The 230,686-nt window shown below is 42.9% G+C and carries 180 protein-coding genes, 5 tRNA genes and 1 other RNA gene (1 of these 186 cut by a window edge); 72 read left to right on the forward strand and 114 right to left on the reverse strand.

Annotation, left to right across the window (positions count from 1 at the left end; genetic code table 11):
• Positions 1-579: 579 nt before the first annotated feature.
• The 9 genes from JMX95_RS02655 to JMX95_RS02695 all read right to left on the reverse strand — a co-directional run bounded on the left by JMX95_RS02655 (position 580) and on the right by JMX95_RS02695 (position 8,116).
• Positions 580-654, reverse strand: a tRNA-Thr gene (locus JMX95_RS02655).
• A gap of 119 nt (positions 655-773) precedes the next feature.
• Positions 774-847, reverse strand: a tRNA-Gly gene (locus JMX95_RS02660).
• Positions 848-931: 84 nt separating this feature from the next.
• Positions 932-1,015: transfer RNA gene (locus JMX95_RS02665), tRNA-Tyr, on the reverse strand.
• A 67-nt stretch (positions 1,016-1,082) separates the two neighbouring features.
• Positions 1,083-1,158: transfer RNA gene (locus tag JMX95_RS02670), tRNA-Thr, on the reverse strand.
• 181 nt (positions 1,159-1,339) lie between these two features.
• Positions 1,340-2,836 (reverse strand): anthranilate synthase component I, encoded by a 1,497-nt coding sequence (gene trpE, locus JMX95_RS02675; protein ID WP_201559983.1) that lies wholly within the window; start codon positions 2,834-2,836, stop codon positions 1,340-1,342.
• 214 nt (positions 2,837-3,050) lie between these two features.
• Entirely contained in the window at positions 3,051-4,217 is a 1,167-nt protein-coding gene (locus tag JMX95_RS02680; protein ID WP_201559984.1) for an FHA domain-containing protein, read from the reverse strand.
• 123 nt (positions 4,218-4,340) lie between these two features.
• A complete protein-coding gene (locus JMX95_RS02685) occupies positions 4,341-5,195 on the reverse strand; it encodes an RsiV family protein (protein ID WP_227675940.1) in 855 nt (284 codons plus the stop codon).
• 213 nt (positions 5,196-5,408) lie between these two features.
• Positions 5,409-7,004, reverse strand: coding sequence for a peptide chain release factor 3 (locus JMX95_RS02690; protein ID WP_045453786.1), 1,596 nt, complete (start codon positions 7,002-7,004; stop codon positions 5,409-5,411).
• Positions 7,005-7,192: 188 nt separating this feature from the next.
• A complete protein-coding gene (locus JMX95_RS02695; RefSeq protein WP_201552958.1) occupies positions 7,193-8,116 on the reverse strand; it encodes a hypothetical protein in 924 nt (307 codons plus the stop codon).
• Positions 8,117-8,394: 278 nt separating this feature from the next.
• On the opposite strand from JMX95_RS02695, the gene JMX95_RS02700 reads away from it, so the two are divergent.
• From JMX95_RS02700 to JMX95_RS02710, 3 genes are all read left to right on the forward strand, one after another.
• A complete protein-coding gene (locus tag JMX95_RS02700) occupies positions 8,395-8,808 on the forward strand; it encodes an organic hydroperoxide resistance protein (protein ID WP_060490459.1) in 414 nt (137 codons plus the stop codon).
• Between the two features lie 197 nt (positions 8,809-9,005).
• Positions 9,006-11,996, forward strand: coding sequence for a DNA polymerase I (gene polA, locus JMX95_RS02705; RefSeq protein WP_406947485.1), 2,991 nt, complete (start codon positions 9,006-9,008; stop codon positions 11,994-11,996).
• 122 nt (positions 11,997-12,118) lie between these two features.
• Complete coding sequence (locus tag JMX95_RS02710) at positions 12,119-12,910, forward strand: WG repeat-containing protein (protein WP_201502019.1); 792 nt, start codon at positions 12,119-12,121, stop codon at positions 12,908-12,910.
• A gap of 37 nt (positions 12,911-12,947) precedes the next feature.
• On the opposite strand, the gene JMX95_RS02715 is transcribed toward JMX95_RS02710, so the two are convergent.
• Positions 12,948-13,724, reverse strand: coding sequence for a hypothetical protein (locus JMX95_RS02715; protein ID WP_201502018.1), 777 nt, complete (start codon positions 13,722-13,724; stop codon positions 12,948-12,950).
• Positions 13,725-13,816: 92 nt separating this feature from the next.
• On the opposite strand from JMX95_RS02715, the gene JMX95_RS02720 reads away from it, so the two are divergent.
• From JMX95_RS02720 to JMX95_RS02730, 3 genes are all read left to right on the forward strand, one after another.
• Positions 13,817-14,965 carry a hypothetical protein gene (locus JMX95_RS02720; protein ID WP_201559985.1) on the forward strand — a complete coding sequence of 383 codons (1,149 nt, stop codon included), beginning with the start codon at positions 13,817-13,819 and terminating at the stop codon, positions 14,963-14,965.
• A 217-nt stretch (positions 14,966-15,182) separates the two neighbouring features.
• Complete coding sequence (locus JMX95_RS02725; RefSeq protein ID WP_227675941.1) at positions 15,183-15,731, forward strand: hypothetical protein; 549 nt, start codon at positions 15,183-15,185, stop codon at positions 15,729-15,731.
• A gap of 294 nt (positions 15,732-16,025) precedes the next feature.
• Entirely contained in the window at positions 16,026-16,811 is a 786-nt protein-coding gene (locus JMX95_RS02730) for an SDR family NAD(P)-dependent oxidoreductase (protein ID WP_060490453.1), read from the forward strand.
• Positions 16,812-16,876: 65 nt separating this feature from the next.
• On the opposite strand, the gene JMX95_RS02735 is transcribed toward JMX95_RS02730, so the two are convergent.
• The gene (locus JMX95_RS02735) at positions 16,877-18,178 is read right to left on the reverse strand and encodes a right-handed parallel beta-helix repeat-containing protein (protein WP_201559987.1); all 1,302 of its coding nucleotides are present in this window, start codon (positions 18,176-18,178) and stop codon (positions 16,877-16,879) included.
• 192 nt (positions 18,179-18,370) lie between these two features.
• Here JMX95_RS02735 and JMX95_RS02740 point away from each other — a divergent pair, with 192 nt between their 5' ends.
• Positions 18,371-18,706, forward strand: a complete 336-nt coding sequence (locus tag JMX95_RS02740) for a hypothetical protein (RefSeq protein WP_227675942.1) — start codon at positions 18,371-18,373, stop codon at positions 18,704-18,706.
• A gap of 118 nt (positions 18,707-18,824) precedes the next feature.
• Here JMX95_RS02740 and JMX95_RS02745 read toward each other — a convergent pair whose 3' ends face one another.
• Positions 18,825-19,640: a BPSS1780 family membrane protein gene (locus tag JMX95_RS02745; RefSeq protein ID WP_201559988.1), complete on the reverse strand. Its 816-nt coding sequence runs from the start codon at positions 19,638-19,640 to the stop codon at positions 18,825-18,827.
• A gap of 199 nt (positions 19,641-19,839) precedes the next feature.
• The gene (gene hemH, locus JMX95_RS02750; RefSeq protein WP_201559989.1) at positions 19,840-20,859 is read right to left on the reverse strand and encodes a ferrochelatase; all 1,020 of its coding nucleotides are present in this window, start codon (positions 20,857-20,859) and stop codon (positions 19,840-19,842) included.
• A gap of 486 nt (positions 20,860-21,345) precedes the next feature.
• On the opposite strand from hemH, the gene metX reads away from it, so the two are divergent.
• From metX to JMX95_RS02775, 5 genes are all read left to right on the forward strand, one after another.
• Positions 21,346-22,761, forward strand: a complete 1,416-nt coding sequence (gene metX, locus JMX95_RS02755; RefSeq protein ID WP_201560037.1) for a homoserine O-acetyltransferase MetX — start codon at positions 21,346-21,348, stop codon at positions 22,759-22,761.
• On the forward strand, positions 22,758-23,375 hold the full coding sequence (metW, locus tag JMX95_RS02760; protein ID WP_087814016.1) for a methionine biosynthesis protein MetW: 618 nt from the start codon (positions 22,758-22,760) through the stop codon (positions 23,373-23,375). The genes metX and metW overlap by 4 nt, the downstream gene beginning before the upstream one ends.
• A 560-nt stretch (positions 23,376-23,935) precedes the next feature.
• The gene (locus JMX95_RS02765; protein ID WP_045443681.1) at positions 23,936-24,517 is read left to right on the forward strand and encodes a tetratricopeptide repeat protein; all 582 of its coding nucleotides are present in this window, start codon (positions 23,936-23,938) and stop codon (positions 24,515-24,517) included.
• Positions 24,518-24,662: 145 nt separating this feature from the next.
• On the forward strand, positions 24,663-25,163 hold the full coding sequence (locus JMX95_RS02770) for a DUF2569 domain-containing protein (RefSeq protein WP_198329678.1): 501 nt from the start codon (positions 24,663-24,665) through the stop codon (positions 25,161-25,163).
• 264 nt (positions 25,164-25,427) lie between these two features.
• Positions 25,428-26,513: a rhodanese-related sulfurtransferase gene (locus JMX95_RS02775; protein ID WP_227675943.1), complete on the forward strand. Its 1,086-nt coding sequence runs from the start codon at positions 25,428-25,430 to the stop codon at positions 26,511-26,513.
• A 108-nt stretch (positions 26,514-26,621) separates the two neighbouring features.
• Here JMX95_RS02775 and uraH read toward each other — a convergent pair whose 3' ends face one another.
• Complete coding sequence (gene uraH / locus JMX95_RS02780; RefSeq protein ID WP_201539760.1) at positions 26,622-27,053, reverse strand: hydroxyisourate hydrolase; 432 nt, start codon at positions 27,051-27,053, stop codon at positions 26,622-26,624.
• A 408-nt stretch (positions 27,054-27,461) separates the two neighbouring features.
• Positions 27,462-28,688, reverse strand: a complete 1,227-nt coding sequence (serA, locus tag JMX95_RS02785; protein WP_057758460.1) for a phosphoglycerate dehydrogenase — start codon at positions 28,686-28,688, stop codon at positions 27,462-27,464.
• Between the two features lie 336 nt (positions 28,689-29,024).
• Between serA and JMX95_RS02790 the strand changes: the two genes are divergently transcribed.
• Positions 29,025-30,461, forward strand: coding sequence for an FAD-binding oxidoreductase (locus tag JMX95_RS02790; protein WP_201559990.1), 1,437 nt, complete (start codon positions 29,025-29,027; stop codon positions 30,459-30,461).
• Positions 30,462-30,560: 99 nt separating this feature from the next.
• On the opposite strand, the gene JMX95_RS02795 is transcribed toward JMX95_RS02790, so the two are convergent.
• The gene (locus JMX95_RS02795) at positions 30,561-31,190 is read right to left on the reverse strand and encodes a BLUF domain-containing protein (RefSeq protein WP_201552923.1); all 630 of its coding nucleotides are present in this window, start codon (positions 31,188-31,190) and stop codon (positions 30,561-30,563) included.
• 639 nt (positions 31,191-31,829) lie between these two features.
• Here JMX95_RS02795 and JMX95_RS02800 point away from each other — a divergent pair.
• The 4 genes from JMX95_RS02800 (at position 31,830) to lspA (ending at position 38,082) form a co-directional block, all read left to right on the forward strand.
• Complete coding sequence (locus JMX95_RS02800) at positions 31,830-33,467, forward strand: carbon-nitrogen hydrolase family protein (protein ID WP_045453728.1); 1,638 nt, start codon at positions 31,830-31,832, stop codon at positions 33,465-33,467.
• Between the two features lie 145 nt (positions 33,468-33,612).
• Positions 33,613-34,164 carry a protein disulfide oxidoreductase gene (locus tag JMX95_RS02805; RefSeq protein WP_201555006.1) on the forward strand — a complete coding sequence of 184 codons (552 nt, stop codon included), beginning with the start codon at positions 33,613-33,615 and terminating at the stop codon, positions 34,162-34,164.
• Between the two features lie 425 nt (positions 34,165-34,589).
• Positions 34,590-37,442 (forward strand): isoleucine--tRNA ligase, encoded by a 2,853-nt coding sequence (gene ileS, locus JMX95_RS02810; RefSeq protein WP_201559991.1) that lies wholly within the window; start codon positions 34,590-34,592, stop codon positions 37,440-37,442.
• A complete protein-coding gene (lspA, locus tag JMX95_RS02815) occupies positions 37,435-38,082 on the forward strand; it encodes a signal peptidase II (RefSeq protein WP_083475780.1) in 648 nt (215 codons plus the stop codon). Before ileS ends, lspA begins: the two co-directional genes overlap by 8 nt.
• A 163-nt stretch (positions 38,083-38,245) precedes the next feature.
• Here lspA and JMX95_RS02820 read toward each other — a convergent pair whose 3' ends face one another.
• On the reverse strand, positions 38,246-38,890 hold the full coding sequence (locus JMX95_RS02820; RefSeq protein WP_201559992.1) for a glutathione S-transferase family protein: 645 nt from the start codon (positions 38,888-38,890) through the stop codon (positions 38,246-38,248).
• Positions 38,891-39,073: 183 nt separating this feature from the next.
• Complete coding sequence (locus JMX95_RS02825) at positions 39,074-39,745, reverse strand: DUF1294 domain-containing protein (RefSeq protein ID WP_201559993.1); 672 nt, start codon at positions 39,743-39,745, stop codon at positions 39,074-39,076.
• Positions 39,746-39,893: 148 nt separating this feature from the next.
• Between JMX95_RS02825 and JMX95_RS02830 the strand changes: the two genes are divergently transcribed.
• Positions 39,894-40,391: an FKBP-type peptidyl-prolyl cis-trans isomerase gene (locus JMX95_RS02830; protein WP_045453721.1), complete on the forward strand. Its 498-nt coding sequence runs from the start codon at positions 39,894-39,896 to the stop codon at positions 40,389-40,391.
• Between the two features lie 50 nt (positions 40,392-40,441).
• Complete coding sequence (locus JMX95_RS02835) at positions 40,442-41,482, forward strand: aldo/keto reductase (RefSeq protein WP_201552895.1); 1,041 nt, start codon at positions 40,442-40,444, stop codon at positions 41,480-41,482.
• Between the two features lie 142 nt (positions 41,483-41,624).
• On the opposite strand, the gene JMX95_RS02840 is transcribed toward JMX95_RS02835, so the two are convergent.
• A complete protein-coding gene (locus JMX95_RS02840) occupies positions 41,625-42,425 on the reverse strand; it encodes a lysophospholipid acyltransferase family protein (RefSeq protein WP_109591016.1) in 801 nt (266 codons plus the stop codon).
• Positions 42,426-42,767: 342 nt separating this feature from the next.
• Between JMX95_RS02840 and hflX the strand changes: the two genes are divergently transcribed.
• From hflX to JMX95_RS02860, 4 genes are all read left to right on the forward strand, one after another.
• Positions 42,768-44,231: a ribosome rescue GTPase HflX gene (gene hflX / locus JMX95_RS02845; protein ID WP_201552893.1), complete on the forward strand. Its 1,464-nt coding sequence runs from the start codon at positions 42,768-42,770 to the stop codon at positions 44,229-44,231.
• A 384-nt stretch (positions 44,232-44,615) separates the two neighbouring features.
• The gene (locus JMX95_RS02850) at positions 44,616-45,050 is read left to right on the forward strand and encodes a CidA/LrgA family protein (RefSeq protein ID WP_201552889.1); all 435 of its coding nucleotides are present in this window, start codon (positions 44,616-44,618) and stop codon (positions 45,048-45,050) included.
• A 22-nt stretch (positions 45,051-45,072) separates the two neighbouring features.
• Positions 45,073-45,762, forward strand: coding sequence for an LrgB family protein (locus tag JMX95_RS02855; RefSeq protein ID WP_055125716.1), 690 nt, complete (start codon positions 45,073-45,075; stop codon positions 45,760-45,762).
• Positions 45,763-46,168: 406 nt separating this feature from the next.
• Positions 46,169-46,987, forward strand: a complete 819-nt coding sequence (locus tag JMX95_RS02860; protein WP_198329664.1) for a lytic transglycosylase domain-containing protein — start codon at positions 46,169-46,171, stop codon at positions 46,985-46,987.
• A gap of 211 nt (positions 46,988-47,198) precedes the next feature.
• Here the strand turns inward: JMX95_RS02860 and tsf are convergent, their stop codons facing one another.
• The 10 genes from tsf to JMX95_RS02910 form a co-directional block, all read right to left on the reverse strand.
• Positions 47,199-48,083 carry a translation elongation factor Ts gene (gene tsf, locus JMX95_RS02865; RefSeq protein WP_109591012.1) on the reverse strand — a complete coding sequence of 295 codons (885 nt, stop codon included), beginning with the start codon at positions 48,081-48,083 and terminating at the stop codon, positions 47,199-47,201.
• 346 nt (positions 48,084-48,429) lie between these two features.
• Positions 48,430-49,227, reverse strand: coding sequence for a 30S ribosomal protein S2 (gene rpsB / locus JMX95_RS02870; RefSeq protein ID WP_045443642.1), 798 nt, complete (start codon positions 49,225-49,227; stop codon positions 48,430-48,432).
• A gap of 361 nt (positions 49,228-49,588) precedes the next feature.
• Positions 49,589-50,038: a chemotaxis protein CheX gene (locus JMX95_RS02875; protein WP_045443639.1), complete on the reverse strand. Its 450-nt coding sequence runs from the start codon at positions 50,036-50,038 to the stop codon at positions 49,589-49,591.
• Positions 50,039-50,079: 41 nt separating this feature from the next.
• The gene (locus tag JMX95_RS02880) at positions 50,080-50,529 is read right to left on the reverse strand and encodes a chemotaxis protein CheX (protein WP_045443636.1); all 450 of its coding nucleotides are present in this window, start codon (positions 50,527-50,529) and stop codon (positions 50,080-50,082) included.
• A gap of 29 nt (positions 50,530-50,558) precedes the next feature.
• On the reverse strand, positions 50,559-50,921 hold the full coding sequence (locus JMX95_RS02885) for a response regulator (protein WP_045443633.1): 363 nt from the start codon (positions 50,919-50,921) through the stop codon (positions 50,559-50,561).
• Positions 50,922-50,983: 62 nt separating this feature from the next.
• The gene (locus JMX95_RS02890; protein ID WP_201552887.1) at positions 50,984-53,194 is read right to left on the reverse strand and encodes an ATP-binding protein; all 2,211 of its coding nucleotides are present in this window, start codon (positions 53,192-53,194) and stop codon (positions 50,984-50,986) included.
• 12 nt (positions 53,195-53,206) lie between these two features.
• Complete coding sequence (locus tag JMX95_RS02895; RefSeq protein WP_045443631.1) at positions 53,207-54,091, reverse strand: transporter substrate-binding domain-containing protein; 885 nt, start codon at positions 54,089-54,091, stop codon at positions 53,207-53,209.
• Between the two features lie 369 nt (positions 54,092-54,460).
• On the reverse strand, positions 54,461-55,720 hold the full coding sequence (locus tag JMX95_RS02900) for a multidrug effflux MFS transporter (RefSeq protein WP_055125721.1): 1,260 nt from the start codon (positions 55,718-55,720) through the stop codon (positions 54,461-54,463).
• A 317-nt stretch (positions 55,721-56,037) separates the two neighbouring features.
• Positions 56,038-56,850 carry a crotonase/enoyl-CoA hydratase family protein gene (locus tag JMX95_RS02905; protein ID WP_201501991.1) on the reverse strand — a complete coding sequence of 271 codons (813 nt, stop codon included), beginning with the start codon at positions 56,848-56,850 and terminating at the stop codon, positions 56,038-56,040.
• Between the two features lie 177 nt (positions 56,851-57,027).
• Entirely contained in the window at positions 57,028-60,576 is a 3,549-nt protein-coding gene (locus JMX95_RS02910; protein ID WP_201559994.1) for an ATP-binding protein, read from the reverse strand.
• A 513-nt stretch (positions 60,577-61,089) separates the two neighbouring features.
• Here JMX95_RS02910 and cysM point away from each other — a divergent pair.
• The 6 genes from cysM to JMX95_RS02940 all read left to right on the forward strand — a co-directional run bounded on the left by cysM (position 61,090) and on the right by JMX95_RS02940 (position 69,273).
• Positions 61,090-62,073 (forward strand): cysteine synthase CysM, encoded by a 984-nt coding sequence (gene cysM, locus JMX95_RS02915; RefSeq protein ID WP_201552883.1) that lies wholly within the window; start codon positions 61,090-61,092, stop codon positions 62,071-62,073.
• A gap of 47 nt (positions 62,074-62,120) precedes the next feature.
• The gene (locus JMX95_RS02920) at positions 62,121-62,945 is read left to right on the forward strand and encodes a 3'-5' exonuclease (RefSeq protein WP_201552881.1); all 825 of its coding nucleotides are present in this window, start codon (positions 62,121-62,123) and stop codon (positions 62,943-62,945) included.
• Positions 62,946-63,033: 88 nt separating this feature from the next.
• Positions 63,034-64,575, forward strand: a complete 1,542-nt coding sequence (gene rlmD, locus JMX95_RS02925) for a 23S rRNA (uracil(1939)-C(5))-methyltransferase RlmD (RefSeq protein WP_201552879.1) — start codon at positions 63,034-63,036, stop codon at positions 64,573-64,575.
• A 384-nt stretch (positions 64,576-64,959) separates the two neighbouring features.
• Complete coding sequence (locus JMX95_RS02930; protein WP_201552869.1) at positions 64,960-67,512, forward strand: RelA/SpoT family protein; 2,553 nt, start codon at positions 64,960-64,962, stop codon at positions 67,510-67,512.
• A gap of 53 nt (positions 67,513-67,565) precedes the next feature.
• A complete protein-coding gene (gene mutM, locus JMX95_RS02935) occupies positions 67,566-68,504 on the forward strand; it encodes a bifunctional DNA-formamidopyrimidine glycosylase/DNA-(apurinic or apyrimidinic site) lyase (protein WP_201552867.1) in 939 nt (312 codons plus the stop codon).
• 328 nt (positions 68,505-68,832) lie between these two features.
• Entirely contained in the window at positions 68,833-69,273 is a 441-nt protein-coding gene (locus JMX95_RS02940) for a hypothetical protein (protein WP_060490428.1), read from the forward strand.
• A gap of 123 nt (positions 69,274-69,396) precedes the next feature.
• Here the strand turns inward: JMX95_RS02940 and mscL are convergent, their stop codons facing one another.
• The 3 genes from mscL to JMX95_RS02955 all read right to left on the reverse strand — a co-directional run bounded on the left by mscL (position 69,397) and on the right by JMX95_RS02955 (position 73,646).
• The gene (gene mscL, locus JMX95_RS02945; protein WP_060490427.1) at positions 69,397-69,840 is read right to left on the reverse strand and encodes a large conductance mechanosensitive channel protein MscL; all 444 of its coding nucleotides are present in this window, start codon (positions 69,838-69,840) and stop codon (positions 69,397-69,399) included.
• Positions 69,841-70,125: 285 nt separating this feature from the next.
• Complete coding sequence (gene typA / locus JMX95_RS02950; protein ID WP_201552865.1) at positions 70,126-71,976, reverse strand: translational GTPase TypA; 1,851 nt, start codon at positions 71,974-71,976, stop codon at positions 70,126-70,128.
• A 356-nt stretch (positions 71,977-72,332) separates the two neighbouring features.
• Entirely contained in the window at positions 72,333-73,646 is a 1,314-nt protein-coding gene (locus JMX95_RS02955) for an OmpA family protein (RefSeq protein ID WP_201552857.1), read from the reverse strand.
• Positions 73,647-74,206: 560 nt separating this feature from the next.
• On the opposite strand from JMX95_RS02955, the gene JMX95_RS02960 reads away from it, so the two are divergent.
• Positions 74,207-74,932: a Tfp pilus assembly protein FimT/FimU gene (locus JMX95_RS02960; protein WP_227675944.1), complete on the forward strand. Its 726-nt coding sequence runs from the start codon at positions 74,207-74,209 to the stop codon at positions 74,930-74,932.
• 45 nt (positions 74,933-74,977) lie between these two features.
• Here the strand turns inward: JMX95_RS02960 and JMX95_RS13815 are convergent, their stop codons facing one another.
• From JMX95_RS13815 to coaD, 20 genes are all read right to left on the reverse strand, one after another.
• The gene (locus JMX95_RS13815) at positions 74,978-75,142 is read right to left on the reverse strand and encodes a pyridoxine 5'-phosphate synthase (RefSeq protein WP_406947498.1); all 165 of its coding nucleotides are present in this window, start codon (positions 75,140-75,142) and stop codon (positions 74,978-74,980) included.
• 21 nt (positions 75,143-75,163) lie between these two features.
• Positions 75,164-75,295, reverse strand: coding sequence for a pyridoxine 5'-phosphate synthase (locus JMX95_RS13820; protein ID WP_406947484.1), 132 nt, complete (start codon positions 75,293-75,295; stop codon positions 75,164-75,166).
• Positions 75,296-75,544: 249 nt separating this feature from the next.
• A complete protein-coding gene (gene recO, locus JMX95_RS02970) occupies positions 75,545-76,321 on the reverse strand; it encodes a DNA repair protein RecO (RefSeq protein WP_201552855.1) in 777 nt (258 codons plus the stop codon).
• A 56-nt stretch (positions 76,322-76,377) separates the two neighbouring features.
• Entirely contained in the window at positions 76,378-77,343 is a 966-nt protein-coding gene (era, locus tag JMX95_RS02975) for a GTPase Era (RefSeq protein ID WP_045443844.1), read from the reverse strand.
• A 361-nt stretch (positions 77,344-77,704) separates the two neighbouring features.
• A complete protein-coding gene (gene rnc / locus JMX95_RS02980) occupies positions 77,705-78,502 on the reverse strand; it encodes a ribonuclease III (protein WP_201552845.1) in 798 nt (265 codons plus the stop codon).
• Between the two features lie 120 nt (positions 78,503-78,622).
• Positions 78,623-79,015, reverse strand: coding sequence for a DUF4845 domain-containing protein (locus JMX95_RS02985; RefSeq protein ID WP_227675945.1), 393 nt, complete (start codon positions 79,013-79,015; stop codon positions 78,623-78,625).
• 145 nt (positions 79,016-79,160) lie between these two features.
• Entirely contained in the window at positions 79,161-80,063 is a 903-nt protein-coding gene (lepB, locus tag JMX95_RS02990) for a signal peptidase I (RefSeq protein WP_201552843.1), read from the reverse strand.
• A gap of 104 nt (positions 80,064-80,167) precedes the next feature.
• Positions 80,168-81,964: a translation elongation factor 4 gene (gene lepA / locus JMX95_RS02995; protein WP_201552841.1), complete on the reverse strand. Its 1,797-nt coding sequence runs from the start codon at positions 81,962-81,964 to the stop codon at positions 80,168-80,170.
• Between the two features lie 533 nt (positions 81,965-82,497).
• Complete coding sequence (locus JMX95_RS03000) at positions 82,498-83,742, reverse strand: capsule biosynthesis protein (RefSeq protein WP_201552839.1); 1,245 nt, start codon at positions 83,740-83,742, stop codon at positions 82,498-82,500.
• Positions 83,743-83,902: 160 nt separating this feature from the next.
• Positions 83,903-86,485 (reverse strand): capsular polysaccharide biosynthesis protein, encoded by a 2,583-nt coding sequence (locus JMX95_RS03005; protein WP_201552837.1) that lies wholly within the window; start codon positions 86,483-86,485, stop codon positions 83,903-83,905.
• Positions 86,486-86,565: 80 nt separating this feature from the next.
• A complete protein-coding gene (locus JMX95_RS03010; protein ID WP_201559995.1) occupies positions 86,566-88,347 on the reverse strand; it encodes a polysaccharide biosynthesis/export family protein in 1,782 nt (593 codons plus the stop codon).
• A gap of 55 nt (positions 88,348-88,402) precedes the next feature.
• Positions 88,403-89,509, reverse strand: a complete 1,107-nt coding sequence (locus tag JMX95_RS03015) for a capsule biosynthesis protein (protein WP_226950228.1) — start codon at positions 89,507-89,509, stop codon at positions 88,403-88,405.
• Complete coding sequence (locus JMX95_RS03020; RefSeq protein WP_045453663.1) at positions 89,487-90,158, reverse strand: ABC transporter ATP-binding protein; 672 nt, start codon at positions 90,156-90,158, stop codon at positions 89,487-89,489. Before JMX95_RS03020 ends, JMX95_RS03015 begins: the two co-directional genes overlap by 23 nt.
• A gap of 14 nt (positions 90,159-90,172) precedes the next feature.
• The gene (locus JMX95_RS03025) at positions 90,173-90,985 is read right to left on the reverse strand and encodes an ABC transporter permease (RefSeq protein WP_201559996.1); all 813 of its coding nucleotides are present in this window, start codon (positions 90,983-90,985) and stop codon (positions 90,173-90,175) included.
• 238 nt (positions 90,986-91,223) lie between these two features.
• Positions 91,224-91,300 (reverse strand) — tRNA-Met (locus tag JMX95_RS03030).
• A 119-nt stretch (positions 91,301-91,419) separates the two neighbouring features.
• An RNA gene (gene rnpB, locus JMX95_RS03035) (RNase P RNA component class A) lies at positions 91,420-91,802 on the reverse strand.
• A gap of 113 nt (positions 91,803-91,915) precedes the next feature.
• Entirely contained in the window at positions 91,916-92,656 is a 741-nt protein-coding gene (bioD, locus tag JMX95_RS03040) for a dethiobiotin synthase (RefSeq protein ID WP_201552826.1), read from the reverse strand.
• Positions 92,653-93,969, reverse strand: a complete 1,317-nt coding sequence (bioA, locus tag JMX95_RS03045) for an adenosylmethionine--8-amino-7-oxononanoate transaminase (protein ID WP_201552817.1) — start codon at positions 93,967-93,969, stop codon at positions 92,653-92,655. The genes bioD and bioA overlap by 4 nt, the downstream gene beginning before the upstream one ends.
• A gap of 3 nt (positions 93,970-93,972) precedes the next feature.
• Positions 93,973-94,221: a YfhL family 4Fe-4S dicluster ferredoxin gene (locus tag JMX95_RS03050; protein ID WP_021814308.1), complete on the reverse strand. Its 249-nt coding sequence runs from the start codon at positions 94,219-94,221 to the stop codon at positions 93,973-93,975.
• Between the two features lie 102 nt (positions 94,222-94,323).
• Complete coding sequence (coaD, locus tag JMX95_RS03055) at positions 94,324-94,833, reverse strand: pantetheine-phosphate adenylyltransferase (RefSeq protein WP_201552815.1); 510 nt, start codon at positions 94,831-94,833, stop codon at positions 94,324-94,326.
• A gap of 358 nt (positions 94,834-95,191) precedes the next feature.
• On the opposite strand from coaD, the gene smpB reads away from it, so the two are divergent.
• Positions 95,192-95,668: an SsrA-binding protein SmpB gene (smpB, locus tag JMX95_RS03060; RefSeq protein WP_011512728.1), complete on the forward strand. Its 477-nt coding sequence runs from the start codon at positions 95,192-95,194 to the stop codon at positions 95,666-95,668.
• A gap of 104 nt (positions 95,669-95,772) precedes the next feature.
• Here smpB and rarD read toward each other — a convergent pair whose 3' ends face one another.
• Positions 95,773-96,795, reverse strand: coding sequence for an EamA family transporter RarD (gene rarD, locus JMX95_RS03065; RefSeq protein ID WP_201552813.1), 1,023 nt, complete (start codon positions 96,793-96,795; stop codon positions 95,773-95,775).
• A gap of 290 nt (positions 96,796-97,085) precedes the next feature.
• On the opposite strand from rarD, the gene JMX95_RS03070 reads away from it, so the two are divergent.
• The 6 genes from JMX95_RS03070 (at position 97,086) to JMX95_RS03095 (ending at position 103,310) form a co-directional block, all read left to right on the forward strand.
• Positions 97,086-97,553: an Lrp/AsnC family transcriptional regulator gene (locus tag JMX95_RS03070; protein ID WP_045453648.1), complete on the forward strand. Its 468-nt coding sequence runs from the start codon at positions 97,086-97,088 to the stop codon at positions 97,551-97,553.
• Between the two features lie 142 nt (positions 97,554-97,695).
• Positions 97,696-98,451: a hypothetical protein gene (locus JMX95_RS03075; protein WP_227675946.1), complete on the forward strand. Its 756-nt coding sequence runs from the start codon at positions 97,696-97,698 to the stop codon at positions 98,449-98,451.
• Between the two features lie 229 nt (positions 98,452-98,680).
• A complete protein-coding gene (locus JMX95_RS03080) occupies positions 98,681-101,140 on the forward strand; it encodes a YgiQ family radical SAM protein (protein WP_201559997.1) in 2,460 nt (819 codons plus the stop codon).
• A 335-nt stretch (positions 101,141-101,475) separates the two neighbouring features.
• Positions 101,476-101,889: a hypothetical protein gene (locus tag JMX95_RS03085; protein WP_045443583.1), complete on the forward strand. Its 414-nt coding sequence runs from the start codon at positions 101,476-101,478 to the stop codon at positions 101,887-101,889.
• A 240-nt stretch (positions 101,890-102,129) separates the two neighbouring features.
• A complete protein-coding gene (locus JMX95_RS03090; protein WP_227675947.1) occupies positions 102,130-102,693 on the forward strand; it encodes a hypothetical protein in 564 nt (187 codons plus the stop codon).
• A gap of 62 nt (positions 102,694-102,755) precedes the next feature.
• Positions 102,756-103,310 carry an REP-associated tyrosine transposase gene (locus JMX95_RS03095; RefSeq protein ID WP_201559998.1) on the forward strand — a complete coding sequence of 185 codons (555 nt, stop codon included), beginning with the start codon at positions 102,756-102,758 and terminating at the stop codon, positions 103,308-103,310.
• Positions 103,311-103,355: 45 nt separating this feature from the next.
• On the opposite strand, the gene JMX95_RS03100 is transcribed toward JMX95_RS03095, so the two are convergent.
• The 4 genes from JMX95_RS03100 to JMX95_RS03115 form a co-directional block, all read right to left on the reverse strand.
• Positions 103,356-104,129 carry a hypothetical protein gene (locus tag JMX95_RS03100; protein WP_201559999.1) on the reverse strand — a complete coding sequence of 258 codons (774 nt, stop codon included), beginning with the start codon at positions 104,127-104,129 and terminating at the stop codon, positions 103,356-103,358.
• 326 nt (positions 104,130-104,455) lie between these two features.
• On the reverse strand, positions 104,456-106,543 hold the full coding sequence (gene ligA, locus JMX95_RS03105) for an NAD-dependent DNA ligase LigA (protein ID WP_201560000.1): 2,088 nt from the start codon (positions 106,541-106,543) through the stop codon (positions 104,456-104,458).
• 292 nt (positions 106,544-106,835) lie between these two features.
• Complete coding sequence (locus JMX95_RS03110) at positions 106,836-107,852, reverse strand: cell division protein ZipA C-terminal FtsZ-binding domain-containing protein (RefSeq protein WP_201552787.1); 1,017 nt, start codon at positions 107,850-107,852, stop codon at positions 106,836-106,838.
• Between the two features lie 214 nt (positions 107,853-108,066).
• The gene (locus JMX95_RS03115) at positions 108,067-112,029 is read right to left on the reverse strand and encodes an AAA family ATPase (RefSeq protein ID WP_201552785.1); all 3,963 of its coding nucleotides are present in this window, start codon (positions 112,027-112,029) and stop codon (positions 108,067-108,069) included.
• Positions 112,030-112,168: 139 nt separating this feature from the next.
• Here JMX95_RS03115 and JMX95_RS03120 point away from each other — a divergent pair, with 139 nt between their 5' ends.
• A complete protein-coding gene (locus tag JMX95_RS03120) occupies positions 112,169-112,468 on the forward strand; it encodes a DUF4298 domain-containing protein (protein ID WP_055123439.1) in 300 nt (99 codons plus the stop codon).
• Here JMX95_RS03120 and JMX95_RS03125 read toward each other — a convergent pair whose 3' ends face one another.
• Together JMX95_RS03125 and JMX95_RS03130 are read right to left on the reverse strand one after the other, a co-directional pair.
• Entirely contained in the window at positions 112,469-113,410 is a 942-nt protein-coding gene (locus tag JMX95_RS03125; RefSeq protein ID WP_201552776.1) for an STM4504/CBY_0614 family protein, read from the reverse strand.
• 47 nt (positions 113,411-113,457) lie between these two features.
• The gene (locus JMX95_RS03130; protein WP_060492142.1) at positions 113,458-114,261 is read right to left on the reverse strand and encodes a sulfite exporter TauE/SafE family protein; all 804 of its coding nucleotides are present in this window, start codon (positions 114,259-114,261) and stop codon (positions 113,458-113,460) included.
• A 195-nt stretch (positions 114,262-114,456) separates the two neighbouring features.
• On the opposite strand from JMX95_RS03130, the gene JMX95_RS03135 reads away from it, so the two are divergent.
• Both JMX95_RS03135 and JMX95_RS03140 read left to right on the forward strand, forming a co-directional pair.
• On the forward strand, positions 114,457-115,416 hold the full coding sequence (locus tag JMX95_RS03135; protein ID WP_201552774.1) for a biotin--[acetyl-CoA-carboxylase] ligase: 960 nt from the start codon (positions 114,457-114,459) through the stop codon (positions 115,414-115,416).
• Between the two features lie 37 nt (positions 115,417-115,453).
• On the forward strand, positions 115,454-116,182 hold the full coding sequence (locus JMX95_RS03140) for a pantothenate kinase (RefSeq protein ID WP_201539803.1): 729 nt from the start codon (positions 115,454-115,456) through the stop codon (positions 116,180-116,182).
• Between the two features lie 79 nt (positions 116,183-116,261).
• On the opposite strand, the gene JMX95_RS03145 is transcribed toward JMX95_RS03140, so the two are convergent.
• The 13 genes from JMX95_RS03145 to JMX95_RS03205 form a co-directional block, all read right to left on the reverse strand.
• Positions 116,262-116,729 (reverse strand): energy transducer TonB, encoded by a 468-nt coding sequence (locus JMX95_RS03145; protein ID WP_201552772.1) that lies wholly within the window; start codon positions 116,727-116,729, stop codon positions 116,262-116,264.
• Between the two features lie 184 nt (positions 116,730-116,913).
• Positions 116,914-118,101, reverse strand: a complete 1,188-nt coding sequence (locus JMX95_RS03150) for an isovaleryl-CoA dehydrogenase (protein ID WP_201560001.1) — start codon at positions 118,099-118,101, stop codon at positions 116,914-116,916.
• A gap of 72 nt (positions 118,102-118,173) precedes the next feature.
• Positions 118,174-119,094 carry a hydroxymethylglutaryl-CoA lyase gene (locus JMX95_RS03155; protein WP_201552762.1) on the reverse strand — a complete coding sequence of 307 codons (921 nt, stop codon included), beginning with the start codon at positions 119,092-119,094 and terminating at the stop codon, positions 118,174-118,176.
• A gap of 45 nt (positions 119,095-119,139) precedes the next feature.
• Positions 119,140-121,269, reverse strand: a complete 2,130-nt coding sequence (locus JMX95_RS03160; RefSeq protein ID WP_201552760.1) for an acetyl/propionyl/methylcrotonyl-CoA carboxylase subunit alpha — start codon at positions 121,267-121,269, stop codon at positions 119,140-119,142.
• 60 nt (positions 121,270-121,329) lie between these two features.
• The gene (locus JMX95_RS03165; protein ID WP_201552758.1) at positions 121,330-122,139 is read right to left on the reverse strand and encodes an enoyl-CoA hydratase/isomerase family protein; all 810 of its coding nucleotides are present in this window, start codon (positions 122,137-122,139) and stop codon (positions 121,330-121,332) included.
• A gap of 49 nt (positions 122,140-122,188) precedes the next feature.
• The gene (locus JMX95_RS03170; protein WP_201552756.1) at positions 122,189-123,799 is read right to left on the reverse strand and encodes a carboxyl transferase domain-containing protein; all 1,611 of its coding nucleotides are present in this window, start codon (positions 123,797-123,799) and stop codon (positions 122,189-122,191) included.
• Between the two features lie 113 nt (positions 123,800-123,912).
• Positions 123,913-125,688, reverse strand: coding sequence for an AMP-binding protein (locus tag JMX95_RS03175; protein ID WP_201552754.1), 1,776 nt, complete (start codon positions 125,686-125,688; stop codon positions 123,913-123,915).
• A gap of 283 nt (positions 125,689-125,971) precedes the next feature.
• Positions 125,972-127,759, reverse strand: coding sequence for an AMP-binding protein (locus JMX95_RS03180; protein WP_201552749.1), 1,788 nt, complete (start codon positions 127,757-127,759; stop codon positions 125,972-125,974).
• Positions 127,760-128,060: 301 nt separating this feature from the next.
• Complete coding sequence (locus tag JMX95_RS03185; protein WP_201552748.1) at positions 128,061-129,284, reverse strand: FAD-dependent oxidoreductase; 1,224 nt, start codon at positions 129,282-129,284, stop codon at positions 128,061-128,063.
• Positions 129,285-129,477: 193 nt separating this feature from the next.
• Positions 129,478-130,209 carry an amino acid ABC transporter ATP-binding protein gene (locus JMX95_RS03190; RefSeq protein ID WP_045443837.1) on the reverse strand — a complete coding sequence of 244 codons (732 nt, stop codon included), beginning with the start codon at positions 130,207-130,209 and terminating at the stop codon, positions 129,478-129,480.
• 182 nt (positions 130,210-130,391) lie between these two features.
• Positions 130,392-131,063, reverse strand: coding sequence for an ABC transporter permease subunit (locus JMX95_RS03195; RefSeq protein ID WP_060490392.1), 672 nt, complete (start codon positions 131,061-131,063; stop codon positions 130,392-130,394).
• A complete protein-coding gene (locus JMX95_RS03200; protein ID WP_055123453.1) occupies positions 131,060-131,806 on the reverse strand; it encodes an amino acid ABC transporter permease in 747 nt (248 codons plus the stop codon). The genes JMX95_RS03195 and JMX95_RS03200 overlap by 4 nt, the downstream gene beginning before the upstream one ends.
• Positions 131,807-131,902: 96 nt before the next feature.
• Positions 131,903-132,889: a glutamate/aspartate ABC transporter substrate-binding protein gene (locus tag JMX95_RS03205; RefSeq protein WP_045453598.1), complete on the reverse strand. Its 987-nt coding sequence runs from the start codon at positions 132,887-132,889 to the stop codon at positions 131,903-131,905.
• 324 nt (positions 132,890-133,213) lie between these two features.
• Between JMX95_RS03205 and JMX95_RS03210 the strand changes: the two genes are divergently transcribed.
• Positions 133,214-134,194 (forward strand): Hsp33 family molecular chaperone HslO, encoded by a 981-nt coding sequence (locus tag JMX95_RS03210; protein WP_055123454.1) that lies wholly within the window; start codon positions 133,214-133,216, stop codon positions 134,192-134,194.
• Between the two features lie 116 nt (positions 134,195-134,310).
• On the opposite strand, the gene JMX95_RS03215 is transcribed toward JMX95_RS03210, so the two are convergent.
• The 10 genes from JMX95_RS03215 to JMX95_RS03260 all read right to left on the reverse strand — a co-directional run bounded on the left by JMX95_RS03215 (position 134,311) and on the right by JMX95_RS03260 (position 145,905).
• Positions 134,311-135,780 carry an esterase/lipase family protein gene (locus tag JMX95_RS03215; protein WP_201552747.1) on the reverse strand — a complete coding sequence of 490 codons (1,470 nt, stop codon included), beginning with the start codon at positions 135,778-135,780 and terminating at the stop codon, positions 134,311-134,313.
• Positions 135,781-136,008: 228 nt separating this feature from the next.
• Entirely contained in the window at positions 136,009-138,210 is a 2,202-nt protein-coding gene (locus JMX95_RS03220; protein WP_201552746.1) for a PhoX family protein, read from the reverse strand.
• Between the two features lie 250 nt (positions 138,211-138,460).
• On the reverse strand, positions 138,461-139,105 hold the full coding sequence (locus JMX95_RS03225; RefSeq protein WP_227675953.1) for a fumarylacetoacetate hydrolase family protein: 645 nt from the start codon (positions 139,103-139,105) through the stop codon (positions 138,461-138,463).
• 268 nt (positions 139,106-139,373) lie between these two features.
• Positions 139,374-140,099: an ABC transporter permease gene (locus JMX95_RS03230; RefSeq protein ID WP_045443544.1), complete on the reverse strand. Its 726-nt coding sequence runs from the start codon at positions 140,097-140,099 to the stop codon at positions 139,374-139,376.
• Positions 140,100-140,111: 12 nt separating this feature from the next.
• A complete protein-coding gene (locus tag JMX95_RS03235) occupies positions 140,112-140,846 on the reverse strand; it encodes an ABC transporter permease (protein ID WP_045453595.1) in 735 nt (244 codons plus the stop codon).
• A 458-nt stretch (positions 140,847-141,304) separates the two neighbouring features.
• A complete protein-coding gene (locus tag JMX95_RS03240; protein WP_201552742.1) occupies positions 141,305-142,216 on the reverse strand; it encodes an ABC transporter substrate-binding protein in 912 nt (303 codons plus the stop codon).
• A 102-nt stretch (positions 142,217-142,318) separates the two neighbouring features.
• Positions 142,319-143,245 (reverse strand): transporter substrate-binding domain-containing protein, encoded by a 927-nt coding sequence (locus tag JMX95_RS03245; RefSeq protein WP_201560002.1) that lies wholly within the window; start codon positions 143,243-143,245, stop codon positions 142,319-142,321.
• A 32-nt stretch (positions 143,246-143,277) separates the two neighbouring features.
• Positions 143,278-144,078 (reverse strand): transporter substrate-binding domain-containing protein, encoded by an 801-nt coding sequence (locus JMX95_RS03250; RefSeq protein WP_173936682.1) that lies wholly within the window; start codon positions 144,076-144,078, stop codon positions 143,278-143,280.
• Positions 144,079-144,389: 311 nt separating this feature from the next.
• Positions 144,390-145,187, reverse strand: coding sequence for an ABC transporter ATP-binding protein (locus JMX95_RS03255; RefSeq protein ID WP_045443533.1), 798 nt, complete (start codon positions 145,185-145,187; stop codon positions 144,390-144,392).
• A 394-nt stretch (positions 145,188-145,581) separates the two neighbouring features.
• Positions 145,582-145,905, reverse strand: coding sequence for a hypothetical protein (locus tag JMX95_RS03260; protein ID WP_201552738.1), 324 nt, complete (start codon positions 145,903-145,905; stop codon positions 145,582-145,584).
• Positions 145,906-146,354: 449 nt separating this feature from the next.
• Between JMX95_RS03260 and JMX95_RS03265 the strand changes: the two genes are divergently transcribed.
• The 6 genes from JMX95_RS03265 (at position 146,355) to JMX95_RS03290 (ending at position 152,426) form a co-directional block, all read left to right on the forward strand.
• Positions 146,355-147,656 carry a glutamate-5-semialdehyde dehydrogenase gene (locus JMX95_RS03265; RefSeq protein ID WP_201552736.1) on the forward strand — a complete coding sequence of 434 codons (1,302 nt, stop codon included), beginning with the start codon at positions 146,355-146,357 and terminating at the stop codon, positions 147,654-147,656.
• A gap of 181 nt (positions 147,657-147,837) precedes the next feature.
• Positions 147,838-148,608, forward strand: a complete 771-nt coding sequence (locus JMX95_RS13745; protein ID WP_201560003.1) for a ribonuclease domain-containing protein — start codon at positions 147,838-147,840, stop codon at positions 148,606-148,608.
• A gap of 1 nt (position 148,609) precedes the next feature.
• The gene (locus tag JMX95_RS03275) at positions 148,610-148,978 is read left to right on the forward strand and encodes a barstar family protein (protein WP_201560004.1); all 369 of its coding nucleotides are present in this window, start codon (positions 148,610-148,612) and stop codon (positions 148,976-148,978) included.
• 89 nt (positions 148,979-149,067) lie between these two features.
• On the forward strand, positions 149,068-150,342 hold the full coding sequence (gene gltS / locus JMX95_RS03280) for a sodium/glutamate symporter (RefSeq protein WP_045453577.1): 1,275 nt from the start codon (positions 149,068-149,070) through the stop codon (positions 150,340-150,342).
• 142 nt (positions 150,343-150,484) lie between these two features.
• On the forward strand, positions 150,485-150,733 hold the full coding sequence (locus tag JMX95_RS03285; protein ID WP_201560005.1) for a DUF2164 domain-containing protein: 249 nt from the start codon (positions 150,485-150,487) through the stop codon (positions 150,731-150,733).
• Positions 150,734-150,860: 127 nt separating this feature from the next.
• Positions 150,861-152,426, forward strand: a complete 1,566-nt coding sequence (locus JMX95_RS03290; protein ID WP_227675948.1) for an SIR2 family protein — start codon at positions 150,861-150,863, stop codon at positions 152,424-152,426.
• A 189-nt stretch (positions 152,427-152,615) separates the two neighbouring features.
• On the opposite strand, the gene glyA is transcribed toward JMX95_RS03290, so the two are convergent.
• The 3 genes from glyA to JMX95_RS03305 all read right to left on the reverse strand — a co-directional run bounded on the left by glyA (position 152,616) and on the right by JMX95_RS03305 (position 156,270).
• The gene (glyA, locus tag JMX95_RS03295; protein WP_055123466.1) at positions 152,616-153,872 is read right to left on the reverse strand and encodes a serine hydroxymethyltransferase; all 1,257 of its coding nucleotides are present in this window, start codon (positions 153,870-153,872) and stop codon (positions 152,616-152,618) included.
• Between the two features lie 458 nt (positions 153,873-154,330).
• Entirely contained in the window at positions 154,331-154,834 is a 504-nt protein-coding gene (locus JMX95_RS03300) for a chorismate--pyruvate lyase family protein (RefSeq protein WP_201552718.1), read from the reverse strand.
• Between the two features lie 65 nt (positions 154,835-154,899).
• Positions 154,900-156,270, reverse strand: a complete 1,371-nt coding sequence (locus JMX95_RS03305; RefSeq protein ID WP_201552716.1) for a GNAT family N-acetyltransferase — start codon at positions 156,268-156,270, stop codon at positions 154,900-154,902.
• Between the two features lie 734 nt (positions 156,271-157,004).
• Between JMX95_RS03305 and JMX95_RS03310 the strand changes: the two genes are divergently transcribed.
• Positions 157,005-159,224, forward strand: coding sequence for an NADP-dependent isocitrate dehydrogenase (locus tag JMX95_RS03310; protein WP_201539828.1), 2,220 nt, complete (start codon positions 157,005-157,007; stop codon positions 159,222-159,224).
• A 431-nt stretch (positions 159,225-159,655) separates the two neighbouring features.
• On the opposite strand, the gene icd is transcribed toward JMX95_RS03310, so the two are convergent.
• A complete protein-coding gene (icd, locus tag JMX95_RS03315) occupies positions 159,656-160,915 on the reverse strand; it encodes an NADP-dependent isocitrate dehydrogenase (protein WP_201560006.1) in 1,260 nt (419 codons plus the stop codon).
• Between the two features lie 468 nt (positions 160,916-161,383).
• Here icd and JMX95_RS03320 point away from each other — a divergent pair, with 468 nt between their 5' ends.
• Entirely contained in the window at positions 161,384-162,010 is a 627-nt protein-coding gene (locus JMX95_RS03320; RefSeq protein WP_055123471.1) for a pseudouridine synthase, read from the forward strand.
• A gap of 264 nt (positions 162,011-162,274) precedes the next feature.
• Positions 162,275-163,096 carry a DUF305 domain-containing protein gene (locus tag JMX95_RS03325; RefSeq protein WP_201552712.1) on the forward strand — a complete coding sequence of 274 codons (822 nt, stop codon included), beginning with the start codon at positions 162,275-162,277 and terminating at the stop codon, positions 163,094-163,096.
• A gap of 179 nt (positions 163,097-163,275) precedes the next feature.
• Here the strand turns inward: JMX95_RS03325 and JMX95_RS03330 are convergent, their stop codons facing one another.
• Entirely contained in the window at positions 163,276-165,318 is a 2,043-nt protein-coding gene (locus tag JMX95_RS03330; RefSeq protein ID WP_201552710.1) for a M61 family metallopeptidase, read from the reverse strand.
• A gap of 333 nt (positions 165,319-165,651) precedes the next feature.
• Between JMX95_RS03330 and JMX95_RS03335 the strand changes: the two genes are divergently transcribed.
• Entirely contained in the window at positions 165,652-166,137 is a 486-nt protein-coding gene (locus tag JMX95_RS03335) for an FKBP-type peptidyl-prolyl cis-trans isomerase (RefSeq protein ID WP_045443514.1), read from the forward strand.
• A 574-nt stretch (positions 166,138-166,711) separates the two neighbouring features.
• On the opposite strand, the gene JMX95_RS03340 is transcribed toward JMX95_RS03335, so the two are convergent.
• Entirely contained in the window at positions 166,712-168,922 is a 2,211-nt protein-coding gene (locus tag JMX95_RS03340; RefSeq protein ID WP_045443512.1) for a carboxy terminal-processing peptidase, read from the reverse strand.
• A gap of 554 nt (positions 168,923-169,476) precedes the next feature.
• Between JMX95_RS03340 and nagZ the strand changes: the two genes are divergently transcribed.
• The gene (nagZ, locus tag JMX95_RS03345) at positions 169,477-170,562 is read left to right on the forward strand and encodes a beta-N-acetylhexosaminidase (RefSeq protein WP_201552702.1); all 1,086 of its coding nucleotides are present in this window, start codon (positions 169,477-169,479) and stop codon (positions 170,560-170,562) included.
• Between the two features lie 124 nt (positions 170,563-170,686).
• Here the strand turns inward: nagZ and JMX95_RS03350 are convergent, their stop codons facing one another.
• Both JMX95_RS03350 and JMX95_RS03355 read right to left on the reverse strand, forming a co-directional pair.
• Entirely contained in the window at positions 170,687-172,282 is a 1,596-nt protein-coding gene (locus tag JMX95_RS03350) for an OmpA family protein (protein WP_201552700.1), read from the reverse strand.
• Positions 172,283-172,746: 464 nt separating this feature from the next.
• Positions 172,747-174,375 carry a hypothetical protein gene (locus JMX95_RS03355; protein WP_201552698.1) on the reverse strand — a complete coding sequence of 543 codons (1,629 nt, stop codon included), beginning with the start codon at positions 174,373-174,375 and terminating at the stop codon, positions 172,747-172,749.
• Between the two features lie 374 nt (positions 174,376-174,749).
• Between JMX95_RS03355 and JMX95_RS03360 the strand changes: the two genes are divergently transcribed.
• The 6 genes from JMX95_RS03360 to JMX95_RS03385 all read left to right on the forward strand — a co-directional run bounded on the left by JMX95_RS03360 (position 174,750) and on the right by JMX95_RS03385 (position 179,976).
• A complete protein-coding gene (locus JMX95_RS03360) occupies positions 174,750-175,358 on the forward strand; it encodes a rhomboid family intramembrane serine protease (protein WP_198329603.1) in 609 nt (202 codons plus the stop codon).
• Positions 175,359-175,539: 181 nt separating this feature from the next.
• The gene (locus JMX95_RS03365; protein ID WP_201552696.1) at positions 175,540-176,505 is read left to right on the forward strand and encodes a metallophosphoesterase; all 966 of its coding nucleotides are present in this window, start codon (positions 175,540-175,542) and stop codon (positions 176,503-176,505) included.
• Between the two features lie 99 nt (positions 176,506-176,604).
• On the forward strand, positions 176,605-177,165 hold the full coding sequence (purE, locus tag JMX95_RS03370; protein WP_198329602.1) for a 5-(carboxyamino)imidazole ribonucleotide mutase: 561 nt from the start codon (positions 176,605-176,607) through the stop codon (positions 177,163-177,165).
• Positions 177,166-177,355: 190 nt separating this feature from the next.
• Positions 177,356-178,714 carry a 5-(carboxyamino)imidazole ribonucleotide synthase gene (locus JMX95_RS03375; protein ID WP_201552694.1) on the forward strand — a complete coding sequence of 453 codons (1,359 nt, stop codon included), beginning with the start codon at positions 177,356-177,358 and terminating at the stop codon, positions 178,712-178,714.
• Positions 178,714-179,163 (forward strand): YaiI/YqxD family protein, encoded by a 450-nt coding sequence (locus JMX95_RS03380; RefSeq protein ID WP_201552692.1) that lies wholly within the window; start codon positions 178,714-178,716, stop codon positions 179,161-179,163. Before JMX95_RS03375 ends, JMX95_RS03380 begins: the two co-directional genes overlap by 1 nt.
• A gap of 174 nt (positions 179,164-179,337) precedes the next feature.
• Positions 179,338-179,976, forward strand: a complete 639-nt coding sequence (locus JMX95_RS03385) for an NAD(P)H-binding protein (RefSeq protein ID WP_201552690.1) — start codon at positions 179,338-179,340, stop codon at positions 179,974-179,976.
• Between the two features lie 116 nt (positions 179,977-180,092).
• Here JMX95_RS03385 and epmA read toward each other — a convergent pair whose 3' ends face one another.
• The 3 genes from epmA to JMX95_RS03400 all read right to left on the reverse strand — a co-directional run bounded on the left by epmA (position 180,093) and on the right by JMX95_RS03400 (position 183,501).
• Positions 180,093-181,118 carry an EF-P lysine aminoacylase EpmA gene (gene epmA / locus JMX95_RS03390; RefSeq protein WP_201552688.1) on the reverse strand — a complete coding sequence of 342 codons (1,026 nt, stop codon included), beginning with the start codon at positions 181,116-181,118 and terminating at the stop codon, positions 180,093-180,095.
• A 72-nt stretch (positions 181,119-181,190) separates the two neighbouring features.
• Positions 181,191-182,303, reverse strand: coding sequence for a 4-phosphoerythronate dehydrogenase (locus JMX95_RS03395; RefSeq protein ID WP_201554998.1), 1,113 nt, complete (start codon positions 182,301-182,303; stop codon positions 181,191-181,193).
• 70 nt (positions 182,304-182,373) lie between these two features.
• The gene (locus tag JMX95_RS03400) at positions 182,374-183,501 is read right to left on the reverse strand and encodes an AI-2E family transporter (RefSeq protein WP_201552686.1); all 1,128 of its coding nucleotides are present in this window, start codon (positions 183,499-183,501) and stop codon (positions 182,374-182,376) included.
• A 797-nt stretch (positions 183,502-184,298) separates the two neighbouring features.
• Here JMX95_RS03400 and JMX95_RS03405 point away from each other — a divergent pair.
• A complete protein-coding gene (locus JMX95_RS03405) occupies positions 184,299-185,990 on the forward strand; it encodes an NAD+ synthase (protein WP_045455343.1) in 1,692 nt (563 codons plus the stop codon).
• A 243-nt stretch (positions 185,991-186,233) separates the two neighbouring features.
• Positions 186,234-187,508 (forward strand): hemolysin family protein, encoded by a 1,275-nt coding sequence (locus JMX95_RS03410; RefSeq protein WP_060490365.1) that lies wholly within the window; start codon positions 186,234-186,236, stop codon positions 187,506-187,508.
• A gap of 11 nt (positions 187,509-187,519) precedes the next feature.
• Here JMX95_RS03410 and JMX95_RS03415 read toward each other — a convergent pair whose 3' ends face one another.
• Positions 187,520-188,236: a YggS family pyridoxal phosphate-dependent enzyme gene (locus tag JMX95_RS03415; RefSeq protein ID WP_201552684.1), complete on the reverse strand. Its 717-nt coding sequence runs from the start codon at positions 188,234-188,236 to the stop codon at positions 187,520-187,522.
• A 399-nt stretch (positions 188,237-188,635) separates the two neighbouring features.
• On the opposite strand from JMX95_RS03415, the gene JMX95_RS03420 reads away from it, so the two are divergent.
• Together JMX95_RS03420 and JMX95_RS03425 are read left to right on the forward strand one after the other, a co-directional pair.
• Positions 188,636-189,691: a type IV pilus twitching motility protein PilT gene (locus tag JMX95_RS03420; protein WP_045443495.1), complete on the forward strand. Its 1,056-nt coding sequence runs from the start codon at positions 188,636-188,638 to the stop codon at positions 189,689-189,691.
• Between the two features lie 161 nt (positions 189,692-189,852).
• A complete protein-coding gene (locus tag JMX95_RS03425) occupies positions 189,853-190,974 on the forward strand; it encodes a PilT/PilU family type 4a pilus ATPase (RefSeq protein ID WP_055123483.1) in 1,122 nt (373 codons plus the stop codon).
• 147 nt (positions 190,975-191,121) lie between these two features.
• Here the strand turns inward: JMX95_RS03425 and fur are convergent, their stop codons facing one another.
• Positions 191,122-191,556 (reverse strand): ferric iron uptake transcriptional regulator, encoded by a 435-nt coding sequence (fur, locus tag JMX95_RS03430; protein ID WP_045443492.1) that lies wholly within the window; start codon positions 191,554-191,556, stop codon positions 191,122-191,124.
• Between the two features lie 327 nt (positions 191,557-191,883).
• Between fur and JMX95_RS03435 the strand changes: the two genes are divergently transcribed.
• Positions 191,884-192,303 carry an outer membrane protein assembly factor BamE gene (locus JMX95_RS03435; protein ID WP_201552682.1) on the forward strand — a complete coding sequence of 140 codons (420 nt, stop codon included), beginning with the start codon at positions 191,884-191,886 and terminating at the stop codon, positions 192,301-192,303.
• A gap of 44 nt (positions 192,304-192,347) precedes the next feature.
• On the opposite strand, the gene JMX95_RS03440 is transcribed toward JMX95_RS03435, so the two are convergent.
• The 4 genes from JMX95_RS03440 to JMX95_RS03455 all read right to left on the reverse strand — a co-directional run bounded on the left by JMX95_RS03440 (position 192,348) and on the right by JMX95_RS03455 (position 195,647).
• Positions 192,348-192,728 carry an RnfH family protein gene (locus tag JMX95_RS03440; protein ID WP_227675949.1) on the reverse strand — a complete coding sequence of 127 codons (381 nt, stop codon included), beginning with the start codon at positions 192,726-192,728 and terminating at the stop codon, positions 192,348-192,350.
• Complete coding sequence (locus JMX95_RS03445) at positions 192,716-193,858, reverse strand: hypothetical protein (protein WP_201552680.1); 1,143 nt, start codon at positions 193,856-193,858, stop codon at positions 192,716-192,718. The genes JMX95_RS03440 and JMX95_RS03445 overlap by 13 nt, the downstream gene beginning before the upstream one ends.
• A 446-nt stretch (positions 193,859-194,304) precedes the next feature.
• Positions 194,305-194,973: a c-type cytochrome gene (locus JMX95_RS03450; RefSeq protein WP_201560007.1), complete on the reverse strand. Its 669-nt coding sequence runs from the start codon at positions 194,971-194,973 to the stop codon at positions 194,305-194,307.
• Between the two features lie 338 nt (positions 194,974-195,311).
• Positions 195,312-195,647: a c-type cytochrome gene (locus JMX95_RS03455; protein WP_109592356.1), complete on the reverse strand. Its 336-nt coding sequence runs from the start codon at positions 195,645-195,647 to the stop codon at positions 195,312-195,314.
• A 409-nt stretch (positions 195,648-196,056) separates the two neighbouring features.
• Between JMX95_RS03455 and yihA the strand changes: the two genes are divergently transcribed.
• Positions 196,057-196,845, forward strand: a complete 789-nt coding sequence (yihA, locus tag JMX95_RS03460; protein ID WP_201539847.1) for a ribosome biogenesis GTP-binding protein YihA/YsxC — start codon at positions 196,057-196,059, stop codon at positions 196,843-196,845.
• Between the two features lie 163 nt (positions 196,846-197,008).
• Here yihA and JMX95_RS03465 read toward each other — a convergent pair whose 3' ends face one another.
• A complete protein-coding gene (locus tag JMX95_RS03465; RefSeq protein WP_201552673.1) occupies positions 197,009-197,722 on the reverse strand; it encodes an HAD family hydrolase in 714 nt (237 codons plus the stop codon).
• 120 nt (positions 197,723-197,842) lie between these two features.
• Positions 197,843-198,853 carry an RluA family pseudouridine synthase gene (locus tag JMX95_RS03470; RefSeq protein WP_201552671.1) on the reverse strand — a complete coding sequence of 337 codons (1,011 nt, stop codon included), beginning with the start codon at positions 198,851-198,853 and terminating at the stop codon, positions 197,843-197,845.
• 1,225 nt (positions 198,854-200,078) lie between these two features.
• On the opposite strand from JMX95_RS03470, the gene JMX95_RS03475 reads away from it, so the two are divergent.
• Positions 200,079-204,392, forward strand: a complete 4,314-nt coding sequence (locus JMX95_RS03475) for an Rne/Rng family ribonuclease (protein WP_201552669.1) — start codon at positions 200,079-200,081, stop codon at positions 204,390-204,392.
• A 104-nt stretch (positions 204,393-204,496) separates the two neighbouring features.
• Here the strand turns inward: JMX95_RS03475 and JMX95_RS03480 are convergent, their stop codons facing one another.
• Entirely contained in the window at positions 204,497-205,426 is a 930-nt protein-coding gene (locus JMX95_RS03480) for a DUF808 domain-containing protein (protein WP_201552661.1), read from the reverse strand.
• 413 nt (positions 205,427-205,839) lie between these two features.
• Here JMX95_RS03480 and JMX95_RS03485 point away from each other — a divergent pair, with 413 nt between their 5' ends.
• The 5 genes from JMX95_RS03485 (at position 205,840) to JMX95_RS03505 (ending at position 211,781) form a co-directional block, all read left to right on the forward strand.
• Positions 205,840-206,694: a DsbC family protein gene (locus JMX95_RS03485; protein ID WP_201552658.1), complete on the forward strand. Its 855-nt coding sequence runs from the start codon at positions 205,840-205,842 to the stop codon at positions 206,692-206,694.
• 270 nt (positions 206,695-206,964) lie between these two features.
• Positions 206,965-208,323 carry a homoserine dehydrogenase gene (locus JMX95_RS03490; RefSeq protein WP_201552656.1) on the forward strand — a complete coding sequence of 453 codons (1,359 nt, stop codon included), beginning with the start codon at positions 206,965-206,967 and terminating at the stop codon, positions 208,321-208,323.
• 96 nt (positions 208,324-208,419) lie between these two features.
• Complete coding sequence (locus JMX95_RS03495) at positions 208,420-209,601, forward strand: thiolase family protein (RefSeq protein ID WP_201552654.1); 1,182 nt, start codon at positions 208,420-208,422, stop codon at positions 209,599-209,601.
• A 428-nt stretch (positions 209,602-210,029) separates the two neighbouring features.
• On the forward strand, positions 210,030-210,878 hold the full coding sequence (locus JMX95_RS03500; protein WP_045443477.1) for a DUF2382 domain-containing protein: 849 nt from the start codon (positions 210,030-210,032) through the stop codon (positions 210,876-210,878).
• Positions 210,879-211,139: 261 nt separating this feature from the next.
• Positions 211,140-211,781 (forward strand): YsnF/AvaK domain-containing protein, encoded by a 642-nt coding sequence (locus JMX95_RS03505; protein ID WP_227675950.1) that lies wholly within the window; start codon positions 211,140-211,142, stop codon positions 211,779-211,781.
• Between the two features lie 72 nt (positions 211,782-211,853).
• Here JMX95_RS03505 and JMX95_RS03510 read toward each other — a convergent pair whose 3' ends face one another.
• Together JMX95_RS03510 and secA are read right to left on the reverse strand one after the other, a co-directional pair.
• The gene (locus JMX95_RS03510) at positions 211,854-212,387 is read right to left on the reverse strand and encodes a hypothetical protein (RefSeq protein ID WP_198329586.1); all 534 of its coding nucleotides are present in this window, start codon (positions 212,385-212,387) and stop codon (positions 211,854-211,856) included.
• 287 nt (positions 212,388-212,674) lie between these two features.
• Complete coding sequence (gene secA, locus JMX95_RS03515; protein WP_201552650.1) at positions 212,675-215,452, reverse strand: preprotein translocase subunit SecA; 2,778 nt, start codon at positions 215,450-215,452, stop codon at positions 212,675-212,677.
• Positions 215,453-215,943: 491 nt separating this feature from the next.
• Here secA and mutS point away from each other — a divergent pair, with 491 nt between their 5' ends.
• On the forward strand, positions 215,944-219,084 hold the full coding sequence (gene mutS, locus JMX95_RS03520) for a DNA mismatch repair protein MutS (RefSeq protein ID WP_201560008.1): 3,141 nt from the start codon (positions 215,944-215,946) through the stop codon (positions 219,082-219,084).
• A 206-nt stretch (positions 219,085-219,290) separates the two neighbouring features.
• Positions 219,291-219,614 (forward strand): ferredoxin FdxA, encoded by a 324-nt coding sequence (gene fdxA / locus JMX95_RS03525; RefSeq protein WP_055123496.1) that lies wholly within the window; start codon positions 219,291-219,293, stop codon positions 219,612-219,614.
• A 409-nt stretch (positions 219,615-220,023) separates the two neighbouring features.
• Here the strand turns inward: fdxA and JMX95_RS13785 are convergent, their stop codons facing one another.
• The 10 genes from JMX95_RS13785 to JMX95_RS03575 all read right to left on the reverse strand — a co-directional run.
• A complete protein-coding gene (locus tag JMX95_RS13785; RefSeq protein ID WP_201560009.1) occupies positions 220,024-220,413 on the reverse strand; it encodes a prepilin-type N-terminal cleavage/methylation domain-containing protein in 390 nt (129 codons plus the stop codon).
• A 296-nt stretch (positions 220,414-220,709) separates the two neighbouring features.
• Positions 220,710-221,135, reverse strand: a complete 426-nt coding sequence (locus tag JMX95_RS03535; protein ID WP_320157776.1) for a type IV pilin protein — start codon at positions 221,133-221,135, stop codon at positions 220,710-220,712.
• Positions 221,136-221,137: 2 nt separating this feature from the next.
• Positions 221,138-221,740: a type IV pilin protein gene (locus JMX95_RS13790; protein ID WP_201560010.1), complete on the reverse strand. Its 603-nt coding sequence runs from the start codon at positions 221,738-221,740 to the stop codon at positions 221,138-221,140.
• A complete protein-coding gene (locus tag JMX95_RS03545) occupies positions 221,733-225,725 on the reverse strand; it encodes a PilC/PilY family type IV pilus protein (RefSeq protein ID WP_201560011.1) in 3,993 nt (1,330 codons plus the stop codon). Before JMX95_RS03545 ends, JMX95_RS13790 begins: the two co-directional genes overlap by 8 nt.
• A 41-nt stretch (positions 225,726-225,766) precedes the next feature.
• Positions 225,767-226,588, reverse strand: coding sequence for a hypothetical protein (locus tag JMX95_RS03550; RefSeq protein WP_201560012.1), 822 nt, complete (start codon positions 226,586-226,588; stop codon positions 225,767-225,769).
• A gap of 161 nt (positions 226,589-226,749) precedes the next feature.
• On the reverse strand, positions 226,750-227,859 hold the full coding sequence (locus tag JMX95_RS03555) for a PilW family protein (RefSeq protein WP_201560043.1): 1,110 nt from the start codon (positions 227,857-227,859) through the stop codon (positions 226,750-226,752).
• Positions 227,859-228,422, reverse strand: a complete 564-nt coding sequence (gene pilV, locus JMX95_RS03560) for a type IV pilus modification protein PilV (RefSeq protein ID WP_201560013.1) — start codon at positions 228,420-228,422, stop codon at positions 227,859-227,861. Before pilV ends, JMX95_RS03555 begins: the two co-directional genes overlap by 1 nt.
• A complete protein-coding gene (locus JMX95_RS03565; protein ID WP_201560014.1) occupies positions 228,422-228,901 on the reverse strand; it encodes a prepilin-type N-terminal cleavage/methylation domain-containing protein in 480 nt (159 codons plus the stop codon). Before JMX95_RS03565 ends, pilV begins: the two co-directional genes overlap by 1 nt.
• A 367-nt stretch (positions 228,902-229,268) precedes the next feature.
• A complete protein-coding gene (locus tag JMX95_RS03570) occupies positions 229,269-230,120 on the reverse strand; it encodes a ComF family protein (protein WP_201560015.1) in 852 nt (283 codons plus the stop codon).
• A gap of 27 nt (positions 230,121-230,147) precedes the next feature.
• Positions 230,148-230,686, reverse strand: the final stretch of a protein-coding gene (locus JMX95_RS03575; RefSeq protein WP_201560016.1) for a phospholipase A. The gene runs 889 nt beyond the window's last position; the window shows 539 of its 1,428 coding nt (coding positions 890-1,428); the start codon falls outside the window, past its right edge; it ends in the stop codon at positions 230,148-230,150.

Consider the following 230,686-nt stretch of genomic DNA (forward strand, 5'->3'; position numbering starts at 1 on the left):
CCGATTGTACCGACGTTGACGTGTGGCTTTACGCGTTCAAACTTGGCCTTTGCCATGGGTATTTCCTCTTTTTTTGGTGAATCTTTATCAATCAAAGATCGGTGAATAGCTGTTTGACGGCTCATGATGCATACAGAACCATCAAACCGTTGACGCTATGGCTTATCTACTAAAACTGTTTGATCACTTTACGACTATATATATGTGCTCAGATCATGCATTTCAATGCTGCACACATAGGTTTAAGCATTATACGTATTTTTTAATCTAGTGAACATTGCAAGATATTATACATTATCGCTGTTGCACTACTTTATCTCAGTGTAAATCATTAATAATATTGGAGCCTGCCGAACCTAGATGCTTTTATCTTAAATAATTTTGTCTTAGATACTTTTATATAATTACTCATGTATTGATAGCTTGATAAATTGACAGCACTAAAAGGCAACACCTCAGTGTCACCCTTAAATATTATTTGCTACACTGTAATTTATAATTTTCAATATTTTGTAATTTCGATATCGACACGAACTGTTTAAAGATGGCAAAGCAAACACAAGAGGTTTAAACAATAAATGGAGCTCATATTGAGAATTGAACTCAAGACCTCTCCCTTACCAAGGGAGTGCTCTACCGCTGAGCTATATGAGCATGTTTTTAATAACCACAAAAAACAACTTATGGATTTACTAAAAAAAATATCACGATACAGCAATATCAAAACTGACTGTCGTGATGATTTATTGATAATCTTTGCGATGTTGTATATATGGAGCGGGTGGCGGGAATCGAACCCGCGTCATTAGCTTGGAAGGCTAAGGTGTTACCATTATACCACACCCGCAATTACTCTTATTCAAGAAGACTCTAATCGAGAGTCATTAAGTATAAAGAGTATGCTTGGCGCTATGACAAACTTAAAAAAATATGGTGGTGGGAGAAGGATTCGAACCTTCGAAGCTTTCGCGACAGATTTACAGTCTGTTGGGTTTGACCGCTCCCCAATCCCACCTTAGGTTGCTTTAAACAAAAATGGCTTTAGTTTAAGACATATTCATAAAAAGCTACTTTAAGAGATATGGTGCCGACTGCCGGGATCGAACTGGCGACCTACTGATTACAAGTCAGTTGCTCTACCAACTGAGCTAAGTCGGCTTGTTCTCTTAAAGTGGTGGCTATTCTATCAAATTTTTTGAAAGACGCAAGCTCTTTTTTGCCTTTTTTATGATTATTTCAATAAAAAAATATAACTGATTGATTGTAATGATGTTTTTTAATTAAAAAATAGGCGGTTTTTCCACAATAACCGCATACTGTGTTTTTATGACTGGAGCCCCTAGCGAATCCGTAAACCATTACACGCCATTTTTACCGCTTTGACCAACGCCAATGCTTTTTTGTTGGTCTCTTCCCACTCTGCTTCTGGAATAGAATCAGCAACAACCCCAGCGCCCGCTTGGATATGAATTTTACCACGGCGCATCACAGCAGTACGAATAGCAATGGCGGTATCCATGTTGCCATGCCAGCCTAGATAACCCACTGCGCCACCAAAGACGGTTCGACGGACTGGCTCTATCTCGTCAATGATTTGCATGGCGCGTATTTTGGGCGCACCTGATAGCGTACCAGCGGGGAACGTCGCACAAAAAACATCCAACGCATCCTTATTGGGCAATATCGTCCCTTCAACATTAGAAGCAATGTGCATCACTTGCGAATAACGCTCGACAAACATCTTTTCGGTGACTTTGACACTGCCATATTCACAAACGCGGCCAATATCATTACGACCCAAATCGATAAGCATCAAGTGCTCGGCGATCTCTTTTTTATCACTCAGCAGCTCTTCTTCAAGCGCTAAATCTTCCGCTTCATTTTGTCCGCGTCTACGAGTACCCGCCAATGGTCGTACCGTCACTTTGCCATTTTCGATACGTGATAATATCTCAGGGGATGCTCCAATAATGTCGAAACGCTTGTGATCATCGAGGGTATAACCATGCACCAGAAACAGATAAGGCGATGGATTTAAGAATCGTAGGGCACGATAAACTGCTAATGAGTCGCCAGTATAATCGGCTGTCAAACGCTGCGCAGGAACGACTTGCATGACATCGCCTGCTAAAATGTAATCCTTTATTTTATTGACATCATGACAATATTTCTGCGCGCCTGTTTGTGAGGTAAATGTCGGCGTCGGCATTACGGGTGCGCTCAGATTTGGCATTTCTGCCAGTTTTTCTTCAATTTTTTCTAGCTCGCGGATGGCATTGCTATAGCCATCTTCAGTGTGACAATCAGCATAGACGATGATAGATAACGTATTTTCTAAACTGTCAAAAACAATCACGCTCATTGACAGCATCAGCCACATATCCGGCATTGTCATCGGATTGGGGGCGTCTGACAAACCCACGCTTGGCTCGATAACCCTCACCATGTCATAGCCAAAGTAACCTACTAAGCCGCCGCTAAAGCTCGGTAGCGTTGCAATATCCTCGACTGTTGGCATCTTATATTGCGCCATTAGCTGACGGATATAGTCAAACGGGTCAGCGACTGCATCGACATCGGTATGGTCATTTTTTTTGACGGTCATATTACCATCGGCATACTGCAAAATGAGATCACTACCTAAACCAATCATCGAATATCGTGCCCAACGCTCCCCGCCTACGACAGACTCAAATAAATATGCAGAGCCGCTTAAATCACGTACCTTAGAAAATACAGATACTGGTGTCTGTGCGTCCATTAGACGTTTTTTTATCAGTGGAGCATGACTAAAGCCACGGTCTTTAAAAGCTTGATATTCTTCAAAGTTCATCATAATAATGCTCTCTTAACAAAATATTGGCAAAAGATAAAACAGCAGACTGTTAAATAAAATATAGCGTCAACACTCTATTGAATGTTGACGCTATCAAAGTGGCATATTCGTGAGAGTTACTGGACTATTAGCCGATAGTAGCTAACAATTGGCTAATAATTATACCAAAGCTCGATTGGATTAGAGTATCTCAAACGCACTGGTCAGTACTTGGTTACGCACCGCCCATGTTAAATAACCACAATGCTAACGCAATAATGATGATGGCAATAAACACCCAAATAAACCAACCACCGCTTGGTTTTTTCTCTGCCTGTCCTGCATTGGCTGAATTACTGATAGCCTGATCCATCGCATTATTACCTTCTGTCCCAAGATCACGAGATTGACCTAAATTGGCAGTGCCAGAAAATTGTGCGGTTGCCGCCTGCTTAGCTCGTAGAATGTCGGGATCTGCTTCTTCTTGTAGAGCAGTTTTAGTCGTTTTGTCATGCTCTGATTCAACTGCTGGCTTTTCATGTACAGCTGACTGCTCTACTAATGACGTATCATGAGCAGGTGCTGTCGGTGCCGCCTCTGTCGCTGTGACGGCTTCTGGCTGACTTACAGCAGGTTGTGCATCTATTACAGTTGCAGCGGGGACTGGTGCCGCTTCAGTTGTGTTAGACACGGTATTATCTATAGCCGTTAGGACTTCATCGATGCCCGTTTGTTTCACAATCGGCTCCTGAATCGGCTCCTGTAAGACTGGTTCAACTGTTTCATTAACACTGGTCTCAGCTACCGCTACTGAGTCTGCTACTCTATCCGAGGCTGTATCAACAGGTACTGTCTTCAAATCAGCTGTCACAGGCAGAATATCTTCGACGCCCGTTTGCTTAACAATCGGCTCTTTTACTACTGATTCATGAATAACAGGTTCACTCACCGTCGAGTCTTCGACAGCCTGTGTTTCGGCAGTCGTTTCAGCAACCACTGTCTCAGTCTTAGCCACTGAATCCTGTACTGCTACGGGCGCTAATACATCAGTATCTGTGGCAGCAAGTGGCGCGTTTACCTGAAAGCTGAAACTGGCAAATCCAATGGTATCATTTACCTGTAAAAGGCTCGATGTATTACCTTCGATACGCTGCTCGTTGATAAAGGTACCGTTCGATGAGTCTAAATCTTTGACATACAATCGACCATCTAAGATGCTTAACACCGCATGATTACGCGATACTTGCTTGCTACCAAGTACCACGTCATTGTCGCTGCCACGACCAACAGACAGGCTGTCATTGACCGTCAACGTTAGGTCACCAAGCGCTTCTGTTAAGGCATTAAGTTGCCAAGTCTCTGTGTCGACTGTCGCCTTCATACTATCTGTATTGTTCGTCATGCGGTAACTCCTTATTCTTTTATTAAATTTCAAATGGTTTTAGATAAATCATTGCCAATTTTTTAAGAGATTTTACGATTTTTTTAATATAAACCGTAATAAGTTATGCAATGACTATCTGAACTATTTAGGTATAAAGTGCGGCTTTATGACACCGTCGAGCTTACTGTACGGAATACTAAGTACCGGCATACCATAAGCATATGCGCCGATAGCATAATGCTGATAACGGATATCGATGCCTTTGTCTGTCAGTGTCACATTGTCACTTAAGGTAAATGGCCAGTTTTTCTCATAACTGCTGACATCGTCGTCAACCGTTTTGACCCACGTTTTATAAGCATCATAAGCAAGCGCTTTAAAACGTGATTCCTTGCCTGATTGAAGCATATCCTCAAGCGTGATTTGTTTTTTGGTGCCAAGGTCAAATATTAAGTATTCGCTATAAGGCATGCCATGAGCGCCACCAGTAAAGACATAAGTATTGATTTCAAACAGCTCAAAATCACTGACATGACCTAAATACTCAGGCGTTACCATTAAGCTATAAGCCCATGAACTGCCCTCTGGCATATCTATGAACTGTGAGCTGGCAAAGTCATCAATGGCGGCTTTCACCATTGTCTGATTGGCGTTCGTTTTGATAGGCACAGATTCAGTCGGTTTACTATTGACGACTAAATGATTAATACGCGCATTGGCGATATCATTGATCCAACCGTGATTGGTCTTCAGATATTTGATGTCAATCTCTGGACAGTTATCGCGCTCAACACACTGTGCTTGCACTTTTTTAGGCAGCTCATATTCTAGATAATCCGTGCTACTGATGAGATTACCTGCATTGGCAGGCATCGCGATGTTACCTAGCAGTAAACTGCCGGCAAGCAGTCTCAGCAGACGACTACGACTTGCTGTCATCGATAAATGCGGATTCATTGTTGGCTTATTGATATCAATTTGATTCGCAGCGTTCATATATCCTCTTTTATAAACATAAGATGTTACTTGATATTCTACCGTAACAATTACGATGTATTGTAGGAACACTGTTTGTGTTTTTAGGGTTTTGCTGTCTCCTGCTAACGAATAGCTACCTACCCTCTCTCGTTTAATGCCTAAATCTAAGCTAATAAAAAAGACACGGCTGGCGTGTCTTAAAAGATAAACTAACTCGTGAAACGATGGATTTTAATGCTCACGAGTATTACTAAAAGTGACTTCTGGATAGCGATCTTGCATCAGCTGCAAGTTGACCCGTGATGGGGCAAGATACGTTAAATAACCACCGCCATCTAGCGACAACTGGTCATGGGCTTTGCGTTTGAATTTCGCCAATGCCACTTCATCATCACAATGAATCCAGCGTACGGTGGCAATCGATACCGGCTCAAAGATACACTGTACTTTGTACTCCTCTTTGAGACGATGCGCGACCACTTCAAACTGTAGTACACCAACCGCACCCAAGATTAAATCGTTGTTAATCTGCGGCATAAAGACCTGTGTCGCGCCCTCTTCGCTTAGCTGCTGTAGCCCTTTTTGCAAGGCTTTTGATTTGAGCGGATCTTTTAGAATGACACGGCGGAACAATTCAGGCGCGAAATGCGGAATACCCGTAAAGTTCAGCTCTTCGCCTTCGGTAAAACTGTCACCGATAGAGATAGTGCCATGATTATGCAAACCGATGATATCACCCGGATACGCTTCTTCTAACGCTTCGCGGTCCCCTGCCAAAAAGGTCAGTGCATCGGCAATACGTACATCTTTACCCAAACGCACATGCTTCAGCTTCATGCCTTTTTCATACTTGCCTGAACACACGCGTAAAAATGCAATGCGATCACGATGGCGTGGGTCCATGTTGGCCTGAATTTTAAAGACAAAACCACTAAAATCTGTTTCTGTTGCCGCTACTTCACGCTCATTGGTCGGATGCGACTTGGGTGGCGGTGCATATTTGATCAAGGTATCAAGTACCATATTTACGCCAAAGTTGCCCAATGCTGTACCGAACAATACTGGCGTCATCTCGCCCGCTAAGAACGCCTCAACGCTAAATTCTTCTAACGCCATTTGTACCAGCTCAAGTGACTCTTCGAAAGCATCAAACATCAATTGACCCAAACGCTCACGGATATCTGGATAATCATAGCCCGCGCGGGTCTCAGAGACTGTCATCTTACCGCCATTACCTTTTTCATAAAGGTAGGTCTTGTTTTCAGTCAGATGGTAGACACCAACGAAATCTTGTCCCATACCGATAGGCCAAGTTACTGGAATACATTTAATTTTTAACACTGCCTCAATCTCACTAAGCAGCTCAAGCGGCTCACGAATTTGACGATCCAGCTTGTTAACAAATGAGATGATTGGCGTGTCGCGCATGCGGCAGACTTCCATCAGCTTGATGGTTCGCTCTTCGACCCCTTTAGCCCCATCGACCATCATCAGCGCGCTATCGACAGCGGTCAAGGTACGATAGGTATCTTCACTAAAATCGGCGTGACCTGGTGTATCCAATAGATTGACCACATGGTCTTGATAAGGAAACTGCATGACAGAAGTGGTGATCGAGATACCACGCTCTTGCTCCATACTCATCCAATCTGATGTCGCATGGCGATCAGTCTTGCGGCCTTTGACCTCGCCTACTACCTGAATTGCCTGACCCCATAATAGTAACTTTTCAGTCATGGTGGTCTTACCTGCATCGGGATGCGAGATAATGGCGAAAGTACGGCGTTTAGCCACTTCTTTGTTTAATTTCTTTGGATCTACGCTCATAATTTTTGGCTTCAACCTTAACTTCAAAAAGGCTGTCTTTTAGACAGTAATCTAACTAAATAGAATAAATAATGAGCGTATTGTAGCGGATTTAGCGTCAAGGTGCAGAATTAGCGCATAAAAAAACACTCCCTAGATAGTTAAATAGAGAGTGTTGGTCAGTTTTTTAACACGATGCTTTTTTAAGATTAATAGTAGCGTTTGATTTGTGCGGCCAAGAAATCTCCTGCGGCTTCATTGACTATCGTACAATCCACCACACCGCGAATACTGTTGGTATTCGGATTCATCACACCTTTGGCAACATAATTTGCTTCATAAATAGCATTTTTATCATCCGTGCCATCGTTATATTCGACACCATTGTACTGATAAGCAGGCTGATTCCGGTATTCAAAGAACGTCACTTGTGCCGCTTTTTGCTTATTGCCTATGCCTACACCAAACTCAGAAGTTCTGTAGCCTCTATCATCGCTAAAGCGGTCTTCAGCTGCATCAATCCACTTATCAAGCGATGTATATCCCGTCTTGTTTTTGTCGTTAAAGGCTAAAAACGAGCGTTCGCTCTCGACTACTGGAATATAGCAAACAGAACCTATCGGAAACTCTGCATTGGCTGGAATCTTAGGATAATTATTTAAGTCGGTGAGAATACCGCGACTGTTATTTATGTTTGTACCAGCGCTATAACTGTTTGCCTGCAAGCCTGATAAGTTAAGCGTCTTATAATTGGTTTCGTAGTCTAGCTTGTTATTACTGTCTTTTTCATAGATAGGGCGTTTGACAGTGCGGTTATCAACTTCAATGTTTTTGTTTTCCAGTCGCCCTTCAAAATTGTCTGATAATACCGTTCTGTCCAAAGTATTCAAACCTTGATTACTATAATTATTAACGATATTTTTTATCTTGATTTCACGCTCACCAGTACGGTAGGTCTCATCGATGCGTGCAATAGCGCTATCTTTCGCTTGCTTATCATAGCTATTGTCAAAGCTGGTCAGCGTAATCTTATTACTACCCGAACCATAAATACCATCATCCTCCCCGCCGCAGCCAGCAAGGGTAAATGTTAGCAAAGAAAGTGCAATAGGTAACACCATTGATTTATTCATCGAATAAGACCTTTATTGGTTAGATTTTTTATCATCTATTTTGGTAACTTTATTTTTTACAGCTATATTCCTATATTACATTAATACTTCTGTTACTTATAGCGATTAAGCTTTTCCTGCGATAGTTAAATGCAGCTAAAGATTCTACTAACAGTTCACTTACAAATCCACAGTATATACTTACGACTGACCTATATTGCTCATGCACTGGTTTGTTATGCTGAATCCCTATCAAAATTTAATGCTTGAACATAAAAACTCACAACAAAGGATATGTTATGAAAACACTATATTCCACCAAAGCAACAGTTACTGGCGGCCGTACAGGTAATGCCAGTCTGCAAGACAGTGATTTGACGATTAATATGGTCGCGCCGGGTTCCAGTAAGGACGGTAATAATCCAGAACAGTTATTTGCGATGGGCTATGCAGCCTGCTTTGATGGCGCACTTGCTGCGGTCAAAGGGGCAGAAAAAGCAAAGTTTGACTCTACCACTGAAGTATCCGTAGATTTAATGAAAGGTGAAGGCTTAGATTTTCAATTAGCCGTGAAAATTCATGTCACTGCTGAAAACACAGAGCTATCAGCGGATGAGTTCCAAAAATTGGTCGAAAAAGCCAATAAAGTTTGCCCATATTCTAAAGCGACTCACGGTAATATCGATAGCGAAGTGACTTCAGAAGTGAGATAGATTTTTAACAATAACAATATCGGCTTTATCTATAAGAGAGCTCAGTGAATACTGGGTTCTTTTTTTATGAGCGTCTGTCAGCAGTAGAAATATCATAACTATCGAGAAGTTCGGCAAGGTCTGATTTTATCGTTATAATGGAAGCATCGTTTTATCTGATATTTACTCTATCTGATACCTAATAATAAGTGACCTTTATGACTGACCATATGACCGACTCCTCCGTAGACAATAACCACAACTCGCATCAAGCGCTTGACCCTAAAGCCTTACCAAATTTTGATACCATGCCCAACGTAGCGACTATGGACACCAGTCACGTGGACAAAAATCAGCCACCTTTTATTTTGGTTGATGGCTCTTATTATCTGTTCCGCACGTATCACGCCTTGCCAAAAACCATGCAAAACTCGCAAGGGCTGATAACGAATGCCATCCGTGGCACGCTCAATGCACTGTTAAAATTGATGCGTCGATATCATCCCACCCATATGGCGGTCTGTTTTGATACCAAATCACCGACCTTTCGCCATCATATGTCTGCTGATTATAAGGCGGCTCGTCCGCCCATCGACATAGAGCTGGTGGAGCAAATTCCTTATATCCATCGCTTGGTAACCGCTTTGGGCATTCCACTGTTACGCATCGAAGGTGCAGAAGCGGATGACATTATCGGCACACTGGCGCACCGTGCGGTCGAGCAAGGTCATCATGTGGTTATCTCAACCGGCGATAAAGACATGATGCAACTGGTCAATGACTGCGTCATATTGGAAGACAGCTTCACGGGCAAAGTGACAGACACCCAAGCGGTCATCGAAAAATTCGGTATTAATCCAAATCAAATGATTGATTTTTTAACCTTGATGGGTGACGCCTCTGACGGCATTAAAGGCGTGCCCGGCATCGGTAAAAAAACCGCTAAAGACTTACTCGTTGAGTACGGTGATATCGACAATATGTTAAAGCATATTGGCTTTATTAAAGGACGCGGCGCTAAAGGCTTGATTGAGCATGCAGAGGAAATTCCATTCAATGCCAAACTGGCCACTATCGTCACAGACTTAGATATCGGTCAAGACTGGAATGATTTGAAAATCGATACCAATCCTTGTGCTCATATAGATGAATTGCGCGAGCTGTATAGCGAGCTTGAGTTTAGAAATGAGCTTGCTTCTCTTGACCACCCAAACCATCCAGCCAATGCTAATGGGAACGGCGTACAAAGTGTTGCAAGTAGCCAAGCAGATGCTGAATCACAAGCACAAATCGCTAAATCGCTACAATCAAGCAGTATTGAGAATGTCCAAAACGGCAAACAGCATGATAGAGCGTGGCATACTGTGCTCGACGAACCAGCTTTTGAGAGTCTAGTCGAATTATTAGAGTCTGCGCCGCACTTTGTCATTGATACCGAAACCACTAGCGTCCATTGGCGTCAAGCACAAATCGTCGGTTTGTCTTTTGCGGTACAAGCGCATGAAGCCTATTACATACCACTGACACATGCGCTAGAGGGTGACGAACTGACGGCTAAACAGCTCGACCGCGATAGCGTATTGGCTCGCCTAAAACCTATCTTAGAAAACCCAAATATCGGTAAAATCGGTCAGCATTTAAAATACGATGCGCATATTCTCAGCCATTATGATATCGATTTATTGGGTAGCATTCATGCTCGTCCCAATAATTGGGCGATGGATACCATGCTTGCCAGCTACGTGATTAATGCCGCTATCACTCGTCATGGCATGGATGATTTGGCACGCCATTATCTACAAACCCAAACCATCAGCTATGAAGATGTCGCTGGTAAAGGCGCTAAGCAAGTCACCTTTGATCAAGTCGCCATCGATATCGCTAGCGACTATGCTTGTGAAGATGCTGACATTACTTATCAGCTATTTGAGGTGTTCAGCGTTGAGCTAGCCAATGATGACAATAATACCAAATTGCTCAATGAGCTAGAAATCCCAACCGCCGAAATCCTCTGTCAAATGGAAGCAAACGGCATTTTAATCAAACGCCCATTTTTAAACGAGTTATCAAAGCGCTTCGATGAAGAAATTATCGCGCTAGAAAAACGTGCTTATGAAGTCGCTGGTGAAGAGTTTAACTTAGGCTCACCGAAGCAGCTCGGTGAGATGCTATTTGAAAAACTCGGCGTTCCGGGTGGCAAAAAGACCAAATCAGGTCAATACTCTACTGGTGAAGCCGTACTGTCAAAAATCGATCATCCATTGGTCGATATTACCTTAGAATATCGCGGTCTATCTAAGCTCAAAAGCACTTATACCGATGCGCTTGATAATGTCGCAGATAGCGAAACTGATCGCGTCCATACCAGCTATCATCAAGCACTGACCAGTACTGGGCGTTTGTCTTCGACTGATCCCAATTTACAAAATATTCCGATTCGTACTGCGACTGGCCGCTTGATTCGCCAAGCCTTTATCGCCCCAGAAGGTCGCGTTATTTTGGCGGCGGATTATTCACAAATTGAATTGCGTCTCATGGCACATTTCTCAGGCGATAAAAACTTAACTGACGCCTTCAACGAAGGGTTAGATATTCACGCTGCGACTGCCGCTGAAGTACTTGGCAAGGATGTTGCTGACGTAACCTCGATCGAGCGCCGTAATGCCAAAGCCATTAACTTTGGTCTGCTATATGGCATGAGCGCCTTTGGACTGGCTAAGCAATTGCAAATGAGCCGCAATGAGGCACAAGATTATATCGATATGTATTTTGATCGCTACCCGGGTGTCAAAAACTATATGATCAATACCCGTGCCAGTGCTCACGAGCAAGGCTATGTCGAGACGATATTGGGTCGTAAGCTCTACACGCCTGATATTACTCACAGCAACCGCATGGTCAAACAAGGCGCGGAACGTGCTGCGATTAACGCGCCACTACAAGGCTCAGCGGCTGATTTAATTAAGCTGGCGATGATTGCCGTCGATAAAGTACTGCCAAAAGCGCAAGCCAAAATGCTGCTACAAGTCCATGATGAATTGGTGTTTGAAGTGGATAGTGACAAGGTAGATGAAATTAGCCAACTCATTACCAATGCAATGCAAGAGGTCTTAACGACCACTGCTGTTGAAAAAGGCTGGAACGTGGATTTTGCCGTGCCTTTATTGGTTGAGACGGGTGCTGGCGAGAATTGGGATGAGGCACATTAAGCATTTTTGTAGAATAAAACAGCTCAAGACCTAACGTTTTTATTTTATAGGATATGGGCTGTTCTTTAGATTGCCCATATCATACCCAATCGATAGTATCTAATTCGTAGGAGCTGACGTTGATGACTAAGGATTCCGTTATCAAACAATTATCGACCACACTCATCCTAGCTTTTAGCTTGTCTTTAAGCAATTACGTAATAGCATGCGGATTATTGCCAGGATATAAGTTGTCGAAGGGAGTAAGTTGGGGTGAGCTATGTGACTTTAATGAAGGTTTAGCAAGTGCTCAGAAAGATGGGAAATATGGTTTTATTGATAAACAAGCCAATATCATCGTTCCATTCAGTTATAACTTTACTGCTGAGTTTTCTGATGGACTCGCCATCGTTAAAAAAAATGAACATCATGGATACATCAACAAAAAAAACCAAGTCATTATTCCGATAATATATGATGATGTCAGACCTTTTTCTGAAGGTAAGGCGGCTGTTGAGTACGAGGGTAAATGGGGTGTTATTAATGATACTGGCGAACTTACTATTCCATATCAGTTTGACGAAATCAGGTATTTCTCAGAAGGACTAGCACCTGTAAGAAAGGATGAACTGTGGGGTTATATTGATAGCAGTGGAAAGACTGTTGTACCCTTAAACTATCTGAATGCTGATTCATTTCATAATGGCTTGGCAGTCGTGGCAAAAGAGAATGGTTATGGCATGATAAATAAAGATAATAAAATAATCGTCCCTACGGAGTATGACATGCCTATTTTCATTGATAATTATTACATAGATACTTTTAAGTTTTTGAAAGGCAATAATTTTTATTATTTTGATTCAAATGGTGATCGCTTAGCTGTTAGCAGCTATCTTGACACGATGCCTGAAGTGATACTCGATAGACAAAGATAAATACAGTAACCGCTAAAGATAATAAGAATTTTTCATCTTAACTTTTATCATCTGGCAAGTTAAACATCTGTGTCTGCTCGTTGAACTCTACAATAAAGCTATCTGTACCTTTATCCAGACTAGAGGGTATTGGCTCGTAGTTGTTATCATAAAGACCGTGTTCGTAATTGACAGTGACTTTTAAGGGATAAAAGCCTTGAGTCATAACCCCACCTGTATTGATACTAACATCACTTTCAGCTTCACCATATGACGGTTTACTCATAAGCTCATACGAATAATCTAAATCCAATCTTGCCACTTCTTCGACTTTACCACTTGTCATAGCAGCGTACATACTCCAAGAACAATTGGTTTGACCACCTGCACCGGAGCCACAAAACTTACCTACCCAACCGTACCTATCAGCACCCACTTCTCTTAAATCAAAATCTATCAGCTGACTTCTACCCGCTCCGCCATTTTTTATATAAGGACTGCTTGCAGAGACGACCCAAGAATTGCCTAATTTATAAAGTATAAATAAACCGCCAAGTCCTGGTGTCACTCGTGCACCATCTTCCACCGTATCACCAGAAACCAATACATATAAAGTATCTACTCCCTCGATGTTTTTAAATTCATAATGCTTAGGAGCGAGGCAATAGGTTTCTGAGCCCTCATCATATAAGGTACAACCACGCAACTTATCATAGCTTGAACTGTAATAAACACTCATAATTTTTTCAACAGCTTGCCTAGCATCAAGAGATATTTCAGCATGTGCTGAAGGCAAGACCATCAGAAACAAGCTTACAATGATTAAAACTTTCATATAATAGCGCCTCTATATGTATGTGCTTAACGACCTATGGCATAATACTTTTGTTTGTCCTTTTTAGCTACCCAAAGTAATTGAAGCTCTCCATGATTAAACCAGCAAATCTCAATACCATTACCCTTTACACACTTGCCAGCTTAAGTTTATGCACGCAAGCATGGGCGGATACTACGTCTACCACAGAGCCGAAAGTCGAACCGCTAAAATCTGACACAGCTTCGTTATCTCATGACGCTAACTCTAATCGAGATGAAAACCTCAATCAATTTGGCTATCTACCTCAATCTACCGAGCAGTCTGCTCCATCAGTACAAGGAGCACAAAACTGGACGGACGAACGCCGTGAAGATGTCCAAGAACAGCTGCATGAATGGGCACACAAAATGGACGGTTGGTTCGGCGAACCGGATCCCAAAAAACCCGCCAAAGCCAGTTTACGAGTTGTACTAGATACCCGCTGGGTCAACGATCCACAATCAGGCAGTGACGTGAGCGTTGAACCTAGAATTCGCGGCCGCTTACGATTGCCAGTGTTAGAAAAAAGATTAAGTCTGATTATCGGTGATGAGGATTTGGATGAAGATACTTTCTTAAAACAGAATGTGACGGGCGATACTTACCAAGCAAGTACCAATAACCAAGACGGACTCGTCAACAGGAGAAAAACGCGAGAAGACAATGGTTCTATCGCCCTTCGTTGGTCACGTTTTAGTCATGAGGTTGAGCAGCAGTTAGGGGTGAAGACAGATGTCGATGTCGGGGTTCGCTCGCTCGATGACCTATACTTAAAAGTGAGCGTCGATAAAGACTGGTATGAAAGCAAAAAATGGACTGTCACTAGTGATAGTTACTATCGTTATGGACTCGATAGTGAGCACTATGCAAAAGGCGGACTAAATCTGCAATATGGTACAAATGCTGACCGGTTCATCAATAACCGCACCGCCATTCGTTATCGCAATCAAGACGATGAAGAACGCACAGACTGGAGTAACGAACTCAGACAAGTACACTATTTTGGCAACGAAAAACAGCTGGCTTATGGTATCTCTACGGGCGGTTACTTTGACGATGATAAATCAACATTAAACAGCTATGGCCCTGCTATAAGCTACCGCCAGCCTGTCTGGCGAGAGTGGCTTTATGTACAAACAGAGCTAAATTATTATAATGATAAAACAGCAAATAAGGACCATTACCCATCAGCATTATTGCGGATGGAAGCGTTATTTTAACCCTGCCATCTATTGAATTGGTTGTATCATCATAGGTATAAATAGCCGATAGCAATGTGCACAAAAAAGAGCATTTGTTTGCTTGTATTAACAATGACATATGACTCATTAGTTATATTAAATAACGTTATAGCGCTGACATTGGCGTTATAATAGCGGTCTAAAGTGAGCCTTTGTGCTCACTTTTTTTATTTTAAAAAATCAGGAGGTTTTTATTTTGAGTTCAGATGGTATCATCGAAATCCCTGGCATTATTATTTTATTCGCCTGTCTGCTACGTTGCGTGCAGTATTTACGACAGAGCTCTGCCCCAAATACTTTTAAACAGATTCGAGCTTTTTGGTTGGCAGCGGTGCTGGTATTCTTTGCTGTGATACGCCGTGAGTTAAATTATCTACCAGACTTATTGGTTCCCACTGACTTTGTGTTGTTCAGCCATTCTTATGACTGGTGGGAAGACCTCGTTCTGACCATCGTTTATGTGCTGATCGTTGGTTTATTGGCTTATTCATGGCGTTATCTTTGGGCAATATTAAAAAAAGTACCCGTTTCTTTGTATTTTAGCGTCGCCGCCTTGGCATTATTAGAATATATGGGCGAAAACGCCATTATGATTCCCGAAGCTTTGGGCGTCATTACAGAAGAGCTGTCAGAGACTGCTATTTATGGCATTGCCTTGATTTATTTGTGGCGCTTAAACTTAAACGAGTACGACTGTCAAGTAGAAGAGACGAGCGAGCTGCATTGTCAAACGGCTTCACACTAACGCAGAGTGTCTCTGCTAACAGTGATAAATACTCGTTATATTAATTACCATGCGCTCTAAATCAATAGTTATACTCTCTAGCAAAATACATTTAGACGAATTTGTTATACTACAGTCGGTTCAATTTAAAAATAGTACAAGGCAACCGAGTGTAGATGTATATTTAATACCTCAAGCGAGGCTAACGCAGTAATATTATTATAGTGGAATAACTATAATAATAAGTCCGAGGGATAAGCATCCTAATATACGACCTCGATTTACTCATGATTAATAACGATTAAGTCACTTATTATGAATATATTGATTACAGGCGCATCACGTGGTATCGGCTTGGCCACCGCCAAAAAGCTGGCGGAAAAAGGCCACAATATTGGGTTATTTGCGACCAATACTGCCACACTTGAAAGCGCCATTAAAGACAAATCTTTTAAGAAAGCCGTCAAACAACAGCGTGTTATCACAGGTCAGCTGGATGTCACCCAGCCTGACTCGTGGGACAATGCGATCAATCAAATGATTGAACATTTCGGTGGTATTGATGCACTCATTAATAATGCTGGGGTGCTAGTCAGTGGCGCATTACCAACGACCAATCTAGATGAGCAGCTGGCTTTAATTGACGTCAACTGTAAAGGTGTTTTGATTGGCTGTCATAAACTGGCACCTTATCTGGCTGATAGCAAAGACGGCAAAATTATCAATGTGTCCTCTGCTTCTGCTATCTATGGTCAACCCGAAGTTGCGACTTATGCGGCCAGTAAGTTTTTTGTGCGAGGTCTCACAGAAGGCCTTAATATTGAGTACGAAAAATTGGGTATCAAGGTGATCGATGTGATGCCGCTGTGGGTCAAATCTGACATGACTGCCGATATCGAAGTGACCAGTATGGATCGCTTGGGCATCCATCTAACGGTCAACGATGTCGCCAAAACATTGTGTAAATTGACGACCAGTCCCAATCGTAAACTCAAAAGTACGCATTACTCTGTGGGCATGCCAGCAAAACTCTTTCAAGCAGTCTCGCAAGTCACGCCAGATTCTGTAATCCGCTGGGTCAATACCAAGGTTGGTGCGTAATAACAACATCACCTATTCGTTATACTGTTATTAACCGGTAACGCTTATTTAATATAAAGCCACATTTACGGCTGCTCAATATGAGTGGCCGTTTTGCTTGCCTCACGAATTTTTATGGCTTGCTCAGCGCTCTTATCAATAAAAACATTATTTTTAATAACCGTCCCTTTTATCGCCCCTGCTGCGCTGTCTTCCCGAATTTCAGAACCGACATAAATGGGCAAACGCACATTCGCTGCAAACTTATTGCCAGCTATTAGCGTGCCGTCATCCTCTACGATGATGCCCTGCTCGACTTGCTCAAATCGATTATCGATGATCTGATTGTCCTTAGCACTGTCTAAATGATAGCTGGCAAATGGCGTTTGCTTAAGCAAATAAGCGCCGCATTCAAAACCTTTGAGATTGCGTGACTGTCTTGACGCTACCCAAACCCCGACTGGCTCGTCGTTAAAAGTATTGCCACGAATCACATTGTCACGGCTCGACTCGGTACGCTTAAAATGATTGCCCCGCGTACTGTCATCGGCATGCTCAAAGCAATTGCGATACAGCAATATACTGCCTGCCCCATTATGGATAAATTGATTGTTTTCGATACGGTTATTACTCGACGAATCAACTGCTATCGCCTCACGATTGGGCTTAAAGGTACGGAAACCATTACCGACAAACACCGAATTTTGAATCACGTTATCGCGGCTACCAAATTCCAGATATAATCCAACGGTGCCTGCATTTTGAATACGTACTTTATCAAAGCTCACGCCATGCACATGATCACCGACGAACATGCCACTATTGATACTGTTTTGACTACTCACATTAATCACACGAATATCGCTTGGTGCAAGCGCGCGATTGGCAGCAGGGTCTATCAAGCCGCGCGCATAACGCTGGTTGGGCTGGCTATATTGGCGAATATGTAGCGCATGACCATAGCCATCCACATGACAATTGGCAACGGTAATATCTTCGATAGCGCTATCTGTTTTGGGCTTAATCATAATTGCGCTGGCCGTTGACGCATCATCAGCGCGAGTACTGAGTAGTGCGCCCTGACAGTCGAGAGAGCTGTGCGAATCATTCAACTCAAAGCGTATCGACTTGGCTGTTAAATCACAGCTTGCACTGAGTACGCTGTGACCTTTTACCTTAACTATTTGCTTCGGCGTTAATTGTGCGCAGTCTATGGCTGTCGTGTCTTTTGGCAGTTTGGCATCGATAATTAACGGCTGTTTTAAATCAGCATTATCCAAGCTGCTATGGGCGCTGCTACCAGAAAAAGGTACACCTTCACAAGCAGTCAAACCTATTGTGGCACTGATTAAGGATATTGTGACGAACAACCTACTACTTGATACCATCGTATATTTCCTATTTTTATGTCTATCTTGTACTTGTCTTACATTTTTTGAACATCCTGTGACACCTTACTACTATTAGCAAGCGTCATAACACGTCACAATGTTTTTAATAAACAATGCTTTTAATAAATGAATCTTAATAAATAAAATCAGCCACATCCATTAATAATAACTATCAATAATAAGGAAACCATGATGGACCATTCAAAAAGCCCATTACCAGAAGCAATGGATCACATTGAAGGTGATACGGACGTCAATAATAACAGCCAAGAAATTGATTTGGCTGACCCTATGTTGCATACCATTGATAATGATGATGTCATTGACAATAGCGCAGGATTCGACAACTCGCAAGCTGGAAGTGATGCAATTCAAGGGCTAACCCCTATCCATCATCAAAATATAGACGAATCGCGAATCGATGAAGTATTAGTGGACGATAATTTGGATGACAGCGATTATCCAGATATTATCGATATCGCTGATAGAGATGCGGCGGAACGTAGTAATGATGACGATTTTTAACCACGCTCTTTCATGATAAAAAAGCTTTCAAACAATAAAAAAGCACGCTCGATATAATGGGCGTGCTTTTTTATTGTGCCTACTGTACTTCTGATATCAGGGTCTGTTGAGCAACCAACTATAGCGCTGACAATGGCTGATCTGTCCAAACATCTCGGTAACTGGTGTAGTAGGTAATCATACCTATTGGAAGCAGTGCTAATATACCTAGCCCTAGTGTAAAAACTACCATCAATATCATTATTATAGGAGCAATCAACCAAAAAACGAAAAATGGTAAGATATTTTTTAAACACCCTTTAAAACTCATTTTCATTGCCTGAACAGGCTCAATGTTGTGAAGCACAATTAAAGCAGGTGCAAACCAGATAGCCATAAGTACAGGAAATAATAGTACAAAAACCAATAAAACACTCAATACCATACCTGCAATCGCAACGTCACTTGACTCCTGAGCTAAAGACAAAGCCATACCACCGAATATAATCAGCATAGGTATCATTGCAACAATAACAGCCACTAAATACAAGACGAATAAAATAACTAATGGCTTGAGATGCGTATAAAAGGCTGAAAAAAGATGGTCAAATCTCAGCTCGTTGCCTACAGCTTGATCGGCACAACCTTTTATTATTCCACCAACAAAAACAAAGGAAAGAAAGGGGAAAATGAAATTTATCACGGGTACGCTACTACCAATCATAGCAATGATTAAATAAACAACACCAATAGCTAACCATAATAAAAATTGATCTTTAAATATTGCAAATGCTTTGGTAATCCAACTTATACCCCATCCTGCTTGGCACATTCGAGGTTCTACCAATAACTGCGGTAATAGGCCGCCATACTCGTCAGTGGGCGGTAAGTTCGGTGGCTGACCATCTGATTTTTGTAATGACACATTGGCGTATGGACTATTAGGGTTGGACATGTTTATCCTCAAAAATAAAGTTAAGCAAACGTAAAATTAACAATGACAATAAAACAAAAGTTTATTTGGCATAGTCTTACATATCAGTCACCAAAAATCCCAACTTTATTCCATTTTAATAAAATTCATTAAAATCATTTAGTCAAAAAAATACCGAACATCATGTCCGGTATTTTTTATGATTTACAAATATAGTCAATCAAGCCCAACCATCTAGCGTTCCCGCCCAGCCTTTAACCAATGGCGCACTGAGCGCTTCGAGCAAATCAATGTGCGCCTCATCCAAGTTCAATGCAGGAATATAGTGATATTCTTGTCCGCCCGCGTGAAGAAAGTTTTCACGATTTTCTATGGCCAGCTCTTCTAGCGTTTCCAGACAGTCAGCAGAAAAAGCCGGACTAATGACTTGTACCGAGCGCACACCTGACTTGCCCCACTCTTCTAATACCACGTCGGTGTAGGGCTTGACCCATTCTTGCTTACCAAAGCGTGATTGAAAACTGATAATCCATTCGTCATCCTTTAGACCAAGCGCGTGAGCTACTTGTGCGGCAGTACATTTACAACGCTTAGGATACGGATCGCCTTTATCAGCATAAGGCTGCGGGATACCGTGGAAGCTAAACATCAGCTTGTCAGGCTTGCCATGCTCTGCTTGAAAGCGGCGAATTGAATCAGCCAATGCTTTGATGTACAGCGGATGCGCAAAGTAATCTTTGACAATAGTATAGTTCGGCAAATTACGCTGCTTGAGCGTCCACTTCGTCAGTGCATCGTAAACAGCACCACCAGAGGAAGCGGAATACTGTGGAAATAATGGCAAGATAACAAAGTGATCAACGCCTTCACCGCGCAAGGTATCCATCACATCTGGCAAACCAGGATTGCCATAGCTCATCGCCGGATGGACAGAAACCCGAAATGGTGCGGCACTATTTGCAAGCCGTGGTTCCAATAGCTCCACTTGGCTCTTTAGTATCTTACGAATCGGTGAGTCGCCTTCCCAAATACTGGCATAGGCTTTTGCCACACGTTTAGGGCGGCTTGGCAATACAAATAAATTGAGAATAATCGCCCACAAGAATTTAGGAATCTCGATGACACGGGGGTCAGACAAAAACTGTTTTAAGTAACGACGTACGGCAGGCGCTGTTGGCTCATCTGGCGTACCTAGGTTCACTAATAGGACGGCAATACGGGGAGGCAGTTCAGGTTTCATAGCAGCACTATTTTATTATTAGGTTAATTAAAGAAGAATATGCGATAAAAGATTATTAAGTCATGATTGATTAAATGCTTTATTAGTGTAGCATTTTATCCATTAATAACGCATGGTAAAAGCACCCTTATACAATTTGATACTTAGTTGCTATTTATTGATAGTCATCAATCATTGATTCACCCTAACCCTTCTCTACCTACCACCCATCGTCCCTAAAAACTATGCTTAAAAGACTATGCTCAAAAGACTCGCTCGACGGTTGTACTCCTACGCGCATCACCATACAATAGGCAAGCACATTGTAAGAAAAACATTTAGAAAACAATGTCGGCAAAGCAGTATTGGCAAACTGCCTATCGACAGTTTGCCCTTTTATTTTATTGATGATTGTTGTCTTGCGAGGTAGCTTTGAACGCACGCCCTAATAATACCAGTGACCAGTCCCCGACAGATACGCTTCATTCGGCGAGCCTAGTTAATCCCATGGACTCAGTCAGTTCAGTCGGCATTATCACGCCTCAGATTTTTCATTTCGCTGAGCCGTTGACGTTAGAATGTAATCGTACTTTGCCATCGTTTGATTTAATCATCGAAACTTATGGCACGCTAAATAGCGACAAATCAAACGCGGTACTTATTTGCCATGCGCTATCAGGCAGTCATCACGCCGCCGGTTTTCATAGCGATGATGATAAAAAAGCCGGCTGGTGGGACAATATGATTGGCCCTAATAAAGCCATCGATACCAATCGTTTTTATGTCGTATGTGTCAACAACATCGGCAGCTGTTTCGGCTCTACCGGTCCAACGACCATTAATCCTGACAGGATCGATTCAGACCAGAATAATGTAAACAAAAACAGTTTAAACAAAAACAATCCAGCCAGTGAACTGCAAGTTTATGGCCCTGACTTTCCGCTCGTCACTATTAAGGACTGGGTAAAAACCCAAGCGATGCTGTCAGATCGTCTCGGTATTGACGTTTGGCATGCCATTGTTGGTGGCTCAATGGGTGGTATGCAGGCGCTGCAATGGTCGGTTGACTATCCAAATCGGTTGAAACGCTGCGTGGTCATTGCCAGCACGCCAAAGCTCTCAGCACAGAATATCGCCTTTAACGAAGTGGCGCGGCAGTCGATATTGTCTGACCCTGACTTCAAAGAGGGACGCTATTTACAAGCAGGCACCTACCCTCGTCGCGGGCTAATATTGGCTCGGATGGTTGGGCATATCACCTACTTAACCGATGACGCGATGAAGGCGAAATTTGGTCGTGATTTAAAATCTGGCAAATTTATGTATGGCTACGATGTTGAGTTCCAAGTGGAGAGCTATTTACGCTATCAAGGTGAGCGCTTTAGCGAAAACTTCGATGCCAATACTTATTTGCTCATGACAAAAGCTTTAGATTATTTTGATCCAACACGTGATTATCCATCAGCCATGGCAACAGATTCGACAGAATCAGCAGCACAGCTTAAGGACTCGATCACCACATCAGTCGAATCTAGTAAACAAAGCACGCAACCTGCGTTAGAAGATACAGTGGCAACGATAGATGAGAGTGAGCAGAATCGTCAGCAAGAGCTGTCTGCGCTCAAAGCGGCCTTTGCCCATACACAATGCCAATACTTGGTGGTCTCATTTACCACGGATTGGCGTTTTGCACCCGAGCGCTCACAAGAGATTGTCGATGCACTGATGGCCACTGGCAAACCAGTTAGCTACATCAATGTCGATGCGCCGCATGGTCATGATTCTTTCTTATTTGATATTCCTCGTTATATGGGTTCCGTCCGAGGATTTTTGACTGCGCCATTTATCTCCGACAGCAAATCAAAACAGCCAGCAAAAGGCACAAATCAAAATAGCCAGCAAAAAGCAGGAGCACGCTCATGAGAATGGATCATCAATTGGCTGAGCGCTGGATTGCGCCGCACTCACATGTACTGGACTTGGGCTGCGGCAATGGTGAGCTACTCGCGCATTTACAACAAAATCGCGGCGTCACTGGCTACGGACTTGAGATTGACGAAGAAAAAATCAATGATGGTATCGCCAAAGGCTTATCTATCATCGAGCAAGACCTGAATGATGGTCTGGCACGTTTTGCTGATAACAGTTTCGACACCGTCGTCATGGCACGGGCGCTGCAAGCGGTGAAATCGCCTGATGTGCTCTTGCTTGACATGCTACGTGTTGCCCGCGAAGCCGTCATCACCTTCCCCAATTTTGCTCATTGGCAAAACCGCATTCATTTAGGGCTTAAAGGCATGATGCCTGTCTCAGAGGCATTGCCTTATGAGTGGTATAACACCCCAAACATTCATCTGTGTACGTTTAAGGATTTTGAGCAGCTTTGCGCCCAGCATGATATTCATATCGTCAACCGCTTTGCCGTCAGCGATTCTGAAAAAGGTCATACGTCACTTATGAAAGCATTGATACGCCAAGCACCCAACCTATTGGCAGACGTCGCTATCTATCGTGTCACCAAACAAAAACCTGAATAATAGGTTTATCTACCTGGGGCGTGTCTTCATTTTAAAAATGGTGATAAAAATGAGATAAATTGCTGTCAAATAAGGATAGTAGCGCAAATAATATCGAGATATTGCTAAGCTATTTGACGATGTTTGGCAAAATTTAATCATTTTTGCCCATTTAGAAGATAATCGATTGAATTGAAGACACGCCCTAGCATTGGTTCAAAGCGGTAGCACGACTCATAAATACAAATTTTAACCTTAATGACTTATTAATTTATTCTTACGCTTAAGTAACTCTATGATTTTATTGAGGACAATGAGGTATGAATAAGCATTAAATCATGTAATTAGTATTTGAGTTTCGTAAGTTTGGGTGTTAAGCTAGCAAAATAGTGTCAATCGCACCCTGATTCTGACCGTTTATCGGTTCGATTAAAGGAATTTGCCACAACACATCGATTAATTATATTGCTAATGATTAGGTAAGTTGGTATCGCAAGATTTCACCTAATTGTTATCGCCGTCTAAACCCTTTTAGCGGTGCAACTTTTTTTGCTTATTAACTGCCTAATTTTGGAGCTGCTATGAAATTATTAAAAGCTGCGTTGTTTACTGCCTTATTTTCTTGTGCAGGTCTAGCAAACGCTGAGTTAATATCAAACGTGCCACTTGATACGTCACGTTTTGAGCTAATGCCAGTTAGTGAACTGTCTAACCGCGCTGCCCAAGGTAACGATCACGCTCAGTTTTATTTAGCCAAGCGCTTACAGAAAGGCGAAGGCATTGCAAAGAATACCCAACAAGCTATCCAGTGGTATACCAAAGCGGCTCAGCAAGGCGTTGCCCCTGCTCAGTTGAATCTTGCCATCATGTATTTGCGTGGTGAAGGTGTGCAGCCTAACTTGCAACAAGCGAAAGTTTGGTTAGAAAAAGCCGCTATGCGTGGCGATAACCGTGCCAGCTATACCCTTGCATTGCTCGATGAAAAGCAAAAAAATCTCGTCGATGCTTATAAATGGTACGATTTGGCTGCCCGTGATGGTATGCTTGATGAAAAAGTACGTAATAAAGCACGCGGTAAAATCGGACAATTGGCATTGAACTTATCAAGCTCAGATATCGCTAGCGCTCGTAGCAAAGCGGATACTTGGTTCCAGAGTAAGTAAACCAGTTAATAAAATTTGAGACAATAAAGACCCAGCGTAACTGCTGGGTTTTTATTATCTATAATATCAGCTTAGGTTGACTTATCATGAGACAACGTTTACTAGTTACAGCTTAATTTTAAATCAATGACTAAAGGAGAATTTGGTGGCAGAACACTTAAAAGGGATAGGCGAAGAACCGTTAGAAGGGATAGGCGGTTGGCTGTGGTTGGTTGCTCTTGGGATAGTAGCTTCACCTTTACGAATCATCTTTCTTATTTTTCCACTTTATTCTGAAATATTCAAAGATGGTTCTTGGGATATATTGACCTCATCAGGAACCGAAGCGTATCATCCTATGTGGGCGCCAATCATATTAGCAGAAATGACTATTAATGGTGCATTAGTGCTCACATGGATATTTGTTGGATTCTTATTCTTCTTGAAGAAGGCTGTCTTTCCAAAGTTCTATATCGGCATTCTACTGTTTACTCTCGTATTCATCATTATCGATGCGATGGCGGTTAAAATTATTTTCCCTAATGATCCTATTTTCGATCCTGATACGACTAAAGAGCTGGTTCGAACGCTTGTCGCTTGTCTTATATGGATACCCTACATTCTTATTTCGAAGCGAGTACAAGCTACTTTTGTGAAAGAACTGTGATGACTACAATTACCTATTTTTTGTTTTAACTGTAGAGATTTCAATCCATGAGAGGTTTTTCGTACACTATATCTTCATATTGCGAACATTATGGGTATGAGTTATGTTCAAAAACTCTGCAAAATTTGCTACACTACGCCCGCATTAGTCAATTCCACAATTGCGCTAGTGTTATAGCATTACCAATTAATTTCAACCGTTAATTTTAAAAAGCACCCTAAACCCAATGCACTAGGTTTGCGACCTAGCCAGCAGGAGAAAAACATGAGTACCATTCAAGACCATAATACAGCTAGCAATATCCAAAACAGCACTGTCACCGACAACAAATCAGCCCCAGCCTATGACAGTGTCACCAATAACATCGTCGTTGCTGCTCTATATAAGTTCACGCGTTTTAGCGATTTCGAGCAATACCGCGAGTTAATTTTAAATAATATGCTCGATAATGATGTCAAAGGCACGTTATTGATTGCTAATGAAGGCATTAATGGTACGATTTCTGGCACACGCCAAGGTATCGATAACGTCCTTGAGTATCTGCGCAGTATCGAAGCGATTGGCAGCTTTACCTTTAAAGAATCTTATACCGATGCTCAGCCTTTTTATCGTACCAAAGTGAAGCTCAAAAAAGAAATCGTTACCATGGGCGTAGAGAATATCGATCCTTTGCAATCAGTTGGACGCTATGTAAAACCAAGCGAATGGAATGCGTTAATCTCAGACCCTGATGTCATCTTGATTGATACGCGTAATGATTATGAAGTTAAAATCGGTACGTTCCAAAATGCCGTCAATCCAAATACTGAAACGTTCCGCGAGTTCCCAGAGTACGTCGCAAAAGAGATGGATCCAGCCAAACATAAAAAAGTCGCGATGTTCTGTACCGGTGGTATACGCTGTGAGAAATCTACTGCTTATATGCGTGAGCAAGGCTTTGAAGAGGTGTATCATTTAGAAGGTGGTATCTTAAAATATCTAGAAGAAATTCCAGCCAGCGACTCTATGTGGCAAGGCGATTGCTTCGTTTTTGATAACCGCGTGTCGGTCAATCATAACTTAGAAAAAGGCAACTATGAGCAATGCTTCGCCTGCCGTATGCCCATTACTGTCGATGACATGCAAAGCCTTGCTTATATCAAAGGCGAGTCTTGCCCACACTGCATTGATAAAGCGACCGACGAGCAAAAAGCACGCTTTCGTGAGCGCGAGCATCAAATGCAGCTGGCGAAGAAACGTGGCGAAGCGCATATTGGTAGTGATGTGATTGATGTGATTGAGAAACGCAAAGCCGCTAAAATTGAAGCACGTCGTCAAGCAGAGGAAGCCAATAAAGCTAACGCTGAATAAGTTTAAGATGGATAAAAGCAAAAAGGACGCCCCAATCAAATATTTGATTGGGGCGTCCTTTTTGCTTTATTAGTACTAACTTATGACTTATTGAGTACGTAATGTGGCTTAGCTACCGCGGTAAGTGCTATAGCCGTATGGAGACAAAGTAATTGGCACATGGTAATGGTTATCGCCTTCGATATTAAAATTGACTTCAACATATGGATAGAAAGACTCTAGACCTTGATTTCGGAAATAAGGAGTCGTCTCGAAAATCAACTTATAAGTACCGTCATGCTCAACACCGTCTTGATTCGGTAAGAAGTTGCCGATACGACCATTATTATCAGTCTTTTGCGCATTAAGCAATTTCCAGCTACCAGTTTTCTCTTGCATCATCAGTTTTACATTGACGTTTGGTGCTGGTTTGCCCGTACTAATATCTAAGATATGACTAGATAATTGATATTTATCTTGATCACCAGCAGCATGGCTAGCCGTTGCAGTCATGGCTAATACGCTACCAAATGCAGCTGCCTTGAGTAAGTTGTTTTTCATGAATCATCCTATTCAGTCAATTGTATGTGTTAAATGAATCATCTTCTTCAGCAAGCTATTTACCATTTTTAAGTATGCCTGTCCGCAGAAAATAACCGTGATTTACCTCGAAAACATAATCAATCATGTTGTTCATTAAAAATATATTTATCATTATAGGCTTAATGTACTGGTGTAGTTTATATTGTTAATAAGACCGTATAATTAAGATAATATTAACTTATATAAAAATGAGTATAGTGAATGTAAAACTTACATTCGCTATAATTTGTGTTACTCATAAATAAAAAGCATCAATGCCATGATTGAACATTGCAATTGCTTGATTTAAGACAAAAAAATAGCAGACTATCTTACTGATGGTCTGCTATTGCTATACTAAAAATTATGTTTGCATGCAAATATTATTTAAAACAAAATACGCACGCGAATCGTCTCTTCTACATCTTTTAATTGGTCTAGTGCAGCGGTCGAATCGTTATAATCGACATCCATCACTAGATAACCAACATCACCTTCTGTCATCAGGCTCTGCGCTAGGATGTTGATGCCAGCTTCAGCAAATAAGCGGTTAATCTGAGAAAGTACGCCTGGCACGTTTTTGTGAATGTGTAGTAGACGATGCGAGTTTTCTTTGAACGGGATAGAAACTTCTGGGAAGTTCACAGCAGTCGCCGTATCACCTTGGTCAGAGTATCTAACAAACTTATCTGCTACTTCCAGTCCGATATTGGCCTGTGCTTCTTGTGTTGAACCACCGATATGCGGCGTCAAAATCACATTATCAAACTTACGTAGTGGTGACTCAAACTCTTCGTCAGCTGATTTTGGCTCTTTTGGGAATACATCGATAGCCGCGCCCAAGATTTTACCAGACTCAAGCGCATCTGCTAGATCATCAATCTCGACGCACGTACCACGAGCCGCATTGATAAAGTAGCTGCCTTCTTTCATCTGAGCGAACTGCTCAGCTTTCATCATATAGCGAGTGCTTGGCACATCAGGTACATGCAATGTCACGATATCAGCCGTTGATAGTAACTCTTCTAGGCTACCAACTTGTACCGCGTTGCCTAGTGGCAATTTGGTCACAGCATCATGATAGATGACTTTCATACCGAAGCTTTCTGCTAAGACAGACAGCTGCGAACCGATAGAGCCATAACCGACGATACCGATAGTCTTGCCACGCACTTCGTGTGAGTTGGTCGCAGACTTACCCCAGCCGCCGCGATGTACGGTTGCATTCTTTTCAGGAATACCGCGGTACAGCATGATGGCTTCGGCCAATACTAGCTCAGCTACCGAACGAGTGTTCGAGAATGGCGCGTTAAAGACAGGGATACCAAGATCACGAGCGGCGTCTAGATCTACTTGATTGGTACCAATACAAAAGCAACCAATGCCGATAAGCTTGTGTGCGTGCTCAAGTACTTCACGCGTCAACTGAGTGCGCGAACGAATACCGATAAAGTGCGCATCTTTGATCTTTTCGATCAGCTCGTCTTGATCTAAAGCGTGACTGATATTCTCGATGTTGTGGTAACCAGCTCCTTCCAATACTTTTAGGGCATTGTCATGTAGACCTTCAAGCAATAAAAACCGGATTTTGTCTTTTTGTAGTGATAACGCCATATGAGAACTGTCCTATAATTGTTTTATAAGATTACCTGTTGGATAATCTATGATGGATGAAACGAAAACAGTCCCGATATCTTACACAAAATTTGAGGTCGATGTTAGCAGATTAGATGAATTATTGGTTATCAAGCCTGAAAAAATTTTATGCTATAGTGAATTATTCTGTTTGAAACCGATCGAATCAATTATTTATTACTTACCTCTTCTTATAGGTAAAAATTATCACCCACTTATTAACTCTACGAGCTGACTCATCACTGAATTTATAGTTATTTCGCTATATAATAAACAGTCCCAGCATCGTGCTTACGCCAATATTGAGATTTGACCATGACGCCAACTACCGCTCAGCCCACATCCGAAACCAATGCCGTGCAAACCATCCTGAGCACGCTCACTGATACCCATAGTTTCGACCCGACCCAAATCAAAACTGATGCTGAGAGTTTAGAGCATTGGGGTAAAGACTGGACCAAGCACTTTGCCCCTGCTGCCTCTGCCATCGTCTTTCCAAAGACCACTGAACAAGTACAGACTATCGTACTGCTGGCCAATGAGCACAACGTCGTCCTCACCCCAAGTGGCGGTCGTACAGGCCTGTCTGCTGGTGCCGTGGCTGCTAATGGCGAGATAGTCGTTAGTATGGATAAAATGAACCAGATTGGACAGTTCTATCCTGCCGATCGAATAGTTGAAGTCGAAGCAGGTGTCATCACGCAGCAGTTGCAAGCATTCGCAGAGTCTAAAGACTTGTACTACCCTGTTGACTTTGCCTCAGCTGGCTCAAGTCAAATCGGTGGCAATATTGGCACCAATGCAGGCGGTATCAAAGTCATACGCTATGGCATGACTCGTCAATGGATTATGGGGCTGACAGTGGTCACTGGTAAAGGCGATATCTTGCAGCTCAACCGCGGTATGGTCAAAAACGCCACTGGTTATGACTTGCGTCAATTGTTTATCGGTAGCGAAGGCACACTTGGGCTTGTGACCCATGCACAAGTTAAGCTTGAGCGTCAGCCGCAAGACTTAAATGTCATGGTACTGGGCATGGACAGCTTTAATGATGTCATGAATGTGCTATCAGCCTTCCAAGCGAAGATTGACTTGACCGCGTTTGAATTCTTTGATGATGTGGCGATTGATAAGTTGATGGCACATGGTCAAGTACAAGAGCCATTTGAGTCGCGCACCAAGTTCTATACGCTATTAGAGTTCGAAGCACCATACGAGCCTATCATGGATAAAGCCATGGCGATATTTGAGCATTGTATGGAGCAAGGCTGGGTCGTCGATGGTGTCATGAGCCAGAGCTTGGCACAGGCTGAAGAGCTGTGGAAATTGCGCGAATACATTTCTGAGACCATCTCAGTATTTACGCCTTATAAAAACGATGTATCTGTACTGATAAGCTATGTCCCTGAGTTTATCACCGAGATTGATCACATCGTCAGCAGTAACTACCCTGACTTTGAGGTTTGCTGGTTCGGTCATATTGGCGATGGCAACTTGCATCTTAATATTCTAAAGCCTGAAGACATGAGTAAAGATGATTTCTTTGCAGAGTGTCAAATCGTCAACAAACACGTGTTTGAGACGGTGCAAAAGTATGGCGGTTCGGTTTCGGCTGAGCATGGCGTCGGTATGACTAAAAAGCCTTATTTACAATATAGCCGCAGTGAGACTGAGATTGAGTACTTACGAGAGGTAAAAAAAGTCTTTGATCCGAATAACATTATGAACCGTGGCAAGATTTTTGATATGTAAGTGCTTATTCAATGATTAAGCTCATAATTAAAATGGCATAAAAAATGACGCTAAACATTGATATTTAGCGTCTTTTTTTTGTCTTATAAAAGTGATTATTTATAAAAATAACAACACTAGCGCTACCACTAATAACACACTTAAAAAACCTTGAACGATTAAAAATGCTTGATGCGGGGCGGCGATATGACGAAACATGTTGCCCAGTGCATTATAGGTAATACCAGCCGCTTTAATATGTGGCGGCGTATCAAAGGTTTTGATGATTTGTAAAAAATTCTCGGTACGATCAGGCGACCAATTATGCGGCGCAAATGGCAAATATAGCGATAACTGTGCGGCTTGCTTTTTGCTCGCTGGTGACCATAACCAACGCTCTAAAAATAATAAGCGCATACGCCAATCCGCAAAACGGCGATGTTCTATCGTCTGTAACAGCAATATTTCAGTATTCTTATGGCGCTTATCCGCAAATATGCGTTGCTTTAAGGCAAATACGTGCGCTTTCTCACCTTCGATGCATTGCAAAAAATGACCACTACCATAACATAGAGTACCTGTAATGCCATGCTGTTGATTATAGTTACGCGCATGACATTCTACTTCATCAAATATAGAGGCGCTTAAACGTGAGACAAGCGTCAAACTACTAACATACACCAATTGAACCAGCGCTGAGTCTTCTATCTCATCCCAGCTACTGACTCTATTGTTGTGACTTGAGGGCATAATAAAACAATCCTAAAAAGCCGATTAAATACGGCTAAACAAAACAAACACAACGACGCCCCAATAAAAAAAGACAGCGACTCACAAAAACGTAGCAAATAGTTACCACGTTAAACTGTCATTACTTGAGTAGCTTGTTATGATAACCAGCAAAACAAATAGACCAAAACCAAATAGATCAAAACTAAGCATTCTAAGATATGATATTTAAAAATAATGTTAAGCTAACAAAATATCTGTACTGACATCTTCAGGTTAGAAGCTGTACCAAACACTTGGCTTGTATTAACCCCAACGACGGTTTGTGAACATTATGAAAAATTTTATAGTTACTTTAATTCATAGCTAATTTAATTTACAGACACTTTAATTTAAATTTATAGCTACTTTAAAATGATATGAGATTCAAAAAACACGTCAGTAACGCCAAATCTGACAGAATTCATAAGATAAATCATTTTCATAACTTATTGTAAATACAGTGATAATTGATTGTAACGATAATATTTTATGATTGGAATATTTTTATCACTTTTTTTACACAAAAAATTGCCAACCGAAAAAAATTGCCAACCGAATTGTGGCAACGCATGCTATTTGATATCACTAAAATTAATAAAGATCCAAAACAGGAACATTATGAGCAAAATAGAAAAACTAGACGACTTTCATCTAACCATCGCTGAAATCAAGAAAAAAGACTATCCACAATTAAAAGCATTAATGGATCGTGTCTATGTCAACTTAGGCGGTGCATGGTCAAAGAACACTATTAATACCTTAATCGATGCCTTCCCCGAAGGTCAGATCGCTTTATTTGATCATGATCAATTGATTGGTATCGTGTTATCTATGCGTGTTGATTATGCCACGTTTTCTAACCCGCATACCTACGACGACTTGATTGGTCATAAAGAGATTATCAGAGACAACCCTGAAGGCGATGCTATTTACGGTTTAGATGCGCTGATCGACCCTGAATACCGTGGTTATCGCCTAGGACGTCGATTATACGATGCCCGTAAAGAGCTGTGTCGCCAGTTAAACTTCCGAGCTATTTTGGCTGGTGGTCGTATCCCGAACTATCATAACCATCAAGATCTCACACCTGGCGAATATATTGAAGCCGTCGCGGCTCGTGAAATTCATGATTCTGCATTGTCTTTCCAACTCTCAAATGGCTTTATCGTCAAGCGTATCTTAACGGCTTATTTGCCTGACGATAAACAATCTAAAGGTTTTGCTACTCTACTTGAGTGGGCAAATATTTATTACGAGCCGCAAGATTATAAGCCAAACACTCGTAAGTCTGAGGTGCGTATTGGTGGCATCCAATGGCAAATGCGTGAAGTCGAGTCACCTGAAGAGCTGCTGCAACAAGTCGAATTCTTTGTCGATATTATGGCTGATTACAATTCTGACTTTGCTTGTTTACCAGAGTTCTTTAACGCACCGTTGATGGGTCTGTGTGAATCGACGGATCAAAACGTCGCTATTCGATTTTTAGCTGGTTATACCGAATGGTTTAAAAATGAGATATCGCATTTAGCGGTCAGCTACAACGTCAACGTCATTACAGGCTCGATGCCGTACTTAGACGAGGACGATACGTTATATAATGTCAGCTACTTGTGCCGCCGCGATGGTACGGTCGAAGAGCAGCGCAAAATCCATATTACCCCGCATGAGCGTAGCGCTTGGGTCATCGAAGGCGGTGACGAGGTTAAGGTGTTTGATACCGATGCCGGTCGTATTGGTATTTTGGTCTGTTATGACGTTGAATTCCCTGAGCTTGCCCGCCTCATGGCACTTGATGATATGGACATCTTATTCGTGCCATTTTGGACAGACACGCAAAACGGCTATCTACGCGTGCGCCACTGCGCCCAAGCACGTGCGATTGAAAACGAATGCTATGTGATGATTTGTGGTTCGGTTGGTAACTTACCACAGGTTGAAAGTCTCGATATTCAATACGCACAGTCTTCTATCTTCTCGCCATCAGATTTTGCTTTCCCGCATGATGCGATTATGGCAGAAACCACTGCCAACACTGAGATGGTATTTTTCTCAGATGTGAACTTAGACAAGCTTATTCATGTCCGTAACGAAGGTTCGGTACATAATCTGCTTGATCGCCGTGATGACTTGTATAGTTTGAAATGGAAGAGAAAATCTAAAGTATCAGCCAGTAAGCTAAGCGATGATGAGCGCCTCGAAAACTCTGGTAGTGTCCTGCTCGGTGATCCATTACAAAACCGTGCGCAAAAACCTTAATCAGTCACTTTAAAATACCAACACTGAACACGGTTTAATAAAATTTATGAATAATACGGCTGACATTTCAGCCGTTTATTTTTATCTATCAACAACCACTTATCAAAGCCATTTATACAAAACCTATAGCAAAAAAGCAGCCATTATGACGACTGATACTGAAAAATCCATTAAAAAGCCAAAGAAAACGCCCAAGCAAAAGGGGTTGTCTATCGCTAAAAATCTCCTCATATATGGCTTGGTATTTGCTGTTATTTATACCGCTATTAATTGGTGGCGACAACCTATCATGCCCGCCAACCCGCAATTGCAACTGACCGATTATCAAGGGCAAGTCGTTGACTTAGCGGCGCTGAGCAATGAACAACCAACGCTGGTGTATTTTTGGGGCACGTGGTGTCCCATTTGTAGTATCACCTCGCCGACCATAGACAAACTTGCCGCCGCAAATGATTATCCAGTCGTTACGATTGCCATTAAATCAGGTACTGACCAAGAGCTGAATCGCTACCTTAATGAAAACAGCTATCGCTTTACGACGATAAATGATCAAGAAGGCAGCATCTTCGCTGATTGGCAAGGACAAGTGACGCCTTCGTATGTCATATTAAAGAATGGCGAGATGACTCAAGGGTTGACGGGCATTCAACCCTTATGGTCGCTGAAATTGCGCTTATGGTTATCATCAGTTTTTTAACGCTTAGCCTCCTGTTTAGAGTCCAATTATTTAGAGCCCAATCGATAGACAATGGCACTTGCCATCCGTATGATTCAATAGATGCTGCATCACTCATATAAATGATTGGTTTTGGCTAAAATAAGGACAATACTGACCAGCTCTTTTTACCCTAGCTTTTTTGTCATATAATAGCTGGCAATCTCATTGCCTCTTTTTAGTTTATTGCTATCACGGTATTTTATTATCCATAAGCATATTTTATGTTGCATTCGTCTCGATAGCATTTATTATTGACGTGAGCATATTTATGACGTTGATGCACAGCGATATATTATAAGTGAGAAAGCGATCATCAACGGTTAAGCAGCCAGCTAAGCATTACCCTAAATGTCACATCTGACTTTACATCGATTTTTAATCCATCTTCTAAAAAGACATCTTCTATGACTGATAAAAGTACTGATACGCCAAACCAAGATTATAAAGACACGCTAAACCTTGCCGACACGCCATTTGCGATGCGTGCCAACCTTGCCAAGCGCGAGCCAGATTGGCTTGCTGCTTGGGAAGCGGATGATGTGTACGGCAAAATTCGTCAGGCACGTGCTGGGGCGACCAAATACATTTTGCACGATGGCCCTCCTTACGCCAACGGTCAGATTCACTTGGGTCACGCGGTTAATAAAGTACTCAAAGACATTATCGTGAAGTCAAAAACGCTATCAGGCTTTGATGCGCCTTATGTCCCCGGTTGGGACTGTCATGGTCTGCCTATCGAGCAAAAGGTCGAAGCCAAAGTTGGCAAGGTCGGTCAAAAAGTATCGGCGACTGAGTTCCGCGGTCTATGCCGCGAGTATGCGAGCACCCAGATTGAATTGCAAAAGGCAGATTTTAAGCGTCTAGGCGTATTTGGCGATTGGGACAACCCATATCTAACGATGAACTTCCATCAAGAAGCCAACATCGTACGCGCCCTTGCCAAAATTTATGACAATGGTCATGTCACTCGCGGTATGAAGCCAGTCAACTGGTGCTTGGACTGTAGCTCTGCGCTGGCTGAGGCGGAAGTGGAATACCAAGATAAAGTGTCTGATGCTATCTACGTGAGCTTTGATGTTTTGGATACCGATAAGGTTGCCTCGTTGGCTGACGTAGCGGGCAATATCGCCGCTGTTATTTGGACGACGACCCCTTGGACGCTACCTGCTAACCAAGCCATCTCTGTACATCCTGAGCATAACTATAGTGTGGTGGCGACTGAAAAAGGTAATTTGCTATTAGCCGCGGATTTGGTTGAAACAGCATTAACGGAACTCAAACTTAGCAATCAGGGTGTGTTAGCTACCGTATCTGGGCGCGAGCTTGAAGGCTTGCGTGCCCAGCACCCACTGATTGCAGACCGTCAAGTCCCATTAATCTTAGGCGATCACGTGACCACCGATAGCGGTACTGGCCTCGTCCATACAGCACCCGGTCACGGTCTTGACGATTATATCGTAGGTCTTAAATATAACTTACCTGTTGAAAACCCAGTCAGTGGTACGGGCGTTTATCTGGACAGCGCAGCGGTATTTGCGGGCGAGCACATTTATAAGGCCAATCCAAAAATCATCGCCGCACTGCATGACAATGGACATCTAATCAGTCATACCAAGATTGAGCATAGCTATCCACATTGCTGGCGTCATAAGTCGCCGATTATTTTCCGTGCGACCCCGCAGTGGTTTATCAGTATGGAAGCCAAAGGTTTGCGTGAGCGTGCTCTTGCTGATATTCCAGCAGTAAGCTGGACGCCAGCATGGGGGCAAAACCGCATTGAAGCCATGATGAACGGTCGTCCAGACTGGTGTATCTCACGCCAGCGTACATGGGGCGTACCGATCACTTTCTTTACCCATAAAGAAACAGGCGAGCTGCATCCAAACACGCTTGAGCTGATGGAAGTCGCTGCACAAAAAATCGATGCGGGCGGTGTGGAAGCTTGGTTTGATGCCAGCTGTGAAGATTTCTTAGGCGCGGAAGCTGTTGATTATGACAAAGCAACCGACACCTTAGACGTATGGTTCGACTCAGGTACGACCCATTTTACCGTACTTGAGCAGCGTGATGAGCTGACCAATCCAGCTGATATCTACCTAGAAGGATCAGATCAGCATCGTGGCTGGTTCCAGACGTCATTACTGACATCTGAAGCCATGTACGGTCGCCCTCCATTTAAGCAAGTATTGACGCATGGTTTTACGATTGATGCCAACGGTCGCAAACTGTCTAAATCATTAGGCAATACAAAAGGCTTTGAGCCTCAAGATGTCTTTAACACGCTAGGCGCTGATCTTTTGCGACTTTGGGTAGCCTCTGTTGACTATCGCTACGAGATGTCTGCAAGTAAAGCCTCTTTTAAAGGCGCAACAGATCAGTATCGCCGCATCCGTAACACCCTGCGTTTCTTACTTGCCAATACCGATGACTTTGATCCTGCGGTCAACAGCATCGATATCAATGAGCTAGTCAGCCTTGATAAATTCATCATTGAGCGCGCGCAAACCGTGCAAGCACAAATCATCAGTGCTTATGATGCAATGGATTTTCACCAAGTCACCCAGCATATTACTGCGTTCTGCTCGCAAGATTTGGGCAGCTTCTATTTAGATATTATCAAAGATCGTCAGTATACGACTCAGACTGATGGACAGCCGCGTCGCTCCGCGCAAACGGCGATTTACCATATCGTTCAGGCACTCATTCGCTGGATTACGCCGATTTTGTCATTCACGGCACAAGAAGCGTGGGAAGTATTGCATGGCGCTGACAGTTATGTATTTACTGAAGAATGGTATAAATTTCCAGAATTTGAGCTAAGCGCGATCAGCAACGATGACTGGCAACGTATCATGTTGGCAAAGGATATGGTCAATAAACATATCGAGACCGCACGTGGTGAAAAAATCATCAACGCTAACTTGTCTGCCGATGTTAATCTATATGCTGACGGTGCAATGCATGAAAGCTTAGCCAAGCTGGGTGAAGAGCTGCGCTTTGTACTAATCACTAGTAGCGCAACTTTGAAACCAATGAGCGACGCTCCTGCCGATAAAACAAGCACAAATGAGCAAACTGACGCCAGCACGGATGAATCAGTAGGCTTAGTGGTCAAGGTGAGCGCCGCAACTGGCACCAAGTGCGTACGCTGCTGGCATATCCGTGATGATATCGGTACCGATAGCACGCACCCAGAATTATGCGCGCGCTGCGTGACTAACGTCAGCGGTGATGGTGAGGTGCGCCACTATGCCTAACCATACGCCTAACTCAACAGAATCATCAGACAACAAGCCGCCATATGGTGAAGTCGATAAATCACCTGAACCAGCTCATGCAACCACAGGCAGCTCAACGACACCGAAAAGTCGTCTGAATAAGACGCCAAAAATGATTGCGAATGGCCGTCGTGCGTTTACGTGGTATCTCCTATCGTTGGTCGTACTAATCATCGATCAATGGACGAAGTGGCTGGCTGAAACTAAGCTGACTTTTCATGAGCCAGTACCTGTGATTGAGCCTTTTCTGAATTGGACATTGGCATACAACTATGGCGCGGCATTTAGCTTTTTGGCAGATGCTGGTGGTTGGCAGAAGTGGTTTTTTTCGGGATTGGCATTGATAATGTCGCTATTTTTAATTGGCTACCTGATAAAAGCCCCGCGCCAAGCCAAGCTACTATCGACAGGTCTAGCGCTAGTGCTCGGCGGTGCGGTTGGCAATCTCATTGACCGCTTGCTACATGGTCACGTCATCGACTTCATCCATGTACACAACGCTGATGTCTGGCATTACCCTATCTTTAATATTGCGGATATGGGCATTAGTATCGGTGTGGCGTTGATTGTCATTGACATGCTATTTTTAGAAAAAAAGCGTGAAATGCCGCGGTCATAGTTTTAAATCGCATTATTAATACAGTTAGATTTATAAATAAAAAAGGTGGGTTACGCAGTCGTAACCCACCTTTTTTATTCATCATTTTTTCTGATAAAGGCTATTAGTTAGCATAGAGTATTGTGCCTATACGCCACTCTCAACAGCTTACATTCATGATTGATTATCTCTTAGGAAATTTCTCTCGCTTCGATAATTTTTTAAGATAATCTTGAACCTGCTCAGGCAACTCAACACCCAGCATCTTCAACCATGAAAACAAATGCTGATAATAAATGTCTGCCAGCGTAAAGCTGTCCCCCGCTATATACTCCTGCTCATCTACCCAAGCATAAGCAATCGGCAGGGCTTTTTGGATACACTTCAGGCAGTTGTTAGCGGTGCCCTCAGGCCAGTTTTCATAATTGTCTAATACCTTGATTTTGGTGAGTATCCATAGATAACTCTCAATCTCGATCATGCCAAATGAAATCACTTGGCGAAGTTTATAGTTTTTCTCAGCGAAGTTCTCATCTGCTGTGTTTGGTGTCAAAGGTTTGTCAGGGTGTAACTCATTGAGATATTCAATAATAGCTAACGACTCAGTAAAGTGTTTGCCTTCATGTGTGATGGTAGGGATTTTACCAAAGGGGTTAACGGCTAAAAACTCAGGACTTCGCTGCTCCCCTTTTTTGCCATCTATTTCTTTGGTCTCATATTCTAAGCCAAGCTCCTGCAATGCCCAAATGACCGTTTCAGCGCGACTTGGATGGGTATATTTGTATAAAGTAATCACTTGCGTTCGCCTTTTATTATTAATTAAATCCATTTAAGGTTTATCCTGAAAAATCGTGCTTATTGCGTACAATTCATCATACTCGCACAAAATACCAGCGTACGGCAACCAGCCACTCAAGATATAAAACTTTGATGTTTCATCAGCCGTTTATTTTAGACTTAAGCATTAAACATCAAAACTACACCGCTCACTATGATAAATAAACAAGTGCTTTTATACCAAAGAATCAAGTAATCCTTGCAAAAATTTCAAGCTTCCTCCTGTCAATATAAACAATAACCCCGCCATATTGATGAGAACAGTCAAATAATACGCCACTCGAAATTCAGGCTTTTGCGACTTGTGGCGTAGATACGTTTGCGCAACCATCGCGCCCACCCAACCGCCCAGCGCACTTAGCAGATGCAAGGTTGATTCAGGTGTGCGCCAATCATTATTCTGAGCAGCGGCTTTGTCCTTGGCATACATCATATAAGTAATGAGACCCAAAGCCACATACCAACCCACAACCAGCCAGCTGAGCTTGTTCATAGCAGCCAATAAGATTAATACGCCATAAAAGCCCACACCAAGGAACAAACGTTTCTTTTGTCCCGCTTCAAAGTCTGCTTGCATGCTACGTTTGTGATTACGCTGACGGATTTTCTGATTCTTTTGCGCCATTTTTTGCTGCACAAAGCTCAGTTCTTGTACATCTTTTGCTTGCATACGCCCTTGATGGTCTTGCCCAAACGTAAAAACAACGGGCTCACCGACCTCAGGGCGACGACGCGCTTTAAACTCATTGATATGGAAGAATATTGAATCACCATTCTGTGTTTCGATAAAACCAAAGCCTTTGTCGTCTTGCCACTTTTTAATGTGACCTTGTTGTTTATTTACCATAAAAACCCCTGCCTGCTCTTAGAATTGCCAAATATATTACACTATTTGCGTTACACTATTTACGCTTACATACTCTCCAAGATGGCTTATCATTTCTTATATTATTTGCCAAACCAACTCCTAATCCCGTAATAAATGGCTGTTGACTATGACCGACTCACAATTTATCAATCCCAATGAAGACACCCGTATCACTTTTGGCAGCCTTGTAAAGCTGCACTTTGAAGTATCACTAGAGAACGGTACGATGATTGATTCTACCTTTAGCCGTGATGCGCCTGTGACGCTCACCATTGGTGATGAAAGTTTGTTACCTGGCTTTGAGCAGGTATTAATGAACCTGCGTGCTGGTGATACGCGCTCTGCCCACCTTGAGCCGGAGCAGGCATTTGGCGATTGGAATCCTGACAACATCCAACATTTCAGCCGTACTCAGTTTGCGTTAATCGCTGATAATCCAGAAATCGGCATGATGGTAGAGTTCGAAGACAAAGGCAAAAACACGCTGCCGGGTACGATTAGTGCACTCGATGACGAGCAAGTCGAAGTGGATTTTAACCATCCCCTTGCCGGACAATCCCTGTTATTTAAAGTAAAAATCTTTAAGGTTACCCCGCCTGGTGTCACTGGTATAAAGCTCATGTAATCGCTTAAAAAACTGTCAGCTATAAAAATACATTTACAAAGGACATTCATATGCAATATCAAATGTTGCCACAACTCAATGAAAAAGTTTCTAAGATTTGTTTAGGCACGATGACATGGGGACAGCAAAATACCGAGACCCAAGCACATGAACAAATGGACATGGCGCTAAGCGAAGGGGTGAATTTTTGGGATACGGCGGAGATGTATCCATCGCCGCCGGATAAGGACAAGCAAGGCGATACTGAACGCTTTATGGGTACATGGTTTAATAAAACCAAACAGCGCGATAAAGTTATCCTTGCTAGCAAAATATCGCCGATGGATTTTTTGCGTGATGGGCAAACGCGTTTTAATGCCGAACATATTAGCAGCGCCATCGATGGCAATCTTCAGCGTTTGCAGACCGATTATATTGATATTTACCAGCTCCATTGGCCTGAACGCCAAGCGAATTTTTTTAGTCAGCTTGGCTATACCGAAGAGATGGCAGCGCAACCATTAGATGATTTGACACCATTTCTAGAGACCATTCAAGCGTTAAATGATGAGATTAAAAAAGGGCGTATTCGCGCTTATGGACTATCGAACGACACCGCTTGGGGACTGATGCGCTACCTATGGGAGGCCGATAAAAATGGTTTGATCGCCCCTATCACGGTGCAAAATCCTTATAGTTTGCTAAATCGCTTATATGAAGTCGCTATGGCCGAGATTACGCACCGTGAGAATGTGGGTCTACTGGCTTATTCACCACTTGGCTTTGGTGTATTATCTGGTAAATATCTCGATGGCAAACGTCCAGCGGGTGCGCGTCTGACGATGTATGATCGCTTTGCGCGCTATACCAACGAAGAAGCGCTATCAGCCACTACTCAATACGCCAAAATAGCAGAAGATGCAGGTTTAGATATGGCACAGATGGCACTAGCTTTCGTTAACTCACGCTCATTTGTCACCAGTAATATTATTGGCGCTACTACGATCGAGCAGCTAAAATCCAACATCGATAGTATACACTTAACCTTAAGCTCAGAAGTATTGGAAGCGATTGAAGCGGTGCATACCCAGCATCCCAATCCATCACCTTAGTTTGATATAGGTAAAGCATTTATAAATTAATGTTTGAGTATTTAGTAAACAAAAAAGGCGCAAATCGCAGTTATAAACTGAGCGATTTGCGCCTTTTTTATTAGAGCGTGTTAAATATTCGAAACTATTAAGCTGTCACCGCTTAAACTTTAGCGACTTTCGTTAAGACTCGCGAATGCAGTTCCGCCAAACCTTCTTGCATACGGGCTTGTAACAAATCCGTCAATTCACTTTTGCTCAACCCTTTAGGATCTATTGGCTCAAGTGGCAATACATAGGCGGTCACATCTTTCGTATCGAGCACCTTTTTTATGCTCTCTTTCATCGTAAGCTTGCCATAGTAAGGCAACTCTTCACTTAACGTGCCGTCTTTATTGACGTAAGCAATTACCAGTGGGCGTACGGGTACGTCAGCATCTATGGCAGCTTGTAGCAACGTGCCATGAATACGCTTGATTTTTTTGCCATCGGTGGTGGTCGCCTCAGGGAAGAATATGACCGAGAAACCTTTGGTCAAAAAACTGGCAATTTGGGCGGCGACCGACCCTGCATCACCGGAACCACGCTCGATAAATACCGTGCCTGCTGCATGAGCCAGCTTACCAAATACAGGCCATTCACCGATTTCAGCTTTGGATAAGAAAAAAGCAGGACTCAGCGTCCCCACCACAGGGATATCCATCCATGACACATGATTGGATACCCATAATCCGTGATGCTGCTCTACCCGCTCGACTGCCACAACCTTGACGCCAAAAGAGCCTGCCATTTTGCGGCAAAAGGCTTGAATATAGCGTGGCAATTTTTCGCGTGGTGGCTGCTTAAATGCGCCAATACGTTGGGCGGCGCGCAATCCACCAGCGATAGTGGTGGTCATGCCAGCAATTTGTTTGCCGCGCCCTAATTGTTGTCTGAGTGAGAAGCCTGACTTAGATTGGCTCATCTGTGTCCCTCGTGGTTAAAAACTTATGATTATATATCGTAAACAAGCGCCATGAGTATAACAAAATTTATTCAGTCAGTGACGATTTGTTCACTGAGTTGCTTTTTATTCACTGAGCTCCTTTTTGTTCAATGAGTTGCTTTTTATTCAACCAGTTCTGCTGCGTTCACTGATTTGCCTATGGCTTTCATTTACGCTGTAACATAAAACCATCGTTAATTGTGCTAGAACGCTTTAATATTAACTGATGAGACCACATATATATGGTCATATGAACGCTATATCGACGTTTACTGAATGGATAATAGCGATATATTTACTTTATTAAATAGGTGATACTCTTTGGATTATTTTGAAAGACACGAAGGTGGCGAGCGCGCCATTATAGTACATTTAGACATCCGTCAAATTCAAGATCCTGATGATCTAGGTGAATTTGAGCTGTTAGCAGACTCAGCAGGGGCTGATCGTTTGGCTTTAGTCACAGGCTCACGCCAAAGACCCGACGCCAGATACTTCGTTGGTAGCGGTAAAGCAGAAGAAATAGCAGAATTGGTACGCGAACATGATGCGGATATCGTCTTATTTAACCATAGCTTATCGCCATCACAAGAGCGTAATATTGAAGCTTTGGTCAAATGTCGCGTACTGGATCGTACGGGTTTGATATTGGATATTTTCGCGCAGCGTGCCCGTACTTATGAAGGTAAGCTACAAGTAGAGCTGGCGCAGCTCAACCATTTATCGACGCGTTTGGTACGAGGTTGGACGCATTTGGAGCGTCAAAAAGGCGGTATTGGTCTACGTGGACCCGGCGAAACCCAGCTTGAGACCGATCGTCGCTTGCTACAAGTGCGCGTGAATCAGCTTAAAAGCAGAATCGAGAAAGTCAGACAGACACGTGCGCAAGGTCGAGCCCGCCGCCAAAAATCAGATGTGCCGACGATTTCGCTTGTCGGTTATACCAATGCGGGAAAATCTACGCTATTTAACCGCTTGGTCGACGAAAATATCTATGCAGCGGATAAATTATTTGCCACGCTAGATCCCACTTTACGCCGTTTAGACTGGCAGGGTGTTGGTCGTGTTGTTTTAGTCGATACGGTAGGTTTTGTCCGTCATCTGCCGCATGAGTTGGTCGAATCCTTTCATGCGACATTAGAAGAAACCTTGGAAGCAGATTTATTGCTACACGTCATCGATTCTTCTAGTGAAGATATGCATGAGCAAATTCAGGCGGTCAAAGACGTATTAGCGGAGATTGATAATGATGTACCAGTGCTCAATGTCTACAACAAAATTGATTTGACAGATGAGCCTGCACATATTGGTTATGCTAGCGAAGGACAACCCAATCGCGTCTATGTTTCTTCTAGAGAAAATCTAGGTATGGAAGCGTTGTCGTTAGCCGTCCAGCAGTTACTGACTGGTACACTCACCACCTTTGAGTTGACCTTACCTTATCATGCAGGTCAGTTAAAAAACGCCTTATATGAGCTGGGTGTTATTCAGGAAGAGAGCTACGATGACAGCGGGCATGAATGTTTAACGATTCGCTTGCCAAGCGATACGCTAAGACAACTACTGGGTCAGGCCAATTTAGAGCCTTTAGATGTACTGCCATTAGCACAAGCCACATTATTGATGCCAGTACTTGAAGACTTCGAAAAGCCTGACGAGGTTGAAGAGCCGACGATGACCGAGGCAGAAGAAAAAGCGTTTGATGAGTTTGATGCGCTGAATTCTGAAGCCGCTAAGTCAGAGGAATTAGCAGTAGAAGTGGAAACTCCTGACTCAAAGATATAAATGACTGAATCTGTAAAATAGCTTTATAAAAGACAAAAGGATGATATCCATTGATATCATCCTTTTTTTTGGCACATAGCATTAAATTTGGGGCTTTCCGATCACCAAAACGCGCTACCATAGCCTATGTCGTTCAAAGTGAGCACAAGGTAGCCTGGCGCAAATGATACATTCATTATAGTAAGCGAGCTTAACGCTGTTGCTATTTATAATCGCACTGACGATATGCTATAAGCTTTATTAGTTTGCCTACTCTCTATATAATCATCGACTATAGGTTCAACCAATATTCATATCATTGATAGATAGAACACACTCATTAGAGTGCTGTTACATATTTTGTTGCTACTATCCTATCTCTTTCTAAATCGGCCAGTATTTCTTATGAAATCTACTCACTCCGCCCATTTGCCGCTATGGCTTGCCTTAGTCCTGACACTCACGATGGTCATCGTGGTTCGTGAATCAGCCGTTATCATCTGTCAATTGGCAGGAATAGAAAAGGCTGCCAACATCGTTGGATTGGTCGCCATGTTCTTTATTTTGATGGCATGGCGATTACTTAAAGGGCTGCCCAGTTGGCTCACCCAAGCCAGTAACACTTTATTGGTGGATAGCGGTTTTGCTTTTTTGCCCGTGTCTGCAGGTGCAGGTTTACTGCTATTCGCTTTAGGTGATGAGCTTTGGGGCGTTATGCTGACGATGATGATTAGCACACTCATACCGCTTTGGGGACTTGCCATACTTGCCAACCGTTCGCTCAATCACGATGTTAGCATCGATAGCACCACCGTTGAAGAGCACAAAGGACAGCTATGAGCTGCATGAACAAGGAAATGCAATGACTTTTGATAACGTGTTTGTGGCAACCTTTGCGGCGATATTATTAACGCTAATCGCTCATGTGACTGCTCGTGTATTGGCACGTAAGCTCTCATGGCTGCCGATGGTGATTACGGCGTTGGCGCTTGTTCTCTTATTTTTGTTTATCCTACAATGGGATTACAACGATTATTACGATGTTGCCAAGCCTGTATTTGATCACTTATTGGGATATGTCACCGTACTGTTGGCAGTACCATTAGCAGCAATGAACTTTAAAGGTCTGCCAGTCAAAAAGCTTACTCTCATAGTTATCCTTGCAAGTGTGGTTGGTGCATTGCTACCGATGTCATTGGCTTATTTATTTTCATTAAGTCACGACACCATACTCGCTTTCGCAACGCGTTCAGTGACCACACCCATCGGTCTGAGTGTCGCAGATCTAATTAAAGCACCACTAGCCATGGCGAACTTAATTATTATTGTCTCAGGGCTTATCGGTGGTACTTTGGCGCGCTTTTTATTTCGCGGTATAGATGATGACCGTGCCAAGGGCTTAGCACTTGGATTGGCAGCACATGCTTTTGGTACCGTCGAAGCATGGCAAATTAGCCACACTGCTGGGCGTTATGCGGCATTTGGACTGGCAGTAAACGGGCTGGTCACCGCCGTTTGGGTGCCTATTTTTATCAGCGCACTTTCTATATAACCCTGTTCAAATCACTTTCCAGTGCTCCAAACAGCTTTTATTTCTCACGATTCGTTCATTGCCACAGCAAGAATATTCACGTACCACATACGCCTAAAAACAATAAAGCCGATACTCAATCAACGTACTCAAAAACGGTAGTGTGTTGATTTTTTTACAAATTAAAAATGACTTTTATACTTTGTACTGATAATCGTATGCGTCGAAAAGTTATTATATGTTATAGTAAGCAACTATTATTTTTTGTATCCAATGCGAGTGGTTTCTAGTTAGACGTGGTTTTTGCTAGGGTGCTATATCGTTTACAGCGATAAAATCCTACCAGCACGATAACCGCTTAAATGCGCAGAACGACGCGCCTATAGGCAAAGCAATTTGCTATTACTCGATGAAAAGTGATAACCCTATGATAAATGTTACAACCTTAGTGACTCGCTGCTTGTCTCCTGTTTTATTGACCGCTGTCGCCTTATCCAGCCTATCTGTTGCTGCTCAAGCAGGTAATATGTATATTTACAAAGACAAAGGCGGACAAGTCTTACTCACTAACGTCAATCCAAGTGGTAATTTTGACAAATTCACCAAAAAGGTAAAAGTCACTTACTACAAAGATTCTAAAATGTATGACGGTAGTAGTGACAATAGCAGCAGTAATTACGGTAGTAGCTCTGCCAGCAGTAGCGGAAGCCGCAACTCATACGACAGTTATATTCGCGCCTCAGCTCAGCGTCATGGAGTAGATCCTGGGCTTATAAAAGCAATGATGCATAGCGAATCCGCCTTTAACCCGAATGCACGCTCACCTGTCGGTGCGCAAGGTCTCATGCAGCTAATGCCAGCGACTGCGCGACGCTTTAAAGTCAGCAATCCTTGGAACCCTGCAGATAATATCGAAGGCTCTGCTAAATATATTGCATGGCTGATGAAGCGTTTTAATAACAACGTAGAATTTGCGGTTGCGGGCTACAATGCGGGTGAAGGTAACGTTGATAAATATAACGGCATCCCGCCTTTTAAGGAAACCCGTAACTATGTCAAAAATGTCATGAGCCGTTACCATAGCTTGTATAAAAACGACTCAGGGCTATCAGGCAGTACCATGAACGCTAGCAATCAAATCGCCAATCCTAGTCTCAGTAGTGGCTTACAAAACGTCAGCTATGGTACCAGCAGTAATAGCAATAGTGCCAGCTATGCCAACTCAGCATATGATGCGCTACGCTAAAATGAAGACTACATGAACCGTTGAATCCAAACGTAAAAAAGCCCGTTAATTATATTAACGGGCTTTTTTGTGCTAAGAGGCTTTATCTATTAATTCATAATCTATCTTGTCATATTTTTTGAGTTCGATACAAGATTAATAATAAAGCTGATCGGTGAGTACCAGACCAAAAAGCTTAGCACTCACCTTTCTTCTTAGCAAAATTTAAAAATTACTTGTTAGCCAGTGCTTGTGTTGCAGCAACTTCAGCAGCAAAGTCTTCTTGCTTTTTCTCGATGCCTTCACCAACTTCTAGACGTTTGAAAGCAAGTACTTTTACGCCTTCAGCTTTTAGTACATCACCAACTTTCTTCTCGTTGTCCATAACGTATGGCTGACGCAATAAAGTCACTTCTTCTAGGTACTTACGTAGGCCACCTTCGATCATTTTTTCAACGATGTTATCAGGCTTGCCAGACTCACGAGCTTTTGCTTCGATGATGTCTTTTTCGCGTGCTAATAAATCAGCATCTACACTTTCGTCATCAACCGCAACTGGGTTAAACGCAGCGATATGCATGGCAAGGTTTTTGCCAGTATCGGCGTTGCCGCCTTCAAAAGATACCACAACACCAATACGTAGACCATGACGGTATGAAGCAAGGTTGCTACCTTCTAATACTTCAACGCGGCGTACTTGGATGTTTTCGCCGATTTTTTGTACCAAAGATACACGAGCTTCTTCAATAGTCTGACCATTGCCATATGGCAATTCAGCGATAGCAGCTACGTCAGTCACATTGTTTTCTAATGCAATGTTCGCTACTGCTTCTGCAAATGCCGTAAAGTTTTCGTCTTTTGCAACGAAGTCAGTTTGGCAGTTTACTTCTAACAAGAATGCTTTGTTATCGCCTTGAGCGATGATGATAGCGCCATCAGCTGCAATGTTACCCGCTTTTTTAGCGGCTTTGGCTTGACCAGATTTACGTAGGTTATCAATGGCAGTTTCTACATCGCCGTTTGACTCTTCTAACGCTTTTTTACATTCCATCATGCCAAGACCAGTACGGTCACGCAATTCTTTTACCATTTTGGCAGATACTTTTACTTCTGACATAAGAGTTACCTTTTATTATGTATGGGAGTGCTTAATTTCTATGAGATATATCTTTACTATCTATTGGTACTATATCGCTTTTATAGTAATGAAAGCACTCATGGTTGATCGTGATAACAGACAACATTGTAATGACAGATATTGTGCATCACGAGTCTAGCTATAAGCGATAATACTCGCTTATTAACGAGTGTTCCATCAACAATAAGGCATGACGAGTAAAACTACATCATGCCTATTGTAAGCTTATACGTGTGAGCTTATACGCTGTTAATAACTTTATATGAATGCTGACAAGATAACTATCAAGACACCGTTACAAAGTTAAACCTTAGCGGTCAGCGATTTATTCTGCTGGAGTCGCCGCTTCTTCTGCTTTGGCTTCAACTGGTGCTTCTTCAGTAGCAGGTGCTTCTTGCTCAGCTTTGCCGCCCGCTTGAGTCTGTGCGTATTCTTTACCAGCGATAATCGCATCAGCCATAGAAGTCACATACAAGGTCACAGCACGGATAGCATCATCGTTTGCTGGGATGATGTAATCAACGTTATCTGGGCTAGAGTTAGTATCAACGATACCGATAACTGGGATACCTAGATTTTTAGCTTCTTTGATAGCAATCGCTTCATGATCTACGTCTACAACGAAGATTGCGTCAGGTAGGCCGCCCATATCTTTAATACCGCCTAGTGAACGCTCAAGTTTTTCCATATCGCGAGTACGCTCTAACGCTTCACGCTTAGTAAGCTTGGCGAAAGTACCGTCTTCTGCTTGCTTTTCTAGCTCTTTTAGACGGTTGATTGACTGGCGAAGTGTTTTCCAGTTGGTAAGCATTCCACCTAACCAGCGATGGTCAACGTATGGCATGCCAGCGCGTGCTGCTTGCTCAGCGATGATACCGCTTGCTGCGCGTTTAGTACCTACGAACAATACTTTGTTTTTCTTGGCAGCTAAGCCGTTAACGTAAGTCAATGCTTCGTTAAACGCTTTTACTGTGTGCTCTAAGTTAATGATGTGAATCTTGTTACGGGCACCAAAGATGTATGGTCCCATTTTTGGATTCCAAAAACGTGTTTGGTGACCAAAGTGAGCGCCGGCTTGTAGTAAGTCGCGCATTTCGATTTTGGTTGGATTCTTTGTAGACATGTGAAATTCCTATTGGTTGGGTTATGCCTCCACATCACAAAAACTGCCTATCTAGCGACACGCATCTGCTAACGGTTAATGCTCATTGTGGCAGCACTAACTTTTTTGCAAATTAATCAAGTCGCCAAACACCCAGCAATTTTTTGCCATGATGTGTGTGTCATTGGTTGATGGGTTGGTTTAAAAAATTGAGCTATCGTTTGAACGTAAAAATACGATGTGATAAAAATAGCTGGGCTGTATTTTATCACATAATGCTTAGCGACTGCTAGCGCTATTATGCTGTTTAAGTAGATGATAACGCATAAAAAAACGACGCATTAACGTCGTTTTTTATATTGAATAAATGAGCAGCTGTAGATTAAGCGATACAGATACCAATGACCGCTTTATACCCACGCCAGGTAAATGGCGTGACGTAACTTTGGCGATCTTTTGGCAAATAAGACACGCTTGGTGCGCTCTCAACAATATGCGGCGGCGAGATAATAAACTCTGAGCCAAACTCAGTACGAGCATTACCAGAGATAGTGTTGGCCATCTCACCGAGCAGATCTTTCATCATCGTGATCGATGAGTCAGGCTCGCCCATCACTTTTATGACCTCTCGTAACATCACGCTTGGCGCACTCACATACACACAGCCTTCAAGAGGCCCTGATATCTCGATAACGCCGCTATAATCATAACCAACAGCACTCTTGTTATGATTTAAATAAGGGGTATCAATGGACACTTCCGAGCCATCAATTTGTGCAAAAAATGCATTGATTGAGCTCAGAAACACACCCAATTTTTCTACTTTAACCATAATATATTAATATCCATCTTTATGACGCGGTGGCAGCAACGTTAATCCTGCAAACAGACCACAATCTCGCCTATCTGCGAGTTCCAAGTGATGGGAATGATAAAAGAACGCTCATCATTCGGCAACACAATACTTTGTGGAGAGCCTTTAAATACAAACGGCACAGAAATATGGAACTCTGAGCCAAACTCTTTACGCGCATTACCAGCGATGGTATTGGCCACTTCACCAGCCAAATCGATATAATTCTCATCGCTTTTATCCGTTTCACCCATGCTATCCAGTATAGCGGACAATAACTGACGGGTTGCCGAAAAATACACCACGCCTTTTTGTCCACCCGATATACCGATCACACCCGTATAATCATGGACTTTTGGCTGTTTGTTCTCTAACAGATATGGGGTGTCAGCGACAAGCTCCTCGCCCCCAAACTGATTAAAATAATTACTAATAATACTTAAAAAAATCTGTAGCTTTTGTTCTTTCATAATGACATCTACTTAAGTCGTTGAATGGTTTAGTCTTGCATTAGCTCATACAAAGACTCTACAAGCTCTTCTTCTGAAAAAGGCTTGCACAAAAATCCGCTGGCACCCAACGACAATGCTTCAATGCCAGTGGCTTTATCAGACAGTGCTGACACCACTAAAATTCGTACTTCAGGGTCAATCGCAATGATTTTCTCAATGCATTCAAGCCCGTCCATTTGTGGCATGGTCAAGTCCATAGTGATTACATCAGGACGATGGACATTGAACTTTTCAATGGCTTGAACACCACTGGTTGCCGTCGCAACCAGCATAAACTGCCCTGAATCGTACGCGCGTTGAATACGATTTCTAATAATATTTGAATCATCAACAATCATTAACTTATGCATAACTGATCTATTACCTTTAATGAAGTGCTTGTCATCCTTGACAATATACCTGCTGTTTCTAATTAAGCTTTTGGTAAAGTAATAACAAACCGTGTCATCTGACCAAATTCGCTGTTTACGTTAAGCTTGCCATCATAATCTTTTACTTTTGCTTTAATGATATCGAGACCGACACCGCGTCCGCCATCTTCATCTGCGTGTTCTTTGGTAGAGAAACCCGAAGAAAACAGTTGTTTGAGCAGCTCGCTTTGACTGAGCTGACTGGCTTCTTCTGTACTAAAACGACCATCACTGCTTAACTTGGCACGAATGCTGTCATAATCAATACCTTGACCATCATCTTGCACCATCAGCATGAAATCTGAGCCGTTGTCTTTTAGTTCTAAATCAATCGTCCCAACCGCAGTCTTACCAATCGAATGACGAACACTTGGCGCTTCAATGCCATGCACCACGGCATTACGTAGTAGCTGAATGCTAATCTCTTTAATCGGCTTTACCAGATGCGCTGGTATGTCCGCTTGCATCAGCGTATTACTCTTTAGCTCTACTTGCTTACCTTGTCTTGCGGCAATATCTTTTGCAAATGCTTTATAAAAAGACAGATGGTCATCAGTTGCTTCATTATCTAGGTCAATATCCTGACCAATATCAGTATCCATGCTACTGATTGAAGGATTTGATGTCTGACTGTCAGTCACTACCGTTTTTGACATACTGTTTTGAGCACTATTGTCATCTAACCCATTTGCAGTTGGTGCAGTCGCTGGTGCTGAACGGTTAATACGCTCGCCCAAGGTTGCGATGGTATTTGATAGGCTTAATAAGTCATCCAAATGTACGGCCAATGGCAAGAAATCGTTACCAGATAATTGACCTTGGTTTTGCAATGCGTGCAGTTTGTCTTCTGCATCTGAGGCAATTTTAGTAAAGCTGTGCAGTTTTAGCGCAGATGCCTCACCTTTTAAGCTATGCATTTCGCGATAGATGGCTTTTAGTTTGCCCTCAAGCTCGTATTGAGAGCTACCAGGATTTTTCAAGATATTGTTCATCTTCTCAATGTGCATCTGCGTATTATCAATAAACTCATTAATGATTTTTGGATTTACATTTAGAATCGTGGTGAGCATCTCAATCTGCATATCATTTTGCGAGCGCTCTTTTTCTAGACGCTGCTCTAAATATACGGCATCTGATACATCGTTGACGTTGACCAAAATACGGGCAATGTCTTTGTTGTCATAAACACGTGAGAACTTGAAGTCTAAAAAGCGATTATTCTGTGCTTTATCACCAGCATTGTTGTGTAGCATGACTTTGTGCAGTGGATTGAGAGAATCTACCAATTTTTCTTTAACGCGTGGATTGTAAAGCTGCTCAATAAATTGCTGTGTGGTTTTCAGATCTTTATCAGAAATACGCCCACGTAAAACGTTGGTAAAGTTCTCTCCTGACAATCTGTCCTCACCGATAATATCATTCAGTGCGCGAGAATGCTGCTGACCAATATTCAAGTCTTTATCAAGTAAGAATAGACCCGTATTTACCGTCTCCATAATCTCTTGCGTCTCGCGACGAGCAGCGAACGCTTCAGCATCGGTTTCACGTAAACGACGTACAAAGAAGAATACAAAGATTAGAAAGTAGGTAAAGATGGCGGCAACACCAAGTACCTGAATAAGACGAATGGTCGTCGCTTGGCGTTCGGCACTATTGAAAACATCTTTGGTCAAATTGTCTAACGAATCGTTAATCAATAGACTTGACGTCTTGGCTTGTTCAACGGCTTGGGTCAGATCATCTTCAGAGGAAACCATAATATTATCAGCATCTTTGAGATATGCTTGAATCTTAGGCTCTAACGCTTTCCACTGCTCATTAGCCGCGGTAATGTTTACTTGTGCGTTGCTGTCAATCTTTGGCAGATCATAAGTTTTGCCATCAACGTCAGTGATCGTTGCACCTTGCTCAATAGCAGCAATAGAGCTGGTAATCAACGCCGTATTTTCCTCCAAACGCTCCAAAACGCGCTGAATATGTGGAGAGTTCGTATCTTCTCCATAGCTATTATCTAAATCGAATAAATCTTTAATTACCGCCTGCGCGCTATTAGCGACTTGGTTGGTTTGGTCAATTAACGCGGTATTTCTTTCTAATAAGTTTGAGGTATAGAACGTAAAGGCTAACAAAGCACCGATGAGCGATAAAAATAGTGCAATTGAAATGATCAGACCTTGATAGCGCTTATTGTCAACATTGGGAGTGGTTGCCATCTTCAGAATTCCTTAGTTCAATTGCGTAGTATTAGTATCAGAATTGCTCTTATCAGCAGATGCAGGTACAGCCTCACCTAACCAGCGCTCTTCAATTTCCTTAAATGTCCCTTTTTCTTTCAGTTTAGCAATACCCTCATTAACCGTATTAATCAACTGAGTATTTTCTTTTGCCATTAATACGACTTGTTGCGCTGAAGGTGCGTCTGCCGCTTCATAAGGTACAATCTTCACTTTATGTTCTGGATAACCTTTTATGATGTACTGCAGCACTGGCATGTCGTATAAGAAAACATCAGTCTTACCTTGCACTAAGTCCTGATAAGCCAAAAATGCAGTAGATCTTGAAACCAACTCAACCGAGCTACCCATCTGTTTCAGAGTATCTTCTTCTTTAGAACCTGCCAACGTACCAGTTTTTAGACCCTTTATATCGTTTAAGCCTTTGATATCAAACTTACCTTCCAAGTACATGATGGTAGCTGGGTTAAAAAAGTAAGGCGTTGATAGACCGTATCTTACTGCGCGATCATCTTTATAAGAGATACCAGAAATAGCTAAATCACGTTTTCCTGACTCCACACTATCGAACATATCTTGCCAAGTTTCTTTATAAAACTCGACCTTAAAGCCTTGCTCCTCGCCGATAGCTCTAATGGAATCAACGTCCGTGCCCTGCATATTGCCATAGTCATCTTGAAACGAGAAAGGTGGTAAATCACCCGTCATAGCGACCTTTAATGTTGGTGCCGTATCAGGCAAATTACTGACAAAATTATCTTTGTTTTCTGTTACTGGCGTACCAGTCGAATTGGCATTTTCTTGAGTGGAAGAGTTACCGCAGCCAAACAGGCCAACACTCAATACAATTGGTAACACTCGATATAACTGCATCATAATTTACCCTTAAAGCTTCACGTGGTTGTACATATTAATTAATGACAATCTAGCAAGGTTAGGTAATATCTTCACAATACTTACTTACAGAAAGTTACGTTTGATAATACTTGCCTAACTTTATGATTGCAATAATTATGTTTAGTTATTACGTACAATTTGTTATATATGGCAAATAAAGGATATTAAGGGCATACATAAGTCTATCTATATGACTGAAAACTTGTAATATGTCCTTGTTTTATGCGCAGTCTTATGCAAAAAATAAAATAAAAAGTACAAAAAAAGCATCCCTACATAATTAATGTAAGAATGCCTTTTAAGAATGCCTTTTAAGATTCTAGTGCAAAAAACTATAAAGCTTCTGGCTTACTCCGCATCGTCCAGATTTAAATTACGATCTATCTGCCAAATTAAAAAACAGCCAAGACTCATTAACGCGAACATCGCAATACCAATTTTGAGTACGGGATTAACTGGAAATAGGTTTAATAATAATCCACCAAAGATACCGACTGAAAACATGAGCGAGCCTTGTAGCGCACTTGCCATGCCCGCTCGGCGTTTTTGAAAGGCCAGCGCAATAGCAGAAGCATTTGGCTGAGTAAGACCTAAGCCTGCGATACAGAAGAAAATACAAGCCAGCACCAGTGGAAGCCAAGCATCAGTACCCAAAAATAGACCTATTACAAATAGCACGCCTGCAGAAATAACCTGCATCATCGCACCAAAGCGCAAAATACTCAAAATACGAAAGCGATTGGTGAGCCACTGATTCAGCTGAGTCAAACCCACAAAACCAGCAGCATTCATCCCAAATAGCCAAGCGAAGTGGGTTGCGGATACCCCATAGGTATCCATAATTAGCTCAGAGGCTGAACTGATATAAACAAACATCGCCCCCATCAGCAGGCCGCCACCAATCGCTGGATAATTGAACGTCGGGTCTTTTAATAAGTCCCAGTACTGACTCAGTACTTCTCTTGCAGGACGTACATTACGATTTTCTTCCGTCAACGTTTCAAAGAAGAAAAACTTTGTGAGTAATAAATTCAACGTGCCAAAAGCAGCCAAAAACCAAAAAATAGAGTGCCAGCTAAAAAACTGTAGAAATAGCGCACCAAGCGATGGGGCTAATATCGGCGCTAAACCCATCACCAAAATCATAATAGAAAAGGCTTTTGCGGTTTGCTTAGCAGTCAATCGATCGCGAATCGCGGCACGAGTGACCACCGCGCCAACACACGCACCAAGCGCTTGCATCGTCCGTCCAACAAACAATACATACTCGTTATTAGTAGTCGCACAAACAATGGAGGCGATGACATATAGCGTCATACCGATATATAAAGGCTTAACACGACCGACACGATCACTAAATGGACCATAAAATAGCTGGCCAAATACCAAGCCTAAAAAATAGGCAGGAACAGAATTGGCCATAAAGGCTGTAGATACGCCAAAGTCATCTGCCATAGATGGTAATGCAGGCAGATACATATCAATAGACAATGGCCCCACTGCCACGATAAGTCCAAGCATCATAATCCATGCAACAGGCAAATCAGCAGAGCGTACGCGCTCAGAAGCAATGGGTCGATTGGGTAGAGAGGATTTTGGAGCAGACATATTCAGACCATTTTATATAGAGTGTATTGAATCGTTATAAAGGTTCAATACACCCTAGTGATTGTTATTGTATTATTCAGGCTTCCATTGTCTTTAATATTTAGTCTTTACTCAATACTGAAAACAAGGGTCATTGCCACCATTAGTGCACATTTGCATGCAGCGGCGCAAGTGGATAGTGATATATCGTACTATCCCCTCACATTTCAATAGAGGTATGACGTGAATAAAACAAACAATAACAACTAAAAACAATCACAATAATTTGTCAAAATAGGTCTGAGCGTTAGCATAGCGGCATAATTAGTAAAAGATATTTAGCGGAACTGGCGCTTGCCAAATGCCGTACTGGCTTGCTTGGCTTTTCTTAAAGCAAGCTTGCGATTACGACCGAGCATCATTTTAAGCTGCCATACTTTTTCTTTATATAAAGTAGTGGCTGGCTGCTGGAACATAGCATTGACCACACGCTTACTCGCCAACACCGCATCAGGAGAGCGCTCTGCAAATTCAGCAGCGAGCTTTTGCGCCTGCTCAAGTGGCGCTTCATTGCAATGGCTGACAAGACCCAATGCTTTGCCCTCACTGGCAGTCACGATACGCGCACTCATGGCAAGCTCTTTTAGCACATCTTCACGTACCACGCCAAACGCCGATTGCGTCAAACCCATGTCTGGTACCAGACCCCACTTAGCTTCCATAATGGACAGTTTGCAATCTGGATGACTGATACGCACATCGCAAGCCAGCGCTAGCTGAAGACCTGCACCGATACAATAGCCTTCTAATACGGCAATGACCGGTACAGGCACATCGCGCCATACCAGACAAACACGCTGGAACGAGCTCTGCCATGGCTTTATCAGCTCCCAAACGGCGAACGCTTGATTTTTTGGATGATTCAAATCACCTAAGTCTATGCCTGCACAAAACGTGCCTTCAGCACCATTTAGAATCACCGCACGTATCGTTTTATCTTTACCAATGCGTTCTGCGACAGCTATCAACTCTTTCACCACTTTAAAGCTCATGGCATTTTTTTTGTGTGGGCGATTCAAGGTTACCGTGAGTATATTGTCGGTCATACTAACTTGTAAGGTTTCATATTGGTAAGTGGCAATCGCGTTCATAACAATCCTTATTCATGAATAAAATAGAAATGGCATCTAAATATGATGCCGATACGTCTAAAGCTGATGACAACAATATTAACAGCCTTGTTACGACGCTACCTCATCAATAACTGACTGCAAAGATTCGATTCAACCTTAATGTCATAAACCAACAGTGTCATAAAACCATCATCTCTAAATCATTTTCCACGTCATATCATTTTCACTCAAACGATGATAATTGAGCTGAGGATAGGCTGATAAATCCAGCGCCTGCAAGTTATTTAACGCTGTTATTAATGCGGCATAATATGGCTCAAGCATGGCAAACTGCGCAGGGGTGGTGTGTTGGACATTCAGCAAGCACTTATCTTCTAGGTCTTGACTGGCCTGACGTAATTGCGGCACACCGGTATAACGACTGCCGCCTAAGATGCGATGGGCAATTTGCGCTAGCATACTGCGATCACGGGCGTCCCACGCTTGCGTCAGCGCCTGCTTTTCATCATTAATAGTATCAAGCATCATAATGATAAGCTTGGCTGCCAAGTCGGGCTTATTCGCTGAGCGGGTCAACGCGTCTTGCCAATCTAAAATAGCAAACCCATCACCTTCGTTAGCCCCCAAAGAGTGATGGCTTAAATGGTGGTGACTGCTGTCCCAACTCTTTGTTTCTTGCGCATATATGTGTGAATCTGTAGGCGTTGCTACTCCGTTGTGAGCACTATTTATCGGTGTTTCCGATGGCTTTAATAGTGGCGACTGTCCTTGTTTATGTAAGCGCAAGTTCTCATAGCGTGGCTGGGTGTCACGCGGTGTTTCGCGTCTATAATCCTCGCGTGGTTGGCTATCTCGCAAGTAATTATCACGAATTTTTTTCAATGATAAAGGACGCGTTATTTTTGGCTGATTGATTGTATTAGAATCGCTATGACGGTTATTTTCATCACCTTTCACCATAGGATAAGCAATGGTTGTAGAGTCCGATGGCCACGTTGAATACGTTTCAGCCTCCCTATTTTGTGAGTCGGTAGAGTGTGAGTTCTCTTTTGATAAATCGATGACCTGCACATCAGTATTGTGCACATCCGTACTGTGCAGATTGGTATCAGGCAACGCTGTTAACTGCGGCATTGTCGTTGTGCGTCCAAGCCATTTTTGCAGCACTTGTAACAACTGAGGCTGGCTAATGGGTTTACCCACATAGTCATTAATGCCACTAGCGATCAGTTTGTCTCGCTCATCAGCCAAACCATGTGCAGTCAACGCAATAATCGGGATACGGTTATCATCATTTTCAATATTACGAATTTGTCTTGCGGCTTCATGCCCTGACATACGCGGCATTTGGATGTCCATGAATATTAGATCAATATGACCTTTATCCTGAGTAGCAACTTTATCGTCGGTATTCATCTCTTCATAAAGCGTTCTATTTGATTTCTTGTTCACCTCATCGCGCGTTTCAGCTTTAGAGATTTGCGTTTTATTCGACAGACTTTGCTTATCATTTTTCGTGGTTTTGATATTTTTGGTTTGTTGTTTGCTGATAATTTCTATGGCGTCAAAACCACTACTCGCTGTGATGACCTGAATACCAAGCTCACTAAGTAATGCATCGAGCACCAACAAATTGGGCAGATGATCGTCGACTGCCAGTACCGTCACCCCTGTCCAGCGCGGTTCTTGCACGCTTTTTTTGGTACTGCGATTTTGGGTGTCGAGCATGGCATAAAGCTGTCTTTTGTCTAAAGGCTCATACAAAATATTGGCATGATAACGATTTAATAATGCTTGATCGGCAGCAACTTGATAGCCAAATACCGCAAGCTTACCTTGGTGATGCAGACGAATTTGTTTGAGTAATGCCATCATATCGTCTTGGGTATCATCATCGACGATGACCCAATCCCAATAATTACCATGCTCTTTTAATGACTCAAGTACGCCTGGTAAGGAGTTGGCTTGGGTCAATTTAATCGGCAAATATTGCAAGCTGGCTTTGAGCACTTGTATAGAAGCGGTATGATTGATCCATACCAATACATTAAACTCATCGGTCTCACTCGCCAGCGGAGCCAAGACTGGAAGCTCAATCGTCTGACCAGTAGCAGCTTCCAACACATCGACATGTGCTGGCATCCGAAACCAAAACGTTGCGCCCTGATTGGCAATATTCTCTTGAGCATTATCATGAAAGCCAATATCACCGCCCATCAGCCGCGTCAATTGCTTGGAAATAACGAGCCCCAACCCTGTACCGCCATACTGACGAGTGATTGAAGGGTCGCCTTGGCTAAAGCTTTGGAACAGCATCTTTTGATCAGCTAAAGAGATGCCCTTACCGCTGTCTTGCACACTGATCATAAGATAATTATCACGATGGTCATCTAAGCTGACGCGCACTACCACATCGCCACTGTCGGTAAATTTAATAGCATTGCCGACGATATTGGTCAATACTTGCTTGAGGCGTAGGGCGTCGCCATTGATGCGCATCGGTACATCATTATAAAACAGCACCGCCATGCGCAGACCTTTTTCTGCGGATACAGGCGAAAGCATATCGACTACGTCATAAATGGTGTCATAAAGGTCAAACTCATGACGGTCAAGTACTAACTTGCCTGCCTCAATCTTAGAGAAATCCAAAACATCGTTAACCAAGGCGAGCAAGTGTGCTGATGACTTACGTATGGTTTGCACGTACAAATCTTGTTCAGGATTTAGTTCGCCATGCCTTGCCAGCAAATTGATAAAGCCATCGATACTGTTTAATGGCGTGCGCAGCTCGTGGCTAATATTCGCCAAAAACGCCGATTTTGCTTGGCTGGTTGAAATTGCCGCATCACGTGCATTACGAATAGAGATATTCTGCATTTCCATCTCATCAAACGCGAGGCGCAAATCATCCTCGGTTTGCTCGGCATGGTCTTTTAACTCCTGAAAGCTTCTATGCAGGCGGCGTAGCGTTTTGACCAAGTCTTGCTGCAATAAGTTCAGCTCACCATCTGACTCAACAGGAATAGGCTGATACAGATTGTCGACATGGGTACGCTGCAACTGCAAACGCAGCTCATAAATTGGTGCTATCCAGCGCTTTGAATAAATATTTAAACTCAACAATAAAATTAAAATAGTGAACAAGCCAGTAATCACTAGTGCCATGGCAATACGATAACGTGCAATATAAAGCGGTTCGTTGTCCATATCGACGAGCAACCAGAGTTTTTGTCCTTCAAACTCCCCTAATATACTGCCATAAGCGGTTCCAATAGGTGTTGGTTGCTGCGATAAAAAATTCTTTGTTGTGTCTATTGCAGGCCATGCTTCGTTCAGTCCATAGCCGACTGCGGCGAGCACTTGATTGCTTTCATTGATGATCGCAATACGCTGTACATGTTGCTCGGACTGCATACGACCCAGCTTATCTTGTATTTCCTCAAGCTTCGTGATGGTCGTTTGAGTGGCATCATTTGCTCTGACTTCGCCATCAGAATTGGGTTCGCCGTCTGCTTGCTGGCGCTCTTGCGCTAACAGCTCAGGGATTAGCTCTGCAATCGCTGGGGTATAACGAATCAGCACCGCCTCCGCCAATACTTCTTGTTCGGAATTGCTGGCGCGCATGGTCTCATAAAAGACCAAAATACCGCCCACCGCTGCCAAGATACAAATGGGTAAAAACACCAATATAATCAACTGACCATACGCACTGCTAGTATCAAAACGTTTTTTGTATGCCATGCTAGCTTTACTCTCTACAGAAAATTGCACTATGAATCAATAGCGGCGGTAAGCGGTGTTAGCCAATCATAATTTTTTTAGGGGCTGTGCTCATTTCAAAGCTATTCTCATTTCAAAGCTATCGTCATTTCAAAAATGATAACTGCCTACCCATGATAAAATTTAATGGTTCTTGTTCTTGCCGTACCTATATATTGCCATAACTATAACGCATTTCATCGATCATGGTGAGTGGCTATGATGCAAAGGCATTTTAACTGTCCAGCCCTTTTTAAACACCACTCATTTACCAAAATCTCTTGATGCCTTCAGCGTAGCCAAAAACAAAATGATATAATGACGCAACTTTTCATTTATTGCTATTTGGTTAAAGCGGTAGAAATATCATTAACGATCAAATTACTCACTTCACTCAATAGCAGCCGTATCAAGATATTTATTCAAAAATCACAATGATAATTAAAAAATAAACGGTAATTAAAAATCAATTTTAAAAATTCACAAGGATACTTTATGTCCGCAACGGCTATCTCCAACTCTAATTTCATTACTCAAGTCACCAAACTTGCTGATTGCGTCGGTCAGACGCCATTGGTTAAATTGCAGCGCTTACCTGAGCAAGAGCAGCTGACCAATGGTGCTGCGTTACTGGCCAAGCTTGAAGGTAACAATCCAGCGGGGTCTGTTAAAGATCGTCCTGCGTTTAATATGATTTATCAGGCAGAACAGCGCGGTGACATCAAAGCGGGCGACATGCTGATTGAAGCCACGAGTGGCAATACGGGTATCGCTTTAGCCATGGTCGCCGCGATGCGTGGCTATCCGATAACGCTACTGATGCCAACCAATTCAACTCAAGAGCGCAAAGATGCCATGATTGCGTATGGTGCGACGTTAATCGAGGTGGATGAAGGCATGGAAGCCGCACGCGATTTAGCGCTGCAAATGCAAGCAGATGGCAAAGGCATCGTATTAGATCAGTTTAATAACCCTGATAACAGTCAAGCCCATTACCTGACCACAGGGCCTGAACTGTGGGCGCAAACGTCAGGAAAAATCACTCATTTTATTAGCTCAATGGGCACCACTGGTACTATTACCGGTGTATCGCAATACCTCAAAGAACAAAATCCAGATATCAAAATCATCGGACTACAGCCTGATGAAGAAGCTTCGATTGCTGGTATTCGCCGCTGGCCTGCAGCTTACATGCCGGGTATCTTTAACGCAGATTTGGTTGATGAAATCATGGATGTGGATCAGCGTATCGCAGAAGTTTATATGCGCAAACTGGCCAAAACCGAAGGTATTTTCGCGGGCGTTTCATCAGGTGCTGCAGCATGGGCTGCCGTACAAGTCGCTAAAGAAAACCCTGATGCCGTCATCGCCTTTATTGTCTGTGATCGCGGCGATCGTTATTTGTCGACGGGTTTATACAATATTGATGACAACAGTATTGACGACAGCAATGTCGATAACAATATAGAAGTTAATTAACGCACAGACAACGCTGCTCAGTTTAGTTGGTTTAATCAGGATTTCTTATGTCACAAGCTCTACTATCCGACCCTATATTGGTCTTTGATATCGAAACTGTCGCTGATACCGATGCGGCGCGCCGTATCTATCCGCAATTGGCAGAGTTGAATGATGCAGATGCATTGAGCGCACTCACAGCGCTTCGAATACAAGAAGCTGGGCATGACTTTATGCGCTTGCCACTGCAGCGTATTGTCTGTATCTCAGCGTTATATATCAAAGATGGCAAGTTTTCGTTGTTCTCATTGACCGCTGATAAATTCAGTGAAAAAGACATCCTTGCCAAATTTTTTCGGGCATTTAGTGACATCGAAAAACTGCCACAGCTTATTAGTTGGAATGGCTCAGGTTTTGATATTCCTGTACTGATATATCGGGCTATGCAATACGACTTATCAGCGCCATGGTTATTTGAAGAAGGCGAGCGCGTCAAAAACATGCGCTTTGATAATTACGTCAATCGCTTCCACACGCGTCACCTTGATTTAATGGACAGATTTAGCCAGTACGGTGCCAGCCGCCGCGAAGCCATGGATATTGTCGCAAGTTTATATGGTCTACCGGGTAAAACAGCTGTCGACGGTAGTATGGTTGGTGAGCTTGTCAATAACGATGACTGGCAAACGCTGTCTATTTATTGCGAGTCTGATGTCATGAATACATGGCTAATCTATTTGCGCTGGTTGCGTTTAACTGGACAATTATCCTCACAAGATTTTGACGCTTGGCAGCAGCAGAGCTATGACTATTTAGTAAAATATACCCAAGCGGATGGTCATGCTCGCCATCAAGACTTCATCGCTGATTGGTCATCTGCGCCCACATCATAACAAATGAAGTTATATGAAGGCGCGTTATAAGACATCGCGTTTATCCTCATTTTTTTAGTTATTTATCATTTATTATTAAGGCAGGTTTATGCAACCCACCGATTCAAAAACGTCTACAACCTCTGATGTTACGCCAGCAACGAGCGAGACCCAAACGATTACTATTCCGCCTAATAAGAAAAAATCTAAACCCTCATCAAAGACACGCCGCCGTCTAAAGGATGCAGAACCTCTGCCCTTCACCATTGATGGTTTGTCGCATGATGGTCGCGGCGTTGCCGTTTATGGTAATGGTTTTGGTATAGACGATGGTCATGTCGAAGACAAACATGGCAAAAAAATCTTTGTAAGCTTTGCATTGCCGGGTGAAAGTGCCTTGGTCAAAATAACCAATAGCCGTGCCAGCTTTGAAGAAGGCGAGGCTGTCAGTATTACTGCCAACCCAAATTCTGAACGTGCCGTACCGCCCTGCCCACATTTTGGCGTCTGCGGCGGCTGTAATTTGCAACACTGGCAGCCAGACGGTCAAATCAACTTTAAGCAATCTGTATTGGCTGAAATGCTGATACACCAAGCCAATGTCACGCCTGATAACTGGCTTGCTCCCGTGGTTGGTGATCGTCTTGGTTATCGTACCAAAGCACGATTGGGTGTGCGTTATGTCACCAAAAAAGAAACCGCGCTTGTCGGCTTTCGTGAGCGCTCAAGTAACTTTTTGGCAGAATTAAATGAGTGTCATATTTTAGATCCAAGAATTGGTTTTGAGATTGAAAACTTAAAAACACTGATTAGTACGCTAGAGAGCCGTAACAAGATTGCTCAGCTTGAGTTGGCCATGGGTGAGGAAATGCCTGAGCTGCCAGATGGCAATCAGCCCGTTGCCCTTATCGTACGCAACTTGGAGCCGTTATCAGACGCGGATATAGAAAAGCTAAAAGTGTTTTTTGCCGCACGCAACTGGCAGCTATATTTGCAGTCTAAAGGTGCGGACAGTATCCAGCGTATTGCATTGACTGAAGATGATGACATGAGCCAGCAATTTGGTCGTTTGTATTACCAATTGCCAGAATACGATTTGACTTTCGAGTTTATCCCGACAGATTTTACCCAAGTAAACCTGTCCGTCAATCGTCAAATGACCAAGCTTGCTTGCGATTTGTTAGACTTAAAAGCAGGTGAACGCGTACTTGATTTATTCAGTGGTCTAGGCAACTTTAGCTTGCCACTTGCGCGCCTCGTTGGTGAGACAGGTTCTGTGGTTGGTGTTGAAGGTAGCGAAGCGATGACCGCACGTGCAGCCGATAACGCACGTCGTAATGGCATCAATAATACAGAATTTTATAGCCAAGATTTGACGCAAGACTGTACTGATAAACCTTGGGCGAATCAAGGCTTTGATGCGCTATTGATCGATCCGCCGCGTTCTGGTGCTTGGGAAATTATGCAGTACTTGCCAAAATTTAACGCTGAGAGAATCGTTTATGTCTCTTGCAACCCTGCAACCCTCGCCCGTGATACAAAAGCATTGTTAGAGCAAGGCTATCGTCTGACTCATGCTGGCGTAATGGACATGTTCTGTCATACCGGTCATGTTGAGTCCATCGCTCGTTTTGAAAAAGTAGCGGTATAATTCAATTTACGGTTAAGTGAGCGGTTCAGAGCATTAAATAGCCATGCTAAAGGTCACTGAGCTTAATTCAAAATTTGAGTCAAGCGGTGGCAAAAAAATGATGGTTATTTATCCTGATTAACCGCAGACATTACATAGCCTCGCTTGATTTGTCTCTTTAAAGTGAGATAATAGTAAACAATATTCCTAGGCTGGTTTTTTCCATTCTTGTGAACGTTTGCACTCATAGCTTTATATATTTTACGCGCATTTTATGACTGCTAAAAAACAGATTTTTTAGCAGTTATATTGGTTTATAGCTGATACTTTATGAATCGTAAGTTCAACGTGTGTGCATAGTAGATGAGGTTATAATCAATTCAAAATAGCTAAGAGGAGTCGGCTATGGTAAAAATTCGTGAAGGATTACCGCTGGTGGATGGACAGACCACCCAAGCCGATAGTGCAGCACTTGCCGCTCAACTGGTCGCGAGCCAACGCTCGCACCAGTCTGCCAATAGCTATGCCCAAATCCCCCTCGATATCAAATACCAGCTGTCCACTCATAAGCTACACACCACTTTTGATCGCTCAGCACTACATGCCTTTCATAGTCATGATCCAAAGCTTGAAAACGAATATTCTGATAACCCGCTTTTAGATAAAAATAATGCTCTCTCAGATAAAGAGCTCGAAGCGATTGATTTAGATCGAGTCAATATTGATGTTCCCACTTGGTTAGACAACGTCGCCAAACGTATCGGACAAGAGTCTGTACCTCACTTGAGTGCTGCTTGTGAATTTATTCGCAGTCATATGAATACCAGCGAATCTGAGCGTTCAGGTGCTTATGTCACGGGTATTGGCATGACAGATATATTGACCTATCTCTACCAAGATGAAGATGCTCTTGTGGCTGCAATGCTCTATCGTAGTGCACGAAAATCAATCATAAGCCTCGCTGATATCGAGAAAAAATTCGGTGTAGACATATCGACCCTCGTCAAAGATACCTTGGCAATGGGTAAGCTGTCTGAGATTATTGAAAGCAATAAGCGTCTAGAAGATCACTTTGTAAACAATCAGCGCGACCAGCTATCTAATATTTATAGCATGCTAATTTCCGTCACCAATGATGTACGCGTCGTGCTTATCAAATTGGCTGAGCGTACTTTCGCCATGCGCGAATTGACCTTTTCTAATGAAGAGCGTCAGAATCGTGTGGCGCGTGAAGTCATGACCATTTATGCCCCATTGGCGCATCGCTTGGGCATCGCGCAACTTAAATGGGAGCTGGAAGACTTAGCCTTTCGCTACCTTGCGCCTGAACGCTATAAAGAGATTGCCAAACTGCTCTCCGAAAAACGCAGCGAACGCGAGTCCTATATTCAGCGCGTACAAGATAAGCTCAATGAGGCATTAGCAGAGGCTAATATCGAAGGTGAAGTCTCTGGACGTGTCAAGCATATCTACTCTATCTACCGAAAAATGAAGCTCAAAGGCTTATCGTTTGATCAGCTTTATGACATTCGTGCGCTGCGAGTATTGGTCACCAACCCGTCAGACTGTTACCACGTGCTTGGATTGGTACATGGCTTGTGGCGATATATTCCAGAACAATTCGATGACTATATTACCAACCCCAAGTCCAATGGTTATCGCTCACTACATACGGCAGTCATTGCTGAAAACAAATCACTGGAAGTACAAATTCGTACTCATGAAATGCACTTCGAAGCTGAGCTTGGTATGTGTGCTCATGTTAACTATAAAGAAGGTCTAAAGAATAAAAAAGACAATTATCTTAATCAAAGAATCAGCTCGCTGCGTCAGCTGTTATCGATCAATAATGAAACCCGTAACCAACCGCGCTCATCTTTACTAACAGGTGAAGAAATAGAGGGTATGGAGTTTGACGAAGAAGAGCAACTCGTTGACTTTGACGAGCTCGAACGCATCTATATCTTTAGCCGTGATGGTGACATTACTGAACTGCCAAAAGGGGCGACCGTTCTTGATTTTGCTTATTATGTACATACACAAGTTGGTAATCGTGCCCAAGCTGCGCGAGTCAATCAGCGCTATGTACCATTAACCTATCAACTCAAAACAGGTGAACAAGTTGAAATTATTACCAAAGCATCACGTGAGCCCAACCGTGATTGGCTAGTTGCTTCACTTGGATACATTCATACCAACCGTGCACGTTCAAAACTGCGTCAATGGTTCAATAAGCAAGACCGTGATAAGAACATTGAAATTGGTCGTCAAATGCTCAGTAAAGAGCTTGAACGATTATCGGTACATCCCAATAGCATCGATTTAAACGACTATATTCAGCATTTCCATGTTAATACGACTGATGATATTATCGTTGGATTGGTCACAGGCGACATTGGTCTCAACCAACTCACCAGCCACATCTCTCGTCAGCTACACCTAGAACCTGAAAGACCGCCAGAAAATTTTGCGCCAAGTATAGATGCTAGAGAGGCAGGAAAAATCGATGCTTATAAAATTCGTATCGATGGGCTGGATAATATAGAAATCAATCTAGCAGGCTGTTGCCACCCTGTACATGGCGAGCCAATTGCTGGTTACATCACCTTATCACGAGGTGTCAGTGTCCATAATCGTGGTTGCCCTGAATATTCACGCTTGATTGAACGCGATCCTGAGCGCGAAATAGAGGCTTCGTGGCGGGTACAAGCTGGTCGTTATCAACCCGTTGATATTCACGTAGAAGCGTATGATAGACGCGGACTGTTGCGTGACTTGACGCAAATTATTGATAAAGAAAATGTCAATATTCGTCAAGTTGAGACGCTTAGCAATGATGATAACATTGCCTTTTTGAAATTTCATATTGAGGTTTCAGGATTGGCACACCTATCTAAGCTTTTAGCGAAACTAGAGCAACAGCATGGTATCTTGCATGCTCGCCGCGCCGTCGCTTAGATATAAAATCACAAAATACGTCCGCTGAATCATAAGGTTATTATAAAAATATCATGCCTGAACTGCCTGAAGTAGAAACAACCAAAACCAGCCTTGCACCGTTATTAGGGCAACGCATTATCGATATAAAAGTTTTCCAGCCAAAGCTGCGTTGGGCGATGCCAGATGATTTAGATAGCTTGATTGATTACATGCTAGATAGCGTTGAGCGCCGCGCAAAATATTTAATTCTTAACTTTTTACCTTTATTACCCAATGATGATAGCGCTGCGGCTCAAACTGCTACGTTAGTACCGCGTCAACTTTTGGTTCATTTAGGCATGTCGGGCAGCCTGCAACAGCAGAGCTACGGTACTGAAAAGCGCAAGCATGATCATCTCATCATTGTTTTTAAGGGCGTTAATAATACAAAATCCCAACTACATTACTATGACCCAAGACGTTTTGGGTCAGTGCTATGGCACAAAGATTATAGTGCTAAGCTATTAGATCATTTAGGTCCTGAGCCATTATCAGATGAATTTACTGCAGACTACCTGTATCAATTGATTCAACGGTCAAACTTGCTTGATCACAGTGCTGATACTGTAGCAATTGGCAAAGCCAAATCAAAGAAGCAGCCCATTGCTCGCGCTATAAAATCAGTCATCATGGAACAACAGGTCGTCGTGGGTGTCGGTAATATCTATGCAACTGAAAGCCTATATTTATCAGCTATTCATCCAGCCACCCCCGCTCACCAACTGTCCCATGCTCAGATGATTATTTTGGTCGATCATATTAAAGTTATTCTACAAAAGGCGATAGCGCTTGGTGGTTCGACACTGCGAGACTTCACCGTAGCAGATGGTCAAACCGGTTACTTCCAGCAGACATTAAATGTCTATGGTAGACAAGGGGAAACTTGTCCGCATTGTGATGCCGTGCTTGAGAATATCAAAATTAATGGTCGCGCCAGTGTATTCTGTCCCAACTGTCAGCCAATCCTTTAAATATTATCTGAAACTATCACTATCTGTTTAGCCTTAAGTACCAAAATAACTTAGGTATCAAATCGTATAATATAGCAGCACAATACTCTTGACTAAGTGTCCTATTATTTTGCACTAAGATTATTATATCGCACGCCATTTTTGTTGCTGATTGACACACATCTTGCTTTAATAGTATGAGCACTTACATAAATAGTGCATAATGTTTATACATCTGTAATATATTTAGCTTACTTATCGTTGCGCATTGTTTATATAGGGAAATTGTCTCTGTGTGGAAATAGCAGCAGCTAATAATCATACCAACTATGAATTTTAGGACATCGTTATGACTGTTAAAGCCAAAAACCAACGCACAGTTAAGCAAAAAGCCATTACTATAGCCGCAAGCTTAAGTTTAATGGCTGCTACTATGCAGCCTGCCTTGGCAGCCATAGAAATTGATGAGACAGACTTTGGGCCCTCTTATGAGACAATGGTGGTTGATACTGTAGTGGGTAAACCTCTACAACTGGTCAGTGCCGTTGCTGGTACTGCCGCCTACCTAGTTAGTCTACCCTTCTCGCTTATCGGTGGTAATGCGGATCAGGCGCAGCAGAAACTTTTTGTTGAACCTTGGGATGCGATGGGACGTTGCTTAGGTTGTACTGTGGCTGAAGACAACTATTACAAATCACAAGTGACTAATGATAATGTTGTCCGTATTGTCGTTGATCAACCATCTGAGATTTTGATTAATACCAACGATTATGTCGTAGTTACGCCATAGTCTTTATATTAACAGCTGGTTAAATGATACAACTGCGCTAAAGACAATGCATTTATAAATTATCCATAAAAAAGGCTAACACGACGTTAGCCTTTTTTGTGTTTTTAATCAAATCATCATATTTTATTTTGAAACAGCGGTATTACCTAATTTAGCACTAATTTCACGAAGCAATTGCACCTCTTCTGAAGGTTGTTTTACCAATTCTTGTACTTCTTCTTTACGACGCATTTTGTTAACCATTCTAACCATCATAAAAATAATAAATGCTAAAATTAAGAAATTAATCAGTACGGTAATGAAACTGCCGTAGGCTAATACAGGAACGCCAGCCGCTTTGAGGGCATCATAGGTCATGGCAACACCTTCAGGCGCATCACCCAACACTAAGAACATGTTTTTGAAATTGATTTCGCCACCTGCTATGAAGGCCACTATCGGCATAATAATGTCTTCAACTAAGGACGTTGTGATAGTAGCAAATGCCCCACCGATAATGACACCAACCGCTAAGTCCATCACATTACCTTTCAAAGCGAATTCTTTAAACTCAGAAACCATACTCATTATTTTCTCCTCAAAATACCAATCTATAATCGAATAAGTATCTCAACAGTCGACCCAATCTTGAGCCTTAAGAGTAATAGTAAGAAACACTACTACTGTCAGTTATTCTGTCTATATTCTATGGAAATTACAACAAAAAAAAGCAGCATAAAATGAACCATATTCAGTTCACTCTATACTGCTAATTTTTTAGTTATCTTGATGCCCATTATTAAATAACAACAGCATCAAATGCTTCTATAAAACATCAATCCAATAAATTACTCAGTAATTCATGGCTCAATATTAAGCACCTTTTTTACCACGGCCGTGACGCTTACGCTCACTTTCAGTCAAATAACGCTTACGCAGACGAATCGCCTTAGGTGTTACTTCAACCAATTCATCATCTTGAATGAATTCAAGCGCTTGCTCAAGTGTGAACTTGACTGCTGGAGTCAACGTCAATGCTTCATCAGTACCACTCGCACGAACGTTGGTTAACTGCTTAGCAGTCGTTGGGTTAACAGCCATATCATCGTTACGTGAGTTAAGACCAACGATCATACCTTCGTAAACTTCAAGCTGTGGCTCAGCAAACAATTTACCACGTTTTTGCAGGTTAAATAGCGCGAAACCTAAGCAAACACCTTTTGCCATAGAAACCAAGACACCATTCGAGCGACCACCAACATCACCGATCTTTTGTGGACCGTAATGTGAGAAGCTTGACGTCATGATACCAGTTCCTGAGGTCAACGTTAAGAACTCAGAACGGAAACCGATCAAACCACGGGCAGGCATCGTCGCTTCGATACGCATACGACCTTTACCATCAAGCTCCATATTGGTCATCTCGCCTTTACGCAAGCCAACCTGCTCCATGATAGAACCTTGATGCTCATCTTCAATATCAAAAACAACGTTTTCATACGGCTCTTGTAATTTACCATCAACTTCTTTAACGATAACTTCTGGGCCTGAAACACCCATCTCAAAACCTTCACGGCGCATGTTTTCGATCAATACAGATAAATGAAGTTCACCGCGACCTGATACTTTGAATTTATCAGGAGATTCTGTATCTTCTACACGTAATGCTACGTTATGAATCAATTCACGCTCAAGACGCTCACGGATATTACGCGAGGTCACAAACTTGCCATCACGACCAGCAAAAGGTGAATTATTTACTTGGAAGTTCATTGAAACGGTAGGTTCATCAACCGTTAATGCTGGTAATGCTTCGACAGCACTAGGATCACAAATCGTATCTGAGATATTAAGCGAATCAATACCAGTAATACAAACGATGTCACCAGCTTGTGCATCTTCAACATCAATACGATCAAGACCATGATAACCCATAATTTTCAAAATACGGCCATTACGGGTATTGCCATTTTTGTCGATTACAGTCACTTGAGTATTGGTTTTAACTTTACCACGTTGAATACGACCAATGCCGATAACGCCAACAAAACTGTTGTAATCAAGGCTTGAGATTTGCATACGGAACGGTGCATCAGCATCAACTTGAGGAGGCTGAACCACATCAACAATTGTTTTGAAAAGCGGTGTCATGTCATCAGCCAAATTGTCAGCTTCCAAACCTGCAATACCATTCAATGCTGAGGCATAAACAACTGGGAAATCAAGCTGTTCATCAGTTGCACCCAAGTTATCAAAAAGATCAAAGATTTGATCCATTACCCAGTCAGGGCGTGAGCCAGGACGGTCAATTTTATTGATGACAACGATAGGTTTTAGACCTTGCTCGAACGCTTTTTGCGTCACAAAACGGGTCTGTGGCATTGGGCCATCAACCGCATCAACGACTAGAAGCACGCAGTCAACCATAGACATTACACGCTCAACTTCACCACCAAAGTCGGCGTGACCTGGGGTGTCAACAATGTTGATACGATATTCAGTATCATCAGTCTTATCTGTCCAGCGGATGGCTGTATTTTTAGCCAAAATGGTAATACCACGTTCTTGCTCAATATCGCCTGAATCCATTGCACGTTCAGCAATGTTTGCACGGTCGCCAAAAGTACCAGACTGATGTAATAACTTATCAACCAAAGTTGTTTTACCGTGGTCAACGTGGGCAATAATTGCAATGTTACGCAGGTGTTTGATATCGTTCGCCATATAAAATGCTCGTTTCGTCTTAAAAAAATGCAGTAGCAATAAGCGCCGCTGGATAAACTTTTATCATCAACCAGATAGATATTGAGTACTTACTTTTAGAAGACTGCACAATAGATGCGGTTAATCAAATAATTTCAATATAATCAAGTATCTACACTGATAAATTCATCATACAGATAGCTATGCTAATGTACATTCTGTCAATTTACAGAATGTTTGGGCAGCTAGTATAACATTATTGCTTCACAAATTTATGTAATAACTTGCTTTTCTCAATCCATAAATAAAAAAAAGCCACCCATTAGGTGACTTTTTTTGTAACTATATATTTAGTAAAACAATTGATCCAATACTATTTACTGAACAACCATATCTTTAGTTTGTTCAACAGTCATTGTTTTGTCACCAGTGATGATGGCATAAACACGACGGTTCATAGCACGACCTTCTTCAGTGTCGTTTGGAGCGATTGGTTGGTCATAACCATAGCCAACTGTTGATATACGGTTTGGAGCGATACCGAATTCGTTAGTCAACATAGATTTAACAGCAACGGCACGGGCTTCAGATAAACGTTGGTTATAACGTGCTGAAGGACCAGTTTTAGAAGCATGACCTTCGATACGTGCTGTAGAGTTAGGATACTCGCGCATCTTCTCTGCTACTTTAGCGATTTCAGGTTGATACTGAGATTTGATAGTTGATTTATCGTTATCAAAGAATACACGTAGTTCCATTTTCAGCTCATCAGTAATATCTACTGGTACTGGGCAACCGCGCTCATCTACTACGACATTCATAGGAGTGCCTGGGCATGCATCGATGCTATCAGGTACGCCATCCCCATCAGAATCAAGATCAGATTCAACTACGACTACTGGAGTAGTATCGATAACTGGCTCTTGCATTGGTGGTACTGCTACTGTAGGTGCTAAATGGCCACCAAGTACAACTTCTAGACCGGCCAAAGCCATGCCTTCCCACCAGTTGTTATCAAAGTTATGAATCGCACGAGCTTCACCACGTAGGCTTAAAGCGTCGTTGATACGATACATAGCACCTAGACCTAGGTTACCAATAGTATCTTTAGACTCTGCAACTTCAGTACCAGCATTAACTGTACCTACAGAAGAACCTTCAGCAGCTGTATAAGTTTCTTGGTTTTCTACTTTGATCTTAGATTGACCAGCACCAACCAATACATATGGCTTGAATGCGCTATCAGTATAACCAGTAAATTCTTCAGTACCGATTAAGAAGTTACCAGAAAGCATGGTTTGTTCTACGTCAAAACGGTTAACACCAGCATCAGCAGAATCTTCAGAAGCTTCGCCGTTTGCACTTGACACGCCGTACTCTACTTGGAACTGAGTAGAAGGAGTTAGTTCAATACCTAGTGCAGCACCAGTGTATAAGCTACTTTCTTTAGCTACGCCGCCATTATTAGGATGACCATTAGCGCCAGTAAAAGGAGTACCGTCGTCGATGTTATTACCATCAGCATTTACGTACAAGTTTTTACCAGTTGTAAGGATTTCGCGTTGCTCGTCATGAGCTTCGCCAGTGTAATGATAACCTAGTAACAATGGGCTAATAGTTACGCCAGCATTAGCTGCTAAAGGTGCAGCTGCTACAGCAACCAGAGCTAGAGCAATTTTATTCAATTTCATGGACTTCCTCCAAAGGATAATTTGAGTGATGCATTAAGCAAAACCGCTTCTCAAGATGCTCTAAAATAGACATCTTTTACGAATTTTAAGTGACAAAGCAAAACCAATTAAGGAGTAGCTTAGCGATTATCAATTCAGTTTACAACTTTTTTCGTTAACGAGCTACACATTATTACACGATAATGTCGTAACTAAAACACAATAACCAGCTTAAGTTACCTAGAACTAACACACCTTACGCTTTTTATCTTTTGTATGTCAGTTCACAATAGATAGTAAACCTAACAGTATCTATTGTCTGGGCGTATTTTAGTACAGTTAGTATTTTTTCTCTATTATTAAAACCAGTCATTCACTAATTGAAACATTTTTTGACAGTAGACATATATTCTGTTTATATTATATCACTCAACATTATTTCATACATCATAAATTTGATCATTACTCTAAAATTTCACGAGCATATTGGCTCGATTTTACGCAATGATTGGATTGAATAACATTTAAAGAAGCGAGACTGTTTTATTGAACTAAACTACTTATTATAGGTAACAAGCCTCATGGCATTGCTGCATAAAACATTATCAAGTTATAAAAAGCTCTCAGCATTTATGTTATGGGTTTTTACTTCAAATAAGCACAGGCTAGCTCAAAGCCGATTGATTCTTTATGTTTATCATAGATATATAGTATATATCTATAAAAGAGCAGCCGATACAACTACCAGAACAGACCCAAGCACTGTTAATAGACATAACAAGGGTTTTACGCTGGTTGAACTTATCGTCACTGTATGTGTATTAGCAATTATAGTGACGATCGCAGCCCCAGTCATACGAACGCAATTAGCACGTATGGAAGCCAAACGGATTCAAAGTCAGTTAGAGAATTCTCTTGCCTTAGCCAAGGCTGAGAGTTACATCAGAAGACAGAATGTCATTGTTTGCTTGTCTGATACTGGAGGGCGCTGCCATAGAGACAGCGATAAGACACTTTTGTTATTCATAGATAAAAATGACAATAATCACTTTGATGCTCAGGTAGATTCATTAGTTATTCAGCAGTCTTTAAATCCTAAATACAGTAAGCTAAGTTTACGAGTTGGAAGTCGACGCCACTACACCAAATTTTGGGGTGATAGTGGCAAACCACGAGGACATTTTGGCCATATAAAATACTGTCCCATCGTTGCTTATAATGAAGCAATGTATCTAATATCATTTAACCAAGGAGGTATTGTTAAACAAAAACTTAATGAAGATCATCCCACTGAATGTGACGAATAAAAAACTACCAATGACATAAGTTACCACTGGCATTTTTTGATAGCTCTATAGATCTATATACATTGCTTCTTTCATCATAATAACTGCCTGCTCGAGTCCTACAAGTACAGCGCCTGCAATGAATGCATGGTTGATATTCAACTTATAAATACCCTCAATTTGTGCGATAGCACTCACATTATCACGTGTTAGATCATGACCTGCGTTAATTAAGAGCTTATTATCACTGCGTTAAGCAATAGCAAGAGCTTGCTTAATTCGTTTCAGCTCAGCCTTTTGCATGTCCATATCGGCTACCAAGCTTGCCTCAGCATAAGCGCCTGTATGTAACTCAATAGCATCAGCGCCGCCTTCTCGCATCAAAGAGCGGCGGCTAAAGGGCTTGGATAACTAACCCCACGCGCTTAACGCAGATTTGCTAAGTGATCAATGTTTACACCTAATAAAGGTTTTTGCAAAGGGTTGTTAGATGAAGGTAATGAAGCAGTGGTCATAAGAGATTTTTTTGATAACGAAACCCAATTGACTGATCAACGGTACAAGAATATGAAACTTTAGACAGTCTCAGCACCAATCAGATTGGTTATAGCACTTTGAGGATGGTACTATTATTTATTGGTAACGCTGTTGCTGCTGCCACAGTAAGCGGCTTTGCAATGGTTGATAATCCAGTAAATGGTCAATAAGCTGTCGATGCATTTTTGACCAATTATTTAAGGTTTTGTCAGTAATACCTAACTGCGTCATCGCAATGATATCAGTACCTTTGAAAAAAATTTGCCCCATAGTATTATCTAAATGCTCAGTCTGTATATCATTCTGCAAGACAGGCACTAAACCAACATCAGGTAAAAAACGATAAGAATCGTCAGGCTGAATGATGTTTTCAACACTATCGTGAGTCAACATTAAGCTAAAACCCAACTCATTGAATAAATGCTGCTCAAATTGGCGCAAGCACAACCGTAATTCGTTGGCGCTCAAAGGTCGCCTAAGCTGAGACAGACTGTCCTGATAATGTAGCCATAATACTGGCATTGGATCTTCAGTCGACAACAACCGCCATAGTATTTCGTTTAAATACAACGCCGCATATTGATGTTGACCTGTAATATTTTCGTAGGGCAGTGCTTCTAGAACAGTGGCAATGCCATCATCTTTTGCTATGCCTGTTTGAGTTGTGTGTTGCGATGCAATATTGATCTGACTAAACGTTTTTAAATCTCGTTTACCAGTGGAAAAGAGCTGCAATGGCATGAACAATGGCGCGCCTTTTTTCCCAATACCATGGATCACGCCATGTTGCTGAGAAAACAGATAATATAAGGCGCGCTTTTCTTGATAAGGACGCTGATGCAATAAGTAACCGACTAACGCTTCATTGCGCATTTCTTATTACCTCAGCATCGAGCATATAGAAAAGTGATTAAAGCGCTATTCTTCAATCAATATCCTAAGCTAGTCAATGCACGTTCGTCATCAGACCAGCCACGTTTCACTTTCACCCACAGTGTCAGCATGATTTTTTTATCAAACAACTGCTCCATATCTTTACGAGCATCCATACCAACTTGCTTAATACGCTGACCTTTATCACCAATCACAATGGCTTTTTGACCACTACGTTCAACATAAATAGTTGCATCGATGAAAGTACAAGCCTTACGTGGACGCCCTGTCTTTGGATCAGTGTGCGCAGGCTCATCTTTGAACCCATCAATCTGTACAGTTAAGTCATATGGCACTTCGTCACCAGCGCTACGCATAATTTTTTCGCGGATAATTTCACTGGCCAAAAATCGTTCTGAGCGGTCAGTAATTTGCTCGGTATCATAGATAGGAGCAGCAATAGGAAGATGCGAAGCAATCACTTCTTGTAGACGATCTAGGTTTTGGTTTTTTAAGGCAGATACTGGTACGATATCGGCAAAATCAAAACTGTCATTAAACGTTTCAATCAGTGGCAACACGCTGCCTTTATCTTTTAAGGTATCAGATTTATTAATAACCAATACCACATTTAAATTGGTGTCGCCAAGCTTTTGTAAAACCAACAAATCATCATCACGCCATTGATCTGAATCAACAACGAATAACACCAAATCAACATCTACTAATGCAGATACTGCAGCTTTATTCATACGCTCATTAATAGCACGTACTTCATTGCGATGAATACCCGGCGTGTCAACAAATACTGCCTGCATCTCATGATTTGACAAAATACCGTGGATACGGTGACGAGTCGTTTGCGGCTTACGTGATGTAATAGACAGCTTTTGACCCAATAAGTGATTCATCAAAGTCGATTTACCAACGTTTGGACGTCCAACGATCGCGACATAACCCGCTTTAAAATCATCAGCAATACCTGCATGACTACTAGGGGCAAAGAATTCTTCAATTGCCATATCGTTGTCTACAGTAGTATCTTCTGCTTGATTGATGCCATCGTTAGTAGTATCGATATTATCTTGGTTTTGATTCAATTCTGTGTTTTCGGTCATATTTTTGGCATTATCTTCATCATTGGATGGCAAGTCAGTACGATTGCTCATAGGTTAATCCTATAGAATTTATACCCAGTCAAATGGTGCTTAATGATGTATTGGCTGTATCAGCACTAAAAAAGCAAAACTATCATCGGCTGGGAAATATTTAAGGTTTTGAAATGTGTGACGTTTACGCTAATTCAAATAAACGATTTTTGAAACGTCATTTAACATATACTGTCAAAAAAAGTGGTATGTGCGATTCATAGGTTAATCCTAGTTAGGATCGCTTTTTAGCTGGGCTCGGCAGTTTATGCAATTGGTTAATCATTAATTCTGCTGCTTTTTGTTCAGCGATACGGCGGCTCTCACCAGATTCAGTAATATCAACACAGTTATTGATATTAACATGGCAACGTACAACAAAAATTTGATGCGGCGCGTTACCACGTGTTTCCATTAGCTCATAATGTGGCAGATCAAATTGCTTAGATTGTAGCCACTCTTGCAATCGACTCTTGGCATCTTTTAACGCTTTTTGGTCATTAACGTTGTCAATCAAATCACCATACCATGAGAGAACACAATCGCGAGTAATATCCAAATCTTGGCTGTCTAAATAAATAGCACCAATCAACGACTCCACGGCATCAGCCAATATAGAAGCGCGATTGCGCCCACCACCTTTACGCTCACCTATCCCTAATATCAGATGATTAGAGAGCTCTAAGTTTTGCGCAATAATGACCAATGATTCTTGACGTACCAAGGTGGCACGCATACGAGTCAAGCGACCCTCATTTTGGCTAGGATAGCGATGATATAAAGCCTCACCCACAATCATTCCTAACAGAGCGTCTCCTAAAAACTCTAAACGCTCATAATTTTTTTTGCTATCAAATGAGCGGTGTGTCAACGCAAGTTTGGGGAGACTCAAGTCCTTAAACACATAGCCTAACTTGCGTGTTAATACGGCTAATTGCTGAATAAATTCTGAGCTAACAATCAGCGTGTCGACAGACGTGCTATTTTGTTGAGGAGTAGGAATCGCTTGGGAATGCTGCAAAGTTGGTTTCATGCGTGGCTTGTGGTTATCCCTTCTGTTTTACTGATTTGGTTAGTAATAGTATGGATTAATGAATATTATAAAGACATTCAGATATTAAAAAGTTTAAGAGTGATCTAACACTCTTTTTAGTTACTCTGCTGTTGTCATATCGATATCACCTTCGAAGCGATTGACGATATCAACATTACCAAAGAAATTTTTGGTGACTGCATATTCTTTACGAATAGCCAATTGTCCCGTCTTTTTATCAATAAAAGTAAATACATCTTCCGCCTGAGTATCATAATCAGCATTAATAGATAGCTGTCTATTAACACGCTCGACAAACTGCTTGGCCGTCTCATTATTATTATTTGCTTCCTTAAGCTGTGCGCTTAAGGTCTTGGTCAATTGATAATCACCGATCTGAGCAGGTATGATAGCAACCATCAATTTGGCAGCAACTCCTAACACAAGAATAATTAAAACGATACTCGTTACGCTAGCACCACGCTGTGTGGCGATTCCAGATAATTGCTGCACTATGATATCCCTCTACTGGTAAACAACTATTTTTAGGAGCTACCGAAATACTAGGTAGCCATTTATTAGATAGCAACAATATTAGCATAAAACTATTATCGATAAATCAACCAATAGAGCGTCTCATAATCTTAATGACATAATCTTAATCAATAGTACCATTGCGTTCAAAGGTTGGTAAATTAAGTCCTGGTGGCTTATGCATCCAGATATAAACCGCTTTACCCGCTAAATTCTCATCAGGAACAAATCCCCAAAACCGACCATCAGCACTACGATCGCGGTTATCGCCCATCACAAAATACTGACCTTCTGGAACGCTAATACGCCATTTGGTGCCTGCTGAGCTAACCACCTCTGGCGATTGCTGCTGTAAAAATGGTGCATATTGGGAACTATTCATACCATTCAAGTAACGAACAAGATGCTTGTTTTCGCCTTGTGTTTCCTGAAAGTATTGCGCCTCACCCTCTTCTTGCTCACCCATCGCTGCCGCACTGTCTTCGGTCAGTACTTGCCCTGGACCAATTTGTCCTGGTAAATAAAGCTGTGAGGTCAACTCAGGGTTCGCCGCAAAATCGACAGGCTTAGTGTCAACTGGGACATCATTGATAGAAAGTGTCCCTTGATCATAACTAACAGTATCACCAGGCAAACCAATGACACGCTTGATATAATAAATACTTGGGTTTTCAGGATAGCGGAATACCGCCACATCACCATGCTCAGGCGCGCCAGTATCCAGAACTTTGTTATACGTCAGCGGTAGGCGCACCCCGTAGGCATACTTATTAACCGCAATAAAATCGCCCGTATATAATGTCGGCACCATAGAAGATGAGGGAATATTAAAAGGCTCAATCAAAAACGAGCGTACTATTAACACCACTGCCAATACGGGGAAAAAATCATAAGCCCAGCGTACCAAGAGACTTTCTTGACCACGCCCGCGAGTTTTACGCTGTTTCAGGGTCAGCTTATCTAATAGCCAAATAATACCCAAACCAATGGTTAACGGTACTAAAATTAAATTAAAATCAAAATCCATACTCAATTGCCTATTAACGAGCGACTTATCTGGCTATCTATACTATCAACTGCGCCACTAATTACACCAACAAAACTATCGTTGACCAGTCAATTAGTAATGACTTACTCAACCTGCAATACCGCTAAGAAGGCTTCTTGTGGAATCTCCACATTACCGACTTGCTTCATACGTTTCTTACCCGCTTTTTGCTTAGACAATAGCTTTTTCTTACGCGACACATCACCGCCATAACACTTAGCTAGGACGTCTTTACGCATGGCTTTCACTGTACTACGCCCAATAATTTGGCTACCAATCGCCGCCTGAATTGCCACATCAAACATCTGACGCGGAATCAACTCTTTCATCTTAGTCACCAACGCATTTCCACGATAGCGTGATTGGGTTTCATGAACAATCATGGCCAGCGCATCGACTTTTTCGCCATTGATTAATACATCTACTTTAACCAATTTATCGACTTGATAACGCTCAAAATTATAGTCAAGTGAGGCAAATCCACGAGAGACAGATTTTAGACGGTCAAAGAAATCCATGACCACCTCTCCCATTGGAATATCAAATATCAGCTGTACTTGACGACCCATAAAGCGCATATCAACTTGTACACCGCGGCGCTCAATACAAAGCGTCATCACATTACCAAGATAATCTTGCGGTACTAAAATCTGACAACGGGCAATTGGCTCACGAAATTCTTCGATATTATTAGGTTCAGGCAGTCTTGATGGATTATCAACATAAATGATGCTGCCATCTTTTTTTACAATCTCATAGATAACTGACGGCGCAGTAGTAATCAAATCCAAGTCATATTCGCGCTCTAAACGCTCTTGGATAATCTCCATGTGCAGCATACCGAGGAAGCCACAGCGAAAACCAAAGCCCAACGCATCAGAAGTATCTGGCTCAAAAAACAACGAAGCATCGTTAATTTGCAGCTTTTGTAGCGCTTCACGGAATTTTTCAAAATCTGTAGAATCAACAGGGAACATACCCGCATAAACTTGCGGCGTAATCTGTTTAAACCCAGGAATACGTTCAACATCGGGCGTTTTAGCATGAGTAATCGTATCACCCACTGGCGCGCCAGCGATATCTTTGATGCCAGCAATAACAAAACCGACTTCACCTGCTTCCAAGATACCCGTATCTACAGGCTTAGGCGTAAAGACACCAATTGAACCAACTAAATGCGATTCTTTGGTTGATTTGATATAAAGTTTATCACCTTTTCGGATAGTACCTTCACGTACCCGAACCAATGACACAACGCCTAGATAATTATCAAACCAAGAGTCAATAATCAATGCTTGTAGGGGTGCATCACGATCACCAGTCGGTGCAGGGATGAACTCAACCAATGCCTCAAGTAGTTTATCGACGCCTAAACCCGACTTAGCAGAGACTCGTGGCGCATCAACAGCATCGATCCCGATAATGTCTTCAATCTCTTGAATAACGCGTTCAGGTTCAACTTGTGGCAAATCAATTTTATTGAGTACTGCCATGACTTCTAAGCCTTGATCAACGGCCGTATAACAGTTAGCGACGGACTGAGCTTCAACCCCTTGCGCCGCATCAACGACCAAAAGCGCGCCTTCACAAGCCGCTAGTGAACGCGATACTTCATAAGAGAAATCGACGTGTCCTGGAGTATCAATAAAGTTGAGCTGATAACGCTCACCATTAGGATGATCGTAGAATAAAGTTACCGACTGCGCTTTAATGGTAATACCGCGCTCACGCTCAATATCCATAGAGTCAAGTACTTGCGCCTGCATCTCGCGATCTTGCAAGGCACCGCACATTTGAATAAAACGATCAGCAAGCGTCGACTTGCCATGATCAATGTGGGCAATGATTGAAAAGTTACGAATATTTGCTAATGCAGTCACAAAGCGCCTACTAAATTAAGGGTGATAGAATAATAAAATTAAGAAATGAATGCTGTCAGGCACAACCGCTAAAATAGCTGTCCATCATTAAGGGAGCAATAACAAGAGAAAACAATTAGAATCAGCTTATTCGCCAATACTCTCATCTCCAATCAACCGCTCAGGACGCTAGCTATTACGCGCAGGCATCAAAGAGTATTCTAGCAGTTTTCTACTATAAAGTAAGGCGATTTTATTAGCAGAAGGATGATTTACAAATGAATTTACGAGCGGATAACTGTACAGATAGAAAGCAAGCCACTTATTAGCCCTTTATTAACTTCGTTAGGACACATGCTAAAGCATGTTTTCATTTTAGAAATGGAGGTAGAAATAAGATAAATTGCCGTTAAACAAGGGCAATAGTGCCGTTAATATCGGGATATCACTCGGCTATTTAACGATGTCTAAAAAATACAGCCATTTCTAGACCATTTAAATGTTCATTGATTGAATTGAGGACATGCCCTAACTTACTGTTAAAATTTAATAATCTACTGAGGAGTATTGGTTTTGGATAGATCGTTTTCTATGGCCTCACGTCCTGCTTGATGCAGATATTTATATATCCATGGCGACTTACCATAAAAAGCGCCATTTAACTGAGTTTGCTCTATCAAGTATTCACGAAATCTAAGATAAAACTCATTGTCTGGGCGGTTAGGTTGTTGCCAAAACTCATTCAATGGTTTTTGATCTATCAGCTTAGGCGTATTATAAATCGCGCGGCCCATGATCTTAGTAGGTTTTTTATGATAGACCGATTGCAAACCTGTCGTACTATTGATAGTTACCATCCCAATGCTATATTTCATCAAGGTTGGCAGGTGCATATCACAACCATAAAACACACGATCAGCCACTTGATAGCGTCTAGCCAAGCTAGATACCAGCTCGCGATAATCTCGATGACCACGATCTAGCGGATGATGCTTAAAGACTAGTAATTGCTTCTTATCAGCGTACTCTGCAAAGCTTGCAATAGACTCATCAATAAACTGCACCACATCGCGATAGTCACTATGATGCGTAATCTGCGAGTCATTATGCACTTGTAAACTAATTAAAAAATAATTATTACTTTGTTGTTTTGTCAGTTTATTTTGCAATCGCTTGTCAGGTAAATATCCACGCAGTTTACGCCATGGTGCTTTGAGCCAAGCTATCGCTTCTTGCCATGCTGTCATACCACGATAATGCGAATAGTGCGGATAGCGACTTTTGTAAATCCAAGCGATAATATAATAGACAATAGCAGCGATACTCAAACGATAAAAACGATTGTGGGTATACAGTGGTTTATCATTGGCTTTTTTGAGCGCCTTGATATCCGCCGTATTTAAGCGCGAATAGCCATTGATGCCATATTCTTGCAATGTAATATAATCTGGACGCAAGTAGCCTTCTTCAAATACGAAAAAAGAGGTGCCCAACTGCTCACTGACACATGCAGCTTGGGCATGATGCGGACGACAATCCCCAAAGCAGACGATCGCATCAATATCATTTTCTTGAACAAACAGCTGTAACCAAGAAGAGAATTGCGCTAACGTATCGGTGTACTCATACGTATTATCATGATGATAGAAGAATGCATCACCTGCATTAAAGTTAATCTTACTAACTTTAATATTTTGAGTTTGCAAAAATGTCGAAAAACGGTTGAAGAATCCGCCCATCTTTCCTTGTAACAGCAAGACGTGTCGATGAGTAAGCAAGTGAGACATCGAAGCTGCCATAGTATTGAATTACCATTAATGAGAAGATGAAGGATAAAAGCGTGAGTATTTATTAAACAACATGAATATTAAGCTGTGTGAATACACGTTAATCATCACTGATTATACCCAAAAACGCCATACTTGTCGCAGTGGATTTACGGCACAATTTTAGAGCAATCTAACGAGATAGTTGACGCAGGCGCTGCTGCCATTGATGACGCTGCTGCATAAAACGAGTCGTCGCTTGGCGTTTAAGCTTTGCAGGTAGTGCTGATAAAATTGAAGTCGCATGGCTAACCGAGCTATTTATAGGGCTAGATATTTGCGCTTGAGATTCTGTATTATGAATATCTTTAAGCAAAGGAGCGCTTTTAGGAGGGTATAAATAGTCAATCACTTGCTCTACTTGTGCAAGCCCGTAGCCATTAGGTAAACGATATAAGGGATAGCGAATAAGCGCACAATATAACAATTGCTCTAACGTTAATGCAGTGTCGCGTTTTCGTCTCTCTAAATAGTCAGCTTTCGGTGAAAACTGGGCATCAATATCTGCCGTTAACCCCCAACCAGCATAAAACGGTAAGCCGTAGCAAGTAACGTCTAAACCGCGCAGCAACGCCTCAAAGCCAGTCAATGAGCTAATCGTATGTACTTCATCAACACACTCTAAGCAATCAGGCATCGCGGTATCATAGGCGACGGCACTGACCTGTTGTAAAAAATCTGCGCTAACCTTACCAGCCCTTAGTCCTGCTTCAACGTCAGGATGCGGCTTATAAATAAGATAAGCCTCAGGGTTGTCTTGGCATACACGCTCAATCAAGCCGCTGTTGGTTTTGATGGTTGAACCGCAATACTGCACCGATAAATCATCTTCGACTTGACCGATGATAAGCAGACGGCGCTTGCCAGATACTCTAGCCTCATACATCCAAGAAGTATGCTGGTTATTGGCACTGGCGACATCAGCTCCAACATTGTATTTACTCACCCGCTGATTCAGCAATTTATCTTGCAGCTGTTGTACACGGACACTTTGCTGTGGGTTCAGTGCTTGACAATGGCGTAGCAACGTCTCTAAATCTGAGGGCTGGGTCGCATCATAATAAATACCTTTTTTATCTATGACGACCGACAACGGTGCTAACAACGTCGCGCCCAAACCATTTGAGCGGATAAACCCATCTTCCATACAGTATATAGACGGTATGGATAAATGTGGCTGTTTCTCAAGCTTACGCTGTAATTTATTTTGTACTTGCTGGCGTTTGGCCAAACCCCACACTAATAGAGGCTGCTGATAATCAACACGAAAATGATCAGGATGCAGTAAATTCTTTAGACGTGGCTTGGGTTTGATAAATAATGTCGTACGCGGTAGATTCGTAAAAGCTTTTACAAAGGGTAATTTCCAGCGACTAAATTCATATATCGTGAGATCCCCTTCAAGGCGCGCTTGCCAATATCGATTAGTCACTAACCATTCTATCGCTGTATCAATATCACAGGCTTGCTTGGTGGCCGGATCTACATAACGACTATAATCTATATAAGCGCTATAAAATAACGTTTCTAACGTCGCAGATGTTTTTTTAGCAAATGATATAGGAAACAACGCAGGATTTGAATGTCCCCTAGACTCTAGCTGTTTGCTGACAAGTTTTTGACGACGTTTCTCGACCGCTTTAAGCAGCTTTTTGGGTGCGCCGCTGTCATCAGTTAGACCCCAGCCACTATACCAATTGACTCCGAAGCAATGTACTACTTTACCTAAAATCAACCCTTCAAAGCCCATATGGGAGCTGACCGTATAAACATGGTCAACTTGCTCTAATAGCTGGATAGGATTGAGTGCTTGAGTTAATAACCGAACCTGCTTAGGTAGTTTTAAACGGGTCAGGTATCCTGATTTTGACGCAGGATGTGCCTTTATCCAAATATGGGCATGAGGATGATTATGACACGCAGATTTTAACATCTTCTTAAACTGACGTTTATCCGCGCCCGCACCGGTGATAGAAGCATCACCAACCACTTGGTCAATCAATAAAACATGCGATTTCAAGGGATCTGCTGTTGTATTAACACCGTCTTCACTTATCAATTTATCCAATGACGGACAATCGATCACTGCGTTATATTTACTGAGCTGCTCATTACAAATACGTGCCATCAAGTGCCGCGCGCGCGCGTCATCTATTTCATAATTATTGGGCGTAGTAGCATTTTTAGTACGCTCAATAATCAGCCGCTCAAGGCGTGAGTCATGCGTCGTATCAAAATAAATACCAAGGTCATCAACGACGACACTCAGGCCATGACGGCTACTAATACCAGAATCTAATGAGCGCAAAAAGCCATCTTCGACACTTAATATCTCAAGCTTTTGCCGCTTAGCCACGTTATTAGCTCGTTGATAGCTTTTTTTACGACCCCAACCGATAAAGGCATCGGGTTGCTGAAAAGAGAGAGAGGAATTGGACAAATGAGTTATCTGATTTTTTACAACCTTAGGTAATGGCAATGCAGACAGTAAAAGCGTTTTACCTACATTGATACGTTGCGGTAGACCTGACCACGGATACCAGCGCTGAATATCTGCTTGTAATACCTGAGACAAAAGTAAATTGTTTTGACGCATACCCTTACCAATGACCGCCAAGTGCTGTGGCAATTGGTATGGGGATGATGGCAAAAGCAGTGCATTATCAGAGTGAGAGGTCACTGCCACATTGACATCATCTGCCGCGCTTTTTGCCATTTTCAACACCCTTATTCATTACTTTTACATCAATCTATGCAGATGACTTGTTCTCTTGTTATACAACTTTTCAATAATGGTTATAAATCGAGAACCACTTTAGCAGCGATGGCTAATTGATAAACAATTTGCGATAAGCCACGCGCAATTTCTACGCGCTTAGTTTTGACTTTTGGTAATACCATAATCTCATCGCCTTGCTGGATACGATAAGCGGTATTGACCACCTCACTGGCGCCATTTTGATGGATAATCAAGATTTCTTTAACATCAGCATTGTCAGAGAAACCGCCTGAATTGGCAACATAATCACCAACGGTATAATCTGGATTAAAGGTCAGCGCGCCTTGTGCTCGTACTTGACCATTAACGGTAATGACAGACGTTTGCGCAGGTATCTCAATGATATCACCTTGCTGCAGAATAATATCCTGCCACGAATTCGGGACGACAACAATTTGACCCGTCGTTTTAACATTACGCGCTTTGGCAACAAACTGCTTAACCAACGCTGCATCGTCTTGACGCAGTGCTGCTTCTTCACGAGTGGTCGACTGCGTGGCAAGCGTCAGCTCTTCTAGGCGATCGAGCGACTCATTAATCATGCGTTTTTGTTGCTCAGCAACAGACTCACGATAAATGGTCAAATGAGTCAGTTTAGCGAGTGGGCTTGGCTGTAGCTGTGGCACGATGTCCTTTAAGCGAGCACCATATGGTACAACCATGGCACCATTACCTGTATGCGCACCTTTTACTTGCACCGCGATTGTGCCCGCATAACGATCGGAGGTAACTACCATCTGATCACCATTATAAACAGGCACGTTTTGAGCTTCTGCCAACGAGTAATATTCCGCCGTCTGTGCACGTCCTGCACTGCGAGTGATACTAACGTTGGTGGCATTCGCTGCTGGATTGGCCACTTGCAATACATCACCAATGGTCAGATCGTTCACATCAAATTCAAAGGTATATTCGTTTTGGACTTGACCGCCTACTTCAAAGGTTTTTTTCTGCGGCGCGACCGTAATCACATCGCCATCACGAAAAGAGAATGCTTGTAATTTACCCGCCAGTAGAAAATCATACAGGTTGACTTGCTGCAGCATTTGCCCATTACGTTTGATTTGAATATCAATGTAACTACCACGAGTCGGATCAACACCGCCCGCTCTATCCAAATAAGACAATACCGAGTCTGCTGCTAAACCGCCGTAATAGCCTGGTTGCTTGACGAAACCTGTTACAAATACTTTTACTGGCTGTGCTTGCTCTAATGAAGCATAAACGCCAACGTTCGAGCGATAAATACGACTGACAGCACTTTTTACCACATTTTGCAGACTGCCATTTTGCACACCTGAGACACGTACTGGACCGATATTTGGCAAGAAAATATTGCCTTGTGGGTCGACGGTCATGGTAGCCGCATATTGATAAGCGCCCCACATCCGTACTTGGACGTTATCACCTGGGTTGATCACGTAACTGTCATTAAAGGTAGAGCCAGAAGTGGTCGAAAATGCTCCTCGGAAGAGCTGCTCACCAAACATCATGTCTTGCGTATTGATGTCTTGATATGGGCGCGTGGTATTGATGACTGACTGACTTGGCAAGCTTGAGGCATTAACCGCTTCTTGCGCGGTCGCCTGTCCTGATACACCACCTGCAAATGCCTGTGTTGAGACATTGATGTTATTGCGGTTTTGGTCTTGACTCATGCTGTTATTGCTGGTGCCAAAGCTAGATCCTGAGATTTGATCAGCATAACTGCCTGCTGCTAGTGCTGATACACTGCTGGCTGCCATGGCCAAACTTAACACTTTTATCACGGTCACAATAGGACGTGGTTTCATATTCATGAGTGGTATTCCTTTGCTGATCTATCGATCATTACTGATATCTGGTGTGTTAAAACTAGCTACGATGATCACGTACAACCGCCATCACTAGGCGCACAAATCCATAAAGCATCAAAAGTAATGCTAGCGACGTCCAAATAATATATGCACGGCGTGGATAAGTTGCTTCTTCAGCTTGATACGGTGTTGAGATGACAATCAAATTTTTCATCTTTTTAAAGGCTTCTAAACGTGCCTTTTCAAGTGAAGATAACGACAATTTATAGAGCTCAGTAGCGAAATCAACATCTGCTTTGATAGTCTCAAACTGTACCGCTTGACGGTTCAACTTGGTGGTATTCGGTGATGTCAGCTTGGTTTGCTCTTGGTTGATTTGCTCTTCGACTGCTTTAATCTGGCTTCTTAATGACACTACTTGCGGTGCATCTGGATTTAGATAGCTGAGTAATTGACGCTCTTCGGTACGTAATGAGCTTAATTGCGCTTGCAAACTACCAATCAGCTGATTCACAATTTGAGCATTGGACTGTGGATCGTAAATCTCATTTTCGTTTTGATATTTCAATAACTGTTCTTTGGCATCATTTAGGCGATCTTGTGATTCATCTAACTGTGTCTCAGCAAATACCAGCTGATCACGAGCCACCTCTTGTGAAATACGGTTGACGAACTGCTCAGACTCATTGAGGATCGTTTTATTCAGCTCAAAAGCATACTTTGGATCAAAGGCTTCTGTCGATACTGACAGCACATAGCTTTGCTCGTCCAGATTGATGTGTACACGCTTTTTGAAGTACTCAAGTAACTCTTCTTGTGTGGCATCAGGCTCAATCTCATTAAGCGGATCTGAGCCATCGACATGATACGCTTCGCGGAACTTGAACTTATTATCAAGGCGCTTCACCATATCATTGGATAGAATATACTCGGTCAGATAAGTCGCATCTTCTTTACTGGTACTGTTCACACCCAGCAAGGCCGACAGTCCACCGCCAGAAGGCACACTGGTATCACTGACTTGTTTGACCACCACATCAGCCGTCGAAATAAACCGCGGATGAGCAATGGTCATGACATAAAATATCACCAACACCCAAGGGAGGACCACCAAGCCAATAAACAGCGAGAAGTCAATTATCTTATTTTTTCGCTTTGTGGACATGCTCTTCATATACCTCAATCGCTTCTGTTGTGTCTTCAAAGACGTGTGCTGTTTGATCCATTAGCACAATACCAATATCACAATTACGCTTAATATCACCGATGTTATGCGATACGATCAAAAACCCTGCTTGTTCACGGCGCGCGGCCAATATCTCTTCACTACGCTTACGAAAAGCCGCATCACCCACAGCGCCTGCTTCATCAAGCATATAATAATCAAAATCGAAGGCCAAGCTTAAGCCAAACGTTAAGCGTGCTTTCATCCCTGATGAATAACTTTTTACCGGCATATCGAAATAGTTTCCGATATCTGCGAACTCTTCGACAAAACGAATTTTTTCGTCAATATAGGGACCGCTTGAATAAAGACGGCAAACAAAGCGGACGTTTTGACGACCCGTCAAACTACCTTGGAAACCGCCGGCTACCCCTACTGGCCAAGAAATCGTCGAGTCGGTAATAATCTCTCCGTGATCAGGCTTATCTAGTCCGCAAATAATACGCAGCAGAGTTGATTTACCTGCCCCATTACGACCGAGTAAACCCACACTTTTTTTATCACCAATGGTCAGATTCAAATCTTTAAATAGATAATGCCGACCCTGCTTGGTCATAAAGGACTTAGAAACATTTTTAATCTCAATCATTCATTTACCTGTCACTACTTTGAACGGATAAGGTCTTTTTCGACCGCTTTATACATCAATAAACCTAAGAAATTGACTGCGACCATCCATTTTAAAAAATACGTTATGTCAATATGATACGCAGGATAAGTAGGAGATAGTGCATTTCTCATTAGTTCAATATTATGGACAAATGGAATATATAATAAATAACTCAAATATGGTTCAGGAATAATATGAATAGAATACATAATTCCAGATACAAAATATAAAATAGTAAAAATCAAACCAATAATTTTGCTGATTTCACCCCCATAATAGCCAACAACCATCATTATCATAGCTAATCCAAAGCCAAATAAGAATAAAGTTAACCAGCAAAACAAAACCACATTCAAATGTGCAAGACTGATAGGAATACCAATAAAAGCAAGTATGACTAACAGCAGTACAAAGGTAAAAAAATAAATCACTAGTTCTAAAAATGAGCGGGCAATAATGACGTCAATGTGACGTACTGATCGATACATTAAAAGCCCTTGATTGGCCTCAACTGCTCCTAACGATCGTGTTGCTATGGTACTCATCATACGAAAAGGCACTAGGCCTGCCACCAGAAATAACATGTAGTCCATTCCTGGCAGCACACGGGTCATAATAGCGCCAAATATTATCAAATAAATAGCAACTTGAAACATTATCTCTAATGGCGCCCACAGATAGCCCAAGCGATAACCACCAAAGCGCGTTTGCAGCTCACGCATCAGCAAAGCATGAAATGCGGCACCCATGACTTTTAGACCACTGCGATGCTTAATAGGACGATAAGGAGGTAGTTGTACAGACATGGCGTTACAGGACTTTACCGAAAACAGCCCCTATGATAAGTAAGCGGGACATAAGTTACAACAATTAATCTGTACCTAAACAGATAAAGCTATGATTTAGCAAGAAATCAGTGGGTAATTATTATGTTTTATGGTGCCCATTGAGCCATTCACCATATTCTTAAATAATTTATTTCAGGCAAAAAAAAACCAATCAAATAATGATTGGCATTTTTAATATTACAGGTCTTGCTAAAAATGGTGGCGATGAAGAGACTTGAACTCTTGACCTCACGATTATGAGTCATGCGCTCTAACCAGCTGAGCTACATCGCCATTTTAGGATGCACATTTTACCCAAGCTGTTGACTGTCGTCAACCCCTATAAGGGCATTTTTTGCAGAAAATATGAAATTTATTCAAATTAGCTGCATTTTTATCACGAACAATAAAAAAGGTTTGGTAAACCGATAAGCCGGGTTCTGTCGTGGACAATCATTCCTCTAGGCGCACAATCGCTCGTACGCTCAAGCAACCTACCCGCATCGAACGCGGGCCGCGCCATGCCGATGCCTATTTGGTCTTGCTACGCGTGGAGTTTACCATGCCGTGAACTGTTGCCAGCCACGCGGTGCGCTCTTACCGCACCCTTTCACCCTTACCGATGACATGAATATCTTGCGATACTCATATAAGCCAAAGGCGGTCTACTCTCTGCTGCACTGGTCGTCAAGTTACCCTGCCCAGCCGTTAGCTGGCACGCTGCCCTATGTAGCCCGGACTTTCCTCCCCTGCGCATCTGTTGCCAGTGTGCAGCGGCGATTGCCTAGTCTACCAAGCGCGCTAGTATAGCAAACATATCGACTAATTGGGAATGAGTTTTCTATTTATTTGCAGACTTGAGATAAAAGCCTATTTTGCGATAGAAAAGAAACCACACTCATAAAGCTTTTAGACGAAATCGACTGGTAAAGACAATGAATAGCTTTTTGATAACGCCTCATAATTGGCTTGATGACTGCCATCTATATACGGTATCTGTAACCAATGCGCTTTGGGGTAATTTGCAGCTAAATAATTTTGTAAAAAATCCATGGTACTATTTGCAATCTCAGCATCCGTCTGAGCAGCATTATCATGAATATGATTATAAATAACACTATGAACTTCTAGACCGCGAAATTTTATCGCCTCCAAACTAAGCAAGGTATGGTTGATGCTACCAAGCCGACCAGAAGTGACCAAAACAATCGGATAGCCTTGAGCTGCAATATAATCTAAGGTTAATAATTGCTCAGTTATTGGCACGAGCAATCCACCAGCACCTTCTAAGAGCACCACATCGTAGCTTTGTTGCAATTGCTGCGTCGCTTTAGTAATCAATTCAGGATTAAGAGTTTGCCCTGCAAGCTTGGCAGATAAATGCGGTGACGCAGGCTTCTCATAACGATATGGACAAGTGGTGAAATTGAGGTCGCAAGGTTGCAACGGAAGGCTCATCAGCTGACGATGGATAATAATATCATCAGCAATTCCTATCTCGCCACTATCTAGATTTATTGCGACACCAGTTTGCACCAGCTTTTGGGTAATGACATTGACGCCTTGATGCATCAGCGCTTTGGCAATCATACCCGTCGTATAAGTTTTGCCGATGTCGGTATCGATACCGGAGATAAAGAGAACGCTCATTCTTGACCTTTTTGCGTTAAATAAATACTGACTACTTTTAATAGCGATTGACATAAAGTCAAAAGCTCAGTATTCGTGATGATATAAGGCGGCATGATATAAACCAGTTTCCCAAATGGTCTGACCCAAATACCATTCTCAATCAATAAAGCCTGAAAGATTGGCATACCAACCGCTTCATTTAACTCAATGACGGCAACTGCGCCTAGACAGCGTACTTCCTTAACACCGTCTAGCTTTGCTGCTACAGCAAGTTGTTGTTCCATTATTGTTTGGATATTTGCTGTACGCGCTTCAATATCATAGGAGAGTATTAAATCAATTGAGGCACAAGCGACGGCACAAGCTAGCGGATTGCCCATAAAGGTCGGACCGTGCATCAGTGCCGGATAATCACTTTGGCTAATGGTATCGGCAATGTTACGCGTACATAAAGTCGCCGCAAAAGTCATATAACCGCCAGTTAATGCCTTGCCAATCGTCATGATATCAGGGCTGATACTCGCATGCTCACAAGCGAACAGCTTGCCACTACGTCCAAAGCCTGTGGCGATTTCATCAGCAATTAATACAACATCATATTCATCACAGAGCTTTCGCAACAGTTGTAAGTATTCTGGGCTATAAAAACGCATGCCGCCTGCGCCTTGAATAATCGGCTCGATAATAAAACCGGCGAGCTGATCGCTATTTTTATCAAAGAAATCCGTTAATTCATCATATTCAGACTGGCTAATATCACGCTCAAAGCCCATTGGCGGAGCTGGCACAAAATGCTGCATCGGTAACTGTTTACCATACAAGCTGTGCATGCCATTGATAGGGTCGCAGACACTCATCGCATGCCACGTATCACCATAATAGCCAGAATGGGTCGAGGCAAATTGGCACTTTTGCGGACGCTTAGCGGCAATTTGATATTGCAATGCCATCTTTAATGCCACTTCTACCGCAATGCTACCGCTATCTGCATAAAATATGGCATCCAGTCCAGCAGGAACGATTGCAAGCAGCTTTTTACCCAAGTCTATCGCGGGTTGATGGGTCAAACCACCAAACATGACATGCGCCATTTTACCCAACTGATCAATAATTGCCGCGTTTAGTTTGGGATGATTATAGCCATGGACGCTCGCCCACCACGATGACATACCATCGATCAAGCGCGTGCCGTCTTCAGTAACGATATAAATACCATCAGCGTGATCAATCACAATATTAGGATAAGTCGGCGGTAGACTAGCATAAGGATGCCAGAGATGTTGCTGGTCAAAGTCGTTCGTTGATTTCGTAGATAAGAGTGATGTTGTCATATTTTATTGACCAGTAATGCGTTTATATTTTGACAACAAATCGCTTTCGGTCTCGACATGATTGGGATCATGAGGGATGCAATCCACAGGGCAAATGACCACGCATTGCGGCTCGTCGAAGTGCCCGACACATTCGGTGCATAAATCAGGGTCAATCACATAAATATCATCGCCTTCTGAGATGGCTTCGTTTGGGCAGGCAGGCTCGCACACATCACAGTTGATGCATTCATCAGTAATTAATAACGCCATAGACTGCTCCTTATATTTTGCTTATAGCACTTGTATCGGTGGCTTTGAGGATTTCGATGCGTTTAAATATTCAACACATCTTCATTGTCAGCAGGTATTTTGCTATTTAAGATTGAGTTTTTCAGCAAAAGCTTGTGACACACATGGCGGGACAAATTTAGTCACATCACCACCGAGTTTGGCGATTTCTCGAATCATTGTCGATGAGATAAAGGAATAATTCTGCGATGGCGTCAAAAACACTGCTTCAAAGTTTTCATCAAGCTCACGATTCATATTGGCCAGCTGAAATTCATATTCAAAATCTGACATCGCACGCAGACCTCGTAAGACAGCAGTGGCATTTTTTTCACGCATAAAGTCAACGAGTAGACCTTCAAAACCCACCACCGATACTTGCGGCAAGTCAGCAAATACTGTCTCGACTAAGGCGACGCGCTCCTCAAAGTTAAATAAAGGCTTTTTGTGATGTCCTGAGGCAACCGCAATAACGACCTCATCAAACAGTTTGGTGGCGCGTGTGACCAAGTCCACATGACCATTGGTAATAGGATCAAAGGTACCAGGATATAAAATCTTGGTATGCAATTTCGAAGAAGTAGAGTGGCTCATAGCGTGGCTAATAGGGTCAGTAATATTAGGCTATATGCTAGCAAATTTTGCTCAAACTTAATACTTATCGTCGATGCATTTGTAAATAGTTACCGCCTTAAACTCACTTAATGTACTCAGTCTTCTGTTTGCGCCCGATTGCTGTGTACCCACCTTAAATGACTTCGACTATATTGGCTACATTTGTCCTAATAGCCGACTTACATTTTTGTTAGAGGCTTTGCTACAATAGGCGGTTCGACTCATCCGTTTTATAAACCAAATAAAGGACAATACCATTTATTGAGTTAGGATGAGGAATCAGTAGGAATAGTCATATAAGGACTTTGTATTTGTAGGCAGTCCTTATGGAGAAATTATGTCAAAAAAATCAAAAAAACCAGAGAATCAAATTTGTGCCAATAAAAAAGCTCGACACGAGTATTTTATTGAAGAAACGTTTGAGGCAGGATTGTCGTTACAAGGTTGGGAAGTAAAAGCCATTCGCGCGGGCAAAATGACCATTACCGAAGCTTATATTATCTTTCGTAATAATGAGGCATTCCTGTTTGGCGCGCATATCCAGCCGCTACTATCCAGCTCGACGCATGTCAGTCCTGATAGTATACGTACCCGTAAACTGCTGCTTAATCGCCGCGAAATCGAAAAGTTAATGGGTGCAGTCAACCAAAAAGGCTATGCCTGCGTGCCATTATCCTGCTATTGGAAAAACTCGCTGGTGAAATGTCAAATTGGCTTGGCATTGGGTAAAAAACAGCACGACAAACGTAAAACGCTTAAAGACCGTGACTGGGAACGTGATAAGCAGCGTGGTTTTAAGAAGGATTTAGATTAAAGCCATCTTTCAACAGATTGGTGTTAATCTTAAAAAAACGGACGATTCAACTTTATGCTGAATCGCCCGTTTTTATTTATTCGATTACTCTTACTTATTAACTTTCAAACAACTGGCGCAATCTTTGTCGTTTGCGATTGTTTATGAGCACTGCGTAATTGACGTATACCGTGCATAATCAGACAGATAATACCGAGCCAAATCAAACCATAGCTATAAATCATCGCTGATTCAAACGGATTGCCCAGTACAGTTACGGCTAAGATAAATAATAATGCAGGCTCTAAATAGCTCATCATGCCATAGACATTTACTGGCAGCATTTGGCTGGCATCCACATTGGTTTTCATGGCCAACACGCTCATGACACCAAGTCCCGCCAGCATCAGGATAAAAAAGCCAGAACCGCTCACTAAGCTTAAACTGCTCGGTGCGAATAAAAACAAATAAGCCACAGCAAATGGTGCGAATATCGTTAAATCAACCAATAATCCAGTCACCGCGCCAATCCCTTGCAGACGACGCAAAATATAATACAGCGGATACGTGCCGCAGACCCAAAGCGTTGCCCAAGAGACACTTTGCGTACGGATAATTTCACTGCCGACTCCTAATGCAGCAAATGCAACCGCCAACCATTGCAAACGGCTTAATTTTTCACCAAATAGCACGCAACCAAATATAACCATCATCAGCGGAAATAAAAAATAACCCATCGCGGTTTGTACGCCCTGCCCATTGACCGGTGCCCACATAAATAACCAAAACTGGCTTAAGAATATCGGTGTCGGCAATAGTAACCACGCCCACTGTTTAATTGATACTAGATTTTTTATTTTATTGACATGCAAGCCTAAACGTCCACTAACCAGTAGATAGCATATCAATGCCGCCCACATTGCTAGCATCCGCCAGATAAAAACTTGCGTACCTGATAACGGCGCCAAAAAGCTGCTGTAAGCATACAGCACGCCAAATAAAAGGTTCGACAAGATTGCTAGTATGACGCCCAAAATTAATGTGCGTTGCTGTGCGCTACCCGCTGTCCAAATCGCTGGCAATGGCAAGCGTGAGACAGTCGTTGCGAGCGTATTTGCGAAGACAGTAGAGAGCATTGAAGTAGACATAAAATCACCGTAAGTTTAAATAGATATTAGAAAACCAGCTGTGAGCTTTTACTTGTTATGGTTAAGCTTTGGTTGCTAGGCTTTAATTGCTAAGTTTTGATTGTTAGACCTTGATTAATAGCGCCTATTTTACTGAGTGTCGCTGAGAGATTATTGCTATAAAAATTTATTTATGAATAAATTTATCTTTTATAGCCTTTGAAAATAAATATTTTCTTATATTTTGACTTATAGTGATAATAATTATAAAAAATCCAGTGAATGAAACGCTTTCTAAAAGAGAGAACACCATGAGCCAAGTTTTAGATGATATCGATAAAGCGATTTTAAATTTGCTACAGGACGATGCGACCTTGCCATTAAAAACGGTGGCAGAACAAGTGCATGTGTCTATCGCTACTGCCCAGCGCCGTATCCAAGCATTAATCAGCAATGGCGTCATTACCAAGCAAGTCGCTATCGTTGACCCAAATAAGGTGGGTTACGGACTGACCGCGGTGGTGATGATAGAGATGGCGCGCTCAAACACTTCGATGCAACATCGGTTTGAGCGCTTGATGAATACACAACCACAAGTGATGAGCTGTTATGAGGTGTCCGGTGATGCGGATTTTATGTTGATGGTCAATGCCAAAAATATGAGTGATTACCATCGCTTCACGACTGGTTTGCTCACCTATGAGAATAATGTGCGCAACTTTAAAAGCCAATTTGTGATGAACTTTACTAAAAGTGGGACAAAGATTTTGCTCGATTAATTTGATTATGAAAACTGCTTGGCTGTTTAATTAAAAGTAGATAAGTCGCGGTCAAACAAGGTACGATATCAACGAAAGTTTGGCAGTAAATAATAGATGCCGCACCAGTAGTCCATCGCCTAGTAGACAAGGAAGCCTTACCATGATTAAAAACACCCGTACCATTAGAAAAGAAGAAAGTAATAATCCAGTACTAAAAGCATTAAGCTTTAAGACAGTGATAGTCGGTACATCACTTGCGGCATTGCTAGCCAGCTCTGGCTGTGCAACCAGTTCATTATTAGACAGTGACAATCGAGTCAGCACAACGACAACTAAAAGTGTGTTGTCAGAAGATCAAATTGTGGCCTTTGGTCGCCCTGCACAGGCATTACCAAAAATGCCAAATGCGACGATGGTTATCGTTGGCGAAAAGAACAGCTATGTGCTGACCCAAGGTGGGACAGAGATGGTGAATTTACTGACCAATTTGACACCAAAAAATATCCAAGTCGATAATGAGATGAATTTTTATGTGCCCAATAATGATGGCTACTTTCAGGGAGAGATGAAGCTGTCTTATGCCAAACTAAAAGACGAATTTAAGCGTTCTGACTACCAGTTCTTTTTGCAAAACAATGGCCGCGAATGCACCTCAGCCAGTGATCAACGTATCAATGCTCAGCGCTTTTGCTTTAGTGTCCCTGTCAAAGGCGCTATTTATCCGCAAGTGAGTAATCTCAGCTTAATCCAATCCAATTATCGCCCTTTAACTAAGCCTTATACGGTCAGTTTTTATACCCAAAGCCAGCAAAATCAAGTGTCTCGTAGTGGCGCCAATACGGCGCAAAAGCTGGTCTTACTGCCCTTTGCGTTAGCTTTTGACGTTGTCACTTTCCCATTTCAGTTATTAGAGTAGTAAATCCTTACTATAAACGATGATTTGAAATAAAGATGCGCTTAGTTTCTACAAGCCTTTTTATTCATAGATTACTTAAACTATCAATAACTTATCGTCAATCCTTTGTCATCGTTTATGACATCATGAAGACAATTCATGTTAAAATGAGCGCTTTTAAATGAGCCGTTAATATTTTTAATGAATAACGGCTTTTTTAGTGCCATTTTTCTAATTAACAGGTCCGCTCATGTCTGCCGATACCATCGCCCGCACCGCCTTTAAACAAGGCACCAAACCACTTTACGACTACGACAAACATTGGGCAAGCTGTTACGAGCCAGCGCCTTATTTGCCAATGAGCCGCAAAGAGATGGACGATTTGGGCTGGGATGCCTGTGATGTCATCATCATTTCAGGCGATGCGTATGTCGATCATCCAAGCTTTGGCATGGCGATTATCGGTCGTCTACTAGAATCACAAGGCTTTCGTGTGGGTATCATTGCTCAGCCAGATTGGAAGAGCAAAGACGCCTTTATGGAATTGGGCAAACCTGTCTATGCTTACGGCGTGACCGCAGGCAACATGGACAGCATGATCAACCGCTATACCGCCGATCGCAAGATTCGTAGCGATGATGCGTACTCGCCGGGCAACGTGGCAAATAAACGCCCTGACCGAGCCGCTATCGTCTATAGCCAGCGCTGCCGCGAAGCATATCCTGACGTGCCAATTATCCTAGGTGGTATCGAAGGCAGCCTACGCCGTATCGCGCATTATGATTACTGGTCGGACAAAGTCCGCCGTAGTATTTTGATGGATGCCCGTGCCGATGTTTTATTGTACGGTAATGCTGAGCGCGCCATCGTCGATGTGGTACATGGTCTGTCTAAAGGCTATAGCTTTGAGCAGATGAGCAAATTGCGCGGTACCTCATATCTGTTGACACCAACGCGCCGCCATTGGCAAGACGATATGACTGAAGTTGCTAGTAATGACGTCGATACCGTTGGCCGTGTTGATCCGATTATCAATCCGTATGTGATGACCGAAGACGTGGATCAATGCTCAATCGAGCAAGACAAACCCAGCGATTCACCGGTTGGGCAAGCGCTCTCAGGAATGGCTTCACAGTATCCGGGCTTTGTGTCTGAACCAGTTACCAATAAAATTCTAAATGCTGAGCAAGTTGACGAAGAAACTCAAGTGGTGCAAATGCGTGGTTTTGACAAGCCAATGACGGCGCGTAAGCATAAAATAAAAATGCCGCCACGTGAAAAGACAGTCATTCGTCTGCCTGATTATGAGCACGTCAAATCTGACCCTGTTTTATACGCTCATGCCAGCCGTATCTTACATCTTGAGACCAATCCAGGTAATGCCCGTGCCCTCGTGCAACGTCATAGTAGCGGCGCTGGTAACTCACACACCTCCATCGATGTCTGGCTCAATCCACCACCGATTCCACTCTCGACCGAAGAGATGGATTATGTGTTTGACTTGCCGTACGCACGTTTGCCGCATCCAAGCTATGGCGATGCACGCATCCCTGCTTATGACATGATTAAATTCTCAGTCAATATCATGCGCGGCTGTTTTGGTGGTTGTACTTTCTGCTCAATCACTGAGCACGAAGGACGCATTATCCAAAACCGCTCGGAAGAATCTATCCTACGAGAAGTCGAAGCCATTCGTGATACCGCACCTAACTACACTGGCGTTATCTCTGACCTTGGCGGGCCAACGGCCAATATGTATCGTCTGAGCTGTAAAGACGAAACCATTGAAAAGAATTGCCGTAAGCCATCTTGTGTCTATCCTGACGTCTGCGAAAATTTGATTACCGATCACAGTAATTTGACCAAACTATATCGCAAAGCCCGTGATATCAAAGGTGTAAAAAAGATTCTCATCGCTTCTGGCTTACGCTATGACTTGGCGGTAAAAGATCCAGAATACGTCAAAGAATTGGTCAGCCATCATGTCGGTGGTTATCTAAAAATTGCGCCTGAACACTCTGAAGAAAACGTCTTATCGAAAATGATGAAGCCGGGCATGGGCAGCTATGATAAATTCAAAGCCATGTTTGAGCAGTACAGCCAAGAAGCTGGCAAAGAGCAATATCTGATTCCTTACTTTATCGCCGCGCATCCGGGCACGAAAGATGAGGATATGATGAACCTTGCGCTGTGGCTAAAAAGCCATGGCTACCGCGCTGACCAAGTTCAGGCGTTCTATCCTAGCCCGATGGCGACAGCGACCACTATGTATCATACGCATAAAGATCCACTGCATAAGATCAGCCGTGATGAAGGTGACATGGATATCGTCAAATCGGGTAAGCAGCGTAAATTGCATAAAGCGTTCTTGCGCTATCATGATCCAAAAAACTGGGTATTATTGCGTAAAGCTCTGCAAGACATGGGTCGTGGTGATTTGATTGGTAAAAACCGTGGCTGCTTAATCCCGCCGTTCAACGCCAGTTTAGAAGGGCGCGATGCGGCACAAGACAGCTACCAATCAGCGCGTAAAAAGAACAGCCGCCTCGGTAATGATTCGGTGAAGCGTAATAATAATTCGTCAATCAATGGCGCATCGGCTAAAGGCGCTGCGGGTCAAAACACGGTCAGCAAAAACACCAAAAAGCGCGTGAGCAAAGGCAATTTCCAAACCCAGCATACTGGTTTGCCACCGCGTAAAACCAAGTAGTTAAAGCCCTGTATCTTATTGCTAAATACAGATGCTTAAATAAGTGACAAACACTTATTTAAGCTCATCAAAAAAGCGTCTATCGGTCAAAAGATCGATAGGCGCTTTTTCATTTCAATCGGTTTATTTTTAATAAATCCACAATCAAAGCTCAAATACCGACCAAAATGCACCAAATGATGCGTTACATTAGTCAGTGATTAAGTAACTTAATGAACACGTAACAAACAATTTCTAACATTCTTCAAGCGCTGTTTTCGTTACCATATGCGCTATATGCTTAACGCATTATTAAAAATAAATACATTATAATTTTTATATCTTTGGAGAATGCCATGAACACCCTAACTAAATTTGCTGTTGCCCTACCTACCCTTGCCCTATTAAGTGCTTGTGCGACCACAGCTCCTACTACGCCAAATGCATCAAACACGCCTGCATCAGAAAGCGTCACCGATGCCGCTTATGATCGTATGGCACCAGCACCTTATACCTGTACTGACGACAGCACCATCATGGCTAAACAATCTATTAATAAAAAACAAGTGATGCTCAATGCAACCTTGCCTAAAGTAAAATGGGCTGAGCAACCAATCATCTTAAATGGTGATGTGCAAGGTGATACCGCAAGCTACGTTAATGAGTCAAACCCAGAAGCTGTCTATGCATGGCATATGAAAGGCGACAAAGGTATTTTTGCCATCAAATGGGCAAACGGTAAAGAATATCAAGTAAACTGCCAAATCTAGTTAGCTAGCTATAAACAGTCTGCCAGTTGTAAAAAACTAGCTACTTATAAAAAACAGTCATCATAGGATGGCTGTTTTTTTTGCGTGTTGATTAAGCAATAATGGCGCTGAATGTCTGTATAAAAACTGACATCAAAACCACAGATTCAGGTAAAGCATTGATTAGAATGAACGGTTTGCTGCTTTTGTCTAGAGAAGCATCAAGAAACCTGTCAAAATAGCGCTGATAGGATATTGTTTATGATTAATTATACTAAGGATACGTCGATGGCTAAGCGCTTAATGAATATGATAATCATCGCTACTGCCAGCATGTGGGCACTGGCTGGCTGCGACAACAGTGCTGAAACTGCCGCTCAAGATTCTGAGCCAGCGGTGACGACCGCAGACTCCTCAACGACAGCCACTAAGACTATCGACTGGTCTGTCATAGCGAGCGGTGAGAAGCCCGCTGACCCTGCCAATTATCAATATCCGTTTGCGCTCGATAGCCAAAATGTGCGCGACTACGCAGAGTATTTCAAAGTGGATAATGCCACCGCTCAGCATAATCTAACGATAAGCATGGCGAGTAATGAGGCACTATCTAAAGCGTTGGATCAGCTCAGTGAAAGCTATGTCTCGCATGAGCTAACCGATGGCAATGAGATGAAACTCATCATTCATACCACGCCTGATATCGCTGCCAGTCGCTATGATTATGTGCTGTCTGATGACTTTGCGAAAGGATTGGTATTACCGATTGAGATTAAACCGGATGGTAAGAAAAGTGATATGAAGGCGCATGGAGAAGTGGTAGAGTAATTTAATTTGTAGGGTGCGCCCTGCGCACCGATAGGGTATTAAAATTCATACGGTAAATATAAATGTCACAATACATTCGTTCATACACGAAAGGTGCTACCTACTTTTTTACTTTGGTGTCATACGATCGAAGAAAAATACTGTGTGAAGATGACTTCTTAGAAGTCTTTAAAAAAAGCATCAAGCAAGTTCAACAACAATATCCTTTTAAAATCATTGCATGGGTTCAACTACCCGATCATCTACACTGTATTTGGAAAATGCCTACTGACGATGCTAATTATAGTATGCGTTGGTCGCAGATAAAACGATTAACCACCCAAGCTTGTCCACAATATCATTTACCAATAGATATGTTAAGCCGTTCAAAAATTAAAAGAAACGAAAGAGGTATTTGGCAGCGTCGGTTTTATGAACATGAAATAAAGGACGAAACAGATTTCATAAGACATATGGATTACTTGCACTATAATCCTGTTAAGCATGGGTTAGTTAAAAAGGTAGTAGACTGGCCATATTCGAGCTTTCATCGTTATGTGAGGCGATATGTTTATGCGGAAGACTGGGGTAATGAGTCAATTGGTTTTTCAGAGAGTTTTTCAGATAAATTAGAGTAGTTTTTTTCTAGGTGCGCTGGGCGCACCCTACGCTAAACCTTCGATCTAGCTAAAAAGTGTTTTTCTAAACTCCTTAATATATTTTCCTTTATGAAATTTCCAGCTAAGATTTTCATCGAATGCCTGCTCAAATAAATCCTTACTCATTGAGTGACCGAAGCTATGAAAAGTCATAACTAAAATCATATCATAGGCTCTGAATAAAACTTTATTTATATCCGTAAACATTTTAGCTGATTCAAACCCAATTGTATTATTTCTCTCGTAGTTTTTCATTTGTTCGTCTATCTGTTTCTTTGATGGATGAACATAAGCACAAGCGTCATAAAAAAAATCTTTAACCTCACTTCGGAAAGTGTTTTTTAAATCACCCGAAAATGGTGTTGAGTAGTCATCTATAACTTTTATTGATGAATTTGGAACACTATCTCTTAAGTATTCTGTTTTAGAGTCGAAACTACACCCCATTTTTGCATAATCAACAATTACATATTTAGTAGTCATTTCAATTAAATATCTCAGCTCTCTTCTAGCTGTATTATGAATGCCATTTTCAATCATTACCTTAATTCCAATAGCTGATTGAATCAAATCGTCAATAGTCCTTATACATAAGAAATTATTGTAAATATCTGCACCTCTTGTTGAATACATTGAAATGAGCCTAACAGCATTGATAAAGTCCATTGAAATTGTTTGAATATTTTTTATTTCTTGCTGATATTGTTGAGAATCATAGACCTCATCTTTCCAATACGAGGTTTTAGTTAGAAAGGCTTGCTGTAATTCTTTTCTCAATTCTTCAATTGGATCTTCCATAGCTTAGGTATCTCGCGTCATATTAATCGATGAATTGGGTCGGGTGGTAAGATATGCCTCATGCACCACTTAGAAATAGATAGAACACTAAATTGAAATAATATATCTCAAACATTATCTTACTTTTCAGTGGTATGTAAAAGTAGTTGTAGGGTGCGCCCTACGCACCGACGCATAAATATGGAAAATTAGATTAAATGCAGTTATTTACATAAATTATTCAACGTTCAATTACTCATCGTACAATGCTTTAAACTCAAAAATCCGTTTCTTAAAGGTGCGCTGGGCACACTCTACACATCTGGCTTCATTTTAACGTTTATCACCTACTCCCCAACCAAAGCCAAAAACTCTTCTTCACTCACAATTTTAACACCCAGTTTCTCCGCTTTTGCCATTTTCGAGCCAGCCTTATCACCTGCCAGTAGCGCAGTCGTTTTTGCCGAGATACTACCTGAAACTTTGGCACCGAGCGCTTGCAGTTTGGCTTTGGCCTCATCGCGTGCCATGCTATCAAGTGCGCCCGTAATGACCCACGTTTGCCCATCGAGTGGCAATCCTTCTGACGCGACTTGCTCAACCTTATCCCAGTGCACGCCAGCTTCTCGCAATGCCGTGATGACTTCGATATTATGCGGTGCGCGGAAGAATTTATAAGCAAGTTCAGCAGTGATCGCGCCGACATCAGGCGTTTGCAGTAGCTTATCGATATCAGCAGCCATCAGGCTATCAAGGTCGCCAAATTGCTGCGCCAAGTTCTGCGCCGTCGTCTCACCGACACCGCGAATACCCAGCGCATAGATAAAGCGAGCCAATGTTGTATGCTTACTGGCTTCGATAGCACTGAGGATGTTTTGTACTGATTTTTCGCCCAGTTTCTCAAGCGTAATCAGCTCGTCTTGATGATTGTGCAATTGATAGATATCAGCGACTGTCTTCACCAAGCCATGCTCAAAAAAGCTAATCAACCAACTTGCGCCTAAGCCATCGATATCCATTGCCCGACGCGAGACAAAGTGAATGAGCGCCTCCACCTGCTGCGCGGGACAAAATAGCCCACCAGTACAACGCGCCAACGCTTCATCTTTGGGCAACACCACAGGCGAGTCGCATACTGGGCAGGTCGATGGCAACTTAACGGGTTCAGAATCTGCTGGACGTTGATCTGTCCAAACACGGGTCACTTTAGGAATCACATCGCCTGCACGGTGAACGCTGACCATATCGCCTGCGCGCACATCCAAGCGCTGAATCTCGCCAAAGTTATGCAAGGTGACATTGCTGACCGTGACGCCGCCGACTTTTACAGGTTCTAATTTGCCAACAGGCGTAATCGCGCCCGTGCGTCCGACTTGCCACTCGATAGCATGCAAGCGTGTCATGACGGTTTCGGCAGGGAATTTATAAGCGGTTGCCCAGCGCGGCTCTCGCGATAAGAACCCAAGCTGCTGCTGCAATGCCAAGCTATTGACCTTGATGACCATGCCATCAATCTCAAACGGCAGCTCGCCACGTGTCTCCTTTACCGATTCATAATAGGCTTGAGCCTCGCGTGGATTTTGTACCACCTCGACTGCACTGACGGTAAAGCCAATGGTCTTTAGCCATGCAAGCGCTGCTGATTGGGTTTTGATATGCTCAGGTAAACCTTGGTTGACTGAATAACAGTAAAATGCGAGCGGACGGCTAGCAGCAATGGCGGGATCTAGCTGACGCAAACTTCCAGCAGCGGCATTGCGTGGATTGGCAAAAGTTTTGTCGCCCTTTTCTTCAGCAAGGCGATTCAAACGCTCAAAGCCCGCTTTCGGCATCAGCACTTCACCGCGCACTTCTAATAATGGAATCTCGCTTGCAGCCGCGAGCCAAAGTGGCAAATTGCGAATGGTTTTGGCATTTTGGGTGATGTCCTCGCCCGTTTGCCCATCACCGCGTGTCACCGCTTGGACAAATTTGCCATAAGCGTATTTGAGTGATACCGCCAAGCCATCAAGCTTTAGCTCCATCTCGTATTCAGGGTTTTGCTGTGCATCGTTGAGGCGATCATTCACGCGGCGCATAAAGCCATGTAATTCATCATAATCAAAGACATTGCCAAGCGAGAGCATGGGAATATCATGAGTGACTTGGGTAAAAGCCGATAGCGGCATGTCGCCAACTTGGTTAATTGGGCTGTCTGGCTGTACTAAATCCGGATATTGTTCTTCAAGCGCCAATAAAGAGCGACGCAACTGATCGTATTCGCTGTCTTCTAAAATGGGATTATCAAGCACATAGTAAGCATAATTGTGCTGCTTAAGCGCATCGATAAACGTGCGCATCTGGGTGACGATAGCATCATTATTTTTTATAGGGTTAGTAGTATTGATGTCTTTATTAATGTTTTTAGAGGTAAGCGGTGAGATAGGGTCAGTCATAGTCGGCGTCTTTTCTTTGCAATTCAAGATGCCGATATGATAACAAGTTTGTAGGATGCTCGGATATAGTCGATCTTATATAAATTAGATACTGTGTCAGGCTCGCTCAGTCTACTATGTGTAGTACTTTCACTCACCTTCCTTGTATCTAAATTATCTTGAACCGACTCTAGCATTTTGCAGAAACTAAAGCCCATTAAAAAAGGCAAATAACGTCAATCGCTATTTGCCTTTTAGAATACTGCTAATATGAATCAGCTTTTATTGATCAACCTGTATTCATACATTAAAACTAACCTTCATAATCGCGAACTTGATTACGCAATTGCTGCTTGTATTCAGGGGTGATTGGTTCGTTCTCTTCATCGAGCATAATGGCATCCAAATCACTTGCCATCATGTAAGCAATACTCATCATACTATCGAAGCTACGCAGCGCTTGTGGATGCGGCAAAGATAAGAATACTACCACACCATTATAAGTATTGGTCGCCACGCTATGCGGATCAAAAGGCGCGATACCACTATCAGTGATACCCATCATACTGAACCATAGCATGCCCGTGCCGTCTTTTTGCTCATAACGATGGAACATGTTCATCGCGCCATAGCGCAGACCATACTTATCAATTAATGCCAATAAATCACGACCACGGATAATTGCGGCTGGACGGTCGCGATATTGATGCGGCAAAATAGTGATATTAATATTGTCTTTGGCATTGATGAGTGGACCGTTTTGCGCTTCATCCACTGGCTCTGAGAGATGCTGATCGAGTATCGGACTGTTATTATCGAAGCTTGGCTCGTCTGCGGTATCAATAGAGGGCATCAAGCTGTCAGTTGCAGACATCAGGCTTGAAAACGCATCCTGCTCTTGCTCGATATGCATCTGCTCAGCGGCTTCTGCAAACTCGCTGTTGTCAGCACGCTGCTGCTCTGCTTGCCAGCGCACATAGTCAGCATCATCTATTGTGTCAGTATCGGTGTCATTAACATCCGCATGCCCAGCTGTCAGCTGCGTATCAACATGGGTATGAGATTGGGTCAAAGGCTCGTCTTCGACCACCGCATTTAGATAACTGCGATCAGGAGCGATACTTGTTTCGCCAGCGACTGTATCGTCTAAGTCTGGCTGATCGACGATATTGCGTTCATGACGCGGTATGATAGGAATACCGTTTTTATCATAATTGACCGCTACCGCTTCAGCATTATTGCGGCGCTTAAAGCTACGAATGACCATAAATAGCCCTGCAAGCATGATAAATGCGGCAATGGCAATCAATATAAACTGAATAGCGGTCATAAGAGATACATCCTAATATATGACAAAAGGGAATACATAAGAGGGAATAAATGGCAATAGTCTAGCATGGCTAATGAATATCGTCACCATATAGTCATCGTTTACCGTGAGGCTGACACACTTGCGTGACGTTGTAATATTGTCACATCATTTCTAACTATACCACCGACAACTGCTGCCAGTTATCAATTATTTTTGCTATTCAACGCTGCTCTTAATCAGAAAGGTAACGCGCTGCCTCATCGAGTGACACACTGACCAAGGTAGAAATCCCTGCGCTTGGCATGGTCACGCCTTTTAACTCATCGGCAATCTGCATCGTTAATTTATTATGGCTGATAAAGATAAACTGCAAATCGTCTGCTAATTCATGAATAAGACTGGTAAAGCGAGCGACGTTGGCGTCATCAAGTGGTGCATCGACTTCATCCAACACACAAAATGGCGCGGGATGCTGCTTAAATATCGCAAAAATCAAGCTCAATGCAGTAAGCGTCTTTTCGCCGCCTGAAAGCACAGCGAGGCGGCTATTACGTTTGCCTTTTGGTTGTGCCATTAAGGTTAGCCCTGCCCGCCACTGTTCTGATTTTGGCGCATTAACGGGCATATCATCCGTATTGAGCGTTAAACTGGCTTGCCCGCCACCAAACACTTTAGCAAATAAATTGGCAAGCTCAATATTGACGGCATCGAGCGTCTGCATAAATAGCGTTTTGGTCGTTTCATCAATCGAAGCAATCGCCTCCGTTAACGTCTGCATACTGGCAGCAATATCGGTTGTCTGCTGCGCGAGTGGCTCTAAGCGTTCATTAACCTCTGCCAACTCTGCCACGGCAGCGAGATTGACCGCGCCAATTTTGCTTAGCTGCTGCTCAAGCTGCACGCGCTCAGACTCAAGCTCAGCAATTTTATCTGGGCGCACACGGCGATCATGCGCAATAAAATCTGCCAATAAGTTTGAGACGCTCATCACTTGTTGCTGATGCTGTGGGTGCTGCGCTATGTCTGATTGTGCTTTATATTTTTGACTCACCTTATAATAAGCATCTAGCGCTTCTTGCGTATGGCTACTAGCATCCTCTAATTTTGCAGCGCTTAGTGCCAGCTCGGTCGAGTGATTGGCAAGCGCATTTTGCTGGGTTTGCAGTGTATTTTGCAAGCTATCTAGCTCAACCTGCTGCTGATTGTATTCTTGCTTGAGCACCGTTAATGCAGTTTCTCGCTCTGTTAATACAGCCTGCTGCTCATCGCGCGCGGTCTGTGCTGTTTGTAATGCATCTTGCAGTGCTGGCAATGTATTTTGCTGCTGCTCATGACGCGTCTTTAGATTTTGCTCACTTTGTAGCGACTTTTCAAATTGCGCACTTGCCCGAGCAAGACTGCTTACACTGTGTTCTAAACGCATCTCACTTTGTTGAATACGAAGTTGCAAGGCTTGCCAAGCGTCATCATCTACTTGACGGGTACGACTTAGCTCACTGCGCTCCGCTTGTAATTGCTGAGTTGCCGCACGAGCATCGGCGATTTGTGGCGTTAGCGCTGCTATTTTGCTTTGGATATCTTGCTGCTCATGATTGAGCGATTGTTGTTCTTGCACCAGCTCCTGTTGCTCTTGCTCAAGGGCTGCTTTATCAGCATTGAGGCGTTGGCTGTCCGCTTGCAAACGTTCAGCGTTGGCGCGCTGAGTAGTGAGCTGTTGCTGATATTGATGCTCATCACGGGTCAATTGCTCAGCTTGCGCACGTGTTTCTTCTAAGCTGACTATCAATGCATCATAGTCACGCTGGTCTTTTGTAATCGCTTTTTTCTGCGCTTCTATTTTGTTCTCAAACTCATCGAGCAAATTCTCTAACGCTTGTAAACGGCTGCGCTGCCGCAAACGCTGGGTTAAAAATTGACTGTTGCTGTTATTGCTACCATTTTTTCCATCTTGCGCACCAGCAAATTTACTTAGATTCATCGTACCCTGACGACTGATAAGCCAGCCGTCAGTCGTGAGTAAAATAGCTGACGATGGCAATGCTTTTAAAATCTCAGCAAGCGCTTCTAACGTTTGCTTATTATCTGTCTCAGGCTGTGCAATATATAAATAGCACTGCCGCCAAAGCGCTAAGTTCGGTGCGCTAATCAGCTGTGATAAAGGCAGTACTTTATCAATTAAGTTCTCTGGCAAGACACTGGTAAATGGCGTTGAATCTGTATCATTTGTCTGAGCAGGTAGCCACAAACTATGACCCGTTTCTATTTTGATTGATGGCTTGTCCACTGTATTGGTTTGCGCATTTTGATAAACAAATAAATCTTTTAACTCATGCTCAAGCACCTGCCATAAGCTATTCACTTTCTCAGAGTCATCGCTCACGTTATCAATATTTGGTTGATAAGTTTGGTTAGAAACTAGTACATGGCTGTCTAACCATAATGCCAACACACTATCAAGTAGCTCTGCATGCTGCTGACCTTTCGCGCTTAACTCAATCTGGTCACGCAAGGTGGTAATGGTCAATTGGCTATAGTCGCTAGCTATTTCATTTTCTAAATCACTTTTAACATCAGCAGTTTTTGCATGAACAAGCGGTTGCGATTTTGGTGTCGGCTTAGGATTCAATATTTGATGCAGGGTATCGTACTCACCCGCCAATACGGCGTGGCGCTTCTCATTCTCGCTTAACTCGCGCTGCTGCGTGTGTAATTGCTGTTGTAAATCCTGCGCTTGCGGTTGTAGCTCAGACAGTCGCTCATCGACGCTGTCTTGTTGGCGTTCAATCTGCTGCAATTGTTTGTTTAGCTCAGCAACTTGCACCGCTAACCTCTGCTGCAAATGATTCGTATCAGAATTATTTTGCAAACCAGCACTTGCAACTGGTGATAGCGACTGCTGTAATTGCTGCCATAAATGCTGCCAATTTTGCTGACGGCGCTGCCATTTTTCATGGTTTTGCTGATAACGTTTTTGTGCTTGGTTATTAATGGCTTGCTGTTGTTCTAGCATGCGCGCATTATCTTGCAAGCGTGATAGCTGATTTTGCGCGTCATGGTAGGCGCGCTGTAATGGTTGCTCGTTGCGTTTATGCGCTTCACGTTTATTCGTTAATTCAATAAGCTTCGGACGCAATCCTTCTAGCACAGTCTGCTGCTCGGCTTGCTCAGCCTTTAGGCGATTTATCTCATCGACTGCTTGCTGACTCTGCTGCTCTAAGCTCGTGAGTTGCTGCTCGATAGCGTTTAATTGTGATTTAGCATCACCTAATTGATGCTCTGCTTGTTGATAGCTTAATTGATGCTGATAATGGCTGCTTTGAGCATCGTCTTTGAGCCACTGCTCTTGATTGATATGAGCAGCAAGCTTATCTTGCTTGGCTTTTAGGTTGTCATAGTTGGCTTGTAAAGTTGATACTTCAGTGGCGCTGCGCTCATGCGCTATTTTTTGCTGCTGCTGAGTATGCTTGGCTTGATAGAGCTGCTGAATGGCAAGCTGCTGCTTGATATCAGCAAGCGCTAATGCCAGCTCCTCGTAGCGCTCAGCACTGGCGGCTTGCTTAGACAGACGCTTTTGTTGGCTGACCAGCTCGCTTTGCATATCATGCAGGCGTGCCAAATTATCTTTAGTTTTCTCGAGCTTCTTTTGCGTTTCTTCACGGCGTGCTTGATAGCGCGAGACCCCTGCCGCCTCTTCGATAAACTCACGCAGCTGCATCGGGCTAGACTCAACGATACGCCCAATCATGCCTTGCTCAATCACCGCATAGCTACGTGCGCCAAGTCCCGTACCCAAAAATACATCGACGACATCACGGCGACGACAGCGCGTGCCATTGATAAAATAATCTGAGCGACCTTCCTTATTTACCTGACGACGAACGGACAGCTCTTGATAGAGATTAAATTCATGGCGAATACCGTTTTGCTCATCTTGCGTATGCTCGAAGGTGAGCTCAACGCTAGCGACACTTTTGGCGGCTTTATCTTGCGTACCCGCAAAGATGACATCACTCATCGCCCCGCCACGCAGCTGCTTGGCAGAGGTTTCACCCAGCACCCAACGAATGGCATCAATGACGTTAGATTTGCCACAGCCGTTCGGCCCGACAATGGCGGTGATACCATGACGAAAGGTAAAAGTCGTAGGATTGGCAAAGGATTTAAAGCCTGCCAGCTTGAGAGATTTTAGGCGCATGAAGGATCAGTAAATATGGCGAAAACAGGCGGCTATTCTACCTGAAATTGTGACGGATTTTTAGGGTTTGTGAAGGATGCTATAATAGGGCTGAAAATAATAATCATTCGTCTAAGTATCAAAAAATAAGAGTATAAAAATGCCTAACTATAATCCGCAAGAACTACAGCAAAAATACGAGCAATGGTGCAAACTGCATCGCCAGCAACTCGAAGCGCAGCAGCAGTTTTTGCAAGCTGAAGCATTGCAAAATGAGTTGAAAGATTATTATCTCAATCCGCAATGGATGACAGATCGTGAAACGGATCTGCCAATTGAACATTCAGGTGATGAATACTCTATCTTTAGTGAAGATGCGCTATGGAGTATGCTCAGCGACCATGATGAGCTAGCAAGAAAATGGATGCGTTTGGGGCTGGATGCGATTGATAGGAAATAATCATTTCAAGCTTTCATCTGCTTTGATTAAAAATACAATGGTAGAGGCTGTCATGTGTAGCACATACTGAATAAGGTGTTCAGGAACTTCTATGTCATCATTACCTTTACCATGACCACTCAATTTGTTTCGAGGTGTACCTACACTCGAAGTAAGTATATTGCTTAATGAATTAAATTGATCTGTCCAGAACTTTGGTATCAATTCATTAGCTAAGCAACAATCAATAAGCTTCTTTGAAGCTGCATTTTTATCACATACCCAACTTCTCTTGTGGATTATGATTTTCATGGTACTTTCAAAAGCTTTAAGACAATCTGTTAGTGCTGAATCGTAACGACCATGACGATAATGTTCGTGAGCCTTTAAAAATTCTTCTTGTGCACCTTTATATATTGGATTACTTAGTAACTGTAAAGCTGGCTTAACTGCTTCAGCATGAATAAACTCAGAATCGACTCTAATAATTTGACCATTCTCGTATTGATAACCTACGCCATGCTCACGAAAACGTTGGTTCAATTCGTTGATAGATTCATCAACGTTTATAGAAACTTTATACCTATATTCTCTAGCGAAGCTTGAAATAGTTTGCATCATCAACTCTATAACACTTAGAGCTTGTTCAGTATTGTCTTCACTTAAAAAATAGTTAGAAATACTTTCAAAGTAGGTGATATAAATTTCATTATCGCTATCTTCTTCATCTAGTTTAAATACACCTATTTCTTTGCATAGACTCTTGTAGCATTTTTTCAAATGTTCACGATTTAAGCTGCTAGGATTCCAACCACCGCCTGAATAGTCCGCTTTTATTGTTTCATCCCATAAGTGAACCATTTGGACTTTTAGTTTATCTGGTAATTCATCGTATTGATAAACATCAGGATACTCACCTCGGAGCTTCTTCTGCCTTTTATGAAATAAATCAACAATAGCCATATTAAACCCTCAATTTATTGATTAATAACTACTTTCCTAAACCAAAACTAAATCACCCCAATCCCACTTAACAACAGCTGCCCACCAGCAAATAATAACAACACCCCAAAAGCACGCTTGAGCGTTAGTGCAGGCAACTGGTGCGCAAGCTTGGCACCGACTTTTGCCATCGCAAAGCTAGCGACGGAAATACATAAAAAACCCGTAATATGCACAAAGCCTATCGTGCCCTCAGGTAGGTTGACCACATCTTGCCCGAACCATGCAAACCCTGCCGCACCAGCCAATGCAATCGGCAATCCACAAGCGGCAGACGTGCCGACCGACTGCTTCATCGGTAACCCCGCCCAATTTAAAAACGGTACGGTTAAGCTGCCACCGCCAATACCAAAAATAGACGACGCCATGCCAATCCCTGTACCCGCGCCGAACTGTACGCCAGTTGACGGTAGCGGTTTACCCAGCTGCTCTTTATTGGACAAAAACAGCATTTTTAAAGCAACCAATAACGCGCCGACACCGATGATGGCTTGCAATACTTTTCCATCAATCATATCAGCGATACCTGCTCCCACCAAACTACCGATGACCAAGCCGAGTGCCATTTTGCGCCACACTTCCCAACGCACGCCGCCGCGCTTATTGTGCGCAGTCATTGAGCTGATCGAAGTCACAACGATGGTCGCCAGTGATGTACCAATCGCCAAATGGGTCACCACTTCTGGTGAAAAATCATAAGCGGTAAAAATCCATACCAATGCTGGTACGATAATCATGCCGCCGCCAACGCCAAATAGACCTGCACTGACACCCGCAAATGCCCCTGCAATCACAAACCATACATATAACATCATCGAATCAGCCTTTTATCACACTTATTTTTATAAAAATTCTTTAGTTTTATAATCACTTGCCTATCGCATTTGCTAAATCATAATCCGACCTTTATGCTGTTTATTTGATACTGTCTAATCGCGACAATCTCATGACAATCGCCCAGTATAACAAAGATTATCCACGCTATATTAACCACATCGACGAAACTTATGCCGCCATTGTCCAATTTTTCTGACGACTCATTAGAGCTTCATCATTTACCACAGCTGAACCATCGCCACCTTGTCAGCAGTGCCTCTACCAATAGCGAGCTAATAGCAGATGTACAACATGGCACGTTAAATGCTGCGCAGATGCATCTACTGACCGCTGAAACCCAAAGTGCAGGTCGTGGGCAGCACGGGCGCTCGTGGCAATCACCGCGCGGCAATGTCTATCTGTCGTTATATCATCCTGTTCATCTGCCGATTAGCGGTTTATTGTCGTTAATTATTGGCGTTGAACTGGCAAAAATGCCCGTTATTCAAATATTAAATGAGCAATTACGCGCGCAAGGATTGACGCCCATCGGCGTGAAGTGGGCAAACGATTTGGGCTTTTATCAACCACCATCTGACTCAATGTCAAATGAGCCTAAACTGGCAGCGCAGACCCTACCCTTTAATAAACTTGCGGGTATTTTAATAGAGCCTGTTACCCAAACGGGCAAATTGGTCGGCGTAGTGATGGGCGTAGGACTTAATGTACAGGCAACGCCCAAACTCACTGCGCAAACCTGCGAAGGCATGAGTTATGAGGCGATTAGCCTACAGGATATTTATGAGAGGCTAAAACCAGAGACAGATATTGTGAGCCTACCAAGCCTAAAAATACTTTACCAACAAATGAGTAAAGCCCTGCTAGCCGCGATGACACGCTTTGAGCACCTAGGATTAGAGAAACCCACTGGTCAAAGCTATAATTTGGACAGCTTTTTAAAACAGTTTGATTCGATGGACGCACTGGCAGGATTACGCTTGCACGTTACTCAAGAGCATAACGGTAAAACAGATAGCATCACAGGTTATGCTTGTGGTCTTGATACACATGGATGTTTGCAATTGCGTCAAGATAGCGGTAAGATTTCTGCGCTTTTTACCGGACGCATCGACGTTATTGATAAGGCTTAAATCAAAGACCCAATGGGCACGATATAAAGGGATTTTTATGCTCTGGTTAGATCTTGGCAACACCCGCCTAAAATACTGGCTCACCGATGATATCGGACAAATAGTCGCGCATGATGCCAAGCAACATTTGCAAGCGCCTGCCGAACTACTGATGGGTTTGACCGATCGCTTCGAGCGTTATGCGCCTGATTTCATTGGTATCTCATCGGTGCTGGGCGACGATTTGAATATTAAAGTGTCAGAGACGTTAGGTCGTCTGAATATTCCGTTTGAGTTTGTCCATGTCGATGCCGCGCATGCTTTGATGAAGAGTGCTTATAATGACGAACAGCTCGGCTGTGATCGTTGGCTACAGATGCTGGGCGCCGTGGATAAGAAAAAACGTCAATGCGTGATTGGCTGTGGCACAGCAGTGACCATTGACTTGATTGATCATGCTGAGCATTTGGGCGGTTATATTTTCCCTAGTATTTATCTGCAACGTGAATCACTATTTTCAGGCACTAAGCAAATTACCATATCCAATGGCACCTTTGATAGTGTTGGTCAAGGCATGACCACACAAGATGCGGTACATCGCGGTATCTTGCTCTCTATCGTCGGTGCCATCAATGAGATTAGCCATCGCCATCCCAACTTTGAAGTTATCATGACGGGTGGTGATGCAGCTATTATTTCTCAGCATGTTAATCGACCAGTACGTTTGCGTGATGACTTATTGTTGAATGGCTTGGCACGATATTTTGATCATACCAAGCAGTCGTAATACTCAATAGATACTTTTACATTGAAAATAAAAAAAGCAGTACGTGTAAGGCGTACTGCTTTTTAGTATTGTTTAAGCTTTAGTAATACTCAAATATTATTGGAACGGTTACTTTGCCTACTACTGTCTTACTATCTTTTCTAAATGGTTTCAAAAGACTGCGGCGTAACTCTCTCATAAACTCACTATCAATTTTATCGGAGCCACTACTCTTCAATACGGTAATATTTGCAACTTTACCTTCCTGATTTACAATTAATAAAAATTTCATTTCCGCACGTTTGAGTTTGCAAGGTTCTTCCGGATCACAATTACCCTCTAAGTTGCGAATGTGACGACTATCGAACCTTGGTTGATGTACCCACTTCGCATCAGAAGTTGAAAACTGAATGACGGGTTGCGATGGTGACACGTCTGCTAACTCAGCATTTGCTGAGTGTACCGCAAATACACTCAGTAGAAATAGCGCTTTTGTCAGCACAGAAATAATAGTTAATCGCAGATTTATCTTGAAGCGTGTTTTAGGTGTGGTAATAGTCAGCAGCATAGACGATATCTTATAAATATGGCGAATAAAAAAGGCTAAGAAGCAACTCTATTAATCGATTATTGTCAATCAAAAAATAAAATATACCTTAGCACAATTGTTCGTTATTAACCAGCCATTGTCCTAAGCTAGTCTGGTTATGCCAAATTTAGAAAGTCGCTGATGATAGTATTATATTTTTATACTATTTAGTCTCATTAAATAGCTCACGACCGATAAGCATACGACGAATCTCACTAGTGCCCGCGCCAATCTCATATAGCTTGGCATCACGCCAGTAGCGACCAAGTGGATACTCATTGGTGTAGCCATTACCACCAAAGATTTGAATGCCTTCGCCTGCCATCCAAGTGGCTTTTTCGGCACACCATAAAATCACACTAGCACAATCTTTACGTACTTCGCGACTATGACCAGCACCGCGCGCGTCCAACATATCGAGATTTTTGCCGACAGTGTACAAGAAACTGCGACCTGCTTGCAGTATCGTATACATGTCTGCGACTTTGCCTTGAATAAGCTGAAACTCTCCAATCGCTTGACCAAACTGCTTACGATCATGGATATAAGGCACGACATTGTCCATCACGGCTTGCATGATGCCGATAGGACCTGCAGCTAATACTGCACGCTCGTAATCCAGCCCGCTCATCAATACCTTAACGCCTTCATTGAGACCGCCCAAGATATTTTCACTTGGCACGGTCACATTATTAAAGGTCATCTCACCCGTATGGCTACCACGCATGCCAAGCTTATCGAGCTTTTGTGCCGTACCAAAACCTTCCATGCCTTTTTCAACGATAAAGGCAGTCATACCTTTCGCGCCTAGCTCTGGATTGGTCTTAGCATAAACCACCATCACGTCAGCATCGGGACCATTGGTAATCCACATTTTGCTACCATTCAACACATAGCTACCGTCTTTCTCTTCAGCTTTTAGCTTCATACTAACGACGTCTGAGCCAGCGCCTGTCTCACTCATAGCCAATGCACCGATGAACTCACCGCTGACCAGTTTTGGTAAATATTTTTGTTTTTGTGCCTCAGAGCCATTACGTTTGATTTGGTTGATACATAGGTTCGAATGCGCACCATAGCTTAGCGCGACCGATGCCGAAGCACGGCTGATTTCTTCCATCGCGACCATGTGTGCGACGTAGCCCATGTTAGAGCCGCCGTATTCTTCAGGAACGGTAATGCCATGCAGACCGATATCACCCATCTTTTGCCATAGATCCATTGGGAATTCATCGCTGCTATCAATCTCGGCAGCACGTAGGGCGATTTCATTGGTTGCAAACTGCTGTACCATATCGCGTAATGCATCAATATCTTCGCCAAGTTGAAAATTCAATCCAGGTAAACTCATAACTATTCCTTGTGTTTTGATATTCTGATATTTTTAACGTTTAAGTTCTAATTTGTTTTTTAAAGCCAAAATTTAAGACTGGCGTTTATTGATGATGGCACGTGCCACGTTTGAGCCATTTGGACGCTTTAAGAACGCACTGATACGCTCACCTGCCATGACCAATTTATCTAAATCGATACCAGTGCTGATACCCATACCATGCAGCATATACACCACATCTTCAGTCGCAACATTGCCCGTTGCGCCTTTGGCATAAGGACAGCCGCCCAGTCCAGCCACTGAGGTATCAAACTCGCTAACACCCATTTGTAGTGCGGCTAGCGTATTGCTCAATGCTTGACCGTAAGTATCGTGAAAATGACCTGATAGCATAGAGATATCAGCATATTCTAATGCGGCTTGTAACGCGCGCTGTACCTTGAGCGGCGTACCAACACCAATGGTATCGGCAATACCAATCTGCTCAGCACCAATCTCAACCAAGCGCTTGGTCACATACGCTACTTGGCTTGGGTCAATGTCGCCTTCATAAGGACAGCCAACCGTACAAGAGATAACGCCTCGTACTTTGATGCCTTGCGCCTTTGCAGCCGCTGCCACTGGTGCAAAACGCTCGATACTCTCATCAATACTACAGTTGATATTCTTTTGACTAAAGGTCTCACTGGCTGAGCCAAAAATAACGATTTCATCAGGACGGTGCAAAATGGCGTTTTCAAAACCGCGCATATTGGGCACTAGCACTGAATAGCAAATATCTGTCTGTCGTGTCGGCGCTAGCGCCTCAAGTAGCGCGCTATTATCGCCCATCTGTGGCACCCACTTTGGCGAGACAAAGCTTGTTGCTTCTAGCTTTTTGACACCTGCCGCAATCAAATCATTGATAAGTGCTTGCTTAACCTCAGTCGGTACCGTCGTTGACTCGTTTTGTAGTCCATCACGCGGGCTGACATCAACGATTCTGACGTGCTCTGGATACGAATGGCTCATGCTTGTCGTCCTTATTTTTACTTACCTATTATTAAGCTATGTCAGCTATTCGCTCTCAGTATTTTCGCCAGCATCAATGCGTAATAACTCGTCACCATCAGCAACCAAATCACCTGCTGCAAATAGCAATTCTGCCACTACCCCATCTGTCGGTGCAGTAATAGTATGCTCAATCTTCATGGCTTCGATGACCGCTAACGGTTCGCCTTTTTTCACAGTATCGCCAACCGCCACTTTAAAGGCAACAACCTGTCCTGGCATCGGTGATTTTAAACTACCAACCGCTGCGGACTCTTCACCCACGTGTGCCATGATATCAATCAGCGTAATCTCGTCACGACCACTGTCTGTGAACACATAGACGGTCTCATTAAGTACCCAGCTTTGCGCGCTAGTACGTGCACCATCTAACCATAGCGTATGATTGTGCTCGTCGCTACTGGCATAGCTCACATGACCTTCATAAACCGTTTCAGTCTGAGCAGCGACATTGATATTGCTATTATCCTGCGTGTTAGCGACTTCTTTTTCGATAACGAGCGTAAAGCTACTGAGGTTATCGCTGCCTTTTTTGCTGTCTGAACAATTCGCATTGTGCCAGTTGCTCATGCGGGCAGTATAAGCACTCTCATCATAAACCAAGCTGAATGAGCGAGTATAATCACTATAAGCACGGAAGCCGGTAGGTTTGCTAAATGGATCGATATCTGACTCTTGCATCGCTATCTCGCTCGCAAGCTGACGAGTAATAGCGGTCACAACTAGCGTCGATAATGCCAAAGGCTGCTGATTAAAAATCGCATCACGCTCATGTTCAATCAGAGCAGTATCGAGATTGGCTTGGCTAAAAGATTCTGTATTTAAGATATAACGTAAAAATGCCGCGTTATTCGGTAAACCCACGATACGCGTTTGCGCAAGTGCTCGATCAAGCTTGGCTAATGCCTGCTCTCGCGTTGGTGCATGAACGATGAGCTTGGCAATCATAGAGTCATAAAATGGGCTAATAACATCACCTTCGCGCACGCCATCATCGATACGTACGCCAGTACCATCTTTATCAATCATAAAGGTGCTGTGTTCAGGTTTTTGATACGTAAATAATGTACCGGTCGCGGGCAAGAAGCTATTGTCAGGGTTTTCGGCACAGATACGCGCCTCAATTGCATGACCGTTGATAGTTAGATCGGCTTGGGTTTTTGGCAATGGTTGACCTGCCGCAACCAACAGCTGCCATTCGACCAAATCAACACCAGTAATCGCTTCGCTGACTGGATGCTCAACCTGCAACCGCGTATTCATCTCCATGAAATAAAAATTCATAGCGTCTTCGCGCTGCTCAACGATGAACTCAACCGTACCTGCGCCAACATAGTCGACCGCACGAGCCGCTTCGATGGCAGCGGTGCCCATCGCCTCACGCATCGCAATATCAACACCCGGTGCAGGCGCTTCTTCTAATACTTTTTGGTGACGGCGCTGTACGGAACAATCACGCTCAAACAAATGCACATAGTTGCCATGCGTATCACCAAATACTTGGATTTCGATATGGCGCGGTTTTAAGGCGTATTTTTCAACCAACACTTTATCATCACCGAAGCTAGTAATGGCTTCACGGCGACATGAGTCTAATAAATCCACAAAGTCGCTACTTTGCTCTACGATACGCATGCCTTTACCGCCACCACCTGCACTGGCTTTAATCAGCACTGGATAGCCAATACTATCGGCTTGCTGTTGTAAGAATGTGGCGTCTTGATTGTCACCATGATATCCCGGTATCAGTGGTACGCCCGCTATCTCCATCAATCGCTTGGATTCAGATTTGCCACCCATGGCGCGGATAGCATCAGCTGATGGACCGATAAATATCAGTCCTACATCCTGACAGGCTTGCGCAAAATCTGCATTTTCACTTAAAAACCCATAACCCGGATGAATCGCTTGTGCGCCAGTCTCAAGCGCTATCGCGATAATCGCGTCACCTTTTAGATAGCTGTCTTTCGGTGCCGAGCCGCCCAAATAGATAGCCTCATCACAGACAGCCACATGCTTAGCTTCACGATCCGCATCAGAATAAACAGCGACGGTGCTGACACCCAGACGCTTGGCAGTCGCGGCTACTCGGCAGGCAATTTCACCACGGTTGGCAATTAGAATTTTAGAAAACATAACTATCCCTGTTTCTTGTCGTTTTTATTTGAGGTCTTGTTTATTTACTCATTTATGTCGTTAGTCTGCTGTTAGCCAATCAGGTTTACGCTTTTGCAAAAATGCCTGCACGCCCTCTTTGCCTTGCTCTGATGAGCGAATATCAGCGATGCCTTTTACCGTATCGGCAATCAGCTTATCAGTGATGGGAGCATCAGCGACATCGTGTAATAGCTGCTTGCAAGTTTTGACTGCATCAGGGCTGTTTTTGACGACTTTGCTACAAAATATAGCGACCTCATCAGCCAGCCACTCTTCGCTAACACGCTCATGGATAAAGCCAAGCTGCCGTGCCTTTTTAGCATCAAATACTTCAGCACTTAAGAAGTAACGCTGCGATGCTCTAGCGCCTAGCGCTCGGATGACATAAGGGCTAATCGTTGCAGGGGCTAAGCCCAAACGCACTTCACTTAGGCAGAAGTTTGCAATTTTGACAGCGATGGCCACATCACAGACGGCTACTAAGCCCATGCCGCCTGCATAAACATCACCTTGAATAGCCGCGACTGTTGGCTTTGGGCACTCGTAAATAGTTTTGAGCATTTGCGCTAATTTGTCCGCGTCTGCTAAGTTTTCCTCGTAGCTATAATCTGCCATGGCACGCATCCAATTCAAATCAGCACCCGCACAAAATGCCTTGCCAGCAGCGGCTAGCACAATGACACGTACCTCATCATCAGCACCAAATGTATTGAATGCATCGGTTAGCTCATTAATCATTTCATCATTGAAAGCATTACGTATCTCAGGGCGATTTAAGGTCACCGTAGCAACGTGTTGTTCCACTTTAACCAATAGGCTTTTATAATTTTTATCACTGTCTTTTTGCATAACTTTCTCTATATTTGATATCTCATTATTTAGGCAGACCTTAGGATGATTACATTCTAAAAATACCAAACGTCGTCTCTTCGATCGGCGCGTTATACGCAGCGCTTAACCCTAATGCTAATACATGACGGGTATCAGCAGGGTCAATCACGCCATCATCCCATAAACGTGCGGTGGCATAATATGGGTGACCTTGCTTTTCATACATCTCACGAATCGGTGCTTTAAATGCCGCTTCGTCTTCCTCACTCCATGTCTCACCTTTACGGTCAAAATTGTCACGCTTAACTGTTGCCAGTACCGATGCTGCTTGCTCGCCGCCCATCACAGAGATGCGGGCATTTGGCCACATCCATAAGAAACGCGGGCTATAAGCGCGGCCGCACATGCCGTAGTTACCAGCACCAAACGAACCACCGACGATGACCGTAAATTTCGGTACTTTTGCATTGGCTACTGCCATAACCATTTTGGCACCGTGACGGGCAATGCCTTCATTTTCGTACTTACGCCCGACCATAAAGCCTGTGATATTTTGTAAAAATACTAATGGAATTTTGCGTTTACAGCACAGCTCAATGAAGTGCGTGCCTTTTTGCGCTGACTCACTAAATAAGATACCGTTGTTGGCGATGATACCGACTGGCATCCCTTCGATATGAGCGAATCCGCAAACCAGCGTCGTGCCAAATCGTGATTTAAATTCATCAAAAGCACTGTCATCGACGATACGAGCAATGATTTCTTTGATATCAAATGGCTTGCGCTTATCGGTTGGAATGACGCCATATAACTCTTTGGCATCATAGCGTGGTGGACGCGGTTTGATTTGATTGGGCACTTGCTTCGCAGGACGATTTAGATGGCTAACGATGTTACGCGCAATCGACAATGCATGGGTATCGCTCTGTGCTAAGTGGTCGACGACCCCCGACAGACGAGTATGCACATCGCCGCCGCCCAAGTCTTCCGCCGTGACCTCTTCACCTGTCGCCGCTTTTACCAGTGGAGGACCACCCAAAAAGATAGTACCTTGGTCTTTCACGATGATCGACTCATCACTCATCGCTGGCACATAAGCCCCGCCAGCCGTACAGCTGCCCATGACCACGGCAATCTGTGGAATACCGGCGGCACTCATATTGGCCTGATTAAAGAAGATGCGACCAAAGTGTTCTTTATCGGGGAACACATCATCTTGATTGGGTAAGTTAGCCCCGCCTGAATCCACCAAATAAACACAAGGCAAATTGTTTTCTTGCGCGATTTCTTGTGCACGCAGATGTTTTTTGACCGTCATTGGGTAGTAAGTGCCACCCTTTACCGTGGCATCATTACAGACAATCATACACTCAATGCCATTGATACGACCGATACCCGCAATCACGCCTGCCGCTGGAATCTCTTCGCCATACATATCGTGCGCGGCCATCGGTGCCACTTCTAAAAATGGCGTACCCACATCGAGCAAACGCTCAACACGCTCACGAGGCAAGAGTTTGCCACGGGCTAAATGCTTGGCACGTGCACGCTCTGAACCGCCTTGCACGACTTTACGTAAGTGGCCATATAGGTCATCGACCACCGCTTGCATTGCGGCACTGTTTTGCTGAAATTCAGCGGCGTTCGGACTCAGTTTACTGGTTATGATAGCGCTCATGACATCCCTTTTCTTTAATGCGTAAATGCGAGTGGCTTTTTTATTTTATGCTTTATTTTAGCTTTTACTCATATATCTTACTCATAAAATAACAGATAAGAGTGGTCAAATTTCTATAGACTCAGCTCTTCTATCATCTGCTCAATAATTTTATATTTCTGAATTTTTCCAGTGATGGTCATTGGATATTCAGTCACGAAACGATAATAAGTCGGTACTTTATAATGGGCAATATGCTCGCTACAGAACTCGCGAACGTCTTCTTCCGTCAAGCTGTCTGCTTCTTTAGGAATAATCCACGCCGCGAGTACTTCACCATACTTTTTATCAGGAATACCGACGATTTGCACATCTCGAATCTTCGGATGACGATAGAGATAGTTTTCGATTTCGACCGGATAAATATTCTCACCGCCACGAATCACCATGTCTTTACTACGACCAACGATTTTGACATAACCGTCTTCATCCATCGTAGCCAAATCACCCGTATGCATCCAACCGTCTTGGATGGCTGCGCGGGTTTTGAAGCGACTGCCCCAATAGCCTTTCATCACTGAATAACCACGTGTCAGTAACTCACCGGTCTCGCCCAATGCGACAGTCTCACCGGTTTCAGTATTGATGACTTTGACTTCAAGCGCAGGCTGTACTAAACCAACGGTTGAGACTTGTTTATCAAGTGGCGTGTGCTCATTGGTCTGGCAAGACACTGGACTGGTCTCTGTCATGCCATATGCAATGGTGACTTCACTCATATGCATCTCGTCGATGACGCGGCGCATGACTTCGATCGGACAACTAGAGCCCGCCATGATGCCAGTACGCAAAGTCGATAAATCAAAGTTTTTAAACTCTGGATGGTCAAGCTCAGCGATAAACATCGTTGGCACACCGTGCAAACCCGTACATTTTTCTTCTTCGACGGCTTGCAACACAGTCAATGGCTCAAAACCATCGTTCGGATAAACGATACAACCACCATGCGTGAGAATAGCTAAGTTACCAAGCACCATACCGAAACAATGGTAGAGTGGCACTGGAATACAGAGTCTGTCCTCTTCTGTGAGATTCATAGCCTCACCGATGAAGTAACCGTTGTTAAGAATATTACGATGGCTTAATGTTGCACCTTTTGGCGTACCAGTCGTGCCACTGGTGAACTGAACATTGATAGCATCGGTGTTTTTGAGTTGGGCTTGGCGCTCTGCAACCCGTGGATCGTTAGCATCGCCTTCCGCCATCCATGCAGAGAATTTCTGCATAAAGCCAAAGGTTTCTTCAGATGATGGCTCATCAATCCAAATGATACGCTCAATCGTTGGAATCTCGACCAAATCAAGCTGGGTGTAGTCTTTATGATAAATCTCAGGACACAGTTCACTGATGAGACTGGCGTAATCGCTGGTTTTGAAATGGCGCATGAGTACAAGCGCTGAACAGCCCAATTTATTCAAGGCATATTGCAGCTCAAAGGTACGATAGGCAGGATTGATATTGACAAGGATAATACCGGCTTTTGCCGTTGCTAATTGCATGAGCAGCCATTCAGCATTATTGTGTGACCAGATACCGATGCGATCACCGATTTCCAGCCCCATTTCAATCATGGCACTCGCTAACTGATTGACTTGCTGTTGCAATTCTCGGTAGGTCCAGCGAATATTTTGATGGCGAGAAACCAAGGCTTCGCGCTCTGGATATTTGGATACAATAGCATCAAAAAAGTCACCGATAGTCGCTTCAATGAGCGGCACATCAGGACCTTTATCATAGCTTTGGGTAAGCGGTGCATTTGCTGAGCGTGCGCCCATATTAATACTAGGAATGCTATTTAGAATAGTATCAAAATCAATGTGAGTCGCATCAAAATCAGAATTTTGCGTCATAACGAGTCCTTTCGTTTTACTTTTTATGGTGCTTATTAGTCGCCTATCGCCGATTCATTCTTCCTTGAACAGGTCTTAACTAGCGTTAGCTACTATACCGTCTTAAATCGAAGGCTGTCAATAATAGTAATACAATATGTATCATTTAAAATGATAGTATAAGATGAAGATAAATTCATCAGTCATGATTAAGTGACGAATTTTCTGAATGACTTAAATCAAAAAAGCCAGCCTTATCATATATAGAAAAAAGCTGGCTTTTCCAGTGATTAATAGTCTCAAATCACTCCAGACCCAATTCTTTTATCATTTGCTCAACAATTTTGAATTTCTGAATTTTACCAGTGATGGTCATTGGATATTCATCAACGAAACGAAAGTAGGTCGGCACTTTATAATGAGCAATATGGTCACAACAAAACTGCCTTACCTCTTCTTCGCTTAAGCTATTTGGCTCTTTTGTAATAATCCACGCCGCAAGTACCTCACCGTACTTTTTATCAGGAACACCAACAATTTGTACATCGCGAATCTTCGGATGACGATAGAGATAGTTTTCGACTTCTACTGGATAGATGTTTTCGCCGCCGCGAATGACCATGTCCTTGCTACGTCCCACCACAGTGATGTAGCCATCTTCGTCCATTACCGCCAAATCACCCGTATGCATCCAGCCATCAGTAATCGCCGCGCGTGTTTTAAAGCGGCTGCCCCAATAGCCTTTCATCACCGCGTAGCCATAAGTGAGTAATTCACCCGTCTCTCCAATCGGGACGACATCACCCGTTTCGGTATCCACGATTTTGACCTCAAGCGCGGGCAGCACCATCCCTACGGTAGAAACTCTTTTTTCAAGGGGTGTTTGCGAGCTGGTTTGACAAGAAGCTGGACTGGTCTCGGTCATGCCATAAGCAATCGTCACCTCGCTCATGTGCATTTTATCCATGACGCGGCGCATGACTTCGATGGGACAACTAGAGCCGCCCATAATACCAGTACGTAAGCTGGTCAAGTCAAAACTGTCGAAGTCTGGATGATCCAGCTCTGCGATAAACATCGTCGGTACGCCGAGCAAGGCGGTACATTTTTCTTTTTCGACCGTTTGCAATACGGTGAGCGGATCAAAGCCATCATTAGGATAAACGGCGCAACCACCATGGGTTAAAATAGCTAAATTACCACCTACCATGCCAAAGCAGTGATAAAGCGGTAATGGAATGCATAGCCTATCCTCCTCTGTCAGCCTCATACCTTCGCCAAGGAAGTAGCCATTATTCAAGATATTTCGATGCGTTAAAGTAGCGCCTTTTGGTGTACCCGTTGTCCCACTAGTAAACTGCACACTAATAGCATCGGTATTCTTAAGCTGGGCTTGGCGCTCCGCGACGCGAGGGTCGTTTGCGTTACCCTCTGCCATCCAAGCAGAGAATTTCTGCATAAAATTGAAATTTTCATCAGATGCTGGCTCGTCAATCCAAATGATGCGCTCAATCGTTGGAATCTCGACCAAATCAAGCTGAGTATAATCTTTATGATAAATCTCAGGACAAAGCTCACGAATCATTTGCGTATAGTCGCTGCTTTTGAAATGACGCATTAATACCAATGCCGAACAGCCCAGCTTATTCAGTGCATATTGCAGCTCAAAGGTACGGTAAGCGGGATTGATATTGACGAGGATAACGCCGACTTTCGCGGTTGCCAATTGCATCAAAAGCCATTCAGCATTATTGTGTGACCAGATACCGATGCGATCACCGATTTCTAGCCCCATTTCAATCATGGCACTCGCTAACTGATTAACTTTCTCTTGTAGTTCGCGATACGCCCAGCGAATATTTTGATGACGAGAAACCAAAGCTTCACGCTCTGGATATTTATTGACAATGGCATCAAAAAAATCACCGATTGTCGCTTCAATCAGCGACACATCAATGCCTTTATCATGGCTTTGGGTGAGTGGCGCATTTGCTGAACGCACGCCTACATTAACTTTAGGGATATTGTTGAGAATACTGTTATTAGGCGTACTTTCATTAATAGTACTTTCAAAGTCAGAAACTTGAGTCATAACGAGTCCTTTCGTTTTGCTGTTTAATGTTTGTTATCAGAGCGGTAATAGACTACAAAGGTAAATGTCATATTCTTCCTTGAATATTCTCTGTCACCATAGACTATAATTAAATCAAGCCCTAACCAATATAGCCTCTTAAATGAAAGCCTGTCAATAATATTGATACAGGACGTATTGATTACTATTGCTGCGCCATCTTATTAAGTTGATTATTTATATAAAAGATACGATAGACATAAAAAAGCCAGCGCTGCATTAGGATAGCAACACTGGCTATGATTTAGAGCTTTTTTAATCGTTACAATGTAGGTGCTACAGGCGATTTAATCGTTACTGTTGCGCTGACTTCATCACTATCATTTAGCAAGTCCATGACCAGCTCTTCATCACTTTCTGTCTTGACCTGCCAATTACCAGTCGCTTTTGGCACACCTGTCACCATGACGGAGATTGCTTTGTTTTTTAGACGAATCATTGGCGGTTTATGCTCATAGCCATTATGATCTAGGCCCAACACATCATCAGCAATGGTAGCAGCCTGCGCGCGTAATGGGGCGACATAGCGACACGGTACACCATCGATAGACATACAGTCACCAATCGCATAAATATTGGCTGTACTGGTACGCAAGGTCGGCGCATCCACCACGATCCCAGTGCGACGGTCAAAATCGACACCAGCTGCGGTAGGCAGTTTGTCATCGACCGTCAAACCTGTACTGGCAATCACATGATCCACGATGAGTGGTTCGATTGGCTCAGCAATACTGCTTTCTGTCGCTGATGCTAGCGCCTCATAACTGACCTGCAGTTTTCCATCACTGATACGAGTAATAGCAGATACCTGATACCCTCCTAAAAAGTTAATCCCTTGCGACTTGACCGCTTGGGCGATACGAGAAGTTGCTTTTGGCGGTAGCATTTGTGATAGTGGCGCATCGTTTAAATCAATGAGTGTCACTTGATGACCGGCTTTTAATAAGTCTTCTGCAATCTCCGTCCCAACCATACCTGCACCAACGATGGCAACGTGCTGACTGCCAGTTGCTAGCTTTTCTTGCAACTGTCCAAAGCGCTCAATATGATTGACGTGCCATACCAAATCCTCTGGCAAGCTTTTTGGGAAGATAGGATGCGCACCCATGGCGAGCACCAACTTGTCATAGCCGATTGTGGCGTAATTGGTATAAACGGGATCTGAGCGCAGCGCAGAGATAAGCTGCAACTGTTGAGTGGTCGTATCAACATCCGTTACTTGCGTGTTGGCAAGTAGCTTAATATTTGCAGCTTCTGCGGCATCAACGCCTGTTGCTCTGACCAAATCTGCTGCACTTTTCTTTTGGCTAATCGCCATGGTCAGCATTGGCTTGTGATAACGATCGCCACTGTCGGCAGTAATTAAGGTAATCGGGATGTCTTTGTCTTTTGCACGAATGGCATCAATGACATGCCAGCCTGCCAAACCTGCACCAATAATGACGATACCTTTAGATGATTCTACTAATGAATTTTCTACACTCATATGAACTCCAATACGGTTTATGAATTATTTTAATTATCAGAAATATTGACCGCTATTGTATCAGTAAACAGGTATGCACTCACATACGCATCCAAATTGAAGGTATAAATCAACTTCCACAAAAAAAGCGCCTATTAATAGACGCTTTTTAGAGATGCTATTTATAAAAAATTCAAATAATGAAATAGAGATTTTAGTGATTCAAAATCTTCGATAAGAAAAGTTGCGCGCGATCACTTTTTGCCCCTTCAAAAAACTCATCCTTACTACAGTTCTCAACAATATGACCTTCGTCCATAAAGATAATACGGTTGGCTACTTGACTGGCAAAGCCCATTTCATGGGTCACACACATCATGGTCATGCCATCACGAGTCAGCTCAACCATGACATCAAGTACTTCTTGAATCATCTCAGGGTCAAGCGCAGAGGTCGGCTCATCAAAGAGCATCGCTACAGGATCCATTGCCAGCGCTCGTGCAATCGCAACACGCTGCTGCTGACCACCAGAGAGCTCGGCTGGATATTTCGCAGCCTGTACCGTTAGTCCAACGCGATCTAAATATGCCATGGCTTTTTGCTTGGCCTCGCTCTCTTTGCGACCCAATACTTTAATTTGAGCGACCGTTAAATTATCAATAATGGTCAAATGCGGAAACAACTCAAAATGCTGAAAGACCATGCCGACACGGCTGCGTAATTTTGGCAGATTGGTTTTTGCCGCACCAACTGAGATACCATTTACCATGATCCCACCTTCTTGAAAAGGCTCCAGTCCATTGACCGTCTTAATCAAGGTTGACTTACCACTACCTGATGGCCCGCACACGACAACGACATCGCCTTTATGAACATGCGCCGTACAATCACTCAATACTTGAAAATCCCCATACCATTTGCTGACATCGGACATTTGAATGACCATCTCATCACTAGCATGACCATTATTGGTGACCAGTCCGCCAAAGGCATTTAAGTATGTATCAGCTTTGCTCATCACTGGCTCCTAACCACATTGTTTTTAATAATCGTCATTTAAAAAAAGTTAAATCAACTACTCAACCAAAGCCTCAACACTCAAAAAGCGCAAGCCAAGATAAATATCTATCAAAATCGCAAACGCTTTTGCAATTGTTGTACACCCACGGAGGCACTGACACTGATGATAAAATACACCGCACCAGCACCCAAAATGTAAGGCGTCAGCAAACCCATCAGCTCACCGCGTACATAGGCGGCACGGAAAAAGTCTGTCAAACCAATAGCGAAAACCAACGTCGTATCTTGGAATAAAATAATACACTGCTGCAAGATTAGCGGCAGCATTTTGCGAAAGGCTTGTGGCAAAATAACCAGACGCATGGTCTGCCCATAAGTCATACCCAGCGCTTTGGCGGCATTGACCTGCCCACTACCAATCGATTGAATACCAGCACGCACCACCTCTGAAAAGTAAGCGGCTTCAAACATCATAAAAGCAACCACACAAGAGGCAAAAGCAGCATCAAGTTGTAAATACTTACCCGCTATCCAAAAATAAATCATCGGTACGGCAAAGTAAAACCACAGTAGCACCAGTAGTAGCGGTACAGAACGAAAATAATTGACGTATAGCTTTGCTGGAATCTCAAGCGCTTTGATACCAGACAAGCGCATCAATGCCAATACCGTTCCTAAGCTAATACCACCAATAATCGCCAAAAACAGCACTTTTAAGGTGGTAATCATGCCGCCCATCAAACCAGGATAGGCTGTTGCCAATTCGGTCATCATGTTCATTTCTGACCTCCTGCAATGAGCCCAGGTACACGCAGTTTGCGCTCAATTAACCCCATAATAGCAATCAAAGATAAGTTAAATACTAAATAAATAATCGTCGCGTAGGTATAAATCTCGATGCTGTTTTGGGTGTATTCGCTGATGGTTTTGGTTTGACTAATCAGCTCCATTACCCCCACTAATGAGGCGACGGAGGCGTTTTTGAAGCAGTTGGTCAGCTCAGAGCTGAGCGGTGGCAAAATAATACGAAAGGCCTGCGGTAGCAGTACTTCTTTGTAGACTTGCGGAATACTAAAGCCTAGTGCATAAGCAGCATTGATCTGACCTTCGGGCAACGACTCAATACCTGTACGCACCTGTTCAACGATACGAGCGGCGGTAAATAAGCCAAGACCGATACTTGCTGAGAGCATGGCTGACGTATTAGGAGATAAATCTTTATACCACCACTCTTGTATCGTGGGCGTGAGCCAGCCAGGTGCAATATAAAACCAAAAGAACAATTGGACAAGCAGTGGAATATTACGAAAAAATGTCACATAAGCGGTGCCAATGGCACGAGCGGTCTTATTAGGCAAAGTACGCATGATGCCAAAGATAGTACCTACGACCATAGCAATGGCCCATGCGATACTACCAATCAATAGTAGCCAGCCAAGACCAGTAATCATCCAATGGATATAAAGCTCATTACCGATACCAGTCTGCTCAAAGAGCACACCCCAGTTCCAGCTATAATTCATGGTTGTCTCTCCGAGCAGCGACTGAAAATCCTACGTGTTCAGATTGATATCAACATCAGTCTTAACACGTAAGCAAGCTATGTTGCAGGACAATAATTACTGTGCCGTCGCAACTTTCGGCTGAGCGCTGTCATGCGGACTGGCAATCAAGGCTTTTAAGTTGTCAGACATCTCAAAGTTTAGATTGACGTTCTTTGGTGGGATTGGGTTTAAGAACCACTTGTCATAAATGCTGTTGATTTCCCCTGATTTAAAGACATTCGCTAACGCTTCATCGACCACTGCTTTGAACTCAGGATCATCTTTACGCATCATGCAACCATAAATCTCAAACGATTGCGGCGTGCCGACGATGACCCATTCATCAGGATTTTTTGCTTTGGCTTTTTCGCCAGCAAGTAGTACATCATCCATCATAAAGGCATCAGCGCGACCATTTTCTAGCATAAGGAAGCCTTCGCCGTGGTCTTTTGCTGAGATGATATTCATGTCCATTTTGTTGTCATCGTTGTACTGACGAATATAACGCTCTGAAGTTGTGCCTGCGGTGGTGACTAAGGTCTTACCTTTTAGGTCTTCGAAATCTTGAATACCTGAGTCTTTTTTGGTCAATAAACGCGTACCGATTTCAAAGAAACCGTTGGAGAATGCCACTTGTTTTTGACGCTCTTCGTTGTTGGTGGTTGAACCACATTCAAAGTCGACCGTGCCGTTTTGTACCAAGGGAATACGGGTTTGTGAGGTGATAAGGTTATAACGGACGTTGAGGTCTGGCATGTTTAGCTTTTGCTTAACCGCTTCGACGACTTTCATCTCTAAATCGTGCGCATAACCAATCGGCTGATTTGGGTCGTCAGCGATATAAGAAAATGGAATAGAAGAGTCACGGTGACCGACCACGATAGTACCTGAGTCTTTGATTTTTTGTAGAGTACCGTTGGTAGTGGTTTCTGTCGCTGTTGCATCATCTGCTGGCGCATCAGTGCTGGTTTGGCTACTGTTATTACACCCTGCAAGACCTAGCGCCATAAAAGCAGCGAGAGTTAAAGGTTTAGAGAAAGACCTAGAAGATAGATAGCTCATGAGATACATCCTTTTATCACATTATCACAAGATTGAATGAGTGCTTGGACGACACAGGTCTTATTCATTGACCTCATTGCCACGCATCCATGCGGTTGTTGTTGCTGTTATTTATCACAATGCAACTTAATGTTACTGTACAACAAATTAGCGGGTGTGGGTAAAAAATTTTTAATGAGGCTTATTTTTTGAGGATATCGGGTTTAGTATCGCCATAACTATCCAATAAACGTCTTTAATCTGTTAAACAATATCTAAAGAGCAATTGATAAATCACGATGAATCCCCATAAAGCTAACAACTTCTTAATACTATAAATGACCTATGACACAAGATACTCAAGTCCCTAATACGGACAGCCAGAACGCTGGCAACCATAGTGACAATGACGTACGTCAACGTTTCTTTATTGAAGATTCGCCGGTGCGCGGTGATGTGGTGCGCCTATCACGCAGCTATGCCAGTACGATAGCCCAAAAGCCTTATCCTGAAGCGATCAAGCGCTTATTGGGTGAGATGCTGACAGCAGCGAGTTTGCTTATCGGCACGGTCAAAATCAATGGTCATCTGTCGATTCAATTGCAATCATCGGACAGCGATAGCTTGCTAAACTGGGCAATGGCAGAATGCAATCAAGACGGTATCATCCGTGCCCTTGCTAGCTGGAAGGGTGAGACTGATGAGCAAGTACAGGCTTGGGAAAATATGACTCATGCCAAAGAGGCATTTGCTGAATTGGGTGCGATGGGTCAAGGCGTATTGTTTATTAACATTCAGCCTGAAGGCGGCGAAGCCTATCAAGGCATCGTCGAGCGCAGCCATGACAATTTGGCAGACTGCTTAGCGCACTACCAAAAGCAATCGGCGCAGATTCCAACCTTGATTAATTTGGCGTCTGATGGTCTGCAAGCGGGTGGAATGTTGGTACAGATGCTTCCTCGTACTGCTGAAGAAACCTATGAAGTCGAGCAAAACCAAGATGCGGGTATCGACGATGATTTATGGACGCGTCTGAGCGTTTTGACACGGACAGTGAAAGCTGAAGAGTTGACCACGCTTGATGCCAACGAAATCCTTTATCGCTTGTATCATGAAGAAAATGTCGTCGCGCCCGATCCTGTTGCATTATCATTTGGTTGCACCTGCTCACGTGAGAAATGTGAGATGGCCATTGAGCAAATCGGTGAAGCAGAAGCCTTAGACATCATTGATGAGCAAGGCGGTAACTTTGAGATGGATTGCGGGTTTTGTGGCGAGATGTATAAATTTAATAAAGACGATGTGACCACGATATTTTCTGAGTAATTAGGATTTAGTGCAGCTCGCTTAGTAATAAAAAAACCCTCAAGTGTGACGCTTGGGGGTTTTTAATGTCAGGGCTTGAAATTTATGACTGACGATATAAATGGTTTCGAGCACGCTTAATTGGCTACTTCATCCACTTCTGGATAAGAATAGATACGACTATCAAGCCCATACTTTGCATCATGGGCATCGCCTAGCCTATTATCCAACAGCCAAGCAATAACTTGCTCATGTACTCTATCGCTGTAGATTAAATTCATGTGATTGACCCCATAAAAAATCGCCTTATGTCCCTCTGGTACTGCTAGCGTATGCTCTTCGGTATATTCGCCGAGCGCTGACTCTACTGAGACCAACCCGTCTCCAAGCAAACTTGTGGTCTTAGATTCATAATGAGTTTCAATCAAAGCTGCCGCTACTAAATAGGTATTCACATGCAGGGGCAAACGCGTGGGATGACGAAACTCTGCTGGCAGCACGCTGCGCCCTGCGGTAGACTTCCAATCAGCATCGCGAATACTGCCGTAACGTAAATCTATAATACCAGCGCTACGCAAGTCGCCCAATTTAGCCAATGATCCTGCAAAAGGCAGCTTAGCGATTTTATCTTGAACAAAATGTCCAATCTGCTCCAAGCTTGCGCCATGATGCGGTGAGCCTAAGGTGACAAGATTGCCCACGCGTTTGACCCAGCTAAAGCCCTGCTCTTTACCATAAAATAGCGCACTACGGCTCAACAAACCGCCCATACTATGACCGATTAAATCTATTTGAGTGACGTCGGGATTATTCTCCACCAAATCTTGCAAGACTTTTGCAAAGCTACGTCCGTTGCTAGAAATACGCCGACCCGTATTATAGTTTAAATACAGAACCGTCGCTTTTGGCAAGTGATTGACCAACGCTTCACCCAAATTGCCTTCTCCAGATACTTGCCAGCTCAAGTGACTCATACAAAGCCCATGGCATAAGATAATAACACGCCCTGACAGCGCGCCACTTTGTACACGATTGTATTCATCATATAGCACCATCGATACTGCCAATGGGTTGTGATGAGTGATAAGGTGATCGCCCATGACGCCATTTAGAATATTGACCAAGCGACGTAAGTTTTTGGGTAAAGGTTGTATTTTTTTGGGTTTAGAAACAGTGTTATAAAGACGCAGCCCTGAGGCAAGATTATTGCCCACCAATTGCATCGTATAACGCACCGTGCCATAAATCCGCCCTGTGATACCGCGCTGCCAGTGCTCAATATTGCCTTTATTAAACCGCCCTAAAGGACGCAGCAGAATCTCACGATGGATAGCCTCTACAATATCAGTGACTTCCACCACGCCCATCGTTGCCAACTGAGCCAAGCCTTCAAAAAAATCAACCAACGTAATAGGCTGATGCGGTTTGCTATAACTGTTGTCCACCGTCTCGGCGCTCAGCTCATCGACATAGATATATTCGAGTTTCGCCAACTCTTCATAGACATCGCCCTGAAAACCTTCACCAGTATCCGACTCAATAGCAGTTGGACGCCGAGTGGTGGCAAATAAATCATGAATGGTTTCTAAAGGTTTTGGACTGGTCATAGTGTTAACATATCAAGCAGTTGAAGGGATTTTCCATACTATCCTGTAATTGTCATAAACAGAAGAGAATGATTTAACTATCAAGTATCTTTATTGTCAAAGAAAGGCGCTATCCTTTAATACCAATGCTTGCATATTAATAACTATCCTCCAAAATACAAAATCCCAAGCCATGACTTGGGATTTATGTGTTGAGTAAGAAACATCATTACTCATGCAAATGTCTAACTAGACAAACGACTCTGCCAGTATGACATCGCCATCTTCGCGCGTAATCATCACGGTCGCTGAGCGCGGCGTACTGCCTCCAGCAATAGCGCCCCAAGTATTACCCGGATGCTGAATATTGATAAATAAGGTTTTAAAGTCAGGAGCCATGGTAATACCTGTGACTTCACAACCTTCAGGACCGACAAAAAAACGTTTGATATTGTCATTACTAGCAGGCATCCCAACTCGTGTTTGTTGTCCTGCTGAGGTCGTTATGGCTGTCCCATCACTGACTTTACCCGGCAGCGCCGCCAGTAACATACAACTGCTGATATCGGTATAAGCGCCATCATCGCTCTGAATCCATAATACGCCACGCGGATCGAAGTACAAACCATCGGGAGAAGACAAATCATTGCTATCATTTAACTGTGACAAATTTTCTGCGGCCAGATCATAAGGCGTAGCAAACAGATAAATATCCCACTCAAAACTCATGGCCGCATGATCGCCACCTGCTTCTGCCCAGCGAATGATATGACCGTTGTCATTACCTGCCGCTTTTTCACCTGCCTGATAGCTACGCGGATTAGAGGCTGAGACAGGTTGATCCTCACGTACGCCGCGGTATTTATTATTGGTCAATGTGACGTATACCTCACCCGTCATAGGGCTAACCGATACCCACTCTGGTCGATCCATTTTGGTTGCACCGACCACATCTGCTGCGGCACGAGCAAAAACCAGAACCTCATCCTGCCCATTAAAAGGCAATACTGTATTGGAGGCATCCAGTCCGTTTTGACTATGGACGAGTGCTTTCCATTCACCGCTGCCATCTTCATTAAAGATAGCAACATAGAGCGTGCCATCATTCAAATACTTATCGCCCGCTTTTAAGCCACCGCCGATATCACTATTTGACCATGTGACTTTGGAGACAAACTTATAAATATATTCGCCGCGAGCATCATCGCCCATATAAAAGACCACCGGTTTGCCTTGTTCGACGGGGGCATAAGCACAGTTTTCATGGGCAAAACGTCCCAGTGCCGTACGTTTTTGCGGCATAGAGTTTTGGTCAAAAGGGTCAATTTCGGTGATATAGCCAAAGGTATTAAAGCCATTACGATAATCGTCAGCCGCACTGGTACCGACAGCAGTCATATCCCAGCGCGAAAACTCATCGGCTATCTTGGCATCTTTGGCTTCAGGTGTGTGCCACAGATACTCCCAACCTGGGAAATCCTCTGTTGCACCGTAGCGCTCGCGACCATAATTTTGCCCATCACTTAATTGGCTAGCGTCTTGCCCACGGGCGAATACCCCTAAAAAGTTCTCTTCGGTGGTCAGATAGGTGCCCCAAGGTGACAAACCTGCACCGCAGTTATTATTGATGCCGCGAGTCTGAAAGCCTGTCGGATCAAACTTAGTCTTGACCAAATCAGAGCCCGCAACGGGCCCTGTTAACTGCGCTGTACTACTACTCGTGAGACGGCGATTATATTTCGAATCAGCTACCATCTCATAGCCCATGCCATCAGCGCGACGTTTCATCTCAACCACTGCTACCCCATGGCAATTAACTTCCCTACGCACGTCACTTGCGAGGCGACGATTTTGAAAGATGGGCGCGGCATTATTATCTTGGATCACATGATAGCCAAACGGACTCAGCTCATTACTATTTACATATTCATGATTCATCACTAGCAGCCCATTCTCTGCCGCTTTAGCATCATAAGCGCCGCCCTTTTTACCAAAGAACCACATGCCATCATGGTTATCACCCATGCGCCATTCGAATGACTCTGCCGACTGCTCTCGATTGTCTTTCCAATCATCGATACCAGATATCAGCGGCGTACCAAGTGGTAATATCATCTCGGCTTTATAGCCTGCTGCCACGCTCATCGTTTCGGCAGTTGAATGCGCCACTGCCGTAAACTTCAAAGTTTCGGGACGTTTGAGATCGCCCTGTGCAGGAATAGCCGCGTTATTATCAGTATTTTTGATAGGACTGCTGTCATCATCATCGCTACAGCCAACCAAAGGTAACGCCCCAAAAAAAGCCGCCGCCGTCAATCCTGTGCCACCTTTTAGGATACTACGACGATTTAAACGACGACTAATAATGGTTTGAAAATCGATATTGTCGGTCGGATTAGAATCTTCAACGACTTCATGGGCAAGTGGTTGTTTATTATTCAATAATGTCATTATCAGTCACCTTGCTGTTAGGCTGGATTGGCGGAGAGTTGGTCGCGGCTTTACAATTACCACCACAAAAATACGAATTACGCCTAAGTCTACCGAGAGTTTATGACAGAACGTTGAAACATAGATGACATTCTCATGACAGCACTTTGTGAGCACCTCATAAAACGAAAAAAATCCCAAGCGTTAACTTGGGATTTTTTGATGGCGTCGCTGCATTTGACGACTGATAAAATAGTACTGCTATAAAAATTTATTGAACCTTAGCCTGCCATTCATGGGCACCGAGCTTCAACTTTAACGCATCGCCTGCTTGTAATATGCCAACGCCGCTCGGCGTTCCAGTCATAATCACGTCACCTGCTTGTAAGCTAAAGGCATGGCTAATCTCTGCCAGTAATTCATACGCTGGAAATAGCATCAAGGCACTGTCACCATCTTGCTTCAACTCATCATTAATATAAAGCTGATATTCGACATGGCTAAAATCACTAAAAGCTTGCGGATCAATCCAATCAGCAAGTACACAGGCACCATCGAAACACTTAGCACGCTCCCATGGATGACCTTTTTCTTTGAGCTTACTTTGCAAGTCACGTAAGGTCAAATCCAGCCCCAAAGTCACGCCACCTATCGCTTGCTGTGCTTGTTCAAGCGTGGCTGCCGATAAGTCTGCTGCTAATTGCACACACAGCTCAGCTTCATAATGGGTCTCACCATATATTGCTGGATTGGGACGGACGATATCATGACGCACACTGACCACTGACGATGCTGGTTTCATAAATAAGATGGGTGATTTTGGTATCTCATTGCCAAGCTCGCGGGCGTGTTCCGCATAGTTACGACCGACACAGACCACCTTGCCGATGGATGCACGTACGCTATCGTTAACCATTGCGATGCTCGCGTCATCATTGACACTGGCAGCAATCGCATTGATTAACGACATATGGGGTGATTGGCTCATACTAGGCACTCACAGCAGATTATTGATAGGTTGGTCATACATACTGCACTATCTGTCGCTATTTTTCTAGGGCTTATCTTCATTTTAAAAATAGCCATAAAAATGAGATAAATGGCAGCTAAACAAAATAATAGCGGGTTAATATTAAGATATTAACCCGCTATTATTTTGTTTAGCATTATTTTGAGCCAAACCATTAAGGTATGGTATTGGTCATTACATCAGGCGGTACATAGCTTGTGTGGCGGTTCATTCTTTTTTCAAACAACCTAAAGCTAAACAGAATCACCCATGATAATAGAAGGTAAATAATACCAGCAGCAAAGAACAGCTCCATCAAGGTATAAGTTCGCGCACTAATGGTTCGAGCGACACCCGTGATATCCATCAAAGCGATGGTTGACGCAAGCGCACTGCCTTTTAGCATAAAGATCACTTCATTGCTATAAGCTGGAATGACAATACCAAAGGCACGGGGTAAGGTAATACGCGTAAGCTTCTGCCATTTCGACATACCGATAGCGTCAGCTGCTTCGAGCTCACCAACAGGAATAGTCTGAATCGCACCGCGAATGATTTCTGCCAAATAAGCACTGGTATTCATGGTAAAGGCAATGATGGCACACCAATACGCTTGACTGAGCACAGGTTCCCATAAGAACGAATTCCGTATGGCCTCAAACTGTCCTAGACCATAATAAATCAAAAATATCTGTACCAGCAGCGGCGTGCCACGGAAGAAGAAGATATAAGAAAATGGTAGTATCTGTACCAGCCAATTTTTTGACAAGCGCAACTGGGCTAAAACCAAACCAAAAAATAGACCGATAATACCTGAGATAACTACCAGCTGTACGGTCAATACTGCCCCGTTTAATAAATCAGGAATACTATCAAAAATGACCTGCCAATTCCAATCCATAGTATTTCTCCTCTATCCTATGGTCGATTGACGGTGGGTTGACTGACGGCTCAGCTTTTTAGCGTAGCGTGCCGCTGGATTGGCGCGCCATTCGAGCCACATCATAAAACCAGTAATCAACATGGTTAAACCCAGATAAATAATCGCCGCTGCCATATAAAAAGTAAATGGCTGCTGCGTTGATTGGGCGGCACGTGACGCCTGATACATGATGTCTTTGAGACCCACAACTGATACCAATGCGGTATCTTTGAGCAACACCAAAAACAAATTGCCCAATCCTGGCAACGCAATCTGCCAAACTTGTGGCAAGGTAATGCGATAAAACGTCTGAAAAGGACGCATACCAATCGCTTGTGCCGCCTCCTTCTGCCCTATCGGAATCTCTTGGATCGACATGCGAAAAATTTCAGTCGCATAAGCGCCAAACGCGATAGACAACGCCATCACGCCACCCCAAAAGGCACTAATCTCAACATATTCGTTATAGCCGAATTTCTTGAGAATCGTCATCAGCAGCATAGAGCCACCGTAATAGATAAACAGTACCAATAGCAACTCTGGAATACCGCGCATTGTCGCTGTATATACAGTCGCAATTTTACGCAGCAGCCAGACGTTGGACAGCTTAGCTGTGGCACCGAGCAGCCCTAAAGCCATGCCGATGACTAAACTGGTCATGGCAAGCTTGATGGTGACGGTAGCGCCGCTCAGTAGTAGCGCGCCAAATCCTTGTAAATCAAACACAATTATCCACTCAGTCTCTTTATATTAGCAATTTGCAAAATATGAGTTAAAAGAATCAGCATCAATCGCTGAGCGCTGCTGATAAGCGTATTTTATACCAAATAGACCTTGGTGATTTGCGTCATAGATCGACGTCAAATCAATACGATTATTGCAGCGGAAATTGACACAGTAGAAATGAGCGCTGATTTTATCATATTCGCTGCCAGCTATGTTAATACTCACACGTAAAAGCAGTGCTTAAATAGACGCTTATCTTCTTAAAAATGCATTAGATTAGTCATATTTTTACAAACCGAACAGTCAATATCACAAGACCGAACTATTTTTTATAAAAAACAAAAAAAGGATATCGCTATTGAAGCAATACCCTTCCTATGAAATGGAGTTCAAACTAACCTATTAAAAATCACTATTCTCACGATTACGATGCAACAGTGCTAAATGTATTTTAAGACTTATTCAGCAGGTTTTTCTGTCGGCTCAGTAGTGACCGTCGAGCTTGACGCTGGAATCGCAAAATATTTTTGATTGATTTTATCGTAAGTGCCATTCGCTTTAATATTGACCAATGACTTATTAATTTTTGCTTGCAATGCATCACCTGGACGCACCGCGATGGCAAAATTATCATTGATGTCAATCTCTTGACCTTTGAGCGCATACTGACTGCCTGAGGTGGAGCCAAGCCATTCTAGCGCTGGCAGCTTATCAGATACCATCGCATCGACACGATTCGAACCCAAATCCAAAAACGCATTACTTAGTGTGTCATAAAGCTTCATATCAGCATTTGGATAAACCTTTTCTAACCACTGCGAAGAAATGGTCGAGCGCTGAGCGGCAATAGAATGCGCATTGATATCATCGCTATTGCTAGGATCGAAGCTGCTGTCTTTTTTGGCCAAAAACACCAAGGTATTGCTAAAGTACGGCTCTGTAAAGCTGACTTGTTGCTCACGCTCAGGCGTCACCGACATAGCGGCCACAATCGCATCGTACTTACCCGCTTTTAGACCCGGGATGATACCGTCCCAATCTTGCGCCGTGATTTCACATGTTACCTTCATATCGGCACAGATAGCGTTGGCAATATCAACATCAAAACCACCAAGGGTGCCATCCGCATTGGTATAGTTAAAGGGGGCATAAGCGCCTTCGGTACCAATACGTAACACATCACCCGTCGCTGCGGTCTCAGCGGCGTCTGGGCTGACATCATCATTTGCATCATTTTGACCATTGCTACACCCTGCTAAGGTTAAAAGCGCCGCCATCGCAAGCAAGGGCGCTGAAAAACGTCGCGCTTTGATGCCATTGATAACGGATGCGTTCGCGATTGCACGGTGTTGGTCAAAATGGTTATTCATGATCATCCTTGGGGTTTGTGAGTAAAATAACACTCATCTCTATGAGTGAATATCGCCATACGTGACAGCCATATCAGCCGAGCACAGAGATGAGCTATGATATTAGTTAGTCGCCGCTTCAGCTGATTCTTCTTTCACTTCAACAGCATCATCACCTTCAACCACCATCACTTCTTTTACGTCGGTGGTTGCTACGGCTTTTTGCGCAGCAGCAGTAGAGTTGGTGCCAAAATAGCTGCCTGTGATTTGGTCATAAGTACCGTTTTCTTTTAATTCAGCCAACGCTTTATTGAACTTAGCGACCAATGGATCGCCTTTACGCAATGCGATACCCATGGCATCTTCGTCGGTGCTAATTTCTTGTCCTTTCACTTCATAGTCTTTACCAGCATCCGTTTTTAGCCAATCGATGCCAGTGACTTTATCGGACATCATTGCCCGTACGCGACCTGAAGTCAGATCCAGATACGCATTGTCTTGGGTATCATAAAGCTTGATATCAGCATCTGCATGTTCATCCTGCAAGTACTGTGAAGCGACGGTTGAACGCTGTGAGGCAATGGGCTGACCTTTTAATGCATCGACGCGAATGTCATCACCTTTTTTACCAATTAAGATAATGCCAGTGTGAAAGTACGGGTCAGTGAATTCAACCACTTCTTTACGCTCAGGCGTGATCGACATACCTGCGATAATTGCATCGAATTTTTGGGCATTTAGACCAGGAATGAGACCATCCCAATCTTGTGAGATGACTTCACATTTTGCCTTCATTTGTGCACACAGAGCATCGACCAGCTCAATCTCATAACCAATTAACTTGCCATCAGCATCGGTATAACTGAACGGCTTATAGCTTGATTCGGTGGCAATTTTTATGTTCATAGGTGCATCGGCTGTGGTGTCAGCTGCCGCACCATCTTCAGGCGTGGCGCTATTATTACAACCAGCCAGCATAAGCATCGCGGCACTTAATGGCGCAAGCCAAAGCGCCTTGGTTTTTAATGATGATGTCATTGATATTGTCATGTTTGCTATTCCTTCATTTTTCAATCAGAAGATTATTGACCAAAGTTCGCTTGCTCAAGACGTGCCAGCTCACCGTTACTACGGATTTCGCTGAGTGCTTTATTAAAGTCGTCTCTGAGTGCGTCACCTTTACGAACAGCAATGGCAATATTATCGTCATTGTCAATTTCGTCACCAACGATACCAAAGCCTTCAGGGTTGTCTGCCAACCATGATTTGGCAGAGACTTTTTCCGCCAATACTGCATCGCTACGACCAGACTTTAGATCCAGATAAGCATTGTCATAATTGTCATACAACTGCACAGTATTGCCGTCTTTGCCTTCATAGTTATCTTGTAAATAAGCGCCAGGCGTGGTTGAACGTTGACCACCAAGTGTCAAGTTTTTGATCGCCATAGGATCAAAACTGCCTTTGGTATCGGTCAGCCAAACCATCGTATTGGCAAAGTAAGGCTCGGTAAAGTCGACTTTTTCTTGACGCTCAGGTGTAATAGACATACCCGCAATCACTGCATCATATTTTTGTGCTAAAAGACCCGGAATAATACCATCCCAATCTTGAGCGACGATTTCACATTTGGCTTGCATCTGTTTACATAAGGCATTGGCAACGTCAATATCGTAGCCTGCCAAGCTGCCATCAGCATTGGTGTAGTTAAAAGGAGGGTAAGCACCTTCGGTCGCGATACGAATGGTCTTGCCAGCCGTTTCTGCTGCAGTGGCGTCAGTGTTGCTATCAGTAGTTTCATTAGCCGGTTGACTACAGGCGCTCAGCATCAATGCGGCGGTAACGGTCATCGATGACCACAATAGGCGAGAATTCGACATCATACATTCCTTAAATTCTGATGGGTTTTTAATGTAGGGTTCTGATATTTTGTTCTCTGACGTCCCTGCCAGACAAGCAATATAGATAGCAGAATACACAAGCAGCCGTCATTATCGACCACCTGTAAACCTTTTGATAATACCTGAGTAAAATATCAAAAACAAACGTTTTACATACCGACTGTTATTAACGAGTAATAAACGGTCAACGCTGCTTACTAAGCAGTAATTTTATGCTTAAAATAAAATGACGATAGGGTGGTAAGAATATTACCACCCCATTTTTGCATATAAAACGGATACTAAATACGAGGCTAGTTCTGACGATGCGATGCCATAAAGTCTTTGACACGCTCAGAGGTAGGATTATCAAAAACTTGCTCAGGCGTGCCAATCTCTTCAATCACGCCTTGATGCAAGAACACCACTTTGCTTGATACTTCTCTCGCAAAACGCATCTCATGGGTGACGATAAGCATAGTACGCCCCTCTTCTGCCAACTCACGCATGACGGCGAGCACTTCATTGACCAGCTCAGGATCTAAGGCTGAGGTTGGCTCATCGAATAGCAGCACTTGTGGCTGCATGGCAAGCGCACGGGCAATTGCCACACGCTGACGCTGACCGCCAGATAAATTCGCTGGATAGGCGTCTTTTTTATCAAGCAAACCGACTTTATCGAGCAGTTTTTCAGCATCGCTAATGGCTTGATCTTTTTTAATCTTTAAAACTTGCGTTGGCCCTTCGATGATGTTTTGCAAAATCGTTTTGTGCGGCCACAAGTTAAAGTTTTGGAAGACAAAACCCACGCGCGCGCGCAAGTTTTCCAATTGCTTAATATCGACCGCTTGCAGCTCACCTGACTTGGCAGGCTTGAGCATCAGCTCATCATTACCGATAATAATACGACCTTGATTGGGCTTTTCGAGCAAATTAATGCAGCGCAGCAAGGTAGATTTACCTGAGCCTGATGAGCCCAAAATAGAGATGACATCACCGTCATATGCGGTAAGGGACACCCCTTTTAGCACTGCCAATGAGCCATAGCTTTTATGGACGTCTTGTAAATCTAAGGCGATAGGCCGAGTCGGATCTTTTGCAATATCAAGCATGGTTCAGCAGACTTCCAATAAATATGAGTGAAAACACGAATAAAAATAAATAAAAAATAGCGGCATAGGCAGCATAAATAGTATCAGCATCAATCATAGCATTATTGTGATAAGGCTATGATTCGTGACACAAATAGAAAAAATATCACATTGTCTCTTATTACACAGCAAAAAGGCAAATCCTGTATTGAACCAGATGCTCAATCAACGCTGAATCAGTGGTAAATAAATATTAATAAGCCACTAAATAGCTAACACAAAAAAGCCCAGACTGTATTTACAGCGCTGAGCCTTATTTTATCACTTTCGTGTACTGGGCGTAGTTTTATCTGATTATCTAGTTTTATTCGCTTATATCATCCACTAATGATAATCAGTTAATCAAAGTAGCGATTTAATACGTCGAGACATGTTCTTCGCTCTCAGTGCCGTCCAGCACTTCGGCGTCATCTGCTGTTGCCACCGCCACATCATCATTACTACCCACTGCCATGCCATCATCAGCACTAGCAACTGCAATATCATCACCTTCGCCTGCTGTCGCAACACCAGTAGCTTCATCCTCTACCGCTGTTTGTGCATCAACGGCTGGAGCAGTTTCCATAGGTGCTTCCTCTTTCTTACCGCAAGCGCCCAATGTCAATGCCGCGGCAACCAAACCAACTGCCAGCAAGCTTTTACGCATGGTGTTGTCGATAGTGTCATTTCTAATAGCCATTTTTATTCTCCATCATTATTTCATTTGTTAAGTTGTATTTGACGAGCAACCATTCGTACATGAATGTCTGCCCTTTAATTGCTTTATGATGCACCGTTAAGCTCTACTATACGTATGATTAATGCTAGCTACCTTAGTAGTTACAACGCAGTTCTGTTAAAACCACGTAACCGAAAGCTTGCGTTTCTGCTTTCTCTAAAACGGTGCTTGTATCATGAAGTGGCAAGGACTCAGTAATAGTAAAGTCAGTAAAATGACGCGACGACCATGCTCATAAATGCTATGTAAAGTAGGCACTGTTCACAAAATCATCTTTACTATCACCTCAATCTCCTCTATGTTAAATAGCATAATACCTGACAGGTATCAAAATCATCTTTTTGCCACATTTTCGCCTTTTTGGGCGCTTTCATTTGCTTAAAACATTTATAACATAAGGAAAATAATTTATGAGTCAATCGAATACCACAGACGTTACTGCCTATATGCAAGCTGTCGGCAAACAAGCACGAGCGGCTTCTCGTGTGCTGGCTGCGGCAAACACTGGTGATAAAAACTCAGCATTAATGGCGATTCATGATGTGTTAAAAGAGGCCAAATCAGATATTTTGGCCGCTAATAAAATCGATATGGATAATGGACAAAGCAACGATTTAGAGGCAGCCTTACTGGATCGCTTAGCGCTAAATGATGCCCGCTTTGACGGTATGCTCCAAGGGTTAAAAGACGTCGCCTCATTACCAGACCCTATCGGCGAAGTCACTGACATGACCTATCAGCCATCAGGGATTCATTTGGGTAAAATGCGGGTGCCACTCGGCGTGGTCGGTATGATTTATGAGTCGCGCCCTAACGTGACCTTAGAAGCGGCTTCATTGGCGCTAAAATCAGGCAACGCTATTATCTTGCGCGGCGGCTCTGAAGCGTTTGAATCCAACCAAGCGATTGCCAAGTGTATCTTGGAAGGACTACAAAAAGTCGGGCTGTCTGAGCACAGTGTGCAAGTATTACAAACGACAGATCGTGCTGCTGTCGGCGAGCTGATCACCATGACAGATTATGTCGATGTCATTGTCCCACGCGGTGGCAAAGGATTGATTGAACGTATCAGCCGTGATGCTCGTGTTCCTGTCATCAAGCATTTAGATGGCAACTGCCATACCTTTATCGATAGCGATGCAGATGCCGAAATCGCCATCAAGGTCAGCGTCAATGCAAAAACCCATCGCTACGGTACGTGTAATACCATGGAGACGCTATTGATCGACGAATCAGTTGCGGGTGAGCTATTACCTAAGATTGCCGAAGCCATCATCGCCGCTGATGATGCGATGCAACTGCGCCTTGATGATAAGTCGCAAGCCATCTTAAATGACAATGCTAAGCTTGCTGGACATCTGTCTGCGGCCACTGCTGAGGATTGGGATACCGAATATTTAGCGCCTATCTTAGCGGTAAAAGTTTTGTCAGGTATTGACGAAGCCATTGAACATATCAACACTCATGGCAGCCATCATACCGACGTCATCATTACCGACAACTATACCAAGTCGCAACGTTTCATCCGTGAAGTTGACTCATCGAGCGTCATGATTAACGCCTCTAGTCGTTTTGCCGATGGTTTTGAGTATGGATTGGGTGCCGAGATTGGCATCTCGACCGATAAAATCCACGCTCGTGGTCCAGTAGGACTTGAAGGTCTCACCTCACAAAAATGGATCGTTTATGGTCATGGTGAGACTCGCGCCTAACGTCTTGTCGCTTAGCCTATCATCCACTCTCTCATTTAACGTATAATCCACAAAAAAACGCCAGCTCAATTGCTGGCGTTTTTTAGTAGTGTCAAATATGTTATATATGCGGCATCAAAACCATGTGTATGGTAGAAGTCATGCGGCACGATAACAAAACAGGCGATAGGAAAGTGGGCTTATGCAGAGTGGTAAAATCAAGCACTGGAATTCAGATAAAGGCTATGGCTTTATCGATGTAGACAACCAAAGTGAAGACGTGTTTTTTCATGTGAGTAAAGTGCGATTATCACAGCCGATAACCGTTGGTCAAAGCGTCTATTTCAATAGTGAGCGTAATGATAAAAACCAACTACGAGCCACTGAAGTCACTTCCAACGAATTGAGTATTTTAGCCACTCCAGACTCAAATATAACCAATCACTATTCAAATACTGGCAGCCGAAACAACCCTACTGATAATAACAAAAACCCGCGACACACTACCCGTGACAATCGTCATAGTCAGCGTGGCAACCAAAACAAGAGAAGCTTAGGCTCTACCCTATTTAGTTTGATTGCTCTTATTGCCGTCGCTGTTTACTTTTTTGGTGATTTGTCGTCTGGGTTTTTGACCGATAGTATTGACCCAACGACGGTATCACAAACCTCATCAGAGGCACAGCCAGCAAAGACAAGCGGCGTCACGGGCGATGCTCAGATAGACAATACCATTGTCCTTATTCAACGAGGCGGGCCTTTTCCTTATCCTCATAAAGATGGCACGACATTTTATAATCGTGAGGGCAGATTGCCCACGCAGTCGCAAGGCTACTACCGCGAATATACCGTGCCGACCCCTGGCGTGTCACATCGCGGTGCACGGCGTATCGTCACAGGTGGTCATCCGCCGACCGTATATTACTTAACCGTTGATCACTATGATAGCTTTCGCAGACTGGACGTAAAATAATATGAGTAAAGCCATCCACTATATTAATCTGGTTTTTGACCAAGATATTAACCAAAAAACTACAGCACTAAATGCTAGCATGCCCGCTCAGACTGTTAACATACCGGTAGACGAGATACTCAATAAAACCACATTATTAACAAACTTAGCCAATGCCTGTAATTTTCCCAGCTATTTTTCACATAACTGGGATAGCGCATGGGACTGTTTAACGGACAGCGAAGTGACTCACCTGATGCTGGATCTAACAGCGGTGGAAAAAATAAACACCGAAGATTTTAATGTTTTCAAAAGCATCATTGAAGATGCCTACAGAGATTTTGGCAAGCCGCAATTATGGGTTATTATGCCGTCCGTGGATGATGCCTAGTCGCCAATCACCACACAAACCTGAATTCGAGATAAAACCATATTTATCCCGAATTCAGGTTAATTTATTTTTATAGAAAGGATTAATATATGGAAATTACCCTAAACGGCTATTACACGCTGATACTAGCCACTCTAGTGCTGCTGCTTGGGCGCTTTTTGGTCAAGAAAATTAAATTCTTAGAAGATTTTAACATTCCAGAGCCTGTTGCTGGTGGTTTGGTCGCAGCAATAGTGGTCTATATTCTAAATATCATTTGGGGATATAGTTTTAACTTTCATCAAGGATTACAGACGGCGACCATGCTGATGTTTTTTGCCTCTATTGGTTTGAGCGCTGATTTTAGTAGACTCAAAGCTGGTGGTACGCCATTGTTGATTTTTACCATCGTTGTGTCCGTTTTTATCGTCTTGCAAGATGTCGTTGGTGTGGCCATGGCAAGCGCGTTGGGACTTGATCCACTACTTGGATTAGTGACAGGTTCTATCGCCCTGACTGGTGGTCACGGTACGGCAGGCGCTTGGGGTATCACCTTGGAGCAAGATTACGGTGTGGTCGGTGCAACGACACTTGGTATCGCCGTTGCCACCTATGGCTTAGTCGCTGGTGGTATCATTGGTGGTCCTGTTGCCCGTCGCCTGATTCAAAAGCTGGGGTTGAAACCAACGCCCGCCAATCCCAATCCTAGTGACATCGAAAAAGTCGCTGGTGCGCAGTCGCTTTATAGCACCAAGCATGATGAAGATTCGGCGAGTAGCAATAAAGAAATTTTTGAAAGACCTGACAGCATGCGTTTTATCACCGCCTCTTCTACTATTGAAACATTGGCATTGTTTGCCGCAGCGTTGGCTTTCGCCGATGTCATGACGCTTGTTGCGCAAGGCACGTGGTTTGAGCTACCTACCTTCGTTTGGGCGTTGGCAGGTGGTGTGATTATTCGTAATGTCTTAACCACTATCTTTAATTTTGATATGTTTGATCGCTCTATCGACGTATTTGGTAACGCTTCTTTGAGTCTGTTCTTAGCCATGGCGCTGCTGTCATTGAAGCTATGGCAGCTGACTGATTTGGCAGGCCCTGTGTTGATTATCTTATTGGTACAGACGGTCATTATGGTTGTTTATGTCTATTTCATAACCTTTAAGGTGATGGGTAAAGACTATGATGCAGCGGTCTTGTCAGCTGGACATTGTGGTTTTGGTATGGGTGCGACGCCTACGGCGATTGCCAATATGCAGGCGGTCACGGATCGCTATCTGCCTTCGCCTAAGGCGTTTTTGATTGTGCCAATGGTTGGTGCATTCTTTGTCGATATCGTCAACGCGACGATCTTGCAGATATTTACTAAACTGCCGTTTATGTAATTTGATAAGCAATAAAGTCGAATTAACCTGAATAAGGCTGGGCTACGCTATCGTAACCCAGCCTTTTTTATTGGTTATTCAACCTTCCTATAAAGGTATGATTGAACTAAGCTAGATCATTACCTAGTATTGAGAGAATAATATGAGTAAAGACAAACTTATCAAGTTATCGAAGGAAGAGGAAGAAGCGCTGTTAGATAATTTGAGAGATTATATGAGCGAAGAGTTTGATTTGGATATCGGTAATTTGCCTGCCAAGTTCTTATTCGATTTTATGGTGGACTTGATCGGCTCTAAAATATATAACCAAGCCATCGATGATGCTGAACCTTGGTTATATGATAGGTTTATGGGCATATTAGAAGACAGTCATGCGCTGAAGAAGGATTAGCTAGAAAACGCATATTAAACTCATCTTTTGATAGTATTTCAAAAACTACATATATTGTGGTTAACCTATGAGAGATAAGGTAATATTGATTTTAATTACGAACAATTATCTAGGTAGAGAAACTATCATGTCAGAAACAAACATTGAGAGCCAATTAGCAAAAATACTATCAGAGTCACCCTCCGCTCCATTCTTGTTTATCGGCTCAGGTTTCTCTCGCAGGTATATCAATATGCCTGACTGGAAGGGATTATTGGAACATTTTTCAAAAAAACCATTCACAAGGTATCTAAGTAAAGTAGATGATAATTATCCAAAAGCAGCATTAGCTTTGGCTGAAGACTTTCATGAAGACTGGTGGGAAGATAATGAACAAAATCCTGATATATATAACTCTGAAAACTGGATAAATAAAATTGAAACTCCTTTAAAGTATGAGATTGCTAAATACTTACAAGATTACTCCATCGATGAAGATTCAATGCAGAACTCTGAATTAGTTGAATTGATGAACGATAATGTAGTTATAGACGGAATTATCACGACAAACTGGGACTTGTTACTTGAAAATATTTTCCCTAAATTAAAAGTGTATGTAGGGCAATCAGATATATTGTTTAAACATCCACAAGCAGTAGGTGAAATTTTTAAAATCCATGGTTGTTGCTCTAACTTTAATAGCCTTGTATTGAGTAGTAATGACTATGAAAATTTTAATGATAAAAACCCATATTTAGCAGCAAAATTAATCTCAATTTTCTTAGAAAAGCCCGTTATATTTCTAGGCTATTCCCTGTCAGATGACAATATCAAGAATATTCTCGAGAAAATTGAAAATGTCATTGATTCAGAAGATAAGATTATTAAACTGTCAAAAAATATGATATTCGTTAGTAGAGCAAATGGTGGTGAAGATGAAATGTCTCGCTTAGAAATGCCCATAAATGATAAGAGGCTTACATTTACACATATCAAAACCGATGATTTTGGCAAAGTTTTTAAAGCGCTACAGTACGCTGAAAGGAAAATACCTATCGATTTTTTAAGGATTTTCAAAGAGCAGATTTATAATATTGTCAATTCGAAAGAGAAAGCTGACTTAAGACTGAGACATGTTGATTTTGATAGCTTAATGGAAGGTGATGATATTGAATTTGTAGCTGGTGTTGGTGTAGCCTCTATCTCAGAGTTTGGAATCAAAGGGATATCTGGTATAACAGCTAAAGATTTGATAAAAGATATAGTATGTGATGATTTGCATATTTCTAGTGATGAAATCATAAAAATACTACCAAACTTAATAAAAAGAACGCCTACATACATACCAATAAGAAAATACTTAAATAGTGGCGACTTACAATTGAAAAATGATGAATTCACAGTAAACAAGAGATTAAAACTTTCTACAAAGAGCTATATTGATAAAATAACTAACTCAAAAAAAATGTCCACAGACCTCAAAGGTGTAAGTAACTATAATGATATTATAAATAGCACATCTTATGATGAAAACAAAAAGTTAGACTTGTTAGGAGTGTGGCTTGCTTCGAACAAGACTATAGAAAACTGTGCAAACATCAAGGAAGAACTTAAGAGTAATTATGACGAATGGGTTGCTAAGTCTAACTACAGTAATTTCAAACGCTTAGTCTGCATTATTGATGAAATAGCAAATAACGATCTGAAAACATAATATGATTTCTATTCCTAGCTTAACAATATAAAGCACATACATTCTATAAATTATTTATACTTAATCTAAAATATATATGAGCAAATGCAGCAATAGCTAAAAAGTCAAAACCAGCTGACCATAAAAAAACCGCCTAGCCATTCAGCTAAGCGGTTTTTCATTTAAAGCTTCAAACTCAAAGCTTAAGACTTACTGATTTTTTTCGTAAACTGGTAACTCTTTGCAGATCGCTTCTACTTTACCGCGTACTTCAGTAGCGACGGCTTCATCACCGCGGCTATCTAATACATCACAAATCCAACCTGCCAAATCACCCGCTTGCGCTTCGTTGAAGCCGCGAGTAGTGATTGCTGGCGTACCGATACGAATACCAGACGTTACGAACGGAGATTTTGGATCATTTGGTACAGCATTTTTATTCACAGTAATATGCGCATCGCCAAGCCATTTGTCCGCTTCTTTGCCCGTCATTTCTTGCTTAACGAGGCTGATCAGCATGAGATGGTTTTCAGTACCGCCAGAGATGATTTCATAGCCGCGGTCTTGAACCACTTTTGCCATCGCTTTAGCGTTTTTAACCACTTGCTGCTGATAAGTAGAAAAGTTATCTTCTAACGCTTCTTTAAAGCAAACCGCTTTTGCCGCGATGACATGCATCAACGGGCCACCTTGGTTACCTGGGAATACGGCAGAATTGAGCTTTTTAGCAAGTACTTCATCACGTGCCAAAATCATACCTGAACGCGGGCCACGTAAGGTTTTGTGCGTAGTTGTTGTAACCACATCAGCGAACGGTACTGGGTTTGGATAAACACCACCAGCAACTAGACCAGCAACGTGCGCCATATCTACTAGCAAATAAGCACCAACTTCATCAGCGATTTCACGGAAACGTGCCCAATCGACTACCTGTGAATACGCTGAAAAACCAGCAATAATCATTTTAGGCTTATGCTCTTTTGCCAAACTTTCAACTTGGTCATAATCGATAAGACCAGTGCCTTCGACCAAGCCGTACTGTACGGCATTGTAGTTCAGACCTGAAAAGTTAATGTGTGCGCCGTGAGTCAAGTGACCACCTGCGTCTAAGCTCATGCCTAGTACGGTGTCATTTGCTTCAAGTAACGCTAAAAATACGGCAGAGTTTGCTTGACTACCAGAATGTGGCTGGACGTTGACGTACTCAGCACCGAACAACTCTTTTGCACGATCAATCGCCAATTGCTCTACAACGTCTACATGCTCACAACCACCATAGTAACGCTTGCCAGGATAGCCTTCAGCGTATTTGTTGGTTAGATCTGTGCCTTGCGCTTCCATCACTGCTTGCGAGCAGTAGTTTTCAGACGCAATCAATTCGATATGGTTTTCTTGACGAACGCTTTCTGCAGCCATCGCTTCAGCAAGTACTGGATCAAAATCTTTGATAGAAATATCTTTAAACATAGTGATGTCCTAGGTAGTGACTGTCATTGAAAAATGTCGTTGAAAAGAAGCTTATAGGCTGCCCACAATAAAACAATTACTGTATCAACGTCGCTCAAAGTACCAGCGGTACTTTTACGCTCAGTTTTATGGTATGACCATTATTGTGAATTGAGTCTATTAGCAAAGATAAGTAGGAGTAAGCAGAGGCAATAGGCCTGTCATTAACTTGTCCAATTCGGCAATAAACTCGATACGCGTTGGCATCAAAATCATCGCTAAACATTAAGTGTAACATGAAAATTTGTGCGGTGAGCGCAAAAAAACCTCACTGTAAGCTGAGTGAATTAAATGGTGATATAACGCAGATAAATAGCCAATAAAATAAATGGTTTACCGCTATCATATTGCTCCTAGCCTGTTGTTGGTCAGCAGATTAGTAGCAATATTTATCTATTGACTGGCTACTTAACGGATATTTAACTGTCAGTAGTGACAAATGCTGGCAAGAAAGTTTCGCTGATCAGCAGCTGGCGACCATACCAATCATAACGTGTTTGCCGTTGCCAACCCTCACTTGTCTGCTGGATAAAACGCTGATTGGGCAAAGTCCGGCTGCGTTTAAATAACACATAACCGATGGGTGTGCCTTTGAGCTGCTGTAGACGGCGGGCGTTACCTTTGAGACTGGGTAACGGAAAGATACTTTGCGCGGCCACCCACGGGCGCGCGTCATTGCCATATAGTTGCGCTTCACGCACCCATGCTAGCATGGGACGATTTAGCATGGCACCTGTGACATTCAATTGTTTTTTTTGTGCCAATGACAGCAATCGGTAGCCCTCAAAGCTACGCTCCACGCGCAAGGGCTGCCCTGCTTTCACTTCCAACACCGCCGTGAGAGAGCCTGCGACATTGAGCCACGAGAGTAGCTCACTAGGAGGAGACAAATGAGTAAGACAAATAAAAGGAGTACTGGACATAGTTAACGGCTAATAGTGACATAATAATAAAAAAGAAAGCGAGCGGTAGGCGTATTAAGCAAAGCCTATTGATTGGTATCAAAGGCTGGCATATTATCCGCATTAAAGGGCAATGCCTCAAACGCTTGCTGACGATACTGCGCCATATGCTCACGGTCTTGGGCGCAAAAATTGGCGATAGCTGGCACAAAACGTGGGTCATAAATACGGTGGATAGAGTGTGTCGTCGTTGGAATAAAACCACGAACCAGCTTATGCTCGCCTTGCGTACCCGGATCAAAATACTTAAGCCCTTGCTCGATGGCAAACTCTAAACCTTGATAATAACACAGCTCAAAGTGTAAACTGTCGTACTCACCCAGTGCTCCCCAATAGCGACCATAAAGAGTGGCATTTTCGCTATGGCGATCATCGTATAAAAACAAGCTACTGGCGATAATTTCTCCAGAGGCATCTAACGCTTGTGCGAGCATTAAGTGCTCAGACATAGTCGCTGCCAGTGCCATAAAAAAATCTATTGTCAAATAAGGCTGTTGTCCACGTACTGCATAGGTCATCACATAACAATGATAAAAGGCTTTCCAGTCCTCGTCAGTAATAGCGGCACCGCATTTACGTTGGCAAATGATGCCTTGCTCGGCGACCTTACGACGCTCAGCACGGATGGTTTTACGTTTTTTGGCTTTTAGCGTCGCTAAGAATGCTTCAAAATCAGCAAACGGTTGGCAGTCTTGTAGCAAGTCTTTATTTTGCCATAAGAACTGGCAGCCTTGACGTTCCAGTATGGGCATGTCAATTGCGGTTGATTCTAAACCATTATCTTGAGCGGCTAGCAAATGCGCTACATCAATATCAGTAGGCATAGATGCCGTGGCAATTGTAGCCAATTCAGGCGTAATGAATAATCCGTGCCAGCTTGAGGCACCTACTTGCTGAGCAATATCATCGACGCCTGCGATAGCTGTCTTTATGATATCGGTGGTTAACGTCTCACCTTTTGCCAACCAAAGCCGCTGACCCGTAATCGGTGTATAGGGCACGCTGGTGACCAGCCTTGGATAATAATCCACCCCATAACGCGCATAAGCTTCTGCCCATGAATGGTCAAACACAAACTCGCCACGATGATGACCTTTTAGGAATACTGGCAACACCGCCACAGGATGCGTGACTGTTTGCGCAGCTTCGTTAATCGCAGAATGGTTTTCGCTATGGTTTTCATTATGATCAGCGTGGTCTATCGAGCTGTCGCTTTGACTATTTGCGACACGATGTACCAACACAAATATCGGCAACCAGCCTGCCTGCTCACCAATCGCGCCAGTGTCAGCTAACGCTTGCCAAAAAGCAAACGACATAAAAGGGGTATCGGGGGTTTGCCAGTCTGCTTGACTCTGCCAGCTGGTGTCATTGAGTAATGCATATTGTAAACTCATAATACTCACTATTTATTTTTATATGGGCGTAGTTTTTTATACCTTGTTTCGTATATGACTGGCCTAGCAAAATTCTACTCAAACTCTGTCACAATTATGCTCTCATCATTTTCAGATATTACGAATAAAATAGATAACAATGCGCTCTCGATAATAAAAGCCATCCCAATACAGTCACCTCTAAAAACATAGATAATTTGGTTTGTCAGCTCATTTCTGACAGAAGAGTAAGAATCACTTAGTCACGACTCATATCTATGATATGACTGGCAGTTTTTTGAATAATGATTGTATTATTCATCCTTTTATGACGAATATTAGCAGGCAGTGTTTGTATAGAAAGGATGAAATTTTTATCGATGACTGGTAGAATAAGGCTCTTAACAGCTTAATGTAATTAAGACATATTAGAAACAACCGAAAACACTACACTTAGTTCATTATGCGATATTGACATCGTATCAGATTTATAATCAGTTAACTATGATGTAGCGTCCGCACTCTATTTTTAAGTCATTCATATGAGCAGGTCGTTCAGACAAGACAGTCAAACTGCCGCTTAACGAAGAAAAATTCTAAGCAGACTCGATGGTTTCTAAGAAACTGTCTACAAAAAACTAGCGACACATTATTTAGTATCGTTGCATGATCCATTATTACGTCAGAGCTGCATGGAATTATTAACTTATATTTGAGCCTTATTATTAATTACAACTAAAAGGAATGCCCAACTAATGTCTAAAATTATTTATACAAAAACTGACGAAGCACCAGCGCTCGCAACCTTATCATTTTTGCCAATTGTAAAAGCTTTTACTCAAACAGCAGGCATCGAAGTTGAAACCAGCGATATCTCTGTTGCTGCCCGTGTGTTGGCTGAGTTCCCAGAGTACTTAACGGAAGAGCAGCGCGTTCCTGATAATCTGGCTGAGCTGGGTCGTCTGACTCAAGATCCAGACACCAATATCATTAAACTGCCTAATATCAGTGCTTCTGTTGGACAGCTAAAAGCTTGTATCAAAGAATTACAAAGCAAAGGCTACGCTATCCCTGATTTTCCAGATGATCCCAAGACAGAAGAAGAAGAAGAGATCCGTAAGCGTTATGGTAAAAGCTTAGGCAGTTCTGTCAACCCAGTCTTGCGTGAAGGCAACTCAGATCGCCGTGCACCAAAAGCGGTTAAAAACTATGCACGCAAGCATCCACACTCTATGGGTGAATGGAAGCAATGGTCACAGACCCACGTATCGCACATGCACAGTGGCGATTTCTATGCTGGTGAGCAATCTATCACTTTGGATAAAGCACGTACTGTACGTATGGAACGTGTTGCTGAAGATGGCACTATTCATGTCTTCAAAACAGGCATTGCCTTGCTGGATAAAGAAGTCATCGACTTAATGTTTATGAGCAAAAAATCATTGCTTGAGTTTTATGAGCGTGAAATGGAAGATTGCCGCGAAGCTGGTATCTTGTTTTCACTGCACGTAAAAGCCACGATGATGAAAGTATCGCATCCTATCGTGTTTGGTCATGCAGTCAAAACTTATTATAAAGATGCCTTTAATAAGCATGGCGCTTTCTTTGACGAGCTAGGTATCAATGTCAATAACGGCATGGCAAGTTTGTACGAAAAAATCGCTGAGCTACCAGCCAGTAAGCGTGAAGAAATCGAACGCGATTTACATGCTTGCCAAGTGCATCGTCCACGCCTCGCGATGGTTGATTCATCAAAAGGTATCACCAACTTTCATTCACCAAGTGATGTAATTGTCGATGCCTCTATGCCAGCGATGATTCGTTCAGGCGGTAAAATGTGGGGCGCTGATGGCAAAATGTATGACTGTAAAGCGGTCATGCCTGAATCTACCTTTGCTCGTATCTATCAAGAAATGATTAACTTCTGTAAATGGCATGGTAACTTTGATCCAACCACGATGGGTACGGTTCCTAACGTTGGTTTGATGGCACAAAAAGCCGAAGAGTATGGCTCGCATGACAAGACTTTTGAGGCAAGTGGTTCAGGATTGGCTCGTATTGTCGATGAAGATACTGATGAGGTATTGCTTGAGCAGCAGGTTGAAAACGGCGATATTTGGCGCATGTGTCAGGTTAAAGATGAGCCTATCCAAGATTGGGTAAAACTTGCCGTACGCCGTGCCCGTGAATCAGATACGCCTGTTATCTTTTGGCTAGACCCTTACCGTCCGCACGAAAACGAGCTGATCAAAAAAGTTCAAACTTACTTAAAAGATCATGATACTACAGGCCTACATATTGAAATCATGTCACAGGTTCGTGCGATGCGTTATACGCTAGAGCGCGTTGCCCGTGGTCTGGATACTATCTCTGCGACCGGTAATATTTTACGTGATTACTTGACTGACTTGTTCCCAATTTTAGAATTAGGAACCAGTGCGAAAATGCTGTCAGTCGTACCATTAATGAAAGGCGGCGGTTTGTTTGAAACGGGCGCTGGTGGTTCTGCACCTAAACACGTTCAACAGCTACTAGAAGAGAACCATTTACGTTGGGATTCATTGGGTGAGTTCTTAGCCTTGACCGTGTCTTTGGAGCATTTGGCCAGTCACGATAACAATGCTAAAGCGCAAATCTTGGCGGATACATTGGACACGGCGACAGAGAAACTGTTGTTAAACAACAAAGGTCCATCACGTAAAACAGGTGAAATCGATAACCGTGGTAGTCATTTCTATCTGGCGATGTACTGGGCACAGGAGCTTGCGGCACAAGATAAAGATGCTGATCTTAAAGCAAAATTTGCACCGCTGGCAGAAAAACTTGAGAGCAACGAAGCTGCTATCGTCAAAGAGCTGAATGAAGCTCAAGGCAAGCCTGTAGACTTAAAAGGTTACTACTTGGCAGACGAAGCATTGGCTGAACAAGCGATGCGTCCAAGCACGCTATTCAATGCAGCAATCGCCTCATTGTAATTGAGTCATGTGCTAATACAGCAAACAATTGGGCTTAATTTTCTTTATTTATAAAGATTTTTGAACCCAGTTAAGCAAAATAAAAACGCCGCTTAGGTCTCAGACTTAAGCGGTGTTTTTTATGCTTGAACATAAGACAGTACGTTTAAAACGTTACTTTTAAAATATAGTCAGAGCACTTTTAAACCGCTACGGTGTTACCCACCCTAGATGTACTCAGTGTACTATCTGCGGTCGGTCGCCTTGTAGCGATTCTAAAATTCCTTGACTATATCACTTATAAACAGCAAAAAACTGCCAATAAAAAAGCCACCTACATAACTGTAGGTGGCTTTTTGACATTGATAAGTTCAGCGATACTTTTGTGAATATTGATACTTTTATCAATAGTATAAAATTCTGATAACTGCTGACTCAGTGCTATATACTTTTTAAACATTCATGTGCTTGATAACCGCTTTACCAAACTCAGAAGTACTGAGCAAGATAGCATCTGGCATGAGACGCTCAAAATCATAAGTGACCGTTTTATTAGCGATAGCGCCTTGAATACCATTGATAATGAGATCAGCGGCTTCTGTCCAACCCATGTCTCGTAACATCATCTCAGCTGATAAAATTAATGAGCCAGGATTTACTTTATTCTGACCCGCATATTTAGGTGCTGTGCCATGAGTTGCCTCATAAACCGCAATTGCGCCGCCTTTGTTAGCGCCCGGTGCGATACCAATACCGCCCACTTCGGCTGCTAAGGCATCAGAGATATAATCACCGTTTAAGTTTAGCGTCGCAACGACTGAATAATCCGCAGGACGCATCAAGATTTGCTGCAAAAAGGCATCAGCAATGACGTCTTTGATAATAATATCATTGCCTGTTTTTGGATTTTTCATTGTCATCCAAGGACCACCATCTAATAATTCTGCATCGAAGCGTTCTGCGGCCAGCTCATAGCCCCATTCCTTAAATGCGCCTTCGGTATACTTCATAATATTGCCTTTGTGCACTAAAGTCACACTGGGCAAATCATTATCGATAGCATGTTGAATGGCTTTACGCACCAGACGCTGCGAACCTTCTTTGGATACTGGCTTGATGCCGATACCGCAATCATCATCGAAGCGGATCTTCGTAACGCCCATCTCTTCTTTTAAAAATTTAATAATTTTCTTAGCATCCTCACTGCCCGCTTTCCATTCGATACCCGCATAGATATCTTCTGAATTTTCACGGAAAATGACCATATCTGTCAGCTCAGGATGCTGAACAGGACTTGGTACACCTTCAAACCAACGAACTGGGCGCTGACACACATAGAGGTCAAGCTCTTGACGTACCGCTACGTTCAATGAGCGAAAGCCACCGCCAACTGGCGTGGTCAATGGGCCTTTGATACTGATAACATAGTCTTTTAAAATCTCTAGCGTCTCGCTTGGCAGATAGTCACCATCATATATTTTAGCGGCTTTTTCGCCGAGATAAGCCTCCATCCAAATGATGGACTGTTTGCCATGATAAGCTTTCTCCACGGCCGCATTAACCACTTTTATCATGACCGGCGTGATATCGACCCCGATACCATCGCCTTCAACGAACGGGATGATAGGATGATTGGGTACATTTAGCGACAGATCAGCGTTCACGGTAATTTTTTCGCCGTCTCTTGGGACGATAACCTTCTCATAAGACATGGATAAAACTCCTTGGTTGTATGTTAGATATCGCAAGCATCCTTAGCACTCTGTTATGCTAGCCACTCTATTATTATTTATGCCGCTTTAAACGTGGGTTAGCCAAACTAAAAACTCTGAGCAATAGGTCTGAGCAATAGGTCTGAGCAATAGGTAAGTTGCGATATGCTGATAAATGATTTAAAAAATAAATAAGTGAAATAGCGATGCACTGAATAATCATTTATTGACTTAACGATACTGTAAAAATCCCTTTAGTAAAATAGCATCCACACAGACTGTTATAATAACGCGCAAAATAACAAAGATACTTTATATAAAATCCACAAATTTGCCGCTTATAGCGTTGATTTAAAAAAACAACGTTTTATTAGGGTGTGTCCTCGTTTTAAAAATCGTAAATTGAGGACACGCCCTACCCTCAAAATATGCACAAAATAATGATTCAAATTTAGGAAATCCCAAACCATGTCAACCTCTAGTCTGATTTTATTCAATAAACCTTATGGGGTGCAAAGTCAGTTTCGTGATGACAGCAACAATGATCACACCACCCTATCACAGTATTTTACCGATAAGTCTTTACGGATTGCTGGTAGGCTTGATGCCACCTCAGAGGGTTTGCTGATTTTAACGAGTGATGGTCGAGTCAATAAAGCCATTACCCAGCCACCTTCTGCTGCTAATTTTGCAAAAAACCGTCATAAGCAAGGCAAAACTTACTTGGTGCAAGTTGAAGGCACAGCAACGCCAGCGCAGTTGAATGAGCTTGCCTCTGGCGTACATTTAAAAGATGGCAAGACACTACCGGCGACGGCTCTCATGGTAGAAGAGGCAAACTTACCCATTGATTTATGGCAACGTGAGCCGCCTATTCGTGAGCGTAAGAATGTACCGACTTCATGGCTCATGCTGACGATTTATGAAGGTAAGAATCGCCAAGTCAGACGCATGACAGCGCAGGTTGGACTGCCTTGCCTGCGTTTGATACGCTGGTCAGTAGCAGGGTTTGAATTGGGTGATTTAGCCGTTGGTGAGTTTGTGCGCATTCATCTCACTAGCGAACGCTGTCAGCAATTAGGCATTCTTGATTAATTGTTACTATCAATCTACTAGTATCTCATTGCTGATTGCTCGTGACTGGCATCTGCTTATTAGGGCATATCCTTATTTCTATCAGCTTTTTAGATCAGAATACGTCTTAGTCATTGGCTTTGGTAGCAATTAAAACCAATTACGACTTGCCAAACATCGCGTCTCGAACGAGCAAGGTTTATCTGCTAAGCTTCAGAACACCATTGTTTAGCTATCATAAGTCTCATCCACTTATCATTTAATTTTTTATTATAGGGATATGTTATGTTTGTTTCTCGTCGTTGGATTTTGTTGGCCACTAGCGTTTCTACAGCGCTTATACTGAGCGCCTGTCAGCCGACAAAAGACAACGATGACACAGATTCTAATGCAGCGACCCCACCTGTGACTGATATCGTCGATGCTCCAAATGACGTTGACGCTGATAACGACCTAGCAGCTGGCGAAAACAGCGCGGATGAGAGCCAAATGACCGATATACTCAGAGACTATACAAGGTCGATGACTAGAATGCATGATGAGATGATGATCGGTATGGGTTATAACGATCCTGATACAGCCTTTGCTAAAGCGATGCTTGGCCACCACCGCGGTGCCGTAGAAATGGCAAAAATTCAGCTGAAATATGGTACTGACGAAGAGATGCGTCAATTGGCACAAGAGATTATCACCGCTCAGCAACTTGAAATAGATATTTTGAATAAATGGCTTGCTAGCCACCCTGATACAGCCAAACCTAAACCCAACACTGAAGCGATGCAGCAAGCGTATGCCAGAAGCATGGATGTCTTAAATGGCGAGATGGTATTGGGTATCGCCGATCCTGTGCCTGACATGGCATTTGCACGTGGTATGCTGCCGCATCACATTGGCGCGGTAGCGATGGCAAACATTCAGCTGAAATATGGCACTGACGAAGAGATGCGTCAATTGGCACAAGATATCATCGATGGTCAGCAGACTGAGATTGAGCATATGCAACAATGGATTGCAGATGCTAATGCTAGTACCGATAAAAATACTAAAGAGATACAGGGCACAAGTGAAGCGGATAATCATCAGCAATCTGAGCAAGCTGCTTCTTAGGTGCTGAATTACTAAACGCTGACTTACCTATTAATTTTTATTACGTTTGAAAAAGACTGCCAGTCATTACACAAAACCCCTGCCAAATAATATTATTTGGCAGGGGTTTTATTTTTAATAAATTATTGAACAGAATAGTGAGAAAAAGTACATTCACATTAATACATTTAGCAATGTATTTAACTTTGATAATGCTCTATAGCGTTAAGCCATGCTTGCCAGCCTGCATCGACTGGAGAAGAGTTATCACTGACTCCTGACGATTGATTTGCTTTTGCCAAGTGCAAGCTCACTTTATGCGGAGATGCTTTGTCGATGGCTTTGTCGATGGCTTCATCAGCCGCCTTAGGCAGCACATTAACACGCATCAACTCATCACGGCGAAACAGATGACACTCAATGTCACGCTCCACATTACTCAGCAACGCCAATTGTTTACTGTCAGCTTTGATACCGTCAAGCGCCACAATGACATCGTTCGCTGAAATACCTGCACTAGCAGCGACACTAGCACGTGTCACGCGATTGACTTTGAGTCCAGCAGGTGTTTCAGTACAGCGCATGCCCCAAGGCACATGCTTGTCAGCCGTCTCTTTGCTATTACTATGCATGCTGATACCGTTTGCCGCCAGCAGCGCTTCAATTGGCAACTCTTCAACACCATTGACATAACGATACTCAAAGTCTTCCCAATCCGCTAATGGCATGAACTGCCCAATGACTGTACCCATATCAGCACTATTGATGCCAATGCGTTTATTGTCGTTTTGCTTTGCTTGAGTATAAAAAGCCTTGACCACATCAAACAGACGATAGCGACCATTGCTCTTTTGGAGCAGCGTCAAATCCAAACATAACGCCACCAATGCGCCTTTGTTGTAATAACTGATACCAGCATTGCCTGTATTTTCATCGTTACGGTATAGCTTAATCCACGCATCAAAGCTCGACTCTGCAACGCTTTGATACGCGCGACCCGCGGTTTGATAGTAACGATTAATTTGCTCAGCCAGTAGCTTGAGATAGCTTGGCTTATCAATCACGCCCGACGCTTGCAACATAAAGTCATCGATATACGAAGTAAATCCCTCAAATACCCATAGCAGTGGTGTAAAAGCCTCGCGGCGCAAATCGACATCCAACATAACATCTGGGCGTACCGTTTTGACCCACCACGAATGAAAATACTCATGGCTGCATAAGCCCAAAAATCGCTGATAATCGGTGCTTGGTATTTTTGGCTCATCAAGAGTTGGTAAGTCTCGGCGCGGCGTAATGAGACTGGTCGAATTGATATGCTCAAGTCCACCATAATCCTGACCACTGGCAAAGGTCATAAAAGTATAATCATTAAATGGCGCATCACCCAACCAATCTAAATAGCACTGACAGATCTGAGTGATATCCTGCTGTAGCCTGCCCATATTGGCGCTGTGCTTACCTGAGAGATAAAAACGATGAGGTAGCGTCTGATGCGTACTGTCTTGAATAATAAAGTCAAACTTATCTTGCTCTGCAATCTCAAACGGGTAATCAATAAGGTCGTGATAACTGCCTGCTTGTAGTCCATAGCTATGCTGCCCATCAAGACGTAAATGAGTAGACTCTAATCCACATGCCAATAGCAGCCGACTCTCGTCTTTACCTGCTAAAAATGCTGCTGGCACTGCTAAGCTAGCTTGTACAGCTCGATGCTCCTGCCCTTCTACAGCCAATGCCAATGAGGTGAAATTCCCATACAAACGTTGCTGATCGACATAGGCAGTACGTACCGATAAATCATAGCAATAAACTTCATAGTGGACACTGATGGCTTGCCCTGCTTTAGCTTTTGGTAATTGCCACGTGTTTTTATCTATTTTGTGCGCGCGATAAGTCTCGTGAGTATCGTCATCCATGATTTGGCTGTCTAATGCTTTACTATCTAGCATCTGGCTGTCTAACACCTGGCTGTCTAACACCTGGCTGTCTAACACCTGATAATGCACCGCGGTAATGTTGCGCGCAAACTCACGCATCAGATAACTGCCTGGTATCCACGCTGGCATCCAAAGTTGAGGCGCATCATTTACTGCCGTAAAATTGAGCGACACATCAACCAAGTGCTCAGAAAAACGCTCGAAATTGAGTCGATAATTGATATCAGCTTTAGCTTTATGGTGATCGCTGATTGTATTGGCATCCGATAGCTGACAGCCTGAATTATTAGCAAATGAAGTCATTGTCTTTATATCCTTATTTATATCATTATGGTAAAAGCCATTGTCCAAAAACGCAACTGGCAAACCCCGAATATCCATTTACGGTCTTCAAACCACAAAAAACTGTGTTTATTTTCATAAAAAACGACATTTATCAGTATAAAATAGCATTTTTTATTGTTTTTACCTTGAAAGTTATATGAGCCATCTCAATTAAAGATGCTAACTGCTAAAGTTACTTTAATAAACTGATGATAATTGACTAATGACGTGGCTATTTGGCTTGCTGATTGGATTTTTTAGGTTTATTGCAACCGTATTTAATTTTTTACATAGATATATTTAGGATAACTTATGACTATTATTGCAAAAGACACTGCCGTCAAATTCAATTACACACTAAAAGACGACGAAGGCAACATTCTTGACCAATCACCAGAAGGTCAACCACTTGCGTACTTACATGGCCACAGCAACATCATTCCAGGCCTTGAGCAACAGCTAGAAGGTAAATCTGCTGGCGAACAAGTCAATGCTGTTGTTGAACCTGCTGATGGCTACGGCGAATATCAAGAGCAAGCGGTACAACATGTACCACGTGATAACTTCCAAGGCGTTGAAGATATCCAGCCGGGTATGCAGTTTCAGTCAGAAGCTGGCGGACAAGTAATGCTAGTTACCGTTACTGAAGTAAATGACAAAGAAGTGACCGTTGATGCAAACCATCCATTGGCTGGTAAGCGTTTGACGTTTGATGTTGAAATCCAAGAAGTGCGTGCAGCGACTGAAGATGAACTAAACCATGGTCATGTCCATGGCGCTGGTGGCGTTGAGCACTAATCTCTTCTAGAGTATAGTGAGATGTTAAATGGTAGTCTTTATTAAGATTGCCATTTGTTCAAAAAAGGTCAGTGGCTTTGTCTACTGACCTTTTTTTATGGCTATTATTTATCACAATCACCTTTTTAAAATATGAGCCTCTTAGGTGTACATTAAGTAACCTGACAGGCTTACAAACTATTCACTGCTACTGTGTTACCTATTAGGATCTATTAGCTAGTTAGGCGTGTTTCTCAATTAATATATAGCAGACGTAACAAAGCCGCATAACGACAAGCGTTATGCGGCTTTTATCACTAACCATCCATGTTATCGTTACATGATACCTAATCCCGGAGTATCCTATAACTGACAGGCATCTAGCCTTATCATCCTTAATCAGCAAACCACCTATCCCTGATGCGACCTTTGAGATACCAATCCCTAGTATCAATGAACCTTTTCGTTCAATCGTGCCGTACAGTTATAATCGCAGATTGCCTCATGGTTAGTAAGAGGTATAAACGTCAATCCATGTAAGCATATGCTTACGTGGATTTTAATCACAGCCTTTTTGGCTGACAATACTGACCGTTTATAGCTTCTCTTCAGGGCTTAACAATGCTTTAGGTTCAGCGCTCAGCATAATATAGGCCGCTTCATTGATGAAGGCTTCGTCTTCCGGTAGCTCTGGGCGCTCCTTGGCTTTCATGCGACTGCGCTCTTCAAATTTTGCATCCATTGCTGCTTGATAGGTGTTCCAATTGGCATAAGGGCGCTCACCCGTTGCAATAAGACGTTTATTTTCAGCCTCTAGTGAACGCTTTTCAATCAACTGCATCTTAGCGCGGCGGCTATTGATATCAAGTGGAATTGGTTTTTTCTCATCTTCCATATCGCGAATGTTGTTTAGCGCTGAGAGATAAACAAACTGTGGGTTTTGCTCTTGACGAATTTTAGACTGCTGGTTAAGTGTCGCTAACGTCGTATCAGTGAACTTACCTTCAGGCTTGTAAGGCGCCGTTTTGATGGTATCCCAAGGTAACGCTTTTTTCTGCGCACGTTCGCCAAAAGTGGCATCATCGTAGATATTGACCAACTCTACATCAGGTACAACACCTTTATTCTGCGTACTACCACCAGTGATGCGATAGAATTTGCGCTGCGTTAAAGTGGCTGAACCCAATGCCAAATTATCGAGTTGAATCTGCGCTGAACCTTTACCCGTTGTCGTACTGCCAACCACTAGCCCACGACCGTAATCTTGGATAGCCGCGGCAAATATCTCACTGGCTGAGGCAGACGCTAGGTTGGTAATAACGACCACTTTGCCATCATAAAGTTGCTCACCGCCATCATCGTCACGGTAGACCTGAATGTTGCCGCGATTGTCACGGATTTGCACCATCGGTCCACTCTTGATAAAGAAGCCAAGCATTTTTGCTACTTCATCCAATGAACCACCTGGATTATTGCGCAAATCAACCACGAGGCCATCAATATTTTCTTTATTCAACGCTTTCAATGCTTTTTCGGTATCGATACTGACGCTGCGATAATCTTCACCGTTACGGCGTGCCTGATAATTCAGATAAAAGCTTGGTATCTCAAGGACGCCGATGCGTTTTGGCGTTTTATCAATATTAGGGCGCTGTACTTCTACCACGCGCTGGGTAACCCCTGACTCTTCTTGTTGAATAATGTCACGAACCACCGTCACGTTACGGGCACTGGCATCAGGGGTATTTGGCTGACGCACTTTGATGGTCACTGACGTGCCACGTTTACCGCGAATCAAGCTCACAATCTCACGCGTTGACCAGCCAACCACGTCTGTCATGTTCTCGCCATCTTTGGCAATACCGATAATCAAATCATTGGGTTTAATCTGACCAGATTTGGCTGCTGGACCACCATCGACCAAGGTCACGATGCGAGTATAATCTGGGTTTTTACGGTCAGGACGAATAGAGACGCCAATGCCTTCTAATTGCAGGCTAGATTGGATTTGCAATTCGTTGGCCTGAATCGGTGCATAATAATTACTGTGCGGATCGTAAGTCAGCATCGCCGTATTTAAGATGGTTTCCATGATTTCATCGTTTGTGAGACGCTTAAACTGCTCTTGCTGTCGCGATAAACGGTTTTGTAAAATCTCGCTTGGTGTACGTTGGTCGTTGCGCACCAAATCTTGTCCACGAGTAATATCTGGATTGCTCAGGAATACTTTTTCTTTGGCTTTTTCATCTTCTTGGCCCAAGGTAATACTCATCAGCTGAAATTTCAGCTGACGCGTCCAATAATCACGCTGCTCTTTTTTGGTTTTAAAATGATTGAGTTTTTCACGGTCAAGCACGATCGTATCATCACTCGTCAAATCAATATCGGTTTTTAGCATCTTGCTCGCCATCGCAAAATACTCATTTGAGCGTTTGCGATAGCGTTCAAAGACCTCTACTCCTGCAGATAAGTCGCCACGCTTGAGGCGAGCACCGAATTCATCGGCGTATTTTTTCTTAAACTCATCCACATCAGACTGCAAAAACAACGTATGGTTTGGGTCAAGGCTATCGATATACATAGACAAGATTTCGCTGCCCGTTTTGCTATCTAGCGGCTGATTCAAATAGTGGCTACGATCCAGCAATGCGGCTACTTGGCGAGTGGTGACTTTTTGTTCAGGGGTTTGTACAAAGCCTTCAGTATTGGTGTCGGCCATTGCCGTCCCGTAGCTCTGGGTGAGAATAATACCGGCGATGCCCACTGACGCTGCACTGAGTAACCACTGTGCTGGTTGTTTTTTCATCATATATACCTAGTTATTTTACGTTAATAATATTATTTGTTTTATAAAAATCAAAAGTGACTGAATCAATCGCCGCCTATAAATGCTTTATCTTTAAGTCACGAAATACTTATCTACCATTATCAATCGAATATGTATTCAATGATACTTTCTAAAATCTAAAACGATACTTTCTAAAATACTATTTTCTGAATAATTATGGTCACTAAATGCCATTGCTGTTTGCTAATATGTTGTTAAAAATCACTCAATATTATCATGCACATAGATATCCAACTGTCTCAAACTGTATAAGCAATCTTACACGCTACGCCTGCACATACCAAACTTTCTATTACATTTATTGTTCATCATTATTTGGGTCATTTATTGATGATTCAATGCCCACTCACGAATTGATTTGAGTCTATTCATCTGCCACATTATGCTCATTTACTAATAACTGTCATAATAAAGCAGTTTTGATAATAGTTGCACACTGCCAATTATCATCATTTATTTATTTGAAGCTGAACCGATCATATAACAATATATAACACCATAAGGATTACGCAATGTACGGCGTTTTAATGATTGATATCGATAGTACCGCACTGACAGCAGAAGATGTCAGCTTAATCAAACAGGCACAAGTGGGCGGGGTGATTCTATTTGCCCGAAACGTTGCAGATGCCGCACAAGTACGGGCGTTGTGTGACGATATACGTTATCACAACCCGGACATATTAATCGGCGTCGACCAAGAAGGTGGACGAGTCGCACGCCTGCGCAATGGCTTTACCCCACTACCCGCCATGGGCAGGCTTGGGGAATTATTTAATCAAGAGCCTAGCCATGCGCTAAGCTGTGCTTACGATTGTGGCTATCTAATGGCAACAGAAGTATTGGCAGTGGGCATTGATCTCAGTTTTGCCCCAGTACTTGACAGAGATGGCATCAGTCAAGTCATTGGGGATCGTAGCTTTCACCAAGAGCCGCAAGCGATCACTGCGCTGGCGACTCAGTTTATGCGCGGTATGAAAGCCGCTGGCATGGCAACCACGGGTAAGCACTTCCCCGGTCATGGCGCGATTGCCCCTGATTCCCATGTGGCTGAGGCCATCGATACGCGTAGCTTGGATGAGATTATGCATAGCGATATGCAGCCTTTTGCCCAAACCCTACCGTGGCTTGATGCCTTAATGCCTGCCCATGTTATTTTTTCGCAAGTCGATGATAAGCCAGCAGGTTTTTCTAAAATTTGGCTCAAGGACATCATACGGGATCAGCTAAAGTTTGATGGGGTCTTATTCTCTGATGATCTATGTATGGCAGGTGCTCAAGCCGCAGGCGATGTCAGTGCACGTGTGAAAGCCGCGATTGAAGCGGGTTGTGATATTGCGCTGGTTTGTAATGACCGCGTCGCCGCCCATGAAGCCGCAGAGACCGCACAAGAGCTGCCTTATCCCAATCAAAACCGTATTAAAACAATGTGCGGACAGATACCAACATGGCAAGGTGATCTAGAATCAACTTGCCAACAATTTGACTATTGGCAACAGGCAAAGCAAAACGTGACTCAAACCTTTTTTAATCCTCAATCTGAGGCACAAGCGACTCGCAGCGCTACTGAATCAAAAGATCCGACCGCTTATAAATAATCGCTTATTATTAGATACTTATCATTAGCCACCTATAAACAACAGCCTTAACAAAATGAAAAACCGCACCTTTTATAAGATGCGGTTTTTTAAATTAGTAATAACTCAATCAATCCTTTGTGCATTAATTGGCTGGATCGACTGCCGTACCTTGAGTGGCATCATCACCATCAGGCAATAAGTCATCGTTATTGCTATCTAGAGGGTTTAAGTCTGGGTCAAGCGCATCATTACTAATAATCATACCATCGTTTGCACTGGCCATCTCGTCATTGACTATAAATTCAATACGGCGATTACGGAAGCGACCCTGCTCCGTTGAGTTATCAGCGATAGGCTCTGATTCACCCATGCCTTTCGTCATCAGTTTACTGGCATCAACACCTTGAGATACCAAATACTCTTTCACTGCCTCAGCGCGATCACGAGACAATTCTACATTGTAAGAATCTGATGCCTGACTGTCAGTATGACCGATAATCGTCAGCTTCATATTCGGTACTTCGTTGATAATCTTAGCAGCGCGGTCAAGCAGCTCTTTATTGACATCAGGAATGACCGCTTCATCCACTTCAAAGTTGATCACCTGAATACTCAATGCACGAGCCACATCACGTGGATCTGGGTTTTTACCAAGATTGGTCATAGCAACATCCGCAGCTGCCAAACTATTATCAATCTCACCCTGCAAATCTAACGGTCCTTCGGCTTGTATGGTCATCGCAGGAACAGCCGCTTGTAAGTCAGCCACTAGCTTATCTAATGCCGCTGCATCAGGCGCATTGACAGTGATAACATCGCCTTTGATGATCATGCTCGCATTTGGTACATTTTTGACGATAGGCAAGATAGTAGCTAGCTGAGCCGCTGCTGGCATATCTACTGCAAAATTATCATCGACATCAGAACGGCATTTATTGGCTTCTTCACCAAATGCACTGGTTAACGCATTCATTACATTGGTCTGCAAGGTCTCGTCGCCCACATTCATACGGCAAGCATACAGTTCACTATTTTCACCAGTCGCAATGCGCAATGATGCAGGCTCGATATCACCTGCCACTGCCAACTGACCCTCTCCCTGCACTGCTTGTTGGGCAGTAGCCACCGGTGTAGCGACAGGCTCAGGGTTCTCTTGGCAACCACGAAGTAAAGCCCAAGCCAATGCGCCTAAAATAATCAAACCAATAATGGGGAGCAATGCTTTCATAAAGCTGCCTTGCTGCTCTTCTTCGCGTTGCAATGGAGCGGTGCTCACCGTATCAGAGATACGCGCGCCAGCAGCAGGCGTCGCTGCCAACATACCGACTGGCAGAACGGCGCTTGCCCAGGCAGGAATATAACGCTGATAACTGTCGAGATTATCATTTAAAAACTGCGGCACTGGTGTGGTACCTGCCAAGCTTTTGATTTCGTGAAAAGCCAGTGGCGCTGCCATCGCTATCAGTCCACGCGAAGACGTTGCATCAACATTATGCTTGCCTGCCAGCTCACGAGCGATTTGATCACGTTGCGAATCATCGCTCCATACACGGTCATAAAAACCTTGGTCGTCACGAGTGATATTCTCATTTGCAAAACGATTATAAGTATCGTTATCCGCTAAGCGGGCCGCAAAAATAGCGTAGAACTGCTCCAGTAGCCCCTTTTTAGCGGGACTATGATCATCTTCCAGCACGGCTGGGCTGACTGTACGCGTCAAATGACTGATAATATCCATAATACAATTCTCCTATTAATACCTACATAAGTATCGATTTATATAATTTAAATATTCAAAAAATGCCAGATAAAATAATGATTTGAAATAAGAACCATGACAGCTAAAACCATCTTGACCCTTTTCAATTTTCATCATTATAAAAGTATTAAGTCAGTGTTAACAATCAACAGGTTGTTGTACAAATGATACGTTAGGTAATATTTCAAGTGTCACACGTAACCAAAAACATGGCAAATAACCAACCATTAACCCAGTGAGAAGCCATAAAAGAATCAGTAAAACTTATGTATAAATGGAGAAAATACATCCTTTTTTCAGATACTTTATGGTTTTTTAGATACTTCTAACTGGGTATCTACAGAAAAAATGGCGGTATAAGCAACTTATACCGCCATCTTTACTTGATAACTTGTTTCAATGGATAGGTGATTAAACAATCGTTAAACACCTCTATTATCCAATCATTTATTCCTTACTTGTGCAGGTTCAGCGATGATGAGTGTGCTTGCCATATCATCTACCTCCGATTCTGAAATAGAACCTGACGGTCTGTTATTCATCGGTGCATTGTTAGGGGTATTGTTAGGAATGTTACTGGGAATATTGTTGGCATTGTTACTATAATTGTTGGGTGCAGGATTAGGTACGATACGATCGCCTGTATCATCATCTGCTGCTTGAAACTCTCCAGACCCACCGTTGTTATAGTCATTAGCATACTGATTGTTGGCAGCTCCCTCATTCTCAAACTGGTTATTCGTATTATTCATTGCATTGGCATCGTTATTTTCAGGCAATGGTAGTGGTGCAGTACTATCGATGACCATGGCAGGTATCAAAGTACGCATATCCGTAACCAGTCGTTGCAAGAGCATACTATCTGGCGCTTCTAACATAAGACGATCATTCTGCAAATGTAGGCGTGCAAATGGCGTAGACCTAATCATCGTCAAGACATTGGGCAGTACTTCCTCTGGTAAATTGGCAATACTACTAGCAATTCCAGCCTGTACTGTTAATTCGCAAATACTCGCTTGCTCACCAAAGCTGGTATTGAGCGCTTGTTGCAAGGTGCTTTGCAGCGCTGCATCGCCAATGGTAGCGCTACAGGCATACAGACTACCGCTGTTATCTACGCCAACGATGAGCTCAATGGGAGTCATGACCTGCGCTACTGGTGCAAGCGTTGGTGCTACCACAACAGGCATTGTCGCAGCGGCTTCTACAGGCGGCGCGTTGTTCGGTCTGATTAATATTGCCCAAGCAGCAAGCCCTATCGCGGCAATGGCTACTATTAACAAACCCACCCGTACCACTAAATCATTACGTTGATTGCGAGTACGCACTTTTTCTTGCTTCATACTGCTATTTTCTGCCAAATGATGCGTGGATGGATTGGCATGAATGGCGCCAGTATGAGCGCTAAAATGACCATCGGTATCACCTATCCTCATACTTTCTACATCAGTATTTCCAATATCTTTTTTATCTGCTGTATCAGCATTTTGCTTATAAGCGGCTGTCGCTGCGGCGATCGTACTGGTATCTATATGAGAATTTTTCCGTCCATCCAAGGAGGTGTCACGCACTGGTACGCTATCAATATCCACGGCGATGTGTGGGTGTGATTCTGATGCGCTATTTACGTTTTGAGGAGCAGTAATAATAGGTGCTGACCACATCGGTAAATACTGACGCAGTGCCGCCTGCTCTCCCTGCAAAAACGCTGGTAAAAACTGGCCGTTTGCCAATACTGTCAGCTCACGATAAGCCAGTGGCGCGGCATTGATAAGCAGCTGTAACGTAGCAAACTCATCAATATGATGGGTAGCAGACAGCTCTCGGATCATAAGCTGTTGTATGCTTTTATCTTGCCACAGTTGCTCGAACAGTGGACTTTCTGTGACTCTATCAACCATCCCTTGCTCGGCGCGGATAAATTGTGAATACACTTGCGGCAAGGCGAGACGTGATGCCAAGATGGCATAAAACTGCTCTAGCAAGCTGCTGTAAGCCACACTATCATGACTGTTGCGCTCACCTATGACAGCTGGCGTTACGGTCTTTTCTAATTGGTCGATAATACTCATAGATTACTGCCTCTTTCGGCCTTTATTTTAAATTTACCAACGCATGAAACGTTTATTTTACTTGTCGTTAGCGTCTGTATTCTTGGATACCGCTCTCATTTAACCCGCCATTACCGTCAAGATACGAAGCATTACTTAATTTGCCTGACAGCCTGCTATATTATTCACTATAAAAGCATATAAATGCACTATTTTGTCACATAATAAGTTTTTGCATTGTCATAACTACTGTTAGTATTACTTTATTATAAATAGCTCATGCTTAATAATTGCTTGTCAGTCCTATTTAGTTTGCACTCAGCCATAATGCGTAGGCTTTGAACATTGTTATTCATCACATTGTCACATATCAGGCGCAGCCTAAGGATTTCCCTTTGTTCAATCATACGACCCTTATTATTATTATCACGGTTATTGTCAGCTTAGTGGCATGGCAAAACAAGACAGTATTTAATCGACTTATTTTTTATCCGCCAGCGGTAAATAATGGGCAGTGGGACCGTTTTGTCACGCATGGCTTTATTCATGCCGATAGCATGCACCTGCTCTTTAATATGTTTACTTTATACTTTTTCGGTCGTGCTATTGAAGGGCTGTATCAGCCGTTCTTATTTGGCTATGGTTTTGTGGTCTTTTACGTCTTGGCCATTATCATTGCGATGATTCCAAGCTACCTTAAGAATAAAAACAATGCGAGCTATTTAAGCCTTGGCGCGTCAGGCGGTGTATCAGCCGTGTTGTTTGCTTTTATTTTGCTGGCACCGTGGGAAAAAATCTACCTATTCGCGATTATTCCTATACCTGCGATCCTATTCGCCGTCGCTTATATTGCTTATAGTATCTATGCAGACAAACGGGGCGGCTCTAATATCAATCATATGGCGCATATGTGGGGCGGCGCGTTTGGGGTTATTGCCACGATTATTTTAGAACCGCAAGTCCTACCGCATTTTATCAATGCGCTATTATCGCCTGGGCTTTAAATTTAGTAATAAGTTCAGTAATGAAGTTTAGTGGTAAAAACTGAAATAAAACTCAGTGATAAAAAGTGAAATGAGCACTTGGTTTATGATGGCAATTTAAGTAACTAAGCAATGATTAACGTCGCGTTATGTTTTGCACAAACTTATACTTAACAAACTATTTAAGAATTTGATAATTATTATGATGATAGATGTTATCGGTGATATTCACGGCTACGCAGACAAGTTAATTGGCTTATTAGAGCAGCTAGGTTACGTTCATAATGGCACGTACTTTGTACCGCCAGTAGGGCATCAGGCGTTATTTATCGGTGACTTGATTGACCGAGGACCACAGCAATTGGCTACCTTAGAGATTGTTTTTGCCATGTTAGATGCTAACGTGGCAGATGCGATAATGGGTAATCATGAATATAATGCCCTCGCCTTTGCCACACTTGACCCTGATAATTCCAGCCAATATCTGCGCTCGCACAATGACATACATACACGCCAACATGCGGCATTTTTAGCCGAAATAGCTTTTGGCTCAGAGCGTCATCAATATTGGCTTAATCGGTTATATGAGCTGCCTTTATGGATTGAAACAGACGACGCTTGTTTTGTTCATGCCTGCTGGGATGTCGATAGTATGGCAGTATTGCAGCCATTATTGACTAACGATAACTGTTTAACGCCGCACGGGCTAGTCGCCACTGCCAAAGAAAACACGGCGCCATTTGACGCGCTAGAGCGGGTATTAAAAGGTGTAGAAACAGCATTACCCGACGGCATGATCATGGTCGATAAAGAAGGCACTGAGCGCAAGCGCGTTCGAGTATGCTGGTGGCTTGACGGGCTGAATAAGCGCCGTCTTTATGAGGTGGCGCGTGCGCCTGCATCAGCATTGGCGCAGATTCCAAAAGAGGTGTTGGCTGAAAATATTGATTTCGCCCTGAAAACGAATAAAGCAGTATTTGTCGGTCATTATTGGCTAACTGGCACGCCTGAGCCACTGAGTTCACAAGTTGCCTGTACTGATTATTCAGCGGCGGTAGACAGCGGATATCTGACTTGTTATCAGCTCAATACTGAGCAACCATTGCCACTAAAAGCCAGTAACTTTGTCCAATATCGCCATGATAAAACGGTAAACCCCAATCCATAAAATTGGTACTATTGCCCCCGCTTTTTTATTAAAAATCAAACTTGGCTTTACGAGAGCAACAAAACTTTTGTATGATGGTCTTTTTGAGGATATCAAAGCATGAGCACCACAACAGCTACTGTTAACACGATGGATCAAAACAGCCCTATCGCCTCCCCTGCTGGTCAGCCAAAAGTTGGCATTATTATGGGATCACAATCTGATTGGGCAACCATGAGTGCGGCAGCGCAATTACTCGCAGACTTTGATATCGCCTTTGATTGTGAAGTGGTGTCAGCACACCGCACCCCTGATAGATTGTTTGACTATGCAAAAAGCGCAAAAGATAACGGTCTACAAGTTATCATCGCTGGCGCTGGCGGTGCTGCTCATCTGCCTGGCATGTGTGCCAGTCAAACGCCGTTACCTGTGTTTGGTGTTCCTGTAAAGTCTTCCATGCTCAGCGGTTGGGATAGTCTCTTGTCTATCGTACAGATGCCTAAAGGCGTCGCAGTTGGCACATTAGCGATTGGCTCAGCAGGCGCTTACAATGCTGCTCTGCTTGCGATTCAAGTGTTAGCATTGAATGATGAGACCATTGCGGCTAAGCTGGACAATCTGCGCCAAACGCAAACTGATACTATCCTTGCTAGCCCAACGCCAGGCATTATCAATACCTAATTACCTGTCTTTGATAACGGTTCTTGAATCCCATTATTGAGACATAGCTGCTATTTACTTGATATTTATTTTTAGATGGGTTTTACTTAATACAAGGTGCATGTAATGCACCTTTTCCTATTTTAATAGATGACTTTTTACCTTTTATTACACCCAAAATATTATTCATTTTTAACTCAAAGAGCCTGCCATGACTACAGCGAACGCTTACCCTGTTACCCAAACCATTCGTACCATCGGTATTTTAGGCGGTGGTCAGCTTGGTATGATGCTTGCCGAAGCAGCGATGCCACTGGGCTACCAATGTGTGTTTTTAGAAGACAGCGCTGAATGCCCTGCTAGCCTATACGGCCGCGTCTTTCATAGTGATCAGTTAGCAGACTTCATCGCCGCAGCAGACGTTTTCACCTTAGAGTTTGAAAACACACCGACGGCGACAGTCGAACAGCTTACTGATTTGTCAAAATCAGGTAGCAAACAAGGCATGTTTCCGCCATTGATTGCGCTTGATATCGCTCAAGACCGCTTGAAAGAAAAGCAAATGTTCAATTCGCTTGATATTGCCACTGTACCCTTTATGGCTGTCAACTCTGAAGCGGATTTGCAGCAAGCCTGTCATGAATTAGGACTGCCTATTGTCCTAAAAACCAGCCGTGGTGGTTATGATGGCAAAGGTCAGTTTGTGATTAGACAAGACAGTGATATCAAGGCGGCATGGCAAGATCTTAAAGATGCAGTTACGGGTAAGGGCTCACTAACGCCAACGCCTGCACCTTTGATTGCAGAAGGTTTCATTAACTTTAGCCGCGAGCTTTCTATTATCGCCGCACGCGCACAAAATGGTCAGGTTCGTTGCTACGATTTGGTCGAAAACCATCATCATAATGGTATTTTAGCCAAGACCCAAGCGCCTGCCGTTGGCACCAGTCATTTATTCAAACAGGCAACCGATGCCATCACCAAGATCATGAACCACTTAGACTATGTTGGTGTGATGGCACTTGAGCTCTTTGTGACCAAAGATGCGCGTGGTCATGACACGCTACTCGCTAATGAAATTGCGCCGCGTGTGCATAATTCAGGACATTGGAGTATTGAAGGCGCTGTCACCAGCCAATTTGAAAACCACATTCGTGCCGTCGTCAATCTGCCATTAGGTGACACCGACAACGTGCATCCAGCCATTATGCTCAATGTCCTGGGGCAATATCCAGATATTAGCGCGGTGCTAAATATCGATGGTGCGCACTATCATAGCTACCATAAAGCAGAACGCGATGACCGCAAAATTGCGCATATTACCTTGATGCCTAATGATGTTGCCGACTTAGAGCCTGCTTTGGCCAAGCTCGTCGCTACGCTACCCAATAAAATGGGACTTGAGAAAAAACCATCTGCGATTGATAGCCAGCCAAAAGCGGCAGATAGTCTAACCACTACTGACAATAACAATGACAATATTTTAGAGGGTATAGAAGTCCATATCGATGACAGCCAAACAACTAAGTCTATCGACGCTAAGGCAAAAACAGAAAAGGTTAAGAAATAATGCAGATTTGGGTAGATGCCGATTCAGTGCCATTGATTGCCAAAGATTTGATTATCAAAACCGCTGAACGCACACAAACCATGGCAATATTCGTCGCCAATCAGGCGATCAAACTGCGTAAGTCACCACTGCTGGTCATGACGGTGGTGCCATCAGGGTTTGATAAAGCCGACGATTATATCGTTGAGCAAATACAGCCAGGCGATCTGGCTATTACTAGCGACATTCCTTTGGCTAATGACATTTTGGACAAAGGTGGTATGGTCTTGACGACACGCGGTATGGTTTATGATAAAAATAACATCAAGCAAAAACTCAATATGCGTGATTTCATGGATACCATGCGCGGTACTGGCGTGCTCGAGCTACAAGAAATGAGTGGTCAAAAACCTTATGGCGATCGTGATAAAAAAGCTTTTGCTGATGGATTAAACAAGTTGGTACGCTAGTTTTCACACGCTTTGTCTTTGATTTTTTGATCTTATCCACTTTGCAAACCGTATACACGCCATAACCAAACACTATGCAATCGGCACGCTTCATAACGAAGTGTGCCTTTTTTTCTTGATACGCTATAGTCAGTTTTTACAACAACGATAACGTATATAAGAATAGGAATGACAATGAAAATTTTAGTAATTGGGGCAAGTGGTCGAGTGGGAACGGATTTGGTCAAGAATCTATTAGCGGATAACCATCAAGTTGTTGGCACGACACGCCAAGAAGAAAAACTGTTTACCGATGACAATTATAGCCAACTCGATTTAGATATCACTGCCGAAAAAGAGGCTATACAAAAGCAAATTGATCAAGACATTGACGCTGTTTATTTCGTTGCAGGGTCTGGCGGCAAAGACGTCTTAGAAGTAGATTTGCATGGGGCGGTCAAGACCATGCAAGCTGTAGAAGATAAAGGTATTAAACGCTATATCATGCTCAGTACCGTCTTTTCGTTAGACACCAGCAAATGGGACAATGCTGGTATTGCTGACCTAAAAGAATACTATATCTGCAAACACTATGCGGATCAGTGGTTGATTAATAACAGTAGCCTTGACTACACCATCGTTCAAGCAGGGGCACTAAAAGAGCGCGAAGCGACTGGTACAATCACTATCAACGATAATAATGCTGGTGAAAATTCAATTGCCGATGTGGCGACTACTCTGGCAGCCGTCTTAAATGCCAATAATACCATCAAGAAAGTCTTTAGTATGCATAACGGTGAGACTGCGATTGATGAAGCGATTGCAAAATTATAAGAAGCAACTTTACAGCGATTAAAACGAAAAAAGCGAGTAAGCCTGATGGGTTACTCGCTTTTTTCTAATAGGCTTGTCAAATAAGTGGCAACTATATTAAGTCTACCAATGATCGACTAGGCCAAACCGCTTGGAAAAGAAATCACATCTTCTAAGCTATTCGCACCTGTAATCACCATGAGTAATCTATCGATACCAACGGCGATACCGCTACAGGGTATTAAAGCATCAGATGCTGCTAATAAATGCTCATCGATTGGCATTTGTGGCAGGTTATGACGCTTACGCAGTTGATTGTCTCGCTCAAACCGTTCTCTTAACCCTTGTCCATCTGCTAGCTCATCATAAGCATTAGCAATCTCAATGCCATTGATATACAGCTCGAAACGTTTAGCGACTGTATTGCCCTCTTTATCAACTGCTGTTTTTGCCAGTGCAGCCGTGGCAGGTGGATATTCTATAATCAAGGTCGGTAAGTCGTGACCCAAGTTTGGCTCGACCGCATGACTAAACAGCAAATCCAGCCAGCTTTGACGAATATCTGCTTCGCCATCTTCTGTGTTAGCCAAGTCGCTATTAAAATCAAAACCTGTCAAACTCTTATCTTCTGCTACTGCTTGCAGGGCATCAAGGCTAGCTGTTAGCGGATGTATGCCGACAAAATCCATAAACGCATCAACATAGCGGTAATGACTCATTACCACTGAATGTCCATAAAGCGCCGCTAATAATTCACCTAATTCAGCCGCCATATCATCCAGACTATAATTCGGCTGATACCACTCAAGCATGGTAAATTCGATATTATGGCGTACGCCTATTTCGTTATCTCGAAATACGGAGCAAATTTGATATATAGGCACTTGCCAGCTGGCAAGTAAACGCTTCATAGCAAACTCAGGTGAAGTATGCAGATAATAAGTACAAGGTTTATCTTGGTAAGTCACTTGTGCGGCGACTGATTGTAAGAAAGTATCGGTATTACCAGCCTGCGATAGGAGCGGTGTTTGCACTTCAAGCACTTGATGCGTGGCGAAAAACTGACGAACGGTGATCATCAATTGCGCACGCTGCTGAGCCATTGCCAATGTCATGGTCGGCGCATAGCTGGGTTTTGAAGAAGAGTTACTTGCTTGGGTCATTATTATTTACTGCAATTAAAGGATAAGAATAAGTTCTCAGATGCTACTTTAGGGTTGAAGGCTGCCTAACTTTTACCACTGCCATTCGCGGCGTAAGTGATAATCTCGGCGCAACTGATCAAAGTCAGCACCCTTTACTTGACCGTCAGCCAGCTTGCTTCTTAGTGCAGCATCATCGTGCATGATATCGTAAAACTTCTGTAATCTGTCTGGATGTGCTTTTAGCTCAGACCAGAGATAAGTATTGAGCGATAGCAAACTATGCATCGACAATACAGGCAAGACTGCTAACTTTTCACAGAGCGCATCATAGATGATTTGCGTACCACGCAACTTACCTTCGACCGTATAACCTGCGATATGAGGAGTGGCGATAGCCAGTTTGGACAATAAACTCTCAGAAATCTCTGGTTCAAATTCAAACACATCAAGCACTACTTGGCGATCTGTGCGCTCAATATCTGCTTCTAAATCACGCGCATTAATGACTGGTCCGCGCGCACTATTAATCAACAAGGTATGCGCAGGCATCACTGCCAGCGTAGTTGCGTCAATCAGATGCTTTGTTGGATAATCACTGCCACTAGGGTTTTTACTATCTTTTTTATCGGTTAAAGGCACATGTAAGCTCACTACATCGCTTTGGCTAAGCACTTGCTCCAGGCTGGCATTATTCGTATTCGATGTAGGCAGTAATGGATCATAGCCTAGTACTTGCCAGCCTAAATCAATGGCATACTGAGCTAGCGTACTACCAATATTACCAAGTCCGATGATGCCCAATATTAATGGCTTCGTGGATTGCTGCCAATAGTGCGGACGCAACGTCAAAATCGCCGTCAAGACATACTGCGCAACAGAATGTTTACTACATCCAGCCGCATTGGCGAAAGTGATATTTCGCGCCGCTAAATAGTCTTGATCGACATGATCGGTACCGATAGTCGCCGAACCGACAAATTTTACGCTGTTATTATTGGCTAGCAGTGCCTCGCCTACTGGCGTCACCGAGCGTATCAACAGCACATCAGGCTCAACGTCTGCCAGTAATTGCGCATTGATATCGCGTCCGGCGACGGTGATTATATTGACCGTCTGCTCAGACGCCTGCCCAAGCATCGAAGCATTAAAAAACGCATCCAAGCTTGCGATATTGCTATCGGCCACGATAGTAATGCTGTCAATAGAGTTCGCTCTATTTTGCATAGCGTTTGCAGTATTCTTATTTAACATGACTATGTGCCTCTACGTGCCTCTACTCTGATTCATTGACTGGTGGCAACGTTTGGTTGTCAGACAACACCAAATCCTGCGGAGCAAATATCTCATTTTTATGCTGCGATATCCATTCTCGCCATACCGCCAATCCGATGGCTAGCACCACAGGACCGATAAACAAACCAACAAAGCCAAAAGCCGTTAGACCACCTAATACACCAATAAAAATAATAATAAAAGGGATTTTGGTCGCGCCACTAATCACAATAGGACGGATGAGATTGTCAACCCAGCTGATAACCAAAGTGCCCCATAGTGCCAAGCCAATCCCTTCTACAGTATGACCTTGGCTTAACAACCAAATGGATACACTGCCCCAGACAAATGGCGTGCCAAACGGAATCAGGGCGATAATAAAGGTTACGATAGTGAGTAAGATAGGACTTGGTGCACCAGCGAAGTAGTAACCCACACCTGCAAGCAGTGCTTGTGCCAATGCCGTCAAACCAATGCCATAAACCACCGCACGCGTGGTCGTACCCACAGAATCAATATAACCATCAATGCGATTGCCAATGATATTACGCAGTGCTTGGCGAATTTGACGCACCAAACTGGTACCATCACGATAAAAGAAAAACAACGTCATCAGCGCCATACCTAACTTGGCAAGACCGCTAAACACCACATCAAATGCTACTTTGCCATAATATAAATGTGACTGTACCCAGATACGAAACGCCTCTAACGTCCCTTCTGGGTTTTTATTGATTCTCCACAGCACATCTTTCACTTGCTGACCGATGATAGGCATATCTTTAATAGAATCAGGCACATCTAAATAGCCCACTTTTATACGATAAATCAAGTTACTGATTAGGCTTAAGGCTTCTTGCTGTAGAATAAAAACACCTATAACCAGTGGCACACCTATCATTAAGGAGATACTCACCGTCATAATAGCAGCGCTAAAATTAGGACTCAGCTTTACTTTTTCATAAAAAAAGTTATAAATAGGAAAGGTCACATACGCTAAAATCGCCGCCCATAGTGCGGGTACAATAAAAAACTGTACCACTTGAAAACACAGTACGAACAGCACCACCAACAGAGTAATAGCCAATAAGCGCTGAATAATAAATTCTTTTGTCCAATTTTCAATCATAGCGTATAAACCAAGAGCAGACAGCGAAGATCTATCGCGACCTTGCTGGCAAGTTTATAAATGTGTGATGAATATCAACTCACAGACGGTGCCCATAAAAAGACCCTGTCCATTAGCGGTATTCATTAGCGAGGGGTGTAAACAATCAGTGCCAGTAAATCTGCTTTGAGAGCATCAAATCGTAGCATACTTACGGACGATAGTTTTGACTAACGCAAGATAAATATCAAACGATTATCACGGCTTATTATGCCGCAAAACACGACAATGATATAACGATATGTTGTAATCTTTACTTACAACTTTCTCTGTGTAAGCTTACTAGATGATGACATTAATAGATAGAAATTGACACATAGATTTAACATGTAAAAACAAGGCACTAAAAGGATATTTTACATTCATACTGTAAACTGACCTATTGAAAGGTAATTCACTGGCGCGTTCTATTTGCAACGATAATTGATGCTATACTAAAGCAATTATTTTAAGCTTTTTAATAGCATTAAATTCGTTTGTTCTTATTTATTTGGATCATTCTACATATATAACATTTTTCAGACGATGCGCTACAGCCCTCTTTTATCGTCCTTCTATAGACTATCATAAGATCAAACCTGTAGAGGGGTGTTACAACGTTGGACACTGTGCGTAAGCAAGCTCATCATCTCGGTTCACTATTAGAATTCGATATGACAGAGTGCTATTTTGAGTGAATTTCGGATTTACTTTGATTTTATTTTAAATCAACAATGACCCAACAAATTTTAAACCATATATCGATAGGAACAATAACAATGTCAAAAGACAATGATAATCCCAATATAACTCCCTCAACTGAGGCCAGTAAGACCAATAAAACCCAAGAAACTGTTACTTTTGCATTGGCTCAGTCGCATTTTTTGGTTGGTGATATCACTGCCAATGCTGAAAAAATGCGTGCACTCGCATTGCAAGCTCGCGAGCAAGGTGCGGATGTCATTATTTTCCCAGAACTTGCTTTATTAGGTTACCCACCGCAAGATTTATTACTACGCCCAAGTTTATCTGGTCGCATCAAAAGCGCCTTGTCTACTTTAAGTGATATCGATGACATCGTGATGATTGTCGGTTATCCACATGTCGACCATCATGGTACTTTCAACTCTGCTGCTATCTTGCATAATGGTCATCAAAAAGGCTTTTATCATAAGCAAATCTTGCCAAATTATGGCGTATTTGATGAGCGTCGTTATTTTGATAAAGGTCGCAACCAAGTTTTATTTGACTATAAAGGCATCACAATCGGTCTGCTCATCTGTGAAGACTTGTGGGAAAAAGGCCCTATTGCCGAGCTCAAAAAGCAAGGTGCTGATCTGATTATTAGCTTGAACGCCTCACCTTTTGAGATCGAAAAACAAGACAATCGTAAAACGATGCTGGCCAAGCGTAGCCGTGAGAATAATTTGCCTATCGTCTATGTCAACGCCGTTGGCGGTCAAGACGACTTGGTATTTGACGGTGGTTCTATGGCGGTGCAAGCTGATGGTAGCGTTGCCCACGAAGCACCACGTTTTATGAATCAGTTACTTCTTGCCACTTTAGACGTCAAAACTGCCAAGTTTAATAGTCAAACTAAAGCGCCATTAACACTGAGCCGTGAGTCAGAGATGTATCAAGCACTGGTCGTTGGCCTGCGTGATTATGTCAACCATTCAGGATTCACTGGTATTATCCTTGGGCTATCAGGTGGTATTGATTCTGCCTTAACGCTATGTATCGCTGTTGATGCTTTGGGTGCTGACAAGGTATATGCAGTGATGATGCCTTATGAATATACTTCTCAGATTAGTCTAGAAGATGCTCAAGCACAGGCTCGCCGCTTAAATGTTTCTTATACGGTTTGTCCTATTTTCGATGCAGTTGAAGGTATCCGTCATACCTTAGCCCCACTATTTAACAAATCGCCAGCAGACACCACTGAAGAAAATATCCAAGCGCGTGCGCGCGGTGTGGTACTGATGGCGCTGTCCAATAAGTTTGGGCACTTGGTCATCACCACTGGTAATAAGTCTGAGTTAGCAGTCGGCTATTCGACATTATATGGTGATATGGCAGGCGGCTTTGATGTGTTAAAAGATGTTTATAAGTCGCAGGTTTATAAATTGGCCAGTTATCGCAACCGTTTGGAAGACACTCCTGTCATCCCTGAGCGCGTAATCACTCGCCCGCCATCTGCTGAGTTACGCCCAGACCAAAAAGACCAAGACAGCTTGCCTGACTATGATGTATTAGATGGCATCTTAATGTCATACATCGATGAAGACATGGGCTATCAAGACATTATTAATAAAGGATTTGACGCTGAACTGGTCGCAAAAGTCATCCAGATGGTAGACAATAGCGAATATAAGCGTTTACAAGCGCCAATCGGTACCAAAATTAGCCATAAAGCCTTTGGACGTGAACGTCGTTATCCATTAGTGAATAAATGGTCAGTAAAAGGCTAAATTAAATTAACCATTGTTGCTTGCCCTACTTTTATTATATAGAACGCGAGCAACATGGCTAACTTAATACTTTTATAAAAAATCAAGTTTCTTATGATTAGCTGGGTGCTTACCCAGCTTTTTTAGTTTCTATAAACCGATTTTTAATGCCAAGCTGTTATAAACAACACTTTCTTTTTGTACTTCTAACCTCTTCTTTAACTTCAATTATTTTAATCCCTATATTTTTTTACCGAGTATGTCATGAGTTTGCTAACCGCTAGTATCTTTCTTCTTTTATTGCTTGCCCTCAGTGCCTTTGTATCCGCTGCCGAAATTGCCATCGCTGCTGGTCGCAAAATTAAGCTGCAAATCATGGCAAAAGAAGGGGATGTCCGCGCATTTGACGTCCTTAAAATGCAAGAGCACCCTGGCAGTTTTATTACTGTCGTACAAGTGGTTTTGAATGCCGTCGCTATCTCGGCTGGTGCGGTAGGTGAGTCAGCTATTAGCCCTTATCTAGAGCTTTTGGTGAAGAATGAAGCAGTGTCATCCGTCATATCATTTGTGCTGATCACCAGCTTGTTTTCTCTGCTCGCTGATTTAATGCCCAGACGATTGGCGATGTCGAACACTGAAGCTATCGCTGTACGTCTCGTACGACCAATGATGCTATTGATTTTTATATTCAAACCCGTGATTTGGATATTTGATGGTGCAGCAAATGTCATTTTTGAATTACTGGGTATTTCAACCATACGACAAGACGATATGACGCCAGAAGATATTTATGCTGTCATGGATGCTGGTGCTGAAGCTGGTGTGCTCAAAAAACAAGAACATCATCTGATAGAAAATATCTTTGATATGCAAGAGCGCACCGTAACGTCGGTGATGAATCCACGTGAGAATATTGTTTATTTTGATACCAAAACCAGCACTGAAAAAGTCGTTGAAGTGATGATTGAACAACCACATAACAAGTTTTTGGTCTGTCAGGAAGACGATCTAGAGCACATTATTGGTTATGTAGAGTCGCGCAGCTTTTTGGCATTGGTTCTTAACCAGCAAGAGGTCAGCTTAACTGACAAAGCCCTACTAAAACCTGCACTCTTCGTTCCTGATACCTTGTCCTTGTTTGAAGTATTAGAGATGTTTAAATCGACAGGCGCTGACTTTGCCGTCATCGTGAATGAGTATGGATTGGTAGTGGGTGTCATTACTCTTAAAGATGTGATGAGTATCGTCATGGGGGAGCTTGTCACCTTGGAGGAGCAGCCTATCGTTCAGCGTACGGATAACTCATGGTTGATTGATGGTATGACTCCTATCGAAGACGTCGTACGCGCTTTAGATATCGTTGATCTGCCACGCAGTCAGAACTATGAAACCATTAGTGGCTTTATGATGTACATGCTACGCAAGATTCCAAAGAAAACCGATACTATCGAGTATGCCAATTATCGATTTGAGATTATCGCAACGGACAATCTCAAAATCACTCAGATGCTGGTGACTAGAATGGATGAGACTGCCTGATAAATAAAAATTTAAGCTCGTGCGCCAAATATGGCGCTACCAACCCGCACCATTGTCGAACCACTGGCTATCGCCTCTGTCATATCACCGCTCATGCCCATGCTCAGTGTATCCCAAGTATCTAGCTCTGCATGAGCCTCTTTAATCTCATCAAATAACTGCTTGGTACGGGTAAAAGCGTCCGTACCTCCCTTAGCAGGAATAATCATCAAACCACGCAGCTGTAACCTGTCATACCCCTTGATAGCAGTTATCAAATCAGGTAGCTGTGCTGGCAGGCAGCCTGATTTGCTTTCTTCGTTATCGATATTCAACTGAATCAATACATTCAGTGGTGGCAGCTCAGCTGGGCGCTGGTCGTTTAAACGCTGAGCAATAATGGCACGCTCAACCGTTTGTACCCAATCGAAATGCTCAGCAATATCGCGGGTCTTATTGCGTTGGATACTACCAATATAATGCCAAATAATGCCTTTAGTTTCTGGCTGTCGTTTTAGCATATCGATTTTTTCGATGGCTTCTTGCAAATAATTTTCACCAAAGTGCTGCTGTCCTTGCTGAGCCAAAGTAGCAATCATATCAGCTGGTTTGGTCTTGGAAACTGCCAGCAACGTCACACTATCTGCTTGTCGTGCCGCATGCTCACACGCTTGAGTCATTTGCTTACTCACTTGCTGCCAGCTCGCAATCAGATTTTGGCTATCAATGTTATTTTCTATTTCTTTCATATATTACTCACGAGAATAATTTAATCCATTTTTTAATCAGTCACTTTTAATGACTTCTATTTTTACTCACTTCTATAATGAACTTTTATTAATTAGGGTTAAACTTTATATAAATGTCTTCTAATCTAGATAAACTCAACAAGGATCGATCTATAAATCGATACTCATAATGACTAATTTTACATTTTATTGGTGTAGTAGATGGTTAATTGTCGGTAGTCTTGTTATTATATTGTTACATGGTTTAACATATGCTACTGAATATAATAGTAATGGTAAAGACCATCGCTACTCCTTTATTAACGTGACCGACTTTAATCAGATCGTTGATCGATTGATAATCACTCCCCTTTTTTGCTCTTTTGTCCTACCCTTATTGATTGATAGGAATATCCGATTATGGCTGAAAAAAACAATTTAAGCATCGAAGACTTGCTGCGCTTTACGGTTAAGCATAAAGCATCAGATTTACATATTTCAGCCGGTATGCCAGCAATGATACGTGTTGATGGTGAAATGACCCGTATTAATATGCCAGAGATGACTCATCAGGTTGTGCATCAGCTTATTTATGACATCATGAATGATAAGCAGCGCGCTGACTTTGAAGAATTTTATGAGACGGATTTCTCTTTTGAGATTCCCAATCTAGCACGTTTTCGGGTAAACGCATTCAATCAAAACCGTGGGGCAGGCGCTGTCTTTCGTACCATTCCGTCCAAAGTTTTGACAATGGAAGACCTCGGTATGGGTGATGTATTCAAGCGCGTGTCAGACTTTAAACGTGGCGTGGTATTGGTCACGGGTCCGACAGGTTCTGGTAAGTCCACAACGCTGGCTGCCATGATTGACTATATTAATGAGAGCCGTAAAGAGCATATTTTAACCATTGAAGATCCGATCGAATTTGTCCACGACTCCAAGAAAAGCCTGATTAACCAACGTGAGGTGCACCGCGATACCTTAGGTTTCGAGCCTGCATTGCGCTCTGCGCTACGTGAGGATCCCGATGTGATTTTGGTCGGTGAGCTACGTGACCTTGAGACCATTCGCTTGGCATTGACAGCAGCAGAGACTGGTCACTTGGTATTCGGCACTTTGCATACCAGCTCTGCCGCTAAAACCATTGACCGTGTCATTGATGTATTCCCCGCCGCAGAAAAAGACATGATTCGGGCGATGCTATCAGAGTCACTACAAGCCGTTATTTCACAAACGCTTTTGCGTCGTCAAGCAGGCGGACGTGTAGCAGCACATGAAATCATGCTCGGCACACCTGCTATCCGTAACTTGATACGTGAGAATAAAATCGCTCAAATGTACTCTGCTATCCAAACAGGTGCAGGTGAAGGTATGATTACGCTGGATCAAACGCTCAAAAACCTAGTAGCAAAAGGCACCATTAGTAAAGACGTAGCCCGTCCTTATGCCAAACAGCCTGAGGCATTCTTGTAATATTATTCATCGTGCGTCACCGGCTTATCTTGATTGATGTGTGAGTCAATAATACAAGCATTCATAAGCCATGATATGCCTTAATTCTATTGCTACTGGCGATTTTTAAAACATGATTTCAAATACTTTTTTAGTCGATTTACATCGAATGCAGGTACGATATGGACATTGATAAACTATTGCAGTTAATGATCAATAAAAATGGCTCGGACCTTTTTATTACCGCTGATGTAGCGCCTTCCATGAAAGTGAATGGCAAAATTTTGCCTGTCGGTAAAACGCCTTTAACTGCTGAGCAAACCATGCGATTGGTCAAAGGTGTCATGACACCAAACCAGCAAAAAGAGTTTGAAGAGACCAACGAGTGCCAATTTGCCATTGCTGATGAAGCACAGCAAGCACGTTTTCGGGTCAGTGCCTTTATACAGCGTGATATGGCAGGGATGATTTTACGGAAAATTGAGAATAAAATTCCGACTGTCGAAGAGTTGCGTTTGCCGCCCGCGTTAAAAGAGCTGGCAATGAAAAAACGCGGTATCATTCTGCTAGTGGGTGCAACAGGTACAGGTAAATCAACGACTCTTGCTTCTATGATCGGACACCGTAATCAAAACTCGCATGGTCACATCATTACCATCGAAGATCCTATCGAGTTTGTCCACAAACATCGTGGTTGTATTATTACCCAGCGTGAAGTTGGTATCGATACCCATTCATTTGAGGCAGGGCTAAAAAACACGTTACGCCAAGCACCCGATGTCATCTTAATCGGTGAGATTCGTAACCGTGAAGTCATGAGTTATGCTATTCAGTACGCAGAAACAGGCCATCTAGTGTTTGCAACGTTGCACGCCAACAACGCCAACCAAGCGATTGACCGTATCATTCACTTTTTTGAAACCAGTCGCCACAATCAGTTATTTATGGATTTGTCGCTCAACTTGCAAGCCATTATTGCGCAGCAGCTCATTCCCACTCCTGATGGTAAAGGACGCCGTGCGGCTATCGAAATTCTATTGAACTCACAGCTGATTAGTGATTATATCCGTAAAGGCGAGGTTCATGAAATCAAAGATGTCATGACACGATCGCGGGATAGCGGTATGCAAACCTTTGATCAGGCTCTTTTTGACTTATATGAGCAAGGAGAAATCACCTATAAAGAAGCGATTCTTCATGCTGACTCTCCTAATGATTTGCGCCTAAAAATCAAACTCAGCAGTAAGAATGGCACCGCCAATCTGGATGAAGGTGCGGATAACTTATCATTAGATATCAGTTAAGCATGGCTTTTGAGCGTTGTTATTCGTTTTTGCCATAAAAACTTATAAGAAAGCCCTCATATTATTATGAGGGCTTTCTTATTTTATATATGGCGATAATGTACTAAAAACGATATCAAATATAGAGCATGCTCACCAATTAAAAAATTACTTGATGCTATCCCGACACTCTTGGTCATTACAAATACCGTATAGCACCAATGAATGACCTGATAACTTAAATCCGTGCTTTTCTGCGACTTTAAGTTGCTCTTCTTCGATGACTTCGTTATGAAACTCTATAATCTTGCCACAAACATCACAAACCAGATGGTCATGATGCCCTTCTTGGGTAATCTCAAACACCGATAAATTATTTTCGAAGTTATGACGCTCGACGATACCAGCTTGCTCAAATTGCGTCAGTACTCGGTAGACAGTCGCTAAACCCACATCCTCACCTTGCTCTATCAGTGCCTTATAAACCTCCTCAGCACTCATATGATGCAACTCTGCACTCTCTAGTAGCTCTAAAATCTTGATGCGAGGTAACGTGACTTTTAATCCCGCTTTACGTAAATCTTGATTGGTAAAAGAAGCCATAATATCCCTTCTGACTGTGACAGTCTTAGCAAATAAAGAACCAAAAATATGAGATAAATAATCGTTAACGATTATTTTTTATAGTATATGAAACATTTTAATAACAGCAGACTGGCTGATTTGACCTCATGTCCAAGCCTGTTATTCTCTATAATAATCCTAACGCAAGTCTATGAATTTAAAATATAAATAATAAAATGACTCAGGTAGCATTTGGTAAATAATGTCGTAAGTGGTAGGAAATTGCAAGTAAATGACGTATCATTTGTCCAAGATTGTCAGCCAGACTCGCATTAACAACCTCTGGCTGCGCCTAATTCATTTCTTATGAGTCATCTTACCATGATAAAGACATTAACTTTTCGTCCGTTAAGCCCTACAAGCGTATTACGCAAGATTGTCATAACCAGTATGCTTAGCGCTACTGTCGCTGTGTCTGGCTGCTCATTATTGAGTGTTTATAAGATTGATTTGCCACAAGGCACTGCCATCACTCAAGCACAAGCGCAAAAACTGCAAGTGGGTATGAATCAAAACCAAGTCCTTTATATCCTTGGTAGCCCAGCTATTAGAGACACCTTAGAACCTAAGCGTTGGGATTATATTTACGATTACAAAGCAGGGACAGAAGGTAGCCGCAAGGGTATTGCTGATGTCAAAAATGCCAGTCAGCACTTAATTATCTACTTTGATAATAATGGTTTGGTCAATCGTATTGAAGGTATCGAAAGCCTGCCTGCCTCATAATCAAGAACGGCAACTGGCTTTGATGATAGATGGCGCAACATCGCTTAAACTCGAGATTTATTTTTGCGCTGAGACATGGGATCAGCGCTTAAGCTGCGATATACTTCGATACGATCAAAAGGCTGCAAGCGATAGCTGAGCGGCTGTTTTTGTGCATAGATACCCACATGCCAACGCTTCGCCGTTGGCGTGGTAATATCTGCCACTTGCTCACACCAACGTGCTAACGCTGGAAATTTCACCAACCACCCTGCCTGCCTCAATGCCTCATACAAACTTGTTTCATCATTAACTTGTAGGGTTAAATAATGCTGACATTTTGCATCTTCAGCGTATGCCAAATAAACAGTCATTAGCATGGTCTGCTCAGATGACGGCGCACAATTATTATCAGATTGAACGCCATTAGCAGTTAACTCAACCACTGCATCACCCAACCTATCAATGCCAATAACAGTGCTAGTGGCACAATCAAACGAATCGCTATTCGCCATAAGTTATAAAACGCTTCATTGCCAAAATTTAATGACTTACGCAGATGACTAATTTTCATCTGCCAACCCGCAAAGATAGACAGCAACAATACCGCTATGCTGCTAATAATCACTAAAAGTCCGACCAGCCAAACAGTTGGTATGATAACGACTAACAAAAGCGCCAAGACAAAGGTTAATACCAAACTGACCAGCAATCCAAACTTGTGCGCTAATTGCTGGGTACTATAATGCAGCAAATAGCTGGCGACAAATAACACCCCTATCCAATACGATAGCTGTCCAATCGGTGGCAATGCCATGCCACTAATAGATAACGCCACAACCCCAACGATCAATTGCAATATCCAAATCGGGAGTACCAACTTGGTTGCCCGATACTCACTCGTCGCACGGCTGCGAGCAGGTTTTTGCGCATTGATATTATCCGTGTCTACTGCTGTTGCCACTTGGTTCGTTACCAAGTTTTGACCAAACCAGTATAAACCTGTGCCTGCACCCACACTAACCAACGCTAACGCGACTGCACGCGCCCATTCATTTAAGCTGATATCAGTCATCGCAAAGTCAATATTGGGTAGGCCATTTGCCACGCCGAGCAACAAGCCTATCACCATTAATCCCAGGCCAATCGGTAATGGCGCAACGCCCAATAAACTGAGTAACACAGCAATGACCATCAGGCCAGCAGCGATCGCAAAATCTGGTATAGCAGGAGCGCTATTAAGCTCCGTCAATGCCGCCAAAATACCTGTGCTCGCGCCTGAGATCACTAACGCCGCAATCAGAATAGAGACCAGCGCGGCGAGCCAACCAAAACTACGCCATATTGGGCTGGCATCTGCTTCGCGAGTAAGCTTTTGCATCCCTGCTAATGGCGCATCGACACTACGATAGGCTAAGGCAATTTCCGCATAAACGACGGGCAAGGATACCAATACCATAGCCAATAGCCAGAGTAACCAAAAGTCAATCTCACCAATGGATGCTGGTGCAAACCAACGAAACAGCAGTAGCGGTAGCAGTGCCGCGATAAAATAAGAAGCATAACGGATCATCATAATCTAAATCCAAACGATCTAATACCTTTCACAAAAATGAGAATAGCTAGGAAAACGAGTGTCCGTACTACGCATTGTAGACGAAACAAGTTTGACACCGCCAATCATACTCTGTGGGTTTGGTATAAAGTGAATAACGATAATTTATCATGATACAGAGCAACGATAGGCCTCTGTAAGCAGTTTTATTTTATATAGTCGATTCCATTTAAAAGAAGCACAAGGTAACCAGAAGCAAATATATATTCAATACTTCAAGAGAGGTTAATGCAGCGACTCTTTTATAATGGAATAACTATAAGGTCTCTATAATATAAGGGATGAACAGTTATAAAAAAACCCCGAAATCGGGGTTTAATAATGAAACAATGGCGGATATATGGTCAAGTGCTTATTAATTTCAGCGAGGTAACGTGCATTAGGCACTCGTAGCTGATACCAATCAATTAGTGAACAGCACTGATATAATCTGACAAGATACGAATATCACGATCCGATAGTTTCGATGCGACTGTCTGCATCATGCCCATATCGCCTTCTTTCGCAGCATCATTGACACGTTTTTGCTCATCACTGTCAACATCATCAACACGGCCAGCCGCACGGAAGAGTTTTAGCTGAGTGGAGATGTACTGTGCATGCTGACCACCTAAGCGTGGAAATGCCGCCCAAGTATTACCAGCAGCGTCTGGACCATGACAGCCTGCACAACCGATGACACCGCGTGACTTGTCACCGCCTAAGAATAGCTTAGTGGCTTCTTGGTTGGTCGCAGGATTACCAAATCCAACACCCCAAGGCGCTTGGCTAGCATAATAACCAGCCACGTTGGCTAAATCTTGCTGCGATAAATTTGCAATTTGTGATTGCATAATACCGTTCTTGCGATAACCTGCTTTAAAGTTGACCAACTGTTTGTAAAGGTATTTTACGTTTTGGCCACCCAAGTTAGGCTGCGCAGGGACAACACTGACACCATCAACACCATGACAAGCAGCACAAACCGTTTCTGCAATTTGCTTACCGGCATTGACGTCGTACTCAGGAACAATAATAGCAGCTTGTACGCTGAAACTTGCAACGCATAAGCTGGCAGCAGCGATTAACTTTTTCATTGATACAAATCCTACTAGCTCGGCGTAAGCATTATTTAGAGTGATTGCACTGATAAGATACCTCATATAAACCACCCTACTATTGGTTAGGTAGGTATATGTTTTAAGGTCTTGGCCACAAGCAGTCTGAAAGTACTTACTAACATCAGGGTTTATTTTCGATTATTATAGCAAGACTTTGTAGCATTTGCCTACTTAATCGTCACATCCATCAGTTTTTCTAACACATAGACAAGTATGCCAACAAAAAACAAAAAGCGCTTACAGGCTAAAAAACCCAGCGCTTTTTTAAGTTGTTTTATAGTGTGTCGTATTGTGTTGCTTTATCGGTCAGCATCTCACTTACTCATGTACTCAATCAACTTACGATAATCATCGTCGCTACAACTGTTACAAAGACCACCAGCAGGCATCTGCGTCATACCACTTTTGACGGAATTGATAAGTGTCGGCATGCTTTTTTGTTTGATAAGCTGTTGCCATTTGGCACTATCACCTTTTTTGATGGCGTTCAGCGCCCCACTATCGTGACAGGCAGCACATGAGTTATCATAGGTGGCTGCAATATCAGCAGCATTAGCGCTAGTCATGATAGCACTACTGAGCAGTAATACCGCTCCGCTACCTACTAACACTCGGTAGGTCTGGCTAAAAAGTGCATTGATTGAAACCATAGAACACCTCCTTTTGATGCTTCTCTCGTTTAATCAATCTTGCTATTAAACGTCGTTCGTTCAGTATATCTTATTAAACATTGTAACAATGTATGTCGTATAAATATAGATAAATATAGTTTGGCTTTGGTAACGTATGAACAAAAGCGGCAACTTGCTCTAATGAGCGCTTATTTTAATGGTATTCTGTCATTTATGTGATGCTAATCATAGTTATTTCAATAAGTAAGATAAGTAATAGTATAGAATAGTCGGTAACTTGAAATGACTGTGTTTATGACCAATAAACATTGAAAGTTATGATGAATAACTTCGTAACGATTTTTTGTCTAATGCACTGTCTTCTCGACAACCAGTTGATTAAAATTTTATAACCGTATCCAATTTCTTAAAGATTAATGAGCCATTTATGAGTACCCCGTTTACTGATGTCGCCGCCGAACATGCATTGTTCAACACTAAATCTCGTCAAAAAATTCAGCAAACTGAGTTTATGATGTCAGCGCCTACTTTTCGTCTCTGCCCACCCGATATGGGCTTAGAAGTTGCCTTTGCAGGACGCTCAAACGCAGGTAAATCCTCTGCTATTAATGCCTTAACCAATCAGCGCCAACTGGCACGCTCATCTAAAACGCCTGGTCGCACGCAGATGATTAACTTTTTTAGTATTGGTGATGCTGATAGGCGTTTGGTGGATTTGCCAGGTTATGGCTACGCAGCCGTACCGCTTGAGATGAAAAAAGAATGGCAGGTTGAGCTAGAAGAATACTTGGTGGCGCGCTCAAGCCTTGCAGGTTTGGTGCTCATGACTGATATTCGTCATCCATTGAAGTTCTTTGACGAGCAAATGCTACGTTGGGCAAATGATGGTGAACTGCCGGTGCATATCTTATTAACCAAAGCAGATAAGCTAAAGTATGGCGCATCTAAAAATGCGTTACTTAATACTCGTAAAAGACTAAAAGAACTGGGATTGAACTGTAGCATTCAGCTATTTTCAGCACTAAGAAAAGAAGGTCTTGATGAGCTGGCTGGTGTCATGGGCAACTGGTATGAGTATCAGCTCGATGCAGACAAAATCATTGAATCCTCTTTTGCGTTACTAGAAGGCGCTGAGTTGGAAGAAGCGATCGAAAAAGATAACATCGAAAAAGACGCTATTGAAAAGGAAAGTACTCAGAAGGATAGCACTCAATAAGGATAGTGCTCAATAAGGATAGTGCTCAAAAATAAAACAAATAAATATCATCGTCTCCAAGTAAAAAGGGTTTATCATTATTATCGATAAGCCCTTTTTTTATTATCATTTTTTAGCATTCAAAAAGTTTTTTATTGAAGCACCTTTATTTAAGTGCTTTTAGTTAAGCACATAGAAGCTCAGCCAACGCTTGTGGCGTGTCAACCTGATAAGTGGGTTGCTGTGCGGCGAGCTCTGTAGGTGATGCTGTACCATAATTCACCGCAATACTGGTCATGCCCAGTCTCGTTGCCATTTGGATATCGTAGATACTGTCACCGATGAAAACAGCATTGGCGATTTGCTGCTGCGTATAATCCAAAATATCGGTCAACATCTGCGGGTCAGGTTTTGAGCCTGCCTCATCGGCACAGCGGGTCATCACAAAATAATGGTGGCTCTCTGAAGCATCTAATACGCGGTCTAAGCCCTTTCGCTTTTTACCAGTTGCAACCGCGAGACTTTTACCTTGGGCTTGTAGGGTCTGCAACATCCCTTCTATCGGCGCAAAAAGCGGTGTACTGTGGCTGTTGGCAATATAGTGGTCTGCATAGTTTTGCTGAATCGCAAGCTTTTGCGTGTCATTGGCTTGCGGATACAAAATCTCAATGCCATTCATTAAGCTCAGCCCAATGATGTCTTGTACAGCTTTATCGGTGGTCTGGAACCCATGCGCCTCTCCTGCCACATGCATTGACTCAACGATTAATCCAATGGAATCCATCAGCGTCCCATCCCAATCAAAAATAATCAGCGTCTTATCCGCTAAACGATGGCTGGCTGATAACTGAGTTCCTTTGGAAGCGCTAGAGATACTAGCGACAGATTGATTGCTCATAAATAGACCTTAACGAATATCAATAATAAATGGTAGATACGAAAACGTCACGGCGACTTATTAAGAAAAATAAGCGTTCGTGACGTTTAAAGTTAATGCTTAAAAATTTTATTTGGCGACTTATTCAGGCAATTTAATTTGCTCTGGCAACCAATCTGCCATGTCATCTGGTAGCGGTGCAGTAATAGTTTCATAGCCTGGAATGTCTAAACGCCACGCATGCAGACACAGGCGATGGACGCCTGATTTATCATGCACATTATATTTATCATCACCCAAGATAGCGTGACCAATATGAGCCAAATGCACACGGATTTGATGAGTGCGACCGGTCAGTGGTTTGGCTTCAATTAAACTAACTGGCTGATCAGCAATCATAAAACGACCATGAACGACGATATCCGTATGGCTTTCTTTAGATTGTGGGTCTTGCGCATCTACTTTGACGCGGCGTTCACCACTAGCAACTGTATAGCGTAGCAATGATGCATCAATGCGTTGCTCATTTAATGCTGGCTGACCTTTAGCGATACATAAGTAATGCTTTTGGATGGTTTTATCGACGAGATGCTGTTGCAACGCTTTTAACGCTGAGCGTTTTTTAGAAATCATCAATAGACCTGAGGTGTCTTTATCAATGCGATGTATCAGCTCTAGGTATTTTTTACCTGTCACTTCACGCATGGCTTCGATAACACCAAAGTCCAAACCACTCCCACCGTGAACGGCGATGCCAGAAGGCTTATTCAGTACTAACATTCCTTCGTCTTCATATACTACGCGCGCTAACAAGCTTTTAGCAAACTCGGCACTGATAATTGGTTTTTCGCGGGTAGCAAGTACCACTGGCGCGATACGTACCACGTCTTCACGCTGTACTCTGTCGTGCGCTTTGCAGCGTTTATTATTGACCCGAATCTCATCTGAGCGAATCATTTTATAGATATGCGGTTTTGGCAGACCTTTTAAACGGTTCAGTAAGAAATTATCCAAGCGCTGATCGTGTTGATGGCGGGTTACTTCAAGATAGTTTACCTTACCAAAGTTGCTGATTTCATCATCAGCGCTTTGCGGGCGTGTTTTACTATTAAAAATAGCAGGGGCTTCATGGGTAGGTGCGTCGTCAGTCATTTTTGGCTTCGTCATTTTTAGTTAGGTATTTACAGAAAGATTTGCTATAGTTTAGCATGTTGAGCGACAATTAAGCAGAGACTGCAGCAATAATCGTTGTTGTTGTTCTAAATAGCGCATTACCATATAGCGCATTACCATTTTTACGAACTTTTAATGAAAAGGTATTAGCGGTATACCCTGCAAACATTGTATGTTTAATCGGATTTTAGGGCGCAGTATCTGTTTAGAAATATCACTTGTAGATATTTATAGATATGTCCCCATAAATTGTAAAATGAAAGTATCGTACTGACTTTACTCAGTACCATAGAATAAATAGTGACACTAAATACCTTTGTGTTCATAAATTCAGCGTTGATAAGTTTGGCTAAGCGCCTGTTTATTGACCGATAATGACACTACATTGACTCACAACCTGCATGACAACGACTTTATTTGATAATTATTCATGATTTAATGACTGGTTATCTGGCGGTCCTTTAGGCAAGTGTAGTTGAGCAAGTATGGGTTGTTTAGCATTAGGATCGAGAAGTATATCGATAGCTGCCTACGTATTGGTGGTCAAACAGATAACGATAAAAAAGATATGAATACAGCACCACACCGATAGTTTGGTCATTTATTCTGTTTGCCAAGTACGCCCCGCTGATCACCGGAGCCGCGACACCTAACCGTAAAACACCCAAGATATTATTGACGTTATACCAGAAAGAACGATAAATAAAGAGTGACCAATTGCTTTACCTAAACAAATAATTGCTGAATATCACCATTTCATATAATGGTATTTATAACAGCGATATTATTGCTAGACTTTGATGGATGGATTGCAGCAGCATAACGCCTTTTGAATATCAGTATATTGAATCTCGTCATTGCCCGTCGCCTGCTCTTACAAAGTAAGCTGGCATGACTACCAATAAAGCTTGCTGATAGTAAAACTGAATCGCATGCTGACGCATTAATATTTGTACCAAACCTATCAATAATAGGATATAAATAGATAGCCTTACACCCTATAAATTTTATATTTACGTTAGTTTTGCTAACACACTTTAGGTAAAAAACAAGCCATTGACAAAGCCCAAGTGCTTTATTAACCCATGATTTACGTTCTATCGTTGATTAACATCTGCCCATGCTAATTTAAATATTAGCCATACTTGCCATTGCGCTCTAAAGCCCGTCTCGTCGTTGTTATGCGTACTCATAGGATACAAATATGAAACGCATTTTGATCAACGCTACTCAAAACGAAGAAATTCGTGTCGCCTTATGTAAAGGCAACCATCTTTACGATTTCGATCTTGAAAACCGTACTCGTGAACAAAAAAAATCCAATATATATAAAGGTCATGTGACCCGTGTCGAGCCATCGCTTGAAGCGGTGTTTGTCGAATATGGCTCACAGCGCCAAGGTTTTTTACCCATTCGTGAAATCTCTGCTGAATACTTAAGCGGTAATCCACGTGACGAAAACATCAAAAAGCTGATCAAAGAAGGCGATGAATTAATCGTCCAAGTCGAAAAAGAGGAGCGCGGTAACAAAGGCGCTGCCCTATCGACGTATGTCTCATTAGCTGGTCGTTATCTGGTATTGATGCCAAATAACCCTCGTGGCGGCGGTATCTCACGTCAAATTTCAGGCAAACTTCGTGAAGACATGAAGCGTATGCTAAGCAATCTTGATTTGCCAAAAGGTATGAGTGTCATCATTCGTACTGCGGGTATTGGTAAAACTCAAGAGGACTTACAGCACGATTTAAACCACCTTCTCAATATCTGGCAAGCCATTCAAGAACAAAATCAAAAATACCCGTCGCCGCGCTTGGTACATCAAGAAGCAGGCGTCGTAACCCGTGCTGTCCGTGATTATCTACGTGATGATATCGCTGAGATTTGGATTGATAATGAAAACGCTTATATTGAAGCGGCAGGTTTTATCGATGCAGTGATGCCAAAACAAGCAGAAAAGCTACGCAAATATACCGATTATGAGCCGATGTTTTCGCGCTTTAATATCGAAAAGCAAATCGAAACTGCCTATCAGCGTGAAGTGCGTTTGCCATCAGGCGGCTCAATCGTTATTGATCAAACTGAAGCACTAGTCTCTATCGATATCAACTCAGCCAAGTCGACCAAAGGTTCAGACGTTGCTGAGACTGCCTATCATACTAACCTTGAAGCAGCCGATGAGATTGCCCGTCAGCTACGTTTGCGTGATATGGGTGGTTTGATTGTCATTGATTTTATTGATATGAATGACAATAAGCATCAAAAAGAAGTCGAAAAACGTCTGATTGATGCCACCAAATATGACCGTGCACGTGTGCAATTTGGTGATATTTCTAAGTTTGGTTTGATGGAAATGAGCCGTCAGCGTCTGCGTCCATCGCTAGAAGAGTCAACTGGTTATATCTGCCCACGCTGCCATGGTAACGGCATGATTCGTGACTTGCGCTCATTGTCACTATCAATTATGCGTCAGATTGAACAAATCGCGCTAAAAGAACGTCAAGGCGAAGTACAAGCAGAAGTTCCAACAGATATCGCCGCCTTCTTATTAAACGAAAAACGTGATGCCTTAGTTTATCTTGAGCAAGACAGTGGCACGCGTATCACGATTTTGCCACACGCGCATTTAGAGTCGCCTAACTTTAAACTACACTTTAACCGTGATGGCTTTGCGCCTTCAAGCTATGAGCGTATTACGGATACAGCCCAAGAACATAGCGATTTGGGTTATGAAGTTGACTGGCAAACGGCTGAAAAAGAGCGTCCAGAGCAACAGCCAACGCGCCAGCCACGTCAGGTAGCGAGCAATGATACTGCTAGCCAATCAAACAAACCGACCAGTACAGCTGAGCATAGTAAACACAGTAACGACCATCGTAACAATAAGAATACGACCAACGTTTCATCGGCGCGCGCGCCACAAGCAAACAACAACCAGAGTGTGGCAGCCCCTGCCCCTGTTGCTCCAGTAGCAGCAACTACAGCTCCTGCACATGTTGAGACAGCAGCTCAGCCACAAGCAGTGGCGTGGTTATCAAACCTATTTGCGCAAGCACCACAAGCCTCAACGACGCCTAGCGTCAGTAGTCGTGATGCAGCGGAAGCCATTGAAGCACTAGTAAATAATGGCGCACAAAGCTTAGGCTCATTTGGACAAGTGGATAGCAGTGCCCTGAGTAATTCATCAACGGGTGCATCGAACAATGTACCAGCAAATCAGCAGAACAGTCAGAAAAATGACGAACAACCGTCCGACAACAACGCCAATCGTCAACAAGCGCGTCGTAGCTCAGACAGCGACACCGATGATGATAGCAGTAATGAAGATAGAAGAAGACGTAAGCCACGTAAATCTAGATCATCTAAACCTCGTCAAAGAAAAGATCAGGCAGAAGAGTCGAGCAATGAAGTAAGCGGCGATACCGAGAACAACACCTCAAATAATGCGGCAAATAACGCTGATGACAAGCAGGCTGACAATCGAAACAAACGTCAGCAGGAGACCAGACGCACGAATGAGCGTAACCGCAACAATCGTCAAGACAATAACCAGCAAAACAGTAATCGTCAAGACAGTAGCCACCATGCAAACGAGCGCAATGATGATGCTGATAAAGACAGTAATACGGCAGATGAGCAAACTCGTGCGAAGCGTAAATCGCATAGTCAACGCGGTTCACGTGGCAAGTTAGAGCGCGGCGAGACACTAACAGCTGAAAATATTAAGCAACCCAATCAGCAAGCGACGACAGGTGCAAACGGCCGAAAAAATCACTCTAACACGCGTCGAAATCAAGATCCTAATGAAGTCGTGCTACAGGTCAATGAAGCACCTGTTGAGCTGAAATCGCCAGAAGTCGTACACTTGTCTCTAGATGACAGTAAGTCTACACAGACAAAACCTCAATCTACTGAAAAGCAAAAATCAGCGAATGATGTTAATAAAGAAAGCAGTAAAAAAGAAGCTAATACACAGCAAAGTGATAATCAGCAGAGCAATGACAAAAAAATTGCTCCTGAAACAGCTGCTGTGAAGGGTAACGACGAAGGCACTGTAGCAACACATGATGTTAATGTTGATGATGTTAACGTTAGCACCACTGAGGACAAGGGACAAAATAATGCCCCGAAAACAGACAGTAACACTACTGACAAAAAACCTGCTGTAGATGAGCAACCAACATCTAACAGCGTTACCAAAGACCAAACTGACCATTCAAAATCTGTGGATACTAACGTGGACAGCGTAGCAATAACGCCAAAACAGCCCGAATCAGAATCGACAGAAAAAGCGAATAGTGACACTGTTGACGCTACCGACAGTGACGCCGATGTTAGCAATACCAATGACAGTCATAGCGCAAGTGGTCATAGCGCAAATGATAAGAACAACTCAGCACTGGCACTAACGCACGAAGCATTATTTGCCAAGCGCTACGTGACTGCTGAGAAGTTTGGTCAGGCTAGTAATGATCCACGTGTGGTTCGTAGTCAGCAAGCGCAAGTAACTCAACAACCATCAGTAGCTGAGCCTGTAGTGGTAAGCCCATCGACTATTCGTGGCACCGTTGGTGATTTTGTTCGTAAAGCATTAACAGATGCAGAAAGTCGTTTGAAAAATGACGGTGTCATTAGTTGCTTTATTGCTGCTATCGATGCACATACGCAGCAAGCAAAATCAGCTAACAAATCAGCCAACATTGGAACGAGCGTCACACCGACTGCTGATACTAACGTTGAGGACAGCAATTTCGACTTTAGCAACTATGGCTATCAGCCATTGGCGGCAGATTACCTGACGCGCTTTGAAACGATGACACAAGCGGTCAGTCAGTTTGCGGCAACGCAAGGTAAAACAGACGTCGAACCACGCGCCATTGGTAAGCGTGCTGGCAACGATCCACGTGGTCAACATCCTAGTTATCAGGAGCCCGCAGTGTTGAGTCTACCGACCGAACAAGTGGCTTATACTGAGCAAGCGGTTATTGAACATGATGATAACAATGCGGATGCTCATGATATTGAGGCAAATGCTTTAGCAAATCAAGCTCAGGCTGATAATATCAGTGCTCATAGCGAGCAGTTGTTAGAAGTGGATCAGGCGCTAGTAGAAGCAACTAACGAGCCGTCGAATGAAGGCACTGTTATAGCTGAGCACGTAGCAGCTGAAAAGATTGACGGGGCACATGACGATAGCGAAGCTGCTGACATTGAAGAGGCTAATACTCAAGAAGCTGACGTTGAAAAAATTAAGCCAGCAGATGAGCCTAAGGTAGAGCAACCTATCAATACCAAAGAAGCGGGCAAAGACGACAGTCAGGCTGCTAAGTCAAAAACCACGATTGCCAGTTATAAAAACATGATTGAGAATGTGGCTGAACAACTGCTGCCACAGACTGGTATGTTTAATTTGACCACACCAAAAGTACCAAAGGCACGTAGCCGTAAGCCTAAAACGGAGCATAAAAAGCCCACGCAAGCTGAAAAGCTAGAGGCTGATGACTCAGATAGCGAAAGCTAATCGTATAACTCCCAACGCAAAAGCCCCAAAGTTGTCAGCAACTTTGGGGCTTTTTTACGAAATAAAGTCACAATCAATATAAAGCTAAAGCACAGGTAACTGACTTAGTGTGCAGATGACGCTGTGTCGTCCTTTCCACGAATTTTACTAATAACTGTGAAGATAGCCACAACCGCAGCGCCAATGATAAAACCAATGACGCCATTTAATATCGTTGTCGTTAAGCTTTCAAAGATACCCGTTAAATCAGCGATATCCTCTACTCCATGATGTAAAAAGCCGATACCGTGTACCAAGATACCACCGCCTACTAAAAACATCGCCAACGTGCCAGCGATAGATAGAAACTTCATCAGTTTGGGTGCCGCTGCAAACATTAACTTGCCCAATTTTTGCTTGAACGCCCCTTCTTGTTCCATTAAATGCAGACCTGCATCGTCTATCTTCACGATACCAGCAACCAAGCCATAAATACCAATCGTAATACCGATGGCTAAAATAGACAGCACCAAGCTTCGTTCTAATAAAGTGGCGCTTGCCGTTGATCCCAAGGCAATCACGATAATCTCAGCTGACAGAATAAAATCCGTACGTACTGCACCTTTGATCTTTTCCTTTTCAAAAGCGACCAAATCTATAGTCTCATCAGCATTGGCTTGCCGACGAGCATTTTGCTCCTCATCATGCGGCAAAGCATGTGGCCAAAATCGATGAATGACTTTTTCAGCGCCTTCGTAAACCAAAAACAAACCACCACACATTAGTAAAAAAGTGACCAGCGGTGGATAAACAGCACTAATCAAGAGTGCCGCTGGTACTAGAATAAGCTTATTAATAAATGAGCCTTTGGCGACCGCCCAGACCACTGGTAGCTCACGATTGGCTTTGACACCCGTGACCTGTTCTGCGTTGAGCGCCAAATCATCGCCCAATACACCGGCGGTTTTTTTAGCAGCGACTTTGGTCATGACGGAAACATCATCCAATATCACACTGATATCATCAAGTAGGGTTAATAAACTGGCACCTGCCATGTGTGCTCCTTAGCAAAAATTTATTGAAATAAAGGGTTAAAAATAACTGATACCAATAGTTTTATATGAATTTTTATAAAAACACTGTTATTAGCCGTAGACTACAAGGGCAAGCGTTGATATTAAATAGTACAAATGTATCTTATTTTTTTGAATTGACGTTTATTTCTACTACTATTATCACCGCCCTCACCTCCCTATACCACCTCATAGCCTGTGGCTGTTATTTGCCATAAATATGTTAATATAGGCGACATGATTACTTACCTTTTATAATTATTAAATTGTAAAAAAACCTTTTAATTTTAAACCTTTAAGACAATATCGATACGTATTGCTTTATATAGAAATTTATTATCATTTTTCTTAAAACGACCTCACGATTAGGCACGATGCCTACAGGACACCTATATATGTCATCCCCGATTGCAAAAAACATCTTTGCTCATAACCGCTTTTCTCGAAATAATTTATCTCGCTTTATGATGAGTGCACTGCTTGTTGTGGTTGCTGCGGGCTGCTCAAACAATGCAGCAGATGCGACCAGCAACACCAGTATCGTCAATAATACCGATGCTAAAACCAGTACAAGTAACGTATCTGCTGATAGCGATGCTGCCGTGGTAAAGGCGTTGCAGGCGAATTTAAATACGTCTGGTATTGAAGAAAATATCATTTCAGCCGTACCAACAGATATGGATGGTATTTATTGGGTTACAGCGGAAGGACTGCCTTCTTTCTTTACTGATAAGTCTGGCAAACACATTATCCAAGGTCAGATTATTGCTGTTGGCGAGGCTCTGCCTGTCGATATCAGTGCGGCATTGGTTGCTAGTACCGCACAAGAAGCCCTAAAAGCCGTCGATAAAAAAGACATGGTGATTTATCCAGCAATAGGCGAAACGAAGTCAGTGGTCTATGCCTTTACCGATGCAGACTGTGGTTATTGTCGTAAATTGCATGAAGAGATGGATGATATCAATGCACGTGGTATCGAAGTACGTTATTTGGCATGGCCGCGCAGTCAGGAATCAGTGCCAAAAATGGAAGCCATTTGGTGTAGTCAAGATCGTAAGGCGGCCATGAATCAAGGAAAAATGGGCGCTGATGTACAAGCGCCTAGCTGTGCCAGCCCTGTACAAGAACACATGGCACTGGGTGCAAAACTTGGTGTGCGTGGTACTCCCGCTATCTTTACAGAATCTGGTCAGCAAGTAGGTGGCTATCTACCTGCGGCGGAGTTGGCTCAAGCTGTCGGTGCTAGCTAAAATCTGTTATTGTTTCAGGTATTTGTGATACCTATGACGATGGCGACATTGTGTAGACGTCACAACTGCTTGTCGGTATGATACGATAAAGCGCTATGAAAAATCAGCAGCATACTTTTTATTTGAGTATTTTTTATTCAACTGTAATGAGAAATCGATAAAGCTGCGACTGTCAAAATGCACGCAAATACTACAGCTAGTAGCGCATGTGCATTTGACTCTGTGACAGCGTTATCATTGGTTCATTATATTTAACCTCTTGAGGATACTGTGAGTAATTCCATCAAACTAGCGATACTTGGTCTGGGCACCGTCGGAACGGGCGTGATCAATCTAATCAATGACAACTTAAATGAGCTAAAACGCCGTAGCGGACGCGACATTATCATTACCGAAGTTGGTACGCGCCGTCATCGTGATGATATTAATCCCAATATTATGCAAAACAGTGACTTGATGGCAACTGCTGCAAGCGACAATGTCGATATCGTCGTCGAGGTGATTGGCGGTACGACCCTTGCCAAAGACGTAATTATGCACGCCATTAAAAACGGTAAGCATGTGGTGACTGCAAATAAGGCGCTATTGGCAGAACATGGCAACGAAATCTTTGCCTTTGCTGAAGAGCATAACGTCCATGTCGCTTATGAAGCAGCAGTCGCAGGCGGTATCCCCATTATCAAAGTCATGCGTGAAGCGCTCGCTGCCAATAAAATCGATTGGCTAGCAGGTATCATCAACGGTACTGGCAACTTTATCATGACCGAAATGCGTGACAAAGGTCGCCCGTTTGCAGACGTGTTGAGCGAAGCACAAGAATTGGGTTATGCAGAAGCAGACCCGACTTTTGATGTCGAAGGTATTGATGCGGCTCATAAACTGGCATTACTCGCCTCTATCGCCTTTGGTATTCCGCTGCAATTTGACAAGGTCTACTGTGAAGGCATCACTGGTATCACCTTACAAGACGTCAACTATGCGGAAGAGCTTGGCTACCGTATCAAGCATTTGGGCTTTGCCGTACGCCGTGATGGTCAAGGTAATGATGAGGCTTCTGGTATCGAACTACGCGTGCACCCAACGCTCATTCCGCAGGATGCGTTACTCGCCAACGTCAATGGCGTAAAAAACGCCGTACTGGTCAACTCTCATCCGCTTGGACAGACGCTATATTGCGGTGATGGTGCTGGTGCTGGCGCAACCGCTTCTGCGGTAATGGCCGATGTGATGGATTTGGTGCGTGTTCTAGGTAGCAAAGACAGTAACGATGAAAGCAACAGTAATCAAAACAACCACGGTCACCATGTGCCGCATTTAGCATTTATCCCTGAGCAGCTATCAGACACGCCCATATTGCGCGCTGAGCAGATGATTACCGGTTATTATCTGCGCGTACATGCTTATGATAGCCCTGGTGTGTTGGCAGATATTACTCGCATTCTAAGCGATGCTGGTATCAATATCGATGCGATTTTACAAAAACCTGCGCACAAAGTTGGTCAAGTTCCGGTTATTATTTTGACGTTGCCCGTGGTCGAAAGTCAGATGAATCTAGCCATCGAAAAAATTGAAAAATTAGAGACCATTACTGATAAAGTAGTACGCATTCGCTTAGATGAGCTAGCATAAAGCCTGCAGTTATTGAGCCTAAAAGATGCTATCTAGTCCGCGTTTGGTTTTAATTAAAACAAACTCATTTAAAATACGTAAAAAGGAATAATAACGATGTCAAATGATGCAATTGTAATTTTAAACGGCGCACGTACTCCAATGGGCGGCTTCCAAGGCGCACTAAAAGACATGAGCGCAACGGAACTTGGTGGTGCTGCTATTAAAGCCGCTGTCGAACGCTCAGGTGTGGCGGTCGATAGTATTGACGAAGTCATTATGGGCTGTATCTTGACCGCAGGCTTGGGTCAAGGCCCTGCGCGTCAAGCGATGCGTAATGCAGGTTTATCTGATTCAACTGGCGCTGTCACTATTAACAAGCTTTGTGGTTCAGGGCTAAAAGCAGTCATGCAAGCACATGACGGCATCAAAGCAGGTAGTTTCAATGTGGCAGTCGCTGGTGGCATGGAATCAATGACCAATGCGCCATACATTATGCCAGGGTCACGTGGTGGCTACCGTATGGGACATAAAGAAGTCAAAGATCACATGTTCTTAGATGGTTTAGAAGATGCTGAAACTGGCAAACTGATGGGTATGTTCGCACAGGAAATGGCTGATGAAAAAGGCTATACCCGTGAGCAAATGGATGCGTTTGCTATAGAATCGCTAAATCGTGCGCTCACTGCTATCAAAGACGACCACTTCAAAGATGAAATCACGCCAGTGACTTTTAAAACCCGTAAAGGCGAGCAAACCGTCGATACCGATGAGCAACCAGCGCTTGCTAATGCTGAGCGTATCCCTACTCTACGTCCAGCCTTCGCCAAAGATGGTACCATCACGGCAGCAAACGCCAGCTCAATCTCAGACGGTGCGGCAGCGGTTGTGGTCATGAAAGAATCGCAAGCAAAAGCTGAAGGCCTTGATTATCAAGCGCGTATCGTTGCAACCGCATCAAACTCTCGTCACCCAAGCGAATTTACCATTGCTCCGATTGGTGCAATTGAAAAAGTACTGGCTAGTGCTGGTTGGTCAGTCGCTGATGTTGACTTATGGGAAATCAACGAAGCGTTTGCAATGGTAACCATGGCGGCGATGGACGAGCTAAAAATTGACCATGCCAAAGTAAACGTTGAAGGTGGCGCTTGTGCACTCGGTCATCCAGTAGGCTGTTCAGGTGCTCGTATCTTGATCACGCTTATCAACTCTCTCAAGCGTACTGGCGGCAAAAAAGGCGTTGCAACACTTTGTATTGGTGGCGGTGAAGCCGTGGCTGTTGCTATTGAACTTGCTTGATACTCAAGTAGATTAATTAATCGATTGCTATGTTAAATTAGCTTCTATCATTATCGTTTATTATAAAATTTTCAACATATCAGGAACCGCATCGCTATTTGCTTTGCGGTTTTTCTGTGTCTATGACTCTTAAATAAGCTAGAAATATTGCTCTGTGTAAAGACACGTTAATCTTTGACCCCAGCTATGTTATGCCACTTACAGCGTATTACACGCAATTACTTCAAGCGCACACTTTGCTACCTTGCTCATATATCTCATCGAAAATCATGATGTTAAGATTCTTACAAGTCGATGTAGAGGCTACTCACATGGCTTGCTACACATTTTATTATAAAAATATTTTTACTAGAAATTTAACTTTTCCAAAACAACGATTGTTTTTAAAATAATTAATAATGATTAACTCATAAAAAAGGAAGACAACAATGAGCCAACTAATTCGTTTAAAAGATATCCAAGCTACTCATAAAGATTTAATCGGTGATGATTATTATGACCCAACAGGTAAAACTGCTTATGGCGTCAATGAAGAAAAAATCGGTAAAATTGAAGGTGCATTAGTAGAAGATACCACTGGTCGCATTCGTTATTTGATCGTTGATGCAGGCGGTTGGTTCAGTTCAAAAGAAGTGTTAGTACCAGCAGGTTTGGCACGTATCGTTGGTGATGACGTATTCTTTGACAGCTTGACCAAGTCTCAAGTCGATGCCATGGAAGTATATGACCATGATTATCAGTATAGCTATAAAGACCAGTATCAAAAGGATCGTCAAGCATTTGTCGCGGATACAGTTCCAGTTGCAGAGCGTATGGAGATTGCAGACCATGCCTATGACGCACCAAACACACTAGAGCTACTAGAAGAGCGCTTGACCGTCAATAAAGATCGTATCGTGGCAGGTTTGGTTAAAGTTGGTAAGCATATAGTGACCGAAGAGCGCAATGTCGATGTTGAGCTAGAAGAAGAGCATGCTAATATCCAGCGTACTAACGTAGATCGTCCAACAGATCGCCGCATCGGTGACATTGATGGCAATCAAACCATTGAAGTTGAACTAGAGGCTGAACGTGCCCGCGTTGGTAAAGACACTTATGTATCTGAAGAAGTAAACGTCGGTAAAACCACTGAACGTCATACTGAAACTATCGTTGAGACTATCCAACGTGAAGAATTGGATATCGATCGCGATGGCAACGTAGTAGACCGCGAAGGCAACATAATCGACCGTGATGGTATTACTGCAGAAGACGTACGCCGCGCTCGTGGTATGTAATACGCTAAACCGTCAGACTGTTTGGCTCTCATTAAAAAGTAAGAACGCCGAACAATACATGACCGTAATAAGCAGCTAAGTATTTTTACTTAGTGGATTAAGACCAGAGCATCCCTCTGGTCTTTTTTTGCTCATTATACTCAAAAATACTTAGGAATTAAAAATACTTAATGACATCTGATAAGGCTAACTTTGCAAAATTTGCAAAAATGGCTCTAAAATATTGTATAACGATTATTTGATAAAGATAAGGACATTATGATGACTAGCAATCACGACGACAGCATCCAGAACGATAGCTTTCTACAAGAGGCTTTACATAACAAGCAAGTAACACCAAACGCTATAACTGCCCCAATTGATACTCATAATGGCACAGTAGCTAATGACATAAGTAGTAATAACATAGATAAGAGCAATCATAATGTTGGACACTTAGAACTATTAGAAGAGCGTCCTGTCATCAACAAAGAGCGTTTAGATGTCGGTAAAGTAACGGTGACCAAGCATGCTCGTACCAAAACTATTGACGTGCCTATTGAGTTGGTAGAAGAATATATTACTATTCGCACCGAATACCACGATGCGAAAAGTCAGGACTTATTGTCAGGCAATTATGATGAAAAGGATATATTGCGCCATGTCGAGCCATCGTTAGATAGCAATGCGGTCGTTACCGTGAATGGCAAACAGATCGAAATTGGTGATGAACCGATTGAAATTGTCCTATCACGTCAAGTGGCTACTATTACTAAAGACACTTATGCTATCCAAGAAATCGATATCAATAAAACCACTCATACCCATACAGATAGTATCCAAGTAGTGCTTAAGCATGAAGAATTAGATGTGAAGGAAGAAGGGTTCTTGGCACATGAGTCTAGCGCCAATCCTCATAAATAATTTTGCTGACTCATTAAAACCAGACATAAAAAAAGCAACGTTATCGTTGTTTTTTTCTTGATTGCTTACTTATTATGAGGTTTTTTTACATTCATAAGTGCTGACATTCGCCGCATCTGTACCTGCTGTACGCATCACACCCGTCTCACGCGCTTCGTGTGCTACACGCCACTGGGTAAAGCCCTGACTGCCATCAATAGCAGTTGCTACTTCAAACACTTCTGGATTACTGGCATCATTGGTTTTATTTAATGTCACCGTACCCGTATCAGTCGCGATGACTACTTGTTTGGCATCTTCTTTATAAGTTGCATTAACTTTCAGCTCAGGTGAGCAAAGATAAGCTATTTGACTGACGCCACTATTTACCGAAGCTACGGTATCATCCTGTACTTCACTGAGCGATGCATCCGCTGTATCGACAACCACCTCATTAGGCTCAGCAGGTTCAGCGGACATCGGTACCGTTTCTTCGCTATGAGCACCATCATCTATACCCGCTTCTGTCTCTGACTGTTGTTGACAAGCACTAAGCGTCAGAACGCCAGCAAGTAAGCCAGTCAGCGCCACAGAAGTACGCAATTTTTTTAATAATTCTATAGTCATAACACTTTCCCCAATGAATATGTTAAACACTATAACGTGTCCATAAATTCACGCCTATGTTGAATTTGTAAGTAATCAATACGAAATATAGCCAACACGTTTGTGAAGAGTCAACTTTACTATCTACAAATAATATAGTCGATTCAAGATGATTTAGAGACAAAGAATACGAGCAAATACAGAAAAGCCCTTATCTACTTTAGATAAGGGCTTTTGAGACTAAGGAATATTAAAGATATATAAGCAGCAATGCTTAAGTATTTATTATCAATATTCGCTTATGAATGCTATATTTTACCATGACATTGCTTGTACTTAAGACCTGAACCACAAGGGCATGGGGCGTTACGACTGATATTCATACCAGCATATGGGTCTGCCTCATTGGCATTATTACCACTACCCACAATAGCACCTGCGACTGCACTACCAGCAAGATTGCGATTTTGCGCGGCGGATTTTTCAGCACCGCTATCCATATTATCAATATCACTATGCTCGAACTGCATTTGCATATGAGCAGCATTCTCACGCTGCTGTATTTCCAGCGCTTCTAGCTCTTCTTTGGTCGGAATATGGACACGTGATAAATCTTGAACGGTCTCAGATTTAATTGCGCCAAGCATCATTTGGAACAGCTCAAATGATTCACGCTTATATTCTTGCTCAGGGTTTTTCTGTGCATAACCACGCAGATGAATCCCTTTACGTAGCTGATCCATTTGGGTCAAATGCTCTTTCCAATGCTTGTCTAAACTTTGTAGCATAAAGTGACGCTCAAGCTGAGCAGCATCTTTTTCGCCCATCTGCTCACGGCGGCTATGATAGCGATCGATAGCTGTTTGGATGATTTTGGCACGTAAGCCTTCTTCATCTAAGCGGCGATCTTCATCGAGCCAATCATTGATCGGCATCGCAATCTTAAATTCATTTTCAAGCTCGTCTTCTAAGCCATCAACATTCCATTGATCATCGATAGAACCTGGTGGAATAAACTGGTTAATCATGGCGTTATAAACTTCTTCGTGCATAATCTCAATGGCTTCAAGTAAATCCATCTCTGCTAGCAAGTCATCACGCTGACCATAGATCACTTTACGCTGCTCATTGGCGACGTCATCATATTTCAACAGATTTTTACGCGCATCAAAATCGCGGCTTTCTACTTTACCTTGGGCATTTTCAATCGATTTTGAGACCATCTTATGCTCAATGGCTTCATCTTCTTTAAGACCCATGGCACGCATCATATTTACGACGCGGTCGCCAGCAAAGATACGCATCAAGTCATCTTCGAGCGATAAAAAGAAACGCGACATCCCAGGATCGCCCTGACGACCAGCACGACCACGTAACTGGTTATCGATACGACGTGATTCATGGCGCTCAGAACCAATGATATGCAAACCGCCAGCCGCAACCACTTGGTCATGTTTCACTTGCCATTCTGCTTTTAGGCGTGCCATTTCTTCAGGACTGACCGAATCGATATCTTCAATAAACGATTGCCAGTTACCACCAAGGATAATATCAGTACCACGACCAGCCATGTTGGTCGCGATCGTCACAGCCTTTGGACTACCTGCCTGCGCGATGATTTCGGCTTCACGTTCGTGTTGTTTGGCGTTGAGGACGTTATGCTTGACGCCTTCTTGATCGAGCAAGTAAGACAACTCTTCACTGGCTTCAATCGTCGCCGTACCAACCAATACTGGGGCACCTTTGGCTTGAATCTCTTTGATTTCGCGAATGATACCTTTGTATTTTCCTAACTTGGTTAAGAAAATCTGGTCATCCATATCGATACGAGCAATCGGCTCGTGCGTTGGAATCACGATGACATCTAAGTCATAAGTTGATTTAAATTCTGCTGCTTCGGTATCAGCGGTACCTGTCATGCCTGATAATTTTTCATACAAACGGAAGTAGTTCTGGAACGTCGTGGTCGCAAGCGTTTGGTTTTCTGCTTGAATTTCGACGTTTTCTTTGGCTTCTACCGCTTGATGCAGACCTTCTGACCAACGGCGACCCGGCATGGTACGACCGGTGTTTTCATCAACGATAACCACTTCACCATCATCGACGATATAGTGTACGTTTTTAACGAATACATGATGGGCGCGAATGGCAGCTTGTACGTGCGCCAATAATGGCAAACGGCTTGGGCTGTATAAACTTTCATTTTCACCCAACTCACCGACTTCGATTAAGAAGCGCTCAATTTTTTCATAGCCTTTTTCACTGATTTCGATTTGACGATTTTTTTCATCAATCCAGAAATCTTCTTCTTCGTTATTCTTATTGGCCTCTTCGTCTTTTGAGCGAATCAGCACCGGGATAATGGTATTAATCAGCGCATACATACGTGAAGAGTCTTCGGCTTGACCTGAGATAATCAGCGGCGTACGAGCCTCATCGATTAAAATAGAGTCAATTTCATCGATAATACAGAAGTTTAATGGACGCTGCTTTTTCTCTTTTAAACTAAAGACCATGTTATCGCGCAGATAATCAAAGCCGTATTCGTTATTGGTACCGTAAGTGATATCCGCTTGATAAGCGTCGATTTTTTCTTGCGGTGGTTGCTGTGAATAAATGACTCCGACGGTCATGCCCAAAAAGCCAAATAATGGACGGTTCAATTCAGCATCACGTGCCGCCAAATAATCGTTGACCGTAACCAGATGGACACCTTTACCACTGATAGCATTGAGGTACATCGCCAAAGTACCCATTAGGGTTTTACCTTCGCCGGTTTTCATCTCAGCGATTTTGCCTTCGTGCAAGGTGATACCACCGATCAGCTGCACATCATAATGACGCATGCCATTGACGCGTAATGACGCTTCACGGCAGACGGCAAATGCTTCTGGTAGTAATGCATCTAAGCTTTCACCTTGTTGGTGGCGTGCTTTAAACTCTTCGGTTTTTTGTTGTAATTGCTCATCAGACAGGGCTTGTACCGCAGCCTCTTGTGCGTTGATTTTGCTGACCACTTTGCGCATGCGCTTTAATTCGCGGTCATTTTTAGTGCCAACCACACTGCCTATAATCTTTGATAACATAATTTTTTGACCTATGGAAATATTCGATAATTAGTGCGCATTAGCCAAAGCTTCGCCCGCTGCCGCCTTGTCATTACAGTCATCACCTGACTAAGTACCTTTTGTTAACAAAGCACTGATTAATAAGGTACTGCCTAATGAAGTGTCGCCTAATGAAGTATCGCCCAATTAAGTGTGACGTCATTATATATGGTTATGACGCCGATGGATACAAGGGCAGCGAGTAGATATTTGCCGACGTAAAAGCGCGGCAGGACGTGCTAGAATAGTATTTACACTTTCACACTTCTTAGTCTTTCGACTGCTAAATTTGCGCGCTATGATGACCCTTTAATAAAGCTATTTTGGTAAAAATCAACCAGAATCTTGCAAATTAACCACTCATAAGCGAGTGTTTTTCTCATCTATTTTTTTACGCTGATATGTATATACCGTCGTACATCTAACGCCAGCCGACTAAAAACCCATTTAAGCATTATAAGAGACTCTGCATGACCGCTAAGCCATCCGCTCAAAACCTTAACGCCGCCAAACCTACTCCGTCAAAGTACGCAATATCAAAACAACAGACCGCGACACCTTTGACCGCCGATCAGTTGATGGTAGGCGATGCCGTTTATCACTTGGCAGATCATACGCCGATGATGGTGCAATATCTAACCATGAAAGCCAACTATCCACAAGCGTTACTGCTGTACCGCATGGGTGATTTTTATGAGTTATTTTTTGATGATGCCAAGCGCGCGGCACAAATATTAGACATCACCTTGACTCGCCGTGGTACGGATAAAGCGGGCAATACCATTGCCATGGCAGGTGTGCCTTTTCATGCGGCCGATAGCTACATGGCAAGGTTGATAGCTGCTGGGCAAACCGTCGTTGTGTGTGAGCAAATTGACGAATCAGCCACTGGCACTGACAACACGAATAACCCTTCCAATGCTCCGACGATGGGCGATAAGCAGAAAAAAGATAAAAGCAAATCTGCTGCTGGCAGTATTATGCGCCGTGAAGTGGTTAAAACGCTGACCGCAGGGACAATTACTGATGATGCTTTAATTGCGCCCAATCATACGCCAACTGTGGTCGCCATTGATATCGAGATACCTAAATCGAACAGCAAACAACCTATGCAAGCTGCCATTAGCCAAATGGATTTAGCTGCTGGAACACTAACGACGCAAACGCTTAGTGCCAGCTATAATAACAACCATGATGATGTTAAAAATTTGCAAACGCAAATGCTGACGGTGCTGGCACGCTTTGCGCCTAGTGAATGTATCGTTAGCGAAGCACTTAACGACCGTATCGGCGAAGATTGGATGCTGTGGCTACGTCAACATCTCGACTGTCCTATTATCCAAGTGGCGGCAAATGACTTCCATCGTGAGCATGCCAGCGCAACCCTTTGCCAACAGTTTGACGTGCAACGCCTTGATGGACTAGGAATCAATGACGCACTTCTTGCCCAATCTAGCTGTGCGGCGCTCATACATTATGCACGGCAAACTCAGCAGCGTCATGTGCCACAACTTAATCAGCTGATCGTTGAGTACAGTGACGATTATTTAATTATCGATGCCAATAGTCAGCAAAATCTTGAGCTATTTACACCCGTTAGCAGCAATGGAACCTCATTAATATCTGTCCTCAATCATTGTCAAACACCGATGGGTCGACGCTTACTGGTGCAGCAAATGAAACGCCCACTGCGTCAGCATTCGCGCATTAATATGCGCTTAGATGCGATAACCAGTTTGTTAAATACTGATAAACAGCCTGAGCAAAGCTCGGGAAATATCTCATTAGTTACTAGCTTACGCGAAACCTTAAACGCTATTGGTGATATGGAACGTATTAGTAGCCGTATTGGACTAATGAGTGCTAAACCGCGTGACCTGCGTAAACTTGCTGAGGGTATTGCTAGTAGCGCCCAGCTTACGACGCTACTGACGAATGCAGATATTCGCCATGAGCAGGCAGGACTGTTGCCGATGCTAATGCAGCAATTGCCTGCGCAGTTACCTGCCGTACAGTCCGTCGCTGAGCTGATTGAGCGCGCTATTATTGCCGAGCCGCCTGCTCATATTCGCGATGGTGGCATGCTAGCCGCTGGCTATGATGAAGAGTTTGATCGCCTGACTCATCTCCATGACAATATCCAAGTAACCTTGGATGAGATGGTAGAGCGCGCGCGTTTAGAGAGCCAATTACCCAGTCTAAAAGTAGGTTTTAATAAAGTGAGCGGCTTTTATTTTGAATTGCCTAAAATGCAGGCAAAGAATGCACCAGCACATTTTATCCGTCGGCAAACGCTAAAAAGCAGCGAGCGCTTTATCACTGATAAGCTAAAAGAAGTTGAGACAGAATATCTCAGCGCGCAAAGCTTAGCATTGACCCGTGAAAAGCAGCTGTATCACGAACTCTTAACTGAACTCAGCAACCATTTAGCCGAACTGCAACAACTGAGCGCTGCGGTTGCGCAAATAGATGTGCTCAGTAATTGGGCACAGCTTGCAATTATTTATAACTGGCAGCGTCCAGTCATGAGTAACGACTCAAAAGAAGATAGCGGCTTAAAAAACAGTCACTTAAAAAATGGCTTGAATAATAACAATCAAACCAGTATCGATATCAAAGCAGGTCGTCATGTCGTCGTCGAAGCCGCACTAAACCCTATTCATACTCAAAGCAATACTCCTGCCAAGCATAGCAGCCATTTTGTCGCTAATGATTGTGCATTAGGCAGTCATAAAAATCATGAAAGACTGTTGATGATTACTGGTCCTAATATGGGTGGTAAATCAACCTATATGCGCCAAACCGCGCTGATTGTTCTACTCGCTCATTGCGGTAGCTTTGTGCCAGCAGCGCGTGCTCATATCGGCGATATCGACCGTATCTTTACCCGTATTGGCTCAGCTGATGATTTGGCGGGCGGCAAATCCACCTTTATGGTAGAAATGATTGAAACGGCTAATATTCTCAATCAAGCGACCAACAAATCGTTGGTGCTGATGGATGAAGTCGGACGCGGCACAGCGACCACTGACGGTTTGGCCATTGCTCATGCTTGCGTTAATCGATTGCTAGAGATTGGCTGCCTGACATTATTTGCCACTCACTACTTTGAGCTGACAAAATTGGCGGAAAACTATAAAGAAAGCAGTGGCAGCAATGACAAACTTATCCGCAACGTCCATGTCGCTGCTAGCGAAATCGACGGTCAACTGTTACTACTGCATCAAATCAAAGATGGTGCAGCAAGTTCTAGCTTTGGTCTGCATGTGGCAAAAATGGCAGGGATTCCTACCCAAGTACTGGATGATGCCAAGCGCTACTTAGCAGATAACTTAAAATTAGACCCTATTGAGGCAGAAAGCGTAAGAACCGTTGATGACAAAAATGAATTAGCTAAGTCAGTAAATGATAAATGCGATCATATGAATGGTCATGAAATAGAGAGAGCTGATATAAAAACCACCAATCAATCTCAAATAATGGCTGATATTCCACAACAAAATCAGCTGTTTAGCTTACAGGATGAGCTAAGTGCGATTGATCCTGATACCTTAACGCCAAAGCAAGCGCATGATTTACTCTATCATTTGAAGAAAATCATTAGTCATTAAAGGGAATTGTCAATTAGTCGTAAAGGCGTTAAAATGTGCCTTATTTTCCAACTATTCTATGTAGCCCTTATCGTTGATTCACTTTAAAAGAAAATCATGGCAACCAAGTGCAGATGTACCAATAATACGTCAAGCACGGTGAGCACAGTAACTCTTTTAAAAGGGATGAACTATATCAGCCAATCCAATAACAGGTAGACCTCACTATGACCTTTGTCGTTACAGATAACTGCATTCTTTGCAAATACACCGACTGTGTGGAAGTCTGTCCTGTGGACTGCTTTTATGAAGGCCCGAACTTCCTCGTCATCGACCCTGATGAGTGCATCGACTGCGCGCTATGCGAGCCTGAATGTCCTGCCAATGCGATCTTCTCAGAAGATGAAGTACCAAAAGGACAAGAGATGTTCACTCAGCTCAATGAAGAGCTGGCACAAAAATGGCCAAACATCACAGAAATGAAAGGTCAGTTGCCAGAAGCTGAAAAGTGGGATGGCGTGGAAGGCAAGATTCAGTATTTAGAGAAGTAGTAACTTCTTTAAAACGGCTCAGTATGTTTATACTAAAATCATAAAAAACCACCTAGTAGCGAGATGCTGTTAGGTGGTTTTTTAGTTTAGAAAAATAGAGATAGAACTTAAGGTAGTATTCGGCAAGGCGATCCGTGTAGCCAAAGGATGTATAAGACATAAGGATAACCTTATAGCAAGAGGTAATTCTATATTGCACACCCTATGCCACATGCATACTTCACTAGCATATTTGCTATTTTTAAATTTGTTTTGGAGATAAAAAAAACCAAACAAGGCGTTTGGTTTTTTAGAAAATATTCATATTTCTTAGTTTAAGTATTATATATTTAGAATTCTTAAACTAGTTCAAAATTACGTACAACTTCAATAACAATTCCATGCTTATAATCTAAACTAAATTTGATTACTAAGTTTTAGGGACAACCACACATGTTGCACCATTAGGTAAGTCACATTTCACTGTACCACCTGTACCCTCTTTCGGAGTAATTTTGATAGCCGCTAAAGTAGTAGTGTCTTTAATACCCTTAATAGCTGCTGTAAGCGCATCGTCAGGAGCCGAACAGTTAGACATATTTGCTTTAGCCACGTCTGGCTTTTGTGCGTCTACTCGGTTTGGATCTACAGCCCAATTATAAAGGTTGTTTGAATAGCCTTTAAACTCAGATAAACAAGCGTTATCTCTAGCTTTTTGAGTATAGCCTTGATAAGCAGGAATAGCGATTGCAGCTAGGATACCGATAATAGCAACAACGATCATTAGTTCGATTAAAGTAAAACCTTTTTGTGTGTTCATAGACTTGTCCTTTAGGATAATTTGACAGTAGATTAATAATCTTACTGTCAGTTATAAATAAAATTTCTTTCTTATTTTAAATTCTGCATATAATGTGCCAAATTACTACTTATAGTATATATTTAGGCTGATTATTTGATTTTTATTACTTTATTAAGCTTTTAAGCCGTTCAATCCAGTATTAACCGACAGTAAATATTACGCTTAGCCTACTAAATATTGTCAATTGATATTATTTTGAGAGTAGATAGTAAATCAAACTGACGTTTTTTGTCAACCAGCCCTAAATATCCATTTTATCGCCATTCATTATCCATACCACAGGTTGCGTCGCGACATTTCAGCCCACGATAGTCAAAAGTTAGATCGCCATCACCAGCCATTCGGGTACCTGCTATGGGTGACGCAATAATTGTCCATTCATAAGTCAGCGGATCTGGATCAAAGCTGATCGTATAAAGTGAATTACTTTGTGGGAAATTACCACCGAGACCAGTGAGTAACGCGTTGCTATATTGCCCTTGTGCCAGCTTGCGACTTTTGATAGTAGCAGCAATGTTTTGTAACTCGCTCATCGTATCGGCACGATGACTTCTTTCAATATATCCCTGATAGCTTGGGTAAGCGATAGCCGCTAAGATACCGATGATAGCAACGACTATCAGCAACTCTATAAGCGTAAAGCCTCGTGTCTGGTTTATCTTTGTCGTATTATTTTTCATTATTACCACACCTGAGCATTATTACCACAGTCTACTGCTCCAATCGCGATAGTCGTCGTTGTCATACATCTCATACCAGAGCTAGTAAGCATGATTTTGCTGCCAGTTTTGATATAACCAGTAGGATTAGGTACTGCAAGCATTTTCCATGTGCGTCCTGTGACATTGTCCACACCTATCGCTGCGACTAAGCTTTTAGGCGTGCCTGATGTATCACCATCAACTAGGGTAATGCGATAGGTGTAATCATCGCCACTACCCGCAGGCACATTGATGATGGTATCATCCGTGTCTGCATAGCTGTAATCAGTATCACCATTGCTATCAACTGTTTGTGGTACAAAGCCTTTATAAGTGAGAGCAGTAGCACGCCAACGCTCTAGCTCTAACTGTAACTGCAGCATCTTGGCTTGGGTGTCACGTTCAGCATTAACGATCGTATATTGTCTATAGCTTGGGACAGCGATAGCTGCCAAAATAGCTAAGATAACCACAACGATCATCACCTCAATGAGCGTGAAGCCTTTTTGGGCAGTTGGGTCTCCGTAGCGACTTGCCAACACACCGCTCAATAACCGCTGAAAGCTGTTGCCATGTCTAGTCATTCACTGACTCCGATAACTGCTCATACCATCTGGTAGTAAATAAACGGTAGTCCATAATACTGACATTACCACCGCCAGAGCCACTAGCGTTTTCATTGTTTGCATCAAGACTCGATCCTTTACAACTACCGCTAGGACAGCTGGTATCTAATCCTGAATCTTTATCTGATGACCAAGCACCACCAAACTCGAGACGATTATCTGAGTTAACTAACTCACTAAATGACTGAGTACCTAGCATGATGCGCGTGGTAGGGTTCGCTGGATTGAACGCACCGAAAGCCAGCTCTTGAATACCTTTACCTGCACGTACAAACCCACCTGTACCATTTGATGATTTGTCTGTTGTAGCACCCTCTTGCTCACAGATACCGTAAGGCAAGCAGTATATCTGACGCTCTGAACCACCAACGATCTGAGCAGCACAGCCACTGGTATCATCATATTTCATTTCTGGGCTATATGCCGTCATATAATAAAGACCACCAATGGCCATGCCATCACCCATCGATTTAACATTTTTAACTTTACTATTACCGTCAAACTGATTCAATGGATAGAACCAACCTTGTGAAGTTGCGACATTTGGCCGCATCGGTGATTTCACGCCTGCCTTAGTTGCACTGGTATTGCTTTGATTAAAAGGCAATTCAATCAAATTGTCTGAATTAAGGTCTTTGGTCGCTAGCGTTATCATTGCATCCTTACCATACAGTCCTGGACTGGCGATATCTCGATCAATAATACCGAACAGTCGATCAGCCTGGCTAGGGATCGTATTGCGTAAACGCGATATTGGATTACTTCTATCACCAGAGGCAATGTTGACTAGCGCAAATAGAACGCTTTGATCTTTATAAAAGCTCACAGATGGCTGACCATAAAACCGGCGCTGTAGCCCTTCTGTTTCGAGTGTTCCTGAGTTAGCATCAAGTACTTTTACGATGCGGCGGGTAAAGTTATTGATACCAGCACTGCCACTGATAGCCTGCCCATTACGCAAATCTACGCGAAACAACTTTCCACCTAAATCAGCAAAATATAGATGATCAATCATGCCATCATCATCACGATCTAGCGTGGTAATTTTACCTACTACGCTATGTTTCATCTCGGACACTTGAATATGTTTGCCAGAGGCACCTGAGGTTCGGCCTGATATCGACCAAATTATATCGCCTGTTTTGGCGTCTGCAATATAGACTGCATTACCATCTGCAACTGGTTTACTTTTACATTCTGCAAACTCATTGTTTGAACTGTTCAGCTTAAATGTCGGGTCTTCATAGCACTCATCGTAACCGCCACCGAAGATAATTACATCTTTAATGCTATTTTTTCCCGTACCAACTTTTATCTTACCAGAGACTGGTTCACTCCATACCTTTCCTAATGCCTGATAATCACCTGTTGCATCGAGGCTAAACAGCATTTTTGGACTGTTTAGGTTGCTAACATCTAGACCATATAGTCCTTTACCACCTTGGCGAAGACCACCATAGACATAGACTTTATCAGCAACAATTTTGCCAGATGACTCAGATGTGGGCGAACTAAAATCGTACTTATAACTGCCTTGAACTGCCCACGGCGCATCAATGCCAAAGACAGGCGCATCTGCGATAGTACCCTCTGGCTGCAAGGCTTCAATCTGCTTATTAAGAATAGTCTTTGGGATAAATGCCAGACTCTCTTGTCCACTATCTGCTGAAGCGATATGCAAAGCACCTTCCATGGAGCCAAACATCACATAGTCATCGCGGCTACTCTCATCAGTCGCCACCATACCTGCATCGGCATCTATTTTACCATCACCATCAGCATCTTTGTCATTCGCATTAATCTTGGCACCATAAGAGATGATTGTCGGTCTGGAGTGGATGACACCACCCAGCACTTTTATGTCACCTGGTGGCTTAATGATGATTTTTTTGAGCTCTGCTTGCACGCCTACAGCGGAAGTATTGATACGATTCGCTTCTGCCTGAGTGGGGCTGGCATCATAACCTAAGAAGCTTAATAGGTATAATTTCCTCAAGGTATTATATGAGTTATCAAGTGTGTCGAATCCTTGCAGTACGCCGTCTTTGACACCTACTTTAAGCAGTTGTGTTTTACCACCCACAGTGTTTTCGACATAGACATTACGTGTGGTATTATCTGTAGTCTTTGGAGTCTTTAGCTGAGCATAAAAACCACCCGCTGTGATTCTATTGTTTACGTTAATGCTGTCGCCAGCATCGTTGAGCATAGTTTCATTCTTTGTGCTCCAAATATCTTGGGCATCTGGGTTTAAGTCATCAGGAAAACCATCCCCATCCTCATCGATATAAAGTCTTTTGTCATCTTGTCCAAACAATGTGGCTTGCTTAACGTGATACTTCTTTAGATTGCCTGGCCAGATTGCCACATTACTACCTACCTTTGGCTCTAACATCGGCAGATAAGCATAGGGTTTCACGCCCAAACTACTGAGCGGATCTGCGGGGACTGTGATGGTACCGGCTGGGACACTTGGTAACTCTGCCTTTAGGTCTTCGATGACCGATAGCACACTACCGACGATATCTTTGGTATCTTTAGCAAAATAAAAACCACCTTGTCCGTAGCCACCGACACCATCATAGATGCCCGATTCCATACCTAGGTTGCATGCATTGCGCGCGTCAGGGTTGTCACTAGCTGATATTTGCGAGCAGTCATAAAACTTTTTCTCATATTTATATGGTGCACCATTACTATCTGTAAATTTATTAAGAATGATTTCTTTAGATTGGTAATTGCGAGGGTTGTTAACTGTACTAAAATCTGCACCAAAGCCAACCATTGCTGTAGTCACATTTCGCTTGGTACGTAACTGCTTTGCAAACTCTCCCATGCACTGCCATCTACCATCCGATGACTCACCTTGTAGTAGCCCATTGAAGCTAGGGCAAGACAATGCTGAGGTGTTTAGAGCGGTACCCATCATACGTCCTAATGCGGTCTCATTATTCATGTTATTAGGAGAGCCATCGGTCAACAGATAGACGCCTTTTGCCCCGCATTCCTGCGTTGGCGGGGCTATATAAGACTTATTAGTACCACTACCGCGCACAATATCGCTATCATAAGTATCCATCATGCCACTGTAGGAGTTAGACGAATACCCTCCTAATGTACTGTTACCTAACATATAAGCACCTGCTTCAGTAAAGGCTGTAGCCATCGGTGTAACACCTGAGGCTCGTAGATCTCCTAAGAAGTCTTTGATCTTTTGTTTTTGGGCTGTGTCTAAAGGTTTGGCTGCGACCTTAATGCGGCCTTGCCTGTCATTATCACCATAGGCAAAAGCACCTACGCCCATAACGATATCCTCATTGAGGTTCTCAAACTCAAGCAGCTCTATCAGCGCAAGCTTCAGCTTTGACATACGGTCATAAACTCTTTCACCATCTTTTTCGCAGTACTCTAAGCGTATACCATTTACATCTTCAACAATAGGATTATAAGTTGGTGCGTAGAATGTATTTCTATTATTGCTCATAACACATACTTGATTATCTTTACCCTTTAATTCCGATGCTGTATACATTTCATAATTTCGATAGTAAGTAAGACCGGATGGAATATCTCCATAGTTATTATATTGATAAAAAGTATACGTATAATCATCATTGTTTCGGCAACGCCACTTATTACAAACCTTACTATAAGCCTCATATATAGTATTATATTTATAATCTTCATCTTGTGTGAAGCTATGATCACCACCCATACTGCCTGACTTATCTAGCATTAAGGTAAGAGTAGGTTTGTTTGATTCGGTACTGGGTTGATAAATAGTCAAGTCGCCAAGCTTGTTATAGCTTGCGTTGCCACTGACATCGTACGAGGTGCCAGCGTGGGTTATAACTGAAGATGCCATGAGTGCACCCACCGCCAACGTGATAGCAGCAGGACGAAACTGTAATGGTAAAGCAAAGGTCGATTGAATGAGTTTCATGTTGAGCTCCTACTATATGCGAATTATAGATATTGGTCACGTTACTTTGCTGATTGAGCGATATTGCCATTCGGCGTTAAGCCTAATAAATCCTGACACGCTTGAGATATTGTACCGTCACCTTTACCATAACCCTCATCTATACAGTTTTCAGAATTGACATCATTCTCTAGCTTGGCTTCTTTAACTAGCACCTTGGCTGGTACACCAATCTTGGCCAAACACTCGTTACGCGTCTCGCCAAAATATGTATTTTGAGTAGGGTCATCTTCGTCAGTTCCAGCTACAAATGATTCAGCATTTTCGCTAGGTTTTTTAAGACACTCGGTAATCTTTGCGTCTGATACGTTTGACATCGCTGGCAAGAAAGAGGTGGAGTGTATTCGAAAACTTGGTGAGCTACTAGTTGCATCCTCTGAATTGACAGTTATCTCTAACGGCACATTTCCAAATGGCGTCACTGGTAACGACTGAGTATTTGGTCTGGTCACTGACACCTGAGTCATGACATTTTGACGAGCATTGACAAAATCATCAGCTTGGCTAGGACGACAAAAACCACTTGAACCCGCACCCCCTACCAACTTACTTTGCCCAGATGGAGTATTAATAGTTGCCTCAGACATCTTAAAAAAATAGCTTTGGCGTGGGCGATAACAAAACAGTACCTGATCACCACGGTTTGACGTGGCACCCGTATTCAAAAAGTAACCAAAAAATCCGAGCGACCCGAGGATATTAGCTTTTTCACTGCTGTAGGCTGGATCATTAATAATATTTTCGATATTCTTGTTAGATGTATCTGAAGTGGTTAATAGTAAGGTATCAACCTGATCACTAGTTGCTAAGCGCAATGATGTCATGCTATTTCGTACAGCAATGACACCTACGACAATAATCAATAGCAGAAACATTAAAACTACGATTAATGTAGCTCCATCCTGAGAAGTTGGCAGCTGATATTTAGGATACTTATTCATAATATTATTACCTAAGTGGGACAGGTTTACACATCAGGTTCTGCTTAATCATCCATAACACTTATGTTTCTTAATGTCACATACGACTCTACTACTGTGCGCAGATACTTTTTGCTCAATCCATTATTCAAGGTAGAGACTTTACCTAATACAGTAAACTCAGATGGACCTTCTTCATTTAGCACTGCATTATCAGAGCGCAAAATTAAACCGTACTTTATTCCTATGATAGATGGTTGATCTTTAAGGTCTAAATCTAAGTAGTCTTGCACCGTATAATACTGTAGCTCATCACCTTTTCTAGTCGATAATAATATATCGAAGTAATCTACATTGGCCATAACCTCTTGACCGGCATCACCGAAATCTTTTATTTCGTTGTTGCTGGTGAAATTAATAGACTGGGGAAGATTTTCTGCCGGTTTGCTTTGTTCAATATAATCATCCATTATTTCGGTAATATACTTGCCTGCATCACAGTATAAAGAGAGCTCTGTAGGTTTTGATGGGTTAGGTGCCTTTAAATAAAAACGCTCTATGATAATTTGACCGTCAATGACTTCCTTTACTCCACCAATAGTAACTTGTCTTGACCCTAAAGCCAGTTTCCCTTCGCAGTCATACATGTCTTGCGGCGCACGGTACTGAATTGTTAATTGACCACTTTTTGAGCTCACATTACTCAGCCCAGTCCACTCGTTTTCCTTCGTGCCCACAGTTTGATCACCAGTACGAGTCAACAAAGCTACCTCTACAGGAGAGCCACCTAAAGTAATATTTTTAGGTACTTTTGGATCACCGCCTAGATCTTTAGGGTTACGAAAGTTATCTAACGTTTCATTCCCATCCTCGTCCTCTATTGCGTTATCAGCACTCGTTAAGACAATACCAGAACCAGGTTGGTCAGCTGCAACTTTATCTGCTAACCCCAAGTTTGCAAGACGAATTTTTCTTTCGATAGTAGGTATATTGAAGGTAGCATCCTCAACTAACTCTGAAGCGCTTGCTTGAACACCTGCTGTTTTTGCATTGATCATATAAACTTGTACTGCTGCTGCAGATATTAGTAAGCCCAAAAACAGCGATACCATAAGCTCTATTAATGTAAATCCTATTTGATATTTTCGATAATCTTGAAGCGTTAAGATTCTCATTAATAAGCCTCCATTATTAAACAGCGAGAACCTAATTTGTACGAACCATTACTGTCTCCACAAGCATTGTCTTCACTGTCATCTAAAACAGGTATCGTGTTACCCCATGAGGTAATAATGCATTGTCTGGCATTTATATCAGCCATCTCTGGGCAGTTGGTCATGTTTAGCATTATGTCTTGCTCACAACCTAAATTAGCTGCCTGCCATGTGTTTAATGCTGCTATTTCTTCCGCGCTACACGCATCTGACTTGCAGCTATCTTGATCAAAACCGCTGCTTGCCTGTGATACTTTGGCACAATACTCAGTAATATTCTCTGTACCTTGATTTAAAGTATTTAACTCTGTCATAAAGTCATCAGCGACTAAAGTATTCAAACGCATATTTTCTGATAGCTGTTTTGACATACTCATAGCACGACTACGTACTAAGCTCTCATCTGTAGCATTAAGTGCATTGATCTGCAAAGCGCTAAATCCTAATACAGCAACTGCTAATAGTAGCAAAGCCACCATGACCTCGATCAAACCTATACCATTCTGGCTACTAAACTGAGTCATTAACAACTTCCTCCTAATATAGTACTTATATTAGCGATTTCAGTAACGATAACCTGCATCGTAGCAGATGATTTGTCATCACATATATTATAAATAACTGCATCTGCACGCTTACTTGGACTAAATGTAATAGAAGATTTATTCGCTTTTATGGTACTTTTTGAGCTATAGCTATAGCTTGCCACTTCATCGGGGCTAACAGCTTTTGTTTCTATGTTCATAGAATGAGTGCTATCATCGAAGCTAAACTCAACTTCCTGTCGCCGAATCACACTCTCTACCTTAGCTTCTTTTAGTGCATTAACGAGCGTCGCAGTCGTTGACTTCACTCTTTGATTAGCCAACTGATTACTGATGCTGGGCGCGGCAATACCGACAATAATAGCAAGCACAGCAATCGTCACCATCAGTTCAATCAGGGTAAATCCTGAGTTGGTTGTTCGTAGCGTAAGTGGTAGATTATTTGTAGATGCGTTCACATCAAATCCCTATTTATAACGGCAATTTTATAATAACTATTGTTTGTCTAATACCAATACTGAACCAAAAAACTAACAATGAATTCATATTTTCGTATCATTTTTGCCAGTCTTTTTATTGTTATTTAATAAAAATGATGCAATTTTTGTTCCATAATATTTAACAAAAGTTTTGCATAGAAATAACAATAGCCATAGCAGTTATGCAAGCTATTTAGAAAATATCATTTTATAAGCAATGCTATTGAGTGATAAGCACAGTATTTTGGAATATTAATAACAAATAAACATATATTATTTTAATAATATAGCGTTAAGGCAACATATTAGCAATATATTAGTAGTTAGCAATAGAGAGGAACAGATTTTAAGACTGATTTCCATGCGCTAAAGCATAGGCAGAAAGATGGTATTTATAATTGGTTTGAATATCTGACATGGTGACTGTTTCAGACGGGGTAAGCAGTGTACGCCCCAATGCTTGTAAACTGGCACCCGTGGTCGCAACATCATCAAACAATAATAAGCGTTTCACAGGAGGCTTTTCGATTAAAACAAAAGCATTGTCTAGATTACTTAGGCGCTCAGCACGTGTAAGCCCTTGTTGACTGACAGTGTCGTCAATACGCTTTACACCATGCCATAAAGGTATCTGCCAATGCTTAGACAATTGCGCGGATAAAATACTGACAGGATCGAAGCCACGTTTGACCAGTCGTTGCTCGGTTGTTGGCATAGCGACAATCACGCTATTATCATGATGACAACCATGAGGACGTGGTAGCTGACGTATAGCATGTAACAATAACGGCAATTTGGTCATGTCTTCATGGTGCTTAAAAGCTCTGATCGCTTGACGCAGCGGATACTCATAATAAGTCGCCGTTTGGATAGATAAAACCGTACCAGTAGCAATGTCAACATTGAAAGGTTTCGGCAACCACGCGATACTGTCATGACAATGTGAGCAAAGTAGTCCGCTGTTAAAACCGTGGTTAAATTGCTGGCGCAAATTAGCAAAAAACGAAGGATTGTTTGGCAAGGGGTTTAGAGAGTGCGGTGTAGGATCAGCCGTTGGCAAGCTACTAAAACTTGATGAGAGGTAATTTTGAAGTAGCTGAGATTGTGGCGTGCTGCGATAAATACGGCACAACTGGCAGCGTATATCGAGATACTCTGCCAGCCATAGTCCGGTTTGATAAGGCGCTAAAAGTCGCATGGACGATTGTCAAAATGTGCGCTGATATTAGAAACCTTTCCAATCATTCAGTACGATACCAAAGCCAATAGAGGTATTTTCGTGGTTGTAATCGATGATGGATTCGCCATAGCCTTGGAAAACCTGCACAAAGCCATTAACATTTTCTGATAATGGATAAATATAATCGACTTGCGCCGCCCCTTTATTGGTGCTTGGATTGTAGCGCAATGTACCGCTCAGGCTCTGTTGATCAGGCAAATCATATAAGAATTTGATATCACCATAACCCATGTAGTCCTCGATATCTGGATTGTCTTCACTGCTGCTGCTTTCACTATTCACTCGAGCCCACAGGCGCGGTACGATTGATAGCTTACCCCACTCTGCCCCTGCCATGAGATAAGCACGGTTCCATGAGCGTGATAACGGATCGTCTTGTCCATTAGAATGATGAATGGCACCAGCACCAAGCATACGAAGACGACCACCAAAAGGTAAATCTGCTGTCACTGGCTGAGTCAAAAATATTTCAGGCTGATAGTCGGTGGCACGGAATGGTCGCGAGTTGTCTTCGTTATAAACTT

Origin of the sequence: Psychrobacter sp. NC44 (genome assembly GCF_904846655.1) — a bacterium.
Taxonomy (GTDB): Bacteria; Pseudomonadota; Gammaproteobacteria; order Pseudomonadales; family Moraxellaceae; genus Psychrobacter.

Excerpts from the sequence above, each read along its gene's own strand:
- trpE (WP_201559983.1), bottom strand. The coding sequence starts at position 2,836 with ATGATGAACTTTGAAGAATATCAAGCTTTTAAAGACCGTGGCTTTAGT.
- JMX95_RS02680 (WP_201559984.1), bottom strand. The coding sequence starts at position 4,217 with ATGACGAACAATACAGATAGTATGAAGGCGACAGTCGACACAGAGACT.
- JMX95_RS02685 (WP_227675940.1), bottom strand. The coding sequence starts at position 5,195 with ATGAACGCTGCGAATCAAATTGATATCAATAAGCCAACAATGAATCCG.
- JMX95_RS02690 (WP_045453786.1), bottom strand. The coding sequence starts at position 7,004 with ATGAGCGTAGATCCAAAGAAATTAAACAAAGAAGTGGCTAAACGCCGT.
- JMX95_RS02695 (WP_201552958.1), bottom strand. The coding sequence starts at position 8,116 with ATGAATAAATCAATGGTGTTACCTATTGCACTTTCTTTGCTAACATTT.
- JMX95_RS02700 (WP_060490459.1), top strand. The coding sequence starts at position 8,395 with ATGAAAACACTATATTCCACCAAAGCAACAGTTACTGGCGGCCGTACA.
- polA (WP_406947485.1), top strand. The coding sequence starts at position 9,006 with ATGACTGACCATATGACCGACTCCTCCGTAGACAATAACCACAACTCG.
- JMX95_RS02710 (WP_201502019.1), top strand. The coding sequence starts at position 12,119 with ATGACTAAGGATTCCGTTATCAAACAATTATCGACCACACTCATCCTA.
- JMX95_RS02715 (WP_201502018.1), bottom strand. The coding sequence starts at position 13,724 with ATGAAAGTTTTAATCATTGTAAGCTTGTTTCTGATGGTCTTGCCTTCA.
- JMX95_RS02720 (WP_201559985.1), top strand. The coding sequence starts at position 13,817 with ATGATTAAACCAGCAAATCTCAATACCATTACCCTTTACACACTTGCC.
- JMX95_RS02730 (WP_060490453.1), top strand. The coding sequence starts at position 16,026 with ATGAATATATTGATTACAGGCGCATCACGTGGTATCGGCTTGGCCACC.
- JMX95_RS02735 (WP_201559987.1), bottom strand. The coding sequence starts at position 18,178 with ATGGTATCAAGTAGTAGGTTGTTCGTCACAATATCCTTAATCAGTGCC.
- JMX95_RS02740 (WP_227675942.1), top strand. The coding sequence starts at position 18,371 with ATGATGGACCATTCAAAAAGCCCATTACCAGAAGCAATGGATCACATT.
- JMX95_RS02745 (WP_201559988.1), bottom strand. The coding sequence starts at position 19,640 with ATGTCCAACCCTAATAGTCCATACGCCAATGTGTCATTACAAAAATCA.
- hemH (WP_201559989.1), bottom strand. The coding sequence starts at position 20,859 with ATGAAACCTGAACTGCCTCCCCGTATTGCCGTCCTATTAGTGAACCTA.
- metX (WP_201560037.1), top strand. The coding sequence starts at position 21,346 with ATGGACTCAGTCAGTTCAGTCGGCATTATCACGCCTCAGATTTTTCAT.
- metW (WP_087814016.1), top strand. The coding sequence starts at position 22,758 with ATGAGAATGGATCATCAATTGGCTGAGCGCTGGATTGCGCCGCACTCA.
- JMX95_RS02765 (WP_045443681.1), top strand. The coding sequence starts at position 23,936 with ATGAAATTATTAAAAGCTGCGTTGTTTACTGCCTTATTTTCTTGTGCA.
- JMX95_RS02775 (WP_227675943.1), top strand. The coding sequence starts at position 25,428 with ATGAGTACCATTCAAGACCATAATACAGCTAGCAATATCCAAAACAGC.
- uraH (WP_201539760.1), bottom strand. The coding sequence starts at position 27,053 with ATGAAAAACAACTTACTCAAGGCAGCTGCATTTGGTAGCGTATTAGCC.
- serA (WP_057758460.1), bottom strand. The coding sequence starts at position 28,688 with ATGGCGTTATCACTACAAAAAGACAAAATCCGGTTTTTATTGCTTGAA.
- JMX95_RS02790 (WP_201559990.1), top strand. The coding sequence starts at position 29,025 with ATGACGCCAACTACCGCTCAGCCCACATCCGAAACCAATGCCGTGCAA.
- JMX95_RS02795 (WP_201552923.1), bottom strand. The coding sequence starts at position 31,190 with ATGCCCTCAAGTCACAACAATAGAGTCAGTAGCTGGGATGAGATAGAA.
- JMX95_RS02800 (WP_045453728.1), top strand. The coding sequence starts at position 31,830 with ATGAGCAAAATAGAAAAACTAGACGACTTTCATCTAACCATCGCTGAA.
- JMX95_RS02805 (WP_201555006.1), top strand. The coding sequence starts at position 33,613 with ATGACGACTGATACTGAAAAATCCATTAAAAAGCCAAAGAAAACGCCC.
- ileS (WP_201559991.1), top strand. The coding sequence starts at position 34,590 with ATGACTGATAAAAGTACTGATACGCCAAACCAAGATTATAAAGACACG.
- lspA (WP_083475780.1), top strand. The coding sequence starts at position 37,435 with ATGCCTAACCATACGCCTAACTCAACAGAATCATCAGACAACAAGCCG.
- JMX95_RS02820 (WP_201559992.1), bottom strand. The coding sequence starts at position 38,890 with ATGGATTTAATTAATAATAAAAGGCGAACGCAAGTGATTACTTTATAC.
- JMX95_RS02825 (WP_201559993.1), bottom strand. The coding sequence starts at position 39,745 with ATGGTAAATAAACAACAAGGTCACATTAAAAAGTGGCAAGACGACAAA.
- JMX95_RS02830 (WP_045453721.1), top strand. The coding sequence starts at position 39,894 with ATGACCGACTCACAATTTATCAATCCCAATGAAGACACCCGTATCACT.
- JMX95_RS02835 (WP_201552895.1), top strand. The coding sequence starts at position 40,442 with ATGCAATATCAAATGTTGCCACAACTCAATGAAAAAGTTTCTAAGATT.
- JMX95_RS02840 (WP_109591016.1), bottom strand. The coding sequence starts at position 42,425 with ATGAGCCAATCTAAGTCAGGCTTCTCACTCAGACAACAATTAGGGCGC.
- JMX95_RS02850 (WP_201552889.1), top strand. The coding sequence starts at position 44,616 with ATGAAATCTACTCACTCCGCCCATTTGCCGCTATGGCTTGCCTTAGTC.
- JMX95_RS02855 (WP_055125716.1), top strand. The coding sequence starts at position 45,073 with ATGACTTTTGATAACGTGTTTGTGGCAACCTTTGCGGCGATATTATTA.
- JMX95_RS02860 (WP_198329664.1), top strand. The coding sequence starts at position 46,169 with ATGATAAATGTTACAACCTTAGTGACTCGCTGCTTGTCTCCTGTTTTA.
- tsf (WP_109591012.1), bottom strand. The coding sequence starts at position 48,083 with ATGTCAGAAGTAAAAGTATCTGCCAAAATGGTAAAAGAATTGCGTGAC.
- rpsB (WP_045443642.1), bottom strand. The coding sequence starts at position 49,227 with ATGTCTACAAAGAATCCAACCAAAATCGAAATGCGCGACTTACTACAA.
- JMX95_RS02875 (WP_045443639.1), bottom strand. The coding sequence starts at position 50,038 with ATGGTTAAAGTAGAAAAATTGGGTGTGTTTCTGAGCTCAATCAATGCA.
- JMX95_RS02880 (WP_045443636.1), bottom strand. The coding sequence starts at position 50,529 with ATGAAAGAACAAAAGCTACAGATTTTTTTAAGTATTATTAGTAATTAT.
- JMX95_RS02885 (WP_045443633.1), bottom strand. The coding sequence starts at position 50,921 with ATGCATAAGTTAATGATTGTTGATGATTCAAATATTATTAGAAATCGT.
- JMX95_RS02890 (WP_201552887.1), bottom strand. The coding sequence starts at position 53,194 with ATGGCAACCACTCCCAATGTTGACAATAAGCGCTATCAAGGTCTGATC.
- JMX95_RS02895 (WP_045443631.1), bottom strand. The coding sequence starts at position 54,091 with ATGATGCAGTTATATCGAGTGTTACCAATTGTATTGAGTGTTGGCCTG.
- JMX95_RS02900 (WP_055125721.1), bottom strand. The coding sequence starts at position 55,720 with ATGTCTGCTCCAAAATCCTCTCTACCCAATCGACCCATTGCTTCTGAG.
- JMX95_RS02905 (WP_201501991.1), bottom strand. The coding sequence starts at position 56,850 with ATGAACGCGATTGCCACTTACCAATATGAAACCTTACAAGTTAGTATG.
- JMX95_RS02910 (WP_201559994.1), bottom strand. The coding sequence starts at position 60,576 with ATGGCATACAAAAAACGTTTTGATACTAGCAGTGCGTATGGTCAGTTG.
- cysM (WP_201552883.1), top strand. The coding sequence starts at position 61,090 with ATGTCCGCAACGGCTATCTCCAACTCTAATTTCATTACTCAAGTCACC.
- JMX95_RS02920 (WP_201552881.1), top strand. The coding sequence starts at position 62,121 with ATGTCACAAGCTCTACTATCCGACCCTATATTGGTCTTTGATATCGAA.
- rlmD (WP_201552879.1), top strand. The coding sequence starts at position 63,034 with ATGCAACCCACCGATTCAAAAACGTCTACAACCTCTGATGTTACGCCA.
- JMX95_RS02930 (WP_201552869.1), top strand. The coding sequence starts at position 64,960 with ATGGTAAAAATTCGTGAAGGATTACCGCTGGTGGATGGACAGACCACC.
- mutM (WP_201552867.1), top strand. The coding sequence starts at position 67,566 with ATGCCTGAACTGCCTGAAGTAGAAACAACCAAAACCAGCCTTGCACCG.
- JMX95_RS02940 (WP_060490428.1), top strand. The coding sequence starts at position 68,833 with ATGACTGTTAAAGCCAAAAACCAACGCACAGTTAAGCAAAAAGCCATT.
- mscL (WP_060490427.1), bottom strand. The coding sequence starts at position 69,840 with ATGAGTATGGTTTCTGAGTTTAAAGAATTCGCTTTGAAAGGTAATGTG.
- typA (WP_201552865.1), bottom strand. The coding sequence starts at position 71,976 with ATGGCGAACGATATCAAACACCTGCGTAACATTGCAATTATTGCCCAC.
- JMX95_RS02955 (WP_201552857.1), bottom strand. The coding sequence starts at position 73,646 with ATGAAATTGAATAAAATTGCTCTAGCTCTGGTTGCTGTAGCAGCTGCA.
- JMX95_RS02960 (WP_227675944.1), top strand. The coding sequence starts at position 74,207 with ATGGCATTGCTGCATAAAACATTATCAAGTTATAAAAAGCTCTCAGCA.
- recO (WP_201552855.1), bottom strand. The coding sequence starts at position 76,321 with ATGCGCAATGAAGCGTTAGTCGGTTACTTATTGCATCAGCGTCCTTAT.
- era (WP_045443844.1), bottom strand. The coding sequence starts at position 77,343 with ATGGCAATTGAAGAATTCTTTGCCCCTAGTAGTCATGCAGGTATTGCT.
- rnc (WP_201552845.1), bottom strand. The coding sequence starts at position 78,502 with ATGAAACCAACTTTGCAGCATTCCCAAGCGATTCCTACTCCTCAACAA.
- lepB (WP_201552843.1), bottom strand. The coding sequence starts at position 80,063 with ATGGATTTTGATTTTAATTTAATTTTAGTACCGTTAACCATTGGTTTG.
- JMX95_RS03000 (WP_201552839.1), bottom strand. The coding sequence starts at position 83,742 with ATGGCAGCTTCGATGTCTCACTTGCTTACTCATCGACACGTCTTGCTG.
- JMX95_RS03005 (WP_201552837.1), bottom strand. The coding sequence starts at position 86,485 with ATGGCAAAAAGCGCGGCAGATGATGTCAATGTGGCAGTGACCTCTCAC.
- JMX95_RS03010 (WP_201559995.1), bottom strand. The coding sequence starts at position 88,347 with ATGAATATGAAACCACGTCCTATTGTGACCGTGATAAAAGTGTTAAGT.
- JMX95_RS03015 (WP_226950228.1), bottom strand. The coding sequence starts at position 89,509 with ATGTCCACAAAGCGAAAAAATAAGATAATTGACTTCTCGCTGTTTATT.
- JMX95_RS03020 (WP_045453663.1), bottom strand. The coding sequence starts at position 90,158 with ATGATTGAGATTAAAAATGTTTCTAAGTCCTTTATGACCAAGCAGGGT.
- JMX95_RS03025 (WP_201559996.1), bottom strand. The coding sequence starts at position 90,985 with ATGTCTGTACAACTACCTCCTTATCGTCCTATTAAGCATCGCAGTGGT.
- bioD (WP_201552826.1), bottom strand. The coding sequence starts at position 92,656 with ATGAGCGTTCTCTTTATCTCCGGTATCGATACCGACATCGGCAAAACT.
- bioA (WP_201552817.1), bottom strand. The coding sequence starts at position 93,969 with ATGACAACATCACTCTTATCTACGAAATCAACGAACGACTTTGACCAG.
- JMX95_RS03050 (WP_021814308.1), bottom strand. The coding sequence starts at position 94,221 with ATGGCGTTATTAATTACTGATGAATGCATCAACTGTGATGTGTGCGAG.
- coaD (WP_201552815.1), bottom strand. The coding sequence starts at position 94,833 with ATGAGCCACTCTACTTCTTCGAAATTGCATACCAAGATTTTATATCCT.
- smpB (WP_011512728.1), top strand. The coding sequence starts at position 95,192 with ATGTCAAAAAAATCAAAAAAACCAGAGAATCAAATTTGTGCCAATAAA.
- rarD (WP_201552813.1), bottom strand. The coding sequence starts at position 96,795 with ATGTCTACTTCAATGCTCTCTACTGTCTTCGCAAATACGCTCGCAACG.
- JMX95_RS03070 (WP_045453648.1), top strand. The coding sequence starts at position 97,086 with ATGAGCCAAGTTTTAGATGATATCGATAAAGCGATTTTAAATTTGCTA.
- JMX95_RS03075 (WP_227675946.1), top strand. The coding sequence starts at position 97,696 with ATGATTAAAAACACCCGTACCATTAGAAAAGAAGAAAGTAATAATCCA.
- JMX95_RS03080 (WP_201559997.1), top strand. The coding sequence starts at position 98,681 with ATGTCTGCCGATACCATCGCCCGCACCGCCTTTAAACAAGGCACCAAA.
- JMX95_RS03085 (WP_045443583.1), top strand. The coding sequence starts at position 101,476 with ATGAACACCCTAACTAAATTTGCTGTTGCCCTACCTACCCTTGCCCTA.
- JMX95_RS03090 (WP_227675947.1), top strand. The coding sequence starts at position 102,130 with ATGATTAATTATACTAAGGATACGTCGATGGCTAAGCGCTTAATGAAT.
- JMX95_RS03095 (WP_201559998.1), top strand. The coding sequence starts at position 102,756 with ATGTCACAATACATTCGTTCATACACGAAAGGTGCTACCTACTTTTTT.
- JMX95_RS03100 (WP_201559999.1), bottom strand. The coding sequence starts at position 104,129 with ATGGAAGATCCAATTGAAGAATTGAGAAAAGAATTACAGCAAGCCTTT.
- ligA (WP_201560000.1), bottom strand. The coding sequence starts at position 106,543 with ATGACTGACCCTATCTCACCGCTTACCTCTAAAAACATTAATAAAGAC.
- JMX95_RS03110 (WP_201552787.1), bottom strand. The coding sequence starts at position 107,852 with ATGACCGCTATTCAGTTTATATTGATTGCCATTGCCGCATTTATCATG.
- JMX95_RS03115 (WP_201552785.1), bottom strand. The coding sequence starts at position 112,029 with ATGCGCCTAAAATCTCTCAAGCTGGCAGGCTTTAAATCCTTTGCCAAT.
- JMX95_RS03120 (WP_055123439.1), top strand. The coding sequence starts at position 112,169 with ATGCCTAACTATAATCCGCAAGAACTACAGCAAAAATACGAGCAATGG.
- JMX95_RS03125 (WP_201552776.1), bottom strand. The coding sequence starts at position 113,410 with ATGGCTATTGTTGATTTATTTCATAAAAGGCAGAAGAAGCTCCGAGGT.
- JMX95_RS03130 (WP_060492142.1), bottom strand. The coding sequence starts at position 114,261 with ATGTTATATGTATGGTTTGTGATTGCAGGGGCATTTGCGGGTGTCAGT.
- JMX95_RS03135 (WP_201552774.1), top strand. The coding sequence starts at position 114,457 with ATGCCGCCATTGTCCAATTTTTCTGACGACTCATTAGAGCTTCATCAT.
- JMX95_RS03140 (WP_201539803.1), top strand. The coding sequence starts at position 115,454 with ATGCTCTGGTTAGATCTTGGCAACACCCGCCTAAAATACTGGCTCACC.
- JMX95_RS03145 (WP_201552772.1), bottom strand. The coding sequence starts at position 116,729 with ATGCTGCTGACTATTACCACACCTAAAACACGCTTCAAGATAAATCTG.
- JMX95_RS03150 (WP_201560001.1), bottom strand. The coding sequence starts at position 118,101 with ATGAGTTTACCTGGATTGAATTTTCAACTTGGCGAAGATATTGATGCA.
- JMX95_RS03155 (WP_201552762.1), bottom strand. The coding sequence starts at position 119,094 with ATGAGCCATTCGTATCCAGAGCACGTCAGAATCGTTGATGTCAGCCCG.
- JMX95_RS03160 (WP_201552760.1), bottom strand. The coding sequence starts at position 121,269 with ATGTTTTCTAAAATTCTAATTGCCAACCGTGGTGAAATTGCCTGCCGA.
- JMX95_RS03165 (WP_201552758.1), bottom strand. The coding sequence starts at position 122,139 with ATGCAAAAAGACAGTGATAAAAATTATAAAAGCCTATTGGTTAAAGTG.
- JMX95_RS03170 (WP_201552756.1), bottom strand. The coding sequence starts at position 123,799 with ATGAGCGCTATCATAACCAGTAAACTGAGTCCGAACGCCGCTGAATTT.
- JMX95_RS03175 (WP_201552754.1), bottom strand. The coding sequence starts at position 125,688 with ATGACGCAAAATTCTGATTTTGATGCGACTCACATTGATTTTGATACT.
- JMX95_RS03180 (WP_201552749.1), bottom strand. The coding sequence starts at position 127,759 with ATGACTCAAGTTTCTGACTTTGAAAGTACTATTAATGAAAGTACGCCT.
- JMX95_RS03185 (WP_201552748.1), bottom strand. The coding sequence starts at position 129,284 with ATGAGTGTAGAAAATTCATTAGTAGAATCATCTAAAGGTATCGTCATT.
- JMX95_RS03190 (WP_045443837.1), bottom strand. The coding sequence starts at position 130,209 with ATGGTCATTCAAATGTCCGATGTCAGCAAATGGTATGGGGATTTTCAA.
- JMX95_RS03195 (WP_060490392.1), bottom strand. The coding sequence starts at position 131,063 with ATGAACATGATGACCGAATTGGCAACAGCCTATCCTGGTTTGATGGGC.
- JMX95_RS03200 (WP_055123453.1), bottom strand. The coding sequence starts at position 131,806 with ATGAATTATAGCTGGAACTGGGGTGTGCTCTTTGAGCAGACTGGTATC.
- JMX95_RS03205 (WP_045453598.1), bottom strand. The coding sequence starts at position 132,889 with ATGAGCTATCTATCTTCTAGGTCTTTCTCTAAACCTTTAACTCTCGCT.
- JMX95_RS03210 (WP_055123454.1), top strand. The coding sequence starts at position 133,214 with ATGACACAAGATACTCAAGTCCCTAATACGGACAGCCAGAACGCTGGC.
- JMX95_RS03215 (WP_201552747.1), bottom strand. The coding sequence starts at position 135,780 with ATGACCAGTCCAAAACCTTTAGAAACCATTCATGATTTATTTGCCACC.
- JMX95_RS03220 (WP_201552746.1), bottom strand. The coding sequence starts at position 138,210 with ATGACATTATTGAATAATAAACAACCACTTGCCCATGAAGTCGTTGAA.
- JMX95_RS03225 (WP_227675953.1), bottom strand. The coding sequence starts at position 139,105 with ATGGTTAACGATAGCGTACGTGCATCCATCGGCAAGGTGGTCTGTGTC.
- JMX95_RS03230 (WP_045443544.1), bottom strand. The coding sequence starts at position 140,099 with ATGGATTGGAATTGGCAGGTCATTTTTGATAGTATTCCTGATTTATTA.
- JMX95_RS03240 (WP_201552742.1), bottom strand. The coding sequence starts at position 142,216 with ATGAATAACCATTTTGACCAACACCGTGCAATCGCGAACGCATCCGTT.
- JMX95_RS03245 (WP_201560002.1), bottom strand. The coding sequence starts at position 143,245 with ATGACAATATCAATGACATCATCATTAAAAACCAAGGCGCTTTGGCTT.
- JMX95_RS03250 (WP_173936682.1), bottom strand. The coding sequence starts at position 144,078 with ATGATGTCGAATTCTCGCCTATTGTGGTCATCGATGACCGTTACCGCC.
- JMX95_RS03255 (WP_045443533.1), bottom strand. The coding sequence starts at position 145,187 with ATGCTTGATATTGCAAAAGATCCGACTCGGCCTATCGCCTTAGATTTA.
- JMX95_RS03260 (WP_201552738.1), bottom strand. The coding sequence starts at position 145,905 with ATGGCTATTAGAAATGACACTATCGACAACACCATGCGTAAAAGCTTG.
- JMX95_RS03265 (WP_201552736.1), top strand. The coding sequence starts at position 146,355 with ATGAGTCAATCGAATACCACAGACGTTACTGCCTATATGCAAGCTGTC.
- JMX95_RS13745 (WP_201560003.1), top strand. The coding sequence starts at position 147,838 with ATGCAGAGTGGTAAAATCAAGCACTGGAATTCAGATAAAGGCTATGGC.
- JMX95_RS03275 (WP_201560004.1), top strand. The coding sequence starts at position 148,610 with ATGAGTAAAGCCATCCACTATATTAATCTGGTTTTTGACCAAGATATT.
- gltS (WP_045453577.1), top strand. The coding sequence starts at position 149,068 with ATGGAAATTACCCTAAACGGCTATTACACGCTGATACTAGCCACTCTA.
- JMX95_RS03285 (WP_201560005.1), top strand. The coding sequence starts at position 150,485 with ATGAGTAAAGACAAACTTATCAAGTTATCGAAGGAAGAGGAAGAAGCG.
- JMX95_RS03290 (WP_227675948.1), top strand. The coding sequence starts at position 150,861 with ATGTCAGAAACAAACATTGAGAGCCAATTAGCAAAAATACTATCAGAG.
- glyA (WP_055123466.1), bottom strand. The coding sequence starts at position 153,872 with ATGTTTAAAGATATTTCTATCAAAGATTTTGATCCAGTACTTGCTGAA.
- JMX95_RS03300 (WP_201552718.1), bottom strand. The coding sequence starts at position 154,834 with ATGTCCAGTACTCCTTTTATTTGTCTTACTCATTTGTCTCCTCCTAGT.
- JMX95_RS03305 (WP_201552716.1), bottom strand. The coding sequence starts at position 156,270 with ATGAGTTTACAATATGCATTACTCAATGACACCAGCTGGCAGAGTCAA.
- JMX95_RS03310 (WP_201539828.1), top strand. The coding sequence starts at position 157,005 with ATGTCTAAAATTATTTATACAAAAACTGACGAAGCACCAGCGCTCGCA.
- icd (WP_201560006.1), bottom strand. The coding sequence starts at position 160,915 with ATGTCTTATGAGAAGGTTATCGTCCCAAGAGACGGCGAAAAAATTACC.
- JMX95_RS03320 (WP_055123471.1), top strand. The coding sequence starts at position 161,384 with ATGTCAACCTCTAGTCTGATTTTATTCAATAAACCTTATGGGGTGCAA.
- JMX95_RS03325 (WP_201552712.1), top strand. The coding sequence starts at position 162,275 with ATGTTTGTTTCTCGTCGTTGGATTTTGTTGGCCACTAGCGTTTCTACA.
- JMX95_RS03330 (WP_201552710.1), bottom strand. The coding sequence starts at position 165,318 with ATGACTTCATTTGCTAATAATTCAGGCTGTCAGCTATCGGATGCCAAT.
- JMX95_RS03335 (WP_045443514.1), top strand. The coding sequence starts at position 165,652 with ATGACTATTATTGCAAAAGACACTGCCGTCAAATTCAATTACACACTA.
- JMX95_RS03340 (WP_045443512.1), bottom strand. The coding sequence starts at position 168,922 with ATGAAAAAACAACCAGCACAGTGGTTACTCAGTGCAGCGTCAGTGGGC.
- nagZ (WP_201552702.1), top strand. The coding sequence starts at position 169,477 with ATGTACGGCGTTTTAATGATTGATATCGATAGTACCGCACTGACAGCA.
- JMX95_RS03350 (WP_201552700.1), bottom strand. The coding sequence starts at position 172,282 with ATGGATATTATCAGTCATTTGACGCGTACAGTCAGCCCAGCCGTGCTG.
- JMX95_RS03355 (WP_201552698.1), bottom strand. The coding sequence starts at position 174,375 with ATGAGTATTATCGACCAATTAGAAAAGACCGTAACGCCAGCTGTCATA.
- JMX95_RS03365 (WP_201552696.1), top strand. The coding sequence starts at position 175,540 with ATGATGATAGATGTTATCGGTGATATTCACGGCTACGCAGACAAGTTA.
- purE (WP_198329602.1), top strand. The coding sequence starts at position 176,605 with ATGAGCACCACAACAGCTACTGTTAACACGATGGATCAAAACAGCCCT.
- JMX95_RS03375 (WP_201552694.1), top strand. The coding sequence starts at position 177,356 with ATGACTACAGCGAACGCTTACCCTGTTACCCAAACCATTCGTACCATC.
- JMX95_RS03380 (WP_201552692.1), top strand. The coding sequence starts at position 178,714 with ATGCAGATTTGGGTAGATGCCGATTCAGTGCCATTGATTGCCAAAGAT.
- JMX95_RS03385 (WP_201552690.1), top strand. The coding sequence starts at position 179,338 with ATGAAAATTTTAGTAATTGGGGCAAGTGGTCGAGTGGGAACGGATTTG.
- epmA (WP_201552688.1), bottom strand. The coding sequence starts at position 181,118 with ATGACCCAAGCAAGTAACTCTTCTTCAAAACCCAGCTATGCGCCGACC.
- JMX95_RS03400 (WP_201552686.1), bottom strand. The coding sequence starts at position 183,501 with ATGATTGAAAATTGGACAAAAGAATTTATTATTCAGCGCTTATTGGCT.
- JMX95_RS03405 (WP_045455343.1), top strand. The coding sequence starts at position 184,299 with ATGTCAAAAGACAATGATAATCCCAATATAACTCCCTCAACTGAGGCC.
- JMX95_RS03410 (WP_060490365.1), top strand. The coding sequence starts at position 186,234 with ATGAGTTTGCTAACCGCTAGTATCTTTCTTCTTTTATTGCTTGCCCTC.
- JMX95_RS03415 (WP_201552684.1), bottom strand. The coding sequence starts at position 188,236 with ATGAAAGAAATAGAAAATAACATTGATAGCCAAAATCTGATTGCGAGC.
- JMX95_RS03420 (WP_045443495.1), top strand. The coding sequence starts at position 188,636 with ATGGCTGAAAAAAACAATTTAAGCATCGAAGACTTGCTGCGCTTTACG.
- JMX95_RS03425 (WP_055123483.1), top strand. The coding sequence starts at position 189,853 with ATGGACATTGATAAACTATTGCAGTTAATGATCAATAAAAATGGCTCG.
- fur (WP_045443492.1), bottom strand. The coding sequence starts at position 191,556 with ATGGCTTCTTTTACCAATCAAGATTTACGTAAAGCGGGATTAAAAGTC.
- JMX95_RS03435 (WP_201552682.1), top strand. The coding sequence starts at position 191,884 with ATGAGTCATCTTACCATGATAAAGACATTAACTTTTCGTCCGTTAAGC.
- JMX95_RS03445 (WP_201552680.1), bottom strand. The coding sequence starts at position 193,858 with ATGATGATCCGTTATGCTTCTTATTTTATCGCGGCACTGCTACCGCTA.
- JMX95_RS03450 (WP_201560007.1), bottom strand. The coding sequence starts at position 194,973 with ATGAAAAAGTTAATCGCTGCTGCCAGCTTATGCGTTGCAAGTTTCAGC.
- JMX95_RS03455 (WP_109592356.1), bottom strand. The coding sequence starts at position 195,647 with ATGGTTTCAATCAATGCACTTTTTAGCCAGACCTACCGAGTGTTAGTA.
- yihA (WP_201539847.1), top strand. The coding sequence starts at position 196,057 with ATGAGTACCCCGTTTACTGATGTCGCCGCCGAACATGCATTGTTCAAC.
- JMX95_RS03465 (WP_201552673.1), bottom strand. The coding sequence starts at position 197,722 with ATGAGCAATCAATCTGTCGCTAGTATCTCTAGCGCTTCCAAAGGAACT.
- JMX95_RS03470 (WP_201552671.1), bottom strand. The coding sequence starts at position 198,853 with ATGACTGACGACGCACCTACCCATGAAGCCCCTGCTATTTTTAATAGT.
- JMX95_RS03475 (WP_201552669.1), top strand. The coding sequence starts at position 200,079 with ATGAAACGCATTTTGATCAACGCTACTCAAAACGAAGAAATTCGTGTC.
- JMX95_RS03480 (WP_201552661.1), bottom strand. The coding sequence starts at position 205,426 with ATGGCAGGTGCCAGTTTATTAACCCTACTTGATGATATCAGTGTGATA.
- JMX95_RS03485 (WP_201552658.1), top strand. The coding sequence starts at position 205,840 with ATGTCATCCCCGATTGCAAAAAACATCTTTGCTCATAACCGCTTTTCT.
- JMX95_RS03495 (WP_201552654.1), top strand. The coding sequence starts at position 208,420 with ATGTCAAATGATGCAATTGTAATTTTAAACGGCGCACGTACTCCAATG.
- JMX95_RS03500 (WP_045443477.1), top strand. The coding sequence starts at position 210,030 with ATGAGCCAACTAATTCGTTTAAAAGATATCCAAGCTACTCATAAAGAT.
- JMX95_RS03505 (WP_227675950.1), top strand. The coding sequence starts at position 211,140 with ATGACTAGCAATCACGACGACAGCATCCAGAACGATAGCTTTCTACAA.
- JMX95_RS03510 (WP_198329586.1), bottom strand. The coding sequence starts at position 212,387 with ATGACTATAGAATTATTAAAAAAATTGCGTACTTCTGTGGCGCTGACT.
- secA (WP_201552650.1), bottom strand. The coding sequence starts at position 215,452 with ATGTTATCAAAGATTATAGGCAGTGTGGTTGGCACTAAAAATGACCGC.
- mutS (WP_201560008.1), top strand. The coding sequence starts at position 215,944 with ATGACCGCTAAGCCATCCGCTCAAAACCTTAACGCCGCCAAACCTACT.
- fdxA (WP_055123496.1), top strand. The coding sequence starts at position 219,291 with ATGACCTTTGTCGTTACAGATAACTGCATTCTTTGCAAATACACCGAC.
- JMX95_RS13785 (WP_201560009.1), bottom strand. The coding sequence starts at position 220,413 with ATGAACACACAAAAAGGTTTTACTTTAATCGAACTAATGATCGTTGTT.
- JMX95_RS03535 (WP_320157776.1), bottom strand. The coding sequence starts at position 221,135 with ATGAAAAATAATACGACAAAGATAAACCAGACACGAGGCTTTACGCTT.
- JMX95_RS13790 (WP_201560010.1), bottom strand. The coding sequence starts at position 221,740 with ATGACTAGACATGGCAACAGCTTTCAGCGGTTATTGAGCGGTGTGTTG.
- JMX95_RS03545 (WP_201560011.1), bottom strand. The coding sequence starts at position 225,725 with ATGAAACTCATTCAATCGACCTTTGCTTTACCATTACAGTTTCGTCCT.
- JMX95_RS03550 (WP_201560012.1), bottom strand. The coding sequence starts at position 226,588 with ATGACATCATTGCGCTTAGCAACTAGTGATCAGGTTGATACCTTACTA.
- JMX95_RS03555 (WP_201560043.1), bottom strand. The coding sequence starts at position 227,859 with ATGAGAATCTTAACGCTTCAAGATTATCGAAAATATCAAATAGGATTT.
- pilV (WP_201560013.1), bottom strand. The coding sequence starts at position 228,422 with ATGACTCAGTTTAGTAGCCAGAATGGTATAGGTTTGATCGAGGTCATG.
- JMX95_RS03570 (WP_201560015.1), bottom strand. The coding sequence starts at position 230,120 with ATGCGACTTTTAGCGCCTTATCAAACCGGACTATGGCTGGCAGAGTAT.